Annotated in this window: 177 protein-coding genes, 1 tRNA gene and 6 pseudogenes (1 of these 184 only partly in view); 122 read left to right on the top strand and 62 right to left on the bottom strand. The window is 32.8% G+C overall.

The features are described 5' to 3' along the window. A protein-coding gene (locus JBKA6_RS06545) for a hypothetical protein (protein WP_157776982.1) crosses the window boundary here: on the bottom strand, window positions 1-562 show its 5' portion. The gene continues 494 nt to the left of window position 1, outside the view; 562 of the gene's 1,056 nt are visible here — the first part of the coding sequence; the start codon lies at window positions 560-562; its stop codon lies beyond the left edge, outside the window. Between the two features lie 502 nt (window positions 563-1,064). Continuing rightward, a complete protein-coding gene (locus JBKA6_RS06540; protein ID WP_096687023.1) occupies window positions 1,065-2,210 on the bottom strand; it encodes a hypothetical protein in 1,146 nt (381 codons plus the stop codon). Window positions 2,211-2,699: 489 nt separating this feature from the next. On the opposite strand from JBKA6_RS06540, the gene JBKA6_RS06535 reads away from it, so the two are divergent. The 6 genes from JBKA6_RS06535 to JBKA6_RS06510 all read left to right on the top strand — a co-directional run bounded on the left by JBKA6_RS06535 (window position 2,700) and on the right by JBKA6_RS06510 (window position 7,336). Further along, window positions 2,700-3,671, top strand: coding sequence for a DUF368 domain-containing protein (locus tag JBKA6_RS06535; protein WP_096687021.1), 972 nt, complete (start codon window positions 2,700-2,702; stop codon window positions 3,669-3,671). A 39-nt stretch (window positions 3,672-3,710) separates the two neighbouring features. Further along, the gene (locus JBKA6_RS06530; RefSeq protein WP_096687019.1) at window positions 3,711-4,451 is read left to right on the top strand and encodes a shikimate dehydrogenase family protein; all 741 of its coding nucleotides are present in this window, start codon (window positions 3,711-3,713) and stop codon (window positions 4,449-4,451) included. An 84-nt stretch (window positions 4,452-4,535) separates the two neighbouring features. Then, window positions 4,536-5,432, top strand: coding sequence for a tyrosine-type recombinase/integrase (locus JBKA6_RS06525; RefSeq protein ID WP_096687017.1), 897 nt, complete (start codon window positions 4,536-4,538; stop codon window positions 5,430-5,432). A gap of 3 nt (window positions 5,433-5,435) precedes the next feature. Beyond that, the gene (hpf, locus tag JBKA6_RS06520) at window positions 5,436-5,780 is read left to right on the top strand and encodes a ribosome hibernation-promoting factor, HPF/YfiA family (RefSeq protein ID WP_096687015.1); all 345 of its coding nucleotides are present in this window, start codon (window positions 5,436-5,438) and stop codon (window positions 5,778-5,780) included. A gap of 75 nt (window positions 5,781-5,855) precedes the next feature. Then, window positions 5,856-7,094, top strand: a complete 1,239-nt coding sequence (locus tag JBKA6_RS06515) for a peptidase U32 family protein (RefSeq protein WP_172843114.1) — start codon at window positions 5,856-5,858, stop codon at window positions 7,092-7,094. 5 nt (window positions 7,095-7,099) lie between these two features. After that, complete coding sequence (locus tag JBKA6_RS06510) at window positions 7,100-7,336, top strand: ferredoxin (RefSeq protein WP_096687010.1); 237 nt, start codon at window positions 7,100-7,102, stop codon at window positions 7,334-7,336. Between the two features lie 22 nt (window positions 7,337-7,358). Here the strand turns inward: JBKA6_RS06510 and JBKA6_RS06505 are convergent, their stop codons facing one another. The 9 genes from JBKA6_RS06505 to JBKA6_RS06465 all read right to left on the bottom strand — a co-directional run bounded on the left by JBKA6_RS06505 (window position 7,359) and on the right by JBKA6_RS06465 (window position 17,292). After that, window positions 7,359-8,120, bottom strand: coding sequence for an exodeoxyribonuclease III (locus JBKA6_RS06505; RefSeq protein ID WP_096687008.1), 762 nt, complete (start codon window positions 8,118-8,120; stop codon window positions 7,359-7,361). 51 nt (window positions 8,121-8,171) lie between these two features. Continuing rightward, a complete protein-coding gene (locus JBKA6_RS06500) occupies window positions 8,172-10,118 on the bottom strand; it encodes a RecQ family ATP-dependent DNA helicase (RefSeq protein WP_096687006.1) in 1,947 nt (648 codons plus the stop codon). A gap of 100 nt (window positions 10,119-10,218) precedes the next feature. Continuing rightward, a complete protein-coding gene (gatA, locus tag JBKA6_RS06495) occupies window positions 10,219-11,640 on the bottom strand; it encodes an Asp-tRNA(Asn)/Glu-tRNA(Gln) amidotransferase subunit GatA (protein ID WP_096687004.1) in 1,422 nt (473 codons plus the stop codon). 22 nt (window positions 11,641-11,662) lie between these two features. Next, complete coding sequence (tatA, locus tag JBKA6_RS06490) at window positions 11,663-11,851, bottom strand: twin-arginine translocase TatA/TatE family subunit (protein WP_096687002.1); 189 nt, start codon at window positions 11,849-11,851, stop codon at window positions 11,663-11,665. A 103-nt stretch (window positions 11,852-11,954) separates the two neighbouring features. After that, a complete protein-coding gene (locus JBKA6_RS06485; RefSeq protein WP_096687000.1) occupies window positions 11,955-14,588 on the bottom strand; it encodes a valine--tRNA ligase in 2,634 nt (877 codons plus the stop codon). Window positions 14,589-14,612: 24 nt separating this feature from the next. Next, window positions 14,613-15,539, bottom strand: a complete 927-nt coding sequence (locus JBKA6_RS06480) for a CPBP family intramembrane glutamic endopeptidase (RefSeq protein ID WP_096686998.1) — start codon at window positions 15,537-15,539, stop codon at window positions 14,613-14,615. Between the two features lie 71 nt (window positions 15,540-15,610). Beyond that, a complete protein-coding gene (locus JBKA6_RS06475; RefSeq protein WP_096686996.1) occupies window positions 15,611-16,063 on the bottom strand; it encodes a DUF2147 domain-containing protein in 453 nt (150 codons plus the stop codon). A 16-nt stretch (window positions 16,064-16,079) separates the two neighbouring features. Continuing rightward, a complete protein-coding gene (locus JBKA6_RS06470) occupies window positions 16,080-16,697 on the bottom strand; it encodes a TlpA family protein disulfide reductase (RefSeq protein WP_096686994.1) in 618 nt (205 codons plus the stop codon). A gap of 16 nt (window positions 16,698-16,713) precedes the next feature. Continuing rightward, window positions 16,714-17,292: a TlpA family protein disulfide reductase gene (locus JBKA6_RS06465; RefSeq protein WP_096686992.1), complete on the bottom strand. Its 579-nt coding sequence runs from the start codon at window positions 17,290-17,292 to the stop codon at window positions 16,714-16,716. A 948-nt stretch (window positions 17,293-18,240) separates the two neighbouring features. Between JBKA6_RS06465 and JBKA6_RS06460 the strand changes: the two genes are divergently transcribed. The 7 genes from JBKA6_RS06460 to porV (JBKA6_RS06430) all read left to right on the top strand — a co-directional run bounded on the left by JBKA6_RS06460 (window position 18,241) and on the right by porV (JBKA6_RS06430) (window position 25,611). Continuing rightward, window positions 18,241-18,732, top strand: coding sequence for a hypothetical protein (locus JBKA6_RS06460; RefSeq protein WP_096686990.1), 492 nt, complete (start codon window positions 18,241-18,243; stop codon window positions 18,730-18,732). A 430-nt stretch (window positions 18,733-19,162) separates the two neighbouring features. After that, window positions 19,163-19,804, top strand: coding sequence for a GTP cyclohydrolase I FolE (folE, locus tag JBKA6_RS06455; protein ID WP_096686988.1), 642 nt, complete (start codon window positions 19,163-19,165; stop codon window positions 19,802-19,804). Between the two features lie 7 nt (window positions 19,805-19,811). Then, window positions 19,812-21,275 carry a cysteine--tRNA ligase gene (cysS, locus tag JBKA6_RS06450; RefSeq protein WP_096686985.1) on the top strand — a complete coding sequence of 488 codons (1,464 nt, stop codon included), beginning with the start codon at window positions 19,812-19,814 and terminating at the stop codon, window positions 21,273-21,275. Between the two features lie 129 nt (window positions 21,276-21,404). Continuing rightward, window positions 21,405-22,784, top strand: coding sequence for a tetratricopeptide repeat protein (locus JBKA6_RS06445; RefSeq protein WP_096686983.1), 1,380 nt, complete (start codon window positions 21,405-21,407; stop codon window positions 22,782-22,784). Continuing rightward, window positions 22,784-24,154: an LPP20 family lipoprotein gene (locus tag JBKA6_RS06440; protein ID WP_096686981.1), complete on the top strand. Its 1,371-nt coding sequence runs from the start codon at window positions 22,784-22,786 to the stop codon at window positions 24,152-24,154. The genes JBKA6_RS06445 and JBKA6_RS06440 overlap by 1 nt, the downstream gene beginning before the upstream one ends. Before the next feature lie 205 nt (window positions 24,155-24,359). Next, window positions 24,360-24,436, top strand: a tRNA-Arg gene (locus JBKA6_RS06435). Between the two features lie 32 nt (window positions 24,437-24,468). Next, complete coding sequence (porV, locus tag JBKA6_RS06430) at window positions 24,469-25,611, top strand: type IX secretion system outer membrane channel protein PorV (RefSeq protein WP_096686979.1); 1,143 nt, start codon at window positions 24,469-24,471, stop codon at window positions 25,609-25,611. Window positions 25,612-26,023: 412 nt separating this feature from the next. On the opposite strand, the gene JBKA6_RS06425 is transcribed toward porV (JBKA6_RS06430), so the two are convergent. From JBKA6_RS06425 to JBKA6_RS06415, 3 genes are all read right to left on the bottom strand, one after another. Further along, window positions 26,024-27,133, bottom strand: coding sequence for a bifunctional 3-deoxy-7-phosphoheptulonate synthase/chorismate mutase type II (locus tag JBKA6_RS06425; protein ID WP_096686977.1), 1,110 nt, complete (start codon window positions 27,131-27,133; stop codon window positions 26,024-26,026). Window positions 27,134-27,137: 4 nt separating this feature from the next. Then, on the bottom strand, window positions 27,138-27,995 hold the full coding sequence (locus JBKA6_RS06420; protein ID WP_096686975.1) for a prephenate dehydrogenase: 858 nt from the start codon (window positions 27,993-27,995) through the stop codon (window positions 27,138-27,140). A 201-nt stretch (window positions 27,996-28,196) separates the two neighbouring features. Further along, window positions 28,197-29,021 carry a prephenate dehydratase gene (locus JBKA6_RS06415; RefSeq protein WP_096686973.1) on the bottom strand — a complete coding sequence of 275 codons (825 nt, stop codon included), beginning with the start codon at window positions 29,019-29,021 and terminating at the stop codon, window positions 28,197-28,199. A 183-nt stretch (window positions 29,022-29,204) separates the two neighbouring features. Here JBKA6_RS06415 and JBKA6_RS06410 point away from each other — a divergent pair, with 183 nt between their 5' ends. The 3 genes from JBKA6_RS06410 to JBKA6_RS06400 all read left to right on the top strand — a co-directional run bounded on the left by JBKA6_RS06410 (window position 29,205) and on the right by JBKA6_RS06400 (window position 31,352). Next, window positions 29,205-29,489 (top strand): rhodanese-like domain-containing protein, encoded by a 285-nt coding sequence (locus JBKA6_RS06410; protein ID WP_096686971.1) that lies wholly within the window; start codon window positions 29,205-29,207, stop codon window positions 29,487-29,489. 31 nt (window positions 29,490-29,520) lie between these two features. After that, the gene (locus JBKA6_RS06405; protein ID WP_096686969.1) at window positions 29,521-30,501 is read left to right on the top strand and encodes a glycosyltransferase family 2 protein; all 981 of its coding nucleotides are present in this window, start codon (window positions 29,521-29,523) and stop codon (window positions 30,499-30,501) included. A 95-nt stretch (window positions 30,502-30,596) separates the two neighbouring features. Then, on the top strand, window positions 30,597-31,352 hold the full coding sequence (locus JBKA6_RS06400; RefSeq protein ID WP_096686967.1) for a YebC/PmpR family DNA-binding transcriptional regulator: 756 nt from the start codon (window positions 30,597-30,599) through the stop codon (window positions 31,350-31,352). A 27-nt stretch (window positions 31,353-31,379) separates the two neighbouring features. Here JBKA6_RS06400 and JBKA6_RS06395 read toward each other — a convergent pair whose 3' ends face one another. Continuing rightward, the gene (locus JBKA6_RS06395; protein WP_096686964.1) at window positions 31,380-34,100 is read right to left on the bottom strand and encodes a putative LPS assembly protein LptD; all 2,721 of its coding nucleotides are present in this window, start codon (window positions 34,098-34,100) and stop codon (window positions 31,380-31,382) included. 707 nt (window positions 34,101-34,807) lie between these two features. Here JBKA6_RS06395 and JBKA6_RS06390 point away from each other — a divergent pair. Together JBKA6_RS06390 and JBKA6_RS06385 are read left to right on the top strand one after the other, a co-directional pair. Beyond that, a complete protein-coding gene (locus JBKA6_RS06390) occupies window positions 34,808-37,030 on the top strand; it encodes a S9 family peptidase (protein ID WP_096687402.1) in 2,223 nt (740 codons plus the stop codon). A gap of 10 nt (window positions 37,031-37,040) precedes the next feature. Then, window positions 37,041-37,769 (top strand): biotin--[acetyl-CoA-carboxylase] ligase, encoded by a 729-nt coding sequence (locus tag JBKA6_RS06385; protein WP_096686962.1) that lies wholly within the window; start codon window positions 37,041-37,043, stop codon window positions 37,767-37,769. A gap of 29 nt (window positions 37,770-37,798) precedes the next feature. Here JBKA6_RS06385 and JBKA6_RS06380 read toward each other — a convergent pair whose 3' ends face one another. Continuing rightward, a complete protein-coding gene (locus tag JBKA6_RS06380) occupies window positions 37,799-39,019 on the bottom strand; it encodes an isocitrate dehydrogenase (NADP(+)) (RefSeq protein ID WP_096686961.1) in 1,221 nt (406 codons plus the stop codon). 525 nt (window positions 39,020-39,544) lie between these two features. Between JBKA6_RS06380 and JBKA6_RS06375 the strand changes: the two are divergent. Beyond that, window positions 39,545-40,742 (top strand): annotated as a pseudogene (locus tag JBKA6_RS06375) (IS256 family transposase). Between the two features lie 77 nt (window positions 40,743-40,819). Here the strand turns inward: JBKA6_RS06375 and JBKA6_RS07710 are convergent. The 7 genes from JBKA6_RS07710 to JBKA6_RS06340 all read right to left on the bottom strand — a co-directional run bounded on the left by JBKA6_RS07710 (window position 40,820) and on the right by JBKA6_RS06340 (window position 63,395). Continuing rightward, the gene (locus JBKA6_RS07710; RefSeq protein ID WP_231952046.1) at window positions 40,820-42,988 is read right to left on the bottom strand and encodes a hypothetical protein; all 2,169 of its coding nucleotides are present in this window, start codon (window positions 42,986-42,988) and stop codon (window positions 40,820-40,822) included. 394 nt (window positions 42,989-43,382) lie between these two features. Continuing rightward, entirely contained in the window at window positions 43,383-47,633 is a 4,251-nt protein-coding gene (locus JBKA6_RS06365) for a tail fiber domain-containing protein (protein ID WP_096686960.1), read from the bottom strand. 121 nt (window positions 47,634-47,754) lie between these two features. Further along, window positions 47,755-49,785 carry a collagen-like domain-containing protein gene (locus tag JBKA6_RS06360; RefSeq protein WP_096686958.1) on the bottom strand — a complete coding sequence of 677 codons (2,031 nt, stop codon included), beginning with the start codon at window positions 49,783-49,785 and terminating at the stop codon, window positions 47,755-47,757. A 394-nt stretch (window positions 49,786-50,179) separates the two neighbouring features. After that, window positions 50,180-53,935 carry a hypothetical protein gene (locus JBKA6_RS07970; protein ID WP_096686956.1) on the bottom strand — a complete coding sequence of 1,252 codons (3,756 nt, stop codon included), beginning with the start codon at window positions 53,933-53,935 and terminating at the stop codon, window positions 50,180-50,182. A 166-nt stretch (window positions 53,936-54,101) separates the two neighbouring features. Continuing rightward, window positions 54,102-57,839, bottom strand: coding sequence for a tail fiber domain-containing protein (locus JBKA6_RS06350; protein ID WP_096686954.1), 3,738 nt, complete (start codon window positions 57,837-57,839; stop codon window positions 54,102-54,104). Window positions 57,840-57,964: 125 nt separating this feature from the next. Beyond that, window positions 57,965-60,490, bottom strand: a complete 2,526-nt coding sequence (locus JBKA6_RS07965; RefSeq protein ID WP_262490683.1) for a hypothetical protein — start codon at window positions 60,488-60,490, stop codon at window positions 57,965-57,967. 172 nt (window positions 60,491-60,662) lie between these two features. Beyond that, a complete protein-coding gene (locus tag JBKA6_RS06340) occupies window positions 60,663-63,395 on the bottom strand; it encodes a hypothetical protein (protein WP_157776981.1) in 2,733 nt (910 codons plus the stop codon). Window positions 63,396-63,698: 303 nt separating this feature from the next. On the opposite strand from JBKA6_RS06340, the gene JBKA6_RS06335 reads away from it, so the two are divergent. Further along, window positions 63,699-67,151 carry a pyruvate carboxylase gene (locus JBKA6_RS06335; protein ID WP_096686950.1) on the top strand — a complete coding sequence of 1,151 codons (3,453 nt, stop codon included), beginning with the start codon at window positions 63,699-63,701 and terminating at the stop codon, window positions 67,149-67,151. 53 nt (window positions 67,152-67,204) lie between these two features. Here the strand turns inward: JBKA6_RS06335 and JBKA6_RS06330 are convergent, their stop codons facing one another. Continuing rightward, window positions 67,205-68,371 carry a type IX secretion system plug protein gene (locus JBKA6_RS06330; RefSeq protein ID WP_157776980.1) on the bottom strand — a complete coding sequence of 389 codons (1,167 nt, stop codon included), beginning with the start codon at window positions 68,369-68,371 and terminating at the stop codon, window positions 67,205-67,207. A gap of 127 nt (window positions 68,372-68,498) precedes the next feature. On the opposite strand from JBKA6_RS06330, the gene JBKA6_RS06325 reads away from it, so the two are divergent. The 9 genes from JBKA6_RS06325 (at window position 68,499) to miaA (ending at window position 77,373) form a co-directional block, all read left to right on the top strand. Further along, window positions 68,499-69,854 (top strand): Na(+)-translocating NADH-quinone reductase subunit A, encoded by a 1,356-nt coding sequence (locus JBKA6_RS06325; protein WP_096686946.1) that lies wholly within the window; start codon window positions 68,499-68,501, stop codon window positions 69,852-69,854. Next, a complete protein-coding gene (locus tag JBKA6_RS06320; protein ID WP_096686944.1) occupies window positions 69,854-71,035 on the top strand; it encodes an NADH:ubiquinone reductase (Na(+)-transporting) subunit B in 1,182 nt (393 codons plus the stop codon). Before JBKA6_RS06325 ends, JBKA6_RS06320 begins: the two co-directional genes overlap by 1 nt. Window positions 71,036-71,041: 6 nt before the next feature. Then, the gene (gene nqrC / locus JBKA6_RS06315) at window positions 71,042-71,764 is read left to right on the top strand and encodes an NADH:ubiquinone reductase (Na(+)-transporting) subunit C (protein ID WP_096686943.1); all 723 of its coding nucleotides are present in this window, start codon (window positions 71,042-71,044) and stop codon (window positions 71,762-71,764) included. A 10-nt stretch (window positions 71,765-71,774) separates the two neighbouring features. Continuing rightward, window positions 71,775-72,440 carry an NADH:ubiquinone reductase (Na(+)-transporting) subunit D gene (locus JBKA6_RS06310; RefSeq protein WP_096686941.1) on the top strand — a complete coding sequence of 222 codons (666 nt, stop codon included), beginning with the start codon at window positions 71,775-71,777 and terminating at the stop codon, window positions 72,438-72,440. Between the two features lie 15 nt (window positions 72,441-72,455). Beyond that, window positions 72,456-73,070, top strand: a complete 615-nt coding sequence (gene nqrE / locus JBKA6_RS06305; RefSeq protein WP_096686939.1) for an NADH:ubiquinone reductase (Na(+)-transporting) subunit E — start codon at window positions 72,456-72,458, stop codon at window positions 73,068-73,070. An 18-nt stretch (window positions 73,071-73,088) separates the two neighbouring features. Further along, window positions 73,089-74,378, top strand: coding sequence for an NADH:ubiquinone reductase (Na(+)-transporting) subunit F (gene nqrF / locus JBKA6_RS06300; RefSeq protein WP_096686937.1), 1,290 nt, complete (start codon window positions 73,089-73,091; stop codon window positions 74,376-74,378). An 81-nt stretch (window positions 74,379-74,459) separates the two neighbouring features. Continuing rightward, complete coding sequence (gene tilS / locus JBKA6_RS06295; protein WP_096686935.1) at window positions 74,460-75,776, top strand: tRNA lysidine(34) synthetase TilS; 1,317 nt, start codon at window positions 74,460-74,462, stop codon at window positions 75,774-75,776. Window positions 75,777-75,787: 11 nt separating this feature from the next. Next, the gene (gene cmk, locus JBKA6_RS06290; protein WP_096686933.1) at window positions 75,788-76,471 is read left to right on the top strand and encodes a (d)CMP kinase; all 684 of its coding nucleotides are present in this window, start codon (window positions 75,788-75,790) and stop codon (window positions 76,469-76,471) included. Continuing rightward, window positions 76,468-77,373, top strand: coding sequence for a tRNA (adenosine(37)-N6)-dimethylallyltransferase MiaA (gene miaA / locus JBKA6_RS06285; protein ID WP_172843113.1), 906 nt, complete (start codon window positions 76,468-76,470; stop codon window positions 77,371-77,373). Before cmk ends, miaA begins: the two co-directional genes overlap by 4 nt. Window positions 77,374-77,468: 95 nt before the next feature. Here miaA and JBKA6_RS06280 read toward each other — a convergent pair whose 3' ends face one another. After that, on the bottom strand, window positions 77,469-79,082 hold the full coding sequence (locus tag JBKA6_RS06280; RefSeq protein WP_096686929.1) for an Ig-like domain-containing protein: 1,614 nt from the start codon (window positions 79,080-79,082) through the stop codon (window positions 77,469-77,471). 143 nt (window positions 79,083-79,225) lie between these two features. Between JBKA6_RS06280 and JBKA6_RS06275 the strand changes: the two genes are divergently transcribed. Continuing rightward, the gene (locus JBKA6_RS06275) at window positions 79,226-81,142 is read left to right on the top strand and encodes a helix-hairpin-helix domain-containing protein (RefSeq protein ID WP_172843112.1); all 1,917 of its coding nucleotides are present in this window, start codon (window positions 79,226-79,228) and stop codon (window positions 81,140-81,142) included. Window positions 81,143-81,193: 51 nt separating this feature from the next. Here the strand turns inward: JBKA6_RS06275 and JBKA6_RS06270 are convergent. Beyond that, window positions 81,194-81,502: pseudogene (locus JBKA6_RS06270) on the bottom strand (transposase); the annotation flags it as partial. A gap of 395 nt (window positions 81,503-81,897) precedes the next feature. Here JBKA6_RS06270 and JBKA6_RS06265 point away from each other — a divergent pair. Next, a complete protein-coding gene (locus JBKA6_RS06265; protein WP_096686923.1) occupies window positions 81,898-86,082 on the top strand; it encodes a hypothetical protein in 4,185 nt (1,394 codons plus the stop codon). 65 nt (window positions 86,083-86,147) lie between these two features. Here JBKA6_RS06265 and JBKA6_RS06260 read toward each other — a convergent pair. Next, window positions 86,148-86,405 (bottom strand): annotated as a pseudogene (locus tag JBKA6_RS06260) (transposase); the annotation flags it as partial. 391 nt (window positions 86,406-86,796) lie between these two features. On the opposite strand from JBKA6_RS06260, the gene JBKA6_RS06255 reads away from it, so the two are divergent. From JBKA6_RS06255 to JBKA6_RS06240, 4 genes are all read left to right on the top strand, one after another. Then, window positions 86,797-90,333 (top strand): collagen-like domain-containing protein, encoded by a 3,537-nt coding sequence (locus JBKA6_RS06255; protein ID WP_096686919.1) that lies wholly within the window; start codon window positions 86,797-86,799, stop codon window positions 90,331-90,333. A 62-nt stretch (window positions 90,334-90,395) separates the two neighbouring features. Further along, window positions 90,396-91,235, top strand: coding sequence for a tail fiber domain-containing protein (locus JBKA6_RS06250; protein ID WP_096686917.1), 840 nt, complete (start codon window positions 90,396-90,398; stop codon window positions 91,233-91,235). Window positions 91,236-91,394: 159 nt separating this feature from the next. Next, window positions 91,395-95,003 (top strand): hypothetical protein, encoded by a 3,609-nt coding sequence (locus tag JBKA6_RS07725; protein WP_096686915.1) that lies wholly within the window; start codon window positions 91,395-91,397, stop codon window positions 95,001-95,003. Between the two features lie 159 nt (window positions 95,004-95,162). Beyond that, window positions 95,163-98,357, top strand: a complete 3,195-nt coding sequence (locus JBKA6_RS06240) for a hypothetical protein (protein WP_197703102.1) — start codon at window positions 95,163-95,165, stop codon at window positions 98,355-98,357. Window positions 98,358-98,439: 82 nt separating this feature from the next. Here JBKA6_RS06240 and JBKA6_RS08120 read toward each other — a convergent pair. Continuing rightward, window positions 98,440-98,574, bottom strand: a pseudogene (locus JBKA6_RS08120) (IS256 family transposase); the annotation flags it as partial. A gap of 267 nt (window positions 98,575-98,841) precedes the next feature. Here JBKA6_RS08120 and rsmH point away from each other — a divergent pair. From rsmH to JBKA6_RS06165, 15 genes are all read left to right on the top strand, one after another. Next, a complete protein-coding gene (gene rsmH / locus JBKA6_RS06235) occupies window positions 98,842-99,753 on the top strand; it encodes a 16S rRNA (cytosine(1402)-N(4))-methyltransferase RsmH (RefSeq protein ID WP_096686913.1) in 912 nt (303 codons plus the stop codon). 5 nt (window positions 99,754-99,758) lie between these two features. Then, window positions 99,759-100,061 (top strand): FtsL-like putative cell division protein, encoded by a 303-nt coding sequence (locus tag JBKA6_RS06230; RefSeq protein WP_157776979.1) that lies wholly within the window; start codon window positions 99,759-99,761, stop codon window positions 100,059-100,061. Continuing rightward, entirely contained in the window at window positions 100,054-102,027 is a 1,974-nt protein-coding gene (locus JBKA6_RS06225; protein WP_096686909.1) for a penicillin-binding transpeptidase domain-containing protein, read from the top strand. Before JBKA6_RS06230 ends, JBKA6_RS06225 begins: the two co-directional genes overlap by 8 nt. Continuing rightward, complete coding sequence (locus JBKA6_RS06220; protein ID WP_096686906.1) at window positions 102,024-103,487, top strand: UDP-N-acetylmuramoyl-L-alanyl-D-glutamate--2,6-diaminopimelate ligase; 1,464 nt, start codon at window positions 102,024-102,026, stop codon at window positions 103,485-103,487. The genes JBKA6_RS06225 and JBKA6_RS06220 overlap by 4 nt, the downstream gene beginning before the upstream one ends. After that, entirely contained in the window at window positions 103,487-104,701 is a 1,215-nt protein-coding gene (gene mraY, locus JBKA6_RS06215) for a phospho-N-acetylmuramoyl-pentapeptide-transferase (RefSeq protein WP_096686903.1), read from the top strand. The genes JBKA6_RS06220 and mraY overlap by 1 nt, the downstream gene beginning before the upstream one ends. After that, the gene (murD, locus tag JBKA6_RS06210; RefSeq protein WP_096686901.1) at window positions 104,701-106,041 is read left to right on the top strand and encodes a UDP-N-acetylmuramoyl-L-alanine--D-glutamate ligase; all 1,341 of its coding nucleotides are present in this window, start codon (window positions 104,701-104,703) and stop codon (window positions 106,039-106,041) included. The genes mraY and murD overlap by 1 nt, the downstream gene beginning before the upstream one ends. Then, on the top strand, window positions 106,038-107,183 hold the full coding sequence (locus tag JBKA6_RS06205; protein ID WP_096686898.1) for an FtsW/RodA/SpoVE family cell cycle protein: 1,146 nt from the start codon (window positions 106,038-106,040) through the stop codon (window positions 107,181-107,183). The genes murD and JBKA6_RS06205 overlap by 4 nt, the downstream gene beginning before the upstream one ends. Beyond that, window positions 107,176-108,273: an undecaprenyldiphospho-muramoylpentapeptide beta-N-acetylglucosaminyltransferase gene (murG, locus tag JBKA6_RS06200; RefSeq protein ID WP_096686895.1), complete on the top strand. Its 1,098-nt coding sequence runs from the start codon at window positions 107,176-107,178 to the stop codon at window positions 108,271-108,273. Before JBKA6_RS06205 ends, murG begins: the two co-directional genes overlap by 8 nt. An 11-nt stretch (window positions 108,274-108,284) precedes the next feature. After that, entirely contained in the window at window positions 108,285-109,619 is a 1,335-nt protein-coding gene (gene murC / locus JBKA6_RS06195; protein ID WP_317044156.1) for a UDP-N-acetylmuramate--L-alanine ligase, read from the top strand. Continuing rightward, on the top strand, window positions 109,616-110,329 hold the full coding sequence (locus JBKA6_RS06190; protein WP_096686891.1) for a cell division protein FtsQ/DivIB: 714 nt from the start codon (window positions 109,616-109,618) through the stop codon (window positions 110,327-110,329). The genes murC and JBKA6_RS06190 overlap by 4 nt, the downstream gene beginning before the upstream one ends. Before the next feature lie 28 nt (window positions 110,330-110,357). Beyond that, window positions 110,358-111,614: a cell division protein FtsA gene (gene ftsA, locus JBKA6_RS06185; protein ID WP_096686889.1), complete on the top strand. Its 1,257-nt coding sequence runs from the start codon at window positions 110,358-110,360 to the stop codon at window positions 111,612-111,614. Between the two features lie 14 nt (window positions 111,615-111,628). After that, window positions 111,629-112,858: a cell division protein FtsZ gene (gene ftsZ / locus JBKA6_RS06180; RefSeq protein WP_096686887.1), complete on the top strand. Its 1,230-nt coding sequence runs from the start codon at window positions 111,629-111,631 to the stop codon at window positions 112,856-112,858. A 103-nt stretch (window positions 112,859-112,961) separates the two neighbouring features. Continuing rightward, window positions 112,962-113,570 (top strand): DUF4290 domain-containing protein, encoded by a 609-nt coding sequence (locus JBKA6_RS06175; RefSeq protein ID WP_096686885.1) that lies wholly within the window; start codon window positions 112,962-112,964, stop codon window positions 113,568-113,570. After that, the gene (murA, locus tag JBKA6_RS06170; RefSeq protein ID WP_096686883.1) at window positions 113,571-114,884 is read left to right on the top strand and encodes a UDP-N-acetylglucosamine 1-carboxyvinyltransferase; all 1,314 of its coding nucleotides are present in this window, start codon (window positions 113,571-113,573) and stop codon (window positions 114,882-114,884) included. Between the two features lie 69 nt (window positions 114,885-114,953). After that, window positions 114,954-116,111 (top strand): 1-acyl-sn-glycerol-3-phosphate acyltransferase, encoded by a 1,158-nt coding sequence (locus tag JBKA6_RS06165; RefSeq protein ID WP_096686881.1) that lies wholly within the window; start codon window positions 114,954-114,956, stop codon window positions 116,109-116,111. Window positions 116,112-116,125: 14 nt separating this feature from the next. On the opposite strand, the gene JBKA6_RS06160 is transcribed toward JBKA6_RS06165, so the two are convergent. Continuing rightward, window positions 116,126-117,289, bottom strand: coding sequence for a serine hydrolase domain-containing protein (locus JBKA6_RS06160; protein ID WP_096686879.1), 1,164 nt, complete (start codon window positions 117,287-117,289; stop codon window positions 116,126-116,128). Window positions 117,290-117,430: 141 nt separating this feature from the next. On the opposite strand from JBKA6_RS06160, the gene JBKA6_RS06155 reads away from it, so the two are divergent. The 10 genes and pseudogenes from JBKA6_RS06155 to JBKA6_RS06110 all read left to right on the top strand — a co-directional run. After that, the gene (locus JBKA6_RS06155; protein WP_096686877.1) at window positions 117,431-118,300 is read left to right on the top strand and encodes a cell division protein FtsX; all 870 of its coding nucleotides are present in this window, start codon (window positions 117,431-117,433) and stop codon (window positions 118,298-118,300) included. Between the two features lie 6 nt (window positions 118,301-118,306). Then, window positions 118,307-118,519 (top strand): DUF3098 domain-containing protein, encoded by a 213-nt coding sequence (locus JBKA6_RS06150; protein WP_096686875.1) that lies wholly within the window; start codon window positions 118,307-118,309, stop codon window positions 118,517-118,519. A gap of 3 nt (window positions 118,520-118,522) precedes the next feature. Next, on the top strand, window positions 118,523-119,314 hold the full coding sequence (locus tag JBKA6_RS06145; protein WP_096686873.1) for an undecaprenyl-diphosphate phosphatase: 792 nt from the start codon (window positions 118,523-118,525) through the stop codon (window positions 119,312-119,314). Window positions 119,315-119,407: 93 nt separating this feature from the next. Then, the gene (gene serC / locus JBKA6_RS06140; protein ID WP_096686871.1) at window positions 119,408-120,472 is read left to right on the top strand and encodes a 3-phosphoserine/phosphohydroxythreonine transaminase; all 1,065 of its coding nucleotides are present in this window, start codon (window positions 119,408-119,410) and stop codon (window positions 120,470-120,472) included. Window positions 120,473-120,484: 12 nt separating this feature from the next. After that, the gene (locus tag JBKA6_RS06135) at window positions 120,485-121,465 is read left to right on the top strand and encodes a D-2-hydroxyacid dehydrogenase (RefSeq protein ID WP_096686869.1); all 981 of its coding nucleotides are present in this window, start codon (window positions 120,485-120,487) and stop codon (window positions 121,463-121,465) included. Beyond that, window positions 121,459-122,106, top strand: coding sequence for a YggS family pyridoxal phosphate-dependent enzyme (locus JBKA6_RS06130; protein WP_096686867.1), 648 nt, complete (start codon window positions 121,459-121,461; stop codon window positions 122,104-122,106). Before JBKA6_RS06135 ends, JBKA6_RS06130 begins: the two co-directional genes overlap by 7 nt. Window positions 122,107-122,123: 17 nt before the next feature. Beyond that, window positions 122,124-123,650 (top strand): glutamine-hydrolyzing GMP synthase, encoded by a 1,527-nt coding sequence (gene guaA / locus JBKA6_RS06125; RefSeq protein WP_096686865.1) that lies wholly within the window; start codon window positions 122,124-122,126, stop codon window positions 123,648-123,650. A 6-nt stretch (window positions 123,651-123,656) separates the two neighbouring features. After that, on the top strand, window positions 123,657-124,526 hold the full coding sequence (porD, locus tag JBKA6_RS06120) for a type IX secretion system protein PorD (RefSeq protein WP_096686863.1): 870 nt from the start codon (window positions 123,657-123,659) through the stop codon (window positions 124,524-124,526). A gap of 9 nt (window positions 124,527-124,535) precedes the next feature. Further along, window positions 124,536-126,194 carry a DNA repair protein RecN gene (recN, locus tag JBKA6_RS06115; protein WP_096686861.1) on the top strand — a complete coding sequence of 553 codons (1,659 nt, stop codon included), beginning with the start codon at window positions 124,536-124,538 and terminating at the stop codon, window positions 126,192-126,194. 249 nt (window positions 126,195-126,443) lie between these two features. Continuing rightward, window positions 126,444-126,929, top strand: a pseudogene (locus JBKA6_RS06110) (transposase); the annotation flags it as partial. Between the two features lie 131 nt (window positions 126,930-127,060). Here the strand turns inward: JBKA6_RS06110 and JBKA6_RS06105 are convergent. From JBKA6_RS06105 to JBKA6_RS06085, 4 genes are all read right to left on the bottom strand, one after another. Beyond that, a complete protein-coding gene (locus JBKA6_RS06105) occupies window positions 127,061-127,753 on the bottom strand; it encodes a BspA family leucine-rich repeat surface protein (protein WP_096686859.1) in 693 nt (230 codons plus the stop codon). 228 nt (window positions 127,754-127,981) lie between these two features. Then, on the bottom strand, window positions 127,982-129,280 hold the full coding sequence (locus JBKA6_RS06095) for an IS1380 family transposase (protein ID WP_096686857.1): 1,299 nt from the start codon (window positions 129,278-129,280) through the stop codon (window positions 127,982-127,984). Between the two features lie 34 nt (window positions 129,281-129,314). After that, the gene (locus JBKA6_RS07845; protein WP_231952080.1) at window positions 129,315-129,668 is read right to left on the bottom strand and encodes a DUF285 domain-containing protein; all 354 of its coding nucleotides are present in this window, start codon (window positions 129,666-129,668) and stop codon (window positions 129,315-129,317) included. 290 nt (window positions 129,669-129,958) lie between these two features. Next, window positions 129,959-130,456, bottom strand: coding sequence for a hypothetical protein (locus tag JBKA6_RS06085; RefSeq protein ID WP_096686853.1), 498 nt, complete (start codon window positions 130,454-130,456; stop codon window positions 129,959-129,961). Window positions 130,457-131,039: 583 nt separating this feature from the next. Here JBKA6_RS06085 and JBKA6_RS06080 point away from each other — a divergent pair. The 7 genes from JBKA6_RS06080 (at window position 131,040) to JBKA6_RS07585 (ending at window position 137,705) form a co-directional block, all read left to right on the top strand. Beyond that, window positions 131,040-131,531 (top strand): hypothetical protein, encoded by a 492-nt coding sequence (locus JBKA6_RS06080; RefSeq protein WP_096686851.1) that lies wholly within the window; start codon window positions 131,040-131,042, stop codon window positions 131,529-131,531. Window positions 131,532-131,752: 221 nt separating this feature from the next. Beyond that, the gene (locus tag JBKA6_RS07605) at window positions 131,753-132,040 is read left to right on the top strand and encodes a hypothetical protein (RefSeq protein ID WP_157776978.1); all 288 of its coding nucleotides are present in this window, start codon (window positions 131,753-131,755) and stop codon (window positions 132,038-132,040) included. Next, window positions 132,009-132,755, top strand: a complete 747-nt coding sequence (locus tag JBKA6_RS06070) for a glutathione S-transferase family protein (RefSeq protein WP_096686849.1) — start codon at window positions 132,009-132,011, stop codon at window positions 132,753-132,755. The genes JBKA6_RS07605 and JBKA6_RS06070 overlap by 32 nt, the downstream gene beginning before the upstream one ends. Window positions 132,756-132,976: 221 nt before the next feature. Further along, the gene (locus JBKA6_RS07600) at window positions 132,977-134,014 is read left to right on the top strand and encodes a glutathione S-transferase family protein (protein ID WP_157776977.1); all 1,038 of its coding nucleotides are present in this window, start codon (window positions 132,977-132,979) and stop codon (window positions 134,012-134,014) included. A gap of 244 nt (window positions 134,015-134,258) precedes the next feature. After that, window positions 134,259-135,278 (top strand): hypothetical protein, encoded by a 1,020-nt coding sequence (locus JBKA6_RS07595; protein ID WP_157776976.1) that lies wholly within the window; start codon window positions 134,259-134,261, stop codon window positions 135,276-135,278. A 196-nt stretch (window positions 135,279-135,474) separates the two neighbouring features. Continuing rightward, window positions 135,475-136,479 carry a glutathione S-transferase family protein gene (locus JBKA6_RS07590; protein WP_157776975.1) on the top strand — a complete coding sequence of 335 codons (1,005 nt, stop codon included), beginning with the start codon at window positions 135,475-135,477 and terminating at the stop codon, window positions 136,477-136,479. A 221-nt stretch (window positions 136,480-136,700) separates the two neighbouring features. After that, complete coding sequence (locus tag JBKA6_RS07585) at window positions 136,701-137,705, top strand: hypothetical protein (protein ID WP_157776974.1); 1,005 nt, start codon at window positions 136,701-136,703, stop codon at window positions 137,703-137,705. A 60-nt stretch (window positions 137,706-137,765) separates the two neighbouring features. Here JBKA6_RS07585 and JBKA6_RS06045 read toward each other — a convergent pair whose 3' ends face one another. Further along, complete coding sequence (locus JBKA6_RS06045) at window positions 137,766-138,218, bottom strand: type I restriction enzyme HsdR N-terminal domain-containing protein (protein ID WP_096686847.1); 453 nt, start codon at window positions 138,216-138,218, stop codon at window positions 137,766-137,768. A 15-nt stretch (window positions 138,219-138,233) separates the two neighbouring features. On the opposite strand from JBKA6_RS06045, the gene holA reads away from it, so the two are divergent. After that, entirely contained in the window at window positions 138,234-139,235 is a 1,002-nt protein-coding gene (holA, locus tag JBKA6_RS06040; RefSeq protein ID WP_096686845.1) for a DNA polymerase III subunit delta, read from the top strand. A 7-nt stretch (window positions 139,236-139,242) separates the two neighbouring features. Here holA and JBKA6_RS06035 read toward each other — a convergent pair whose 3' ends face one another. Then, window positions 139,243-140,235, bottom strand: coding sequence for an aspartate-semialdehyde dehydrogenase (locus JBKA6_RS06035; RefSeq protein ID WP_096686843.1), 993 nt, complete (start codon window positions 140,233-140,235; stop codon window positions 139,243-139,245). A 65-nt stretch (window positions 140,236-140,300) separates the two neighbouring features. Between JBKA6_RS06035 and lpxK the strand changes: the two genes are divergently transcribed. Genes lpxK through JBKA6_RS06020 form a run of 3 tightly spaced genes read left to right on the top strand, consistent with a single transcriptional unit; the run spans window position 140,301 to window position 143,513 of the window. Continuing rightward, the gene (gene lpxK / locus JBKA6_RS06030; protein WP_096686841.1) at window positions 140,301-141,326 is read left to right on the top strand and encodes a tetraacyldisaccharide 4'-kinase; all 1,026 of its coding nucleotides are present in this window, start codon (window positions 140,301-140,303) and stop codon (window positions 141,324-141,326) included. A gap of 43 nt (window positions 141,327-141,369) precedes the next feature. After that, window positions 141,370-142,689, top strand: coding sequence for an aminotransferase class III-fold pyridoxal phosphate-dependent enzyme (locus JBKA6_RS06025; RefSeq protein ID WP_096686839.1), 1,320 nt, complete (start codon window positions 141,370-141,372; stop codon window positions 142,687-142,689). Between the two features lie 53 nt (window positions 142,690-142,742). Next, window positions 142,743-143,513, top strand: coding sequence for a 3'-5' exonuclease (locus JBKA6_RS06020; protein WP_096686837.1), 771 nt, complete (start codon window positions 142,743-142,745; stop codon window positions 143,511-143,513). Here the strand turns inward: JBKA6_RS06020 and JBKA6_RS06015 are convergent. Further along, on the bottom strand, window positions 143,500-143,694 hold the full coding sequence (locus tag JBKA6_RS06015; protein ID WP_096686835.1) for a hypothetical protein: 195 nt from the start codon (window positions 143,692-143,694) through the stop codon (window positions 143,500-143,502). The two genes, JBKA6_RS06020 and JBKA6_RS06015, sit on opposite strands and share 14 nt — an antisense overlap. A gap of 309 nt (window positions 143,695-144,003) precedes the next feature. Here JBKA6_RS06015 and JBKA6_RS06010 point away from each other — a divergent pair, with 309 nt between their 5' ends. Genes JBKA6_RS06010 through JBKA6_RS06000 form a run of 3 tightly spaced genes read left to right on the top strand, consistent with a single transcriptional unit; the run spans window position 144,004 to window position 146,027 of the window. Further along, window positions 144,004-144,519 (top strand): YceD family protein, encoded by a 516-nt coding sequence (locus tag JBKA6_RS06010; RefSeq protein WP_096686833.1) that lies wholly within the window; start codon window positions 144,004-144,006, stop codon window positions 144,517-144,519. Window positions 144,520-144,535: 16 nt separating this feature from the next. Next, complete coding sequence (gene rpmF / locus JBKA6_RS06005; RefSeq protein WP_096686831.1) at window positions 144,536-144,730, top strand: 50S ribosomal protein L32; 195 nt, start codon at window positions 144,536-144,538, stop codon at window positions 144,728-144,730. A gap of 28 nt (window positions 144,731-144,758) precedes the next feature. Further along, a complete protein-coding gene (locus tag JBKA6_RS06000; protein WP_096686829.1) occupies window positions 144,759-146,027 on the top strand; it encodes a glycerophosphodiester phosphodiesterase family protein in 1,269 nt (422 codons plus the stop codon). A 664-nt stretch (window positions 146,028-146,691) separates the two neighbouring features. On the opposite strand, the gene JBKA6_RS05995 is transcribed toward JBKA6_RS06000, so the two are convergent. Next, window positions 146,692-150,609: a DUF5018 domain-containing protein gene (locus tag JBKA6_RS05995; protein WP_096686827.1), complete on the bottom strand. Its 3,918-nt coding sequence runs from the start codon at window positions 150,607-150,609 to the stop codon at window positions 146,692-146,694. Between the two features lie 289 nt (window positions 150,610-150,898). Here JBKA6_RS05995 and JBKA6_RS05990 point away from each other — a divergent pair, with 289 nt between their 5' ends. The 6 genes from JBKA6_RS05990 to JBKA6_RS05965 all read left to right on the top strand — a co-directional run bounded on the left by JBKA6_RS05990 (window position 150,899) and on the right by JBKA6_RS05965 (window position 160,754). Then, the gene (locus JBKA6_RS05990) at window positions 150,899-152,440 is read left to right on the top strand and encodes an IS1182 family transposase (protein WP_096686825.1); all 1,542 of its coding nucleotides are present in this window, start codon (window positions 150,899-150,901) and stop codon (window positions 152,438-152,440) included. A 208-nt stretch (window positions 152,441-152,648) separates the two neighbouring features. Continuing rightward, entirely contained in the window at window positions 152,649-154,049 is a 1,401-nt protein-coding gene (locus JBKA6_RS05985; RefSeq protein WP_096686823.1) for a TolC family protein, read from the top strand. A 1-nt stretch (window position 154,050) separates the two neighbouring features. Then, on the top strand, window positions 154,051-155,088 hold the full coding sequence (locus tag JBKA6_RS05980; RefSeq protein ID WP_096686820.1) for an efflux RND transporter periplasmic adaptor subunit: 1,038 nt from the start codon (window positions 154,051-154,053) through the stop codon (window positions 155,086-155,088). 16 nt (window positions 155,089-155,104) lie between these two features. Beyond that, window positions 155,105-158,533, top strand: coding sequence for an efflux RND transporter permease subunit (locus JBKA6_RS05975; RefSeq protein ID WP_197703101.1), 3,429 nt, complete (start codon window positions 155,105-155,107; stop codon window positions 158,531-158,533). A 191-nt stretch (window positions 158,534-158,724) separates the two neighbouring features. Then, the gene (locus JBKA6_RS05970) at window positions 158,725-159,012 is read left to right on the top strand and encodes an HU family DNA-binding protein (RefSeq protein WP_096686816.1); all 288 of its coding nucleotides are present in this window, start codon (window positions 158,725-158,727) and stop codon (window positions 159,010-159,012) included. Between the two features lie 203 nt (window positions 159,013-159,215). Further along, entirely contained in the window at window positions 159,216-160,754 is a 1,539-nt protein-coding gene (locus JBKA6_RS05965) for an Rne/Rng family ribonuclease (RefSeq protein ID WP_096686814.1), read from the top strand. Window positions 160,755-160,944: 190 nt separating this feature from the next. On the opposite strand, the pseudogene JBKA6_RS07840 reads toward JBKA6_RS05965, so the two are convergent. The 4 genes and pseudogenes from JBKA6_RS07840 to hemG all read right to left on the bottom strand — a co-directional run. Beyond that, a pseudogene (locus JBKA6_RS07840) lies at window positions 160,945-161,593 on the bottom strand (transposase); the annotation flags it as partial. 427 nt (window positions 161,594-162,020) lie between these two features. Further along, complete coding sequence (locus JBKA6_RS05950) at window positions 162,021-162,725, bottom strand: energy transducer TonB (RefSeq protein WP_096686808.1); 705 nt, start codon at window positions 162,723-162,725, stop codon at window positions 162,021-162,023. A gap of 130 nt (window positions 162,726-162,855) precedes the next feature. Next, window positions 162,856-164,259: a dihydrolipoyl dehydrogenase gene (gene lpdA, locus JBKA6_RS05945; RefSeq protein WP_096686806.1), complete on the bottom strand. Its 1,404-nt coding sequence runs from the start codon at window positions 164,257-164,259 to the stop codon at window positions 162,856-162,858. Between the two features lie 90 nt (window positions 164,260-164,349). After that, complete coding sequence (hemG, locus tag JBKA6_RS05940; protein ID WP_096686804.1) at window positions 164,350-165,699, bottom strand: protoporphyrinogen oxidase; 1,350 nt, start codon at window positions 165,697-165,699, stop codon at window positions 164,350-164,352. A gap of 186 nt (window positions 165,700-165,885) precedes the next feature. Here hemG and JBKA6_RS05935 point away from each other — a divergent pair, with 186 nt between their 5' ends. From JBKA6_RS05935 to JBKA6_RS05925, 3 genes are read left to right on the top strand one after another with little or no spacing between them, the layout of a single operon-like run. Further along, on the top strand, window positions 165,886-166,572 hold the full coding sequence (locus JBKA6_RS05935; protein ID WP_096686802.1) for a carboxypeptidase-like regulatory domain-containing protein: 687 nt from the start codon (window positions 165,886-165,888) through the stop codon (window positions 166,570-166,572). 14 nt (window positions 166,573-166,586) lie between these two features. Next, entirely contained in the window at window positions 166,587-167,297 is a 711-nt protein-coding gene (locus JBKA6_RS05930; protein WP_096686800.1) for a pyridoxine 5'-phosphate synthase, read from the top strand. A gap of 7 nt (window positions 167,298-167,304) precedes the next feature. Beyond that, window positions 167,305-168,078: an alpha/beta fold hydrolase gene (locus JBKA6_RS05925; protein ID WP_096686798.1), complete on the top strand. Its 774-nt coding sequence runs from the start codon at window positions 167,305-167,307 to the stop codon at window positions 168,076-168,078. Between the two features lie 58 nt (window positions 168,079-168,136). Here JBKA6_RS05925 and JBKA6_RS05920 read toward each other — a convergent pair whose 3' ends face one another. Genes JBKA6_RS05920 through JBKA6_RS05910 form a run of 3 tightly spaced genes read right to left on the bottom strand, consistent with a single transcriptional unit; the run spans window position 168,137 to window position 169,842 of the window. Continuing rightward, complete coding sequence (locus JBKA6_RS05920; RefSeq protein ID WP_096686796.1) at window positions 168,137-168,457, bottom strand: SUF system Fe-S cluster assembly protein; 321 nt, start codon at window positions 168,455-168,457, stop codon at window positions 168,137-168,139. A 21-nt stretch (window positions 168,458-168,478) separates the two neighbouring features. Beyond that, entirely contained in the window at window positions 168,479-169,273 is a 795-nt protein-coding gene (locus JBKA6_RS05915; protein WP_096686794.1) for a thymidylate synthase, read from the bottom strand. Then, a complete protein-coding gene (locus JBKA6_RS05910; protein WP_096686792.1) occupies window positions 169,273-169,842 on the bottom strand; it encodes a bifunctional nuclease family protein in 570 nt (189 codons plus the stop codon). Before JBKA6_RS05910 ends, JBKA6_RS05915 begins: the two co-directional genes overlap by 1 nt. Before the next feature lie 291 nt (window positions 169,843-170,133). On the opposite strand from JBKA6_RS05910, the gene JBKA6_RS05905 reads away from it, so the two are divergent. From JBKA6_RS05905 to JBKA6_RS05870, 8 genes are all read left to right on the top strand, one after another. After that, complete coding sequence (locus tag JBKA6_RS05905) at window positions 170,134-172,293, top strand: S46 family peptidase (RefSeq protein ID WP_394340177.1); 2,160 nt, start codon at window positions 170,134-170,136, stop codon at window positions 172,291-172,293. 70 nt (window positions 172,294-172,363) lie between these two features. After that, window positions 172,364-173,137 carry a hypothetical protein gene (locus JBKA6_RS05900; RefSeq protein ID WP_231952045.1) on the top strand — a complete coding sequence of 258 codons (774 nt, stop codon included), beginning with the start codon at window positions 172,364-172,366 and terminating at the stop codon, window positions 173,135-173,137. Then, on the top strand, window positions 173,128-173,994 hold the full coding sequence (gene lipA, locus JBKA6_RS05895; RefSeq protein WP_096686786.1) for a lipoyl synthase: 867 nt from the start codon (window positions 173,128-173,130) through the stop codon (window positions 173,992-173,994). Before JBKA6_RS05900 ends, lipA begins: the two co-directional genes overlap by 10 nt. A 9-nt stretch (window positions 173,995-174,003) precedes the next feature. Further along, a complete protein-coding gene (locus JBKA6_RS05890; protein ID WP_096686784.1) occupies window positions 174,004-174,774 on the top strand; it encodes an MBL fold metallo-hydrolase in 771 nt (256 codons plus the stop codon). Between the two features lie 30 nt (window positions 174,775-174,804). After that, the gene (pdxH, locus tag JBKA6_RS05885) at window positions 174,805-175,404 is read left to right on the top strand and encodes a pyridoxamine 5'-phosphate oxidase (protein ID WP_096686783.1); all 600 of its coding nucleotides are present in this window, start codon (window positions 174,805-174,807) and stop codon (window positions 175,402-175,404) included. Window positions 175,405-175,587: 183 nt separating this feature from the next. Beyond that, a complete protein-coding gene (locus tag JBKA6_RS05880; RefSeq protein WP_096686781.1) occupies window positions 175,588-176,172 on the top strand; it encodes a hypothetical protein in 585 nt (194 codons plus the stop codon). Window positions 176,173-176,253: 81 nt separating this feature from the next. After that, window positions 176,254-176,835 carry a hypothetical protein gene (locus JBKA6_RS05875; protein ID WP_096686779.1) on the top strand — a complete coding sequence of 194 codons (582 nt, stop codon included), beginning with the start codon at window positions 176,254-176,256 and terminating at the stop codon, window positions 176,833-176,835. 72 nt (window positions 176,836-176,907) lie between these two features. Continuing rightward, window positions 176,908-178,962: an HD family phosphohydrolase gene (locus JBKA6_RS05870; protein WP_096686777.1), complete on the top strand. Its 2,055-nt coding sequence runs from the start codon at window positions 176,908-176,910 to the stop codon at window positions 178,960-178,962. A 2-nt stretch (window positions 178,963-178,964) separates the two neighbouring features. Here JBKA6_RS05870 and rsmG read toward each other — a convergent pair whose 3' ends face one another. Further along, on the bottom strand, window positions 178,965-179,588 hold the full coding sequence (rsmG, locus tag JBKA6_RS05865; protein WP_172843110.1) for a 16S rRNA (guanine(527)-N(7))-methyltransferase RsmG: 624 nt from the start codon (window positions 179,586-179,588) through the stop codon (window positions 178,965-178,967). A gap of 133 nt (window positions 179,589-179,721) precedes the next feature. Between rsmG and JBKA6_RS05860 the strand changes: the two genes are divergently transcribed. Genes JBKA6_RS05860 through JBKA6_RS05845 form a run of 4 tightly spaced genes read left to right on the top strand, consistent with a single transcriptional unit; the run spans window position 179,722 to window position 182,121 of the window. Next, window positions 179,722-180,606, top strand: coding sequence for a YicC/YloC family endoribonuclease (locus tag JBKA6_RS05860; protein ID WP_096686775.1), 885 nt, complete (start codon window positions 179,722-179,724; stop codon window positions 180,604-180,606). Continuing rightward, window positions 180,596-181,177 carry a guanylate kinase gene (gmk, locus tag JBKA6_RS05855; protein WP_096686772.1) on the top strand — a complete coding sequence of 194 codons (582 nt, stop codon included), beginning with the start codon at window positions 180,596-180,598 and terminating at the stop codon, window positions 181,175-181,177. The genes JBKA6_RS05860 and gmk overlap by 11 nt, the downstream gene beginning before the upstream one ends. 6 nt (window positions 181,178-181,183) lie before the next feature. Continuing rightward, window positions 181,184-181,762 carry a nicotinate (nicotinamide) nucleotide adenylyltransferase gene (gene nadD / locus JBKA6_RS05850; RefSeq protein WP_096686770.1) on the top strand — a complete coding sequence of 193 codons (579 nt, stop codon included), beginning with the start codon at window positions 181,184-181,186 and terminating at the stop codon, window positions 181,760-181,762. Between the two features lie 56 nt (window positions 181,763-181,818). Next, window positions 181,819-182,121 (top strand): DUF3276 family protein, encoded by a 303-nt coding sequence (locus JBKA6_RS05845; protein WP_096686768.1) that lies wholly within the window; start codon window positions 181,819-181,821, stop codon window positions 182,119-182,121. Window positions 182,122-182,581: 460 nt separating this feature from the next. Here the strand turns inward: JBKA6_RS05845 and JBKA6_RS05840 are convergent, their stop codons facing one another. After that, window positions 182,582-183,274: an IS1595 family transposase gene (locus JBKA6_RS05840; protein ID WP_096686766.1), complete on the bottom strand. Its 693-nt coding sequence runs from the start codon at window positions 183,272-183,274 to the stop codon at window positions 182,582-182,584. Window positions 183,275-183,338: 64 nt separating this feature from the next. On the opposite strand from JBKA6_RS05840, the gene JBKA6_RS05835 reads away from it, so the two are divergent. From JBKA6_RS05835 to JBKA6_RS05820, 4 genes are all read left to right on the top strand, one after another. Then, the gene (locus tag JBKA6_RS05835) at window positions 183,339-184,622 is read left to right on the top strand and encodes a BspA family leucine-rich repeat surface protein (RefSeq protein WP_096686764.1); all 1,284 of its coding nucleotides are present in this window, start codon (window positions 183,339-183,341) and stop codon (window positions 184,620-184,622) included. Between the two features lie 42 nt (window positions 184,623-184,664). Then, window positions 184,665-185,327, top strand: a complete 663-nt coding sequence (ung, locus tag JBKA6_RS05830) for a uracil-DNA glycosylase (RefSeq protein WP_096686762.1) — start codon at window positions 184,665-184,667, stop codon at window positions 185,325-185,327. A 97-nt stretch (window positions 185,328-185,424) separates the two neighbouring features. Further along, the gene (locus JBKA6_RS05825) at window positions 185,425-185,646 is read left to right on the top strand and encodes a PspC family transcriptional regulator (protein ID WP_096686760.1); all 222 of its coding nucleotides are present in this window, start codon (window positions 185,425-185,427) and stop codon (window positions 185,644-185,646) included. Window position 185,647: 1 nt separating this feature from the next. Beyond that, entirely contained in the window at window positions 185,648-186,658 is a 1,011-nt protein-coding gene (locus tag JBKA6_RS05820; protein WP_096686758.1) for a potassium channel family protein, read from the top strand. Here the strand turns inward: JBKA6_RS05820 and JBKA6_RS05815 are convergent. Further along, the gene (locus tag JBKA6_RS05815) at window positions 186,642-187,055 is read right to left on the bottom strand and encodes a helix-turn-helix domain-containing protein (protein ID WP_096686756.1); all 414 of its coding nucleotides are present in this window, start codon (window positions 187,053-187,055) and stop codon (window positions 186,642-186,644) included. The two genes, JBKA6_RS05820 and JBKA6_RS05815, sit on opposite strands and share 17 nt — an antisense overlap. Before the next feature lie 539 nt (window positions 187,056-187,594). On the opposite strand from JBKA6_RS05815, the gene JBKA6_RS05810 reads away from it, so the two are divergent. Both JBKA6_RS05810 and kdsA read left to right on the top strand, forming a co-directional pair. After that, entirely contained in the window at window positions 187,595-188,767 is a 1,173-nt protein-coding gene (locus tag JBKA6_RS05810; protein ID WP_096686754.1) for a M14 family zinc carboxypeptidase, read from the top strand. 39 nt (window positions 188,768-188,806) lie between these two features. Next, entirely contained in the window at window positions 188,807-189,622 is an 816-nt protein-coding gene (kdsA, locus tag JBKA6_RS05805; RefSeq protein WP_096686752.1) for a 3-deoxy-8-phosphooctulonate synthase, read from the top strand. 69 nt (window positions 189,623-189,691) lie between these two features. Here kdsA and porV (JBKA6_RS05800) read toward each other — a convergent pair whose 3' ends face one another. From porV (JBKA6_RS05800) to era, 10 genes are all read right to left on the bottom strand, one after another. Beyond that, complete coding sequence (porV, locus tag JBKA6_RS05800) at window positions 189,692-190,855, bottom strand: type IX secretion system outer membrane channel protein PorV (RefSeq protein ID WP_157776972.1); 1,164 nt, start codon at window positions 190,853-190,855, stop codon at window positions 189,692-189,694. 206 nt (window positions 190,856-191,061) lie between these two features. Then, window positions 191,062-191,565, bottom strand: a complete 504-nt coding sequence (gene ribH, locus JBKA6_RS05795; RefSeq protein ID WP_096686748.1) for a 6,7-dimethyl-8-ribityllumazine synthase — start codon at window positions 191,563-191,565, stop codon at window positions 191,062-191,064. After that, complete coding sequence (locus JBKA6_RS05790; protein ID WP_096686746.1) at window positions 191,566-192,267, bottom strand: tetratricopeptide repeat protein; 702 nt, start codon at window positions 192,265-192,267, stop codon at window positions 191,566-191,568. It lies immediately after the preceding gene. Window positions 192,268-192,335: 68 nt separating this feature from the next. Continuing rightward, on the bottom strand, window positions 192,336-193,199 hold the full coding sequence (gene atpG, locus JBKA6_RS05785; protein ID WP_096686745.1) for an ATP synthase F1 subunit gamma: 864 nt from the start codon (window positions 193,197-193,199) through the stop codon (window positions 192,336-192,338). Between the two features lie 46 nt (window positions 193,200-193,245). Further along, window positions 193,246-194,826, bottom strand: coding sequence for a F0F1 ATP synthase subunit alpha (gene atpA / locus JBKA6_RS05780; RefSeq protein ID WP_096686743.1), 1,581 nt, complete (start codon window positions 194,824-194,826; stop codon window positions 193,246-193,248). A gap of 51 nt (window positions 194,827-194,877) precedes the next feature. After that, window positions 194,878-195,411 carry an ATP synthase F1 subunit delta gene (gene atpH, locus JBKA6_RS05775; protein ID WP_096686741.1) on the bottom strand — a complete coding sequence of 178 codons (534 nt, stop codon included), beginning with the start codon at window positions 195,409-195,411 and terminating at the stop codon, window positions 194,878-194,880. Then, window positions 195,401-195,937, bottom strand: a complete 537-nt coding sequence (atpF, locus tag JBKA6_RS05770) for a F0F1 ATP synthase subunit B (protein ID WP_096686739.1) — start codon at window positions 195,935-195,937, stop codon at window positions 195,401-195,403. Before atpF ends, atpH begins: the two co-directional genes overlap by 11 nt. Before the next feature lie 93 nt (window positions 195,938-196,030). Continuing rightward, complete coding sequence (locus JBKA6_RS05765; protein ID WP_096686737.1) at window positions 196,031-196,240, bottom strand: hypothetical protein; 210 nt, start codon at window positions 196,238-196,240, stop codon at window positions 196,031-196,033. Between the two features lie 31 nt (window positions 196,241-196,271). After that, entirely contained in the window at window positions 196,272-197,366 is a 1,095-nt protein-coding gene (gene atpB, locus JBKA6_RS05760; protein ID WP_096686735.1) for a F0F1 ATP synthase subunit A, read from the bottom strand. A 92-nt stretch (window positions 197,367-197,458) separates the two neighbouring features. Beyond that, entirely contained in the window at window positions 197,459-198,346 is an 888-nt protein-coding gene (gene era, locus JBKA6_RS05755) for a GTPase Era (RefSeq protein ID WP_096687392.1), read from the bottom strand. Window positions 198,347-198,674: 328 nt separating this feature from the next. Between era and JBKA6_RS05750 the strand changes: the two genes are divergently transcribed. Then, a complete protein-coding gene (locus tag JBKA6_RS05750) occupies window positions 198,675-200,102 on the top strand; it encodes a S1C family serine protease (protein ID WP_096686733.1) in 1,428 nt (475 codons plus the stop codon). A 9-nt stretch (window positions 200,103-200,111) separates the two neighbouring features. Continuing rightward, window positions 200,112-201,827: a DNA polymerase III subunit gamma/tau gene (gene dnaX, locus JBKA6_RS05745; RefSeq protein ID WP_096686731.1), complete on the top strand. Its 1,716-nt coding sequence runs from the start codon at window positions 200,112-200,114 to the stop codon at window positions 201,825-201,827. Between the two features lie 60 nt (window positions 201,828-201,887). Here the strand turns inward: dnaX and JBKA6_RS05740 are convergent, their stop codons facing one another. Beyond that, window positions 201,888-203,462 (bottom strand): glycerol-3-phosphate dehydrogenase/oxidase, encoded by a 1,575-nt coding sequence (locus tag JBKA6_RS05740; RefSeq protein ID WP_096686729.1) that lies wholly within the window; start codon window positions 203,460-203,462, stop codon window positions 201,888-201,890. A gap of 116 nt (window positions 203,463-203,578) precedes the next feature. Beyond that, window positions 203,579-206,161, bottom strand: a complete 2,583-nt coding sequence (locus tag JBKA6_RS05735) for an outer membrane beta-barrel protein (protein WP_096686727.1) — start codon at window positions 206,159-206,161, stop codon at window positions 203,579-203,581. Window positions 206,162-206,225: 64 nt separating this feature from the next. On the opposite strand from JBKA6_RS05735, the gene JBKA6_RS05730 reads away from it, so the two are divergent. After that, complete coding sequence (locus JBKA6_RS05730) at window positions 206,226-206,582, top strand: YraN family protein (RefSeq protein WP_096686725.1); 357 nt, start codon at window positions 206,226-206,228, stop codon at window positions 206,580-206,582. 45 nt (window positions 206,583-206,627) lie between these two features. Here JBKA6_RS05730 and JBKA6_RS05725 read toward each other — a convergent pair whose 3' ends face one another. Further along, a complete protein-coding gene (locus JBKA6_RS05725) occupies window positions 206,628-208,214 on the bottom strand; it encodes a SulP family inorganic anion transporter (RefSeq protein WP_096686723.1) in 1,587 nt (528 codons plus the stop codon). Between the two features lie 232 nt (window positions 208,215-208,446). Here JBKA6_RS05725 and JBKA6_RS05720 point away from each other — a divergent pair, with 232 nt between their 5' ends. The 17 genes from JBKA6_RS05720 (at window position 208,447) to JBKA6_RS05640 (ending at window position 228,533) form a co-directional block, all read left to right on the top strand. Continuing rightward, on the top strand, window positions 208,447-209,298 hold the full coding sequence (locus JBKA6_RS05720) for a transketolase (protein WP_096686721.1): 852 nt from the start codon (window positions 208,447-208,449) through the stop codon (window positions 209,296-209,298). Between the two features lie 10 nt (window positions 209,299-209,308). Continuing rightward, a complete protein-coding gene (locus tag JBKA6_RS05715) occupies window positions 209,309-210,307 on the top strand; it encodes a transketolase family protein (protein WP_096686719.1) in 999 nt (332 codons plus the stop codon). A 97-nt stretch (window positions 210,308-210,404) separates the two neighbouring features. After that, the gene (gene prfB, locus JBKA6_RS05710) at window positions 210,405-211,508 is read left to right on the top strand and encodes a peptide chain release factor 2 (protein ID WP_096686717.1); all 1,104 of its coding nucleotides are present in this window, start codon (window positions 210,405-210,407) and stop codon (window positions 211,506-211,508) included. 21 nt (window positions 211,509-211,529) lie between these two features. Beyond that, on the top strand, window positions 211,530-212,186 hold the full coding sequence (locus tag JBKA6_RS05705) for an alpha/beta hydrolase (protein WP_096686715.1): 657 nt from the start codon (window positions 211,530-211,532) through the stop codon (window positions 212,184-212,186). 13 nt (window positions 212,187-212,199) lie between these two features. Continuing rightward, window positions 212,200-214,974, top strand: a complete 2,775-nt coding sequence (leuS, locus tag JBKA6_RS05700; RefSeq protein WP_096686713.1) for a leucine--tRNA ligase — start codon at window positions 212,200-212,202, stop codon at window positions 214,972-214,974. After that, a complete protein-coding gene (rfbD, locus tag JBKA6_RS05695; RefSeq protein ID WP_197703100.1) occupies window positions 214,971-215,831 on the top strand; it encodes a dTDP-4-dehydrorhamnose reductase in 861 nt (286 codons plus the stop codon). The genes leuS and rfbD overlap by 4 nt, the downstream gene beginning before the upstream one ends. 192 nt (window positions 215,832-216,023) lie before the next feature. Further along, window positions 216,024-217,019 (top strand): hypothetical protein, encoded by a 996-nt coding sequence (locus tag JBKA6_RS05690; RefSeq protein WP_096686711.1) that lies wholly within the window; start codon window positions 216,024-216,026, stop codon window positions 217,017-217,019. A gap of 253 nt (window positions 217,020-217,272) precedes the next feature. Beyond that, window positions 217,273-218,388: a hypothetical protein gene (locus JBKA6_RS05685; protein ID WP_096686709.1), complete on the top strand. Its 1,116-nt coding sequence runs from the start codon at window positions 217,273-217,275 to the stop codon at window positions 218,386-218,388. A 33-nt stretch (window positions 218,389-218,421) separates the two neighbouring features. Then, window positions 218,422-219,435, top strand: coding sequence for a hypothetical protein (locus JBKA6_RS05680; protein WP_096686707.1), 1,014 nt, complete (start codon window positions 218,422-218,424; stop codon window positions 219,433-219,435). 714 nt (window positions 219,436-220,149) lie between these two features. Beyond that, window positions 220,150-220,833: a hypothetical protein gene (locus JBKA6_RS05675; RefSeq protein ID WP_096686705.1), complete on the top strand. Its 684-nt coding sequence runs from the start codon at window positions 220,150-220,152 to the stop codon at window positions 220,831-220,833. A 33-nt stretch (window positions 220,834-220,866) separates the two neighbouring features. Beyond that, window positions 220,867-221,994, top strand: coding sequence for a hypothetical protein (locus JBKA6_RS05670; protein WP_096686703.1), 1,128 nt, complete (start codon window positions 220,867-220,869; stop codon window positions 221,992-221,994). 41 nt (window positions 221,995-222,035) lie between these two features. Beyond that, on the top strand, window positions 222,036-223,169 hold the full coding sequence (locus JBKA6_RS05665) for a hypothetical protein (protein WP_157776971.1): 1,134 nt from the start codon (window positions 222,036-222,038) through the stop codon (window positions 223,167-223,169). 37 nt (window positions 223,170-223,206) lie between these two features. Continuing rightward, complete coding sequence (locus JBKA6_RS05660) at window positions 223,207-224,208, top strand: hypothetical protein (protein WP_157776970.1); 1,002 nt, start codon at window positions 223,207-223,209, stop codon at window positions 224,206-224,208. Window positions 224,209-224,466: 258 nt separating this feature from the next. Further along, a complete protein-coding gene (locus tag JBKA6_RS05655) occupies window positions 224,467-225,579 on the top strand; it encodes a hypothetical protein (RefSeq protein ID WP_096686697.1) in 1,113 nt (370 codons plus the stop codon). A gap of 33 nt (window positions 225,580-225,612) precedes the next feature. After that, window positions 225,613-226,788: a hypothetical protein gene (locus JBKA6_RS05650; protein WP_157776969.1), complete on the top strand. Its 1,176-nt coding sequence runs from the start codon at window positions 225,613-225,615 to the stop codon at window positions 226,786-226,788. A gap of 37 nt (window positions 226,789-226,825) precedes the next feature. Beyond that, window positions 226,826-227,926: a hypothetical protein gene (locus tag JBKA6_RS05645; protein WP_096686693.1), complete on the top strand. Its 1,101-nt coding sequence runs from the start codon at window positions 226,826-226,828 to the stop codon at window positions 227,924-227,926. 37 nt (window positions 227,927-227,963) lie between these two features. Continuing rightward, window positions 227,964-228,533, top strand: coding sequence for a hypothetical protein (locus JBKA6_RS05640; protein WP_157776968.1), 570 nt, complete (start codon window positions 227,964-227,966; stop codon window positions 228,531-228,533). A gap of 190 nt (window positions 228,534-228,723) precedes the next feature. On the opposite strand, the gene JBKA6_RS07960 is transcribed toward JBKA6_RS05640, so the two are convergent. Beyond that, entirely contained in the window at window positions 228,724-229,191 is a 468-nt protein-coding gene (locus tag JBKA6_RS07960) for a transposase (RefSeq protein WP_096686689.1), read from the bottom strand. 122 nt (window positions 229,192-229,313) lie between these two features. Next, entirely contained in the window at window positions 229,314-230,024 is a 711-nt protein-coding gene (locus JBKA6_RS07955; RefSeq protein ID WP_096686687.1) for a transposase, read from the bottom strand. A 101-nt stretch (window positions 230,025-230,125) separates the two neighbouring features. Here JBKA6_RS07955 and JBKA6_RS05625 point away from each other — a divergent pair, with 101 nt between their 5' ends. Continuing rightward, window positions 230,126-230,590 (top strand): hypothetical protein, encoded by a 465-nt coding sequence (locus tag JBKA6_RS05625; protein WP_096686685.1) that lies wholly within the window; start codon window positions 230,126-230,128, stop codon window positions 230,588-230,590. Window positions 230,591-230,686: the final 96 nt, after the last annotated feature.

Here is a 230,686-nt window from a genome sequence, read left to right as displayed (position 1 = left end):
ACGTATCAATATCTTCGCTTTCAGCTGTAACTGTGTATTCTACACCAGATTGTTCAAGATTAGGAAAATTATTTTCCCCTTTTACTAAAACAATTTTAGATAGAGCTTGAGGCACTCCAGTATTAGGAGCTATCTTAGATTTAGGTGAAATAACAATTGTAGGAGTAAAAGTCTTAGTAGCTAGAGTCTCAAGTACTTTTTCTTTACTTATAGTAGGAATAGTAGGAAGGGTAGGTACAGGTGTAGTAGTAGGTGTAGGGGTAACAGTAACAGCAGCAGCAGCAGAATTAGCCTTAGTGGCATTAGCCATAAAATCAGATGGTAGAGCAGCGCCACTAGGTAATAAGATTAGATAAATCGATGATCCCATAGGGGAGTTTACTATCTGCGCTTCTACATCAGATCTGCCTATTTTTCCAATGTTTTGAGATACCTCTAATTTGAAACTAGTAATAGAGTTGTCTTTGTTACGTTTGTCAATTTTTTTAGGTTTCTTGTTGCAAGAATACACTGCAGCGATAAAAAACATTCCTAAAATGAATCTGTTAAAATTTAAGTTCATATTTATTTTGTTAATGATATTGTAATATATTTATTATTCCTTCCTCAGGGTTTTCTGAGGAATTCAAAGATACAAACTTAAACACTACGTATGTAGATTTTTAATCTTTCTTGAAGAATAGGTGTTATCTATGTAGGCATACCATCACTTTGAGCATCATCTTAGGGTGGTAGCTTGGTTTACCTTCTTTACTGTACTGAAGAAATCAATAAATTGAGGTTTAGTTGTTCAATCACATGATTGACAACTCGCACAGGATGATCTGTAAGAATCAATTCTTCGATACTATGTGGAAAAACCAATTTTGTCGTTGGTTGTAGTTCCTGAAATTTGTATTCATGCTATTTGATTATCAATCAGTTAGTGAAATAAACTAACAGGTAAAAAACTACACTTTTAAACAAAAAAAAGCTACCTCGGGTTTGAGATAGCTTCTTGTTTTAGATTAAAAGATTCTTTAAATAAAAGAATGCCCAATAATCAGGAATATAAAATAGCTAAACTATTTAATTAGCTTTTTTTTATATATAATTGCTTTATACGTTCTTGTGAACTTTTTTGAACTTATAGTATAAGTAATTGGAAGATCTGCCTCATAAGTGCGAGCTTCATCTCCACTACTTCCTTTCTTTGTGAAAGTAGCACTAGTCGGGAAATCAGTAATTGTTACACCTAGGAAAGATATAGGACTTATAGTAGATATTGGGAAAAATATAGGACTTATAGTAGCTATACTTATACCGTTTAAAGTCACAGATTCGCCAACATCAGTTTTCAGACTTGCATTAGTCAAAGAGCCGAATTGTATAATCTCTTCAAGATTATCAACACTTGTTGAAAAAACATCTATATTCGGAGTAGCAGGATTATTAGGGACAGCACCAGGGACAGCACCAGGGACAACACCAGGGATACCACCAGGGATACCACCAGGGATACCACCAGGGATACCACCAGGGATGCCACCAGGGATGCCACCAGGGATGCCACCAGGGATACCACCAGGGATACCACCAGGGACAGTATTTTCAATAACGTTACTATTAGCAGAAGCAGAGATTTTAGTTTCAAAAGGCTTAACAATATTAAAAGCAGGTAGAGCAATAACTCTAAACATATTAATATCTTCGCTTTCAGCTGTAACTGTATATTCTACACCAGATTGTTCAAAATCAGGAAAATTACCTTCCCCTTTTGCTAAAACAATTTTAGATAGAGCTTGAGGTTCTTCAGCATCAGGAGATATCTTAGATTTAGGTGATGAAGTAACAATTGTAGGAGTAAAAGTCTTAGTGGCTAGAATCTCAAGTACTTTTTCTTTAGTTATAGAAGGAATACTAGGAAGGGTAGGTGGATTAGAAACAGCAGCAGCAGAACTAGCTTTAATGGCATTATCCATAAAATCAGATGGTAGAACAGCGCCACTAGGTAATAAGATTAGATAAATCGATGATCCCAGGGAGTTTACTATTTGCGCTTCTATATCAGATCTGCCTATTTTTCCAATGTTTTGAGACACCTCTAATTTGAAACTAGTAACAGAGTTGTCGTTATTACGATTGTCTATTATTTTCGGTTTTTTGTTGCAAGAATACAATGCGGCGATAAAAAACACTCCTAAAAGGAATCTGTTAAAAATTAAGTTCATATTCATATTTCTTTTGTTAATGTTATTGTAATAATATTTATTTTTCCTTTTTCAGAAAACCCTAAAGAACACAAACATACAAACTTAACCCGGATTATTTATAGTCATATGAATTTTTCAGGTTAAAAATATCGTTTTTATCGAGTATTTCTAAGGAAATATCCACCTAACTCAAGTTTATAAACAATGTATTTTTTTTCTCATTTTTGGGCAATATATAAAGTAGTCTAGATTTGGTTAAACCCCTTTAAAATTAATAGCTCATATAAAATATTGAAATATAACCATGAATAATCTGGGTTAAAAACTGTACATGTGATTCTCAATCATTTTTTTTGGCTTTTCTTCTAAAAGAATTATCTAGAAATTTATAGAGTTCAGGTTATCATATAATTTATATTTTGTTGGTCCTAACAAAACAATGATAATCCTACAGTTATAATTTTTTAAAATATTAATTTTGTGCATTATCCTCACAATAGATTAGGAATGAATAGAAAGATTACAGATTATATTACTATAGTTTTAAAGGGTATGTTTATGGGCGCTGCCGATATAGTGCCTGGTGTGTCAGGAGGCACTATAGCTTTTATCTCTGGAATTTATGAGGAATTTATAAGTTCTATCAAAAACATTAACATAACCGCTGTCAAGTTTGTCCTAAAAGGAGATCTATCATCTCTGTGGAAGTACATAAATGGTAATTTCCTTTTTTGTGTATTTCTAGGGATAGGCATAAGTGTTATGAGTTTGTCTAAACTAATAGCATATCTCTCGGAGGCGTATCCTATCTTACTTTGGTCATTTTTCTTTGGTCTAATACTGTCATCTATAGTAATAATACTAAAGGAAATAGATAAGATTTCATTTAGTGTTATTCTGTGTCTTTTAGTCGGTGCTTTATTGGCGTATTACATAACTAGGGTTTCTCCTACAAGTATTCCTGACACTTATTCTTTTCTTTTTTTATCGGGTTTTATAGCTATAATAGCCATGATATTACCAGGAATTTCAGGTGCTTTTATACTGTTGCTACTAGGTTCTTATGAAAATATAATAAACACAGTAAATTTTTTGAGGGAAGGCATATACACTTTTAACATGGAATTAATATTTTCATCAGGGAGTAAATTGGTAGTTTTTTGGACTGGATGCGCAGTTGGTCTGTTGATATTTTCTAAAATTTTATCTTGGATGTTTAAATCGTATAGAGATATTACACTATCGGTTTTAACAGGTTTTATGATTGGTTTTTTAAATAAGGTTTGGCCTTGGAAGAAGAAGGTTTACAAAGGGGATTCACATCCTGATAATATTTCATTTTCGGAGGACTTGTTTTTTCCATCATTAAATTCTGAAGATATGCTCATAGCATCTATTCTAATATTTTTATTGGGGATCGTGAGCATAATTTTGATAGATAGATACGCAAAAAAACAGAATTTCAAACCTTCAAAATAATAGTTGGTTTAGTAATTCAAAATAAACCTTAAAAAAAATATGAGAAGGGAATACGGGCTAATTGGTAAAGACATATCTCATTCATTTTCAAAGGGGTATTTTACTGAAAAATTTAAAAGAGAAAATATTTCTGATGCGGTGTATCACAATATAGACATATCTGAAATAGATGGGTTTAAAAATATCTTTATAGAATTTCCAAATATTAAAGGTTTAAATGTAACTATACCTTACAAGGAAAAAATAATTACTCTATTAGAGGATCTAGACCTCAGTGCTCGAGAGGTTAGAGCCGTTAATACGATAAAGGTTTTTGATAAAAATAGAACTGTTGGTTATAACACAGATATTATTGGTTTTGAACAATCACTTATACCCTTATTAAAGAAATTTCACAATAGAGCATTGATTTTGGGCACTGGAGGAGCATCCAAAGCTGTGGTTTTTGTGTTGAAGAAGATAGGTATAGATTTTGTTATGGCATCTCGTAATCCAATAGATAAAGGACAGATCTCATATTCCGATATAGATGAAAATATCATGAGAGAGTGTAAATTGATAGTAAACACAACTCCATTGGGCACTTATCCCATTATAGATGTAGCTCCTGATATTCCGTATCACTATTTGACAAAAGATCATTTTCTATTTGATTTAATTTATAATCCAGATAAAACTCTATTCTTACAAAGAGGTATGAAAAGCCAATCTACTTGTAGTAATGGATTTAGAATGTTATGTTTGCAGGCTGAGGAATCTTGGAAAATATGGAATGAATAATTTTGTTTCAAAATAAAAAAGGGCATATATATTCTGATATTGATTATATTGGCCAATAGTAATAAGTGATTTTATACCGACCAAGTGCATAAGGAAGAATTTTTGAGGTATCTCTCTGTAGATAAAAAATACTCGTCTCATACTATAAGTGCTTATTCTAGAGATATAGATGACTTTGTCATTTTCGTAGTAGGTGAAAGTGACCATATGGATTTTTTGAAAGTAGACAGAGATGTTTTTCGTGCTTGGATTGCCTTTATGTTCGAATCTGGATTATCCAATAGATCCATAAATAGAAAGTTGATTAGCTTGAGGAGTTTTTACAGATATTTACTAAAAGAAGACTATATAAATGATAATCCTCTAAAGCAGATTACACCACTAAAAGCGAATAAAAAAATCTATCCTTCCTTTTCTATTTCTGAGATGGATTCTCTGTGGGGGAGAGAAATATTCACAGATGATTTTCAAGGTGTTAGAGATAGTCTTATCTTAGAGTTATTGTATTTCACAGGCATCCGGTTAAGTGAATTAATTGAATTGAAGATAAAAGATATAGATTTGATGCTCAGTCAGATAAAAGTTTTAGGTAAGGGAAATAAAGAACGTATCATCCCGATATGTGAAAATTTTAAACGAGTAATTTCAAAGTACATTTCTCTAAGAGAAGGGTTTTTAAACGATTCAAAAAGTGAAATGTTTTTTATAACAGATTCCAAAAAGAAAGTCTATAGTACCTTTGTGTATAAAAAAGTCAATTTATATCTAAGTCAAGTCTCTTCCAAAGAGAAGAGAAGCCCGCATATGTTGAGGCATACTTTTGCTACTCATCTATTAGATAATGGAGCAGATATAAATGAGATAAAAGAATTATTGGGGCATTCTAGTTTGGCTTCCACACAACATTATATTCATCAGAGTATTAAAAAAATAAAACATTCTTATAACTCAGCTCATCCTAGGGCTAAAAAAAATAGATAAATAATGAAGATACAAGTGCAATCAGTAAATTTTAATTCAGAAGAAAAATTAATTACCTTTTTGAATAAGAAGGTTAAGAAGTTGGAATTATTTTATGATAAAATAGTATCAACGGATGTTTACCTAAAATTAGGAAACAGTAAGGATAAGGGAAATAAGATTGTAGAGATGAAAGTATACGTTCCAAAGAATAATTTCGTAGTTAAGAAAAGTTGTAGATCATTTGAAGAAGCTATAGATTCAGCAGTAGATTCTCTATCTAGGTTGTTAAAGAGATACAATCAGTCTAAGATGAAATCTGGCAGAAATGGTACCAATCCGTTGTTAGAAGTAGAAGAATCTGTATAGTTATTTATTTCGTTCTATGCTGTTTCTATGTATTTTTGTCTTAATATTTGTCAATACCTGATTTATTAAAAAATAATGTCTGATAAGAAAATAGAGTTGATGGCTCCTGCTGGGAATTTTGATTCTTTGCAAGCAGCGTTAGATAATGGAGCAGATTCAATTTATTTTGGAGTAGATCAGTTGAATATGAGGGCTCGTTCTTCCATAAATTTTGTTTTGGATGATTTGGAAGAAATTGTCAGCAGATGCGGTTTGAAGGGAGTAAAATCATATCTCACTTTAAATACCATCATATACGACAACGATTTGTATGTTATAAAAACTCTTATTAACAAAGCAAAAGAGGTTGGTATTACGGCTGTTATAGCTTCAGATCAAGCAGTGATAAACTACGCTTTCTCTCAGAATATGGAAGTTCATATCTCTACTCAGTTAAATATTACCAATATAGAGACGGTTAAGTTTTATTCTAATTTTGCCGATACTATGGTTTTGAGTAGAGAGTTGAGTTTGAGTCAGATCGCCAAGATAACAAAGCAGATAAAAGTACAACAGATAAAGGGACCTAGTGGTAATTTAATAGAGATAGAGATTTTTGGTCATGGAGCTCTTTGTGTGGCGGTTTCTGGTAAGTGTTATATGAGTTTACACACTTATAATTCTTCGGCTAATAGAGGGGCTTGTAAGCAAAATTGTAGAAAAAAATACACAGTTATAGATAAAGAGTCTGGGGTAGAGTTAGAGATTGACAATGAGTATATAATGTCTCCAAAGGATTTGTGTACCATAGATATAATAGATCAAGTTATTGGTTCTGGCATTAATATCTTGAAGATAGAGGGTAGGGGTAGGGCTCCAGAGTATGTCTCTAAGGTAATATCTCAATACAGAGAAGCTATAGATGACTATTATTTGGGTAATTATTCTGTAGAAAAGGTAAATAATTGGATTACAGAATTAAAAAAAGTTTATAACAGAGAGTTTTGGTCTGGTTATTATCTAGGTCAGAAATTGGGTGAGTTTAGTAAACACAGTGGTTCTCACGCCACTCAGAAGAAAGTTTTTGTAGGTAGGGGATATCACTATTACTCTGATGCTAGGATAGGAGAATTTGAGATTAACGCTTGTGATGTGGCAGTTGGAGATAATCTTATAACTATTGGTCCTACTACTGGAGTCAAGGAGTTTAAAGTGAAATCTATTATGGTAAACGATGAGATAGTAGATGTAGCCAAAAAAGGCAATAGATGCACTATCCCTGTCGATTTTATCATAAGGTCTTCCGATAGACTGTATAAGATTATGGAAGTTTAAAGCCGATGGTTATAATCACTTTTAATAGAGATAGATGCATAGGTTGTAATTACTGTGCGGATTTGTGTCCAGCAAACTGGAAGATGAATAGGAAAGATGGAAAGAGTACACTTATAAAATCCGTAAATAAAAATAGAATTCACGTTTTAAAGACTTACGATGAAAGTGTATACGACGATAATAAAAACGTGGCGGAGATATGTCCAGTCAAGATAATCAACGTGATAAAGATAAATAAGTAACAGCTTTTTCAGGATAGTGTCCTTAAAAATCAAACTCTACAACCACAGGACAGTGATCTGAGTGTTTTACATCGCTCAAGATATAGGCTCTACTCATTTTTTTAGCTAGAACATCACTCACTAAATGATAATCTATCCTCCATCCCTTATTATTGTTTCTAGAATTAGCTCTATAACTCCACCAAGTGTAATTATGTGGCTCCTTTACAAAATGACGAAAGGAATCTACAAAGCCACTATTTATAAATTGATCTAACCACATCCTCTCCTCTGGCAAAAATCCAGAAGTGTTTTTGTTAGCTATAGGATTGTGAATATCTATGGCTTTATGACATATATTATAATCTCCACAAACCAAGAGATTAGGATGTGTCTTTTTTATATCATCCACATGTTTTTGAAAATGATCTAGAAAATTCATCTTAAATTCCAATCTATCCATATTTGTAGCAGATGGAACGTAAACACTCATTATAGATAACTCTTCTAAATCTATACGGATAACTCTGCCCTCACGATCTACATCATTAATACCTATTCCTTTTTCTATATGCAGAGCTTTTTTTTTACTCAAAATACCTACACCACTATAACCTTTCTTCTCTGCAGAGAACCAATAAGAATTGTAATTCAACTTTTTGAAAAAATCTAAGTCTAATTGAAGCTCATCGATCCTTATCTCCTGCATACAGATAATATCAGCATTTACAGATTCTATCCATTGATATAATCCCTTATTTATAGCTGAACGTATGCCGTTTAAATTATAAGATATTATCTTCATGAAGTAATAATTAATTTTGCCCCAAAGTAATAACTAATTAAACAATTGGAATTAAGACTGTAATTCGTACTCTCCGTACTCATTCATTTTAACGACACCTGACTCCAACATAATAGTTAAACATTCAAGCAACTCTTGCTTATCCCTATTTTTTGTAATGTCTATTATTTCACGAGAAGTATGAGCTTTTGAATTAAGTATACTTTTTATCTCATCGGAAATAGATAAATATCTTTTACTGTCAACCCCTGTTCTTTTTTTATCTAGACAAACATCACAAACACAACACTTACAAACTTGTTTTTCTCCAAAATATTTCAATAACTGAACACTTCTACAAATATTATTATCAGAGACATAGTCTATAATACTATTGAGACGATCGATATTTCTTTTGTTATTAGATTCTATATTTTCTCGTATTGTACTTATGGTATCCCCATCTTGCCTAGGAACCAAAAATTTGATAGTCTGTATGGCATGCGCTTTATCATAAAGTATTATGCCATCTTTGCTCAATCTCTCAAGATTTTTGTTCAAATCGTATATATTAATTCCTGATCTCTCAGATAACAGGCCTATATCTACATTCACAAATTTACTGTTTATGCCAGCATAACTCCTCAATATGGTTTTTACAGTATTATCCAAATAAGTATTTACCTGTAAATATTCAAATATATAATCACTATCTACATTGAACATTATCTTGGTTTGCCTCTTCTCTCTCTCGGAGAAAAAAATTATCCTCTCTCTGTGTAATAGACGTAAAACATTAAAAACTTTTATAAAGTTTAAATCCTTTTTATTACAGAAGTCTCTTATGTAGAAAGGGAGCTTGTCTTTTATGATTTCTCCCTTGGGTATTTGCAAGTAATTGCAAAGCCCTATATAAGTATCCCTTACTACCTCAAAAGAAGGAAGGGTATTGTAGAACATCTCTTCTAACTGATCTGCATCATTGGAATTCACAATCATTATGCAATAGGATTTTTCATTATCCCTGCCTGCTCTTCCAGCTTCTTGAAAATAAGCCTCCATACTATTTGGAATATCCATATGGATTACAAACCTCACATTTGGCTTGTCTATACCCATACCAAAAGCATTTGTAGAGACTATCACCCTTATTTCTTCTCTTTTCCAAGAGTTTTGTTTTTCTGTTTTGTCTTTACTATCTATTCCAGCGTGATAAAAATCTGAAGAGATAGATTGACTATTTATAAAATCAGAGATTTCTTTTGTACGTCTCCTGTTTTTAACATAAACGATTCCTGTACCACTCGTCTTTTTAAGTATACTGATCAAACGATGATTTTTATCTTCTTCACTTAAAACTACATAGGCTAGATTTTTGCGTTCAAAGGATTTTTTGATTACATTTTTTTTTCTAAATAGAAGTTGTTTTTGTATATCATCAACAACATGAGGCGTTGCAGATGCGGTTAATGCAAGGACTGGAACATCTGAGCGAATAACAGATCTTATATTAGCTATCTCCAAGTAAGAAGGCCTGAAATCGTATCCCCATTGTGAAATACAATGAGCTTCATCAACTGCTAATAGAGATACTCTCATGTATGAAACGTATTCTCTAAATTGCTTGGATGATAATTTTTCTGGAGATAAATAAATGAACTTTATATTACCATTTTGAGCGTCTTGCAAAAGACCATGTATCTCATTATTTGTATACTCACTCGTTATAGCTACAGCACTTATACCTTTTTTTGTAAGTGTGTCTATTTGATCCTTCATGAGTGATATCAATGGAGATATCACTATGCAAACACCCTCTCTAATAATAGCTGGAATCTGAAAACAAATGGACTTACCTCCACCGGTAGGCAACAGAGCTAGAGTATCTTTTCCTAGAAGGATATCGTTGATTATATCTTCTTGAACAGGACGAAAAGAATCATAAGCCCAGTATTTTTTTAACACTTCTAAAGGAGTGTTATCATTATTAATGCTATTTTGATTACTTATCGAAGACATATTTTTATTGCTTAATAAATAACCGCTTTCAATGCTATTGATATAGCTGAATTAGCCCTTCAACAGTAATGATAAAGAAAAATAAACTCTAAAAGAATTCTCAATTAGATTCTATAATTTTAGCAATGGATAATAATTCCTGGTCCTTAAAATTATCTGTCATAATTTGAATGCCTATAGGCAGACCCTTTTCATCTTCTGACAGAGGTACAGATATGGCAGGTATCCCAGCTAAATTAGCATGTACTGTAAAAATATCATCCAAATAATCCGATGTAGAACTTACATTAGATCTATCTATATCAAAAGCTGTGGAAGGGCTTACAGGAGATAAAATGCAATCGTAATGATCAAATATCTCATTAGTATAATTTTTAATTAAGGCCCTTACCTTCTGACCCTTGATATAATAATCGTCATAACAACTTGAACTCAATACAAAAGTTCCTAAAAGTATACGTTTCTTAACTTCATCTCCAAAACCCTCTGTCCTAGATTTTATATATAAATCCTCTAAGTTTGTAGCAGACTCACTTCTATATCCATAATGAATTCCATCAAAACGAGATAGATTAGAAGAGGCTTCAGCTGTAGAAAGGATATAATAACAAGGAGCTAAGTATTTCAAATAAGGAAAATCTATGTTTTCTACTGTATGTCCTTCAGACCTCAATTTATCGAGCTTTGTCATAAACTTTTCCCTAATAATAGGAGATAGACCTTCAGCCTCTATAACTTCTCTAAAATAGACCATCTTTTTATGAGGCGTATTAGATTTAGTCGTATTTGTCTTTTTTTTATCCAAAACGCAAGTAGTATCGTAATCATCTTTACCTGAAACTACTTCATTTACAAATGAGATATCATCTACAGAATTAGCTAATACCCCAATCTGATCAAAAGAAGAAGCAAATGCTATGAGACCATGACGAGAAAAAGCTCCATAAGTAGGCTTAAACCCTACAACTCCACAAAAGGAAGCAGGTTGACGCACAGATCCTCCTGTGTCTGAGCCCAAAGACACATGACACATGCCAGCTGAAACCGAAGCTGCTGAACCACCAGAAGACCCTCCCACAACTTTTGTCCTATCAATTGGATTCCTGGTAACTCCATAATAAGAGTTTTTATTTGCAGAGCCCATGGCAAACTCATCACAGTTTACCCTACCTATAACGATGGCATCCTCAAGTAATAATCTTTCGAGTACCGTAGCTGTAAAAAGTGATTTAAAGTTTTGTAAAATCCTAGAAGCCGCTGTTAAACTGTGATCCTTATAACAGATATTATCTTTAATAGATAATACCATACCTGCTAAACTGCCCGCTTTTCCTAGCTTTATCTTCTCATCTATCTCCTTTGCTCTCTCAATAGCCTCAGAAGAAAAAACCTCAATAAATATATTGAGGTCTCTATTTTTTTGATCTATTATAGATAAAAAAGAATCTACAACATTCAAACAAGTAAGCTGACCGGAAAGCACAGCCTCCCTGGTCTGTTTAAAATCTAAAAGTTTATCCAAATTTCACCAAAAATTCAGTAGTTTATTTATCGCCCTTGTCTTTCTCATCTAAGAGAGAATCTTCCTTAGTGGATTTCTTAAATTCTCTGATGCCTCCACCAATACCTCTCATCAATTCGGGTATCTTTCTACCTCCAAACAAAAGAAGAACAGCAAGCAACACAAGAGCAGCCTGCCAAGGACCAAATACACCTAAGATAACCATCTCCATTTTTTATCTATTTTTTCCAGAAACAAAAATAGAAGTTTTTTTTAAAATCATCAAACTATATGAAATATAAACTATGAACATTTGCAAGACAAAACAAAAGTTTTTAAATCTCGAGGCTTTTTAACCTATGTTCTATCATATTTATCTTCTGTACAGTATCACTGTGCTTTTTCCTTTCCATATCAACAACGTTTTTAGGAGCATTTTTAACGAAATTATCATTATTCATTTTTTTCTCTATAGAAGATAAAAAACCTTTAAAATACTCTAATTCACTCTGTAATGACTCTACCTCAGATGAGGAATCTACGTTTTGAGATAAGGGTATAAAATATTCATCAGAATCTACTATAAAAGAATTAGATCCTTCCATATTATTAGTTACAGATTCTATTTTTCTAACATTACACAACTTAATTATAGCACCATCGAAAAAATCATTTCTACCTTTTTTAGACATGACAAATAATTCTAATTCTTGCCTATTAGGAACATTGTTTTTCTTCCTAATATTTCTCACAGAACTTACAACCTTTACCATATTGTCAAATATTGGCAATAAAGAATCATCAATAGTATTATATATCTCCGGCTCACTTGAAATAATAATAGCCTCTCGAACGGTCCTATCAGATAATGATTGCCAAATATCCTCTGTGATAAAAGGCATAAAAGGATGCAATATCTTCAATATTTTTTCGAAATTTTCTACCGTTTTAGAATAAGTAACCTCATCTATAGGCTCCCCATATTTAGGTTTTACCAGCTCTAAATAGTAAGAACAAAAATCATCCCAAATAAACTTATACAAAATCATCAATGATTCTGAAATTCTATGCCTACTATAAGAAAACTCTAAGTCTTTTAAGACCTTATTCGATTTGACATCAAACCACTCTAATACCCTTTGGCCTAATAAATCTATCTCAACTTTATCTGAAACCTCCCAACTCTTAATCAACCTGAAGGCATTCCATATTTTATTAGCGAAATTTCTGCCCTGCAAACACAATTTTTCGTCGAATAATAAATCGTTGCCAACCGATGAACAAAACAACAGACCCGTTCTAACAGCATCTGCACCGTACTCCTTTATCAAAGACAAAGGGTCTGGAGAATTACCTAGAGATTTAGACATCTTTTTGCCCTCCTTATCTCTAACTATTCCAGTGAAATAGACATCTTTAAAAGGCTTTTTATCAGTCCAGTGATACCCTGCCATGATCATCCTAGCAACCCAAAAAAATATTATATCAGGACCTGTAACCAATTCTCGCGTCGGATAGTAATACTCTATATCCGCATTATTAGGATTCCTTATCCCATCAAATACAACTATTGGCCACAACCAAGATGAAAACCAAGTGTCCAACACATCTTCATCTCGTATTAAATCCCTCTCCGAAATAGAGTCATTCTTATCTTTAGCCAAGACTAAAGCTTCATCTATATTTTTAGCTACTACATAATCGTTTATCCCCTCGCCATAGTAGTAAACTGGAATTTGATGTCCCCACCACAATTGCCTAGATATATTCCAATCCCTTATATTTTTTAACCAATGATTATAGGTATTTTTATACTTGTCTGGAACTAGTGAAATCTCGCCATCCGATACAGATTTAAGCGCTACATTTGCCATAGTTTTCATCTTCAAAAACCACTGACAAGATATCTTCGGCTCTATTACACAACCCGTTCTTTCAGATACCCCAACACTATTATCGTAATCTTCTACCTTTTCTAAAAGGCCTATACTCTTTAACTCTTCTACTATTTCTTTTCTTACTGCAAACCTATCTTTACCTCTATAGTGCAAACCATTTTCATTGAGAGTGGCGTCGTCATTGAATATATTTATAAACTGTAATTTGTGCTTATCGCCTATTTTCTTATCATTTACATCATGACACGGCGTTATCTTGAGACATCCTGTACCAAAATCTACATCCACATATTCATCTTCTATTACGGGGACAGGCCTATTTGTAATAGGGACGATTACATTTTTCCCCTTCAAATTAGAATATCGACTATCATTTGGATTGATACATATGGCAGTGTCTCCTAATATAGTTTCAGGACGAGTAGTAGCTATAACTACATATTGATCCGTATTCTCTACTCTGTACTTTATATAAAATAATTTGGATTTTTTTTGAATGTGAATTACCTCTTCATCAGAAATAGTAGTTTGTGCTTGGGGATCCCAATTTATCATGCGGTATTCCCTATACAACAAGCCTTGCTCGTGTAGAGAGATAAATATGTTACACACAGATTCTGAAATATCTTCATCCATGGTGAATTTAGTTCTCTTCCAATCACAAGAAACACCTATTTTCTTGAGTTGATTTAAGATGATATCCCCGTGTTCTTGTTTCCACTCCCAAGCATATTCTAAGAATTCTTCTCTGGTTAAATCTTTTTTTTCTATCCCCCTATCCTTTAATCTCTTGACAACCTTAGACTCAGTAGCAATAGAAGCGTGATCTATACCAGGGATCCAACAAGCGTTGTAACCCTTCATCCTAGCTCTGCGTATTAAGACATCCTGTATGGTATTATTCAACATGTGTCCCATGTGTAAAACCCCAGTTATATTAGGAGGAGGCATCACTATAGTATAAGATTCTCTACTGTCTGGAATGGAGTAAAAATACCCCTTCTCTAACCAGTAATTATACCATCTATCTTCAACTTGTTCATGTTGATATCTCTCAGATATTTCTTTCATAAAATTTTTAGTGCAGTTATTATATCACCATTTTTGTATGAAGGTAAATGTATCCATCATCAGAGCAATACCGATATGAACTAGACATCCTCCTAAGATATTTTTACTTTTTAAGGCTAAGATTCCTAAAATATACCCTCCAAATATTGAACTTATAGTCTCTAATTCGGGTTTGCCAAAATGAATAAAAGCATAGGTCGCTGTCATGGGAAGAATAGCATCTCTGCCTAATGCCCTAGACAAACCTATAACTAAGACACCTCTGAACATAAACTCTGTAGATATGAAACTTATAGAATAACACATCTCATACAAAGAGAAAGCCACAGTTTTACTTATTCCAAGTGAACCATCATCTGTATTGACCCTAAAAGTTGGATAGTAATTGAGGAAATCCTCTTGAATAGATCCTAATAATATGATAGGAAACATAATGGCCAACATCCACACATAGGGTAAGATATTTACATTTTTGATATTTAGACCGTAATAAGCCTCCCATCTCTTCTTGTAGAATATAATGCTAAAAAGACCAAAACAAATAGCATAAAATATAAACTCTTCAATGTTTATGGCCAGACTCCTAATGAAATGATTTTGAACATGATTTTCTAATCTAGGAAAAAAACTAACAAAAGTAGATCCTAGAGCTATAGACATTATGACCAAAAAGAAAATGCTTTTTATCCAAAAATAAGACCGTTTTAACTTGTGCTCTTTGCCAGTTAAATACATCTTTGGTATTAGTATTCCGTAATACGCAAAAGAGTAAAGAGCAAAATAATATACTATACGTATATGCTGAGGTTGCACCATTATCACAGAATTATCGAAATCAAAACGATAATTTAAATATATGGTTACAGACATGAATATTAAAAAGTATAAATAACTCTTAATATTAAAATCTAGGGCCACAAACTTCAATATGGCCCTATACATCTCCTTCATATAATCCTACTTAAACAAAACCCTTATTTAATATTTTGGTGGAATTATATTTTTTTTATCCGTAAAAAAAATTAGATGTTTTCTTTTACCCTATACCACTTCTGAGTACGAAAAAACAGGAATATATAACCCCTGACATACAATACATCATAATTACTTGCATCCATCCACATTTTGCAATCATAAAACTTTCCATTACCTGGATCTAAAATAGATCCATCTTCGTACTCTCCATCATCGTATTCCATTTCTTTAACAATTTCCATGCCTACTACAGGCTGATTTTTCAAAGATCCAGGACATTTATCACAAACAGGATTTTCATCGCCCTTCTCTCTATTTAACAACTCTACTATCTTTCCGTATATTTTACCATCTTGCTTCATGTAAAGTTCAACTATAGACTTATCCTTTCCAGTCTCATCATCTACAGTTCTCCATTTACCTTCTATACTTTGAGAAAAAGCACAATTAGCAGATAATAACAATACCATTACTAATTTGATCTTGAAGTACAATTTCATAATCTTTATATTTTATTTATTTTTTTATTAAACCATCTAACAATGTAAATATCGATTTACTCGAAGGTCTTGGAGCATTAGCGTCAATTATATTTCCTTCAGAATCGATCAAAATAAAATGGGGAATACTTTTAACTTTATATTCAGAAACAAAATTAGATTTTCGGGCGTTATCTGCTATTAGTTGTACTCCTGACATCTCTTTATCTCCGACCATTTTTTTCCAATTTTTATTTCCTTTTTCACCTTCATCTACAGAGATACTTACAAATTCTATACCTTTCCCTCTGTATTTCTCTTCCAATTCCATTAAATATGGAATTTCATTTACACAAGGCCTACACCAAGTTGCCCATATATCTATGTATACTATTTTACCTTTGAAATCATCTAAAGATGTTTTTTCTCCATTGTAATTTTCGTAATCAAAAAATTTAGGAGATTTATTCCCCTTATCTAAACCATTATTGCCATAAACTGGCACTTCAGACGTTTTATCATTATCATACATTAAATAACCCAACCCAGTCTCGTGATCTGGAGTTCCCCATTTACCTTCTATGCTTTCAGAAAAAGCACAATCAGCAGATAATAACAATACCATTACTAATTTGATCTTGAAGTACAATTTCATAATCTTTATATTTTATTTATTTTTTTATTAAACCATCTAACAATGTAAATATCGATTTACTCGAAGGTCTTGGAGCATTAGCGTCAATTATCTTTCCTTCAGAATCAATCAAAATAAAATGCGGAATACCTCTAACTTTATACTCAGAGACAAAATTAGATCTCCAGCCGTTATCTGCTATTAATTGTATTCCTGACATCTCTTTATCTGCGACCATTTTTTTCCAATCTTTATATCCTTTTTCACCTTCATCTACAGAGATACTTACAAATTCTATACCTTTCCCTCTGTATTTCTCTTCCAATTCCATTAAATATGGAATCTCATTTATACAAGGCCTACACCAAGTTGCCCATATATCTACGTATACTATTTTACCTTTGAAATGATCTAAAGATGTTTTTTTTCCATTATAATTTTCGTAATCAAAAAATTTAGGAGATTTACTACCCTTATCTAAACCATTATTGCCATAAACTGGTACTTCAGACGTTTTATTATCATTATCATTATCACACGTTAAATAACCCAATGTCAGAGAAAACAACAACAACATAATGGGCGCAAATATCCATAGTTTAACTATCTTTTTCATTTTAATATTTTTTTTGATTACTCCTCTAAATTAACAATGAGCTTATAAGGTTTCTAAAACTTATAATATATCGCAGATGCTTTGCTCATAATTACCCTAAAATAAAATTGTATAAAAGGGGAAACCTCTAGAATTTCATACAACTTACATAGAAATTCATACCCGCACAAATGTAATACTATAATTGTAATAACATAAAAAAACACTGATTGCTAATTGATCTGAATCCTACAAAATATTTTATTTTAAAAATAGAGTTTAATAGTTTTTAAACTAAAGCAGTATAGATAAAAAGAAGAAGCCTCAACTAATATCTTGCCTGTCATGCCTTTCTGTTCTGAATTGTATATAAAAGTCATAAGTCTTTTTTCATCGAATTTCACCCCACTCCCTCACATAACCTGGATTATTCATGGTTTTATTTCAATATTTGATATGAGGTGTTAATTTTAAAGGGGTTTAACTAAATCTAGACCACTTTAGATATTCCCCAAAAATGAGGAATAAAAATAAATTGTTTATAAACAGAGTTAGATGGATAATTCCTTATAAATACTGAATAAAACAATACTTTTAATCTAAAAAAATCATATGACTATGAATAATCTGGGTTAAATAGTGCGGCATCAATTCTTTTTACATAGAGAACATCCTTCTTTAATAGTTGCTTTTACTTTTAAGCTCTTTATTGGTTTTATTAGACTTACCCAGATTAATAAGATCATCTTTTGAACAGCTCAAAAAAAAGATTAAATCAGTAATATAAATACTGAAATATGTTGTGGTTTTTTCATAATTTTTGTCCTGATATTTTTCTGTGTTTGAGGAAATAAGTTACTAGCTTTGTAACTAAAATCAACAATTTCACGAAAAAATTATCTAAAAAATCAAATTATTAAACTCATCATGTTCATCAAAAAAATATCAATATTCATATTCTTATTAATTGTGGTGTGTTGTAAGGGACATAGGTGGCCAACAGCTTCAGATCATGAAAGATATCTGAAGGATATAAAAAGGGGAGTAATAGATCCAGAGCTAGTAGGTATTTGGATTCATGTTCCAAAACCTGGAAATGAATTAGATACCATTGATTTAAAAATTTTTAAGAAAAATAAAATATTAAATGAAAAAGTATCCTACTATAAAAAGCTTAAAGAATTTGGATGTAGAGACGGGTACAAGGGGAATCAATTATGGGTATTAGAAAAGAAGGGTATTAAGGGTGTCTATATCAGCATATACGATTATTATCCGCCTGATAATAAGCCTTATACATTTATGATGTCAGTAATAAATTACACCATTAAAGGAGACAGTTTTTTTGAACCATTTGGAACAGAATTCACAAAATTAGAGAAATACGATAAAGAGATGTATGATAAATTATTAAAAACAGATCTTCCCTGTATGGATTTATCTACTATAAATAATGACTAAACACAAAAGGATCTCTTCTATTAACTAGTCTGTATTTTTTTTTACTATAATTCACAGTAGAATAATAGAATATCCATGCCCATTACTACTTTTACCTAATCTTAACCTGGATTATTCATGGTTATATTTCAATTTAGGCATAAAGTGTTAATTTTAAAGGCCTTTACCCCAAAATCAACCACTTTAGATAAAGCCCAAAAATGATGAATAAAAACACATTAGTTATGACCTGAGTTAGATTAGCATTTACTTATAAATGCTTAATAAAAACGATAAATTTAACCTGAAGATTCATACAGATTATGAATAATCCAGGTTAAATAAAAATCAATACAGCCGAATTTAGTCTTAGAAAATATTTGCCAAAATAAACATGCTAAAAGTATTTTATACCTTCGTGCGCTTATTTTAAACCTTTACGTAGATCTGAATGGGAGAAAACCACACTCATTATAATTATGAATCACCTTTGAGAGAGGATGCATTTTTACTAGACGATTCGGAAAAAATTCTCAGAATAGAGAAGAGCTTTAGAGATATTATGTTAACTCTAGGTTTAGATATGAACGATGATAGTCTTGCTGGAACTCCTAAAAGAGTTGCTAAGATGTTCGTAAAAGAATTATTTTCTGGGCTAAAACCAATGGATAACGAACACTCATCATTTGATAATAAATACAATTATGGAGAGATGTTAATAGAGAAAAATATCACTCTATATTCCACTTGTGAACATCATTTTCTTCCCATAGTAGGCAAGGCGCATGTAGGTTATATTTCAAACGGAAAAGTTATAGGCCTATCTAAGATAAACAGAATAGTAAATAATTTCTCTAAACGTCCTCAAGTACAGGAGAGATTGACAATTCAGATAGTTAGAGAGATGCAGAAAAACCTGAAAACCCAAAACGTCGCATGTATAATAGACGCCAAGCATTTATGTGTGAATTCAAGAGGGATTAAAGATACTGCAAGTAGTACTATAACTGCTGAATTTGGCGGAGAATTCAAAAATAAAGAGGTTAAAGAAAACTTTTTGAACTACATACAATTAGGAACTATTTTTCACTGAAAAAACTATGAAAGGAGAACTAAAAATATATAATTCGATTACTAAGAACAAGGAGATATTTTCACCTATAAATAATGAAAGTGTGGGAATGTATGTATGCGGTCCTACTGTTTACAATTTTGTTCATCTAGGGAATTGTAGAACTTTTGTGTTTTTTGACATAGTGTATAGATATCTGATTCATCTTGGATATAAAGTGAGATATGTCAGAAATATAACGGATGTAGGTCATTTGGAAGATGATACTGAAGATAGTGAAGACAAGCTATTAAAAAAAGCTCGTTTAGAAAATCTAGAACCTAGAGAGATAGCTCAGAAGTACACCTATTATTTCCATATGATACTCTTACGTTTAAACACTTTGCCTCCTAATATAGAACCTACCGCTACGGGACACATTGCGGAACAGATCGAGATGATAGAAGACATTATCAACGATGGATTCGCATATATATCAAATGGGTCTGTATATTTCGATGTGGTCAAGTACAACGAAAAGTATTCATATGGAAAGCTTAGCCGTAGAGATATAGAAAAGCTGATACATAATTCTAGAGAGCTAAAAGGACAATCTGAAAAAAAGAATTCACAAGATTTTGCCCTTTGGAAAAAAGCCTCTAAAAATCATATTATGCGTTGGAAATCCCCTTGGGGAGAAGGTTTTCCAGGATGGCACATAGAGTGTTCTGCTATGTCTAAAACCTATTTGGGAGATAGTTTCGATATTCACGGGGGAGGTATGGATTTAAAATTTCCTCATCACGACTGTGAAATAGCTCAGTCTAACATAGCTAATAGATCAGAACCTGGAAAATATTGGATGCATACTAATATGTTAACCCTAAATGGAGATAAAATGAGTAAATCTAAGGGTAATGTCTTATTGCCTTCAGATCTCTTTTCTGGTGAAAACTCAATATTTAAAAAGGGATTCTCACCTTCAGCAGTAAAATTATTTATGTTACAAGCCCATTATAGAAGCACATTAGATATATCCGAAGAGGCTTTAGAAGCAGCTGAAAAAGGATATATCAAACTCATGAAGGCTCTATCTGTTTTAGATAGGCTAGCTCCTAGTGAGGAGTCTACTTTCGACGTCAAAAAATGGGTTGACAGCTGTTATGAGGCTATAAATGACGATTTCAACACTTCAGTTTTAATAGCAAATCTCTTTAATCTGACCAAAATAATAAACCGATTAGAACTGAAAACAGAATCAATTTCAAAAGAGGATTTGACACTTTTATCTGAAAAGATTAGAGTATTTATCTTTGAGATTCTAGGCTTAGAGCAATCTGTTTCATACGAAAAAGACAGGTTAAAAGAAGTTTTAAATATTCTAATAGAAGTACGAAATAATGCTAGGAAGAATAGGGATTGGAAATTATCAGATCAGATAAGAGATAAATTGAATGATATAGGGATATCCTTAAAAGATGGAGAAAATCAAACAGATTTTCCAGAATTATAAAAAAACAAACTGGATATATTATTTTTAGAATAACTATATTCGGCTGTCAAATCAAACTTGAAAAATGGCGAAACCTTTTAACTTTAGTCGCCATTTTTATGATATTTTTAATACTAAACACTTTATACTATGAAAATATTTAGCTGTTTGAAAACAGTGGCTCTTCTAAAATTATTACCAGTTGTTCTATTGCTGTTTTCCTGCAATGCATCCAAAGCTCTTTTTGAAAAAGGACAAAAGTTAGAACAGGCTGGAATGCACCAAGAGGCTGTTGAACTGTACCTGAAGTCCTTAAAAGAAGATAACTATAATATAGACGCTCGTATTGCACTAAAAAAAACTGGATTAAAAGCCATTGCGCAGCATTCTAAAAGGATAAAAGACTACTACTCTGAATACGATTATAAAAATGTTGTCAACACTTCCAAAACGGCTAAAAAACTCATAGAAAAATCTAATGAATACAAAGTTAATCTAGAAATAGATGAAGAGACTTTAGGAATAATAGAATATTCTAACGAAAAGTATATAGATAAGTTATTCAAGGAAGCCCAACAGTTACTAATAGACAAACAGTTTACTCTAGCAGAGGATTTATACAAAGAGATATTGAGCGTGGATGAAAATAACGCTGAGGCTACTGAAAAACTAAATTTTTCTAAAAAAGAGCCAATATATCTATCAGCCTTAGAATTTCTAGAAAAGAACAAAAACAAAAAAGCTTATTACCTATTCGAGGAGATAGGCAATTACAGAGATGCTTCCAAATTAAAAGAATTAGCTAAAAAAAGAGCGACTTTCAAGATATTTTTAGCCTCGGTCAACACAATGAGTGGAGATGTATCTTGGAATAGAGAAGCCAAGTTTTTGATAGAAAAAAAATTATCTCTTGTAAAAGACCCTTTTGTTAATTTTTTATTGGGAGATTCGCAATTAGTTTTTTCAGAGGGATACTCTGATGAATACAGAAAAAAAGCTTTAAAACTCGATGCTAGTGCGATCCTTTTTTTAACAATAGAATCAAATGATCATATAGGCAGTCACCATAAACAAACAAAAAAGGGATGGGAAGAGTACAAGTATGAAAAGAAAAATCCCGATACGGGGAGAAAAGAAATCCATACTGGATATGATAAAATATATTACGTAGAACACTCACAGGAAAACAGAGTTAATTTGAAGATAAAAATCAGAATGGAATCGGTTGAAAAAAAACAGATAATATTTTCTGATTATATAGATGGATCTAGAGAAGATAGGGTAAACTACATAGAATACGAAGGCAATAAAGGATCACTTAGAACAGGATATTGGAAACATTTGAATAGCCATAGCGATTCAGATGTGGTAAGAGATTCGTTTTTAGATAGAATTCACGTATCATCTTTGTTAAACGCCAGAAAAGAAATAACCTCTGCAGAGGACATGAAGAGAGATATAATAAATAGTATTTTAGATAATTTATCTAAAAAAATTGTAAGTTTCGACCCCGAAGAAAACTCTTTGTAATGATTAAAAATAGATTTGTCTTATTCACAGTTATAGCATTGTTTTTCAGTTGTGGTAGCTCTAAGAGTTTTAGAGATAAATACAAGGGTAAATTACGCCTAAAATTCGATAGTAAAGAAAAACCAGATTGGATAGGTCAAAAACCTGAATCCTCGGAATATTATACAGGGATAAATATGGTTTCTAAGACACAGTTTCCATATAGTTATGTAGAAAAGGCTAAAAGTAAAGCCCTAGCTGATTTAATAAGTAATATCTCGGTAAATATATCTAGTAATTCTGTCATGACTAGCATAGAGGATAATTTTGAACTATCTGAAGAATTCACTTCTTCTATAGAGTCTTCTTCAAAAGAAGAAATAGAGGATTATGAATTGGTAGACACCTATGAAAGTCCAATAGAATACTGGGTATACTACAGGTTGAATAAAAAAAAACACCATGAAATAATCAGAGAAAAGCAAGATAAAGTATCTCGTAAGGCTATTACCTTAATGACAGATGCTATTAACTATGAAAAAAAATACGATTATAAAAATGCTCTTCAAAGCTATATCAGCGCCATAGAGTTAATAAAACCTTATTGGAATAGCACTTTAGAGACAGTTTATAATGGGGAAAATGTATTTCTCGGAAATGAGTTGATGAAAAAAACTATACAGTTGATATCAGACATACAAATACTCAGAAATACAAATATCATAAAGGTAAAAAGAGCACAGTCCATAAAAAATGAAGCCTCTTTCTCTATAAAGAATAAAAAAGGACATGATCTAAATAACTTGCCTATAGAATGGACGTACTCTAAAGATAAGTGGATCAAAAATATTTACATAAGCAAAGATGGCCTTATTTCGCCCACAATAGACAAAGTTATTTCTTCGAAAGATAAAGAATTTATAGTGGCTAGATTAGATTTAGATAAGATTATAAATGAGGTGAGTAATGATTTTTCTTTAAGAAAAATATTCTCTGCAATGTCTGTGCCTGAAGATGAGATACGCATAGAAATATTAATGCCAAAAATATATGTGGAATCTAATACTCCTATTTTAAAAGAGATCATGATAAATTTTTTAAACAAAAAAAATATTCCTCTATCTGATAAAAAACAATCTGATTTTTCTATATCGATAAATGAAAAAATAAAAAAAACTGGAGCTAATAACAATGGTATACTTCACAGGGCAACTCTAGATATAAGTTATACTGTTTTTAACAATAGAGATAAGATATTCTCTACAAAAGAATTTTTCGAGGGTAAATCCATAGAGAATATAGAGCGAGCTATACAAGACGCTACTTCAGAGGCTATAGACGAATTTAATTATAGAATAGCAAATAGAATATATGACATAATCTTTAAATAATGAGATCAGACAATATCGCAAAAAGTGTATGAAGTTTATTCGTAGGATTGTGATCATATATATTGTTTTAAACAAAAAAACATTGTGTCATATTGTTTTTTATACGTACCTTTGCGTACGCAATATGTGGTGCGGATAAATGTTAAGTTTTTCAATGATTACATTTGAAATGACTTACTAGGCGTTTCTATTTAAAATATCGTATGGACACGTAGCTCAGCTGGATAGAGCATCTGCCTTCTAAGCAGACGGTCACAGGTTCGAATCCTGTCGTGTTCACCAGCTTTTATAATTGGTTGATTCATTAAATAAATATGAAAGTAAAATTATCAATCCTGTCTCTGATATTTATTCTTTTGTATCCTTTGATAACAAAAGGGCAGGTTAAGATAAGCCCAATTTCTCCTTCCTTGAGTATTTTGCTTATCCCACCAGATGCTAGAGCAAATTCTATGGGGAATATTGGAGTTGCTACATCCTCTGATGTCAATTCTTTATTTCACAATCCTTCTAAGATAGCTTTTCATAAAGAAAACAGGACATTTGGACTCAACTATGTTCCTTGGTTTCGTAATTTAATAAGTGATTCATATTTTACGACTGCATCGTATATAGATAAGAGTTTAGGAAAAAATGGAGTTTTGGGTGCAAATTTTATGTTTTTTTCAAGAGGGAAGTTTGATCTAAAAGATGAAGAAAATAAAGACAAAGGCGTTGGAGTCTTAAATTCTTGGAGTATTAAAGGAGCGTATTCATTACAGTTGAATAAATATTTTTCATTGGGAGCTGAATTGCAGTTTGCAGGTGCTGCAACTAGTTCACCAGACGATTTATCTTTGAATTCTGTAAACGCTTTTGTAGGAGGTCTATCTGGTTATTTTGTATCCTCAGTTATTAAAGATCTTCCTTTTTTATCTTCAGGCAGTTCATATAGCCTTAGATATAGAATAGGATTAAACATATCTAACATTGGACCTAAAGTTGGTTCTAATGATGGTAATAATGATTATTTTTCGCCTACTAATATGAAATTAGGTGGATCATTTGATTTTTTTGTGGGAAAAAATACTGTTGTATTTAGTTTAGAATTGAATAAGCTTTTAGTGCCATCTGTACAGCCTGACGGATCACATAACGATATAACTCCTATTTTTGGCATGTTTAAATCCTTTGCTGATGCCCCAGGAGGGTTCTCTGAAGAAATGAGCGAAATCAATATAGGTACAGGAGTGGAATACTCATATAGAAACCTCGTTTTCGCTAGACTTGGTTTCTTTAAAGAAAGTGAAATGAAAGGAGATAGGAGTTTTATCTCTACAGGTATGGGGTTTGGTATTTATGGTGTCCGTATAGACATGTCATATATGTATTCTTTAAGTGAAGAAAATCCTGCCCTGGCAAACACTATTAGGTATTCGGTAAGTTTCGACATAGATAAGATATACGATCAATTCTAAAAGAGTACTAAACTCAAAAACGACACTATCCCATAAAGTGTGTAAATAAGGATTCTGGTCGTTATTTCTCTATCTAAAAATCCATAGCATAAGTATCTCTTTTTTCTAAACGGTTTCTTTAGGATGAATTTATAGGCATTAAAATAGGAGTGCAAAATCACCCCTATTTGCAATAATTACAGCTGTTTTAGCTGCTTTTTGATTAAAGGCTCTGCTTAGGGATTTAAATCGTTTTTAGCTCTCTTTAATAGGGCTTCTCTGCCAAAATAAAGATTAAAAATGAGAAAAATTAAAAGGTAGCTCTACACACTTTATCAGACACTGTCTCAAAACGCCTACTCTTGCTGAGCTTTGGAATACCTTAAAAGATAAAAAGCTAAATTCTAATGGAATAATTTAACGATTTTCCTCTTTATAAGAGTACCTCTTGTCTTTCGGTTTTAGACATGTTTTTGTTTTGTATGTTTATAGATTCTTGATGTATAGCCTTATATATATTCTCTATAAATTCTTTGCTCATTCCCAATCTTTCACCTTCTAGGACCTGTTTATGTAGTATTTCATGCCACCTGGAACTCTGTAAAATACCTACATTATTTTCTAATTTTATTTTTCCTATGCTATTGGAAATTCTCATTCTATGGGTTAGGATATTTAATAATTGAAAATCCAGTTCATCTATATCAGATCTAAGTGATTCTAACTTTTCTATATATTTCAAAGACTTCCCTTGAAGTTTTCTCAATTCTAATTTTCTAATTACCTCTTTTAGCTGTATTGGGGTAATCTGCTGTTTAGCATCACTCCAAGCCTCATCAGGCTTATTGTGAGTCTCTATCATCAAACCGTCAAAATTGAGATTAAAAGCTTTTTGAGATACTGAATATATCCCATCTCTATTTCCACAAATATGTGAGGGATCACAAATGATAGGTATATTTGGAAGTCTCTCTCTCAAAGCAATAGGTAATTGCCATTGAGGTTCATTTCTGTATTTAGTTTTTTTATAAGTAGAAAATCCCCTGTGGATAACTCCAATTTTTTTTAATCCATTAGCATATAATCTCTCTAAGGCCCCAATCCATAATTCTATATCGGGATTTATAGGGTTTTTAACTAAGATAATCTTATCACTGTTTTTTAGAGAGTCTGATATCTCTTGAATAATAAAAGGGCTTGCAGTACTTCTAGCGCCTATCCACAAGATATCTATATCGTATTTTAAAGCTAATTCTATGTGTTTTGGATTAGCTACTTCTGTGGAAGTTAAAAAACCTACTTCATCCTTTACCTTTTTCAACCATTTTAAACCTATCTCTCCTACTCCCTCAAAATTTCCAGGTCTAGTTCTAGGCTTCCAAACTCCTGCCCTAAATACATTTACCCTATTTTTATCTAAACTTTTAGCTATATCTAAAACTTGTTTTTCACTTTCAGCACTACAAGGACCAGATATGAGTATAGGTAATTTGTTAAAAACTTTATTTTTTATCCAATTTTGTTTTTGATTTTTTAAATCCATCCATTTATTTTTTTTTAATTCCTTCTAATACTCTTTTTATATCATTAGATCTTAGTATGTATTTATCTAAGTCGTCAAAGCTCTTTGATTCTATCTTATCCCTGAAATATTCTAAATTTTCTATATACTTGTTTAGAGCCATTAGGATATTATCAGAGTTCTGCCTAAATATTGGAACCCAGGTTTTTGAGGAGCTCTTTGCAAGTCTGACCGTCGAGGCAAAGCCACTTCCAGCCATATTGAATATGGCCTGTTGGTCTTTTTCTATTTCCAAGACTGTGTGTCCTAAGGCAAAAGAGCTTATATGAGATATATGCGATACATATGCTATGTGTTTATCATGTCGTGAAGAGTCCATTTCAATTATATTCATTCCTATTTTCTCATATATGTTTTCTACTAATTCTATGGCTTTAGGGCTGCTCTTTTCCTTGTCGCAAATTATGCATAATTTATTTTTAAAAAGTAAATCAAAGGCAGCTTCAGGTCCAGAGTGCTCCGTGCCTGCGATAGGATGAGTAGCAACGAACTGCTTTCTGTTAGCGTGATTTTTAGTGATACTACAAATACTCTCTTTGGTAGACCCCATATCGAAAATTACAGACGATTCTTTTACTCCATCTAAGATAGATGTAATATACTTATCATTATCGTTTACAGGTAACGCCAAAACTATGACATCAGATTTATCAATAGCTTCCTCTAAAGAGCATACTCTGTCTACTATTCCAAGTTTTATAGCTATATCGGCGTGTTCGAGTTTTTTTTCTACACCCAGTAAAATAGATGGCTTTAATTTTTGTCTCAGAGATAAAGCCATAGATCCTCCCATTAAACCTAAGCCTATAATCGATACTATCATGAATATTATTACTTTTTAAAAATTCTTTCTACCAAGAGTTCAAGAATTTTGGCTGAGAAATACAGAAAGAGATTCTAATGTATTTTTTTTCTCTGCTCCAAATATAAATCTAAGATCGGTATATGAAAAAATATTTATCCGCATGAATTTAACTTTTAAGAAAATATTACTCTTAATAAATTAGTCAATCTTTATATTATATCATATTAAGCATGACTTATATTTTCCTATTATTTCTATATCATTACACTTGCCTTCTAGACTTCTCATTAAGTCACTATAATGGTTTTCGTCTTTAAATAAAAAATCCACTATAAAAGAGTATTCCCAAGGTTTATCGATAATAGGTATAGATTGTATTTTAGTCAGGTTTATGTCTTTACTTGAAAATGTATTTAATATATCTGCGAGATTACCTGGTTGGTGTTTTAAAGAAAATTTTATAGACGCCTTGTCCTTATCTCTTAAGCTCTCAATATTTGTCTTTGCAATTATAAAAAACCTGGTAAAATTATTTTTTTTAGTTTGAATATCTCTATCTATTATGCTCAATTTATAAATATTACCAGCTGTTTCACTCGCGATAGCAGCTATATTAATAAGATTTTCATTTGATATTTTTTTTGCACTCAGTGCTGTGTTTTCCGTTTCTACCAATTTTATATTTGGATATCTTTTTAAATATTCTTCGCATTGTAATATGGCCATAGGGTGAGAATATATCTCTTTTATATCTCCTATGTCTTGACCTTTAATTGTCATTAGACAGTGAGAAATAGACAAGTAATATTCACCTATGACTTTAATATTATTATTCAATATTATAGAATAATTCGATAATATGCTTCCAGCTATAGAGTTTTCTATGGCCATAATAGCGAGATCTACTTTATTTTGATTTATGAGATCAGGCATTTTTCTAAAACTATCGCATTCTACTATATCTATGGGTTGGGAAAAATATTCCATAGCTGCTATGTGATGATAAGATCCTTTAACACCCTGTATGGCAACTGTTTTTTTCATATGAAATGTTTGAAATTATAAATAGCGCAAATTAAAGTTTAGTTCTTATTTTAAAAGCCTTATTTTCACCGATTGACCTTTATTTAAAAACATTATTTTTAGTAAATATTAATCTGAATTAGGGTTGTTGAAAACCTCTTAATTTCTTATTAAATTCGCAGAGATAAAACACTCTAGCTCACTATGAAAAATGACTTACAATATATCATTGACAATAACTCATACGATATAATAGACGTTAGAACAAGAGAAGAATTCCAGGAGAATCACATATCTAATAGCATCAATATCCCTATGCATGAATTACCTGATAAAATTCAAGAGATAAAAAAAAATACTAAGGACATAATTATTTGTTGTAAGTCGGGTCAGAGAAGCCAACAAACAGTTGAGTTTCTAAAGTCCGTTGGAATAAATAACGTCTACGATGGAGGCGGATGGGCTCAAATCGACAATCTAATCAAATAAATATCCTTTTTCAGTATATCTATCCAAACATATGGAAAACCTGAATGTAGCCATTGTCATATTGAATTACAATGGAATAGATCTTATAAAAAAATTCTTACCTTCAGTAATAAAACACTCTTCTAAACAAGCAGATATTTACATAATAGACAATGGATCTTCAGATTGCTCAGCGTCGTTTATAATAGATAATTACCCTGAAGTTAAACTGATAAAACATCAACACAATCTAGGTTATGCCAAAGGATACAATCTAGGTTTAAAAGGGATAACACACGATATTTTTGTATTGCTAAATTCCGATGTGGAAGTAACTCAAAATTGGTTAACTCCCATTATAGATGCTTTCAAACTAGATAGTAAAATAGTGGCCGCACAACCAAAAATATTAGATGCTAAGTCTAAAGATAAATTTGAATACGCTGGTGCTGGGGGTGGCTTTTTAGATAGATTTGCTTATCCTTTTTGCCGCGGTAGGATATTCGACAATGTAGAAACTGATAAGGGGCAATACAATGATCACTGTAATATACTCTGGGCTACAGGAGCTTGTTTCTTTGTCAGATCAAAAGATTTTTTTCAACACGGAGGCTTTGATGAAGATTTTACAGCACATTGGGAAGAAATAGATTTATGTTGGAGGTTTTACAACAGCAAAAAAAATATATCATACATTGGCACTTCTACTGTCTACCACGTAGGTAGCGCTACTAAACTTGGATTCAACGAGAAAAAAGTTTTCCTGAATTTGAGAAATAGCCTTCTCTCTATAGTTAAAAACGCTCCACTTAAATCTCTTGCTATAATCGTGATAAGCAGACTTATACTAGATCAATTACTGTTTTTTAAATTTATTTTTGAAGGTAATTTCAAAAACGCATTACATGTACCTATGGCACACTTTAGCTTTTACAAACTCTTGTTTAAAATCTATAAAAAAAGAGCTAAACATCAAGTGGATAATTACTATAAAACAAATAGCATCCTCCTAAAGTATTATTTTAATATTTAAGTCATATTAACTCTCATTGAGTTTTTATTATTTATTTTGTCTCTCATTTTTTTTAAAATATATTGCTTTAAACATTAAAAAAAACTACTACAATAATGGCTGGACATAGTAAATGGGCAAATATCAAACATAGAAAAGGAGCTCAAGATGCAAAAAGAGGCAAAATATTCACTAGAATAATAAAAGAGATTACAATAGCTGTTAAAGAATCAGGAAATGATCCAAGTAGTAATCCTAGATTGAGAAATGCCATCTCAAATGCAAAGGGAGAGAATATGCCTAAAGACAATATAGATAGAGCTATTAAAAAAGCGTCAGGCGATGACGCAAATACATATTCTGAAGTCACCTTCGAAGGGTACGCAAATGGGGGAGTAGCTGTTTTTGTGGAATGCACAACTGATAATATAAATCGCACTGTAGCTGATGTAAGAAGTATTTTCAATAAAAATGGGGGCTCCTTGGGGAAAAATGGATCCTTAGAATTTATATTTGACAGAAAAGGAGTATTCGTCATAGATACTGATAAAAATTCTATAGACTTAGAAAAAGTGGAGATGGAACTAATAGATTCAGGATTAGAAGAATCTTATATAGATGAAAATACAATCACCTTGTACACATCCTTTGTAGATTTTGGATTGATGCAAAACAAATTGGAAGAGATGAATATAGAAGTCAAACAATCTAGTCTAGATAGAATCCCTAACACCACGACAAAACTAGATTTAAACGAAGCTAAAAAAGTTCTAAACTTGATAAATAAATTCGAAGATGATAATGACGATGTTCAAAACGTATTTCACAACTTGGAAATGACTAGTGAAATAGAAGATTATTTAAACCAATAGAACTAATAATACTGCAACTTAAGATTACTAAAATCCGTAATCATTTGGCCTGGTGTATTCGTATTTTATGTCTTTTAATATAGGAGCCTTTATTCCTATAAAAAAGTTATATGAACTGTTGCCTATAGGAGCCCAATTTACTTTCATAATAAAGGAATCTAAATCTCTAGTTACATTTATATTGGTGTGAGAAAATCCAGAATTATCTAAATCATAACCAGAAGAAATATCAAATTTCCACTTTGTAAATGTTAAATCTATGCCAAAAGTTAAGGTGCTAGTTCTAGTTATATCTTTTCCTCTGATATTGTAATTCCAAGAATAACCAAAGTTTATATTCCACGGCAAATCATAATCCATATATGGAATGGGTTTTTTAAGATCTATCTCTTTTTCATTTTCTTTTTGATCATCATCTTCTATATTTTCCTCTACTTCACTATTTTCAGATATACCTCCACTTTTTTTATCATTTTTATCTTTTTTATCCTTGTCACTAGTACTCTCTTTTTTTCCAAAGATATCAGTATTACTAAGTCTGTATGAAGCTGTAAAACCCGTATTAGTCAATCTAAACAAAGAGCCGTTTGATATATTATAACTCTCTAATAGTTTTCCTTCTTCATCTATGGCATATGGACTAAAAGTACTCCTAACCTGTATATCTAACCCCTTTATTATGGTAGTCGAAGCATCTACTGATAAGTCTGACCATTTAAAGAAATCTTCTTTTGCCATATTATAACTAATATTCATATTCAGACTCCTAAACAGAATTATCTTTTTTACAGCATCTGCAGTATCTTTTTCTGATTTAAAAGCTATTTTACTCTCTAATGAATTACCAATTCCAAAGGATATATTACTCTCTTGTGAATTTCTAGGATATCCATATATCCCTTTTTCAAACCTGGAGTATTTCTCTTGTATAGTCTTGAGAGGATCAGATGGGTCTGGTCTATCAAAAGTGTCTTGATAACCCCAAAAGTCAGAAGTGAAATCAGGTTTATAACTGTATGAAATAGTTGGACTCAACACATGCCTTATAGCCTGCACAAAGGAATTTTTACCAAACTTAAACATACCGTAAAGTCTAGTAGAAAAGGACACTGAAAAATTAAATTCTCTAACCGAGTAGAATCCATATATTTTATCTTCCACAACCATTCCTTCTTCTTGAGTTTTTTCATCTATTTTATCTGGATCCCATCTCTTTTTAGAGACATTTTGATACCATATCTCTGTGAAATTTACAGAAGGACTAACATTTATATGTTTGAATAATTTAATGCTCGTGCTAGAGGATAAAGTGTTTTTTATACCATTTTGAATATTGTCAAATACTTGCTTTGTAAACAGTAGAGAATCTTTAACACCCACTTTATTATGTGCATTTGCCTGCCAGTTTATGTTAATTTTTTCCACCCAATTGCCTCTACTTCCATCATCTGACTCAAATGGATACCAAGGATCTGCATCTAGTGTTATAACTGGTAAATCTAAAACTAAGTCTCCAGTATTATTATTGTGAGAATGTCTGAGGTTTACAGATAGTCTAAGTGGTAACTCTTCAAATTTTTTATTCATAGATACAGAAGAGTTCGTAGTATTATTTAGGAAATTCTTAGAATGTCTCTCCCTAATAGAAGATTTATGATACTCACTACTAGCTATATTTACACTAGCGGAAAACAATAAATTTGGATTTGATTTTGGATCTTGTGTATGTGACCACTTGATATGGTATTCAGTATTTTTACTGTAATCTGATCTTCCCTTCTCGCTGAGAACCTTATTTATGTAGTCTACGAAAAAATTTCCTGAAAATTTATATCTCAATTTATAATTAGAACTACCCTCAACACGCCATCCTCCTCTAGTGTGAATATCACCTCTTAGGGTTAAATCTAAATTGTTACTAAAGGGGAAGTAATATCCCATTCCTTGTAATGAAAACCCTTCTAATTTGGTCTCTCCCCAAGTTGGAAATATTATACCTGAAGTGGGCTTATTGGACATAGGAAAAAAACCAAAGGGAACAAATATAGGAGTAGGCACTCCAGATATACTCATTTGAGCAGAACTAGTTACAATCTTATCATTACCTATTTTCTTTATCCTGGAGGAGGCTATATAGTAATCAGGATCGTCTTTTTTGTCAGTGGTAAACTTTCCATCTCTTATGTAAATGATATCATCAGATTCTTTTTTTATCCATTCTCCAACTATGATTCCCTCTTTATCTATTGTCTTGCCATTTTTTACAAGTACATTTTTAGTTTCTGTGTTATAAAATATTGTGTCTACATGATATACTTTGTCCCCTTGGGTGAACACTGGGCGTTGTACAATATTTTCTAATGTATCTAATATGCCGACGGCCATAACAGTATTTTTTTTCCAGTCTATGACAATTTTGCCAGCTTCGAGTTTCATGTCTTCGTATTTCAACGAAGCTTTATTATAGAGCATGGTCTCACGTGTTATAACATCATTTCTGATGGTATCTGTAGCGGTGTATTCAACTATTTCTTTTATAGATGAACTATCTGTTTTGCTCTGAATATAGAGATCATTTACAAGGGTGGAATCGATAATAGATTGTTGTTGAATAAGTAGAGAGTCACTATTTTCTTTCTCTACAGAGAGATCATTTACAAGGGTAGAATCGATAATAGATTGTTGTTGAATAAGTAGAGAGTCACTGTTTTCTTGCCCTTTGGATATTTCGCAAAAAAAAAAAGACAACGGTTAAGGCTATGAAATACTGTCTATACAAATCTAATTTCCTTTACAAGAAAAGCACTAGCAAATTTAGCCGTTTATTTAGAATACACTACTACTAATAGATTGTTTTTTTGCGCTCTATGAAGGACAATAAAAATAGATTTCAATTCTATTAAACTACCTGTAAGGTTAGTATATTCCTAAGTTTCTTACTTTAGCGGGTGTTTTTTTTAGGGGCAATATCTAAAGTGGTCTAGATTTGGTTAAATCCCTTTAAAATTAACACTTTGTGAATAATATTGAAAGGTAACTATGAATAATTTAGGTTTAAAAGAATTTTACTATCCCATCTTACTAGAACCCTTCCAAAATATGATGAACTTTTCACTTTTTGGAGAGAAAATAAAAAATACTCTACTAATTTTATAGCAACGCAAATTAAAAATATCAAAGTAATGCTGAGAATGATAGAAAGTATACCAAAAACAAATTATGATTTCCAACTGCTGCTGCTGTTATAAAATCTACTTTTTTAGCTCTTGGAGGGGGAGGGGGGAGGCTACAAGAAATGGTCCAAACCCATACCAAATCGGGGAATAATCCTGGAATCAATTTTTAACTACTTTTGGCAAAAGAGTTCGTCTATGAATAGAGATAAAGAGATATATCATCTTTTATTTACCCACTTTAAGGGTATTGCTTTAATAATTTTTCAAAAAAAACTATTTATGAAACACACTATTAATTCAGTTGTGAAGACAACTGTTGTCTTTTATGATAAGAGAACTATTAGCACATTTTTGCTATGTATTTTTTTAACTTTTTTTTCTCTTTTGTCTCACAGTCAGAAAAAAGATATCTCATTAGAAGATATTTTTAAAAACAATATTTTAAAAGCGCAGAGAATAGGGAATATTCATAATATGAAAAATGTCAGAAAATATACTCTTGCAAACGAGAAGGGCACTAGTATAGACGTTTATAATTACGGCGACACTGAAAAGGAATACAGCATTTTTGACGCTAATAATTTTTCAGAGATAAATAATTTTTCTGAATACTTTTTTAGTGAAGATGAAAAATTGATTCTTCTGTCAACTGATCAAGAGCGTATTTATCGTCATTCTAGGTTAGCTAAACACTTTATATACAACATATCTGATAAAACTATAGAAGCTCTTTCTCAGGAAAAAGAGATAGCTCCAAAATTTTCTCCTGACGGTAAAAAGATAGCTTTTGTGAGAGATAATAATATTTTTGTAAAAACTCTAAATACTAAATTAGAAACACAAATTACTTTTGACGGCAAGAAAAACAGTGTTATAAACGGCATAGCAGATTGGGTATATGAGGAAGAGTTTTCTTTTGTAAGAGCTTTTAAGTGGTCTAATGATAGCCGAAAAGTTGCTTTTATACGTTTCGATGAAGCTAATGTACTAGAGTTTTCCATGGATATTTTCGGTAAGGGGACCTATCCAACACAGACCAAAATTAAATATCCAAAAGCTGGAAGTGAAAATTCAAAGGTCAGTGTACATGTATATGATTTAGAAAAATCAAAGACTTTTAAAGTGGACTTAAGTGATTATACAGATTTTTATGTCCCTCGCATATATTGGACTAGTGAAAATGACAAATTATGTGTTTTGGTTATGAATCGTCATCAAAATAAAATAGATTTTCTCTTTGTAGATACTGACCAAAAAAGGCAGGAAGTGGTTTTTGTAGATACTGATCTGAGTTATATAGAGCTTGAGATGGATGTGTTTTTTTTGCCAGACAATTCTTTTATATGGCCTAGTGATAGAAGTGGTTGGAATCATCTTTATTTATTTGAAAACAAAAACAAGAAGATCAGACAGATTACAAGTGGAGACTGGGAGGTGACAAAATTTTACGGTTATAATTCTGGTCAGATATACTATCAATCTACTCGAGATGATGAGGGTAACGAGGGAATAAATAGACATGTATATAGCATTGATATTTCAGGGAATAATAACAAGAGATTATCTAAAAATACAGGTGTGAATAGGGCATTTTTCAGCAGTGATTTTACTCATTTTATAAATGAATATTCTAGTGTGGATATTCCCTATAGTTATGATTTATACAATAACAAAGGTGAATTTATAAAGAAGATAAAGGATAATAAGGAATTAGAAAATAACTTAAAGGATTATAAAATATCTAAAAAGAGCATTTTTACTATAAAGACAGATGGAGGTTATGATTTAAATGCTTCTATGATAAAACCATATAATTTCGATTCTAAAAAGATGTATCCAGTTCTTTTTGATGTGTATGGAGGTCCAGGTTCTCAGAAGGTATCAAATTCTTGGAAAAATGATTTATGGCATCAGTTTTTGTCTCAAAAGGGATTTATAGTTGTCTCTGTAGATAATAGGGGCACGGGTTTTAAGGGCAGAGATTTTAAAAAGATAACTTATAAAAAACTAGGCAAATACGAGATAGAAGACCAAATATATGCTGCTAAATATTTTAGAGAATTGCCCTTTGTAAAAAGAGATAATATAGGTTTTTTTGGATGGAGTTATGGTGGATATATGGCATCTTTGGCCATCACCAAGGGGGCTGATGTCTTTTCAACGGCTATAGCTGTTGCTCCTGTTACGAGTTGGTATTTTTACGATACTATTTATACCGAGAGGTATATGGGTCTTCCAAAGGAGAATATTAGAGGATATGAGGACAATACTCCTTTTAAATATTTAGATAATTTTAAGGGTAAGTATCTTTTAATTCACGGTTCTGCCGATGACAATGTTCACTATCAAAACTCTATGACGATGGTCGAGCATCTAGTTCAAAAGAATAAGCAATTCGATTTATTCGTATATCCTGATAAAAATCACGGAATATATGGAGGCAATACAACTCTTCATTTATTTACCAAGATAACAGACTTCATATTGAATAATTTGAAATGACAATCATACAATGAATATAATAAGGCTAAAGGAGGTCAACTCTACAAATGATTTTTTGTCGAAGATGGTTAGAGATGAATATCTACAGGAGTGGTCAGTAGTTAGAGCGGACTATCAAAGTCAGGGAAAAGGTCAGATGAGTAATAAGTGGTTATCCGATCCATACAAGAATTTGCTGTGTTCTATTTTGTTAAAACCTAATTTTTTAAATATAGGTTCTCAATTTATGTTGAATATGGTAGTTAGTTTGGGCATATTTAAATCTTTGAGTCAATATGTGGATAATGTGAAGATAAAATGGCCAAATGATATATATGTAAATTCAAAAAAAATAGGGGGAATATTAATTGAAAATACTTGTGTAAGTAAAAAAATAACTAGTAGTATAGTTGGTATCGGTATAAATGTGAATCAAGAAAAATTTGATAATTCTCTCAGAGCTACTTCCATTAAAAAAGAGACTAATACTAATTTGGATTTAGAGTTTTTTTTGGAGGATATACTCTCTCATATAAGAGCTTATTACAATAGACTGTGTAAATCGGATACTTTAAACATATACCAAGAATACGAGGATTCTCTATTTCAGATTGGGGAGAATAAATTATATAAGACTCCTGATGGAGATGTGTTTTCTGGCTGTATAAAGGGCATAGACACCTCTGGAAGATTAAAAATAAATACAGATGCTGGCAGCACGCTCACTTTTTCAAATAAAGAGGTTATTTTCATCTTATAAATAACCTCTATAACTCTTTGTCTTATTTGTTAAAATTTAGATTTTAAGTTTTTTTCTAATTCAGATAGAAAGTCTTCTGTGGTCAGGTAGTGTTTTTCTGTCAGAGATTTTCCGTGTATTATAAGAGCTAGATCTTTGGTCATCTTGCCACTTTCTACGGTTTCTATACATACTTGCTCTAGTGTATTACAAAAGTCCTTCAATTCTTGATTATCATCCAATTTTGCTCTGTGCAAAAGTCCTTTAGTCCAAGCGAATATAGATGCTATAGGATTGGTAGAAGTAGCTTCCCCTTTTTCATGTCTGCGGAAATGCCTAGTTACCGTGCCGTGTGCAGCTTCAGATTCTACTATTTTACCATCTGGAGTAGTCAATACTGAAGTCATCAATCCTAATGATCCAAATCCTTGAGCAACTGTATCGGACTGTACATCTCCATCGTAATTTTTACAAGCCCATATAAAACCTCCTTCACATTTTAGGCAGTAGGCTACCATATCATCTATAAGTCTGTGCTCGTATGTGATTCCAATACTATCCATTTTATCTTTGTACTCAGCATAAACTTCTTGGAAGATATCTTTAAATCTGCCGTCGTATTTCTTTAGAATAGTGTTTTTAGTAGATAGGTATAAAGGCCACTTTTTAGTTATGGCAACGTTAAAACAAGAATGTGCAAAACCATAAATAGAATCCTCTGTGTTGTACATAGACATAGCCACACCGCCATTATTAAAATCGAATATTTCCCATGTTTTATCTTCCCCTCCATCTTCTGATTTAAAACTCATGGTCAATTTGCCTTTACCTTTTATTACCACATCGGTAGCTCTGTACTGATCTCCAAATGCGTGTCTTCCAATGCAGATTGGTTTTGTCCAACTCGGAACCAGACGCGGGATGTTCTTGATTACTATAGGCTCTCTAAAAACTGTGCCGTCTAATATATTTCTAATAGTACCATTTGGAGATTTCCACATCTCTTTTAAGCCAAATTCTTTTACTCTACTCTCGTCTGGAGTAATAGTAGCACATTTTATACCTACACCGTATTTTTTTATGGCTTGGGCTGAATCTATAGTTATCTGATCATTTGTCTCATCTCTTTTTTGGATGCTCAAATCGTAATATTTTATGTTTAAGTCTAGGTAGGGAAAAATCAGTTTTTCTTTTATGAGATTCCAAATAACTCTAGTCATTTCATCTCCGTCTAATTCTACGATTGGATTGGCTACTTGTATTTTTTTCATTTAGGTTTGGTTTTTTATTTAATCGGATGATAACAGCTAGCAAAGGTAAGGCAAAACACAGAGTTTTCAAATAAGTCATAAAGATCTCTAGACTCTATTGATTTGACTTGGATTATAATATTTGGAAGTTATCCATTCGCTCTTTTTCCTATTGTAAAACCTATTTGCTGAAGTGTTCTTTTTTAAGAACGTTTTCTTTTTGGAAGTTATCCATTCGCTCTTTTTCCTATTGTAAAACCTACTTGCTGAAGTGTTCTTTTTTAAGAACGTTTTCTTTATGGAAAGGGGTAATTCATGGGTATTTAACCCAGATTATTCATAGTCATATGACTTTTTAAGGTTAGATCTATGGTTTTTTATCCAGTATTTATAAGTAATTGCCTATCTAACTCAGGTTATAAATAATATGTTTTTATTCCTCATTTTTGGGCTTTAGACACTATCCTGTAAAGTGTGTAAAGTTTATATTTAGGAAAAAAAATCCTAGATATTTTTTTAAAAAAAACTAATTAAAACTTTATACAAATGAAAAAAGAAGATTTATTAAAAGATGAATTCTTAAAGCAATTCAAAACAGGAGAAGATCTGCTATCATTTCTAAAAGATATTCAGAGACGAGGTATTGAAAAGATTCTAGAAGGGGAATTAGATTCACATTTGGATTATTCTAAATATGAGCAATCAAAGAATACAAATTTCCGCAATGGCTATTCTACAAAGAATGTTAAGACATCATTAGGAGAGAGCAAGATTAAAGTTCCAAGAGATAGAGATTCCTCTTTTAATCCTATGTTAATCCCTAAACGCAAGAATATGGCAGAAGGATTAGAAAATATAATCATCAGTTTTTATTTCAAGGGGATGAGTAATTCAGACATAGAGGATCAAATACAAGAGTTATACAATTTTGATATTTCTACATCTACCATATCCCGTATCACAGATAGAGTGACAAATGATATCATAGCCTGGCAAAATAGACCTCTAGAGCCTGTATATTTGATAGTTTGGATGGACACTATAGTATTCAAGGTTAGGGAGAATTCCAAAGTGATCAACAAGAGTATGTACATCGCTATTGGCCTTGGTAGAGATGGAAAAAAAGAAGTATTAGGCTTATGGTTAGGGAAGAATGAATGCTCTGCCTTTTGGATGAACGTATTAACAGATTTAAAGGCTAGAGGAGTTGAGGATATACTTATCACAGCTACGGATAATTTAAATGGCTTTACCCAAACTATAAAAAATGTATTTCCTGAATCCACAACCCAAATATGTGTAGTACATCAAATCAGGAATTCAAGCAGATATGTAGTATGTAAGGATAAAAAGACGTTTTTTAATGACATGAAATCAATATACAATTCCCCTACTAAACAATCAGCTGAGGCCAGCCCTAAATGACTTTGCAAAAACATGGGAATCTAAGTATTCCTATGCTGTTAAAAGCTGGCGAGATAACTGGGAGGAATTGTCTGCTTTTTATGAGTTTCCCGTAGAAATCAGTAAAATTATTTACACTACCAACTTGATTGAAAACCTCAATGGAAAAATCAGAAAGTATACCAAAAACAAATTGTCATTCCCAACTGATGATGCTGTTATGAAATCTACTTTTTTAGCTCTGAGGGAGGCTACAAAAAAATGGTCTAAACCCATACCAAATTGGGGAATAATTTTGAATCAATTTTTAACTATTTTTGACCAAAGAGTTCGACTATGAATAAAAACAAAAAAATATGTCATTTTTTAGTTACACACTTTACGCGATAGTGTCTAGGGTCTATAGTGAATATCTATCTATTCTTTTATCAAAACTTTGATATCTTCTTTATTGAGTACATTTGATTTACTTAATACCTTTATCAGAGTATCTAATTTATTTTCAGTATTAGAAAGCTTTTCCTTAGTAACAGAAAGTTCTTTCTTAGTAGAAATAAGCTCTTCATAAACTGCTTGTGTTGCTGAAATATTTAAAGTAGTAAGACCATCGTAATCTACTGATCGTAGATCGTCTACCTCTTTACCGTAGATGAAAACCTTATTTCTAGAATCTAAAACCTCTTCTGTTAAAAATGTATTAGAATCTATAACTCTTTTTACTTTTATAGATCTCTCTCCATCATTTTCTATAATAACTTTAACAAGATTTCCAACAGAAAAACTGTGAACCTTGTTTGTCGTTATAGTACTTCCTTCATTTGAAATTTTAACTGATTTAGCTAATTCATACACACTAGGGATAATACCTTTATTTATACTTATAACCTGTGGCAGTATGCCTTCTACTTGCTGAGCTATTACTTTTTTAAATGGCTTAACACCACTTTCTATACTGTCTATCATGGTATAATCTGTAATTTCTATATTTAGAAGTTTATTTAAATCTTCTTTTCTGTCTGATATACCTTTTATACTCTTAATACGCTTATCTGATATAGCTATAAATCTAGATTTTGTTAGAATAGAATGATCAGCATGTAAAGAAAGCAATTCATAATGATCACCAGTTTCAGCATTAAAAGAGTAATTATCTCTATAAGTAGTATTTTTATACTCGAAAACTCTTCTATTTACTTTTAAAGGGGTCTTTAGATTATAAAAACCTCTTGATAAAAAAACTGTACCCTTTAAATGTGTTTCCCTAACCTTATCATTTCCTAACACTACTGTGTCATGTCCCTTACCTTTAGCTTTGTGTCCAATGACTATTTCATTTGTAGACCCAGTAAGATAGGACTCGGATTCAGAACCTATATAAACAGATTGGTTAGAATGATCAGTATTTAAACCAGCTTTAGTCCCTAAAGCAATATTGTTTGAACCTCTGGTATTTTTAGCAAGTGCTTCGGTCCCTATAGCTATATTGCCATCACCTACTTCGTTATCCCTAAGAGCATCTTTTCCTAAAGCGATATTATTTGATCCTGTAATGTTTTGTCCTGAGTCCCCAAATAATATATTGTCATTGTCATCTTTCCGTGGTCCTGCTGCCGGTTTTTCTGGTTCTGCTGCTGGTACTATTTCTCCTTTATCCCCTTTGTCCCCTTTATCTCCTTTATCTCCTTTATCTCCCTTTTCTGATTTATCGCCAGCAAGACCTTTATCTCCTTTATCTCCTTTATCCCCTTTATCTCCCTTTTCTGATTTATCGCCAGCAAGACCTTTATCTCCTTTTTCCCCTCTATCTCCTTTTTCTGCTTTTTTGTCTATCATCTGCTTAAGCAGATATCCTTGATATGCTGATAAGACTTTTTTAGGGTCATGAGTTGAAAGGTTCAAATTATTAATAACTTCTAACTCTCCCTCATCTAACGTTTTAATTCTTGTTTCGTAGGTTTCTAATTTATATACTCTTTCATAAAGTTCTTTCCCCCTTTCAGCTGACAAAACTTTACCATTACCTCCGTTAAAATTATCAACAATATCTATTTTATCTAATTTTCTTTCTTCTAAATCTCTCCCTTTATTAGCAGATAGAGCAGCTGATACAATTCTAGAATTCAAATTATCTATAACATTTGTTTTTGGGCTATTTGCTGCATAAAATGCATAAGGGACACTAAGAATTTGACTCTTTTTTATAATAGCATTACTATAATTATTGTTTCCAGTCAGATCTATCTCTGATTTAATGTAATATGACTCCTCAGACCATGATAAATCAGACAATTTTAAACCTGAGAATCCTTGAGATCTAATCCCTTCTCCTACATTTAGATAAGCCAAGGCATTTTTATCTGTTTTAACATTCGAATGAACTTCAGAGTATACAACATTTTCTGATTTTTGTTCATTTAAGACATACAAAGAAATACGAATACTAACTGTAGACTCTTTTAAGAGTTGATTGTCCTTCCTAATCACAAACTGATAACTCAACTTATCAGGAAAATTCTTAGAAAAAGAATAGATACTTAAAAATGAGAGAAATATAAATCCAAAATAAAAAACAATTCTTCTAGTCATAACTATCATATTAGTTGATATAACTATTGTATTAGTTGATACAACTATATGCTCACGAAATTAAAGCTTTTTTAGAATATGCTAACATAGTAGTTCTATAAAATAAAAGGTTTAGTAAAAATTTGATGGTGATTATTTTTACCAAGTGACTTGTTAACCCAGATTATTCATAGTCGTATGAATTTTTTGGATATAATCTATCGCTTTATCCAGTATTTATAAGTAGTCATTGATGAACTCAGAGTTATAAATGGTATATTTTTATTCCTCATTTTTGGGCTATATCTAAAGTGGTTATTTTTGGTTGAAACCCTTTAAAAATAACACTTTATAGTTAAATTGAAATACAAACCATGAATAATCCAGGTTAATAGGATCTTAATTTATCTTGAACTTATTTTATCAAAACTTTTATATCTTCTTTGCTAAGAGCATTTGATTTACTTAATGCCTTTATTAGAGTATCTAATTTCTTTTGAGTACTAGAAAGCTTTTCCTTAGTAACAGAAAGTTCTTTTTTATTAGCAGAAAGTTCTTTTTTATTGGCAGAAAGTTTTTTCTTAGTAGAAACAAGCTCTTCATAAATTGCTTGAGTAGCTGAAATATTTAAAGTGGTAAGACCATCGTAATCTACTGATCGTAAATCGTCTACCTCCTTACCGTATACAAACACGCTATTTGGAGATATTTCATTTCCTAACTTTACTACAAAAGTATTGGTGCTTTTTATCTCTTTTACTTTGACAAAAATCTCTTTGCCATCATCCAAAATTAGTTTTACTGTATCACCCTTAGAAAATCCATGTGCCTTTTTTGTAGTAATTGATGTAGTATCATTTGTAGTCTCTATTGATTTAGTTGATTCGTAGACACTAGGAATTATACCACTATTCTTTTGTACAATATTTGGAACTATACTTTCTATCTGCTGAGCTATTACCTTCTTAAAATGCTGATTACCCAGTTTATTAGTATCTCTCATAGTGTAATCCGTGATTTCTATATCTAAAAGTTTTTTAAGGTCTGATTCTTTATCTGATATGCCTATTATGCTCTTGATACGTTTATCAGAAGTGAGTTGTACGCCATTTGCATGAACTGTTCCTCCTAAGTAAGTTTTAGTAATACTATTACCAATGGTTACAGTATTATTTCCATTTCCTACCGCACTATGCCCTATAACTATCTCGTTAGTACTCTTATTTGCTAACGCCTTAGTATTATTCCCTATAAAAATAGAATTATTTGATTCCGTGAATTTATGTTTTGAATTATCTTCATTGCCAGCATGACATCCTATAGATATATTATTATTTCCTTTAACCATGTTATATAAAGAACGTGTCCCTATCAAAGTATTATAGGAGCCAGTAGTATTATATCGGAGAGAATTCGTGCCAACTGAAGTATTACAGGAGCCAGTAGTATTATCTCGGAGAGAATTCGTGCCAACAGAAATATTAAAGGAGCCCTCAGTATTTACTTGGAGAGAAAAAGAGCCAACAGAAGTATTTTGTTTGCCCTTAGTATTCTTTTGGAGAGAATTCATGCCAACTGAAGTATTAAAGGAGCCCTCAGTATTCTTTTGGAGAGAATTCGTGCCAACTGAAGTATTATAGGAGCCACTATTATTGCTTTGGAGAGAACTTATGCCAATTGAAGTATTATGTGAGCCATTATTATTGTTTTGGAGAGAACTCGCACCAACAGAAGTATTATATTTGCCTTTAGTATTATTTTGGAGAGAATTATAGCCAAATGAAGTGTTAAAATCGGCAGTATTATTTCTAAGAGAGAATGAGCCAAAAGAAGTGTTATATGAGCCACTAGTATTCTCTTTTAGAGAACTATTGCCAATTGAAGTATTATGCATCCCAGTAGTATTTTTTAGGAGAGAAGATTCACCAACTGAAGTGTTATTACTTCCAGAGGTGACATCTTTTAGGGATTCATAACCAACAGCTGTGTTGCTACCTGAGCTAACTACTTCGTTACCAGATCTTATACCTAAAAAAGTATTTTTTTGACCACTACCTCCACTAGTTCCATCACTACCCTTACCAGACCATTTAGTTATAATATTATTGTGAGTATCTGTTTTTATAAGCGTATGTGCTTCTTTTATTTTTTTATCTAGTATTTTTCCCTGCTTAGCCGATAAGGGCTTATTAGTAGCATCACTGGTTAAATTATTTACAATATCAGTTTTGTCTATTTTTTTGACCTCTAGTATTTTCCCCTGCTTAGCTGATAAGACCTTTTTATCATCATCAGTGGTTAAATTAGTTGCAATATCAGTTTTATCTATTTTTTTGTTCTCTAGTTCCTTCCCCTGATTAGCTGATAAGGGCTTATTAGCATCATTACTGGTTAAATTATCTTCTATATCAGATTTATTTAATTTTTTGACCTCTAGTATTTTCCCCTGCTTAGCTGATAAGGCACTTGTTGTCTTATCAGATTCTAAATTATCAATAATTTCTGCTGGCCCTGGAGGACCTTGTTCCCCAGGGGGGCCTGGGGAACCATCCTTGCCATCTTTACCATTTTTACCTGCTGGGCCTCTTGCTCCATCTGCTCCTCGAGGACCTTGGATGCCGTCTTTCCCGTTAGTACCATTTTTACCAGAGGGACCAGTTAGACCTACTGCCCCTGTAGCGCCTGGGGTTCCAGCGGGGCCTTCTTTACCAGCAGGTCCTATCTCGCCTTGATCTCCTTTCTCTCCCTTTTCTGCTTTTTTGTCTATCATCTGCTTAAGCTGATATCCTTGATACGCTGATAAAACTTTTTTTTCATCATGATCTGAAAGTTCTAGGTCATTTACAACTTGTAGTTGCCCATTCTCTAACTCTGTAATTTTTTTTTCGTGGGTTCCTAATTTAGTATCCTGATTAGTTATCTTGGTTTCCTGAGCAGATATCTTGTTTTCTAAGGCTGTCTTCTGATTTTCTATCTTAACTTCTAAAGCTGTCTCCTGAGTTTTTATCATTTGATTAAGCTGATATCCTTGATGCGCTGCTAAAACTTTTTTAGGGTTATGAGAGTCTGTGTTTAAATCATTTACAATATCAGATATATTTAATTTTTTGGCTATTTTTTCATTAAGTTTATGTCCTTGATGCGCTGATAAAACTTTTTTAGCATCATGAGTTGAAACGTCTAGTGTGTTTACACCTTCTAGTTTCTCCTTCTCTAAATTTTTAAGTTTTTCTTCGTATTTTGCTAATTTACCTTCATGTTCATCTACCTTTTCTTTCTGTTTAGTTAACACTTTCTTATTATCATCTATCTTTTCTGTTAAATCTGCCTTATGAGCTTCTATCATATCCTTAAGGACTTTTCCTTGATACGCTGATAAAACTTTTTTAACTTCATGAGTTGAAGTCTTTAGATCATTAATGACTTGTAACTCTCCATCCTTTAAATCTTTAATTTCTTTTTCCTGGTTTTCTATCTTTTTTCTTTGAGCATCTAAATCTGTCTTCTGAGCATCTAAATCTGTATCTAACTTTTTAATTATTGTTTCGTGGGTTCCTAATTTAGTCCCCTGAGCATCTATCTTAGCTTCTAAAGCTTTTTGCTGGGTTTCTATCTTTTTTCTTTGAGCATCTAAATCTGTCTTCTGAGCATCTAAATCTGTATCTAACTTTTTAATTATTGTTTCGTGGGTTCCTAATTTAGTCCCCTGAGCATCTATCTTAGCTTCTAAAGTTTTCTTCTCTTCAGCTATCGTATTTTCTAAAGCTGTCTTCTGAGCAAATATCTTGCCTTCTAAAGCTACCTTCTGAGCATCTATCTTGGTTTCCTGAGCAGATATCTTGTCGCCCTGAGTTGTTAAGGCTGTTTTATTATCGTCTATCTTATTTTCTAAATACTTCTTTTCGGTTTCTATCTTTTTTTCTAATTCTTTCTTCTCATCATCTATCTTTTTTGTTAACTCTTTCTTCTGAGCAGCTATCTTTTCTGTTAGATCTTTCTCCTGTTGAGTTAATTCTTCTTTGTGTTTTTCTATCTTGGTTTCATGTTCATTTACTCTTTCATAAAGTTCTTTCCCCTTTTTAGCTGATAAAACTTTACCAACCTCTCCATTAAAATTATCAGCAATATCTATTTTGTCTAATTTTCTTTCTTCTAAAATTCTTCCTTGATTAGCCGATAACGCATTGGTTGCACTTCTAGAACTTAAATGATTTTGAATATCTATTTTTGGACTATCTGCTGCATAAAATGCATAAGGGACACTAAGAATTTGACTCTTTTTTATAAGAGCATTACTATAATTATTTTTGCCAGTTAGATCTATCTCTGATTTAATGTAATAAGAGTTTTTTGACCATTCTAAGTCAGACAATTTTGAACCTGAGAATGCTTGAGATCTAATCCCTTCTCCTATATCTAGAGTAGATAAACCATTTTTATCTGTTTTAACACTCCAATGAATTTCAGAGTATACAACATCTTCTATCTTTCCATTTAAAGAATATATAGAAATACGAATACTAACTGTAGATTCTTTTAATAATTTATCATCTTTCCTAATCACTAACTGATAACTCAATTTATCAGGAAAATTATTAGAAAAAGAATAGATACTTAAAAATGAGAAAAATATAAATCCAAAGTAAAAAGCAATTTTTCTATTCATAGTTTTATGATTAAAACAAATTGTTATAGATACATAACCGACTAAATTAACACTTCTTCTTTTAAATATGCTAATATAATAGCTCTATATGTCGAGCCTAGGATCTTAATTTATTTTGAACTTACTTTATCAAAACTTTTATATCTTCCTTGCTAAGAGCATTTGATTTACTTAATGCCTTTATTAGAGTATCTAATTTCTTTTGAGTACTAGAAAGCTTTTCCTTAGTAACAGAAAGTTCTTTTTTATTATCAGAAAGTTTTTTCTTAGTAGAAATAAGTTCTTCGTAAACTGCTTGAGTAGCTGAAATATTTAAAGTGGTAAGACCATCGTAATCTACTGATCGCATGTCGTCTACTTTTTTACCATAAATAAAAACCTTCTTATTAGAATCTAAAACTTCTTCTATTAAAAACGTATTAGGACCTATAACAGCTTTTACTTTTACCTCTTTGGTTCCTTCATTTTCTATTATAATCTTAACAATATCTCCAATAGAAAAATCATGAGCCTTGTTTGTTGTAATAGCACTTCCTTCAATGGAAACCTTAACTGATTTAGCTAATTCATACACATTAGGGATAATACCTTTATTTATATCTATAACTTCTGGAACTATATTTTCTATTTGCTGAGCTATTACCTTTTTAAACGGTTTAACCCCGCTTTCTATACTGTCTATCATAGTGTAATCTGTAATCTCTATATTTAGGAGCTTTTTTAAATCTTCTCTTTTATCTGAGATCCCCTTTATACTCTTAACACGTTTATCTGATGTAGCTAAAAATTTTTTCTCTGTTGCAATACTATGCTTAGCATACAGAGAAATGTCATGCGATATTGCGCTACTAGTCCCATCTAAGGCTCTAGACTTTTCCACGAAAAACGTCGCCTTGCTTGTTGTTTTGCTGTCAAAATATGTTCCATTTTTTGACTCTGTAATATATCCTTCTAGAACAACTTGACCTTTTAAATATGTTATTTTAGTTATGTCGTTTCCTAAAACTACTGTATTAGACCCCTTACCTTGAGCGTCACTTCCTATAGCTATCTCATTGCTAGGTGATTCGCTAGAAGACTTGGAGCCAATACCTAAAAGCATATTTTTTGTGCCACTTGATTTACTTTTCTCCTCTTCATCAGAGAACGTTATGATATTTTCCCCAGTATCTGTTTTTATAAATGGTGATTTACTTTTTATCATCTCAGCTAAAACCTTACCCTGCTTAGCTGATAAGGCACTTGTTGTTTCATCAGAATCTAAATTATCAATAATTTTTTCTGGCCCTGGAGGACCTTGTGGCCCTGCTACTCCTTGTTCACCTGTTGCTCCTGCTGGCCCTTCTTTTCCTGCTGGGCCTGCTGCTCCTGGAGCACCATCCTTGCCATCTACACCATTTTTACCTGCTGGGCCTCGCTTTCCTTCTGGCCCTGTTGGTCCTGGAGGACCTGTTTCCCCTATAGGGCCTCGTTCACCATCGTTACCTTTTGGCCCTGCTTCACCTCGAGGCCCTGCTGCACCTGTTTCACCTTTTGCACCTGCTGCACCTGGTAGCCCTGTTGCCCCTCTTGACCCACGAGGTCCAGCAGGGCCAGCAGGGCCAGTGTCTCCTTTATCTTTTTTTTCTATCATCTCCTTTAAAATTCTCCCTTGATTAGCTGATAGAGGAATTGCTATAGAGTTAGATTCTAAATTGTTTATAACAATTGCTTTTGGAGCATCTGCTGCATAAAACGCATAAGGGACACTTAGCATTTCACTTTTATTAACAAGAGCTTTGTCATAATTGTTTTTGCCAGACAAATCAATCTCTGATTTGATGTAATAAGAGTTTTTTGACCATTCTAAACTAGATAAACTTAAATCCGAAAATCCTTTAGCTCTAATCCCTTCTCCTATTTTCAGAGAAGCTAAGCCGTTCTTATCTGTTTTAAGATTAAAATGAGCTTCAGAGTATACAACATTTTCTATCTTTCCATTTAAAGAATATATAGAAATGCGAATACTAACTGTAGCTTCTCTTAATAATTTATCATCTTTCCTAATCACTAACTGATAACTCAACTTATCAGGAAAATTATTAGAAACAGAATCTAAACTTAGAAATGAGAGAAATATAAATCCAAAATAAAAAACAATTCTTCTATTCATAACTACTATATTAGTTGATATAACTATTATATTAGTTGATATAACTATATGCTCACGAAATTAAAGCTTTTTTAGAATATGCTAACGTAGTAGTTATATAAAATAAAAGGTTTAGTAAAAATTTGATGGTGATTATTTTTACCAAGTGACTTGTTAACCCAGATTATTCATAGTCGTATGAATTTTTCGGATAGAATATATCGCTTTATCCAGTATTTATAAGTAGTCATTGATGAACTCAGAGTTATAAATGATATATTTTTATTCCTCATTTTTGGGCTATATCTAAAGTGGTTATTTTTGGTTGAACCCCTTTAAAAATAACACTTTACATTTAAATTGAAATACAAACCATGGATAATCTGGGTTAATAGGATCTTAATTTATCTTGAACTTACTTTATCAAAACTTTTATATCTTCCTTACTAAGGGTATTTGATTTACTTAATGCCTTTATTAGAGTATCTAATTTATTTTCAGTATTAGAAAGCTTTTCTTTAGCAACAGAAAGTTCTTTTTCATTAGTAGAAAGCTTTTGCTCAGTAGTAGAAAGTTTTTTTTTAGTAGAAACAAGCTCTTCATAAATTGCTTGGGTAGCTGAAATATTTAAAGTGGTAAAACCATCGTAATCTACTGATCGCATGTTGTCTACTTCTTTACCATAAATAAAAACCTTATCATTAGAATCTAAAACCTCTTCTATTAAGAACGTATTAGGATCTATAACAGCTTTTACTTTTACCTCTTTGGTTCCTTCATTTTCTATTATAATCTTAACAATATCTCCAATAGAAAAATCATGAGCCTTGTTTGTTGTAAAAGCACTTCCTTCATTAGAAATTTTAACTGATTTAGCTAATTCATATACATTAGGGATAATACCTTTATTTATATTTATAACCTGTGGCAGTATGCTTTCTACTTGCTGAGCTATTACTTTTTTAAATGGCCTAACGCCGCTTTCTATGCTGTCTATCATAGTATAATCTGTAATCTCTATATTCAGAAGTTTCTTTAAATCTTCTTTTCTGTCTGATATACCTTTTATACTCTTAATACGCTTATCTGATACGGCTATAAACCCAGATTTTGTTAGAATAGAACCATCAGCATATAAAGAAATCCACTCATGAATTGGGTCACCTTCCCAGGTAAATTTGTAATTATAACTACGATGAAACCAATTATTTTTAGGGTCATATATGAACATTCTTCTATCTCCTCTTAAAAGGGTATTCTCAAGAGGTTTTGATAAAAAAACTGTACCCTTTAAATATGTTTTACTAGTCCTATCATTTCCTAACACTACTCTATCAGTACCCATACCTGTTGCCTTAGATCCAATAACTATTTCGTTAGTACTAGAACTAGTAGTTCCAGATTCACATAAATTACCTATATAGATACTCTTATTATAAGAGTATCTTATTGAACTTGAGGGTTTTGCTATATAAGGAGCCATATAACCGATAGCAACAGTCTCACTTCCATTATAATTATTTTTAAGTGAACCATTACCTATACCTATATTCTTTGACCCTGCATTATTTTCACCAGCCGCATGACCAATAAAAATATTGTCAACCGCACTCTCAGTAATATTACGCAAAGCTCCTTCTCCTAAACCTATATTTCCACTTCCTTTCCTGCCTGAATCAAAACCTAAAAACATGTTATTTGAACCTCCTTGAATAGATTCTAGAGAATTAGGATCATCTGTATCAGAAAGTGTTATAATACTTTCACCAGTCGTTGTTTTTATAAATAGACCTTTTATAATCCCAGCTAAAACCTTACCCTGTTTAGCTGATAAGGCACTTGTATTGTCATCAGAATTTAACTCATCTTTAATTTTCACTGGCCCTGGAGGCCCTTGTGGGCCTGTGTTTCCTCGAATACCTGTTGGTCCCATAGGGCCTTGTTTACCTTTGTCTCCTGCTGGTCCCAGTGGTCCTGGAGTACCTGTGGCGCCATCTATACCATTTCTACCATCAGGTCCTGTATCGCCTTGCTCTCCTTTTAGACCTTCTGGCCCTTGCTCTCCTTTTAGACCTTCTGGCCCTTGTTCTCCTTCTAGACCTTTTGGCCCTACTGCTCCTGTTTCACCTTGAGCTCCTGCCAGACCTACTGGCCCTCGTAGACCATCTTTTCCTTTTGGCCCTACTGCTCCTGTTTCACCTCGCTGTCCTCTAGCGCCTGCTAGACCTTGTTTACCATGAAGCCCTTGAGGTCCTTTTGGTCCTTTTGGACCTCTTTCTCCTTTTTTACCAGGGTTACCTGGTTTGCCTGGTGTTCCTTCTGGCCCTTGTAGGCCTCTTTTACCACGTGGACCATCTTTACCTGGAGCGCCATCCGTCCCTTTTGGGCCTTGATCACCATCTTTACCAGCAGGACCTTGTTCACCTTTGTCTCCTTTTACCCCTTTAGGTCCCTTTAGGCCCTTAGCACCATCAGGGCCTTTTGCGCCTGCTGGCCCCTCTAAACCTCTGTCTCCTTCTGGCCCATCTTTACCATCGTCTCCTTTTGGCCCTCGCACACCAACAGCTCCCGCTGGTCCAGAGTCTCCTACTTTCCCTGGAGCGCCATTAGCACCTGCTGTTCCTGTTTTACCAACTGGTCCTGCTGGACCTTGAAGCCCTCTTTCACCTTGAGGTCCTCTTTCACCTTGTGGTCCTTGCGCTCCTATAGGACCATCTTCACCTTGTGGTCCTTGCGCTCCCGTTGTTCCTGTTTTACCAACTGGTCCTTGCGCTCCTATAGGACCATCTTTACCAGCAGGACCTTGTTCACCTTTGTCTCCTTTTACCCCTTTAGGTCCCTTTAGGCCCTTAGTACCATCAGGGCCTTTTGCGCCTGCTGGACCCTTTAGACCCATGTCTCCTTTTGGCCCATCTTTACCATCGTCTCCTTTTGGCCCTTGCTCACCAACAGCTCCCGCTAGTCCAGTGTCTCCTACTTTCCCTGGAACGCCATTAGCACCTACTGTTCCTGTTTTACCATCTGGTCCTGCTGGACCTTGAAGCCCTCTTTCACCTTGTGGTCCTTGCGCTCCTGTTGTCCCTGTTTCACCTTGTGGTCCTTGCGCTCCCGTTGTCCCTGTTTCACCTTGTGGCCCTTGCGCTCCTGTAGGACCAACTGGTCCTGCTGGGCCTCGATCTCCTCTGTCTCCTTTGTCTCCTTTTTTTCCTGCCAGACCTACTGGCCCTACTAGCCCTATTTCTTCCTTTGCGTCTATCATCTGCTTAAGCTTATATCCTTGATGCGCTGATAAAACTTTTTTAGCATCATGACTCAAAATACTCAGATCATCAATGACTTGTAATCTTGATTTCTTCAATTCTTCAATTTCAGAAATAGTTTCACTTTGTCTCTCTTTCTGATTTTCTAGAACTTTATCCTGCTCAGCTATCTCGCTTTCTAGCTCTTCCTTTTGTTGAGCTATATTCTCTTTTTGAGTAACTAAATCTTCCTTTTGTTTAGATATTTGTTCATCCTGAAAAGTTAACCTTTCAGAAAAATCCTTTTTATATTCATTTACCCTTTCATAAAGTTCTTTCCCCTTATTAGCTGATAAAACTTTACCTTCACCTCCATTAAAATTATCAGCAATATCTATTTTGTCTAATTTTCTATTTTCTAAATCTCTTCCCTTATTGGCTGATAGAGCAGATGTTACAGAACTAGAACTCAGATTATCTACAACGGTTATTTTTGGACTATCCCCTGCATAAAATGCATAAGGGACACTGAGAATTTGACTCTTTGTTATAAGAGCTTTATCATAATTGTTTCTGCTATCCAAATCAATCTCAAATTTGATATAATAAGAGTTTTTTGCCCATTCTAAATCAGATAATTTTGACATAACAAAATTTCCAGATTTAATCCCTTCTCCAACTTTTAAAGAGGCTAAACCATTTTTATCTGTTTTAATACTCCAATGAATTTCAGAGTATACAACATCTTCTATATTTCCATTTAAAGAATATATAGAAATACGAATACTAACTGTAGACTCTTTTAAGAGTTGATTTTCCTTCCTAATCACAAACTGATAACTCAACTTATCAGGAAAATTATTAGAAACAGAATCTAAACTTAGAAATGAGAGAAATATAAATCCAAAATAAAAAATAATTCTTCTATTCATAACTGTTCGATTAGTTGATATAGCTATATACTCACGAAATTAAAGCTTTTTTAGAATACGCTAACATAGTAGTTCTATACAATAAAGGGTTCAGTAAAAATTTGATGTTGATTATTTTTACCAAGTGATTTGTTAATCGAACCTATGATCTTAATTTATCTTGAACTTATTTTGTCAAAACTTTTATATCTTCCTTACTAAGGGCATTTGATTTACTTAATGCCTTTATTAGAGCATCCAATTTATTCTCAGTATTAGAAATCTTTTCCTTAGTAACAGAAAGTTCTTTTTGATTAGTAGAAAGCTTTTGCTCAGTAGCAGAAAGTTTTTTCTTAGTAGAAACAAGCTCTTCATAAACTGCTTGGGTAGCTGAAATATTTAAAGTGGTAAGACCATCGTAATCTACTGATCGCATGTCGTCTACTTCTTTACCATAAACAAAAACCTTATTATTAGAATCTAAAACTTCTTCTATTAAGAACGTATTAGGATCTATAACAGCTTTTACTTTTACCTCTTTGGTTCCTTCATTTTCTATTATAATCTTAACAATATCTCCAATAGAAAAATCATGAGCCTTGTTTGTTGTAAAAGCACTTCCTTCATTAGAAATTTTAACTGATTTAGCTAATTCATATACATTAGGGATAATACCTTTATTTATATTTATAACCTGTGGCAGTACGCTTTCTACTTGCTGAGCTATTACCTTTTTAAATGGCCTAACGCCGCTTTCTATACTGTCTATCATAGTATAATCTGTAATCTCTATATTTAAGAGTTTCTTTAAATCTTCTTTTCTGTCTGATATACCTTTTATATTCTTAATACGCTTATCTGATACAGCTATAAATTTAGATTTTGTTAGAATAGAACCATCAGCATGTAAAGAAATTAATTCATTTATACTATTTGTAAAATGCTCAAAAGAGGTATTATAGCCATGATGATTAGTTTTAAAGTTGAAAACCCTTCTATCACTTAAGGGGAAATTAATACCTGATAAAAAAACTGTACCCTTTAAATATGTTCTTTTAATCTTATCATTTCCTAATACCACTGTATTATCGCCCTTACCTTTTGCCTCAGACCCAATAACTATTTCGTTATTACTAGCACAGGTTTTAGTATCATTAGGTTCACATAAATTACCTATATAGATACTCTCATTATAATTGCATTTTTTTGAGTTGTCTGCAATATAAGGAGCTTTATAGCCTATAGCAACAGTCCTATTCCCCTCATGATTATCTTTAAGTGAATTAATACCTATTCCTATATTCATTACCCCTGTTACATTATTTTCACCAGCCGTATGACCAATAAAAGTATTGCTATGCCCATGAGTATTCTTACTCAAAGTTCCTTTTCCTAAACCTATATTCCAACGCCCTTTCCTGCCTGAATTAATACCTAAAAATATGTTATTTGCATCTCCTCCAATAGATTCGAGAGAATTAAGATCTTCGTCATCAGAAAATGTTATAATACTTTCACCAGTATTTGTCTTTATAAATGGTGATGATTTTTTTATTTTTTCATATAAGACCTTACCCTGCTTAGCTGATAAGACACTTGTTGTCTCATCAGACTCTAAATTATCAATAATTCCTGCTGGCCCTGGAGGCCCTGCTAGCCCTGCTGGCCCTGGAGGCCCTGCTGGCCCTGCTGGCCCTGGAGGCCCTGGAGGCCCTGGAGGCCCTGCTAGCCCTGCTGGCCCTGCGGGCCCTTCTTTACCATCTCTACCAGCAGAACCTTGTTTACCAGGATCACCTTTATCACCTTGTTTACCAGGATCACCTCGTTGTCCTCTTGGTCCTGTTAGACCTTGAGGCCCTTGAGCCCCTTGAGGGCCTGTGTCTCCTTTTTTTCCTTCTGGACCCACTGGTCCTTGTAGACCATCGTCTCCTTTTGGCCCTACTGCTCCTGTTTCACCTCGCTCTCCTCTAGCGCCTTCTGGCCCTGTTAGACCTTGAGGCCCTGGAATACCTTGTGGACCTGCTGGTCCTACTTCACCTTTGTCTCCTGCTGGGCCTTTTTCACCTGTTTTACCTGGCGTCCCTACTGGTCCTGGTGGGCCTTGAAGCCCTTCTGGCCCTCTCAGACCATCTTTGCCAGGGATACCTCTTGCTCCTGTAGTACCATCTATACCAGCAGGACCTCGTTCACCTTGTTCACCTTGTTCACCTTGTTCACCTTGTTCACCTTGTTCACCTTGTTCACCTCTTGGTCCTATTGGACCATTTGGGCCTCTGTCTCCTTTTTCTCCATCTTTACCATTTTCTCCTTTTGGCCCTTGCGCACCAACAGCTCCCGCCGGTCCAGTGTCTCCTTTTTCCCCTGGAGCGCCATTAGCACCTGTTGGCCCTACTGGACCTTGTGGTCCAGCTACTCCTTGAAGCCCTGTTTCACCTTTAGGTCCTTCTTTACCTTGTGGTCCTTGTGGGCCATCTTTACCTGTTTCGCCAGGTATACCTCTTGCTCCTGGCGCACCATCTATACCAGCAGGACCTCGTTCACCTCGTTCACCTCGTTCTCCTTGTTCTCCTTGTTCTCCTCGTTCTCCTTGTTCTCCTCGTTCTCCTTGTTCTCCTCGTTCTCCTTGTTCTCCTCTTGGTCCTGTTGGACCATCTGGGCCTCTGTCTCCTTTTTCTCCATCTTTACCATTTTCTCCTTTTGGCCCTTGCGCACCAACAGCTCCCTCTGGTCCAGTGTCTCCTTTTTTACCTGGAGCGCCATTAGCACCTGCTGGTCCCGTTTTACCAGTTGGCCCTACTGGACCTTGTGGTCCTGCTACTCCTTGAAGCCCTGTTTCACCTTTAGGTCCTTCTTTACCTTGTGGTCCTTCTTTACCCTGTGGTCCTGTTTCACCTTTAGGTCCTTCTTTACCAACTGGACCTTGTGGTCCTGCTATACCTGGATCTCCTTTCACTCCTGTGTCTCCTTTTTTTCCTTCTGGACCTGCTGGCCCTCTTTCTGCCTTTTTGTTGTCTATCATCTCCTTAAGTTTATATCCTTGATACGCTGATAAAACTTTTTTTTCATTATGAGATGAAAGGTTCAAATCATTAATAACTGTTAACTCTTTATCCTTTAACTCCTTAATTTCTGTTTTTTGATTTGTTAATTTAGTATCCTGATCAGTTATTTTGATTTCCTGAGCAGATATATCTTTTTTTAGCTCTATCTTCTGTTGAGCTAACTCTTTATTTTGTTCGTCTATTTTTTCACTTTGAATCTTTAACTCCTCTTTCTGAGCTGTTAACTTTTCAGAAAAAACCTTTTCATATTCATTTACCCTTTCATGAAGCTCTTTCCCCTTATTAGCTGACAAAACTTTACCATAACCTCCATTAAAATTATCAGCAATATTTATTTTATCTAATTTTCTATCTTCTAAATCTCTTCCCTTTTCGGCTGATAAAGCAGATGCTATAGACCTAGAATTTAGATTGTCTACAACAGTTATTTTCGGACTATCTGCTGCATAAAATGCGTAAGGAACGCTAAGCATTTCAGTCTTTTTTATAAGGGCTTTGTCATAATTGTTTTTACCAGTCATATCTATCTCTAATTTGACGTAATAAGAACTATTAGACCATGGCAAATTAGATAGACTTAACTTCACAAAAGATCCAGTTCTAATACCTTCTCCTATATTTAGAGTAGCTAAACCATTTTTATCTGTTTTAACACTCCAATGAACTTCAGAGTATACAACATCTTCTGTCTTTCCATCTAAAATAGAAATACGAATACTAACTGTAGATTCTTTTAATAATTTATCATCTTTCCTAATCACTAATTGATAACTCAATTTATCAGGAAAATTCTTAGAAAAAGAATAGATACTTAAAAATGAGAAAAATATAAACCCAAAGTAAAAAGCAATTTTTCTATTCATTATTCATAGTTTTATATTAACATAAATTGTTATATATATATCTAACGAAGGTAATACTTTTTCTTTTAAAAAAGCTAATATAGTAGTTCTATACGTCGAACCTAGGATCTAAATTTATCTTGAACTTACTTTGTCAAAACTTTTATATCTTCCTTACTAAGGGCATTTGATTTACTTAATGCCTTTATCAAAGTATCTAATTTATTTTCAGTATTAGAAAGCTTTTCTTTAGTAACAGAAAGCTCTTTTTCATTAGTAGAAAGCTTTTGCTCAGTAGCAGAAAGTTTTTTCTCAGTAGCAGAAAGTTTTTTCTCAGTAGTGGAAAGTTTTTTCTCAGTAGTAGAAAGTTTTTTGTTAGTAGAAACAAGCTCTTCATAAACTGCTTGTGTTGCTGAAATATTTAAAGTGGTAAGACCATCGTAATCTACTGATCGTAAATCGTCTACCTCCTTACCGTAGATGAAAACCTTATTTTTAGAATCTAAAATCTCTTCTGTTAAAAATGTATTAGAATCTATAACTCTCTTTACTTTCACATATCTCTCTCCATCATTCTCTATAATAACCTTAATGAGATCTCCAATAGAAAAACTGTGAACCTTGTTTGTCGTGATAGTACTTCCTTCGTTAGAAATGCTCATTGATTTAGCTAATTCATATACATTAGGGATAATACCTTTATTTATATTTATGACCTCTTGAACTATACTTTCTACCTGCTGAGCTATTACTTTTTTAAATGGCCTAACTCCACTTTCTATACTATCTATCATGGTATAATCTGTAATTTCTATATTTAGAAGTTTCTTTAAATCTTCTCTTCTATCTGAGATTCCCTTTATGCTCTTGATACGTTTGTCCGATATAGCTAAAAACATATCCTTTGTTACAACAGCGTGACTAGCATAGATAGAGATATAACGAGCTATTTTTCTGTGAGAACTATCGTACGTCAAAGAATACCCTTGATCTTTACTAAAGTGAGTTCCAGGGTCTAAAGTGTGACCAGTATTACCATCAATGTTCAACATACCTATAGCATGATCGCTTAAATTTTTTGTAGCAGTAGTTATTAAAACCCTTCCTTTTAAATATGTCATTAGAGTATTGTTATTTCCTAATACTACTGTATTAGATCCTTTACCTTGAGCGCCACTTCCTATAGCGATCTCGTTTATAGGTGATCCGCTAGAAGACTTGGAGCCAATACCTAAAAGCATATTTTTTGTGCCACTTATTGAAGTACTCTTATCCCCTTCATGAGAAAGAGTTATGATATTTTCTCCAGTATCTGTCTTTATAAATGGTGATTTACTTTTTATCATCCCAGCTAAAACCTTACCTTGTTTAGCTGATAAGGCACTTGTTGTCTCCTCAGAGTCTAAATCATCAATAATTTTTTCTGGTCCTGGCTTGCCTGGAGGCCCTTGAGCACCATCGTCTCCTTTTGGTCCTGCTGGACCCACTGGGCCGGTAGGGCCTGCTGCTCCTGTAGCTCCTGTCAGGCCTTTTTCACCACGAGGTCCTACTGAACCTGGAGATCCCGCTGGTCCAGCTACTCCTTGAGGCCCAGCAGGACCTTCTTTACCTGCTGGGCCAGTTTTTCCTTTTTCTCCTGTTGGACCCGCTGGCCCTGTTAGTCCTATAGGACCTCTTTCTGCCTTTTTATCTATCATATTCTTAAGCAGATATCCTTGATATGCTGATAAAACTTTTTTTTCATTATGAGCTGAAAAATCTAGGTTGTTTACAACTTCTAGTTTCCCATCCTCTAATTTTTTAAATTTTTCTTCGTATTCTACTAATTTAGCACCCTGTTCTTTTAACTCTATCCTCTGAGCAGCTATATTAGCTCCTAAAGTAGTCTCCGCTGTATTTATCTTACCTGTTAACTCTGCTTTCTGTTTAGTTAACTCTGCCTTCTCTTCAGTTAACTCTTTCTCTTGTTTGTCTATTTTTTCACTTTGAATCTTTAGCCCCTCTTTCTGAGCGGTTAACTCCTTTTCCTGTTCAAATATCTTGGTTTCATATTTATTTACCCTTTCATAAAGCTCCTTTCCTCTATCAGCTGATAAAACTTTACCAGAACCTCCATTAAAATTATCAGCAATATTTATTTTATCTAATTTTCTCTTTTCTAAATCTCTTCCCTTATTGGCCGATATAGCAGATGTTACAGACCTAGAATTTAGATTATCTACAACAGTTATTTTTGGACTATCTGCTGCATAAAATGCATAAGGGACACTAAGAATCTGACTCTTTTCTATAAGAGCTTTGTCATAATTGTTTTTACTGGTCAGATCTATCTCTGATTTGATGTAATAAGAACTATTAGACCATGGTAAATCCGATAGACTTAACTTCACAAAAGATTCAGTCCTAATACCTTCTCCAACTTTTAAAGAGGCTAAACCATTTTTATCCGTTTTAACACTCCAATGAACTTCAGAGTATACAATATTTTCTATCTTTCCATTTAAAGAATATATAGAAATACGAATACTAACTATAGCTTCTTTTAATAATTTATCACCTTTCCTAATCACTAACTGATAACTTAACTTATCAGGAAAATTATTAGAAAGAGAATTGATACTTAGAAATGAGAAAAATATAAATCCAAAGTAAAAAGCAATTTTTCTATTCATAATTTTAGTTATATTAATACAATCTATTCTAGTATATACATGTTAACAAAGTTAAAACTTTTTCTTTTAAATATGCTAACACAGTAGTTCTATATATCGAACCTAGGATTTTAATTTATTTTGAACTTATTCTGTCAAAACTTTTATATCTTCCTCACTAAGGGTATTTGATTTACTTAATACCTTTATTTAGAGTATCTAATTTATTTTCAGTATTAGAAAGCTTTTCTTTAGTAACAGAAAGTTCTTTTTCATTAGTGGAAAGCTTTTGCTCAGTAGCAGAAAGCTTTTGATTTGTAACAGAAAGTTTTTCCTTAGTAGAGACAAGCTCTTCATAAACTGCTTGGGTAGCTGAAATATTTAAAGTGGTAAGTCCATCGTAATCTACTGATCGTAAATCGTCTACCTCCTTACCGTAGATGAAAACCTTATTTTTAGAATCTAAAACCTCTTCTGTTAAAAATGTATTAGAATCTATAACTCTCTTTACTTTTACAGACCTCTCTCCGTCATTTTCTATAATAACCTTAATGAGATCTCCAACAGAAAAATTGTGTGCCTTGTTTGTCGTGATATTACTTCCTTCATTAGAAATGCTCATTGATTTAGCTAATTCATACATATTAGGAATAACTCCTTTACTTATACTTATAACATCTGGTAATATATTTTCTACTTGCTGAGCTATTACCTTTTTGAACGGTTTTACCCCGCTTTCTATACTGTCTATTATAGTATAATCTGTAATCTCTATATTTAAGAGCTTTTTTAAATCTTCTCTTTTATCCGAGAGCCCCTTTATACTTTTGATACGCTTATCTGATATAGCTAGAAATCTATGACTTGTTGCAATACTATGACTAGCATACAAAGAAATATTTTCATTCCTATTACGATTAGTATAACTCAAACTATAATGATCTTTGTTAAAATAAACAGATTTTTTGACAAGGGAATTAGTATTGCCATTAATATTTAATAATCCCATATTTTCCATAGTTGAGCCTGTGTGACGATTACTATTACCTAACATAACCCTGCCTTTTAAATACGTTTTTAAAATCTTATCATTCCCTAAAACTACTGTATTAGACCCTTTACCTTGAGCGTTACTTCCTATAGCTATCTCATTGCTAGGTGATCCGCTAGAAGACTTGGAGCCAATACCTAAAAGCATATTTTTTGTGCCACTTATTGAAGTACTCTTATCCCCTTCATGAGAAAGAGTTATGATATTTTCTCCAGTATCTGTCTTTATAAATGGTGATTTACTTTTTATCATCCCAGCTAAAACCTTACCTTGTTTAGCTGATAAGGCACTTGTTGTCTCCTCAGAGTCTAAATCATCAATAATTTTTTCTGGTCCTGGCTCGCCTGGAGGCCCTTGAGCACCATCGTCTCCTTTTGGTCCTGCTGGGCCTATTTGTCCCTTTTCACCTTGCTCTCCCTTTGGTCCTTGAGCACCAGTGTCTCCTTTTTGCCCTTTAGGCCCTGATGGCCCTGTTTCGCCCCTATCACCTTTTGGACCTTTCTTGCCATCTTCACCTTTTGCGCCTGTTGGGCCTGGAGGCCCAACAGCTCCCGCTAGACCTTGAGGTCCTGTTAGACCAGTATCTCCCTTTAACCCTTGTTCTCCTTGGTCACCTTTTTGACCATCTTCTCCTTTTGGCCCTATTGCTCCTGTTTCACCTCGCTCTCCTCTAGCGCCTGCTGGACCTCTTTTTGCCTTTGCGTCTATCATCTGCTTAAGCAGATATCCTTGATGCGCTGATAAAACTTTTTTAGCATTTTCAGAGTTAAGGGTTAGATTAGTAATGACGTCTAGTTTCCCCTCCTCTAAATTTGTAATTCTTGTTTCGTGGGTTCCTAAAGTAGCCTTCGCTGTATTTATCTTACCTGTTAACTCTGTCTTCTGAGTTTCTATCTTGTTTGTTAACTCTGCCTTCTGTTTAGTTAACTCTGCCTTCTGTTTAGTTAACTCTGCCTTCTGTTTAGTTAACTCTTCCTTCTCTTCAGTTAACTCTGCCTTCTGTTCAGTTAACTCTGCCTTCTGTTTAGTTAACTCTTCCTTCTCTTCAGTTAACTCTGCCTTTTGTTCATTTAACTCTGCCTTCTGTTCAGTTAACTCTGCTTTCTGTTCATTTAACTCTGCCTTCTGTTCAGTTAACTCTGCCTTCTCTTCAGTTAACTCTTTCTCTTGTTTGTCTATTTTTTCACTTTGAATCTTTAGCCCCTCTTTCTGAGCGGTTAACTCCTTTTCCTGTTCAAATATCTTAGTTTCAGATTTATCTACCCTTTCATAAAGCTCTTTGCCTCTATCAGCTGATAAAACTTTACCTTTACCTCCATTAAAATTATCAGCAATATCTATTTTGTCTAATTTTCTTTCTTCTAAATCTCTCCCTTTATTGGCTGATAGAGCAGCTGATACAGCTCTAGAACTCAAATTATCTATAACATCTATTTTTGGACTATCCGCTGCATAAAATGCATAAGGGACACTAAGTATTTGACTCTTTTTTATAAGAGCATTACTATAATTATTGTTACCAGTCAGATCTATCTCTGATTTAATGTAATATGAATATTCGGACCATTCTAAATCAGATAATTTTGAACTTGAGAATCCTTGAGATCTAATACCTTCTCCTACCTTTAGAGTAGCTAGGCCATTCTTATCTGTTTTAACATTCCAATGAACTTCAGAGTATACAACATTTTCTATCTTTCCATTTAAAGAATATATAGAAATACGAATACTAACTGTAAATTCTTTTAATAATTTATCATCTTTCCTAATCACTAGCTGATAACTCAACTTATCAGGAAAATTATTAGAAAGAGAATTGATACTTAGAAATGATAAAAATATAAAACCAAAGTAAAACACGAGTCTTCTTCTCATGTGATCTAATAACATCGTCATATAATTAAATAACTACGGTAATAGTATGTGCAAACTTACAAAGTTCCGATATTTATACTAAAATAGCAGCAAAATATTTTTAGCAAACTGAAGTGCCTGAAAGCAGTTTTTAAAAAATGAGATTTATTACGCTCAAATATTAGTATATCACGGGTTACCTTAAAAAATATACTATACTTTTGCTGGGGTTTTTTGCCTGTTTGATTAGTGTTTAGTTTGTTCTCAATACCTTCGAACAGATAATACTCATCGTTTTTTTTGCACAAAAAGATTTGTTAGAATATGAGAATAAAGAAAATATTAGTTGCTAATAGAGGAGAGATAGCCATTAGAGTTTTCAGAGCTTCAGTGGAATTAGGAATAAAAACTGTGGCTGTATTTACATATGAAGACAGGTATTCCCAACATCGTTACAAAGCTGATGAGTCATATCAGATAGGTCCCAATGACTCTCCTATAAAGCCCTATTTAGACGCGGATATAATTGTAAAATTAGCTAAAGAAAAAGGTGTTGACGCCATCCATCCTGGATATGGTTTTATGTCGGAAAATGAAGATTTTGTTCAAAAATGCATCGATAACGACATAATATTTATAGGCCCTAAACCTAGTGTTATGAGGTATTTAGGAGATAAGGTGAGTGCAAAACGAGTAGCACAGAAATGTGGAGTCTCTGTAATACAAAGCAATGAAAGAGATTTAACAGATATAGATGTGGCCATACAAGAGGCCGAAAGGATATCTTATCCCATTATGTTGAAATCTGTATTTGGAGGTGGTGGTAGAGGCATGCGCGTTATACGCAATAGACAAGAGCTGATAAAGTCGTATCCAGAGGCTAAGAGAGAAGCCTTGAATTCATTTGGAAACGATTCAGTATTCATGGAGAAATATGTGGAAAATCCAAAACACATAGAAGTACAGGTAGTATCAGATAACTATGGCAATATAGTTCATCTATACGAGAGAGATTGTTCTGTTCAAAGGCGTTATCAAAAGGTGATAGAGATGGCTCCATCTTATGGGTTAGATGAGCAAGTTAAACAAGATTTATACAAATCAGCCGTAGATATATGTAAAGAGGTAAATTATAACAATGTAGGAACTGTAGAGTTTTTATTAGATTCTGATAATCGCATTTATTTTATAGAGGTAAATCCTAGGATTCAAGTAGAACACACTATAACAGAGATGGTTACGAATATAGATTTGGTCAAGACCCAGATTTTTGTAGCAGGAGATTATAAACTAGATTCTAAAGAGATAAATATACCTTCCCAAGAATGTGTTAAAGTAAATGGATATGCCATACAATCTCGTATTACAACAGAAGATCCAAAAAATAATTTCACTCCCGATTATGGAACTATTACTGCTTATAGAAGCGCTGCAGGTTTTGGTATCCGCTTAGATGTGGGAAGTGTTTATCAAGGTGTGACAATAAGTCCTTTTTTCGATTCTATGTTAGTAAAGGTATCTGCTCATTCTAGGGAATTGACCAGCGCTTGTAAAAAAATGGATCGGGCCTTACAAGAATTCAGAATAAGGGGAGTCAAGACGAATATTCCTTTTTTATTAAATATAGTTAGAAATGAAACTTTTAAAAGTGGAAAAGCTACAGTTAATTTTATAGAGAATTCTAAAGAGTTATTTGATATAAAGAAAAGACGAGATAGGGTATCTAAAATAATAAATTACATAGGCGAGGTTGTAGTAAATGGTAATCCCGATGTGAGGTTTGTTCAAAATGACAAGAGATTTGTAGTACCTGTAGTTCCTAAGTCTGATCATTACAAGGCTTATCCAAAGGGGACTAAAGATATGCTTACCCATATGGGTACAGATGGATTTTCTAAATGGTTGAAAGAGGAGAAAAAGATACATTACACTGATACAACTATGAGGGATGCTCATCAATCTCTTATAGCCACTCGTATGCGTACTTATGATATGTTAAAAGTAGCTGAAGGATATGCCAAGGCACATTCTGATATTTTCAGTTTAGAGATGTGGGGAGGGGCTACTTTCGATGTGTGTATGAGATTTCTGTATGAAGATCCTTGGGATAGGTTGAGGCAGTTGAGAAAGGCCATTCCAAATATTTTATTTCAGATGTTGTTGAGAGGTTCCAATGCTGTTGGCTATTCGGCCTATTCCGATAATCTGATCTGCAAGTTCATAGAGAGGGCCTCTGTAAATGGTATAGATATTTTCAGAGTTTTCGACTCTCTAAACTGGATAGATAATATAGTTCCTTCCATAGATTTTATAAGAAAAAACACATCTAACATAATAGAGGCCGCCATTTGTTATACAGGCGACATTTTAGATCCTAGAAATACTAAATATAACTTAGCTTACTATCTACAAATGGCTAAGGATTTGGAGAATTCTGGAGCTCATATCATAGCTATAAAAGATATGGCGGGATTGTTAAAACCATATGCTGCCTTTGAGCTTATATCTGCTTTAAAACAAAGTGTCAATCTGCCTATCCATCTTCACACTCATGATACTTCTTCTCTACAGTCTGCCACTTATTTAAAGGCTATTGAAGCTGATGTGGATGTTATAGATGTAGCTTTAGGAGGTATGTCTGGATTGACGTCTCAGCCTAATTTTAACTCTATAGTCGAGATGATGAAAAATCATCCTAGAGAAAATAAAATGGATGTAGATTCTTTAAATGCCTATTCTAATTATTGGGAGAGGGTGAGGGAGTATTACTATCCATTTGAGTCTAATATGAAATCTGGAACCGCAGAGGTTTATAAACATGAAATTCCAGGCGGTCAGTATTCAAATTTGATGTCTCAGTCTGCGTCTATAGGTTTGGGTGATAAGTTCGAAAAGATAAAAAAGACATATGCCCATGTAAATAAATTATTTGGAGATGTAATAAAGGTAACTCCTAGTTCTAAGGTGGTGGGCGATATGGCTCAATTCTTAGTCTCTAATGATTACACTGTAGAGGATGTGATATCCAAGGGAGATAGCATCTCTTATCCCGATTCGGTAAAGTCTTTTTTTATGGGTGATTTAGGTCAACCTTTAGGAGGGTTTCCAAAAGAGCTTCAAGATATAATTCTCAAAGGTGAAACGCCTTATACGGAGAGACCAAATTCTAGAATAGAGCCTGTAGATATCGATTCTGATTTTGAATGTTTCTCAGAGATATATCAAAGAGATTATCACAGGGAGCTGACCCTAGAGGATTATCTCTCTTATAAGCTTTATCCTAAGGTATATGCTGATATGCATGATAAGTATTTAATATATGGTGACATATCTAAGTTGCCCACGGAAAATTTCTTTTTTGGAATGAAGCAAGGTGATGAGGTGATGTTCGATATAGATAAAGGTAAATCTGTATTGATAAAATTATTGTCTGTAGGACAGCCAAATGAATCGGGTATTAGGATAGTTTTCTTTAGGGTAAATGGTCAAACCAGAAATATATTTTGTCGTGATAGGTCTTTAAACGTACAAGAGAATAAAAATAGGAAGGTAGAGTCAAATAATACAAAACATCTGGGCGCTCCCTTGCAAGGGCTCCTTTCAAAAGTATTTGTCAAAGAGGGAGATTCTGTAATTAAGGGCGATACATTATTCATAATAGAGTCTATGAAGACTGAGACTGCTATTGTTGCTGAGCGAGATGCAATTGTATCAGATGTTATTATAAGTGATGGTAATTTAGTAGATGTAAATGATTTAGTAGTAGTTTTTAAATAAGAGTTAGTTTTTTATAGGGGCATCCTTTTTACACACTTTGCGTGGGTAGTGTCCTATCTTTTTTGTTCATAAACTTTTATCCCTAAAAGTTCGGTGTGTGTATGGCCTACATCTTTTTTATATATTAAAAAAGTGTATTCATTTTTGGTTTCAAAAAAAGAGCCATCTATGTAGTTGTCTCTTTTCATATTTGTTTTTTCATTTACAACTGTGTATTTGTAATTGTACACGCCTTGTTTTAGGAGTAGTTTAGACTTGTAATTCATATTTTCTGTGTCATATGTCATAGCTTGTGAGAGTTCCCAGTTATTAAAACTTCCAACTATAAATATTTTTTTTTCAAATAGTTCCACAGAGTTTAGTGTAAAATTTACATAGACGTAATCGGATTCAGTATTTGCTTTTTCGTTATCTCTGCTGAAAATAGAGAAGCTCCCATTTATATCGCTCATTTGTTGATATAGATTGTTTTTCCAAGGGATGTCTTCTACTAAGTTAAATTCATATCTGTCGTTTAGTTCTATATTAGAAACCTCTAACCCTATGACTTTAGTGCTAGTGCAACTAAAAAATCTAAATTCATTTCCTCCTTCAAATACTGTATTGTCTCCGTTGTAGATCATATGTCCCATTTTTATAAAAGATGGTTCTTTTATTATTTTTATATCATTCCAATATCCATTTTTAGTGACACCTAGCTTTATGGAGCTAGGGTTAGTCTCATTTGTATTTAATTCTAATTTTAGTTTTTGATGTGTTTTGTATCTCTTAAAATCGTCACTTCTGTCCGTGGAGATATTCAAAGAAATATTTTCCTTATAAACGAAAAAACGTCTTGTGAAAATCGGATTATTTTCATCGTTTTTGTATACTGCCAAAAGGTAATTGCCCGACAGTTTTATTTTCATATGGTCATTGGGGATTTTTAAATTGTAGTTTATATAAGGTTGAAGGGTATTAAATGAAAAATTGAAATTATGTATTGTATTACTGTGAAATCCTTCTATGTATTCCATTTTGGACAAATTAGATGGTTTCCAATTTTCATCACAGTGAACTATTGTGTATTTGAATGATTCGTCTGCATTGGTCAGTAAATCAAAATTCAACAGGAGGTATCCATTATCTAGGCCTATCGCAGGAGTAGTTTTATGAATACTGCTGTTTAGAGATATAGTTTTCAAAGGGTATGTTTGGGCAATAGTTATATCTAATTTCATTAGAAATACTATCGTTATCAGTATCTTTATTTTATTTTTTTTCAAGGTAAAATATTTTAATCAAAGATGGTAAAAATATATACTTTTGCCGTTTGTATTCTTAATTGCGGTTCTTATTAAAAGAGATATGTTCGGAGAAGTTAGGATAAAGAAAGGGCTTAACATTAAAATTCAAGGAGCTTCAGAGAAAGTTTATGACTCTAATTGTTATGAGTCTAATAAAATAGCTTTAAAGCCTACTGATTTTCACAGCGTAATTCCTAAGTTATTAGTTGAGGTGGGCGATAGTGTAGAGGTAGGATCTCCTATTTTCTGTTCTAAGGCCGATAGTAGAATTGTTTTTGTTTCCACAGTTAGTGGAAAAGTTTCTTCTATAGTTAGGGGTGAAAAAAGAAAAATTTTAGAGGTAATCATAGAGTCAGATCACAAGAGAACACAATCCAAGAGAGATTTTGACCCCATATCTGATATTTCCAGCGAAAAAGCCAAAGAAATACTGCTATCGAGTGGTTTGTGGCCGTATATAATGCAGAGGCCTTTTGATGTTATAGCAGATCCTGATAGCTCTCCTAAATCCATTTTTGTATCTGCTTTAGATACTTGTCCTCTTCCAAATAACTATGAGTTTTCTCTCATAAAGGATGTCGATAATATACAAGCTGGTATAAATGTTCTCAAGAAGTTTACAGATGGTAATTTTTATTTTTCTGTAGATAGTGATATTATAAACTCTATATTTTCAAAATTATCTGGTGTTAAATTAACCAAAGTTAGTGGACCTCACCCATCAGGTGATGTAGGAGTTCAAATCCATCATATAGACCCTATAAATAAAGGTGAGCAAGTGTGGGTTGTAAACCCTCAGGATTTGGCCATTATAGGCAGGTTCTTTTTAACGGGAGAATTGAGTTTTGAAAGAGTCGTGTCTATTTGTGGCACAGAGGTTATAAATCCTAAATATACAAAGGTTATATCTGGTTCGAATTTAGAGAGTTTTTTGCCCATGTTTAAAGAGGGTAATAACAGGATAATAAGTGGCAATATATTTACTGGCAATACTATAAAAAGGGATGGTTTTTTATCTCATTATAGCAATCATATCACAGTTATTCCCGAAGGTGACAATTATGATTTTTTGGGTTGGTTATTGCCTTCTTCAAAGAAGTTTTTTCCACTTATAAGGGCTAATAACTTTTCTTGGTTATTTCCTAATAAAAAGTACAAATTAGACACTAATACCAATGGAGAAGAAAGGGCTTTAGTAGTCACTGGTGATTATGAAAAGGTTTTTCCCATGGACATATATCCATTGCAATTGTTAAAGGCTTTTATGACAGAGGATGTAGAGCTCTTAGAAGAGCTGGGGGCTTATGAGGTTTCTCCTGAAGACTTTGCGCTTATAGAATTTATATGTCCTTCAAAAATTAATTCTCAGCAAATAGTTAGAGAAGGATTAGATTTAATGAAAAAAGAGTTAGGCTAATGAGATTTTTGAGAAAGTCTTTAGACAAGATAAAAGTACATTTTGACAAAGGGGGAAAGTTAGAGAATTTCAAGCCTGCTTTTAGTGCTTTTGATACTCTTTTGTACGTACCTAATACTGTTACGCATTCTGGTGTTCATATCAGGAGTGGTGTAGACTTAAAGAGGGTTATGATTACCGTTATATTAGCTCTAATGCCATGTCTGTTTTTTGGCATATACAACGTAGGATATCAGCACTATTCTCAACTTGAAGGTTCGGATGTTTATTTCCTCGACGCTATGATATTTGGGTTACAGAGGGTGGTTCCGATGATATTAGTATCATATGGTGTTGGTTTGGGCATAGAGTTTCTCTTTGCAATAAAGAGAAAGCACGAAGTCAATGAGGGTTTTTTGGTCTCTGGGATGCTAATACCTATGATTATGCCAGTAGATCTGCCTCTATGGATGCTAGCTGTATCTGTTGTTTTTGCTGTGGTCTTGGGTAAGGAAATATTTGGAGGCACGGGCATGAATATATTAAATCCTGCTCTTACTGCTAGAGCTTTTTTATTTTTTGCCTATCCTACTTTTATGTCTGGAGACAAGGTCTGGGTAGCTGATTCCATGATTTTAGACGGCATTTCTGGTGAAACTATACTGGGTCAGTTGGCACAGAACAAACCTCTTGTGTCTTCTGTTGGAAGTGATATTCACTACACCGTATACGATATGTTTATGGGTAGTATACCTGGATCCATAGCTGAAACTTCTGTATTGGCCATACTCATAGGTGCGTTTTTTTTAATTTATACTGGTATTGGGAGTTGGCAAATAATGTTTTCAGCTGTTGTTGGAGCCTCTGCAATCGGGCTTTTGTTTAATGCTGTGGCTCCTGAGGGCAATTCTCTTATGAGTTTCCCTTGGTGGAATCATATGTTAGTGGGTGGATTTGCTTTTGGAGTTGTATTTATGGCTACTGATCCTGTAAGTGCAGCACAGACGAATAAAGGAAAATACATATATGGTTTTTTAGTAGGTGTGTTTAGCATACTCATCAGGGTGTTTAATCCTGCTTATCCCGAGGGAGTTATGTTGGCTATATTATTTATGAATGTATTTGCTCCTACCATAGATCACTATGTTATACAGGCTAATATAAAAAGAAGGAAAAAGAGATTGAAATTGAATAGGGCTTAGACTAAAATGAATACAGATACGAATAGTTATACTTTTATATTTTCAGCTGTTTTGGCTGTGGCTGTGGCTGCTATATTGTCTTTTACGGCTTTATCTCTTAAGGATAAACAAAATGAAAATATCGTTCAAGAAAAAATGCAAAATATTCTCTCTACAATCAGGATACACAAGAGTAGAGAAGAATCAGGTAAAGTATTCGACAATTATATAAGGGAAAAAGTATCTATTAATAAATTTGGTAAGATCATTGATGGTATAGATGCGTTCGATGTAGATTTATCAAAGGAATTGTATAAAGATCTAGATAAACAGGTTTTTCCATTATACATAGCTCAGAAAGATGATAAAAAGTATTATATAATTCCTATTAGGGGGGCTGGTCTATGGAATGCCATTTGGGGATATGTGTGTTTGGAAGACGATCTAAATACTGTATACGGAATTAATTTAGATCATCAAGGTGAGACCCCAGGTCTTGGAGCAGAGATAAACAAAAAGTGGTTTCAAGATCGTTTTATAGGTAAAAAAATTATTGATGAAAAAGGTGACTTTGTATCTGTAAGAGTTGTCAAAGGGGGTGTTAAAAACCTTCCAGTGTCAGAGCAATCTCATGTAGTAGATGGTATATCAGGGGGGACTATCACATCCGATGGAGTTTCCAATATGATAATGGAAAGAATAAAAAATTACATACCTTATTTTAAGAAGATAAGAGTTTCTACAAGTTAGTTAAATAGTAATGACCAAAGAAGTTAAGAAAAAAGAGCCATTGTTTTCTAAGAACAACAGGAAACTTATAACTAATCCGTTAGATGATGATAATCCAGTAACTGTTCAGGTTTTAGGTATATGTTCTGCTTTGGCTATAACGGTAAAGTTAAAGCCTTCCATAGTTATGGCCATATCGGTAATGGCAGTATTAGCTATAGGTAATGTAGTTATATCTCTTATCAGGAATTTAATACCGAATCGTATTCGTATTATAGTTCAGTTGGTTGTAGTAGCTTCTTTGGTAATATTGGTAGATCAGGTGTTAAAAGCCTTTGTATTTGATGTTAGTAAGGAGCTGAGTGTATTTGTGGGATTGATAATTACCAATTGTATTATAATGGGGCGTTTCGAAGCTTTTGCTCTAGGTAATACTCCCTGGAAATCTTTTTTAGATGGAATAGGTAATGCCATGAGTTATGGTATAATTTTGATTATTGTAGCCTTTTTCAGAGAGTTATTCGGTTCAGGTCAGTTGCTCGGATATCAGGTAATTCCCGACAGTGTTTATATGGAATTCGGAGGATGGTATAAAAATAATGGTATGATGCTCTTACCATCTATGGCTCTTATAACTACGGGTATTATTATTGGTACACATAGGTATAAAAATCAAAAATTGATAGAGAAACAATAATTTGTATTTACAGAGATGGAATTAGTAAATATTTTTATAAAGGCTATATTCATAGACAATATGATTTTCGCTTATTTTTTGGGTATGTGTTCTTACTTGGCTGTATCTAAGACTATAAACACAGCTGTGGGATTAGGGATTGCTGTCACTTTTGTTTTGACAATTACTGTTCCTACTAATTATATCATTGAAAATTATATTTTAAAGGAGGGTGCTTTATCTTGGTTAGGTGAAGGGTTTAGTAATATAGATTTGAGCTTTTTGAGTTTTATAATGTTCATAGCTGTAATTGCTTCTATGGTCCAATTAGTTGAGATGATAGTCGAGAGATTCAGTCCATCTCTTTATGGAGCTTTGGGTATTTTTCTTCCGCTTATCGCTGTGAACTGTTCTATACTAGGTGGTTCTCTATTTATGCAGCAACGTAATTTTCCTGATGTCTCACATGCCGCGGTTTATGGGTTGGGGTCGGGTATAGGCTGGTTTTTGGCTATTTTGGCTCTTGCAGCTATAAGGGAAAAGATAAAGTATTCTAATGTGCCAGCTCCTTTTAGGGGGCTTGGTATAACTTTTATTATTACTGGTTTGATGGGTATAGCCTTCATGAGTTTTATGGGTATAAAACTCTAATACTACAAATACAATAATATGGTAACTATAATAACGAGTTCAATTTTCTTTTTGTTAATTATACAGTTCTTAGTGTCAGTTTTGTTGGTTTCTAAGGCAAAGCTAAGTCCTGCAGGGGTTGCTATTTTAAATATAAATGGCAAAAAACAGGTAGAGGTAACATCTGGTAGCACCTTATTACAGACTTTGGGGAATAACAAAATATTCCTTCCATCGGCCTGTGGAGGTGGAGGCACTTGTGCTATGTGTAAATGTCAGGTATTGAGTGGGGGAGGAGATATATTGCCGACGGAAAAGCCTTATTTTTCTCGTAAGGAAATAGCAGATAATTGGAGGTTAGGTTGTCAAGTAAAGGTAAAGGGCAGCATGGATGTCAAAGTTCCAGAAGAGATTTTCGGGATAAAAAAATGGACCTGCGATGTAATGCATAATTACAATGTGTCATCTTTTATAAAGGCTTTTGTGTTGAAGCTTCCAGAGGGAGAAATCTTAGATTTTAAAGCTGGGGGATATATACAGGTCGATGTTCCAGAATGTGAAGTAGATTATAAAGATATAGATATCTCTCCTGATGAGAACGATGAAGCTGGTAAGGATAAATTTAAAAGTGAATGGGATAAGTTTAAGCTATGGGATTTAAAGATGAAGAATGACTCTTCATGTTTTCGTGCTTATTCTATGGCTAATCATCCAGCTGAGGGTAACATAGTTATGTTGACAGTTCGTATTGCTACACCGCCTTGGAATCCTAAGAAAAACGGTTGGTCGGATATCAATCCTGGAATATGTTCTTCTTATGTCTTTTCTCGTAAACCTGGTGACAAGGTTACCATATCTGGGCCATATGGAGAATTTTTCATAAAGAATACTGATGCTGAAATGGTCTATATAGGGGGTGGAGCTGGTATGGCGCCTATGAGATCTCATCTGTTCCATCTCTTTCACACTCTTAAGACAGAGAGAAAGGTGACATTTTATTATGGAGGGCGTTCCAAAAAAGAATTGTTTTATGTAGATGATTTTAGAGATATAGAGAAAAAGTTTCCTAATTTCAAATTTCATGTTGTTCTATCCGAACCTCTTCCTGAAGATAATTGGATTGCTAAAAAAACTGTTGATGACAATGGTGACGGTTATGTAGGTTTTGTTCACAATGCCGTTATAGAGCATCATTTAAAGCCTCATAAATCTCCGGAGGATATAGAATTTTATTTCTGTGGCCCACCTATGATGAATGATGCTGTAGTAAAGATGTGTGACGACTGGGGTATTCCTAAAGAAAATGTATCCTTCGACGACTTTGGTTAGTCAATTGGCTCATGTTTTATAGTAATTGATATATGAGTAGGGGCGGGATACATGAATTAAAATATTGATATTTTCCCCCTTATGTTAGAGGAATTTAAAAGTCATATATCAAAAGAGTTTCCTCATCTTTTTTCTTCTAAAGTATTATTAGCTGTAAGTGGAGGGGTAGATAGTATGACTATGATGTCTCTATTTAATTCTTTGAAATTAAATTTTTCTGTAGCCCATTGTAATTTTCAATTGAGAGGGGAGGATTCCAATAGAGATGAGTCTTTTGTAATAGAAGAGAGCAAAAAAATAGGAGTTTCTCATTTTACAAAGAAGTTCAACACTGCCGAGTACTCAGAGAGATTTAGGATATCTATACAGATGGCGGCTAGGGAATTGCGTTACGCCTGGTTTGAAGAGATACGCAAGCGTGAAAATATAGATTATATAATTACGGCACATCATTTAGATGATGAATTAGAGACTTTTTTCATCAATCTGAGCAGAGGCTCTGGCATAAAGGGATTGATAGGAATCCCACCGAGAAATGGAAGAATAATACGTCCTATGCTCCCATTTACAAAACAAGACATACTCTTATTTGCTGAGATAAATAAAGTGTGCTCCATGGAAGACTCTACTAATAATACTAATAAATACTCTAGAAATTTTTTTAGAAGAGAAGTAATTCCTCCAATAAAGAAATACTGTCCAAATTTCCTATCTTTTTTTTCAAATACTTTAGCCTATTTGAAGGATACACACAGTATTTTTCAACAAAAATTATCTGATGTAAAAAACGATATTTTAGAAATAGAGGGAGAAATTACAAAGATAAATATTGAAAAACTAAAAAAAACAGGTTTAGCATCTACGTATTTACATCATATACTATCGGAATATGGATTTAGTCAAATATCAGATATTGCAGAGAGTATAAATGGTATTTCAGGTTCTGTTTTTTATTCTTCCACTCATCGTTTGTTAAGAGATAGAGAATATTTCATATTGACGGAAATTTCAGATATCGATAATGATAATTATTTCATAAACGAGAATGAAACTATTTTGATTAAACCCATATCCGCTGTAATTGAAATTACAGATCAGATAAAAATTTTAAATAATAAAGACATAGCTCAATTAGACTTAGATAAGTTGAGTTTTCCTTTGATACTGAGGAGATGGGAATTAGGAGATAGGTTTATACCTTTGGGTATGAGGAGTTCTAAGAAGTTGAGTAAATTTTTCAAGGATGAAAAACTATCTATCTTAGACAAAGAAAACATATGGGTATTATGCAGTGACAGAGATATAGTATGGGTAGTTGGTCATAGGATAAGTAATAATTATAAAATAACTTCTCATACTCATAGAGTGTATCAAATAGAATTAAAGAATGTAGATTAAAAAATTTTTACATGAAAAAGTTGATTATAGCTGTAGATGGTTATTCGTCGACTGGTAAGAGTACTATTGCCAGGGGGTTAGCCAAACATTTTGGGTATACATTTATAGATACTGGAGCCATGTACAGAGCTGTTACTTTTTATTGTATACAAGAGCAGTTATTTTCTAATTCAAGTGTGGATGAAGATAAAATATTAGATCATTTAGATAAAATAAACATAAGTTTTGCATGGAATGAAAAAACCAAGAGATCTGATATTTTTTTGAATGGTAAAAATATAGAGGGAGAAATACGTTCAATGTCTGTGAGTGAGTTAGTATCTAAGGTTGCCCAGTTGAAAGAGGTCAGAAAAAATATGATCTCTCATCAGAGAGAAATGGGCAGAGATAAATCAGTTGTTTTAGATGGAAGAGATATAGGTTCTGTGGTATTTCCCAATGCAGATATAAAATTTTTTATAGTAGCTGACACCGATATAAGGGCTAAGAGACGTTATGATGAGTTATTATCGAATCAAAGTGATATTTCTTTTGAAGAGGTGAAAGACAATATAATAAAGAGAGATAGGGAAGACACACAAAGGGCAGAATCTCCATTGGTTAAGCCAGAGGGTGCAGTGGTTATAGATAATACAAATCTCTCTATAGAGGAACAATTAAAAAAGGTCATCTCTATAGTAGAGAGTAGATTATGAATAAAAAATACTTAATAGCTGTTTTAGGACCTACGGCCATAGGCAAAACCACTTTGAGTATCAGATTAGCGAAATATTTCAATACTGAGATTATATCGTGTGATTCACGTCAGTTTTTTAAGGAGTTAAAAATAGGAGCTGCACCTCCCTCTGATTTTGAATTAAGCCAGGTAAATCATCATTTTATAGCTAATAAGAGTATTTGTGATCATTATGATGTAGGCCTATTTGAAAACGAAGGACTCTTGGTATTAAGAGAAATTTTCCAGAGAAAAGATATAGTTATAATGGTCGGAGGCTCTGGTCTTTATGCTAATTCTTTAATATATGGATTAGATGATTTTCCTAAAATTCCAATTGAAGTTAGAGAGGATATAAATAATAAGTATAGAGAAAAAGGATTATCGTTTATATTGGAGATGTTAGAAGGGTTAGATCCCATTTATTTTGAACGTGTAGATAAGAGTAATCACATGCGTATAATTAGGGCTTTGGGGGTATCTATTTATACGGGAAAGCCTTATTCTGATTATTTGGGCAAAAAAACTAAAAAACGGTTTTTTACTAGTGTACAAATAGGATTGAATATAGATAGGGATATATTGTATTCTCAAATTGAATCCAGAGTAGATGGAATGATAGAATGTGGGTTAGTCCAAGAAGTAGAATCACTAGTGAAATACAGAGATAAAAATGCTTTAAACACCGTCGGTTATAAAGAGTTATTTAAGTATTTAGATCGAGAGTGTTCCTTGGAGGAATCAGTTAAAGAGATAAAAAAGAACACTAGAAATTTTGCTAAGAGACAGCTCACTTGGTTTAGAAAAAATAGAGATTTAAAGTGGTTTGATCCTATGGATTTTCAAGAAATTGTAAAGTACTGTAAAGATATGATACTATAGTGTCTAAAGTGTCAGCTACTGTAAAATTAACTCTGTCTGGGCCTACAAAACCCTATCCCTTAACAGGGTCTAAAGTTATTTGCAGTTTTCTAGCTTTAGAATAAATCCCATTTCTCTTCTATATCCCAATTTGATTTTACTGTTATAGAATCTTTATAGTAGATTATTTCTTCTGGGAGAAGGTTTTTAACATGGTTTCCAGTATCCCATCTATCGTTGTCATTGTCATCTACTATTATTCTGAAAGAATAGTGTTTGGGTTGTAGATACTCAAAGAGATATGTTTTTTCACCATTTTTACAAGAGGCTCGTCTTATGACTTTATTTCCATCCATTAACTCTATGATGATATTTTTTTCTGGGATTTTATTCAATGTTATTTTTATACTTCCGTAATCTATTTTTGAAATAGTCCTAAAACTAGTATTTATAGTATCATTCCTTTCTTTAAAGATACTTTCTATAGCTCCTGGAAGTAATTCTAATTTGTATTCTTGTTTCTCTTGGGTGTCAAATAATATAGCTACTTGGTCTTTCAGTTTGTTTATTTCCAAGTGCAAAGGAATACTTATGGAGTCTTTATCAACTATAGATATACAACTATCATTTATAGCATATATGGGTTTATTAGTTTTAAAAGATAACTTTTCTGTTATGTGAAGCGTTCCTTTTATGTTGGGATTAATTGTAAAGTCTTGTTCTTTCTGTCTTTTCAAGTCTACAGATACTGTGTCTATAGGTATTTTATTTCTAGATATTTCAAAGGTTATACTATCTTGTTCTTCTCGTTCGAACCAATAATCTATGGTGTCTCCTGTGAATGATCTGATAAATAGGTCTCTAATACTATCGTTTTTTACAGGACTTATTCTTTTTACATCTATGTCTCTAGGCGTTCCTTTGAATAGTAGTTGAATCTTGCCTTTAGAAGCGTGTATAGGTCTTTGTATATCAAAAGTATCCAACTCTTTGAATAAGTTTAGCTTAAAAAAGGTGCTTGTGTCCTGTGGTAGTTTTAGTGTATTTACTACAAACCCTATACTGTCGTTTTTGAGACTGTATTTTATTTGTTGAGATTTACTCTTTAATGCTATTAGTTTGTACAGTCCTTCTTTTATATTGGTTATTTCAAAATAATTACTGTCTCTTGTGTTGGTCATATACGTAGGGAGTTCTTTGTATAAAATAGAATCTGTATAATTTTCATCTATTGGGTAGAGCATTACCGTAACGTCTTTTGGTAAATCTTTTTTATTTGAATATTGTACGGTTCCCTTTACAGTTAAGGAGTCTATATTATCACCAGTTGAAAAGACATATTTTAATTCTGGCAAGAGATTAGATTCGTTATTATCCTTTATGGCTTTTATAAAATTTATGATATAAGTAGTATTCTTTTTTAAAGAATCTACGTCTAATTCCACGGATATATAATCCCTAGGAGAGGATACTGGATTTATCTTCGGCATTTTTTTTAGAGGAGGAGATATTATTACATTTTTAGATACATTTTCTATTCTAATCAATTCGTCAAATGATATTCTTATCACATTGTCTTTAACATTTTTACTGAAATTTTTAGGTGAAAATGATATGGCTTTAGGTGGGATGGTATCTTTTGCTCCTCCTGTTAACATAAATCCAGTACGTGCACATTGGAGCGTAATTATACATATAAGAGTGATAATAGATTTTTTAAGTACGTCCATGCCTTTAGTTTCGCTAATAAATTATTAACTTTTTATATTTCTATTTGAGTTACAAATTTACTATCATTGGGCACAAAAAAGTAATCTTTAAAAGTGATAATATTTATCTACAACCAAATTGATTTAACTCAGATTTATATAGTTTGTATTCATTTATTTTTAAGAGCACTATGATAAAGTGTTATTTTATTGGTTTATCATTTATTTTTTTGAGAGGATTAAGTGCAATTGCCCAGGATATACCAAATATACCAAGTGAAAAAATATTGTTAGAAAATATTTTAGAATATAGAGATGAAGGTCTTCAAAGAGAAGGAGAGTTAATATTAGATGAATTAGAGAATATCAGTTTTAATAAGATAAATATAAATTCTACCAAAGAGGAACTATTGAATTCAGGTTTATTAGATGTTTTTCAAGTTAAAAATTTAATGGATTACAGAATGAAAAATGGTTATTTGTTGCATCTATTCGAATTGAGTAGCGTCAAGGGTTTTGATGGGAAAGCACTAAAGAGTATAATCCCATTTTTTAAAGTTGATCATGTAGATAGAAAAATATCTTTTGACAATATCATAAAGAGAGGTAGAAATAAGATCATTATGAGACAAGAATTTAGGTCTCCTATAAAGGATTTAGAAAAATATGAAGGAGGCGCTCAAAAGGTATATTTCAAATACGATTTTAAATATTACGATTTGATAAATATGGGCTTAGTAGCAGAGAAAGATGTAGGAGAGAGTTTTAATAGTTCCATTTCCCCTTTTGGTTTTGATTTTCTCTCTTTTTATTTACTGTTGAATGATTTATATGGATTTAAGAGGATTTTAGTTGGGAATTATCATCTCAATTTTGGAGAGGGTTTGGCTTTGTGGTCTGGATATAGATCTATGAAGACGGCTGAGGTCAATAAGACTTTTAGTTTTAAAAGAGGTATAAAGCCTCATACAGGAACTGATGAAGTTAATTATTTTTCTGGTTTAGCTTGTGCTTATGAGTGGAGAGATATAAGTTTAGATTTGTTCTATTCTAAAAAAGATATAGATGCTACTTTGGATGATTCTGATCGTATTACCTCCTTTCCTACATCTGGCTTGCATCGTACTTATAGTGAGATATCAAAAAAGAATAAATCTACTAAAGTAGATTTTGGGGCACATATCAGCTATGATTTTACAAATGGTGATATAGGTATTACCAATATGAATACTAGATTCAAAAATTATGTTTTCAGTAAGAGTAAGGATAATTTGAGAGGAAATAATTTTTCTGTTATCTCTTTGGATTATAGGTTGTTTTTAAGTGATTATTTCTTTTTGGGAGAGCTCAGTGTAAATGAGGTGGGAGCTTGGGCTTTTATACAGAAATTACAAGTTAACACTGGTGATAACTCTAAATTGTCTTTGGTGTATAGGGATATCACCAGTGAGTATTATAGTTTTTATAAAAACACTTTTCAAGAATCTAATTCTCATTCGGAGAAGGGCTTATACATGGGTTTTGAATTCGATATTAGTAAAGTAAAAATTAAGTTATACTCGGACATATATAGTTTGCACAAAAAAAATAATTATCCTTTTACTAGAGATAATGCAGATTTTGTAATGGATATATCGCATGATTTTAATAGAGATATAAGTCATTATATCAGGTTTAAATACGATGAGAAAGAGCATGTAAAAAGCAGTTTGAGATATAATATACGTTATAGATTTTCTGAGCAATTGAATCTTCAGACTAGAGTAGAATTATCTAAATATGAGAGTGATATAGGTCAGATGATATTTCAAGATATAAAGTATAATTTTTCATTCTTTCCATTGGTTTTGTATTTGAGGGCAGCTTGTTTTAATACTAAATGGCAAAACAGAATATACGCTTATGAAAATGATATAAGGGGAGTTTTTTCAGTGCCGCCTTATCGAGGCAGAGGACTTAGATATTATATTTTGTTAAAATACAATTATGAGCAGATGGCATTTGGAATAAAATATGTTCAAAACAATACTAATCAAGAGACAGAATATCATTTAAAGTCACAGATACAATTCAGGTTTTAAGGCATTTTGATATGTCTTCATATTTTACGATAGTCAATAGTCTTTTTTCAATTATTTTATAATCTGAGTTTGGTTAATAAACTGAATTAAGACAGGCATTACCAACGATTGGGTATTTGACAGAGGGTTTTTTAGGCGAAAAGCTGTAAGAGCGATAAGTTCAGAAATATTAGTTAGAAAATTAGCAAAACTTCTATGTCTAGAATGTTCTATCTGACAAATATTTTTAAGCTGATCATTGATGGTTTCTATGATTGATCTTTTTCTGAGTAATAGCTTATCAATCATTGGTATGAGGGTATTTTTCATGTTATTTTTAACTGAGGTAATTAATTCTACGTCTTTTTCAAAGAGATTTTTTAGAGGTTAAAACATCGTGTAAAACACATACTTAAGAGAGAGCTTTTCCAACTTTTTAAACCTTTTTTTTGGTGTTTTTAAAACTTTTTTTGATAGAAAAAACAAGAAAATCTAAATGTTTTAAGAGCTCAAATTAAACAGCTAACTATGATACTATAAAACAAATGAACTTTTTAAGCTTTATTTTGCTAATCTAAGCTCAATAATTTTTTATATAAAAGACTGATTATAAGTACATTATATCACTTTAATCGTTTATTTATTAGTAAATATATCAATCTGATTTTTTACTTAAACCGCTATTATTTTTAGCTACTACTTTTTTAGTATTAAATGTGAAAATTTTGTAACCTTGCAGCTCTAGTTTAAGTTTTCCCAAATATTTTTCAGATCACATGAAAAGAAGGTTCGTGTTTTATTTTGGATTTATATTTCTCTCATTTTTAAGTATAGATTCTCTTTCTAATAATTTTCCTGATAAGTTGAGTTATCAGTTAGTGATTAGGAAAGATGATAAATTATTAAAAGAATCTACAGTTAGTATTCGTATTTCTATATATTCTTTAAATGGAAAGATAGAAGATGTTGTATACTCTGAAGTTCATTGGAATATTAAAACAGATAAGAATGGCTTAGCTACTCTAAAGATAGGAGAAGGTATTAGATCTCAAGGATTCTCAGGTTCAAAATTGTCTGATTTATCATGGTCTGAGTATTCATATTACATTAAATCAGAGATAGATCTGACTGGCAAAAATGATTATAGAAATGCTCTTATAAAAAAGAGTCAAATACTTAGTGTCCCTTATGCATTTTATGCAGCGGATAGTCCAAAAATAGATGTTATAGATAATTTGAGTTCTAGAGTTGTATCAGCTGCTCTATCTGCTAATCAAGGAAGGATTTTAGAAAAGAAAAAATTAGACAAAATAAATATTGCTGATAATTTTCATGGAGGTAAAGGTAAAGCTTTATCAGCTAATAAGGGGAAAGAACTCTATGAAAGGGTAAATAAATATGAGAAGGGTTTTTCTGAAAGGTTAACTATTCATGATGAACAAATATCTCAACAGAAGAAAGAGTTAGAAAGCAAAATAGAAAAACAGGATACTAAATTAGAAACCCACGGAACAAGAATTAAAGAGTTAGAGGAGGCGAAACTAGAAGTTATAGACAACCTAGATCTTTCAACTTATGACCCTAAAAAAGTTTTATCAGCGCGTCAAGGGCATGAACTCAAGAAATTGATAGACAGAAAGGTAGAAAGAGGTCCTCAAGGTGATACAGGCCCAGCAGGTGCTGATGGTAAAAATGGAGAAAAAGGAGACATAGGACCACAAGGAGAAAAAGGAGCCGATGGGGCAAAAGGTGATAGGGGCGAAGCAGGTAAAGATGGAGAAAGAGGTCCAGCAGGGATTCAAGGCCCACAAGGGCTTCGTGGTGAAACCGGCCCAGCAGGAGAAAGAGGAGAACAAGGGGTAAAGGGAGCCCCAGGGGCAGAAGGTCCTCAAGGTATCAGAGGCGAAAAGGGCGAAGATGGTGTTCCAGGGATTCAAGGGCCACAAGGCCCAGCAGGCGCAACAGGACCACAAGGAGCCCCAGGGGCAGAAGGGAAACAAGGCAAGCCTGGTAAAGATGGTGATCCAGGCCCTCCAGGTGCTGATGGCACCAATGGTAAAGATGGTGAAAAAGGGGAAAAGGGAGATCAAGGCAATCCAGGAGCAGCAGGTAGAGATGGTAGAGATGGTGCAAGAGGTGAAAATGGTGAACGAGGCCCAGCAGGTGTTGATGGCAAAAATGGAGACAAAGGAGACATAGGACCACAAGGAGAAAAAGGAGCCGATGGGGCAAAAGGTGATAGGGGCGAAGCAGGTAAAGATGGAGAAAGAGGAGAAAGAGGAGAAAGAGGTCCCCAAGGTGAACAAGGACCAAAAGGTGAAAAAGGTGAAACAGGAGCCCCAGGTCCAACAGGCGTTAGAGGAGAGCAAGGTGAAAGAGGTCCAGAAGGTCCTAAAGGTGAAAAAGGAAACGATGGTATAGCAGGAGCCATAGGGCCACAAGGTCCAGCAGGAAACAAAGGAGACAGAGGTGAGCAAGGCCCTCAAGGGCCTAGAGGTCCACAGGGTGCCCCAGGTGCAACAGGAATACAAGGTGATAGAGGCGAAACAGGGCCTCCAGGTGCTGATGGCACTAATGGTAAAGATGGTGAAAAAGGGGAAAAGGGAGATCAAGGCAATCCAGGAGCAGCAGGTAGAGATGGTAGAGATGGTGCAAGAGGTGAAAATGGTGAACGAGGCCCAGCAGGTGCTGATGGCAAAAATGGAGACAAAGGAGACATAGGACCACAAGGAGAAAAAGGAGCCGATGGGGCAAAAGGTGATAGGGGCGAAGCAGGTAAAGATGGAGAAAGAGGAGAAAGAGGTCCCCAAGGTGAACAAGGACCAAAAGGAGAGCAAGGTGAAACAGGAGCCCCAGGTCCAACAGGCGTTAGAGGAGAGCAAGGTGAAAGAGGTCCAGAAGGTCCTAAAGGTGAAAAAGGAAACGATGGTATAGCAGGAGCCATAGGGCCACAAGGTCCAGCAGGAAACAAAGGAGACAGAGGTGAGCAAGGCCCTCAAGGGCCTAGAGGTCCACAGGGTGCCCCAGGTGCAACAGGAATACAAGGTGATAGAGGCGAAACAGGGCCTCCAGGTGCTGATGGCACTAATGGTAAAGATGGTGAAAAAGGGGAAAAGGGAGATCAAGGCAATCCAGGAGCAGCAGGTAGAGATGGTGCAAGAGGTGAAAATGGTGAACGAGGCCCAGCAGGTGCTGATGGCAAAAATGGAGAAAAAGGAGACCCAGGGCCAAAAGGGGAACAAGGTATTCCAGGTCCAGTAGGCCCAGCTGGTCTTGCAGGTAAAGATGGAGAAAGAGGTCCAGCAGGTGCTCAAGGAGCTCAAGGAGTAGAAGGAAAACCAGGGGAAAAAGGCGCAACAGGTGATCAAGGCCCAGCGGGGATTCAAGGACCACAAGGGCTTCGTGGTGAGACAGGCCCAGCAGGAGAAAGAGGAGAACAAGGGGCAGAAGGTCCTCAAGGTATCAGAGGTGAAAAGGGCGAAGATGGTGTTCCAGGGATTCAAGGGCCACAAGGCCCAGCAGGCGCAACAGGACCACAAGGAGCCCCAGGGGCAGAAGGAAAACAAGGTAAGCCTGGTAAAGATGGTGATCCAGGTTTATCAGGTCCACAAGGTCTACCAGGCCCTAGAGGAAGGCGAGGTGAGGCAGGTATACCAGGTGAAATAGGCCCGAAAGGGCCAAAAGGAGAACAAGGACCAGATGGCAAACCAGGTCCAACAGGCGCAAAAGGTGATAGGGGTGAACCAGGAGCCATAGGTCCAGCAGGGCCTCCTGGGCCAGTGAAACTTATAGATGATTTAATCACTGATGATAGCACAAGTGCCTTATCCGCAAAACAGGGGAAAATCCTAAATGAAAAAATAAAAAAAACACCATTTATAAAGACAGATACTGGAGAAAATATCATAACGCTCTCTGATGAAGAGGAGGAAAGTACTTTAACTGGCACAGAAAATATGCTTTTAGGGATTGGCTCCAAGCTTTCTAGCATATCCAGTAGCAATGAGATAGCTATAGGAAGTAGCGCTCAAGGTAAAGGAGCTAATACAGTAGTGTTAGGAAATGATAAGACTCTAAAAACATATTTAAGAGGTACAGTTCTTCTAGAAGACGAGATTGCTAAAGAGCCAACATCTGGATCATATTTTGAAGATGGCAGTACTGATTGTATCTCCATAAAAGATCGAAACAAAGCTCGAATTTCTTTGAATTCTAAAGGAAGTATTATGACATATGGAAAATTTATAGCTACATCAGATAAACGTGTAAAGAGTATAAAAGGTATCTCAGATAAAAGAGAAGATTTAAAGAAACTCTTGGGTATAGAGATTACAGATTATACTATGATAGATAGTATAGAAAGTGGCGTTAGGTCATTTAAAAAGGTAATAGCTCAGCAGGTAGAAAATATAGTTCCAGAAGTTATAGATATAAATAAAGGAGTTATTCCTAATGTATATGAGTTAGCTAAATCAATTAGCGTCTCTAATGAAGGAAGTATTATCACGATAAACAAGGTTCACAATTTTTCTGTTGGAGATCTCATTAAGGTTATTATAGAAAATGAGGGAACCAAAGGAACCAAAGAAGTAAAAGTAAAAGCTGTTATAGATCCTAATAGGTTTTTAATAGAAGAGGTTTTAGATTCTAAAAATAAGGTTTTCATTTACGGTAAGGAGGTAGACGATTTACGCTCAGTAGATTACGATGGACTTACCACTTTAAATATTTCAGCTACTCAAGCAGTTTATGATCGTGTTGTGGACTTAGAAAAAGAAAGTGGTATTATTAAAAAGGAGAATAACGATATCAAGAGAGAAAATATTTTTCTTAAAAAAGAACTTTCTGTTACAAATGAAAAGCTTTCTAATACTCAAAAGAAATTAGATATTTTAATTAAAGTATTAAGTAAATCAAATATCCTAGATAAGAAAGATATCAAAGTTTTGATAAAAGAATAGATATTCATTTTAGAGATTATCGCTTAAAGTATGTAAATAAAAAATGACATATTTTTTGTTTTTATTCATAGTCGAGCTCTTTTGTCAAGAATAGTTAAAAATTGGTTCGTTATTATTTCCCAATTCAGTATTATTGGCTTAGACCATTTTTTTGTAGCCTTCCCAAGAGCTAAAAAAGTATATTTTACAACAGCATCAGCAGTTGGAAACAACAATTTATTTTTGGTATAGTTTCTGATTTTTATATTGAGATTTTCAATCAAGTTTGTGGTGTAAATAATTTTCCTGATTTCTAAATTTAGGTTCTTTGTCCAGCTCGTTATAATAATAACCCGAGTTAGATTAATAAAAACACTTGAATCCTTTGATTTTATTCGGATTTAAGGAAATACCCCTTTAGTTTTGGGCTCTTTTATGCTTATGAGGCTAATTTAGTCGAAATTTAATAATTCTTGTACTAAAATATACTATTTATCACAAACACAAATTTCTTTAATCCCAGTTAATTGAATGCTTTCAAGTACTTTAATTAAGTAAACTATTAATCAAACTCAGGTTTAAATCGTTTATTTTTTTAGCAAAAATATCTCTATCTGATTTTTTTTACTCAAACCGCTATTATTTATAGCTGCTATGTTGTTAGTATAAATGTGAGAATTTTGTAATTTTGTAATTTTATTACCGTAGCATCTATTGACAATATTTTTAGATAACATGAAAAGAAGGCTTGTGTTTTACTTTGGATTTATATTTCTGCTGTTTCTGAGTGTAGATTCCATTTCTAAAAACTTTCCTAATAAGTTGAGTTATCAGTTAGTTATTAGGAAAGATGATAAACTATTAAGAGAATCTACAGTTAGTATTCGTATTTCTATATATTCTTTAAATGGAAAGATAGAAGATGTTGTATACTCTGAAGTTCATTGGAGTGTTAAAACAGATAAAAATGGTTTAGCTACTCTAAATATAGGAGAAGGTATTAGATCTCAAGGGTTTTCAGATTCAAAATTGTCTGATTTATCATGGTCTGAAGATTCATATTACATTAAATCAGAGTTAGATTTGACTGGCAAAAATAATTATAGTAATGCTCTTATAAAAAAGAGTCAATTATTTAGTGTCCCTTATGCATTTTATGCAGCAGATAGCCCAAAAACAAATGTTATAGATAATTTGAGTTCTAGAGTTGTATCAGCTGCTTTATCAGCTAATAAAGGGAGAGATTTAGAAGAAAGAAAATTAGACAAAATAGATATTGCTGATAATTTTAATGGAGGTAAAGGTAAAGTTTTATCAGCTGATAGAGGCAAGGAGCTTTATGAAAGGGTAGATAAATCTGAGACTAAGATAAAAAAACAGGAAAAGGAGTTAACCGCTAAGAAGGCAGAGTTAAAAAACAAGATTGATAATAATCAAATAATAAATAATTTAACCACTGATGATGCTACAAAAGTATTATCAGCAGCACAAGGAAAAGTCCTTAAGGCAGAAATAGATACTAAATTAAGTATATCTGATATTGTTAATGATTTAAACACCGACACTCATGACCCTAAAAAAGTTTTATCAGCGCATCAAGGGTATGAACTCAAGAAATTGATAGACAAAAAGGCAGAAAGAGGCCCTCAAGGAGTAAAGGGAGACTCAGGAGCAAAAGGTGAAGCAGGACCATCAGGTCCTCAAGGACCAAAAGGAGAGCAAGGAGACACAGGTCCAGCAGGTCCATCTGGTGAAAAAGGAGACGTTGGTGCTCAAGGACCAAAAGGAGACCCAGGACCAAAAGGTGATCCAGGTCCATCAGGGCCAACGGGAGCCCCTGGGACCCCAGGTAAAGATGGCGCAGCAGGTCTGACTGGTCCAATGGGTCCAGCAGGTCCAGCAGGTCCAGCAGGTCCAGCAGGTCCAGCAGGTCCAGCAGGTCCAGCAGGTCCAGCAGGTCCAGCAGGGTCTCAAGGTGAAAAAGGTCCTCAAGGGCTAAAAGGTGAAGATGGAGTAGCGGGGGAAACCGGCCCGGCAGGGCCCCCAGGCGCTACAGGGGCAGTCGGTCCTACTGGTAGAGATGGAGCAGCAGGAAAACAAGGCCCTCAAGGGCCTAGAGGTCCACAGGGTGCCCCAGGTGCAACAGGAATACAAGGTGATAGGGGCGAAACAGGGCCTCCAGGACTATCAGGCCCAGCAGGTGCTGATGGCAAAAATGGAGAAAGAGGAGAAAGAGGTCCCCAAGGTGAACAAGGACCAAAAGGTGAAAAAGGTGAAACAGGAGCCCCAGGTCCAACAGGCGTTAGAGGAGAGCAAGGTGAAAGAGGACCAGCTGGTGAAAAAGGAGACGTTGGTGCTCAAGGACCAAAAGGAGACCCAGGACCAAAAGGTGATCCAGGTCCATCAGGGCCAACGGGAGCCCCTGGGACTCCAGGTAAAGATGGCGCAGCAGGTCTGACTGGTCCAATGGGTCCAGCAGGTCTAGCAGGAGCAATAGGCCCTCAAGGAGTAAAGGGAGACTCAGGAGCAAAAGGTGAAGCAGGACCATCAGGTCCTCAAGGACCAAAAGGAGAGCAAGGAGACACAGGACCAGCAGGTCCAAAAGGGGAAAAAGGAGACGCTGGTGATCAAGGAGATCAAGGACCAAAAGGAGACGCTGGTGAAACAGGAGCCCCAGGTCCAGCAGGGTCTCAAGGGCCAGTAGGTGTAGCAGGGCCTAAAGGTGAAAAAGGTGAAAAAGGGCCTCAAGGGCTAAAAGGTGAAGATGGAGTAGCGGGGGAAACTGGCCCGGCAGGACCCCCAGGCGCTACAGGGGCAGTCGGTCCTGCTGGTAGAGATGGAGCAGCAGGAAAACAAGGCCCTCAAGGGCCTAGAGGTCCACAGGGTGCCCCAGGTGCAACAGGAATACAAGGTGATAGGGGCGAAACAGGGCCTCCAGGACCATCAGGCCCTCCAGGACCATCAGGCCCTCCAGGTGCTGATGGCACTAATGGTAAAGATGGTGAAAAAGGAGACGTTGGTGCTCAAGGACCAAAAGGAGACCAAGGACCAATAGGTAATACGGGAGCTACAGGTCCTATAGGCCCAACGGGAGCCCCTGGGATCCCAGGTAAAGATGGCGCAGCAGGTCTGACTGGTCCAATGGGTCCAGCAGGTCCAGCAGGGTCTCAAGGGCCAGTAGGTGTAGCAGGTCCAGCAGGGCCTAAAGGTGAAAAAGGTGAAAAAGGCCCTCAAGGGCCACAAGGTGATAAAGGCCTTCCAGGTGCTGATGGTAAAGATGGTAACCCAGGAGACCCAGGGCCAAAAGGGGAACAAGGTATTCCAGGGCCAGTAGGCCCAGCTGGTCTTGCAGGTAAAGATGGAGAAAGAGGAGAAAGAGGTCCAGCAGGGATTCAAGGACCACAAGGGCTTCGTGGTGAGACAGGCCCAGCAGGAGCGATAGGCCCTCAAGGAGTAAAGGGAGACCCAGGACCAAAAGGAGAGCAAGGTCCTGCAGGTAAAGATGGTGAACCTGGATTACCTGGGTTACCAGGTAATCCAGGCCTGGCAGGACCAAAAGGTGCAGATGGCAAGGATGGTGAATCAGGTTTACCAGGTCCACAAGGTTTACCAGGTCCACAAGGTTTACCAGGTCCAGCGGGTCTAGCAGGAGCTCCAGGCGCTAAAGGTCCACAAGGTCCTCCAGGCCCAGCGGGTCCAGCAGGAGCTCCAGGGCCAGAGAAAATTATAAATGATTTAACTTCTGGGGATACAACAAGTGCCTTATCAGCTAAACAGGGTAAGGTTTTAAATGACGATATAAAAAGATCACGTCTTTTTGTAGAAGGGGGTAATGGTAATGGTAATGGTAATATTATAACGTGTTGGTCTGGTAATAAAGATAGATATGATGAAATAGTTTCTAATTCTATAGGAACTAGAAATATGTTTTTAGGTATCAATTCAGGCAATGACGGTAAATTTAGTACGACTCATAATGTAGCTATTGGGGATAATACTTTATCTAGTATTAGTAATGGTTCTAATAGCAATGTAGCTATAGGCTCTCGTGTATTTCAGGCAGCTGCAAGGGTATCTAATACTGTAGCTATTGGGCATACTGCAGCCGCTTATGCTAATCAATTAAATCGCTCTATTTTTATAGGGCATGGATCAGCTCCTAAAGAAAACAGTAGTTCTTCTAATGAGATAGTTAAGCATCTACTGGAGATGTACTTAATAAAGGTAAAGGTAATAATACAGTACTTATTGGGAATGACAACACTGAAGTAACTTACTTAAAGGGGAGAGTTTTAATAAATAATAGTGATTCAGCAACACGAAAAAGTATTGGAATGTTGAATATCTATGGAGGAACCAGCAATCATTTTAGTGGAACTTATTTTAGTAATAACATTAAGCATAAATATTATTTGGTTCAAACAAGTAAATTTATTGATACTAAAGTTTCTCTGTATGCAAGTGAATCTATTTTAACAGATGGAAGTTTTTTAGCTGTATCAGACAAACGTATCAAGAGTATAAAAGGTATCTCAGATAAAAGAGAAGATTTAAAGAAACTCTTGAATATAGAAATTACAGATTATACGATGATAGATAGTATAGAAAGTGGCGTTAGGCCATTTAAAAAAGTAATAGCTCAGCAGGTAGAAAGTATAGTTCCAGAGGTCATAAATATAAATAAAGGTACTATCCCTAATGTGTATGAATTAGCTAAATCAATCAGCATTTCTAATGAAGGAAGTACTATCACGACAAACAAGGTTCACGATTTTTCTGTTGGAGATCTCATTAAGGTTATTATAGAGAATGATGGAGAGAGATACGTAAAAGTAAAGAGAGTTATAGATTCTAATAGATTTTTAACAGAAGAGGTTTTAGATTCTAAGAATAAGGTTTTCATCTACGGTAAGGAGGTAGACGATTTACGCTCAGTAGATTACGATGGACTTACCACTTTAAATATTTCAGCTACTCAAGCTGTTTATGATCGTGTTGTGGGCTTAGAAAAAGAGAATAGTATTCTTACTAAACAACTTTCTACTACCAATGAAAAGCTTATTTCTACCAAGAAAGAATTATCTTCTACTAAACAGAAGTTAGATAACTTAATTAAATTACTAAACAAATCAAACATCCTCAATAAGGATGACACCAAAGTTTTGATAAAATAAGTTCAAGATAAATTAAGATCCTATTAGCAGGTCACTTGGTAAAAATAATCACTATCAATTTTTTACTGAACCTTTTATAGTACATAACTACTACGTTAGCATATTCTAAAAAAGCTTTAACTTCGTGAGCATACAGTTATATCGACTAATGTAATAGTTATGACTATAAGAATTGTTTTTTATTTTGGATTTATATTTCTCTCATTTTTAAGTATAGATTCTCTTTCTAATAATTTTCCTAATAAGTTGAGTTATCAGTTAGTGATTAGGAAAGATGATAAACTATTAAGAGAATCTACAGTTAGTATTCGTATTTCTATATATTCTTTAAATGGAAAGATAGAAGATGTTGTATACTCTGAAGTTCATTGGAATATTAAAACAGATAAGAATGGCTTAGCTACTCTAAAGGTAGGAGAAGGTATTAGATCTCAAGGATTCTCAGGTTCAAAATTGTCTGATTTATCATGGTCTGAGTATTCATATTACATTAAATCAGAGATAGATCTGACTGGCAAAAATAATTATAGTAATGCTCTTATAAAAAAGAGTGAAATACTTAGTGTTCCTTACGCATTTTATGCTGCAAAAAGCCCAAAAACAAATGTTATAGATAATTTGAGATCTAGAGTTGTATCATCTGCTCTATCAGCTAATAAAGGGAGAGATTTGGAAGAAAGAAAATTAGACAAAATAGATATTGCTGATAATTTTGATGGAGAGGTTGGAAAAGTTTTATCAGCTAAAAAGGGAAAAGAACTTTATGAAAGAGTAAATAAATTTGAGACCAAGATAAAAGAACAGGAAAAGGAGTTAACTGAACATGATAATAAATTAACAGATCAAGAAACAAAAATTAAAAAGTTAAAGGATGGAGAGTTAGAAGTTATTAATGATTTGACACTTTCAACTCATGGCCCTAAAAAAGTTTTATCAGCGCATCAAGGATATCTGCTTAAGCAGATGATAGACGACAAAAAAGCAGAAAAGGGAGAGAAAGGAGATCGAGGCGAGATAGGTCCTGCAGGCCCTGCAGGACCAGCAGGACCAAATGGTAAAACAGGACCAGTAGGTGTAGCAGGGCCTCAAGGAAAACAAGGTGATCGAGGGATTCCAGGTGAAACAGGCTCAGCGGGCCCCCCTGGTAAAGATGGAGAACAAGGTGAAAAAGGAGAGCAAGGTGAAAGAGGTCCAGCAGGACCAGATGGCAAACGAGGTGACATAGGTATTCAAGGAGTTCCTGGTCCAAAAGGTACTGATGGTAAAGATGGTAATCCAGGACCAAAAGGAGACAGAGGAGAGCAAGGGTTAAAAGGTGAAGATGGAGCACCAGGCCCAATCGGTCTGGCAGGCCCCGCTGGGCCCCCAGGAGCTACAGGGGCAGTAGGTCCAGCTGGTCCTGCTGGTAAAAATGGTATTGACGGGAAAAAAGGAGATCAAGGGATGCAAGGTTCAGAAGGTCCTCCTGGTAAAGATGGAAAAGAAGGCAAGCAAGGTCCTCCAGGTCCTCCAGGTCCTCCAGGTCCAGCAGGAGCAAAAGGTGAAACAGGAGCGCAAGGACCTCGAGGATACACAGGGGTAAAAGGTCCTCAAGGTACCAGAGGCGAAAAGGGCAAAGATGGTGATCCAGGCCTTGCTGGTAGAGATGGCAAGGATGGTCCAGCAGGACCAGCAGGGCCAGCAGGACCTCAAGGGAAACAAGGTGAAAAAGGAGAGCAAGGTGAAAGAGGTCCAGCAGGACCAGATGGCAAACGAGGTGACATAGGTATTCAAGGAGTTCCTGGTCCAAAAGGTACTGATGGTAAAGATGGTAATCCAGGACCAAAAGGAGACAGAGGAGAGCAAGGGTTAAAAGGTGAAGATGGAGCACCAGGCTCAATCGGTCTGGCAGGCCCCCCAGGAGCTGCAGGGGCAGTAGGTCCAGCTGGTCCTGCTGGTAAAAATGGTATTGACGGGAAAAAAGGAGATCAAGGGATGCAAGGTTCAGAAGGCCCTCCTGGTAAAGATGGAAAAGAAGGCAAGCAAGGTCCTCCAGGTCTAGCAGGAGCAAAAGGTGAAACAGGAGCGCAAGGACCTCCAGGTCCAGCAGGAGCAAAAGGTGAAACAGGAGCGGAAGGGCCTCCAGGCCCAGCAGGACCAAAAGGTGCAGATGGTAATCATGGTGTAGATGGCAAGGATGGTGAATCAGGTTTACCAGGCCCAGCGGGTCCAGCAGGAGCCCCAGGCGCTAGAGGTCCACAAGGTTTACCAGGCCCAGCAGGAGCTAAAGGTCCACAAGGTCCTCCAGGGCCAGAGAAAATTATAAATAATTTAACTTCTGGGGATACAACAAGTGCCTTATCAGCTAAACAGGGTAAGGTTTTAGATGACAAAATAAAAAAATCATTTCTTTTTGTAGAAGGAGGTATGAATCGTAGGAATGGTAATATTATAACGTGTTGGTCTGGTAATAAAAGTAATTGTGATGAAGTAGCTTCTAACTCTAGAGGATATAGAAATATGTTTTTAGGTACCAATTCAGGAACTAGGGCTATGGTGAGTGATAATGTAGTTATTGGGGCTAATATTTTATCTAAGATTGGTGATAATTCTAATAGTAATGTAGGTATAGGCTCTAATGTATTTTTGAATACTACAACAGTATCTAATACTGTAGCTATTGGGTATAATGCAGCCGCTCTTGTTAAGCATTCAAATCGCTCTATTTTTATAGGGCATGGATCAAGTTCTGGAGAAGGCAACAGATCTATTAATGAGATAGTTATTGGAGCATCTAATGCAGACATACCTAATAAAGGTAAAGGTAGTAATACAGTACTTATCGGGAATGACAATACTATAGAAACATACTTAAAGGGGAGAGTTTTAATAAATAATAATAGTTCAGCAATACGAAAAAATATTGGAATGTTGAATATCAATGGAGGAACCAGCAATCGTTTTAGTGGAACTTATTTTGATTATGATCATGATTATTATTTGAAAAAAACAGCTAGATACAAATTCATTGATACTAAAGTTTCTCTGTATGCAGGTGAATCTATTTTAACAGACAATAAATTTTTAGCTGTATCAGACAAACGTATCAAGAGTATAAAAGGTATCTCAGATAAAAGAGAAGATTTAAAGAAACTCTTGGATATAGAAATTACAGATTATACGATGATAGATAGTATAAAAAGTGGCGTTAGACCATTTAAAAAAGTAATAGCTCAGCAGGTAGAAAGTATAGTTCCAGAGATCATAAATATAAATGAAGGTACTATCCCTAATGTGTATGAATTAGCTAAATCAATCAACATTTCTAATGAAGGAAGTACTATCACGACAAACAAGGTTCACGATTTTTCTGTTGGAGATCTCATTAAGGTTATTATAGAAAATGATGGAGAGAGATACGTAAAAGTAAAGAGAGTTATAGATTCTAATAGATTTTTAACAGAAGAGGTTTTAGATTCTAAAAATAAGGTTTTCATCTACGGTAAGGAGGTAGACGATTTACGCTCAATAGATTACGATGGTCTTACTACTTTAAACATTTCAGCTACTCAAGCAGTTTATGATCGTGTTGTGGGTTTAGAAAAAGAGAATAGTATTCTTACTAAACAACTTTCTACTACCAATGAAAAACTTTCTGCTACTGAGGAAAAACTTTCTGCTATTGAGGAAAAACTTTCTAGTACTCAAAAGAAATTAGATATTTTAATTAAAGTATTAAGTAAATCAGATGTCCTTAGTAAGGAAGATATCAAAGTTTTGATAAAATAAGTTCAAGATAAATTAAGATCCTATTAACAAGTCACTTGGTAAAAATAATCACTATTAATTTTTTACTGAACCTTTTATAGTATATAACTACTACGTTAGCATATTCTAAAAAAGCTTTAACTTCGTGAGCATACAGTTATATCAACTAATATAATAGTTATGACTAGAAGAATTGTTTTTTATTTTGGATTTATATTTCTCTCATTTTTAAGTATAGATTCTCTTTCTAATAATTTTCCTGATAAGTTGAGTTATCAGTTAGTGATTAGGAAAGATGATAAATTATTAAAAGAATTTACAGTTAGTATTCGTATTTCTATATATTCTTTAAATGGAAAGATAGAAAATGTTGTATACTCTGAAGTTCATTGGAATGTTAAAACAGATAAGAATGGCCTAGCTACTCTAAAGGTAGGAGAAGGTATTAGATCTCAAGGATTCTCAGGTTCAAAATTATCTGATTTAGAATGGTCTGAATATTCATATTACATTAAATCGGAGATAGATCTGACTGGCAAAAATAATTATAGTAATGCTCTTATAAAAAAGAGTCAAATACTTAGTGTCCCTTATGCATTTTATGCAGCGGATAGTCCAAAAATAGATGTTATAGATAATTTGAGTTCTAGAGCTGTATCAGCTGCTCTATCAGCCAATAAAGGGAGAGATTTAGAAGAAAGAAAATTAGACAAAATAGATATTGCTGATAATTTTAATGGAGGTAAAGGTAAAGTTTTATCAGCTGATAGAGGCAAGGAGCTTTATGAAAGGGTAGATAAATCTGAAACCAAGATATTTGAACAGGAAAAGGAGTTAACCGCTCAGAAAGAGGGGCTAAAGATTCAAAGTGAAAAAATAGACAAACAAGAGAAAGAGTTAACTGAAGAGAAGGCAGAGTTAAATGAACAGAAGGCAGAGTTAAATGAAGAGAAGGCAGAGTTAACTAAACAGAAGGCAGAGTTAACTAAACAGAAAGCAGAGTTAACAGGTAAGATAAATACAGCGGAGACTACTTTAGGAGCTAATATAGCTGCTCAGAGGATAGAGTTAAAAGAACAGGGTGCTAAATTAGTAGAATACGAAGAAAAATTTAAAAAATTAGAGGATGGGAAACTAGAAGTTGTAAACAACCTAGATGTTTCAGCTCATAATGAAAAAAAAGTTTTATCAGCGCATCAAGGGTATCAGCTTAAGCAGATGATAGACAAAAAAGCAGAAAAGGGAGAGAAAGGAGATCGAGGCGAGATAGGACCTGCTGGTAAAGAAGGTCCAAAAGGTACTGATGGTAAAGATGGACTGGCAGGTAAAGAAGGAAAACAAGGCCCTCCAGGCCCAACAGGGCTTCGGGGTGAAACAGGCCCAGCAGGAGACAAAGGTGAAGATGGCAAGCCAGGCCCAGCAGGTGCTGATGGTAAAGAAGGACCAGTAGGTCCACAAGGGTCAATAGGACCAGTAGGGCCAAGAGGGCTTCAAGGTGAAATAGGTCCAGCAGGGGCAGCAGGTCTAACAGGACCAAGAGGAGAAAAAGGTGAAGATGGAGCGCCAGGTAGAGATGGTAGAGATGGAGTAGCAGGTCCAGCGGGCCTCGCTGGTAAAGATGGTGCTACAGGAGCCCCAGGACCACAAGGAGAACAAGGTATTCCAGGGCCAGTAAATCTTGAAGATAATTTAAATTCTGATGATAGCACAAGTGCCTTATCAGCTAAGCAGGGGAAGGAACTAGAGAAAAAAAAATTAAATATATCTGATATTGTAGATAATTTAACCACTACTGAGGCTACAAAGGCCTTATCGGCTAATCAGGGGAAGGAACTAGATGAAAAAATAAAAAAAGCATATACGCTTATAAAAACAGATACTAACGATAATATTATAACTAAATGGTCTGGTAAGGGTAGTAATGGCACTAGTGGAGGTAGTGGTGAAAAAAATATTTTTTTAGGCATAGGATCTGGTAATAACGTAGTTAGCTCAGGTAGCAACACAGCTGTTGGTTATGAATCCCTAAAAGATGTCACCTCTGGAAGTAATAACACTTCAGTTGGTGAATCTTCTCTCCTAAAAAATACTACTGGCGAGTATAATACTTCAGTTGGTGTGGGTTCTCTCCAAAGGAATAGTACTGGCTCCAATAATACTTCGGTAGGTTCATATTCTTTAAGTAACATGGTTGGAGGAAGAGATAATATATCTATAGGATATTATGCTGGCGCTAAATATTTATATAATAAGCTGCCGTCCATGGAGCTTACAGAATCAAATAGTTCTATTTTCATAGGGAATAATACTATGTCGTCAGAAGAAAATAAGAGTACTAACGAAATAGTTATAGGGACTAATATGGTAGGAAATGGGAGTAATACTGTAACTATTGGCAATAAGGAGACTAAAAAAACATTTTTAAAAGGTTACGTTATTTTAGAGGATTATTCGCTAGGGGGCTTGAGTGGAATATATTTTGATAGCACCTTTACTAGTGATGATGAGGATAGTGATAGTGATGATGAAGATTCCTATAGTAGTTATAAATTGCGTTCGAGGACTAGTACCTCTCTGAAGATGTCTCTGTCTGCAAAATATAGTATTGTAACACATGATAAATTTTTAGCTACATCAGATAAACGTATCAAGAGTATAAAGGGGGTATCAGATAGAAGAGAAGATTTAAAGAAACTTCTAAATATAGAAATTACAGATTATACCATGATAGACAGTATAGAAAGCGGGGTTATGCCATTTAAAAAGGTAATAGCTCAGCAAGTAGAAAACATACTGCCACAGGTTATAAATATAAATAAAGGTATTATCCCTAATGTATATGAATTAGCTAAATCAGTTAAAACTTCAAATGAAGGAAGTGCTATTACAACAAACAAGGCTCATGATTTTTCTATTGGAGATATTGTTAAGATTATAATAGAAAATGATGGAGATAGATCTGTAAAAGTAAAGAGAGTTATAGATTCAAATACATTTTTAACAGAAGAGGTTTTAGATTCTAAAAATAAGGTTTTCATCTATGGTAAGGAGGTAGACGATTTACGCTCAGTAGATTACGATGGTCTTACCACTTTAAATATTTCAGCTACTCAAGCAGTTTATGATCGTGTTGTGGGCTTAGAAAAAGAAAGTGGCATTATTAAAAAGGAGAATAATGATATCAAGAAAGAAAATATTTTTCTCAAAAAAGAACTTTCTGTTACAAAGGAAAAACTTTCTGCTAATGAAAAAGAAATTTCTGTTACAAAGGAAAAGCTTTCTAGTACTCAAAAGAAATTAGATATTTTAATTAGAGTATTAAGTAAATCAGATGTCCTTAGTAAGGAAAATATCAAAGTTTTGATAAAAGAATAGATATTCATTATATACACTATCGCTTAAAGTATGTAAATAAAAAACGACATATTTTTTTGTTTTTATTATAGGTTTAGACTATTTTCTTATAGCTTCCCAAAGAGCTAAAAAAAGTAGATTTTTTAACAGCATCAGCAGTTGGAAATCACAATTTGTTTTTGGTATACTTTCTGATTTTTACATTGATATTTTTGATCAAATTTGTGGTGTAAAAAACGCTTGAATCTTTTGATTTTATTTTAATCCCAGTTAATTCAAGGCTTTCTAGTACTTTAATTAAGTAAATTATTAATTCAACTCAGGTTTACAATTCTCTGATTTTTATTTTCATAACTTCGTGGCTTATTAGGTCTTTTTTGAAAAGACAGTAAAAAAGCGATGTTTTATAAATATCTTGATATAAGTAGTTTTATTTTTGCAGATAAAAAATTACAATTAGACTTACCGAGTATTAAATGCATATCCAATTAGAAATATTAAAAATATGATATACGAATATCATAATCCTGTGCTGTTAAGTGAAAGTATAATAGGCTTAGATATAAATAGGGATGGTATTTATGTCGATGTCACTTTTGGTGGTGGAGGCCATTCTGCAGAGATATTGAATAACTTGGGTGAAAAAGGAATGTTATTTGCCTTTGATCAAGATAAGGACTCTTTAAAAAATGCCATAGACGATCCTAGATTTATGTTGATAAATCAGAATTTTAAGTATTTAAAAAATTATCTGAAGTTCTATAAAATAACAAAGGTAGATGGCATAATTGCAGATTTGGGAGTTTCTTCACATCAATTAGACACCGAGCACAGAGGTTTTTCCATACGTTATAATGGCGATTTAGATATGAGAATGAACACAGATATGAATCACTCTGCCATGGATATAATAAACACTTATCAAGAGGAAGAGTTATCAGACATATTTAACAAATACGGAGAAATCAAAAATTATAAGGTCATAGCTCAGACTATCTGTGTGGCTAGAAAAAAGAGAAATATTAAGAATATAAGTGACTTAAAAGAGATTTTATCTGTTTTTTATACCGATAGGATGTGGCATAAGTTTTTTGCTAAATTATTTCAAGCAATTCGCATTGAGGTTAATGATGAATTAAATTCTTTAAAAGTTTTGTTAAAAGACAGTCAAGATGTGTTGAATGTAGGAGGTAGATTAGTAGTTATATCGTATCATTCTCTAGAGGATAGGTTAGTAAAGAGGTTTATTAAAAATGGAGTGTTTGAAAGTGAAATAGAAAAAGACATCTATGGAAATACAGCTACTTCTCCTCCATTTAAAGCAGTTAATAAGAGAGTGATAAAACCTTCATATCAAGAGGTTAGTCATAATAACAGATCTAGAAGTGCCAGACTTAGAATAGCGGTTAAGGTATGATTCTAATGAGGAAATATATAGGTGTTATAAAGCAACAAATAGATGAGATAAAAGATTGGAAGTTTATAGTTTTTATTTTTTTCTTTATCATGATTATGATATACTGTTCACACAAAGCTGATGAGAAGGTATATACAATCTCTAAGTTGAAAATGGAATTTCAGAAATTACAATCAGAATCTTTAGAGATCAGTTCTAAGTTGATGCGTGTCAGGCTTGGCACTGAGGTTGAAAAGGCTATAAAAAAATCAGGTTTAAAGCCCATGGAAGGGGCCAAAGAGATAATAGTAAAACCTAGGGATGAATGATATACGAAAGAGCATATCATTAAGGATATATTTAGTATGTATTTTTATAGTATTGTTTTTCGCATCTGTGATTGTAAAACTTTTTATCATAGAGAAAAATTGTGATTTACATGAGAATGATAGAGACAATACCACGAAAATACAGAGAAAAAGAATCGCAGCACTCAGAGGTAATATTTATTCTGGTGATGGGTATCTCTTGGCCACATCTACGTCTAAGTACGATATAAGAATGGATGTCTCTGTTGTAAGGGAGGATTTGTTTAGCCAAAAGGTAAGAGAATTATCAGATTCCTTATCTGCTTTTTTTGGGAAGAATTATAAGTATTACTTAGATAGGTTGCTCAAAGCAAAGAAGGAGAATAACAGATATCTGTTTATAGCTAAAAATATATCTCATAGCGAATTTTTAAGAATTAAAGATTTTCCCATATTCAGGCATGGGAGGTATTCAGGTGGATTTATTTATTCGTGTAAGATCACAAGAGAGAATCCTTTGGGAGATATAGCATCTAGAACTATAGGGCATGTAAATAACAAGATAGGCATAGAGGGGTGGTTTGATTTTATTTTGAGAGGCAAAGATGGTTCCAGGTTAAAACAGAAGATATTTGGAGGAAATTGGAAACCCCTAAACGACGATGATAAAATTGAACCTGATAATGGAGAGGATATACACCTTACTATAAATACTGGGATACAAGATATAGCTCATTATGAATTGTTAAAGAGTTTAAAAAAGTTTAAGGCAGATCATGGTTGTGTGGTGGTCATGGAAGTTAAAACTGGAAATGTTTTAGCTATTTCTAATTTAGGCAAGGATGAGTCATCGGGTTTATATCAAGAGAATAAAAATTATGCTGTATGGGAGAGCGTTGAACCTGGTTCAACTTTTAAATTAGCTTCAGTTATGATAGGCCTAGAAGATGGGACAATGAGTATTAGCGATAAGGTAAATACAGATGGTAAGTTGTCTATATATGGCAATGTTATAGAGGATATGCATTCATGGGGAGTATTGGGTCTACAAGAGATATTTGAGAAATCTTCTAATGTAGGTGTAGCCAAATTAGTGTATGATAAGTATAAAGATAGACCGCTAGATTTTATAAATAGGCTTTATAAGATGAATTTGGGTCAGAAATTAGATTTGAGTATAAAAGGAGAGGGAATTCCTTTGATCCCCACCCCTAAGGGTAGAGAGTGGTCTGCTATCACCTTGGCATGGATGGCCTTTGGTTATGGTATAAGGTTGACTCCTATACACGTATTAGCTTTTTACAATGCTGTCGCTAATGATGGGGTTATGTTAAAACCTAGATTTGTATTAGAGACAAGGGAGAGGGGAATAACTAAAAAGGTCTTTCCAGTGGAGGTTATAAATCCTATTTTATGTTCTAAGTCGACCTTAGATAAGGTGAAAAAGATGTTAGAGGGAGTAGTTTTAAGAGGTACGGCTAAAGAGATATACGATTCCAAATTACCTATGGCAGGCAAGACGGGAACTACACAATTAGAATACTGGAAGGGACGTGAAAAGATGGGATATATAAGTTCTTTTGTAGGATATTTTCCTGCTGATAAACCTTTGTATTCTTGTATTGTAGTTATAAACAAGCCAGATAAAAAGATAAATTATTACGGTAGTACTGTAGCTGCTCCTGTATTCAGAAATATTGCACAAAAAATATTTTCTAGTATTCCATCTGTTTTGGAGGCTGAGGAGTTGGATTTGAATAAACTTAAAGATAAGATAAGGGATAACGACAATCTAAGTTCGCTCAAAAAAAATAAAATTCCAGATATGTATGGTGTTAGCTTGGAGCGAGCTCTGCCAGAGTTAGAAAAAAAAGGATTAAAGGTAAAAGTAAAGGGTATGGGTATTTTGGTAGATCAGCATCCCAAACCAGGCACTTCATTTAAAGAAGGATCAGTTCTCATATTAAAATTCTCTCAAGATATATGAAGTTATTAAAGGAGATATTGCCAGAGAATACATCATTTGAAATTATAGGTTCTCATGAGTGTGAGGTGAAGGATATAATTTTTGACAGCAAAAGTGTATCTACTTCTAGTTTGTTTGTAGCTATTAAGGGAGCGAGAGTAGATGGGCATGATTTTATAGATATTGCTATTAAAAAGGGAGCTACATCTGTATTGTGTGAGGTTCTTCCTGAAAAAATAAATGACAGAATTTGTTATATAAAAGTTGACGATTCGGCTAAGTATATGGGATTATTGGCCAGTAATTTTTATGATAATCCTTCCAAAAAGATAAAGTTAATTGGGGTTACAGGCACTAATGGAAAGACAACTGTAGCGACTTTACTCTATAGGTTGTTTAATCTTTTAGGTAATAAATCTGGTTTGGTGTCTACCATAAGTGTGATAATAGGCGATGAAGAAATAGATTCGGATTATACCACTCCTGATTCTATAAGTATCAATCGTGCTTTGAATAAGATGGTAGAAATAGGTTGTGAGTATTGTTTTATGGAAGTTAGTTCTCATGGAATCAGTCAACAGCGCAATTCTGGTCTGGTGTTCTTCGGAGGGATATTTACCAATATAACTCACGATCATTTAGATTACCACAATACTTTTGGTGAATATATAAGCGTTAAAAAATCTTTTTTCGACAATTTGCCAAAGTCAGCTTTTTCTCTGTCTAATATAGATGATAAAAATGGCACGGTCATGTTACAGAATACTCTTAGTAAGAAGTATTATTTATCTGTGAAAAAACATGCCGATTTTAAAGCTAAAATTCTAGAGAATAGTCTACACGGCTTGATTTTAGAGATAGACAAAAGAGAGGTTCATACCAAGTTAGTCGGTCGCTTTAATGCTTACAATATATTAGCGGTTTATAGTGTGGCTATTATTTTAGGTAAGGATTCTGAAGAAATATTGATAGCCATTAGTGATATAGAGAGCATAAGAGGGAGATTTCAGCACGTTATTTCAGAGACAGGAATATTAGGAATAGTTGATTTTGCTCATACTCCCGATGCTCTTATAAATGTTTTCAAGACGGTAAATGAGATTAAAAGTGATGGGATTAATGTCATTTGCATCGTAGGTTGTGGAGGAAATAGAGATAAAAAAAAGCGTCCTAAAATGGCGAGTATAGCTCATGAATATTCCGATAAAGTTTTCTTGACAAGTGATAATCCTAGGCATGAGGATCCCTTGCAAATAATTTCAGATATGAGAGAAGGTATTGCAGATTCTGATTCAGAAAATGTGTTTATCATACCAGATAGAAAACAAGCCATAGACAGAGCTGTGAGTATGAGCCAGAGAGGTGATATAATTTTGGTACTCGGTAAAGGTCATGAAACTTATCAATATATAGGGGATGTAAAAGAATATCACAATGATTACGAAATACTATTGAATTGCTTTAGAAATTATAAAAAATAATGTTGTATTACCTGTTTAGTTATTTAGATTCAAATTTTGATTTTATTGGCGCTAGGTTGTTTAGTTATACTTCTTTTAGAGTTTCTATGAGTGTGATTTTATCACTTTTGTTCTCTATGTTTTTTGGAGGAAAAATAATAAGGTACATAAAGAGAAAACAGATAGGTGAGACAATCAGAAATTTGGGAATAGAAGGTCAAATTGAAAAAGAAGGCACTCCTACTATGGGAGGTGTAATAATAATCTTATCAACTTTGATTCCGTGTTTTCTATTTGCCGATATTGCAAATGTCTATATAATTCTATTGGTTACAACTACTCTGTGGATGGGATTTATAGGTTTTTTAGATGATTACATAAAGATATTTAAGAAGAATAAAAACGGATTAAATGCCTATTTAAAAATATCTGGGCAAGTAATTTTAGGGTTGATAGTAGGTTTAACTCTTTATTTTCACCAAGATGTAGTCGTTAGGCATAATGAAGATTTAATTTCACAAGCGCAAGAGACTACTCCAGTCAAAGGAAATATCAAGTCTACAAAGACGACCATTCCTTTTTTAAAAAATATTGATTTTGATTATAAATATTTAATAAAGTGGTTAGGTCAAGACTATGAGAAATACACTTGGATAATATTTGTTTTTTGTATAATTTTTATCACCACATCCGTATCTAATGGAGCTAATCTAACAGATGGATTAGACGGTTTAGCCACTGGAATTTCAGCCATAATAGGCGGAGTTTTAGTTGTATTATCTTGGGTTTCTAGCAATGTTATTTACGCTGATTATCTAAATATTATGTACATACCTCATTCTGAAGAGATAGTTGTATTCACTTCTTCATTTGTGGGAGCTCTGGTTGGATTTTTATGGTATAATTCATACCCAGCAAGGGTTTTTATGGGTGATACTGGTAGCTTAATGATAGGTGCTGTTATTGCTGTTATAAGCATATGTATAAGAAAAGAATTGTTAATACCTATTTTGTGTGGTGTTTTCTTGGTTGAAAACTTATCTGTCATATTGCAAGTGGGTTATTTTAAATATACCAGGATAAGGTTTAATGAGGGTAAGCGCTTTTTTAGGATGGCTCCACTGCATCATCACTACCAAAAAAAGGGAATTCATGAAAATCAAGTGGTCATGCGCTTTCTTATTGTGGGAATAATATTGGCTGTACTAACCGTTGTGACTCTGAAGATAAGATAATGAAAGGTTTAATAGTTGTATTGGGAGGGGCTGAGAGTGGTGTAGGAGCTGCTGTATTAGCCAAGAGCAAAGGCTTCGAAGTTTTTTTATCGGATTGCCGTGTGATAAAAGAAAAATATAAACTGATCTTAAATCGTGAAAATATAAGCTTTGAGCAACTCAAACACAGTGAAGAGATCATTTTAAGTGCTGCCGAGATAATCAAGAGTCCTGGAATACCAGATGATATTGATATTTTAAATAAAGCTAGAAATAAGGGGATTAAAATTATCTCAGAAATAGAATTCGCATATAGGTATACAAATGCCCAAATAATAGCCGTTACTGGAAGTAATGGAAAGACTACTACTACTTTATTGATTTATGAAATATTAAAATCAGCTGGATTAAATGTATGTATGGCAGGGAATATAGGAAGCAGTTTTGCTTTAAGAGTAGCAGAGGGTGATTTTGATTTTTATGTTTTAGAGTTGAGTAGTTTCCAATTAGATGGAATAGTAGAATTCAGGCCTGAGATAGCTGTATTGTTAAATATAGTTCCAGATCATTTGGATCGTTATGATTACGATATTGAGAATTATATAAAGTCTAAGTTTAGAATCCTAAAAAATCAAAGCGAGCACGACTATTTTCTATACTACAAAGAAGACGAAATAATTAAAGATTATATGAGATCTATTGAGATAGATGCTAAAACAATTCCCTTTTCTGCCACAGATATTGTAGATGGAGGCATTGGTATTTCCAAGGGTGATATGATTTTCAATTATGGAGAATTGTATTTTAAAATGGCATTGAATAGTATGGCTTTAAAGGGTATTCACAATATTTGTAATTCTATGGCGGCGAGTGTTTGTGCAAAAATCTTAAATGTACAAGACAGATATATAAAGCATACTTTAGAGCATTTTAGTTCAGTTGAGCACAGATTTGAAAGGGTATTGGAAATAAATGGTGTGGAGTATATAAATGATTCTAAAGCTACTAATGTTAATTCTACATTTTTTGCTTTAGAGAATATAAGTAGGCCTATTATTTGGATAGTAGGAGGTCAGGATAAGGGAAATGATTACACCGAGCTTATTCCTTTAGTGAAAAAAAAAGTAAAGGCTATGATATGTTTAGGAGTAGATAATTCTAAAATTATAGATATTTTTAAAAATAAGACAGAGTATATTTTTCAGACTAAATCTATGACTGAAGCAGTTGGGTTAGCTAATGAGATAGCGGTATTGGGAGATACTGTAATACTATCACCCACTTGTGCTAGTTTTGATTTATTTGAAAATTATGAAGATAGAGGCAATAGATTTAAAGAGGCGGTAAAAAATATACAGTGATATCTAGGATAAAAAATATAAGAGGCAATAAAACTCTTTGGAGTGCTATTTTTGCATTAGCCTTATTTTCTTTTTGGCCTAATTATACTACCAGTAGTAATCCAGCTTATCTGTATGGAGATGGGAATACTTCTTTGATTCTTATAAAACATGCTTTTCATCTATTTTTTGGTTTTATCATTATATTTTTAGTACACAGGATAGATTATAATTATTACAAGAGAATATCGGTGATCATGGTTCTTGTAATTATTATTCTACTGACAATAACTCTGTTTTTTGGCACTAGTGTAAATAGTGCGAGTAGATGGATACGAATAGGTGGGGTTAGTTTCCAGACTTCTGCTTTTGCTATATACGTAAGTATGATGTATACGGCTGCTTTTTTATCAAAAAAGAATGGTGTCTATAATAATTTTAAGGAATGTTTATACTTGTTAATACCTTTAGCAGTTATAGTATTATTGGTATTTCCGTCTAATTTGTCTACAGCGATGCTAATATTTATTAGTAATCTCACACTTATGTTAATAGGCAAATTCCCATTTAAATATATGTTTAGAATTATAGGAAGCACTTGTGTTATTGCACTTATATTTTTTTTGATGATAAATGTATTTTCCGATTACGGTCCTGTTCGTGCAAAGACTTGGTCTAATAGAATTAGTTCATTTATCAATGGGGATACAAATGAAACTTATCAATCTAATGGAGCTATGGAAGCTGTTAAGTTAGGTGGATGGTTTGGTATAGGTCCTGGCAAGAGCACTATGAAAAACTTTTTACCTCAGTCTTTTTCAGATTTTATATTTGCTATTATAACAGAAGAATCGGGTTTGGTAGGTGCTATAGTTTTGATACTCTTATACATAGGTATTTTACATAAGTCGGTACAGACAGCTGTAAAAATTAAAGATACTTTTGGGATGCTTTTAGTCATGGGCATGATATTACCTATAATTTTTCAAGCAGTTATACACATCGGTGTAGTAGTTGGAATATTTCCAGTGACGGGTCAACCGCTTCCACTTATGAGCAGTGGAGGTTCGGCTATTTGGGCAACCTGTATTGCTCTGGGAGTTATTTTGGGCGTTAGTAAACATGTTGTAACAAAGAATAAGGTAAAAGAGGTTAATGTCTAATAAGAGTATTCGTTTGCTTTTGAGTGGAGGCGGAACAGGTGGACATATTTATCCTGCCGTATCTATAGCTAATCAGCTAAAAAGTATTAGTCCCGAATCAGATATCTTGTTTGTCGGGTCATATGGAAAAATGGAGATGAAGAAGATCCCTTTAGAAGGGTATGAGATAAAAGGTTTATGGATATCAGGTTTGCAGAGAAAAGATTTTTACAAAAACTTATTGTTGCCTATAAAACTGATGGTATCTGTATTCAGATCTTTTTTTATTCTCAGGAGTTTTGGTCCAGATGTAGTTGTAGGCACAGGGGGATATGCTAGTGGTCCTATTTTATTTGCAGCTTATCTATTGGGAATCCCCACTCTTATACAAGAGCAAAATTCTTATCCAGGCATTACCAATAAGTTTCTAGGAAAAATAGTTTCTTCTATATGTGTGGCTTATAGAAATTTGGATTTATTTTTTCCTAAAGAGAAGATAATTATTACAGGAAACCCTATTAGAAGTGAAATAATAAATACCAATGTCGATAAGTCAAAGGCTTTTGATTATTTCGGTTTGGATAAAAATTTGAAGACCGTTTTAATTTTAGGTGGAAGTTTAGGGGCAAGAGCTATAAATGAAATAATAAGGGATAATTTAAATTGGTTTTCAAAGGAAAATATTCAGCTCATATGGCAAACGGGCAAGTCGTATTTCGAAAATTATAAAGAATACGAGGGTAAAAGTGTTAAGGTTTATAAATTTTTATCCAGAATGGATTTGGCTTATTCTTGTTCAGATATAGTTATAAGTAGGGCTGGGGCTATCACCTTATCGGAGTTGATAGGTGTAAAAAAAGCGAGTATTATAATTCCTTCTCCTAATGTAGCTGAAGATCATCAGACAAAAAATGCAGAGGCCTTATGTCGTGATAAAGCAGCCGTTATGATTAAAGAAAAAGATTTGCAAAAATCTTTTATAACAGAATTAGACGATCTAATTAGCGATAGTGAAAAGATAGAGCAAATAGAAAATAATCTATCTAATATTGCAATCCCTAATTCTGCCAAACGTATTGTAGATGAAATCTTAAAATTGAGTAAAAAATGATTTTTAATAATTTGAAGAATATTTATTTCATAGGAATCGGAGGTGTAGGAATGAGTTCTTTAGCCATGTACTTTCTTCATTTTGGAAAAGAGGTGATGGGCTACGATAGGGTCTCTTCAGATATCACAGATATGTTGATGAACAAAGGAGTCAGGGTTCATTTCCAAGAAGATTTAGAGAGGGTGTATTCGTATAATTTAAACAGAGATAATACTCTTATAGTAATTACTCCAGCCATAATGGATAGTCATAAAGAGCTGATTTATTTCAAAAATGAAGGTTTCAAAATTATAAAGAGGGCTGAGGTTTTAGGGGAAATATCCAGAAACACAACATGTATGGCCATAGCTGGAACTCATGGCAAGACCACTACATCTGCAATTTTGGGTCATATAATGGAGTACAACAAAATGCCTAATACTTCGTTTATAGGAGGTATAACTGAAAATTACAATTCAAATTTGATACTTAGAGGTGATAAGTACAGTGTTGTGGAGGCAGATGAGTTCGATCGTTCTTTTTTGAGATTACATCCTAAGTATATCTGTGTCACATCTATGGATGCTGACCATTTGGATATTTATGGAGACAAAAAAGGATTTGAGCTTAGTTTTAGAGAATTCGCTGATAAGGTTTCAGATAAAAAAAACGTTTTGATTAGAGAGGGCTTGCCTTTGGAAGGTAGTACTTATGGTGTGAATGATTTTTCAAATTTTAGGGCTTATAATGTCTGCATAAAAGATGGGAGTTATATTTTCGATGTAGACTTAGAAGGAGAAGTATTCGAGGGTATGATATCTAATTTGCCAGGCATTCACAATATAGAAAATTCTTTGGCTGCAATTATCATGGCGTATAAGCAAGGGATCTCGTTAAATAATATTTCTGAAGCTCTAGAGGTATTTAGAGGTATTAAAAGAAGATTTTCCTATCATATAAAAAATGAAAATTTAACCTATATAGATGATTACGCTCATCATCCTAAAGAGTTAGAAGAGACTATAAATACTGTTAGGCATTTGTATCCTAAAAAGAAAGTTTTGGGTGTTTTTCAACCTCATCTATTTAGCAGGACAAGAGATTTTGCAGATGGTTTTGGCGAGAGCTTATCTAGATTAGACCAGATCATATTATTGGATATATATCCTGCTAGAGAATTACCTATAGAGGGGATAGATTCAAGCTGGCTGTTGAATAAGGTTCGAATCAAAGACAAAAAAGTCTTAAAAAAAGAAGAGTTAATTCCAGAATTAAAAAATAGGGATTTTGATGTTCTATTGACTTTGGGTGCTGGAGCAGATATAGGAGAAATGGTACCTCTGATAAAGAGAGAGATGTCTGTATGAAAAAATATTATATAGAAATAATATTGATCATTACTATGGTTGTAATATCTATTGTTTCCTTAATAAATTTTAATTACACAGGCAGTGATAGATTTATAGTCAGTATAGACAGACATGATCAGAGTTGTTCGTCGATTAATTCTGAAATAGAGAGTGATATCAATAAAAAGTATGAGTTTTTCAAAAAAGGAGATATAGATATAATAAAGCTAGAGAAATATTTAAAAGATGAGTATCCTGCTATAGAGAATGTATCTGTATATCGCAAGGTTAAAGATGATGTGTATATAGACATAAAAAATGCGACTCCTACAATGCGAGTATTTGAAAGAGATAGTAGTTACTACGTAGATAAGTCAGGTAAAAAAATGTCTTTATATAGCAATTGTGTTAAGGCTGTTCCTGTAATTTTTGGAAGTGTAAACAAGAGTAACATAGATGAAGTTAATAAGTTAATTGCTGTGATAAAAAATGACAGTGTTTTAAAGTATTATATAAATTCTATTAGAATAAATGAAAAAGGAGTATTTACTTTGTACCCTTGTGTGGGTAAGTATGTAATAAGGCTAGGACATTTAAATGATTTAGATGAAAAATTTTTCAAACTCAACACATTGTATAGATATCTCTTGAAAGATTTGGAAGAAAATAAGTATATTAGTATAGACCTGAGATTTGATCATCAGGTAGTTTGCACTAAGAGAATATAATCCCTTAATATTATAATTACATAAGAAAATGATAGCTGGTTTAGACATAGGTAGCAGTCATATAATAGCGATGGTTGGGGACTTAGATGCGCAGGGTAAATTAAATGTACTCGGTGTAGGTAAGAGCGATAGTATTGGTATAGTCAAGGGGGAGATTAAAAATATTACTAAGGCTAAGGACTCTATACTAAAGGCAATTAGTATTGCAGAGAAGAATTCTAATAAATGTATTACAGGTGTGGTTGTAGGCATATCTGGAAACTACATAGATAGCATACATAGGACTCATCATATAATTAGGAATGATGGGGATAGTCTAATAAACGATTACGATTTAAAATTATTAAAAGATCAAGTTTATAATGTACATCCTAAAAATGTCAGTTATATAATAGGTATTATACCTCAGGAGTACAGGATAGATAATGAAGAGGGTGTTTTAGATCCTATAGGAGCTCCTTGCAGCAAGTTAGAAGCTGATTTTAAGGTAATAACTGCCGATAAGAAACCTTATGATATGCTTGTAAGATGTATTAAAGAGACGGGCTTGAATCTTATTGAAGTTGTTTTTGCTCCTATATTCTCTTCTAGTGTTGTTTTATCGGAAAAAGAAAAAAAAGATGGGGTGGTTTTTGTAGATATGGGGGGGGGTATAACTAATTTTTTATTGTTTAATGGAGATGTAAGAGATATTGCTATAGTTCCCTTTGGGGGAAAAGTTATCACCTCAGATATAAAAAAGAGGTTTAATCTAACTGAGGAAGTAGCAGAAAACTTAAAAATAACGGAGGGATCCGTTGATTTTTTTTTAGAAAAAAAAGAGAGTTTTTTATCTGTAAAAATGCAGAGAGGTCCCGATAGATCTATTTCAAAAAGGAATCTGTCTAAGACCATATACTCTAGAATAAGAGAGATATTTGAAATAGCGATGAGTTATGGTGTTTTTAACGAAAATTATAATATTGTTTTCGTAGGTGGGGGAGCTAATACCGAGGGGGTAAGAAATATAGTTAAAGAGGTTACTGGTTTGTATTGTAGTATTGGAGGGTATAGAGAGTTTTTGTCTAAAAGTAATGATATATCTTTGGTTACATGTGTGGGCTTGACACTTGAAGCTATAAAATTATGTAGTAGTACTGATTGCGAAAAGGTTAAAGAAATAGATGAGAAAAAATTGCACATCAAAAACAAAAAGAATTACAGAAATAATTATGATGGAATAGTTGAAAAAATTAATAAATGGTTTAATTATTTGGTAGGCGGTTATGAAAATTCTAAATATTAGTTTGGAAGAGTGTTATGAATAGTGATGAGTTTAGAAATAATATTTCTATTCCATTTAATTTGCCCAAGCATGGTTCTTCGGATATAAAAGTCATTGGTATTGGTGGATGTGGAGGAAATGCTGTCAACTATATGTTGAAAAACGGTATAGACGGTGCTGATTTAATCATCTGTAATACGGACAAACAAGCTCTCAATAGCAGTCCTGTAAGAAACAAAATACAATTGGGCGTTTCTCTGACCGAGGGTAGGGGATCGGGAGGAGATCCTGAAATAGGAAGGAAGTCTGTGGAGGAATCAATTAGCGAGATAAAAAAAGTATTAGAGACTAAAACTAAAATGTTATTTCTCACCTCTGGTATGGGCGGAGGTACTGGGACTGGAGCCAGTCCTATTATAGCTAAATTAGCTAGAGAGATGAATATACTAACCGTAGCTGTTATTACTCTTCCCTTTAAGAGGGAGGGCAAGTTAAGGTCGAAAATAGCGAGAATAGGTTTAGAAGAAATAAGGAAGAATGTAGATTCTCTAATCATAATAAATAATGAGAAACTAAATAAGGTGTATGGTGATTTAAGTATAGTGGAGGCCTATGAAAAATCGGATGAGGTTTTATGTAAAGGGGTCAAAAGTGTAGTTGAGATAGTCTCTAGAAATTTAAAGGTCAATGTAGATTTAAACGATGTCACGAGTGTACTAAAAGATAGTGGAACCGCTGTAATGGGAATAGGAATTGCAAGTGGAGAAAACAGGGTAGAGGAAGCTATAAATACCGCTTTAGATTTTCCTTTGTTAGAGTATAAAAGTATCTTGGGAGCCAAGAAAATATTACTAAAAATAGTCTGGGAGAATGATGCTCCAACATCTAAAGAGATAGATTATATATCTGCTCATATTCAAAATGAAGCTGGAGGTGATGCGTATATTTGTGAAGGTGTTGGAACAGTTGAAGGTATGGGAGAAAATATCCAAATAACAATTATTGCCACGGGATTTGGCATAGGTTTACAAGATAAACATTTAGGATTTGATGTTGATTCCACATCTTTTTTCCATAGAGGGGATGATGCTATCTCTCTCAGTCAAGAGGCACATATATTAAAGATCAATAAGACGAAGATTAATCATATAAAATCTTTTAACAAGAGGATGAGCAATGATGAAATAAAAAAGTTGGAAGATGAACCAGCCTATAAAAGGCTTGAAAGGGATAATTATAATTTCTTTAGGAAAGATACAAAATAACACGCAATCGAAAGCACTGTTTGTAACAGTGCTTGATAAGTAATAAAATTAAAAATAACTTAGATTTTTTTCATTAATTCGTCATTATATAACGATACAATTTATGCAGTACAATACCAGTAAAAACCAATTAATAATTCCAGAGTACGGAAGGCACATACAAGACATGATACACTATGCAGTAAGTGTAGAGGACAGATCAGAGAGAAATAAGGTATCGTTATACATAATAGATGTTATGGGCAATTTATCTCCACATTTTAGAGATGTTAAAGAGTTTCAGCACAAGTTGTGGGTACAATTATTTTTGATGTCTAATTTTGAGTTAGACGTAGATTGTCCTTTTGATTCTGTGTGTAAGAATAGTAAGTTAGAGATTTCTCCTAGAAGGTTGAAATACCCTGTTGAGCTGAAGAAATATAGGTATTACGGTATGAATTTGCGTTATTGTATAGACATCGTAGTTAGTTGTGATGTTCAAGATAAAGATAATTTAATCATTGCCATAGCCAATAATATGAAAAAGTCATATATAAATTGGAATGAAGATGTGGTCGATGACAGTGTCATCTTAGAACATTTGTATGAATTGTCTAATGGTAATATAGATGTGAGGAATAGGGATATAGAATTAGATTATTATAAAAGAGGGGGAACATCTAATAATTCACAGTATAAGACTAAGTATAAACCTAAGGTTAAATCAAAGTAGATGTATTCTTTTAAGGTAGAGGGTGGACACCAGTTATCTGGTGAAATACATCCACAAGGTTCTAAAAATGAGGCGCTTCAGGTTTTAAGTGCTGTTTTAATGACCTCTGAAGAGGTAACCATAGACAATATACCTTGTATTGAGGACGTAAATAACTTTATAGATATTTTATCGAATCTCAATGTTAAGGTCACTAAAAATGGGAGTAATAATTACTCATTTAGGGCAGATGACATAGATATGAGTTATCTAAGGTCTGAGGGATATAGACATAAGGGTGCTTCTTTGCGAGGTTCTGTAATGATTCTGGGAGCTCTCTTGGGTAGATATGGAGAATCTTGTCTGTATAGTCCTGGAGGCGATAAGATAGGCAGGAGAAAATTAGATACTCATATAGAGGGATTTAAGAAGTTAGGAGCTGTTTTTCAATACGAGAGGGAAAAGAAGTTATACACTGTACATGCCAAAAAATTAAAGGGAGATTATATACTATTAGATGAAGCTTCTGTCACTGGAACGGCAAATGTAATAATGGCAGCTGTTTTTGCCCAAGGCACTACTGTTGTATACAATGCTGCTTGTGAGCCATATATACAGCAATTGTGTAAAATGCTCAATTCCATGGGGGCTAATATAAGTGGAATAGGATCTAATATGATAACTGTTGTAGGTGTAGATAAGCTCCATGGTTGTGAACACAAAATTTCACCTGATATAATAGAGGTTGGTAGTTGGATAGGTTTAGCTGCTGTAACTAGATCAGAGATTACCATAAAAAATACAGGATGGGAAAATCTAGGTATAATCCCAGATGTATTTAAAAAGATGGGAATAAGTTTTCATAGGCGAGATGATGACATTTATATTCCACAAAACGATTCTTATAAAATTGAAAGATATATAGATAATTCTATATTTACAATTTCTGATGCCCCTTGGCCAGGGTTTACTCCCGATTTACTAAGTATTATAATAGTTGTAGCTACTCAGGCAAACGGTAACGTCCTAGTTCATCAAAAGATGTATGAGAGTCGTTTGTTTTTTGTAGATAAACTAATAGATATGGGAGCTCAAATTATTTTATGTGATCCACATAGGGCAACGGTAATGGGTTTAAATCATAAATATAGTTTAGTGGGTATAGAAATGAGCTCTCCAGATATTAGGGCTGGAGCTTCCCTTTTAATAGCTGCTTTATCGGCTAAAGGCACCAGTGTTATACACAATGTCAGTCAGATAGATAGGGGGTATGAAAATATAGATGGCAGACTAAATTCTCTAGGGGCTAAGATAGTTAGGATAAAACACGATTAAATAGTTTATAGTTTATCTCAAATTTTGAGGTGTTTTTTTAAATAGTTTTATGAATATTCATTATAACATATGACAGATATATACAGAGATATAAGACCTTTTTTTGATTCTGAAATTCCAGATGTAATAAATGAAATTTCTAGTCATCCTTCATTTAGGGCTTTGGTGAGATATATTTATCCCATTTATGAAGATGAAGATAAGCTTAATGATTTTTTAGGGACTATTAAAACTTCTGATGATTTTATAAGTAAGATAACCTATGTAGGGTTAAAAAAAGTATTAGACAAAGCTGCAGAGAAGATAACCTATTTCGGCTTGGAAAATGTAAAAAAGGACACTTCTTATCTATATATTTCTAATCATAGGGATATATTATTAGATGCAGTCATTTTGAATTTCTATCTAATAGAGAACAATTACGACACATCTAGAATAGCTATAGGAGATAACCTGATAAAGAAACCCCTTATAAAGACATTAGCTAGACTCAATAAAAATTTTTTTGTAAATAGGTCTAGTTCATCTCCTAGAGAGCATTTAGCTAATTCTATGAAGTTATCTTCATATATAAAACAGAGCATTTTTGAGGAAAATATATCTATTTGGATAGCTCAAAAAGGTGGTAGGGCGAAAACGGGACATGATATAACTAATCCTGCTGTATTAAAAATGATTTCTATGAGTAGAGAAAAAGGTCAGGGTATAGTGGATTATTTTCAGTCATTGAAATTGGTCCCTACATCTATTTCATATGAATATGATCCTACAGATAGTCTTAAAATTCCAGAATTATTAGCAAAAGAAAATGAGCAAGAGTATAAAAAACATAGAAATGAAGATATACAGAATGTTGCTAAGGGTCTTTTTGGCCAAAAAAAGAATATATCCTTATCTATAAATAAGCCTCTTTATGAAGAATTAGAATTTGTCAGAGGTATAAAGAGTGAAAATGATAAATATAAGGCTATAGCTAGTATTATAGATAAGGAAGTAATAAAGTCTTATAAGCTATGGCCTACAAACTATATAGCTGCAGATATTATAAATAATACAGACGTGTATACCAATTTCTATACGGAAGATGAAAGAAAGTTATTTGAAAAACGCATCGATATTAGCTCTGCTTTGTTCAAAAATAAAGAGAAGGAAGTAAGACAAAACTTATTAAAAATGTATTCTAACCCTGTATTTAGTTACATAAATATCAGTGATGATGATCTGTAAGTTTTTCTTGAGTGTTAAATAATTTTTAATACCTCATCTACGTAATAATAGACATTTCCTCCTGGAATTGCACCTTCTTTTGTTTTGTTCTTTTTTTTGCCCAATCTACAGATTATGATGTTTTTAGAAGGGATGCAAATTACTACCTGTCCCAGGTGTCCTATCATCGAGTAAAAAATTGGATTGTATTGATAATCTGTCCAAAGAGAGTATCCATATATAGCGGGTTTGTTTTTAAAAGCTTTGTAATTTGGGGTTATCATTTTTGATACAAAGGTGGAGTCTATTAATTGGTTTCCATTCCAATTGCCTTTTTGCATAAGAAGTCTTCCAAGTTTAGCAAAATCTCTTGCGTTAGAGTGCACGCAGCAAAAGCCTTTTTCCATTCCCTTTGGATCGTCTTTAGACCATAGGGCATTACTTCTCATTCCCATAGGTTTCCAGAACTTGAGCGATAAATATTCTGATAAGGATTGTTTTGTAGTTCTCATAATGATAATACTCAATAATTGAGTTACTCCCGAGAGGTATTCGTGTTCTTTTCCAGATTCCTTGTTGAAATTGATACTGAGTATTAGTTTTTCTAGGTTGTTTCCATAATAAGCTTTTGCCATATTACTAAAGGGACTATGGTAATCTTCTACCCAAGAGTATCCCGCTGTCATAGCTGACAGATCTCTTATAGTAGTTTTTTCTGCATGGTCATCACCTATAAATTCAGGCAGAAAATCCGTAATAGGCTGATCTAAACTTTTTATAAAGCCGTCTTGAATGGCTGCACCCAATAAGAGTGTAACCATTGTCTTTGCCATAGAAAAAGAGTTTGTTAAACTATTTTGGTTATAATTATCGAAGTATAATTCCTTGATTATTTTACTGTCTTTAATTATTAAAAAGGCTGTGGTTTCAGATTTTTTTAATTCTTCTTTTAAGGAGTTTGAGAGCTCTATTTGATTGTATTTTTCATCCTTTTCCCATGGCTGAATCTCTGAAGTTTCAATGACATTATATGGAAAGTCTACTCCATCATCAATATTAGAACTCTTCTCTCCTTTTAGGTAGGTCAATCTCACACCGTTAAAGAGGTAAGTATTATCAGTCACAAATATAACTATTACAATAGCGCTTAGTAGTGTTACAAATACTGCTACTCCTTTTAGGAAAATATTTTTTTTCATCTCAAAAAGTATCGTTTATAATTACAAGGGTAAAATTAGTTCATTTTACTAGTGCCAAATGCAAATATTTGTAGTTTGCCTTTAAAATAAAATGCAAGCAGCTAGTATAACTTTTATATATTCGCGGCGTTTTTCTGCGATATGGCACAAGACAATTACGATAAAACCCGTTTGAGATCAGCTTACACTTATGTCGTGATAAGTGTTTCACTAGTTCTTTTGACTTTGAGTATTTTGGGTTTTTTAGTTTTGAATTCTAAATTTTTATCAGATCACATCAAAGAGAATTTGAAATTGTCTATCTTTTTTAAAGAAGATGTAAATAGCTTAGAGCTAAAAAAAATCGAAAAGAGTCTTAGGTTAAGAGAGTATATAAAATCTGTAGACTATATAAGTAAAGATAGGGCTGGGCAGATATTAAAGAGAGATTTAGGAGAGGATTTTATAGATTTTATAGGTTATAATCCTCTTTCGGAGTCTATGGATATAAAACTAAAGTCTTACTATGTTGATCCTGATAATATCAAAAAACTAGAAGATGAATTAATAGATAATCCTATTGTTTTGGATGTGTCTTACGACAGCTATCTGGTTAAAAGAATAGTCAATAACATAAACAAAGTAAGTATGTATCTCATTATAATATCCTCCATATTTATACTAATATCCATTATACTTATCAATAATTCTATTCGTTTAGCTCTCTATTCCAAGAGATTTCTCATAAAGACTATGCAATTGGTAGGAGCCACAGAGTGGTTTATATCTAAACCATTTTTGCTCAAGAGCATCAGTATAGGTATTACTAGTAGTGTTATTTCATCAGCACTATTTTTTTCTGGTTTGTATTATGTAGATAAGGTATTTCCAAATATTATAACAGATAATATGATGACCTTTGTCATTCTTGTATTGGGAATATTTATAAGTGGGATTGTAATTTTGTTGCTTAGTACTTTTATAATGCTAAGGCGCTTGTTACACATCTCAGCACAACAAATGCATTATTAAAATATTATGAATTCTATTTTTGGAAAGAAAAATTACCTATTTATGTTTGCTAGTATAGCATTATTGGTAATTGGTTTTGTCTTGCTATCTGGAGGGGAGGCTTCAGATCCTTATTCTTTTAGTGAAGATATCTTTAATACTAGGAGATTGATAGTTTCGCCGTTTTTTTTGATTTCTGGTTTTTCTATGTTAGTCTATTCTATTATGCTAAAACCTTAATTAATGGGGATAATAGAGTTAATCATATTGGCAATAGTACAAGGGTTGACAGAATTTTTGCCTATATCGTCTAGTGGTCACCTAGAATTAGTTAAAGTTGTTTTGGGATACGATATATCTTCAAAAGACAGTTTACTTTTGACCGTGGTCCTACATTTAGCGACTGTTTTTAGCACTTTAGTTGTATTTAAAAAAGAAATCAAAGATATTTTTTCAGGACTTTTTACTACCAAATGGAATATTCATGCTGATTTTTCTTTGAAAATACTTTTGTCTATTATTCCTTCGACTTGTGTTGGGTTATTTCTGCTCGATGAAATAGAAAAACTGTTTAATGGGAACACTATATTTATAGGATCCATGTTAATATTAAATGGAATTATTTTACTTGTTTTAAACAAAGAACAATATTCATCTAAGCTAATTTCTTTTTTAGATTCATTTTTTATAGGTGTGGCACAGGCCATAGCCATATTACCTGGAATATCCAGATCTGGTTTGACTATTTCAACTGCTGTTGTCCTTGGAAATAACAAGAGAGAATCTGCTAAGTTTTCATTTTTGATGGTGATACCTTTAGTGTTAGCAAAGGGCATAAAGGATATTTCTAGTGGGCAAATGAGTTTTTTAGAGATAAGTAACATAGATTTAGCTATAGCATTTATTGTGTCTTTTTTAACTGGGATTATAGCGTGTAGGTCGATGATAAAATTAGTTGAGAAGAGTAATATTAAATATTTTTCTCTGTATTGTTTCTCAATAGGAACGGTTGTTGTAGTACATGATATTTTATAGATATATATTTCATATAAAATAACATTTTTTAGAAAAAAAATAATGGTTAAGTTTCACAATTTTATAAAATAACATTTTTTAGAAAAAAAAATAATGGTTAAGTTTCACAATTTTAGTGCAGGTCCTGGTATTTTAAATAGAGAAGTTTTAAAACAATTATCAGAATCAGTTTATAACGATAGAGAATTATCTATTGCTGAGATATCTCATAGAGGTAGCAAGTTTGTAGATGTAATGGAAAGGGCCAGGGGTTTGGTCAAAGAGTTATTGGATGTTCCAGAAGGTTATTCAGTATTGTTTTTGCAAGGGGGGGCTAGCATGCAATTCCTCATGGCTCCTGTTAATTTATTACATAAAAATAAGAGAGCAGGATATATAAATACAGGTGTTTGGTCTAAAAAAGCCATAGCAGAGGCAAAAAACGTAGGTGATGTAACTGTTGTGGCTGATTCGTCGGATAAGAATTTTAATTATATACCAAAAGAATATACTGTCCCAAATGATTTAGCGTATTTGCACTATACTTCTAATAATACAATTTTTGGAACTCAATTTAAGAGACATCCAGAGTCTGATGTGTTTTTAGTTAGCGATATGTCATCAGATATATTTAGTAGGGAAATAGATGTATCAAAACACGGACTTATATATGCAGGAGCTCAAAAAAATATAGGTCCTGCAGGTGTTACATTAGTAATAGTAAAGGATGAACTCTTAGGAGATACTGGCAGGGCTATACCTAATATTTTAAATTATAGAAAACATATAGATGCTGGGAGTATGTTAAATACTCCTTCTGTGTTAGCTGTATATACGGTCATGCTCACTCTGGAGTGGTTCAAGAGAGAGGGAGGGGTAAAAGTATTTGAACATACAAGCGAAGAAAAAGCAAATTTGTTATACGATGAAATAGATAGAAATCCACTTTTTGTGGGGAATGCCATGAGAGAGGATCGTTCACTTATGAATGTTACATTTATATTGAAAGATAAGTCAGTAGAGAGTAAATTTGTTCAACTCTGTAAGGAGGCTAATATAGTTGGTATAAATGGACACAGATTAGTGGGAGGGTATAGAGCATCTATATACAATGCTATGACTATTGACAGTGTAAATGTATTAGTCGAGATAATGCGAGATTTAGAAAAAAAATGTTAAAAATATAATAATATGGTAAAAGTTTTAGCTAATGATGGTATTTCTTCAGTAGGTGAGAAGAAGTTAAGAGAAAGTGGGTTTGATATTATAACTCAAAGCGTAAAACAAGATGATTTAATAGACTTTATCAATAAGGAAGAAATATCTGTTTTATTAGTTAGAAGCTCTACAAAAGTTAAGAGAGATATTATAGATAATTGTAAATCTATAAAACTTATAGGAAGAGGTGGGGTAGGTATGGATAACATAGATGTAGATTACGCAAGGGACAAGGGTATAAGAGTTATAAATACTCCTTTGGCTTCGTCTAATTCTGTAGCTGAATTAGTTTTTTCTCATATTTTTTCTATGGTTAGAAATTTACATCAGTCTAATAGAGATATGCCATTAGAGGGGGATACTCATTTTAAATCACTTAAAAAGCGATATGCCTCTGGCATAGAGTTGAGAGGGAAAACCATAGGTGTTATAGGAGTAGGGAGAATTGGAATAGGGGTTGTTAAGATAGCTGTTGGGATAGGTATGAATGTAATAACCCATGATAAAAATGTAGATGAAATATCTTTTGATATGGATTTTTTCGATGGGAGGAAATTACCTTTCAAAATAAAGACATCGACAAAGGATGAGGTTTTAAAGAATTCGGATTTTATCACTTTACATGTTCCAGCTGATGAAAAAAACAGGTCGTTGATAGGTTCTAAGGAGATTTCTATGATGAAAAAAGGAAGTGGAATAGTAAATGCGTCTAGGGGTGGAACTATAGATGAAAAGGCTTTATTAAAGGCTATAGAGGAAGATCATATCAGCTTTGCTGGATTAGATGTTTTTGAAAATGAACCCACTCCAGACATAAAGGTATTGATGAATCCAAAAATATCATTAAGTCCTCATATAGGAGCATCTACCTTAGAGGCTCAAGACAGGATAGGTGAGGAATTAGCAGATGAGATTATAAATATGTTCAAAAAGGATCTACATATAAAGTGTTAGATATAGCTAGAAACTTATATGATATAATAAATTCTGTTCCAGATTATGTTAAACTGGTGGTTGTCTCTAAGAAGAGATCAATAAGAGATATAGAGGAGGTTTATAATGCTAAGCATCGTGATTTTGGGGAGAATAGAGTCAGAGATTTATGTGATAAATATCAAGAGCTTCCAAAAGATATAAGATGGCATATGATTGGACATTTACAAGTGAATAAGGTTAAATACATAGCTCCTTTTGTGGAGCTTATTCACTCTGTGGATAGTTTGAAATTACTCAAGGAAATAAATAAAAGAGCTATACAGAATAATAGAAAAATAAATTGTCTGTTACAGTTAAACATATCTAAGGAAGTTGACAAATATGGTTTTTCAGAGAGTGATTTAAAAGATTTTTTCTTTTCAGAGGATATAGGCCAATTGAGTAATGTGAATATTTTAGGGCTCATGGGTATGGCTACTAATACAAAAGATATAGAACAGATATCTAAAGAGTTTGTTTCTTTGAATAGTTTATTTCAGACTTTTAAAAAGGATTTTGGCTTAAAAATCATATCTATGGGTATGAGCAATGATTACTCTATAGCTATTGAAAATGGAAGCAATATGATTAGGGTAGGAAGGTCTATTTTCGAATCTTAGAGTTATATATAAAAAAAATGGATAAAATACTTATTGTAGACATAGGTTCTCAATACACACAGCTCATAGCTAGGCGTGTGAGGGAGTTAAACATATATTGTGAAATTCATCCTTATAACAATTTGCCAGGTGATATTGACAGTTGGAAAGCTGTTATTTTATCTGGCAGTCCTTTTTCTGTTAATGATGAAAATTCTCCTCATATAGATTTGTCTCATATAAAGGGTCGACAACCTATTTTGGCTATATGTTTTGGAGCTCAGTATTTGGCAAAATGTTTTGGAGGTAATGTCAGCAGTTCAGATAAAAGAGAATACGGAAGAGCTAATCTGACTTATGTAGATAGTAATTCACCTCTTTTTGAAGGTATATCTAATGGGGCACAAGTGTGGATGAGCCACGGTGATACTATTTTAGAATTGCCTAGAAACTCTAAAATTATAGCCAGTACAGAATCGGTAGAGATAGCTGCTTACCAAGTCATAGATGAGTGTTGTTTTGGGATTCAGTTTCATCCTGAAGTGTACCACACTAGTGATGGTGCTAAGTTGCTCAGAAATTTTTTAATCGATATAGTAGGATCTAAAGCTAATTGGACTGCCGACTCATTTGTGCAGAGAACTGTTACAGAATTAAAGGAGAAAATAAAAGATGACAAAGTAGTTTTAGGTCTTTCGGGAGGTGTAGATTCTACTGTTACAGCAATGCTTTTACAAAGAGCTATAGGAGATAGGTTGTACTGTATTTTTGTAGATAATGGCTTGTTGAGAAAGAATGAATTTGAAGAGGTTTTGGAGCAGTATGAGAATATGGGCTTAAATATAAAGGGAGTAGATGCTAAAAACATATTTTTGTCTGCTTTATCTGGGAAGTCAGATCCAGAGGAGAAGAGAAAGATAATAGGTAGGGTCTTCATAGAGGTGTTTGACAGAGAAGCCAAAGAGATAGAAGATGTAAAATGGCTTGCTCAAGGCACTATTTATCCCGATGTGATAGAGTCTATATCTGTAAATGGCCCTTCGGCTACTATAAAATCTCATCACAATGTAGGGGGGTTACCCGATTATATGAAACTGAAAATAGTAGAACCGTTAAAAACTCTTTTTAAAGATGAGGTGCGTGGTGTAGGGGAGATGATGAATATAGATAAGGGTCTTTTGGGGAGACATCCTTTTCCGGGTCCTGGCTTAGCGATCAGGATTTTAGGAGACATCACAGAAGAAAAGGTAGATATAGTTCAAAGAGCTGATAAGATATTTATAGATCATCTAAAAAAGAGTGGTCTTTACGATAAAATATGGCAAGCTGGGGTGATATTACTTCCAGTTAAATCTGTAGGAGTTATGGGAGATGAGCGCACATATGAAAGAGTTATTTCTATCAGAGCTGTTGAATCATTAGACGGCATGACAGCAGATTGGGTCCATTTGCCTTATGATGTTTTGGCCAAAGTATCTAATGAAATAATAAATAATATAAGTGGTGTAAATAGGGTTGTATACGATATAAGTTCTAAACCCCCAGCTACTATAGAGTGGGAATAGAGTATTATGAAATATTTTTTGTGTTGTCTTTTACTTTTCATTAGATTTTTTTCTTTTTCTCAAGAATTAAATTTTAATGTAATGGTAAATAGTGATAGGGTACAAGAGACCGATAAGGATATATATGTCACTATGACAAACTCTATACAAGATTTCTTTAATAATACTATTTGGACTGGCAAGACATATAAATCACAAGAAAAAATAAATTGCAGTGTAATAATTGCTATAAATCAAAGGGGTTCTTCAGGTTATTTTAATGCTTCTTTGCAGATATTTTCTAACAGACCTGTTCATGACGGTTCTTATATCACGCCTGTATTTTCTTTTCACGATAAAGAATTTGACTTTGAATACATAGAGTTCCAGTCTATTGATTTTCAAAAGGATAGTTATATTTCCAATTTATCTTCTGTCTTAGCTTTTTATGCTTATTCTGTAATAGGTTTGGATAAAGATTGTTTTTCTCCTTTGGGGGGAACCGAAGAATTCATGATTGCAAGAGATATAGCTATAATGGCTAGAAATAACGGATATAGAGGATGGGATTCTACACAGAGAAGAAATAGATACAGTGTTATCAAGGAATTATTAGACAATAGAAATAAAGATTTTAGATTGGCTTTTTATGATTATCACATAAATGGATTAGATATCATGTCTACGGATTTGGAAAAGGGCAAGGTTAATATTCTAAAATCTTTAGATGTTTTTAAGAAGTTCAGAGAGTTATTTCTCATTCAAACGCTCATAGAACCTAAGGTAGATGAAATAATAAATATATATGATCAATATACTACTGAGCAACAGAAAAATATGGCCAAAGAAATTCTAACGGACATCACCTCCTTCAAAAGTGATAGTTGGAATAATTAAGCATTCTATATGTTAAAACACATATCGGTAAAAAATTACGCTCTTATAGAGAACTTAGAGATAGATATACCATCTGGATTTACTACAATAACAGGAGAAACAGGGGCTGGTAAGTCTATACTTTTGGGGGCTATAGGTTTAGCATTGGGCAATAGAGCAGATTTGAAATCCTTAAAAAATGCAGATCAGAAATGTGTAATAGAAGTACAGTTCTACATAAAAGATTATAAGCTGAAGGAATTTTTTGAAAGTCATGATTTAGATTACGAAGACAATACCATTTTAAGAAGAGAAATTTTACCATCGGGCAAGTCTCGTTCTTTCATAAATGACGTGCCAAGTTCCTTGAGTGTTATCAATAAGTTGGGAGAGAAATTATTAGATATACATTCTCAACATCAAACATTAAAGTTAAAAGATTCAGATTTTCAGATGAAACTTTTAGATTCAGTCGCAGGTAATACTGAGATATTAATCGATTATAAAAATAAGTTACGAGAATTTAAAAGAGAAAAAAAGGAATTTGAGAGCCTCAAATTAAAAAGAGATTCTCTACTTAATGAATTTAATTATAACTCCTTTTTATTACAGGAATTGCAAAGTGTAAAGCTGATAGAAAATGAGCAGGAAGACAAGGAGTTAGAGTTAGAAAAATTAACTCATGTGGAGGATATAAAAAATAGCCTTCAGTATTCTATAAAAGCTATAGATGATGATGAAATAGGTATTTCTAATGTTTTGAACAATGTGAGAAATAGTATTAGTAATATATCTAAAATATCTGATGAGTACAATATTATATATGAGAGGATAAATAGCATATATCTGGAGTTAGATGACGTGTATACAGAGATGTGTTCTCTAGTGGAAGATGTAGAATATGAACCGCATAGACTTGAAGAGGTAAATAGTCGTTTAAAGGTGATATATGATTTAGAAAAGAAACACTCTGTTGGAAGTGTACAAGAGTTATTGGATATAAAATCTGAATTAGAGAAAAAAGTTAATACGACTGAAAATTTAGATCAACTCATACGAGAAAAAGAACTTTTTATAGATTCTTTAGAAGGAGACATTAGAAATATAGCTTCAGCGATATCTAAAAATAGGGAGCGTGTAATACCTAAAATAGAGAGTGATATTCTCAAAGTAATAGAGAGATTAGGAATGCCTAGTTCTTTCATTTCTCTGAGATTATCTCATTTGAATGAGTTTAGAGAAAACGGTGTGAATGATATAGAGTACTTATTTTCTCACGGTGGGGAATCTGATTTACATCCTCTAAATAAAATTGCTTCAGGGGGTGAATTATCTCGTATCATGATAGCTATAAAGAGTATAATGTCTAGGTATGACAGTATGCCAACGATTATTTTTGATGAGATAGACACTGGAATATCTGGAAATATAGCCGATAAGATGGGAGATGTTATGATAGATTTAGGTCGCAATATACAAGTTATAAGCATTACTCATTTGCCACAGATAGCTGCAAAGGGTCAGTATCAATTAAAAGTTTATAAGGAAAATATAGGAGGTAAGATAGAGACTAGGATACGATTACTCTCAAGTACAGAGAGGGTAACTGAAATAGCTGAAATAATCAGTGGAAATAAAATTTCTGAGGCTGCTATACAACAGGCTAGGCAGTTATTGGGCGTAGATTGAATTTGTTCTTTAATCTGATTACGAATTAATAAAAACATTTTAAAAGCTTGAAATAACTTTAATTTAGGCTTAATTTTTATGGGCAATCCTAAACATATCGAACGGAAGCAGATAAAATGATCCCAAGACTGCTAGCAAAATATCTGATGTTTTAAAATATTTAAACACAACTTTTTTACAGTCCGATAACACATATTCAAGTGATTTTATCAATCGAACTCAGGTTCAAAGGATTTACCTATTCTACATAGAGCATATTTTCCAAAACGCAAACACAGTTATGTAGTAGTGTACGATCAAATCAGGAATTCGAGCAGATATGTAGTATGGAAGGATAAAAAGACGTTTTCTAAATGATATGAAATCAATATACAATTCCCCTACAAAACAATCAGCTGAGGCCAGCCCTAAATGACTTTGCAAAGACATGGGAATCCAAGTATTCCTATGCTGTTAAAAGCTGGCGAGATAACTGGGAGGAATTATCTGCTTTTTATGAATTTCCCGTATAAATCAGGAAAATTATTTACACGACCAACTTGATTGAAAACCTCAATGGAAAAATCAGAAAGTATACCAAAAACAAATTGTCATTCCCAACTGCTGCTGCTGTTATGAAATCTACTTTTTTAGCTCTGAGGGGGGCTACAAAAAAAATGGTCCAAACCCATACCAAATTGGGGAATAATTTTGAATCAATTTTTAACTATTTTTGACAAAAGAGTTCGACTATGAATAAAAACAAAAAAAATATGTCATTTTTTATTCGCACACTTTAATGGATAGTGTCATTAAAAAACCGCCTCGTTTAATTAATGAGACGGCTTCGTTAAATAATAACAATAATTATTATTCAGATGTAATGTCTATTTTTTTTTAGGATACTTACTCTTATCAGTATCAGAGCTACTATGAGGCATTCCTGAATCTTGAAACGTTGAATTCATATACGCAACATTAGAGATATCCCATTTGCTTAAATCTTGATTAAAAGATGTAGCATGGTAAAACATATAGCCCATATTAGTAACCTTATAAACATTCCAACTACCTATATCTTTATTGAAAGCTTTAGCTTTTGCAAACATCGATGCCATATTAGTAACATTAGAGACGTTCCAGTTATTTAAGTCTTGATTAAAAGCTGTAGCGCCCAAAAACATCGATGCCATATTAGCAACATTAGAAACATTCCAACTACCTATATCTTTATTGAAAGCTGTAGCGCCCAAAAACATCGATGCCATATTGGTAACCTTAGAAACATTCCAACTACCTATATCTTTATTGAAAGCTATAGCTTCAAAAAACATCGATGCCATATTGGTAACCTTAGAAACATTCCAACTACCTATATCTTTATTGAAAGCTATAGCTTCAAAAAACATCGATGCCATATTGGTAACCTTAGAAACATTCCAACTACCTATATCTTTATTGAAAGCTTTAGCGCCATAAAACATCGATTCCATATTAGTAACCTTAGACACATCCCATTTGCTTATATCTTTATTGAAAGCTTTAGCTTCAAAAAAACATCGATTCCATATTAGTAACATTAGAGACGTTCCAGTTATTTAACCCGCATTATTCATAGTCATACTAAAATAGATTAGACGTGATATTTTTTCCTTAACTTTTTTACTAATCGAAGAGAACTCATCTTCTTTGTCGTTTTTTTGCACCTTTTTTTAGGATGACAATGCTCTTTTTTAGTGTTTTTACATGGTTTTTTAACGACAAGGCGTAACTATCCCAAGGTCGTTCATTTCACAAATAAACAACCGTTACTGGGTAATAATTTCCCGAAATAAACCCTTGTAAACAAAAGATTTAGATAGCTGATAATAGATTCGCCTTTTGGTAATTTTAATCGTTGCTCCTACCTTGAGAAGATAGGTTCTAATCGAACTGATTAACCATTTTTTTGCTACTTCAAATCTTGTTTTCTTTATCTTCTGTTTCAGTAATAAAAACATTTCATAGGCAAGACTACTCATCATAAGTCGAAAAAAATTAGCAAGAAAACTATGATTTGACAAACGATCAGAAAAACACATATTTTTAACTTCTTTTATTCTATTTTCACTTGAATCACCTCTTTTCACATAAAAGTCAAAGTAAATTTCTCTAGCATCCTTTTGGGGAAGATTACTAGAAAAATACCTTATGTTCATCCCTAATCCTGTACTCTCAACTTTAGAATAGCACTGTTGAGGCTTGTGCCAACTCTTGGCTTTGTACGTAAAACTCATAAAATGTTGGTGCTTCTCTCCCTGATCTAAATACATTTTTTTTACAGCATTTTTTGACCAAGATACCTTTCTTTTTAAAACTTCATTGCTCGCTATGCCTGTCACATATAGTAAATCAAAATCATCTACTAATTGGTAAAAAGGAGCGCAACTAAAGCCGCTATCACTTCTAATAATTATTTCCATCTCTGGGTGACTCTCACGTATTTTGATAATTATTCGCTTTAAAATACTCACATACCATTTATTAGAATGACTATTTCCTGGGCGGAGTACAGGAAGGATAATCTGTCCTGTTTTTCCATCATGAAAAAATAGTTCATTGTACATGAATTGACTATAATAACCGTTAAACATTGACAATTGTTGACTGCCATGAGTTGGATCATCAGTTGAATCTACGTCAATAACTATTCTCTTACGATCAGATAAACTTGAAACATATTTGTATAACCACGCATCACAAAACTTAAAAACAGCTTGTTTGTCAAAGCTATTCTCAAATCTTGATATAGTAGGTTGAGAAGCCAAATCACCTTGAAGAACATCTTTGAATAAAGGATCGTTATGTAAATGATTAACATCATTGGCGTCTTCATAGCCTAACATGATCATATAAACCCTTTGTTTTAACTGTTGCTTTCTGGTATAAGTAATAAATCTAGAGTCTCGAGTATCAGGCAAAAGTTTACTGTAATAATGAATCAATCTATGATCTCTTTCTAGTTTTTCAAGCATGATTAAAGATCCATCAGAGCTAATTTCTGATGATGAAAAAGTTAACTCAACAGAAGTTTTCCCTCTATAAAATAATGTGTTTTTATTCCTCATTTTTGGGCTATATTAAAGTATGTTTCTTTGGACTTTAATGCCTTAAAATTAACACTTTATGCGCAATATTTAAAGGGTAACTATGAATAATCTGGGTTAAGTCTTGATTAAAAGTTGCGGCTTTAAAGAACATCATTGACATATTAGTAACATTAGAGACATTCCAGTTATTTAAGTCTTGATTAAAAGCTGCCGCTTTATAGAACATCATTGACATATTCGTAACCTTAGATACATCCCATTTGCTTATATTTTCACTGTTGAAAGCTTTAGCTTCAAAAAACATTCTTGACATATCCGTAACCTCTTCTAAATTAGGTGCTTTTACAGGTAAAGTTACTAACTTGGTACATCGTTCAAAACATCCACAGTAATCCTTAAATTTCAGTTCACCCCAATCTAATATATCTAATATTTTATCCTTGCTATTTGTAACTTTTCCGAAGTTAAAACCTTCTATTTGCCCTATAATAGTTATAGTCTTATCACCCCCTGTTGTATATGTATGACTTGCATTAGGGTCATTATGAGAAGTAACATGTTGCTTTTCTGTATCATCTCCCCAGTCTACATAGAAATTGTAAACTCCTCCCTGATATATAGGTAATACTATTCTGTCATTTAGACGAACATACCATTTTGAGATAAATTTCTTTGAACTGTTATCGGTAAACTTGCCTAAAAGATAGACTCCGTTATCGTATTTGTTTCAGCTTCTCCTTCTCCAGTAGTAACTAAATTATCTACAGTGTTTGTAGAGTTTTGTACTGCCTCAGGCAGCGTATTTATTTTTTCTACTACAGACACCGTTATCGTATAAGTTTTAGCTTCTCCTTTTTCGGTAATAATTGTAAAAGATACAGGGTTGGAAAAATCTTTAATTGTACTAGGGTTAGGTTCTATTTTTTTACCTACAAACTCTATTGTAGGAACTAACTTGGTTATTAATCCTTTTTTATCAGCAGGTAAAACAACAGATATCTTAGTAGAATCTGCAGGATCAATATTAATGCTTATATCTTCCTTATTCAACCCCTCATTCTTAGCAGAATCAAAGTTTAAACTGAAAGAAAGTGAAGACTCAATGTCTGAACCATTTTCTGCTTCTTTTGTACAAGAATTAAAGGAGATAATTTGAAAAATAAGTACAGAAAACAGTAAAATTTTTGACTTCATAGTATTTAAAATAATCAACTAAAAGCCTATTTTAAAGGTAAACACACACAATATTCAAGCTTTCCAGTCTCAGTTAAAAATCTGCTAAACTATTAGTTTTTTAAAGGTCAAAAGAAAATATTACATAAGGTTCAAGACAACTTAACCTAGATTATTCATAGTCGTATAAATTTTTCGGATAGAATCTATCGCTTTATCCAGTATTTATAAGTAGTCATTGATGAACTCAGAGTTATAAATGGTATATTTTTATTCCTCATTTTTGGGCTATATCTGAAGTGGTTATTTTTGGTTGAAACCCTTTAAAAATAACGCTTTATATTCAAATTGAAATACAAACCATGAATAATCCAGGTTAAATATAAGTACTGCTGCTCCACTAACGGCTACTATCACTTTAAAAGAAGAACTTGGTGAAAATGTTTATTTAGGAAATACTAAATTAGATACTAATGCTCTTTCTTTTGATCATGTTATTACAACTAGATTAGTTCATAGTGAACTAAAAGATGGTGTTAGTAAGACTTTTAAAATCTCTAAAAAAGAAGGCGATAAGGTTATTGATGAAAAATCATTTAAAGTGATGTTTATTCACGGAGCTGCATCAACTGCATCAAGAGATTGTCTTATAGCTACTACTGGAACTGGAAGTGATAAAAAAGCTACCGGATTAGGGTTTATACAAAATACTACTGCTGATCAAGCTAATAGTAAAATTAAAGATGCTGCTACGGCTGAAGCTCCAGCAACCTATCCTAAGGTTACTGATACTCAAGCCACTAATGACGGCTCTGATAATACAAAATATATTTTACTAACTATGACTAAAGGCACTCAATTAGCTGACGAGAGCATATCAAACTTTAAATTTAAAGCTGATAAAGTTGCTCTCCCAAATGGAGCTTATTTTGACATAACTGATGCCGTTGCAACGGGTGACGCTGCAAATTTCCCAGCAACAGACCCAACAACTGAGTTTACTGTTTCAGCTACTGGCAAAGGAATATCCTTTAAAGTAGTAGCTCAGGATGGAACATCAGTTAAATTCTACAGATTAGAATTCAAGGAGAGTTAATTTTATAATTTATCTTCCTTTGCAAAAGCCCCAATATTGGGGCTTTTGTGTTTTATAAGACTATCTCAAAGAATTATATTTTAGTGTGTTTTATATTTAAAATACTTCACAGAAAAAAACTCTCAATTAAAATAATACTACTAATTTAGCGCTTTAGTTTTTAGTCAATGGCTTACTCATATATTTAGGTCATTGACATTTATTTTTTAACAATATTATATATGAAAACAAACAAAATATTTAAAAACATTTTATCATTACTGACTCTTGGTCTTGTGGTTTTTTCTTGTAATAAACCAAACGCTGAAACAGAAGTAGCAAATATTGAAAGCGTTGTCTTTACAAAGGCTAAAAATAGTACCCCAGCAACAAATCCTACTGCTGCTACTGCAGCTTATAAAGCTCTCTTTATAACAAAGACACCTGCTCCTGCATATGCTGCATTAGAGGCCCAACTTAAAGCAAATATTGAAGCAGATGGGTACTATCAAAGTGACTGTGCCTTTTAATACTAAGTTAAATATAATTACTGCTGCTCCACTAACGGCTACTATCACTTTAAAAGAAAAACTTGGTGAAAATGTTTATTTAGGAAAAGATAAATTAGATGCTAATGCTCTTTCTTTTGATCATGTTATTACAACTAAATTAGTTCATAGTGAACTAAAAAATGGTGTTAGTAAGACTTTTAAAATCTCTAAAAAAGAAGGCGATAAGGTTATTGATGAAAAATCATTTAAAGTGATGTTTATTCACGGAGCTGCATCAAGAGATTGTCTTATAGCTACTACTAGTTCTGGCTCTACTAAAACAGCTACTGGGCTTGGGTTTATAAAAGGTTCTGCTAGCGCTGCTAATGAGAAAATTAAAGATGCTGCTACGGCTGAAGCTCCAGCAACCTATCCTAAGGTTACTGACACTACTGGAACTAATGACGGTTCTGCTGCTGATAAACCTATTTTACTAACTATGACCAAAAATACTGAATTAGCTGACGAAACTATATCAAGTTTTAAATTTAAAGCTGATAAAGTTACTCTTCCAAATGGAGCTTATTTTGATACAACTGATGCTGTTGAAACGAGTAAGGCTACAGATTTCCCAGCAACAGACCCAACAACTGAATTTACTGTTTCAGCTACTGGCAAAGGAATATCCTTTAAAGTGGTAGCTCAGGATGGAACATCAGTTAAATTCTACAGATTAGAATTTAAAAACTCCTAGTTTTATAAACTACTTTTTTTTGCAAAACCTCCAATATTGGAGCTTTTGTGTTTTATAAGACTATCTCAAAGAATTATATTTTGGTGTGTTTTATATTTAAAACACTTCACAGAAAAAAAACCTCAATTAAAATAATACTACTAATTTAGCGCTTTAGTTTTTAGTCAATGGCTTACTCATATATTTAGGTCATTGACATTTATTTTTTAACAATATTATATATGAAAACAAACAAAATATTTAAAAACATTTTATCATTACTGACTCTTGGTTTTGTGGTTTTTTCTTGTAATAAACAAAACTCTGAAACTCCTAAAACAGAAGAAGAAGTAGTACAAAAAGCAATTGCAAATATTGAAAGCATTGTATTTACAAAAGCTAAAAATAGCACTCCAGAAACATCCCCTAATGATGCTACCGCAGCTTATAAAGCTCTCTTTATAACAAAGACACCTGCTCCTGCATATGCTGCATTAGAGGCCCAACTTAAAGCAAATATTGAAGCAGATGGTACTATCAAAGTGACTGTGCCTTTTAATACTAAGTTAAATATAAGTACTGCTGCACCACTAACGGCTACTATCACTTTAAAAGAAAAACTTGGTGAAAATGTTTATTTAGGAAATAATAAAAAATTATATGCTGATTCTCTTTCTTTTGATCATGTTATTACAACTCAATTAGTTCATGCTGAATTGATAAAAAAAGGCGGTGTTAGCCAAACTTTTAAAATCTCTAAAAAAGAAGGCGATAAGGTTATTGATGAAAAATCATTTAAAGTGGTCTTCGTTCATGATACTCCTTCAACAAATTCAGTTTTAGCTACTAGTAGTTCTGGCTCTACTAAAACAGCTACTGGGCTTGGGTTTATAAAAGGTTCTGCTAGCGCTGCTAATGAGAAAATTAAAGATGCTGCTACGGCTGAAGCTCCAGCAACCTATCCTAAGGTTACTGACACTACTGGAACTAATGACGGTTCTGCTGCTGATAAACCTATTTTACTAACTATGACCAAAAATACTGAATTAGCTGACGAAACTATATCAAGTTTTAAATTTAAAGCTGATAAAGTTACTCTTCCAAATGGGGCTTATTTTGATACAACTGATGCTGTTGAAACGAGTAAGGCTACAGATTTCCCAGCAACAGACCCAACAACTGAATTTACTGTTTCAGCTAAGGATAAAGGAATATCCTTTAAAGTTATAGCTCAGGATGGAACATCAGTTAAATTCTACAGATTAGAATTCAAAGAATAGTTAGTTTTTTTAAAGTTAAAGATCATTTTCTATAGAAGCCGCCTCATTACTAAAACGAGGCGGCTTTTTAATTTTTATAAGACTATCTCAAAGAATTATATTTTGGTGTGTTTTATATTTAAAACACTTCACAGAAAAAAAACCTCAATTAAAATAATACTACTAATTTAGCGCTTTAGTTTTTAGTCAATGGCTTACTCATATATTTAGGTCATTGACATTTATTTTTTAACAATATTATAATATGAAAACAAACAAAATATTTAAAAACATTTTATCATTACTGACTTTTGGTTTTGTGGTTTTTTCTTGTAATAAACCAAACGCTGAAACAGAAGTAGCAAATATTGAAAGCGTTGTCTTTACAAAGGCTAAAAATAGTACCCCAGCAATAAATCCTACTGATGCTACTGCAGCTTATAAAGCTCTCTTTATAACAAAGACACCTGCTCCTGCATATGCTGCATTAGAGGCCCAACTTAAAGCAAATATTGAAGCAGATGGTACTATCAAAGTGACTGTGCCTTTTAATACTAAGTTAAATATAAGTACTGCTGCTCCACTAACGGCTACTATCACTTTAAAAGAAAAACTTGGTGAAAATGTTTATTTAGGAAAGGATAAATTAGATGCTAATGCTCATTCTTTTGATCATGTTATTACAACTAAATTAGTTCATAGTGAACTAAAAAATGGTGTTAGTAAGACTTTTAAAATCTCTAAAAAAGAAGGCGATAAGGTTATTGATGAAAAATCATTTAAAGTGGTATTTATTCATGATGAAAATCCTTCTAATGTTTCTGCTTTAGCTCTTGATACTGCTGGCAGTAAAGTTACTGGGCTTGGGTTTATAACAGCGACAGGCTCAGGTGCAATTAATGAGAAGATTAATAGTGGTACCGCTGCAACCCCAGTAAATCCTACGAAAGAGAGCACCAGCGGTGGTGCTGGAACTAAAGCTTCTCCGTATGCACTTACTATGACTGCTGCTTCATCTGGAGGGCAAGAGTTAGTATCAGGCACTAGTATTTCTAGTAACAATACTACCATTAAATTCAAAGTAGATGTTTTAAAACTTCCAGAGGGTGCTTTTATAGATGCAACTACGACGGAGTTTAATAATGATGCCGATCATCCTGTAACAAATCCTACAATCTCTACTGGGTTTACTCCAACAGATAATAATAAAGGCATACAGTTTAGAGTAGTGGCTCAGGATGGAACATCAGCTACTTACTATAAGTTGACATTTAAGAATTCTTAATAAGATTTTTTTAACACCTTTTTCAATCCCCTGGCTCAAAGTTGGGGGATTTTTTTATGCTTTGTTTCTAAGGCTGTGTGAAAAATAAAAAACTTATCAATTAAAACAATACTACTAATTTAGCGCTTTAGTTTTTAGTCAATGGCTTACTCATATATTTAGGTCATTGACATTTATTTTTTAACAATATTATAATATGAAAACAAACAAAATATTTAAAAACATTTTATCATTACTGACTCTTGGTCTTGTGGTTTTTTCTTGTAATAAACCAAACGCTGAAACAGAAGTAGCAAATATTGAAAGCGTTGTCTTTACAAAGGCTAAAAATAGTACCCCAGCAACAAATCCTACTGATGCTACTGCAGCTTATAAAGCTCTCTTTATAACAAAGACACCTGCTCCTGCATATGCTGCATTAGAGGCCCAATTTAAAGCAAATATTGAAGCAGATGGTACTATCAAAGTGACTGTGCCTTTTAATACTAAGTTAAATATAATTACTGCTGCTCCACTAACGGCTACTATCACTTTAAAAGAAAAACTTGGTGAAAATGTTTATTTAGGAAAAGATAAATTAGATGCTAATGCTCTTTCTTTTGATCATGTTATTACAACTAAATTAGTTCATAGTGAACTAAAAAATGGTGTTAGTCATACTTTTAAAATCTCTAAAAAAGAAGGCGATAAGGTTATTGATGAAAAATCATTTAAAGTGATGTTTATTCACGGAGCTGCATCAAGAGATTGTCTTATAGCTACTACTGGAACTGGAAGTGATAAAAAAGCTACTGGATTAGGGTTTATACAAAATACTACCGCTAATGCTGCTAATGAGAAAATTAAAGATGCTGCTACGGATGAAGCTCCAGCAACCTATCCTAAGGTTACTGATACTCAAGCCACTAATGACGGCTCTGATAATACAAAACCTATTTTACTAACTATGACCAAAAATGCTGAATTAGCTGACGAGGGCATATCAAGCTTTAAATTTAAAGCTGATAAAGTTACTCTTCCAAATGGAGCTTATTTTGATACAACTGATGCTGTTGAAACGAGTAAGGCTACAGATTTCCCAGCAACAGACCCAACAACTGAATTTACTGTTTCAGCTAAGGATAAAGGAATATCCTTTAAAGTTATAGCTCAGGATGGAACATCAGTTAAATTCTACAGATTAGAATTCAAGGAGAGTTAATTTTATAATTTATCTTCCTTTGCAAAAGCCCCAATTTTGGGGCTTTTGTGTTTTATAAGACTATCTCAAAGAATTATATTTTGGTGTGTTTTATATTTAAAAGACTTCACAGAAAAAAAACCTCAATTAAAATAAAGCTACTAATTTAGCGCTTTAGTTTTTAGTCAATGGCTTACTCATATATTTAGGTCATTGACATTTATTTTTTAACAATATTATATATGAAAACAAACAAAATATTTAAAAACATTTTATCATTACTGACTCTTGGTCTTGTGGTTTTTTCTTGTAATAAACCAAACGCTGAAACAGAAGTAGCAAATATTGAAAGCGTTGTCTTTACAAAGGCTAAAAATAGTACCCCAGCAACAAACCCTACTGATGCTACTTCAGCTTATAAAGCTCTCTTTATAACAAAGACACCTGCTCCTGCATATGCTGCATTAGAGGCCCAACTTAAAGCAAATATTGAAGCAGATGGTACTATCAAAGTGACTGTGCCTTTTAATACTAAGTTAAATATAAGTACTGCTGCTCCACTAACGGCTACTATCACTTTAAAAGAAAAACTTGGTGAAAATGTTTATTTAGGAAAGGATAAATTAGATGCTAATGCTCATTCTTTTGATCATGTTATTACAACTAAATTAGTTCATAGTGAACTAAAAAATGGTGTTAGTCATACTTTTAAAATCTCTAAAAAAGAAGGCGATAAGGTTATTGATGAAAAATCATTTAAAGTGATGTTTATTCACGGAGCTGCATCAAGAGATTGTCTTATAGCTACTACTGGAACTGGAAGTGATAAAAAAGCTACTGGGCTTGGGTTTATAAAAAATGCTACAGCTGATCAAGCTAATGGGAAAATTAAAAATGCTGCTACGACTGAAGCTCCAGCAACTTACCCTAAGGTTACTGACACCACTGGAACTAATGACGGCTCTGATAATACAAAACCTATTTTACTAACTATGACTAAAGGCACTCAATTAGCTGACGAGAGCATATCAAACTTTAAATTTAAAGCTGATAAAGTTGCTCTTCCAAATGGGGCTTATTTTGATACAACTGATGCTGTTGCAACGAGTAGCGCTGCAGATTTCCCAGCAACAGACCCAACAACTGAATTTACTGTTTCAGCTACTGGCAAAGGAATATCCTTTAAAGTGGTAGCTCAGGATGGAACATCAGTTAAATTCTATAAATTAGAATTCAAGGATGCTTAGTTTTATAAACTACATTTTTTTGCAAAAGCCCCAATATTGGGGCTTTTGTGTTTTATAAGACTATCTCAAAGAACTATAGTCTGGAATTTCTTCCAAAAAATTGTACTCTTTACTATCGTTATTTATAAATGCTGAATAGTGTTTTTTTCCATTAGTAATTATCAAGTACTCCACTCCTATCCCCGCAGCGTATAAAGAGGCTTGATCAAAAGTCTTTTGTGTTATTAAAGTATCTGGAGATTTGCATTCTACTATAACCATTGGTTTCATATTAGTATTGTAAACTATTATATCTGCCCTTTTTTTGAGATATCCTATTTTTAAAGCACTCTCCACAGCCATGAATACAGCGGGATAACCCTTGTCTATCAGATACCTTATAATATGTTGTCTCACCCATTCTTCAGGAGTAAGTAAAACGTATTTTTTTCTGATTATATCAAATATAAATAGCTTTTTTTCAATAGCTTCGCGCAGCTTAAACCTGTATTCAGGAAAATTTAATTTTATCATAATTGCATTTAAAATATGAAACTCGCTGATGAAATAATAGCAAATATTAGAGAAAAAAAATATCATCCTATATATCTGCTATCTGGTGAGGAAAAATATTACATAGATAAAATATCCGATCTCATACAAAGAGAAGTATTATCCGAAGGTGAAAAGTTATTCAATCAGTCCCTACTGTATGGAAAAGAAATAGATACTGAAACAATTATCTTAGAATCAAAAAGGTATCCCATAAATGCAAAATATAGAGTTGTAATAATCAAAGAAGCTCAACATATAATCGACAAAGATATAAAGTTATTAAACGGATATATAAAATCACCTAACCCCAATACCATATTAGTCCTTTGCTATGAAAAACAACTAAAAAAAACAATATCCAAATATTTTGATCAAAACACAATAGTGTTTACAAGTGGTAAAATGTACGAATATCAAATCCCTATTTGGATAAAAAAACAAGTGACTAGCAAAAATTATACTATATCTGATAAAGCCGCACACCTAATGTCTGATTACTTAGGAACAGATTTGGTTAAGATAAACAACGAATTAGAAAAACTGACCATACTAATCCCCAAAGGGTCTGAAATAACAACAGAGATAATAGAAAAATATATAGGCATCAGTAAAAGCTATAATACCTTTGAACTAAATAAAGCCATATCTAAAAAGGATGTATTTACAGCAAATAGAATCATAAACTTCTTTGGAGAAAATTCAAAAAAGAATCCCATAATTCTGACAATATCTTCCCTATATACCTTTTTCACTAATTTGCTAATCTATCTGAGCTTAGACGATAAATCTCCAACTAATGCATCAAAACACATAAAAATACCTCCGAGTTTTATAACAGAATATCAAGACGCTTCTAATTTTTACAGTGTCAAACAAATAATAAGAATAATATCCTTTCTAAGAGAAGCTGATGGCAAATCCAAAGGCATAGGCGTAAGCACTACATCAGATAAGGAAATACTAAAAGAACTTATCTTTAAAATAATGCATATTTAATTCCTCATTATATCAACTTATTTTTGACTAAATATTCGGCTATTTGAACAGTATTTGTAGCAGCTCCTTTTCTTAGATTATCTGAAACTATCCATAAATTAAGAGCTTTCTCCCTAGAATGATCTCTTCTGATACGCCCCACAAAAACATTGTCATTATCATTTGCACAAATAGGCATAGGGTATTTATTATTCAATATATCATCTTGTACAATCACACCGTTTGTGTCTTTTAAAAGAGCTGTTAATTCGTCTATATCAAAATCATTTTCAAACTCTATATTTATACTTTCAGAATGGCCTCCTGTTACAGGTATACGTACAGCGGTAGCCGTTAGATTTATAGTGTCATCACCTAAAATTTTCTTTGTCTCCCTTATCAATTTCATCTCCTCTTTGGTATAAGCATTGTCTTCGAAATCATCACAATGAGGAATTACATTTCTATATATTTGATGTGGATAAACTTTTTCTGAATTAAAATTAGACTTTTCTTCATCTTCCAATTGAGAAATACCTCTGATCCCAGTACCTGTAACTGACTGATATGTAGAGATTACAACCCTTTTGATTCGATATTTTTGGTGAAGTGGATTTAAAACCATAACCATCTGTATGGTAGAACAATTAGGATTAGATATTATCTTATCCTCTCTTGATAATTCACTTGCATTTATCTCTGGAACTATTAATTTTTTGGTAGGATCTCTTCTCCAAGCAGAAGAATTATCTATTACTGTAGTTCCTATTTCTGAGAATTTTGGAGCCCAAATTAAAGAGAGATCTCCACCAGCCGAAAAAATAGCTATATCAGGCCTTAGGTGCAAAGCCTCTTCTATATCAATTACTTTTGTAGGTTTTCCCTTAAAATAAAACTCCTTTCCAAGAGACTTTTTAGAAGCTACTAAAAACAACTCCTCTAGGGGAAAATCCCTCTCTTGTAAGAGTTTAAATATTATTCGTCCTACAAGGCCTGTAGCCCCTACTATTACAAGTTTCATCTTAGGATTTTTAAAAAAATAAACAAGCGAATTTACTACATTCGCTAGAAATTATTTCATAATTTATGAGGATATTAAAAGTGCTTTTATACCCTTTATCTAAGTTATATGACCTAATAACATTTATCAGAAATAAACTCTACGATAATGAAATATTTAAATCCTTCAATTTCGAAAATCCTATTGTCATATGTATTGGAAATTTAAATGTTGGAGGAAGTGGAAAAACTCCCCACATAGAGTATTTGATAAATATCTTAAAAGATGATTTCAAAATAGCTGTACTCAGCAGAGGATACAAGAGAAAAAGCAAAGGCTTTGTAATAGCAGATAAATATTCCACTGTTGATGATATAGGCGATGAACCACTTCAATTATATAAAAAAAACAAAAACATTACAGTCGCTGTAGATGCCAATAGGGTAAGAGGTATAAAATACCTCAAAAAGGCTTTTGAAAAATTAGATATAGTCTTACTAGACGATGCCTTTCAACACAGAGCCATAAGAGCTAATTTGAATATACTACTAACAGATTATAGCAAAAATTATAAAAAAGACTATCTAATGCCTCTAGGATTATTGAGAGAAAATGCTAAAGGAGCTGACAGGGCTGATATTATAATAGTCAGCAAATGCCCAATTGATATCTCTAAAAAGGAAAAACTAGATATAAGCAAAGAGCTGAATATTAAAAGAGATCAACGTATTTATTTTTCTAGCATAATATATTCTGAATTTATATACAACAGATTGAGCAATAAAAAAATAGAAAGTCTTAAAAATCAAGAGATCACCTTGGTAACTGGTATAGCTAATCCTAATCCATTAGAAGAATTTCTAAAAGAAAAAAAAATTAATTTTATGCACCTGAATTACAGAGATCATCACAACTTCACAAAAAGGGATCTAGAGGTGATGAGGGAAAAACAAAATACAATTCTCACTACAGAAAAGGATTATATGAGACTATTAGAATTACCTATTCAAGAAATGGATATTTGGTACATCCCCATAAAAGTCAATCTATCGGAAAATGATCAAAATAACTTTAACAGAGAAGTATTTAAGTATATAAATTATATTAACTAGTCTGTCTTATACTTTTTTTGATTTAAAAAATAAATTGTGCAAAATGATTGAAAACAATAACTACACATTATTTTCCTGGTCTAAACAAAAAGGATTAAATCCAATAAAAATAGACAGAGCAGAAGGTGTTTACATATATGACTCCAATGGAAATAAAATAATAGATTTTTCATCTCAATTAATCGGTGTAAATATAGGCCATGGAAATAAGAGAATAACTGATGCTATAGTCAATCAAATGCAAAAAGTATCTTATGTCAATCCTGGATTTATGACGGATCCCAGAGAGAAACTAGGAAAAAAATTGTTTGAAATAACCCCTGGCAATCTCACCAAGAGCTTTTTTACATTAGGCGGCACGGAATCCATAGAAAATGCTATCAAAATAGCTAGAGTCTATACTGGAAGACATAAAATAATCACGCATTATAGATCTTATCACGGTTCTACTTACGGCTCTATATCTGCCAGTGGAGATCCTAGAAAATTTGCAGTTGATAGTCAATCTATGCCAAACGTATTACACGTAGAGAACCCTTACGCGTACCGATGTCCTTGGAACACTTCCTCTATTGAAGAATGTGGAGAAATGGCCTTAAAACATTTGAATAGAGTCATAGAATTTGAAAATCCTAACAGCATAGCAGCATTATTATTTGAAGGGGAATCAGGTTCTTCAGGATGTATCAAATATCCTCCTTTTTATTGGAAAGGTTTAAGAGAGATAGCCGACAAATACGGAATACTTTTAATAGATGACGAAGTTATGAGTGGATTTGGAAGAACTGGTAAGATGTTCGCTATAGATCATCACAATACCACACCTGATATCATGTGCTTAGCTAAAGGATTAACATCTGGGTATTTACCTCTAGGAGCTGTAGTAGTAACAGATAAAATAGCCGATTATTTTGATGATATCTCCCTGCCCTTGGGTCTTACCTATTCCTCACACGCTGTGTCTTGTGCTGCCGCTCTGGAAAATATATCTATAATAGAGGAAAATAATTTGGTGGAAAACGCAAGTGTCATGGGAAGATACATAGAAGAAAAAGTCAAGGAATTGGCAGAGAAACATCCATCTATAGGAGACTTTAGAAATACTGGATTATTGGGTTGTATAGAATTGGTTAAAAACAGAAAAACAAAAGAACCTACTACACCTTGGAATGCATCTCCACTGGAGATGAAAGTAAACAATCTAATGGTAGATAAGATGAAAAAGTTGAATATGTTTACCATAATCAGATGGAATTTTATATTCATAGCTCCTCCTCTTTGTATTTCTAAGACAGAAGTAGATGAAGGAATAGATATACTTTCGCAGATAATTTCAATAGCAGATAAATACTATACAGAATAAAAAATGCCTTCTTGGGCAAGTCTCGTTTTAAAAATAAAAATCACTAAATAATTATGGACTTAAACATAACTAAACCCATTTGTTTTTTCGACTTAGAAACGACAGGAACTAATATTTCTAAAGACAGAATAATAGAAATATCTATACTAAAAATACTAGTCGACTCAACTCAAGAGAGTAAAACTTGGTTGGTAAATCCAACTGTAGTAATCCCTGAAGAGTCCATTAAGGTACACAATATAACAAATGAAGATGTGGCTGATAAACCCACGTTTAAAGATATATTGCCAGAGATAAAAAAAATGATCAAAAATTCTGACCTATGTGGCTATAATTCTAATAAGTTCGACATACCTCTCTTAGCCGAGGAATTTTTAAGAGCTGGAGAAGATTTCAGCATGAAAAATAGAAAGAGCATAGATGTTCAAAATATCTTCCACAAGATGGAACAGAGAACTCTCTCGGCTGCTTATAAGTTCTATTGCAAAAAAGAACTATCAAATGCACATTCTGCACAAGCCGATACTCAGGCTACGTACGAAATCTTAAAATCTCAATTAGATCACTACCCAGAATTGAAAAATGAAATGGACTTTTTAAGTGAATTTTCACAACACAATAGAAGTGTAGATCTAGCTGGATTCATAGGTTTAGACGATCAAGATTTTGAAATATTCAACTTTGGAAAATACAAAGGACTCAGAGTATTGGAAATATTAGAAAAAGACAAAGGCTATTTCTCCTGGATACAGAACTCTGATTTTCCACTTTACACAAAAAAAATATTGACCGAAATACGCTTAAAAAATTTCAATAAAAAATAAAAAAGGTTTGAAAAACAAAAAGAAGAGGCTGTATCAGTTTTGAGACAGCTTCTTTATTTTCAGTATTCGCTTCCAATTGTATTATTTCTTCTTTAGCTTCCTCAGCTGGTTTAGAACAAGAGAAAACAACTAACCAAATAGTTAATAATGATAAAGTGTTTTTAAATAAATTTCTTTTCATTTTAATTCAAAATAAGGTTAAAAAATAAACATCAACAGCATAAATGTATAAGTAAGCTTTTGATTCAAAATTAAAAGACTAAAGCTGTAGTTTTATTTTAGTTGAGCTTTTTTTCTGCGAAGTTTTTTTATTTCTCTGAGAAAAACAGTTCTATTCTTAGTCAAAAAAAAACGCCTTGAAATAGATAATATCTAAATAGGAAATTGAAAAAGTAAAATTTTAGACATTAGTTTTTTTAGTATCTATTTTCTTATTTTTTTAGTTATTTTTGCCCCGAGTATTAGATTTTTTATAAAATACTCTCTGAGTATGAAAAGGCTAGACCACTCTTGTGTAATCAGATTAGTAAACTTAAATCTAAATGATTCTGTTTACATATTCGATTTGAACGAATCTTTTTTAGAGTTTAAAGGCTATGTAGGGGATATATCAAAAATGAATGTCAGAGTTGAGGTGTGTGTAAAAAAACACGTCAATACTGTAAAGATGTATATAAATTTAAAGGGAGAATTAGGAGTTCCGTGTGATATTTCTCAAGAGCATTTTCTTCTTCCTGTACAAAATGATATGGAATTTTTAATCAAATTCGGAGATGCTTTCAATGATGATTATCAAGATATGATCGTAGTGCCTCACAACGTACACGCATTAGATATATCTCAATATATATACGAACTAATAGTGCTTTCTTTACCTATGAAAAGAGTTCATCCTAAAATTAAGAATTACACCGAAGATTTTTATTCTTCACAAGAAGATTTTGAAAGTAAAAAAGTTGAAATAACAGATCCCCGTTGGGATAAATTAAAAAGAATATTAAACTAAAAAAATTATATAAAAAATGGCACATCCTAAAAGAAAGACCTCTAAACAGAGAAGAGATAAAAGAAGAACTCATTACAAAGCTGAGTCACCTACTTTCGGAATATGTCCTACTACAGGAGAGGCACATTTGTCTCATAGAGCTCACTGGTTTGAAGGTAAATTGTATTACAGGGGTAAGGTAGTCATGACTAAAGACGATGCTGTAGTCTAGATTTCTTTTCTCATTCAGTTATTTAATTATGAAATATTTATCGCCTGTAATCATTGGTATGTTTATGGTTAATTCGTTTATTGCATTGGGGCAGGATTACGATTCTGTAGACTCGAATAAATTACCCTTAAAGAAGTTATCACCTTCTGCTTTGAAGGTTAGGGATTACGTAAAGGCAGATCCTGTAATAGCCCACAGAGGAACTACTTTTTGGGCGCCTGAAGAGACAGAAGCAGCTTTTAGATGGGCTAGAAATATTGGAGCCGATTATATAGAGGTAGATGTGCAGATGACCAAAGATGGTGTCTTATTAGCCTTGCACGATGATAATCTGAATAGAACTACTAATATAAAAGAGGTTTATCCCGATAGAGCTAATTACAATACTAGTAAATTCACTCTTGAGGAATTGAGAAATTTAGATGCGGGATCTTGGTTTAATAAAGAAAAACCTAAAAATGCTAGAAAATCCTTTGTAAATCAAAAAATATCTACCCTTGAGGATGTGTTTATGATAGCTGAAGGGTACAGAATAAAACGAGATGAAAAAGGACTTCCTTTAAAAGATAAAAGAATTGGAAGGGAAGGTCACTACCTGTATGAAAAAGATCCATATGACAATGGCCATAGGCCAGGGGTTTATATGGAAACTAAAGAACCTCAATTATTCAAAGGGATAGAAGAGGTTTTAAAGGCGGAAATTAAAAAAATGGGATGGTTGGTTACAGACAGCCCTAAGGAGATTCCTGTTTTTTCGAATAAGGTTGGTGTAGCTAATACTAATGGCAGAGTGATTTTACAGTCTTTTTCCCGTGAGAGTATAAAAAATTTAGAAAAGTATCTTTCAGGTATACCTAAATGTCTGTTGTTGTGGAAGGATGATATGGTGGGCAAGGGCAGTGCAGATTCTTTTGCGGATAATATAAATTTTTCTGTGGAAAACAACGTTCATATAATGGGAGTTAGCATAGCTGGTGCTCCTAATAATTATGATGATTTATGTGAGCCTTGGATGTGTGAGATGATACATAAGGCTCAAATGTTAGTACATGCTTATTCTTTTGATACTGACGATCAGTTGAAAAGATACAATGGAGATTATTATTATACAGACAATCAAAGTAGATTTGAAAATAAATCTCGTAAGCCTAAAAAAAATCTCAAACTAATTCCCAAGAGGAGTATGTTCATAGACGGTATTTTTACCAACTTATCCGACCAGTCTCTTATATACTATAATAGACTGAATACTAATGATAAAACTGCTATAAATGTTCTCAATGAGCTAGGGTATTGAGTTTATCTTATCAATTGAATTAAGGAATTATTTATTTTTAAATTATATTGAGTAATATTTTTCCCTAGCTATATGTAAATAAACTATCACTGTTTTAGTTTTTTAGTGAAAATTATGGCCATTTGTTTTTTTAAAAAACTCAACCTGGATTATTTATAGTCATATTAAAATAGATTAGACGTGATATTTTTTCCTTATTTTTTTTGTTAACCCAGATTATTCACAGTCGTATGATTTTTTTGGATAGAATCTATCGCTTTATCCAGTATTTATAAGTAGTCACTAATGAACTCAGAGTTATAAATGGTATATTTTTATTCCTCATTTTTGGGCTATATCTAAAGTGGTTATTTTTGGTTGAAACCCTCTAAAAATAACACTTTATATTCAAATTGAAATACAAACCATGAATAATCTAGGTTAATTACCCTAAGTAATTATTAATCGAACTAAGTATAAAGGGATTAAAAAAGCAGAATTAAAATTTAGATTACATACTTTAGCACACAATCTTCGAAAAAGGTTAGTATGAAAAAACAACTTTCTTTTAAAAAGAAACTAAAATGTAGGGCTAAATACCAAAAATAAAAAAAAACGCCTCATTTCATTAATGAGACGGCTTACTCTTAGATTAAAGTTGAAATAATAATTCTATTAGTTCTAACTAGTTTTGTTTAGTTACAGTTACAGTATATGTTTTAATAAAGGTTGTATCACTAGAATTTTTTACTGTATACGTAGCGCTCCCACTAGTGAAAGTTTGCTCAGTCCCACTAGCAGGCTCAATAGTACTAGTACCGCTATCTCCCAATTCAATTGTAGGAGTTAGCTGTATTGCTGTTAAGTCTTCCGTAACCGTACTAGGAAGCACTAGTTTTATAGTATTATTAGCATGATCAATTGTCCCGTCAACATCAGCAGTTATACTTGTATTAGTACCACCACTAGTATCTGTTTTAAAGTCAAACTTACTAATATAAGGCCCCTTAACTGCTTCTACGGTATATTCTGAGGTAGAACCTAGAGTAGTTGTTAGAGTAATTTTACTATTCCCAGCAGTAATATCTTCTGAAATTTTACTAGCAGGAGTTAAAGTAGCTCCTGTACTGGCGGTCTCAGTATAACTTAACTCTGTTAAATCAAAAGCATGTTCATTATTCTTTGGAAATTTTAACATTATCTTCCCACCTTTTCCATCACTAGCACTAGGATGCGTAAATTCAGCACTTACCTCATTTTGAATACCTTTACCAGAATTAGCGTTTATTTTAAAGCTTGTCAACTTTGGCGCTGCTTCTTTAGTTAAATTAACTGTATAGGTTTTATTAAATCCAGATAAATCCTTATTTGCAACTGTAATAGTTGCAGAATAAGTAGAAGCAGAACCTGTAAAACTTATATCTACAGGATTAGAAGTATCAATATTTTCACTAGTAATAGTAGCTTTTTTTAATTCTGTTACATTAACTGTATTAGCAACTGTAATTGTTATAGTTCCATTTTCTGATATCCCATTTTGAGTAATAGTCGAAGCAGTATATTCAGTTGGACTATCTGGAAAACTAGCTCCTGAATTTGCAGTTTTAGTAAACTTAAACTCCGTTATGGCAGGCTCTTTATAAACTCTCACATTATACACCTTCCTCCCTCCAGCAGCATCCACTGCACTGTATTCTTTAGGAGTACTGTGAGAATTCTCGAAATTATTAGAAGCATTAGCTACTTCAGTACCAGTTGCCCCTTTATACACGCTAAAGCCAGAAGTAGAAGTTCCTGTAACAGTTGGAGTTAATACATCTAAACTTGCATTATGAGGAACTTTAAGAATTATCTCTCCTGGTGTGTCTCCAGTATTATTAGTAATCTCACCTATTATATCAGTACTACCAAGATTTTTACTCCCGTTGGAAGCAGTAGTAAATTTAAACTCAGATATAGTAGGTTCTACTTCTTTAGTTACAGTTACAGCGTAATCGCTTGTAGTTCCATCTTGAGCAGTAACTGTATAAGTTTTTTGACTACTAAAATTTTGTTCTGTATTAGCATCTACTCCTCCTGTTTTAAGTGTAACTGTAGAGCCATTATTTCCTAATACTTCAGGAGTTAAAGCCGTGACAACTGCATTGTAAGGAACTTTTACAGTTACTGTTTTAGCATCATGATCTATAATTCCTGTTACATCTTGAACAATTTTTCCAGTGCTATTACTACCAGTTTTAAACTTAAAAGATTTCATCTTAGAATTCGACGACTTTACAATTACACTATATTGTTTGGTAGTACCATTTTCAGCTGTTACAATATATGTTTTCGCTTGACCATATGTAAATGTAGTAGGCGCTTTAGATGCTGGCTCTACTTTAGAACCAGTAAATACTATTTCAGGACTAAGACTCACAGTAGAATTATCTTCTCCATCTAATACGATTGTATATTCACTTCCATTGCTTGTCGGAGTTACTATCATATCTTGTGTAATCTTTGAATTACCATTATGATCTTCTGTTAATATTTTAAAGGATGTGATCTGCGCCGCTGTACTTAATGCTCCTATAGTCACTTTATACTTTCTAGTAGTACCATCTTGAGCAGTTACAGTATAATCTACAGCTGTACCACGCGTGAAACTCTGCTCTATTTGATTTGCTGGACTTACTTTAGCATTATTATCACTAAGTTCTATAGTAGGCTTTAGACCTGTTAGTGTAACACCATTTGGAATTTTAACACTTACATCAACATCCCTATCTCCAGTAGAAGTTATAGTTTCTGATGGATAATCCGTACTACTACCAAAATTCTTATCAGTATTTTGAGAATTCTCAAATTTAAAAGTACTTATAACCTTTTCATTAGACAAACTTTTAGCAACAGATACTGTATACTCTCTTGTTTGACCGTCTTCAGCAGTTATTATGTAAACCTGACTATTATTAGTGCTATAATCATGAGTAGCAACACCTGGACTTATAGTAGCTCTTTCATGCTTAGTTATGGTAGGAATTAAAGCTGTTATGGTTGCTGCAGTAGACACTTTTACTGATATTGTTTCAGTACCAGTATTAGTGTTATTATTACTAATTACAACATCACTAGCTCTAGCCCCAGCAGTATCAACAGAAGACCTAGTTAATTTCAACCCAGTATTATCGCTATCACTCTTTGTAAACTTAAACTCAGAAATTCTATTATTAGAAGATAAGTCTTTGACATATTTTACCGCATAAACCTTTGTTTTTCCATCTGCAGCAGTCACTGTATAATTTACTGTAGTTGTAGTAATGTTGGTGCTGGCAGAATCAGTAGTTTCAGTAGTAGTAGAATCTCCTGAAGTAATACTAGCCCCTGTATGAACTATTGTAGGAGTTAAACCATCTAAAGTAGCAGCATCAGACACGTGTAATGTTATAGTAGAAGGATCAGTATCAGTAGATTCAGTAATAACGCCTACTCTATCTGCGAAAATCCTAGTTTCATTTTTAGATTTTTCTAATTTAAAACTACTAATAGAACAATCACTAGCTAAAGCTTTAGTTATGATTACTGTATACTCTTTAGTAAAATCTGTAGCTGAAGAATTAGAAGATGTTACTGTATACTGAACATTAGAACTAAAATCTGTCTGAGTAGAAGGAGTGAACTCAGATTTAGTGTTCTCTCCCACTGCGATTGTAGAAGTTAAATTAGATAAAATGACACCACTAGGAACTGTTACAGTTATAGTGCCAGCAGTATGATCTATATTCCCTGTTACTTCAGTAGTTATACCGATATTAGTACTCCCACTGGTAGCAGCAAATTTAAAAGTGTCAATAAAAGGCCCTTTAACTGCTTCAACAGTGTAAACTCTTTGAGAACCTGTGTCAGTTTTTGTTAAAGTAAATTCTTTACTTTGAATACTTTCGGTTATTGTGCCAGCGATTGGATCTACAGTAAAACCTTCAGGAACATTGATAATAGATGTTAATCCTTCTAAACTAATAGCAGTCCCTGTATAAGGTATTTTTAATACAATCTTACCTGTAGCAGTGTCAGTGTCATCAGTTATAACAGCACCTACATCAGTTTTAATGCCTTTGCTAGTATTAGCTTGTATAGTAAAATTTGATAAAACTGGCGCTGATTCTTTAGTTATATATACAGTATATTCTTGACTTTTTTCTCCTTTTGTTAAAGTAAATATCTTTTTATAACGTTTAGAAGAAGATCCCTCAGAAGACGCTTCAGAAGCTTCCTCAGTAGACTCTCCAGAAGGTTTTTCAACAAGTTCAAAATCAGTTTCTTCTCCACTAGCAGGAGATATGCTAACCCCTTCACATGGGGTTATATTAAACTTTAAGCCTCTTAATTCAGCCGAACTAGGAACTGTTAGCGATATAGTATAATTCTCAGCATCTATATCACATTTTATATCAGAACCTAAATTTTTTTGGTCATTTTCAGAATCCAGCAAGGCAAATGAATCTATACATACACCTAAATCATCTTGGTAAACCTTATTTTTCTCACAGGAGAAAATAATTACCGATAACAACACAAAAGAGAAAATAATACTCTTTATAAAATAATTTTTCTTAAACATAATTTTAATAATATAATTGGTTAAAAAAACAAGAATCCTCTAAATACCACAGTATTCAAAGTCCTAGCCATAAGACTTATCCTACTCTCTACCTCAAAAGACAGAGAACCAAATATCTTAGCTAAGATAGTAGTAATTATTTAGTTGCGGTTCCTTTTTAATAGTCATGATATTCTTTAAACAGAAAGAAGCTGTCTCAAAACCAGGGCAGCTTCTTCTTTTTTTGTTTAAAAGTGTAGTTTTTTACCTATTAGTTTGTATCTTGCTAACTGATTGATAATCAAATAGTATGAATACAAATTTCAGGGACTACAACCAACAACAAAATTGGCTTTTTCCGCCTAGTATCGAAGAATTGATTCCTGCAGATCATCCTGTGCGAGTTGTCAATGGTGTGATTGAACAACTAAACCTCAATTTGTTGATTTCTGAGTACAGTAAAGAAGGTAAACCAAGCTACCATCCTAAGATGATGCTAAAAGTAATGGTATATGCCTACATGGATAACACCTATTCTTCAAGAAAAATTGAGAAAGCAATGCGTGAAAACATCATTTATATGTGGCTTTCAGCTCAACAGGTAGTAGATCACAATACCATTGCTCGATTCCGTAGTAAAAAACTCAAGACCATTTTTAAAGATATTTTCAAACAAGTGGTCTTGTTATTGGCAGATGAAGGCTTGTTAACACTCAAGGAAGTCTTTACAGATGGGACTAAAATTGAATCCATGGCTGGACGTTATACTTTTGTTTGGGGTAATGCAATCAAGACTCGTAAAGAAAAAATGTCCGAGCAGCTGGAAAATATGTGGCAGTATGCTCAGAGTATCGCAGATGAAGAAGATATAGATCCTACCGCTCAAGACTTTAGTAAGATCGACAAAGAGAAAGTAGAAAAGACCGCTACTAAAATCAATAAGATACTCAAAGGTAATACCAAAGCAAGCAGTAAGGCCAAAGCCAAGGCTCGCTATATGGAAAAGAATTTTCCAATCAATCTTGAAAAGTATCAACAACAAGAACAAATACTATCAGGTCGTAACAGTTATAGTAAAACGGATCTTGACGCTACCTTTATACGCATGAAAGAAGATCATATGCTCAATGGTCAATTAAAGCCAGGGTATAATGTTCAAATCAGTACAGAATCTCAGTTTATCATACACTACAGTCTACATCAGAATACCAATGACATCCATACACTAAAACCTCATTTACAGTCTTACGAAAAACTATATCAATCACTTCCAAAATACCTTAGTGCTGATGCTGGTTATGGGAGTGAAGAAAATTACCAATACCTAGAAGATGTTGAAATAAGTGGTTATGTTAAGTATAACACTTTTGATAAAGAGCAACGGACTTATAAATCTAATCGAAAGAAAAACTCTAATGTTGACTTTCATAGAGATAATCTTCATTATAATGAACAAGAAGATTACTATGTGTGTCCTATGGTCCAAAGAATGGATAAAATCTATAAACGAAAGAATACTACAAAATCAGGTTACAATCAGACTTCCAGCGTATATCAAGCACAAAATTGTCAAGGTTGTTCACTACGAGGGCTTTGTCATAAATCAAAGTACAATAGAAAGATAGAACGTAATCATCATCTTGAAAGGCACAAGAATATAATGCGTAATAGGCTCAAGAGTAATGAAGGTCAAAATAGACGTAAAAAAAGAACATCAGATGTAGAACCTGTCTTCGGACATATCAAATCAAACCGAAACTTCAAGAGATTTACACATAAAGGGATTAAAAAAGCAGAATTAGAATTTGGATTACATGCTTTGGCACACAATCTTCGAAAAAAGGTCTCATAAAAAGAACCTTCCTTTTAAAAGGAAAGTAAAATGTAATGCTAAATACCAAAAATTAAAAAAGCCTCATTTCATTAATGAGACGGCTTCTTTTGTTTATTTGATTCAAGCTTTAGTTTCGATGATTGTGTGTAAGTGAGCTATCAAAATTTGAATATTGACTTAAGTTGTTAAATTTGCTCGGTATTTTTTTGAAAAAATAACGGTTTAAATGAAATATTTTATTTGGTTGCTACTCTTGTGTCTGTCTTATTCTGTGATAGGTCAAAATAAAAAGATATCTCTACTCGAAGCGCAGGAGTACGCTCTGAAGAATAATCGAAATAATCAGAGGGTCTCTATGGATATAGAGGCAGCATATGAAAAAAGATGGGAAAATATAGCCATGGGATTACCACGTGTAGAAGGTAATGCATCTTATAGTAATTTCCTAGAACGTCCCGCTACTTTGATGCCTAAAAGCGCTTTTGATCAAACTGAGAATATAATAAATATCAATAAAAAATATTTTGATCTACAATTAATGAAGGAATACACCAAACCCGAAGGAGAATTTATAGAGATGAAATTTGGAACAGATCAAACCTTAAGAGCTGGGGTAGTTGTTTCTCAGTTGATATTCGATGGCTCTTATATAGTGGGTTTGATGTCTTCAGAGGTTTATATACAGACTTTTAAAAACATCAAAAAAAAGACAGAGATAGAAATCAAAGCCGTAATTGCTAACTCATACGCAGGAGTTTTGATATCCGAAGAGAATCTACTTATCCTAAATAAGAATAAAGAGATAGCACAAAATAATGTGGAGGAATCCGAGAAGATGTTAAAAAATGGATTTTTAGAAAAGCAGGATTTAGATCAAATGAGATTGGTGCTATCTAATATAAATAGTCAGATAAGATATGCCCAAAGACAAGTAGAGGTATCTTATAATATGTTGAAATTTAATATGGGAATGCCCATTGAAGAAGATCTATCACTGAGCGAGGATATATACAAAATAACAGACTTACCTTTTCCTTTAGAGTTATTTTCCAAAGAGAATGATTACGATCATACATCTAATAATATAGATATTGAGATATCAGAAAATACAATTAGAGCTAATAAACTTCTAATGAATCTAGAGCAGATGAAGTATTTACCAAGTATACAAGCTTCGTACAGTTACGATCTAACAGCTAATAACAATGATTTCAAATTCTTTTCATCCGATCAGAAATGGCTAGGATCTTCCTTTATAGGGATATCTATGAAGATACCTATTTTCAATAGTTTTAAGACTAGCTCTTTGGTACAACAAGCGAGAATAGCTTTTGATAAATCTAAAAACCAACATGAAGAATTAAAAGAAAAATTAAAATTAGATTTTGAAAATACCAAAAGTGAATATCTATTATCTGTAGATCAATCTAATATCTCCTTAGAGAATGTAAAATTAGCAGAAGAGATATTAAAAAATGAACAAACTAAATTTTTAAACGGACTTAGTAGCAGTATGAGTTTCTCTAAGGTTCAGAATCAGATGTACGATGCTCAAAGAGAGTATTTGCAATCTCTGTATAAATTATTTCAATCAAAGACAGAATTAAATAAGATTTTAAACTTATAGGATGTACAATAAAAATATCATAACCATTTGGATTTTTGTAATATTCTCATCTTGTGCCAATAAGAGAGAGGTAAAACCCAAAGAATCGGCTATACCTAAAAAAACGGCAGCGACAGTATTTATGGCTGAAAAATCTAATTTTGAACACTATATAAGTATTCAAGCTAATGCCGAATCTGATCAAGATATTTTGATATATCCAGAGTCTTCTGGTAAAATACAATCTCTAAATGTAAGGGAAGGACAAAAGGTCAAAAAATCAGACTTTTTGCTGAAGATAAAATCTGATGTGTTACAATCTTCTATAAAAGAATTAAAGGCTAATCTAAATATGGCTACCATTTTATTCAAAAAGCAATCTGCATTGTGGAAAAAGAAAATAGGGACTGAAATGCAGTATTTGAAAGCCAAGACAGATAAAAATTCTTTAGAAAATAGATTACAAAGCCTCTATGATCAATTAGATATGATGACCATATCATCTCCTTTCAATGGGGTAGTAGACGAGATTTTAGTTAAAAAGTCTCAGGTTATATCCCCACAAAACCCAGTCATGAGAGTTATAAATTTAGACGAGATATATTTCAAAGCTCAGATTCCTGAGATATACATCAATAAAGTAAAAATAGGTAATCGAGTATCTATAGACATCCCTGGGGTGGAAAAGCCTGTTAAGGCGAAGATAAAATGGGTTTCAAATTATATCAATCCATCGAATAGAACATTTTTAGTGAGAGTAGATGTGAATAATAATTCGGAAAATATAAAGATAAATTCTTCTGTTATTTTGAATATAAATACTGTTTCTCTAGAGGATGTAATAAGCTTACCCAGCCATATTATAAGGCAAGATTTTCAAGGTGAGAACTATGTTTTTGTAGTTCAGGAAAATGGTAAAGTGCAAAAGAGAGGGGTTGAGGTATCTTTAAATTACAAAGACAAATTAGTCATAGAAGAGGGGATAGAACAAGGGGAAATAATAGTTGATAAAGGTTCTCATCAATTAAACGAAGGTGATGAAATAGAAATAATCAAATAACAAAACAGATAGAATAATGGTCGAGGATAAAAAAAAGCAGAAACAATTTTGGCTGACTCGTTTATCTCTAAGTAACAGAACCACCGTTGTAGTACTGACTATTTTAATTTTTATAACTGGATACAACTCTTATATGGGTATGCCTAGGGAGGGCTTTCCAGAAATAGTCATGCCAGAGATTTATATAGGTACTGCTTATCCAGGCAATGGGCCAGCAGACATAGAGAAGTTAATAACCATACCTTTAGAGCGTGAGATAAATACCATATCTGGAATAGATGATATAAGTTCTACTTCTGTTGAGGGGTTTTCTAATATCAGTGTAAAATTTATGACTGGAATAAGTCCGAGTGAAGCTCTTAGAAAGGTTAAGGATAAGGTAGATATAGTAAAATCTAAAAACAGTTTTCCAAAGGATTTACCTTCTGAGCCGAATATTTTTGAGTTGAATTTATCGGAGCTACTACCCATAATGAATCTAAATCTAACTGGAGATTTTTCGGTTCAAGAGCTAGAAGTTTTTGCAGAATATCTAAAAGATGAAATAAGTAATCTGAGAGAGATATCTAGTGTAGACATAGGAGGAATTCAAGAAAAAGAAGTAGAGATAAGCATAGATAAACACAAGATGGAATCTATGAATGTTAGTTTCGGTGAGATAGAGAATTCTGTAAAAGCTGAGAATATTACCATTTCTGGAGGTGCTATGCTCACTGATAACATTAAGCGAACCGTTAGGGTAATAGGAGAATTTAGAGACACTAAAGACATAGCTAATGTAATAGTTCGCAATAAAAATGGGAATGCTGTCTTTTTAAAAGATATAGCTCGGGTAGAATTTAAAGAAAAAGAGATAGAAAAATATGCCAGATATTTTAAAAACCCAGTGGTAGTAATAGATATAAAGAAGAAATCTGGAGAAAATTTAATTTCTGCATCTAAAAAAATAGATGAAATCATAAAAAAGGCTTACGAGACATACTTGCCTTCTAAGCTGGAGATTATTAGAACTAACGATCAATCGGAAAATATAGATAAGTCTACCTCTTCTTTGGAAAACAATATTATTTCTGGCATGCTCTTAGTGATATTTGTGTTGATGTTTTTTTTAGGGTTGAGAAATGCACTATTTATAGGGATAGCTATTCCTTTGTCTATGTTGCTCTCTTTTATGATCCTGTCTTTTTTAGGTGTCACTCTAAATACCATGGTGTTATTCGCACTTGTACTGTCATTGGGAATGCTAGTAGATAACGGCATAGTAGTAGTAGAGAATATATATAGGCTAATGGACGAGCGAGCATCTAATTTGGATGCTGCCAATAGAGGTGTAGGTGAGGTGGCCATGCCCATTATAGCTTCTACTTTAACTACTCTTGCTGCCTTTATTCCCTTGGCCATATGGCCTGGTATTATGGGGGAATTTATGAAGTATTTACCTATAACTATCATAATTGTATTGTGTTCTTCTCTTATTGTAGCCTTGGTAATAAACCCAGTATTTACATCTATGTTTATGAAAGTAGAAGAAAAGGTTATAGATCAAAAAAAAGCCATTAAAAAAGCTGTGATTTTCTCGTTATTTGGAATATCCTCATTAGTGCTCGGATTATTTGTATTTGATAGTGAATTAATAGTTTTAATAGGTAATGTATCTATATTGATATCTATTGTTTTGTCAACTTTTAAGTATTTGAATACATGCACAGAGAATTTTAAAAACACTTTTTTGCCCTTTGTCGAGAGTAAATACGAAAGTATATTGAGATTTTGTCTCAAGGGTAATAATGCCAAGAAATCCCTAATAGGTTCAATACTTATATTGGCATTATCTGTTTTTATTTTTATTGTCTTTACGCCTAAAGTTTTATTTTTTCCAAAAAACGAACCTAATATATGTTATGTGTATATAGAAAATGAAGTGGGAACAGATATAGAAATCACAAATGATATCACAAAAAGAATAGAGCAGAAAATTATAGATTTCTTAAAAAAATATGAAGATAAGAAGAGTGGAGAGAATTTTATGGTCAAGTCTATCATATCTAAGGTAGGAGAGGGGGCAAATGATTTGGATAAAGATAAGTCTCAAAGTATAGTATCTCACAGGGCTAAGATAATTATAAATTTTCAAGACTATAATCTACGACGTGGTATTAGCAGTTCTTCAGTTATGACAGAGATACACGATGTAATCGGCATGGTTCCTGGAACCAGTGTCTTTGTAAAAAAGGATTCTGTTGGCCCCCCAACAGGGGCTCCAATAAGCGTAGCGGTAGAGGGTGATGACTATAAAGAAATTTTGGATTTTTCCAATAAGTTAAAAGACTTCATAAATAAATTAAATATACCTGGTGTAGAAAATTTAGTTTTAGATATAGATAAATCCAAACCTGATATGCAGATCTATATAGATAGAGAAAAAGCACAAAAATTAGGATTACATATTTTTAAGATAGGAGATAATATTAGATCTTCTCTATATGGGAAGAAAATATCCGTATTTAAGAAGGGAGATGAAGAGTACGATATAAATATGCGTTTCTCTAAAAAATACAGATATGATCAAGCTTCAATATTAGATCAAAAGATATCTTTCGAACAAGGGGGGAGGAACATACAAGTTCCTATCTCTACAGTAGCAGAGGTCAAAAAGAAGAGTGATTACACATCTATAAAGAGGAATAATCTAAAGAAAGTGATCACTATAACTTCTAGTGTATTGGAAAGTTATAATGCAAATGATATTGTAAAACAGATAAAAAATCATATAAAAGATATAGATAAACCCAAAGGTATAAGCATACGTTTTACAGGGGAACAGAAAAAACAAGAAGAACAGATGGAGTTTTTAAGTAAGTCTTTGCTCATAGCTATTTCTATTATTTTTCTAATTATAGTTGCTCAGTTTAACTCTTTTTTCATCCCTTTGATTATAGTCATTTCTGTGATTCTAAGTCTTATAGGGGTGTTGTTAGGGTTGGTGTTATTTCAGATGGATTTTGTCATAATAATGACCATGATAGGTATTATATCTTTAGCTGGTGTAGTTGTAAATAATGCCATCGTATTGGTCGATTATACCAATTTGACATTGAGTAGAAAGTGTCAAGAGATGGGAATACACCAAAATATGCCTTTTAGTGTTATATACGATAGTGTTATAGAATCTGGAAAGAAAAGACTTCGTCCTGTTTTGTTGACGGCCATAACCACAATTATTGGTCTAATACCTCTTGCCGTGGGTATGAATATAGATTTTTTCGGTCTTTTTACTAAATACGAACCCGATGTATATGTGGGAGGTGATAATACTCTATTTTGGGGACCTATGGCTTGGACGATTATATTTGGTCTTAGTTTTGCTACTTTTTTAACTTTAGTGATAGTCCCAGCTATGTATTTGATATATCAAAGAATTAGTTTGTCAAGGACTAATTTATAGATGTTATATCTTGATTTGAAGGTTTATTCAACTGTTTGAATGTCTTTACTCAAGAGATTTTGAGTATCGAATTTAAAGTTGTTTTTAGTCTGATATGTTTAAATGTTTTTTCATTTAAAATTAAAGTTAATTATAAATTAAATGTATAAATTTGCAGCTAATATTATTCGTTTATAGGTATCACTATAAAGATGAGAAAATCAGATTTGATATCAAATATTTGCAGCAACACTGGTATGGAAAAAAGAGAAGTATCTGTGGTTGTGGAAAGTTTTATGTCGGAGATAAAAGATTCTTTAGCGGGGGGGGATAACGTTTATCTAAGAGGGTTTGGAAGTTTTGTAATTAAACAAAGAGCCGAAAAGTTAGCTAGAAATATTAGTAAAAATACAACGATTATAGTTCCTCAACGTAGTGTTCCAGTATTCAAAGCGAGTAAAGAATTTAAAGATATTGTTAAAAATACAAGTAAAAAATAAAGTAAATGCCAAGCGGAAAAAAACGAAAGAGACATAAGATTTCTACACACAAGCGTAAAAAGAGAATGAAGAAAAATAGACACAAGAAGAAATAAATTACTTAGGGGTCGATATTAACTACACAATATAGTATTTATTGTGTAGTTTTTCAATTCTGTGAGTGACGTATTCTGTGTCTTTTGTATCATGAGATTAAAAATAAAGTGGGAGTAGATCTTATTCTAAAAGGAAATTCGGAGAAAGTTAACATAGCTCTGTTAGAGGACGGTAGATTGATAGAACTTCATGTAGAAGATTCAAAAAAAGAGTTTTCTGTTGGAGATATATACATAGGGAGAGTTAAGAAATTATTACCTAGCCTCAATGCTGCTTTCGTAAATATCGGAACTAAAAAAGATGCCTTTATTCATTATCAAGAAGTAGGTAGGGAGATAGATGCTTACGCTGAGTTTTATACTAATATCAAGGAAGGCAAAGAAAACCCATATCCTATATTAGAAAAAAGCTCTGCTTCGGTGCCAGAGGGTAATATTTCCGATGTCCTTGAACAAGGACAAGATATTTTGGTGCAAATAGTAAAAGAACCCATATCTACCAAGGGAGCCAGATTGACTGCTGAATTATTAATAGCTGGCAGGTATTTGATATTAGTGCCATTTTCAAATAAGGTTTCTATATCGCAAAAAATCAAGAGTTCTTCTGAAAGAAAAAGGTTGAAAAAACTATTACTAAGTATAAAACCTAAAGATTTTGGTATTATTGTTAGAACCTTTGCAAAGGACAAAAAAGTTTCAGATCTAGATACGGATTTAAACAGTCTGGTTAGAAAATGGGACAAATTAACTCAAAATATCAGAGAAAAAACTGCTCCTTCTAATGTGATGAAGGAATTAGATAAGGCGTCGGTTATATTAAGGGACATATTTAGTGATAATTTTGACAAAATAATTTCCGACGATAAAGAATTATGCAGAGAGATAGATGAACATTTAAAAATAATAGCTCCTGATAAGAAGAATATTGTAAAATATTTTAACTCTTCTGTTCCCATTTTCGAAAAATTTGGCGTAGAAAGACAAATCAAAACTTCTTTTGGAAAAACAGTTTCCCTAACAAAAGGTGTATATCTAGTAATAGAGCATACTGAAGCTATGCATATAATAGATGTCAATAGTGGAAATAGAATCAAATTTGAAGAGGACGATAGAGAGCAAGGGATCTTAGATATAAATCTCATAGCGGCTTCTGAGATTGCAAGGCAGTTAAAGCTAAGAGATATGGGAGGAATTATAATTATAGATTTCATAGATATGAAATCAAAAGAAAATAGAGATAGTCTATTCAGTTTCTTTAGTGAAGAAATGAAAAAGGACAGGGCAAAGCATAAGATACTTCCTATAACAAAATTTGGCCTTATGCAAATCACTCGTCAAAGGGTGAGATCTGAGATGAATATAAATATATCTGATTCATCTAACGCAAGAGAAATAGAAACACCAATAGTATTGATAGATCACATCTATGATAACTTAAGAAATGTTATTCTTTACAAGAAGCACAAGGGAATTATCAATATAAACGTACACCCATTTATAGCATCTTATATAAAGAGCGGATTCTTCTCGCTAAGAATGAAATGGATTTTAGATTTAAAGAGGATCATCAAAATAATACCTATGTATTCTTATGACGTTACTCAGTATACCATTTCTGATAAAAATGGGGTTGAAATAACTATATAATAAGATTCAAAGAGGACACTATCACTTTATCCAGTATTTATAAGTAGTCATTGATGAATTCAGGATTATAAATGGTATATTTTTATTCCTCATTTTTGGGCTATATATAAAGTAGTTATTTTTGGTTGAAACCCTTTAAAAATAACACTTTATATTCAAATTGAAATACAAACCATGAATAATCTGGGTTGATCAAGTTGGTCGTGTAAATAATTTTCCTGATTTCTACGGAAAATTCATAAAAAGCAGATAATTTCTCCCAGTTATCTCGCCAGCTTTTAACAGCATAGGAATACTTAGATTCCCATGTCTTTGCAAAAAGACATTTAGGGCTGGCCTCAGCTGGATTGTTTTGTAGGGGAATTGTATATTTATTTCATGTCATTAAAAAACATCTTTTTATCCTTCCATACTACGTATCTGCTCGAATTCCTGATTGGGTGATACTACACATATTTGTGTTGTGGATTCAAGAAATCCATTTTTTACAGTTTGTGTAAAGCCATTTAAATTATCCGTAGCTGTGATAAGTATATCCTCAACTCCTCTAGCCTTTAAATCTGTTAATACGCTCATCCAAAAAAGGCAGATGATCCATTCTTCCCTAACCATAAGCTCTAGGTTTAGGGATTAACATAGGATTAAAAGAAGAATCTCTATCTCTTGGAACTTTAATCTTGCTCTCTCCTAATGATGTCCTAACATTCTTTGTAGAATAGCCATTGTAGAAATTTGTATTCTTAGACTGCTCATATTTAGAATAATCCAAATGTGAATCTAATTCCTTCTAGAATCTTTTCAATACCACGTCTGTGAATATCTTTTAGAAATGATAGCAGATCTTCTCCTGTCTTGAATTGCTTTAAGAATTCATCTTTTAATAAATCTTCTTTTTTTCATTTGTATAAAGTTTTAATTGGGTTTTTTTAAATATCTAGGATTTTGTATCCTAAATAAACTTTACACACTCTTTACAGGATGGTGTCTCAAAGAAAGACTGCTTTTCTATATAGCTCTACTAACATTACTTTAACCTAAATTATTCATAGTTATATTTGAATTTGAATATAAAGTGTTAATTTTAAAGGGCTTTACCCAAAAAGCAAGCACTTTAGATAAAGTCCAAAAATTAGGAATAAAAACACATTATTTATAACCTGAGTTAGATTGGCAATTACTTATAAACACTGAATAAAAACGATAGATTTAACCTGGAAATTCATAAGAATATTAATCCAGGTTAAATAATGATGGCACAAGATTTTATCATTGTAATTTAAAGAATACAGGTAAGTTAAATGTTACTTTAACAGGCTTCCCCCTTTGTTTAGCTGGCATTATACGTGGTAATTTGCTGATAAGTCTAATAGCCTCTTGATCTAAATGTTTATCTACTCCTCTAATAACGCGTATGTCAGATACATTTCCATCTTTTTTTATTACAAAGCCAACTATAACTTTCCCTTGTATTCCCATCTCTTTAGCTATCTCTGGATACACAAAGTTCTTTCTAATAAAATTCATTATTCCCTTTTGAAAACACATATACCTATCTTTTTTTGGTACGTCTTCACATCCAGGAAATACAGGCTGATCTTCAACAACCATAAAATTGAATACCTCATCTACCTCTTCTTCATCTATTATCTCTACAGCTTCCTCTTCGCTAATTTCAGTATCTGGGATATCTAATTCTTCCTCTAGTTTTATGTCGTCTTCTACAATATTTATGATTTCTTGAGAAGGTGGCGGTGGTGGCGGCGGAGGTGGGGGAGTTTCCCTTTGTGTAATTGGTACAATCTCATCTTCCTCTTCCATAAGAGATAAGACACCAAGACTGCTAATAACCTTATCATAAGTCTTCCATTCTAGAGCTATATAAGTACATAACAAAGCAATTATGAGTCCAACTTGTATATAAATAACTCTATTTCTGTCTACGTCTGCTTTTGGATTCTTTTTTAATTCCATTTTAAAGTGTTAAAACTAAAAGGTTAGCTGCTGTATTTTTTTACAAAAAAAAATATTATTAAACCGCCAAAGCTATAAATTGTTTTACAAATACAGTAAATTATTACATAATTTATGATTTTTTTTTATCCTAAATATGAATAGCTATCTTGCCCATAGCATCTAGAGAGGCCTCCTTTAGAGCTTCTGAAAAAGTAGGATGAGCATGAGATATCATAGACATGTCCTCTGTAGAAGCGCGATATTCCATAGCAACTACTGCCTCTCCTATCATATCAGCAGCTCTTGCACTTATAATATGAACACCCATTACCTCATCAGTTTGTGAATCACTCAAAACCTTTACTAACCCATCTATATCTCCGCTAGCTCTGGCTCTTCCTAAAGCCCTAATAGGAAAAGATCCAACTTTATAATTCTTATTATTACTTTTGAGCTGTTGCTCTGTAAAACCAACACTTGCAACCTCTGGCCAAGTATAAACTACAGAAGGGATTAAATTGTAATTTATATGAGGTTTTTTTCCAGATATGTGCTCAGCGACGAAGACTCCTTCATCACTAGATTTATGAGCCAACATAGGTCCTTTTACCACGTCTCCTATGGCATAAATATTTGGAATATTAGTTTGTAAATATTCATTTGTATCTATACACCCATTGTCATTTACCTCAACTCCAATATTTTCAAGATTTAAGTCTTTTGTATTAGGTCTTCTGCCTACAGAAATCAAACAGTAATCTCCTTTAAATTCTACAGATTCTCCTTTGGCATTTTCAGTTATAACACTAACTATATCACCATTAGATACGATCTCCTTTACCTTGTGAGAAAGGCTAAACTCAAAGCCCAACTTTTTTAGATTTTTTTGTAATTCTTTTGAAACACTTTTGTCCATATTAGGCAATATAGAATCTTGGAATTCTATTACCCTAACCTCAGCTCCTAGACGGGCATATACAGACCCCAATTCCAAGCCTATAACCCCTCCACCTATGACTAATAAATTTTTTGGCACTTCCTTTAATTTCAAAGCTTCTGTGGAGGTTATTATCCTTTTTTTATCAATTTTTACAAATGATGGCTCCAAGGGTTTAGAACCTGTAGCTATGACAGTTTTTTCAGCCATTATTTGCTCGGTAGAATCATCTGATTTTAAGATATTTATATGTTTAGAATCACTAAAAGAGGCTATGCCGTGATATACATCTATTTTATTTTTTTTCATTAAAAAATTAATCCCATCACAAGTTTGAGATACAACCTGATCTTTACGAGATATCATTTTAGAGATATTCACTTTTAATTCACTTATATCTATTCCGTGATCTGAAAAATTATTTTTAGCATTATGAAAATGCTCTGAAGAGTCCAAAAGGGCTTTTGATGGTATACAACCAACATTTAAACAAGTACCTCCTAATGTTTGATATTTTTCTATTATAGCAGTTTTCATACCCAACTGCGAACAACGAATAGCTGCTACATAACCACCAGGACCTGAACCTATTACAGCGACATCATACTTATTCATAATTTACATTTCGTTTTTTTAGACACGGCACGAATATACAGCAAAAATATTCATTTAATGAAGTAGAATTTTAACGATTTACTGCAATTACTAAGCCAATTTTTCTGCAGATAATTCTACATTGTATTTAACACAATCACCTATGGAAATTCCACTGATGTAATTTCCTGAAAAATATAATCCTCTATTATTTTTTTCTATTTCACCTATATAATCTATAATATTAGAATGACCAATACCGTATTGAGGAATAGATTTTTCTATTAAATTTACTCTAGTAAAGACCTCTTTATTTCTCTCGATACACATTATTTTTTCAAATTCTAATTTTGCATCTTCTATCACTTGCTTTTTATTATTTGCCAATTTATCTGCATTTCTAGCTCTGCCTATAAAAATTGTGAATAATACCTTATCCTTTGGATATTTATCAGTGAAAATAGATGTATTCCAAATCGCTCCCAAAAAAGACATTTTTTCTTTTTCAGGAACTAAAAAACCAAAAGCATCTAAAGGGTGTTTTATATCAACTCTGTTATAACACAGAGTTAAAATATTTATGGGAGAATAATAAATATCATCAATTTTCGATAAGTCTAACCATTTTATAATTCTACTTATTCTATGAGATGGAATTGTCAACAATAAAGATTTGGTGGTTATGACTTTTCTCTTGTCATTTTTTACCACTGTCAAAATAAAATTATCCTTTTGTTTTTCTACACTCTCTAATCTTGTAGAGGTTTGAACTATCTCAGGAGGAAATTGATCGCTTATAGCTTTTGTCAAAGCAGATAATCCTCCTTTAAATGAAAAGATATTTCTATTGAGAGGACTTTGTTGTTTAGCAATCTTATTTAATCCCTTTATAATCGATCCGTAGATACGTTCTAGATCGTAGATTTTAGAAAAAGATGACTTCAGACTCATTTTTTTTGGATCTCCAGAGAAAATTCCAGCAACCATAGGATTTACAACATAATCTAAAAACTCCTTACCAAATCGTCTACTTACAAATTGAGCTACGGATTCATCATAATTGCCATTAAATGGCTTTATAAATATTTCTTTAAAAATTCTAATCTTGGATGATAGAGACAACAGAGAAGATTTCAATATTCCAGGTATTGAAAAATTTATGTCATGTAATTTTCCCGATCTTAATATATATCTCTTTTTTGCAGTACTATTAGCATATAATACTTTGTCTTCTAGATTTAATTCCCTTATAAGTTGTAAGAGTTCTTTATTCATGGATGCCGAAACAGCAGAGTTATCTATAGGGAAACCCTGAATTTCTTGGGTTTGTAACATCCCTCCAACATCTTTTATTTCGTCTATAATGATAAATTTTTTATCTCTTTTATGTAATTCGTGTGCTAGGGTCAGTCCCGAAATACCTGAACCCACAATAACTGAATCTAATATATTATTATCCATTTATTACCATTGGTTTACCTTAAAAGAGTAGACACTGAGTATTTAATTTAAGATATATTTGCACAACCCATAGGTTCTGCATTGAGGAGTCATTATTTGTAATTATCCTGCAAGATGAATAAAATCCTTTTAATATCACTTTTTATACTCACCTGCAATATTACCTATTTAAGGGGACAAAATAGTATGTATCACGGAGAAATATTAGATTCAATATCTAGATTGCCCATTCCAAGTGTACAAATTTTGAATCCAAATACTTACAAAAAAAGTATAGCCAATGAATATGGGCAATTCACTATAAATGCCTCTGTTGGAGACACTTTGATAATTTCAGGTATAAACTACTATACTAAACATGTACTTGTAAAAGAGTCTAAAGGAGATGAGATAAAAATTTTTCTATCTGAAAAAACTTTTAACTTAAGACAAATAGTTTTAATCTCACATAATCTGACAGGGATACTAGAGATAGATGTAAAAAAAATAAAGGATAAGAATATATCAACATTGAAAAAGTTTCCAGGATTTAAAACCTCTGAAGATCTAGGAAATCCCAAACCTGCCGAAGCTACTATTTTTCAACCTATAGATTTTTTATACGATTTATTTAATTCTAGGTATGATGAAATAAAAAAATTAAAAGTGATAAGAAAAAAACAGGCTTTCATAGAGAAATTAAATATTAATTTTGTCGAAGATCTAATAACTAGATTGTCTAGCGTCTCTAAAAAAGAAATAAATGAGATATTAAACTACTGTAAGTATTCAAAGTCTTCTATATTAGAGTTATCAGACATGGAAATAATACAATCTCTCAAAGAGTGTTATGAAAGTTATAAGCTATCTAAAAAAGGGGTAAAGGGAAATTAATAGCTTTTTATATGATGCCTACACTGAGTGTTAATGTAAATAAGATCGCCACGTTGAGAAATTCCCGTGGGGGAGATATTCCAAACTTACTCAAGGTAGTTGCCGACTGTGAGAGCTTTGGAGCACAAGGCATAACGGTTCATCCCAGACCAGATGAAAGACACATCACCTACAGAGATGTTTATGATTTAAAAGATCAAGTAAAAACAGAGTACAATATAGAGGGAAATCCCATATCTAAGTTTATAGACTTAGTATTAGATGTCAAACCCACACAAGTGACCTTAGTCCCTGATGAAGAAAATGCCATAACTTCAAATTCTGGTTGGGATACTGTATCGAATAAATCTTTTCTGACAGAGGTAATAAGTGAGCTAAAAAAGAATAATATTAGAACTTCTGTATTCGTATATCCAAATGAAAAAGATATAGAAGGTGCTGCCCTTACAGGTGCAGACAGGATAGAACTATACACAGAACAATACGCTAAGAATTACCAAAACAAAGATATCGTTATTAAGCCTTATATACAAGCAGCTAGAATAGCTAATAAATTAGGCTTGGGCGTAAATGCTGGACACGATTTGAATATAGACAATCTAAATTTTTTCAGTAAAAACATTCCACAACTCTTAGAAGTTTCAATTGGGCATTCTCTTATTTCTGATTCTATATACAACGGATTGGAAAATACCATTAAAATGTATTTAACACAATTATATTAAAATAACTATGAACGATATATTGCACTCGACAGTATTTGAAAACGGCAAGCAACCTCTTGTTATCTTACATGGATTATTAGGTATGTCTGATAATTGGTTGACATACGGCAAAAAAAACTCTGAATATTTTGAGGTTCACTTAGTAGATCATAGAAATCACGGCAGTAGTTTTCATTCAGATGAAATGAATTATACTGTTATGACAGAAGATTTAAAGAGGTATATAGATCATTATAATTTGTCTGATATACTTTTGATGGGGCACTCCATGGGAGGTAAAGTATCGATGAATTTTGCGTGTATGTATCCTGAGTTGATAAGCAAACTAATAGTAATAGACATTTGTCCTAAGAAATATAAAATAAATTTTACTGATCTGTTTAATGCTATACACGATATGCCTTTAGAGGATATATCATCTAGAAAATCGGCGGAGGAATTTATGGAAAAAAGAATATCAAATTATGGCATTAGACAATTTATTCTAAAGGGATTATACAGAGGAGACGACGATTTATTAGCTTGGAGATTTAATTCAAAAGTCTTGGAGAGGGAAATAGTCGAAATAGGAAAAGAATTACCTAGTTCTTTTTCTTTTGAAAAGGAAACATTATTTCTTTCGGGAGAAAAATCAGACTATATAGTAGATGCTGATTCAGAGATAATAAAACATCACTTTCCAAATAGTAAAATAGTTGAAATAAAAAATGCTGGACACTGGGTTCAATCAGATAATCCTGAAGATTTTTCACAACAAACTGATCTCTTTTTAAGAGGTTAAATATTGTTTTTTTTCGGGCTTTAAGCCATGTGACTTTCTTGATATAGGTTTTTGAAAACTATAACATTCCTAATTCTAACATGGCTTCTTCACTCATCATTTCTTTGGTCCAAGGTGGATCGAAAGTCATCTCTATTTCACAATTATTTACTACATCCAAATTTTCTACCTTGGTTTTTACTTCATTAGGCATGATCTCAGCAACAGGACAATTTGGAGAAGTCAATGTCATGAGAATCTTAACATCCTTGTCTTCACTTACGCTGACATCGTAAATAAGACCTAACTCATATATATCAACTGGAATCTCTGGATCGTATACAGTGCGTAAAACATCTATCACCCTTTCGCCTATTTCCTGTGCCTCTTTATCTGTCATTTTATAAAAATTAAATAATAATCAAACTGCTACAGAGGCTTTTATTGGAGCATGGCACATATAATTCTGAAGTTCAAAATCTTCAAACTTAAAATCTAAAATATCTTTTACTTGGTTATTTAACTTTATAGTAGATAAAGTTTTGGGCTCTCTAGACAGTTGCATTTTAACTTGATCTATATGATTGGAATATATATGTGCATCGCCCAAAGTGTGAATAAAATGTCCCAATTCCAAACCAGTTACTTGGGCAATCATGACAGTCAACAAAGAGTATGAAGCAATATTAAAGGGAACACCCAAAAAAGCATCAGCGCTCCTTTGATATAACTGACAAGACAGTTTATTATTTAAAATGTAAAATTGGAACAAAATATGACAAGGAGGTAATTTCATATGGTCTAATTCTCCTACGTTCCAAGCTGATACTACCAGTCTTCTAGAATTGGGATTTAACTTTATTTCATTTACAACTTTGGTTATTTGATCTATGCTTTGCCCAGATGCATTTTTCCAGCTGCGCCACTGATGACCATAAATAGGACCTAAATCGCCATTTTCATCAGCCCATTCATCCCAAATAGAAACATTATTATTTTTTAAATAAGAAATATTTGTTTCCCCTTTTAAAAACCATAATAATTCATGGGCAACAGAAGCGAAATGAACCTTTTTAGTGGTGACTAATGGGAATCCTTTTGAGAGATCAAAACGCATTTGATATCCAAATATGCTTAGAGTTCCAGTGCCTGTTCTATCATCTTTTTTGACACCTTCATCTAGTATAGTTCTCAAAAAGTCTAAATACTGTTTCATTATTTGCTAATTCTATTTATCTCATTTTTTATTTCTTCGGCCAATCTGTAATCTTCATCTTCAACAGCTTTTTGCATTAGCTTGATAAGAGTCTCTTTGGAATTTCTCAGTTTTGATTTTTTTTCATCTAAAAATTCTTCATCACTGTTATCTAATATTGTCAAGCCAGCTATATCCATAATATTTTTTCTTATGTATATGGGAGCCCTAAAACGTATAGCTAAAGCGATAGCATCAGAAGTTTTAGAATCTATGTTGTTTATCTCTTGTCCACCTCTAGAGCACACTATCGACGAATGAAAAATTCCGTTTTCTATTTTATCTATAATGACGTAAACTAAATCTATTCCATACGAATCAGAAAATATTTTGAATAAATCATGAATGGCAGGTCTGCTGTTATCAGTGTTTCTTTCTATAGCACAAAGAATAGATTGAGCCTCAATAGCTCCAATGATTATTGGTATTTTCCTATTCTCACTATTCTCACTTAAAATAATAGCATAGATGTTTTCGGACTTAGTATAAGAGATACCTTCTATACTCAACCTCAATAAATCTTTTTTCATCGTCAACATTTTTTAGGTATTATCATAAGCACTCAATAATACAGATAAATAATAATCCCTGATCTTATAATAATAAAAGTATATAAAAAACTCCTTTTTTCTAAATACGAACTGACTTGTTTTTGCTATTAAAAAGCTAACTACAGCCTAACACGGGCAAATATATACTGTTTATTCTTATTTTAAACTACTGAGCATTAAAATCGCAATCTCAATTAGAATACTTCAACCTAAGGTAAAAAATATATTTACATAAATTTGCCCGCTTATCTGTATTTACAAATTCTCGTTATGATGAAAAAAATAATCCTAATAACTATAACATCTTTTAATTTACTATCTTATAATCTTTTTTCTCAATCAGGAGGTATGTTGCTTCCACATACCATAGATAGTGATGAGGAAAAAGAAATGAAAAAAATGGGACTTCGTATATCTACAAAAGATATTTACAGTCTAAATAAACCTAGTATAAAAGACGCTGTGGTGCGCTTAGGAGGATGTACAGCTCAAATAATATCAGCAGAAGGCTTATTATTAACTAATCACCATTGTGGCTATCACAGTATACAAAAACACTCTTCTTTGGAAAATAACTATTTAAAAGAAGGTTTTTGGGCAAAGACTAGAAATCAAGAATTACCTAATAAAAATCTGAGTGCCACCTTTGTAAAAAATATATACGATATAACTGACTCTGTCCTTATGGGTATTACATCTGATATAAAAGAGAGCAAAAGAGCTGATATGATTTCTCAAAATATAGAAAAAATCAAAGAAAATACAATATTAGAGTCGCATGAGAATATTATGATAAAACCTTTTTATAATGGCAATATGTATCTGGCTTTTATAACTGAGGAATTTAAAGATATAAGACTTGTAGGAGCTCCACCTTCATCAATAGGGAAATACGGTTCAGATACTGATAACTGGATGTGGCCTAGACATACTGGAGATTTCACTTTGTTTAGGATATATGCAGGAAAGGATAATAAACCAGCGGAATTTTCTAAAGATAATATTCCGTATAAGCCAAAGCACTTTTTTCCTATTTCCATAGATGGAGTAGACGAAGGAGACTTTACAATGATATTTGGATTTCCTGGTAAAACTGATAAATATCTCCCATCAGTAGCTGTAAAACAGATAATAAACACCAATAACCATATTAAAATATCCATTAGAAATGAGTCTCTAAAAGTGCTAGACAGACATATGAGATCGAGTGAAACAGATAGAATAAAATACGCGTCTAAGCAATCTAGAATAGCTAACTATTGGAAAAAGTGGATAGGGGAGTCCTATGGTTTAAAACAAACAAATACTCTAGATAAGAAACAAGATTTTGAAGATGAGTTTAGAAAAAGAGTAAAGGGTAATAGAGAGTACGAAGAAATATTAGATGGATTTGAAAAATATTACAAAGAGATTTTGCCATATTCAAGGGCTAAGGATTATTTCACAGAGATGTATTACAATACTGATATATTAAAATTTTACAGTAAGATAAAAAGTTTCTTAGGCGATGGGGAGGGGACAGAAAATGCTGAAAAAATCAAAAAAGATATTCTAAACTATGTGGATGATCACTTTGATAATTACACAGAAAAAGTAGATATGGAAATATTTCAGAGTTTGATAGGTATATATATGGCTGAAATAGGTGAGGAGTTCATACCTAAATATCTAAATGATCTGTCAGAAGAGTATCAACGAGATTACGAAAAAATGTCAAAGGAATTATTCTCTAAAACAGTATTGACAAAGCCTAGAGCTCTTAAATCGTATATAGAAGAAAAGAGCATACCAGAATTGATGAAAATGATTTTGGAAGATCCCATGTGTAAATTATCTAAAAGCATAATAGAGGTATATAATCAGAATACTATGGTAAATTACGATAGAATTAATTCTGATATAAAAGATTTACAGAGGAAATATATAAAGGCTCAGATGGAAGTTTTTCCTGAGAAAAAGTACTCTCCAGATGCCAATGGAACACTTAGGTTGAGCTACGGAAAAGTCAGAGGATATAAGTCAGAAAAGGGAGTTGAATACAGTCCTTTTTCTTATTTAGAAGGAGTTGTGAAAAAATATAAACCTGGAGATTATGAATTTGATTTACCTCAAAAGTTAATTGACTTATATCAAAAGAAAGATTACGGCATTTATGGCAAAGATGGTAAGATGCCTGTTTGTTTCTTAGGTAGCAATCACACTACAGGAGGGAATTCTGGGAGTCCAGCCATAGATGCCCATGGAAATTTAATAGGCTTGAACTTTGATAGAGTATGGGAAGGAACTATGAGTGATATAAATTACGATCCATCTATATGTAGGAATATTATGGTAGATATTCGTTATATATTATTTGTGATAGATAAATTTGCGGATTCTAAACACCTCATAGATGAGATGGAAATAGTTCATCCAAAAGAGAAATATTAGAGTTTTAGAGTGAATGTGAATAGGATTAGGAGTAATTTTTCTAATTTAGCAGCTCTAAATATTTCAAATATTGATTTTGTATAAAGGGTTTGTTTATATATCAATTATTTTATTGCTTAGTTCAAGGGTATTTGCACAAAACCAACAAATAGACATAGGTTCTCCAGATTTAGGTGGTTTAATATACACAAAAATGATTTCAGGGGGTGGTGGATTTGCCTCTAATGCTTATTTGTTGAATATGAGGTATTTCTATGGAGAAATGGCTTTTTATAAAAATTCCTTTGAATTAGAATTTTCTATATTTCAGCACGAGAAAGAGATAAAAACCAATAGCATATATCAGGGCGATATTAGTAATAGGTTTGTTTATGGCAAACTAAATGATTTTTTATCCTTTAGGATTGGATGGGGTCGTATATATGAAATCATACCTAAACGAGAAGTGGGCAGTGTAAGTATAGAATATATCCTTTACGGTGGTTTTTCTCTTGGAGTATTAGTTCCAGTATATTTAGAGATAGCTCCCGTTCCCTTTATGGTAAAAAAAGAGGAAGAAAAAAACATAGAGAGATACGATCCTTTAAAACACGATTACATAAATATTATTAGAGATACTTCATTTTTCAATGGCATTAGTGAGAGTGTCATCTGTCCTGGAACCTATATTAAAGGAGGTTTAGTATTCGATTGGCATTTACTTAGAAAAAAGATCACCTCCTTAGAGGTAGGTGCTGTGATAGATTATTTTTTTAAAGAGATACCCATGATGCACTTAGCTAAAAATTATAGTTATTTCGCTGGATTTTACATAACCTTTAATTTTGGAACTAAATGGAATTAATGTCTCCTCCTGTAAAGAAGGAAAAACCAAAATGGTTAAAGGTAAAATTACCTATAGGAAAAAAATACACAAATCTCAGAAAGGTAGTTGATAATTATAAACTTCACACTATATGCGAGAGCGGTAAATGCCCTAATATGGGAGAGTGTTGGGGACAGGGAACAGCTACTTTTATGATATTAGGAAATATATGCACTAGGTCGTGTGGTTTTTGTGCTGTTTATACTGGGAGGCCTCTTCCAGTGGATTGGAATGAACCGGATAAAGTTGCACAGTCCATACAGCGGATGAATATAAAACACGCTGTGCTCACATCGGTAGATAGAGACGAATTAGAAGATGGAGGATCTATCATTTGGGCTGAAACTGTAAAGGCTGTAAGGCGTATAAATCCCAATACTACTTTGGAAACATTAATCCCAGATTTTGCTGGTAAGACAAAAAATATAGATAGACTCATAAAGGTAGCTCCAGAGATCATATCTCATAATATGGAGACAGTCAAGAGGTTGACACGTGCTGTGAGAATACAAGCCAAATACGAAAGGAGTTTAGAAGTGCTCAAGTACATTAAAGAAAACAAACAGAAAAGAACTAAAACAGGTATCATGTTAGGACTTGGAGAAAAAAAATCTGAAGTCATAGATACGCTGATAGATTTAAAAGATCATAAAGTAGACATTGTGACCATAGGTCAATATCTTCAACCTACCCCTAAACACTTGCCTGTTATAGAATTCATTAAACCTGAAGTTTTTCAAGAATATAAGAAGATAGGAATAGAAATGGGATTTAAATATGTGGAAAGTGGTCCTTTAGTGAGATCTTCATATATGGGAAAAAATCATTTAGTTTAGGGCGTTGTAATGGGCGATAAATTAATTTTCTTGGGAACTGGAGCGTCAAAAGGCATTCCAGAGATAGGGTCTAAAAATCCTGTGAGTTTGTATGCAAGAGAAAGAGATATCAGATTGAGATCATCGGCTTTATTGACTATAAAAGGTCTAAATTACTTAATAGACTGTGGCCCTGATTTTAGACAACAAATGTTGAAAGTTGGATGTTATAAGTTAAGAGCTATTATTTTCACTCATGAGCATTCCGATCACGTAGCTGGCATAGATGATATAAAAGCCATATGGCAGATGGATAAAAAAGATATGCCTATATATGGACAGCATAGAGTTATAAAAGCTATTAGAGATAGGTATTCTTATATGTATTTAGAACATAAATACGACTCTGTTCCTCGTTTGGAAGAGCATATTATAGATGTTAAAAAAGAGTTTTTTATAGGCGATGTAAAGTTTATTCCAGTTGAGGTAATACATGGAAAACTTCCTATTTTAGGCTATATAGTCAAAAAAACAGCATATATAACAGACATCTCTAAAATAGAAGAAAGTGAAAAAGAAAAGATATCTAATCTAGATAACTTGATAATAAGTGCTTTTAGAAAAGAAGAACATTTTTCTCATTTTAATTTAGATCAGGCTTTGGCTCTGATAAGAGAAGTTAATCCTAAAAAAGCCTATATAACTCATATTAGTGAATCAATGGGTTTTCACTGTGAAGTTCAAAGAGAATTGCCAGAGAATATATTCTTAGCATATGACGGTCTAGAAATTGATATTTAAAAGATTATCTCAAAATCCGAATATTAACCAATGGATATAAACTTAATTAATACCGATAGTGACCCTATAGTTGAGTTTTCCAAGTGGTTTTGTCATGCTAAAAAAGAAGATCCAACAAATTACGATGTGATGGTATTATCTACTTTACAATCAAATGGATATCCCAGATCTAGAGTTGTATTACTAAAGAGTTTTTGCCAAAAAGGATTTGTGTTTTTTACCAATTACCAAAGTGAAAAGGGGAGAGCTATAGAGAATAATCCCAGAGTTTCTCTTACTTTTTTTTGGCAAAATTTTAAGAGACAGATAAACATAAACGGCATAGCAGAAAAGATAAACGATACAGAATCTGATAAATATTATAGTTCCCGACCTTTGGGAAGTCAGATAAGCGCTTGGGCCTCTCCTCAGAGTGAGCAGATAGAATCGCGTGATTTTTTAGAAAAGAGATGGGATGAATTCAAAAGTAAATTCGAGATAGATAGGATATACAGACCAAAAAATTGGGGAGGCTATATAATAAATCCAGTACAAATGGAATTTTGGCAAGACAAAGAAGATAGATTACACAACCGCATATTATATAAAAAGGAAAAAGATATATGGGGAAAATCTATATTAGCACCCTAATTAATCAGAAGGGAAGAAGAAACTCTATTCAGCTCAAGTTTATTAATCGAACTTAGATTTCTACTCTTTATTGGAATTTGTATAATTCTAATAAACTCGCGTAAAATGTAATAATCTAAATCTATAGCATATTAAATTATAGATTTGATTTTCAGACAAAGTCTTTTTTAAAAAAAACGCATTATGAGAAAAATATTTTTACTTTTTGTTCTTTTATTTGTTTTTAAGTCATCTATAAATGCCCAATATAATCCTAGCAATAGTATAGATATAAAAGGTAAAAATATAATTAAGACAAATGTAATTGACATTTTAGTTCCTTCATTAAGTCCTTCATTAAGTCCTTTAATACGAGACTTGTATGACGACAGTTATAGTTTTAAATTATCTATACTATCACTTGGTTATGAAAGGGTTATAAATAATAAATTCTCTATTTATATTGATGTAATGACAGAAACTATGGATATTAGTTTTCACTTTTTAAATGTAGATGTCGCTTTTAGATATTATTTTTCAAATGGTGTTCCTACAGGTTATTTTTCAACTAATGCTCCTATAGGTTATTACTTGTCTGCTTCATCACATATGAGTAAAACCGATAGTCTATATGGCTTCAATCTAGGAATACTAATTGGATATCAGAATACTATACTTGGTACTGATATTTATTTTGATTTGGCATTAGGAATTAGATCAGGTATAAATACAGGTCTTGATCGACCTATTCAGTCAACGGGTGTTTGTTCTGTCGGTTATCTTTTTTAGGAATATAATTCACAAAACTAAATTTTTAGTTATTTATCGTAAACAGAATATGTTATTAATCTCACAATAAAAAAACGTATTATGAGAAAAATATTTTTAGTACTCACAGTCTTATTTATTTTTAATCCATCTATAAATGCCCAAAATAATCCTAGTGACAATGTGGAAACAAAAGCTAAAAACATAATTAAGATTAGTGCAAGTGGTGTATTATTATCTATGATAAACACTGTAGTTTTTCGTGTGAAAACTCTAAATGCAATTCCTAGATATGAAAGGGTTATGAATGATAAATTATCTCTAAATATTGAAATACTAACTCATATTGAAGATTATACAAATTTCCATTATTTCTATTGGGCAGCAAATGGCGGTTTTAGATATTATTTTTCAAATAGCGCTCCTATAGGTCTTTATTTATTTCCTTCTTTAGGGTATGGGAAGATTTATAAGGAAGATAATAAAGATGATAAACATAACAAGGAGGATAGAGATTTATTAAACTCAGACTTACTAGTTGGATATCAACATATTATAACAGGCACTAGTATCTGTATCGATATAGCATTAGGAATGACATATGGAGTTGGATTTACTAAAAATAGTACTTATCAATATAGTGGGGGGATGATAAACCTATTTTCTATTGGTTACTCTTTCTAAAATTAGATATTCTAGCAAATACTATTTAAATTTGGGTCTTTTTTTACACTTAAAATCTGCGTATAAAAACCTATGTTTTTCCCCAATTTAGAATTAAAGAATACTCGAAAAGTGTATAGAATATCGATGTTTGTTTTTGCGATATTTTTTACAGTGTATATATTTCCTAAAAAAAATAACTTCCAATACGAATATCAAAAAGGAAAACCTTGGATGAATAAAACTCTTTATTCCAAATTTGATTTTCCCATAATAAAAAGCGAAAAAGAAATAGAGGCTGAAGAGAATATCATAAAAAATAATTCTAAGTTATACTTCATAAAAAATGATGAAATAGTTCCAAATATCTTAGAAAATATAAGTAAACGCCTCTCTCTTTTAGATGTTATACCATACAGAGATATAATAGAAAAAAATAACTTATCCCATAGAGTTTTAAGGCATTTAAAAGAAATTTATAATAAGGGACTTGTAAAATCTGGTGTTAATATCAAATCTGCTGATCAGGTAGTTAGCATCGTGGAAGATAATGTTTATAGAGATATTATCTTCGAAGAGATGTATCAAAAAGATGATGCAATCGATCATATAATACAGAAACTAGAAATAGAGAATTCAGCGCTGTATTTACCAGTAAAAAAAATATTAATAGAATTAATAGTAGAAAATGTCTCCTTTAGCAAGGATAAGACTGATAAATTTTTAGAAAGAGAACTTCAAAATATAATTTACACTAAAGGACTAGTGTATGAAAACACTAAAATCATAGCCAAAGGGGATATTGTCACATCAGAAAAGATGGAATTATTAGACTCTTTAAAAAAAGGATATGAAAATAGATTAGAGGGAAATGTCGATATTGTATCTATTACAATAGGATTTATCGTTTTAGTATCTGTACTTTTCGTTTCACTTTATATTTTTCTAAAAAACTTCAACCCTAATGTTCTGAAAAGTAATAAGCACTTATCCCTGTTGATAACAATTATACTATTCATATTATTTATAACATGTACAATAATCAATATAGATTCTAGTTATTTATATGTTATTCCCTTTTGTTCTCTCCCCTTAGTACTTAGAACTTTTTTTGATAACAAATTAGCATTATTTGTACACATTATAACCATTTTGATGATCGGTATTGTGGTTTCAAACGGTTTTGAATTTATGTTTATTCAGATTGTGGCAGGTGTTATAACAGTTTTATATGTGGGCAACATAGTCAAAAGAGCTAATTTATTTATATGTGTGTCTAGGATAACCATTACATATATCGTAACATATATAGCATTTACTGTTATACAATCTGGTAGTTTAACAGATATAAATATGTCTAATATGTTAAATATAATGATGTTTTTATTTAGCGGATTATTGACTCTATTTGCACATCCTCTTATATACATGTGTGAAAAAATATTTGGGATTACCTCTTATATCTCTATTTTGGAATTATCCGATACAAATTCTCGTGTTTTAAAAAAATTAGCTAATAAAGCGCCAGGCACTTTTCAACATTCACTGCAGGTGGCTAATATAGCAGAGGCTGCAGCTATGGAAATAGGTGCTGATTATTCTCTCGTTAGGGTAGGGGCTCTATACCACGACATAGGTAAAATGTTTAATCCTTTGTATTTCATCGAGAATCAAAGAACGGGCAGTAATTTACACGATAAATTGAGCCCAAAGGAGAGCGCCTCTATTATCATAGATCATGTGACAAAGGGAATAAGTATAGCAAAGGAAAACAAGCTTCCAAATAAGGTAATAGACTTTATAAGTACTCATCACGGCACTTCTACGGTAAAATATTTTTATAAGTTAGAATTAGATTCAAATGAAAAAGTAAATAAAGAAGACTTTAAGTATAAGGGCCCTAAACCCTTTTCAAAAGAAACGTCTATTTTGATGATAGTAGATTCTATAGAAGCTGCATCTAGAAGTATTAATAATCCTACTATTGACGATATAGATGCACTAGTAGAAAAAATAGTTGAAGATCAAATAGAAGAAAAACAATTTAAAGATTCTGAAATAACCTTCAAAGACATAACAAAAATTAAAGAAGTGGTCAAGAGTAAATTGACAGATATATACCATTTAAGGGTAGAATATCCAAGTTGATTTTACAATGGGACGTGTACTATTTTCTTATCTTCAAAGAAACTCTCGCTAAAAAAATCACTTATTTTATATTCTTTAGAATTTGGAAATAAACTCAACTCTTTGGATAAGTCTCCACCTTTTAGAGACAGTATTCCATTTTTAATTTTGTGATTAGATTTTTTAGATATTTTGTTGCCAACCCATTTTGAAAGTTGTGATATATCTGTAACTGCTCTACTGAGTATAAAGTCGAATTTTCCCAATACATCTTCTGCTCTCATGTGTTTTACCAATACATTTTTTAAGCCTAAGCTTTCGGCTATAGAACCAGTAACTTTTGTCTTTTTCAATATTGAATCTACCAGGTAAAAATTTGTTTGAGGAAACAATATAGACAAGGGAATTCCTGGAAATCCTCCTCCAGTGCCCACGTCTAAAATATCAGATTTTGGAATGAACCCCTGTACTTTGGCTATAGATAGAGAGTGTAAGACATGTCTTAAATAAAGGTTGTCGATGTCTTTTCTAGATACCACATTTATTTTTGCATTCCATTTTTTGTATAGATCATCTAGTTTGGAAAATTGTTCTATTTGTGTGGAATCTAGCTCGTCAAAATAAGTTCTTATTAAATCTATATTCATCTAAAAAATTTTTACAAATATAGTTTCATAAAAATTAATCTTATTCATTAATAACTCCCGTATAAGTCTGCATTTATCCTAATACTTTTTTGTTAAATTCGCGGCTTTTACGTCAAACTCTAAGTTTATTTATATGGTATTATCTATGACAGGCTTTGGATATGTCAATCTTGAAAGCGATATAGGAAATATAGAAGTCTGTATTAAATCCATAAATTCCAAGTTTTTAGATTTAAATATTAAACTTCCTTATGATTATAAGAATAAGGAGATGGAAATCAGAAATATTCTCTCCAAGAAATTAATCAGAGGAAAAATAGACTTTTATATAAAACATCTTCCTTTAAAAGACAAGGAAGTTATCACGCCTGTTATAAATAGGGCTGTGGTTTTAGATTACATAGAGCAGCTTAAGTCTATAAGTCCAAATTGCCAAGACCATATGTATTTAGATATGGCTCTTAGTATGCCAAAAATATTTAAGATAGATGAGCAAGAAGAAGAAAATGAAACAGAAATATCTGAAATAAACTGGAAATGTTTTGAAAATGCTATTGAGTTAGCTTTAGAAGCTATTGTAAATCACAGAAAAGAGGAAGGAGAAGCTATAAAAAAAGATTTTCTACTTAGGCTGGAAGAGCTTGAGAGAGCTCTAACTGAAATAAAAGAAATGGATTCAGATAGAATTGATAGTGTGAAAAAGCGTTTGAGATCAAATTTAAATGAAAGTGAAATTAAAATAGATGAAAATCGTTTTGAACAAGAAGTAATTTTCTATTTAGAGAAATTAGACATCACAGAAGAAATAATTAGATTAGAAAATCACTGTAAATATTTCAAAGAAAATTTAGATGATAATATTCCTAATGGGAAAAAGATAGGTTTTCTCTCTCAAGAGGTAGGAAGGGAGATAAATACTATAGGATCGAAAGCCAATTACTACCCAATGCAAAAATTGGTAGTAATAATGAAAGAGAATCTAGAAAAAATAAAAGAGCAATCTCTAAATGTCTTGTAGTAAATCAGGGGGAAAATTATTGATTTTTTCGGCACCTTCTGGTTCAGGAAAAACCACCTTAGTAAAGTATTTATTAGAGATAAATAAGAGTTTATCCTTTTCAATATCTGCTTGTTCTAGAGCTAAGAGGCAAGGGGAGGTAGACGGTAAAAACTATTACTTTTTGTCTGTAGAGGAATTCAAGAAAAATATAGAAGAAAATAAATTTATAGAGTGGGAAGAGGTATATCCAAATAATTTTTATGGAACTCTAAAATCGGAGATAGAACGAATATGGTCATTGGGCAAACACGTCGTTTTAGATGTAGATGTAGTAGGAGGGCTAAATATTAAAAAGATGTATTCTAGACAGGCTTTAGCTGTTTTTGTGAAGGTTTCATCTTTGGAGGAATTAAAAAAAAGATTGAAAAAAAGAGCTACTGAAACAGATGAAAAACTCCAAATTAGAATTGAGAAGATAATCAAGGAATTAGAATACTCCAAATATTTTGATGCCATAGTTTTAAACGATGACTTGATTACTGCAAAAAAGCAAGCTGTTAAATTAGTCGATGACTTTTTAAAGTTATAAAAAAGAATGCGTGTAGGCTTATATTTCGGCACATTTGATCCAATTCACATAGGTCATCTCATAGTAGCAAATCAGGTTTTGGAACACACCGATTTAGAGAAGATTTGGATTGTGGTCAGTCCACAAAACCCATTTAAAGATTGCAATTCTATTTTATTAGATTCTCACCGTTTGAAAATGGCTTTTATAGCTGTGGAGAAATATGAAAACATAAGTGTTTCTGATGTAGAATTTAAACTTCCTAGACCATCTTATACATTCGACACTCTTGAGTATATAAAGGGTATTTATCCCGATCTTGATTTTTCTCTAATAATGGGAGGTGACAGTATAGATACTTTTCACAAGTGGAAAAATTACAAGTCTATATTAGATAATCACAGGATTTATGTGTATCCACGCACTAGTGAACAAAAAAAAAGTATAGAACACCCAAATATAATTTTGTTAAACTTTCCGATAATACAGATATCTGCAACCTATATTAGAAATTCTATAAAACAAGGCAAAAGCATAAGGCCTTTTTTGAATGAAAGGGTTTTAAAATATATAAGTATCAACAATTTATATAATAATTGTGTTTGAAAAAAATATAAATTTGCGCTGAGTGTTGTTACTTTTAACTTTTTAAAAACATAAAAATGGACGATAGAGGAGATATAAAAAATGAGATTTTTTCAAAATCACTTAGAGCGGGTAGGTATACTTATTTCTTTGATGTTAGGGAAACTAAAGCAGAGGATTATTATCTAACTATTACTGAGAGCAAAAAGTTTACAAATGACGATGGAAGTTTCCATTACAAAAAGCATAAGATTTATTTATATAAAGAAAATTTTAATGATTTTAAAGAGTATCTAAATGAAGCTATGGATTATATCATAGAAAAAAAAGGTGAAGAAGTAATTTCAGATACTTATAAGGACTATTCCGACTACGAATAATCTCTTTGCTTTTTAATTGTTTTTTTTGATTAGTTGGCATCTCGCTTATTATGCGGGGTGTCATTTTAATTTAGCACTCTACTTAACATAATATAAATTATAATCTTATTATTTATAATAAGCATGTCCATTATCTTTTTTAGTATTTCAGCAGAAGTTTTTTGACTTTAAACCTGAGTTCGATAATAATTTACTCAATTAAAGCACTTTAAAGCCTTGAATTAACCGATATTAAAGAGATTCCAATAACTACACTAGCAACCTCTTAAATCCCAATAAATTTACTTATTTTTTTAATTTAGCCGTCTACCAAAATAGTAAATAATATTAAACTTCGTACAATGAAAATTTTAAGAATAATTAATGCCTTTTTAATATGCTTAGTCACTTTGCTAAATATTGGACGGCTACTATATTAGTGCTTTTAGCAGTTCAGTAAGTGTCAATAATTATTTTAGGTTCAAGACAACTTAAGGGGATTTTTTCTTATCCATTTTAAGAGACAAAAATACAAATTTTCATTTCGATAATTAAACCTCCATTCACACTCTTTTAGATGATAATAAAACTTGTGCTTATGGACTCCTCTAAACCTGGATAATCGAACTTTACATAGTCCCCAAAAATTCTCAATTCCATTAATGTGATTTACTCCTTTAGCAAATTCATTTTCACTATGTTTTACTCTATAATGCCTTTTATAACCATAGTTTACCAAGCCGTCATAAGACTTAAACCCATCAGTATAAATTGTACTTTCTTTACTTGCTCTGCTCTCTATAATAGGCATTATTACTGATGATGAGCAGTTTTTTACAATTTGTGTATAAACTTTACCCTCTCTCTTTAACATACCAAATACTGGAACTTTTCCTCCTGATCCTCGTCCCCTTTTTCCCCTAACTCGTTTAGCTCCAAAATAACTCTCATCTAATTCTATCTCCCCTTGATTAAAGGGACTTTCTTCTTCGCATTTTTGAGCAATTAACAAACGTAATTTGTCAAAAATTTTGTTGATAGTATAACGACTTACATTAGTCAATTTACTAACTTTTTTCGCTTGAATATCTAGGCAAAATAACCGCAAAATAGACCTGAATTTTGCCTCAGAAATTCTTGAACGAATTATATACTTGTTTTTCATAGATAACATAAGGGGTTACACGCATGTAAATTTACCTTAAGTTGTCTTGAACCTTATTTTATAATCAAGGTTAATGAAAATAAAGGATTTATTAGGATGTGTTTTGTCATGTACAATTTTGTCCTTTGGTTCTTGTTATACGAATAGTACAGAATCGGAAAATCTCTCTTTAACTGACCGAAGAAATGAGTTTATATCAAAATGGAAGGGCAAAACAATCGTATTACCTATATATGATGGTGGTCAATACGATTTTAAAGTAAACTGGGGAGATGGTCAAATCGATCATATTAGTTCTTATAGGCCATTATCTCACACGTATAAGACTCATGGAGAGCATATTATATCTATTACAGGGAAAATCGAGGGATTCAACTTTGGAAAAGTTCCAACTAGTAAAGATCAAATAATAAGCATTGAAAAATGGGGCAATTTAAAATTACTCAACAGTGTAAAAGGTAAAAAACCTGTAATTAGAAATCATCGTGATCAGGTTAACAGTCTTTTCAGTCCAAATTTAGGATGTTTCCAAGCCTGTACTAATCTCAAGAGTGTGCCATCTAGTTCCCCTAAATTAGAAGGAGTTACTGATATGTCTAACATGTTTAGGGATGCTACTTCTTTTAAAGGAGATATTAGCCAGTGGAATGTAGAGAATGTTACTGATATGAATTCTATGTTTAATGGTGCTAAAGTCTTCAACGGAGATATTAGCAAGTGGAATGTAAAGAATGTCACTACTATGTCGAGTATATTTTGGAATGCCAGTTCTTTTAATGGAGATATTAGCCAGTGGAATGTAGAGAATGTTACTGTTATGTTTGGGATGTTTTCTGGAGCTAAAGTTTTTAACAGAGATATTAGCCAATGGAATGTAGAAAATGTCACTAATATGATTGGGATGTTTGGCGGGGCTAAAGTTTTTAACGGAGATATAAGTAAATGGAATGTAGAAAATGTGACTAATATGGCAGCCATGTTCTACGGAGCTAAAGTTTTTAATTCTGATATTGGCAAGTGGGATGTCTCTAGAGTTGCTAATATGGAAAATATGTTTCTAGGAGCTGAAGCTTTTAATCAGAATATTGGCTCATGGGACGTCAAAAATGTTAGTAATATGTCTGGTATGTTTCATACTGCTACCTCTTTTGATCAGGATATAAGTAAATGGGATGTAAGAAATGTTACTAACATGTGCAGCATGTTTATTAAAGCTGCATCTTTTAAGTGTGACATTAGCAGATGGAATGTAGAAAATGTCACTCATTGTGCTGGTTTTTCTGAGTATAACGAAAATACAAGTGTCAAAAATCTCTTTATCAATAATGAATGTAGAAATAAATATAGCTCAGAATAAATATTTTAGATATTTGTTTGTGATAAAAACAGGAATTTTAAGATGTTTGTAAAAATCAATCCATCGTGGAAAAAACATTTAAATGACGAATTTGAAAAGCCTTATTTCAAAAAACTAATCGAATTCGTTAAAGATGAATACAGCAAGCATAGGGTTTATCCAAATGGCAAAGAAATCTTCAGTGCTTTTGACAAATGTTGCTTCGAAGATACTAGAATAGTTATCTTAGGTCAAGATCCATATCATGGACCTAATCAGGCTAATGGATTGTGTTTTTCGGTAAAAAAGGGTATTCCCCTCCCCCCTTCACTTCAAAATATTTTTAAAGAAATAAAAGACGATCTAGGAATAGATATTCCCAATCACGGAGATTTAGAACATTGGGCTAAACAGGGAATATTACTCTTAAATTCCATATTAACTGTAAGGGATGGAATGCCTGGCTCTCATCAAAATAAAGGATGGGAAATATTTACCGATGCGGTAATAAAAATTATAAATGAAAAAAAAAGAGATGTTGTATTTATGTTGTGGGGAGCTTATGCTCAAAAAAAAGCACATTTCATAGATAGAGAAAAACATTTCGTACTGTCATCTACTCACCCCTCTCCCCTATCTGCACATAGAGGATTTCTAGGATGCAAGCATTTTAGCAATGCTAATAATTATCTAAAATCTAAAAACACAAAATGTATAAACTGGTAAATAGTCCCATTCTATTTCAGTATTTTTTTATATTATCTTTTTAAAAAACTAAATACTACTTTTGGGTAGTTTTGTTTAAAACATTAGAATGAGGTAGATGGAGAAAATTATTTTCTTTTTTGAAAAGAAGGGCTTTGATGTGTGTTCTAGAATATCAGATAAGTTTGGTATTATTCAAACTTCACATGTCAGGCTATTTTTTATTTATTTATCCTTTGCAACTGTAGGGGGCGGTTATTTTATATACTTGTTAATTGCTTTTCTATTTAAGGTTAAGGATAAATTTTTTGTGAAAAGAAAATCTGTATTCGATATATGAGATGAATCTTATAAAGACCAAACTGTATATTTCAGTAATAGTAGTATTGCTGATAGTGCTCATAGGCCTTAATGGGTATATGTATATAGGGAACTTCTCCTTTATAGATGCCTTATATATGACGGTTATAACCATCTCTACGGTAGGATTCTCAGAGGTCAACCCACTGGATAATAACACTAAGATATTTACTATTATCATGATATTTGGTAGCATATGTACTTATGCTTATGTGGTTTCTTTGCTCACCCAATACATGGTCAATGTAAATTTTTTCAAAGAATTCAAGATAAATAAAATGTGTAAAAAAGTAAAAAAATTAAAGGATCACACTATTATTTGCGGTTATGGGAGAAATGGAGCTCAAGTGGCTAGAAAATTGATCCATTTTGGAAAAGATATTGTGATAATAGAAAATTCACCAGAAAAAATAAATCATCTTATAGATAATAATATTCTATATGTAGAAGGTGATGCTACTTTAGACAGTTCATTAGAAAAGGCAAATGTCAAATACGCCAAAAATTTAGTTTCTACTCTGTCTTCAGATGTTAATAATTTATTTATAGTTCTCTCTGCTCGAAAAAAAAATAAGAATTTAAAAATAATAAGTAGAGCCTCTGAAGAGAGCTCAAAAGAAAAGTTTGATATAGCTGGGGCAGATAATGTAGTTATGCCTGAATTGGTAGGTGGAGGACATATGTCATCTCTAATAATTATGCCCGACCTCATGGAGTTTTTAAGTAATCTTCTTTCAGAAGATAAGCCTTCTTCTATGAATCATCTAAAAGAGATAAATGTAGATAATTTACATCCTGAAATGATAGGCGGCACAATTGCAGATATAAATATTAGAGAAAAAACAGGTTGTTTTCCAATAGGTTTCAAGACAAAAGAGGGTAAGTATATAATAAACCCTGATTCTAATACAGTATTAGAGTTGGGATCTAAACTTATACTTTTGGGAAAACAGAGTGAGATAGAAAATTTACAGATTAAGAATATTCTTTAAAACTACCATCTGTAAATAGTAATATAACTTTTTCTATACTTTTATTTTTTTCTTCCTCTTTTAGAGGAGATATTTTTTTGTCTGTTATTTCATTCCCAGTCTCTTTTACTTTTTTTTCTTCTTCTTCTCTAACAAAAGGAAGAGTATTCTCTTTGTTTTTATTTTCTAAATAATTCATAGAAGGTGGAGAGCCTTCTCCTCTAAGTATCCAAATGGGATCAATCTCTGGATAAGCATCACATATTTTATTCAATAAGTCTATGCTAGGCTTGTTACGATTGTTGAGTAAATGATGAATACTAGGAGTTTTTACTGCTATTTTTTTAGCAAAATCAGAAGGGCTCAGATTAGAGATTTTAATTATTTGTTTTACTCTTTCAGTATAATCACTAGTCATAATTACAATTATAAATTCTTGTTACAAATGTAAATAAAAATTATTTAAACAATTGTTTTAACAATTGTTACTAAAATCGAGTGTGAATGAGGATTCATCAGTTAAAACGCATCTTTTAAACTAAACTTACGCTTTATTTATTGGTGTTTATATACCTATAAATAAGCATTTTATGATTATTTATATAATTCTATACTTTACCTAAGTTTTTATTTTAACAATTAGTAATAAAGCTAATAATCCTTGTATTATCTATGGTTAACAGAATAGATATTTAATTCAGCTGAATAATGAGATGTAGAATTCCTTGATAGTGTTAAATTAAAACTTCATATTAATACACTTAAATAACTGATTTACAGGTATTTACATTACACAAAAAGAATCTAAGTGCCTTGGGTACAATTGTTTTTTAAATGCAGGCGATTCGTTCTTTAACATTTGTTAAAATCTTGATTTTTAGAAACTGTACTTATTACAAATGTTACAAGATCTCTTTTGATATATTTGCACTCCATATCTAAAAAAAATAAGGGCTAATGGAAAACGAACTTTACAATATCAATAAGTCTTATGATGTCTATAAAGAGACCTCTATTACAAACAGAGTTTTTAAGCACATCGATATTATGAATGTTCTAACTAAACATGAAAATTCTTCTCTTTTTGAAATAAAAACTATAGGAAAATCTGTTCAAGGTAGGGAGATAAAATCTGTCTCTTTTGGACGAGGGAGTATTAGAGTTATGATTTGGTCTCAAATGCATGGGAATGAACCTACTGGAACATCTTCTTTAATGGATATCTTGAATTTTTTCAATAGTGAAAATGGTGATTATCTACTAGAAAAACTTAGAATATTGATTATACCTATGTTAAATCCAGATGGAGCTGAATTATATCAGAGAAGAAACGCACAAGGCATAGATATAAATAGAGACGCTTTGCAATTACAAAGTCCTGAAGGTAAAATTTTAATGAGAGAAATAGAAAATTTCAATCCTGATTTTTCATTTAATCTACACGATCAACAGAGAGCTTATAGCGTTGGTAACACCAAAGAAACAGCTACTATTTCGTTTTTATCTCCTTCGGAAAATTATGAGAGAAGTATCACAGATAATAGAAAAGAGACTATGAGCATCATATGCTATATGAACTCGTTTTTACAAAACTTTATTCCTAGAAACATAGGTAGATACACAGATACATTTTATCCTACCGCTTTTGGAGATAATTTACAAAGGTGGAATTACAAAAATATACTCATAGAATCTGGAGGCTTCAAAAATGATATAGATAAACAACAAGTGAGAAAATTTAATTTTTTAGCCCTTCTATCGGGGTTTTATTTTATTGCTTTTGGAAGTGATAAAACTATTGATTACAAGAACTATTTTAACATTCCTAACAATGACAAAAACATTTGTGACACAATTGTAAGAGATGTAACAATTGTAAATAAATCAACTGAGTCTATTGTAGACATAGGCATTATGAATAATGAATTGTGGATTGAGAGAAATAACACTTTGGAAATAAAAGCTAGAATAGAACAAATAGGAGATTTATCAAATTTTGGGGCCTATAGAGAAATAGATGCTAAGAGAGCTCTATTTAAAAATATCGATGAAGAAAAACCTCTCACCTTCATGCAGGAAGCTAGTTTTAAAATAGGAGATTTAACTATAATAAATGGTAATATTGTCTGATAAACTAAGTTTTACTTTTTGTCATTATAATTTACAAAAGTGATAGAGAATTTAAATAATATAAAACATACAGATAGTAATAATTTCTTTATAATAGCTGGTCCTTGTCTGATCGAAAGTGAATATATGGCTATGAAAATAGCTGAAGGAATTTTAGAAATAACAGATATTCTCAAAATCCCTACTGTATTCAAAGGATCTTTTAAGAAGGCTAATCGCTCTAGGATAGATAGCTTTACGGGAATAGGAGATGAAAAAGCTTTGAGGATATTAAAATTAATATCAGATAAGTTTCAAATACCAACTCTAACGGATATCCACACAGAAAGGGATGCTGTTTTAGCTTCTGAATATGTAGATGTATTGCAGATCCCAGCTTTTTTAGTAAGACAAACAGATTTATTGTTATCTGCTGCTAAAACAGGGAAGTTTATAAATCTCAAGAAAGGACAATTTATGTCACCAGAGTCTATGAAGTATGCAGTCGATAAAATTGAAAAATGTGGTAATAATAATCACCTTGTTACCGATAGAGGGACTATGTTTGGATATAATGATTTAATAGTAGATTTTAGAGGTATTCCGAGTATTAAAAAAATCTCTACAGCCGTATTGGATGTAACACATTCACTACAACGACCAAATCAAAAAGATGGGATTACAGGAGGAAATCCCAATATGATAGAAACTATAGCAAGAGCTGGCATAGCTGTGGGAATTGATGGTATATTTTTAGAAACCCATCACGATCCTGCTACTGCTAAGTCTGACGGATCAAACATGCTGAAACTAGAGGATTTAAAAGATTTATTAATTAAACTGACAAGCATTAGAAAGGCCATTAATAATTTCTAGAATTATATAAGACACTTTATGCTATAGTGCCTTATAAGATTAAAGTCACTTTATTTTTGTAATTCTGATTTAATAGTTCAATTCAACAGAAAAATAAATGTTATTGTCCATATTATTTTTGATATCGTTATTGGGTATTAAATATGATACATTCATACTAAACTCTTGATAATTAAACCCTGAGCCAATGCTGAAATAATTTCTATACCCCTTTTCTATATCTTCATAAAAATATCCAGATCTAAAATAAATAGTCTTACTCCAAGAATACTCTAAAGCAAATGCGCTTGAAATCTCTTTTAATTCTTCTCTAAATCCATGGGGAGAATCGTAAAAAGATTGAATTATCCCTTTAACTATACCGACATCATTACTCATGCCTAATTCTATCTCCTTAGTTAAATTTCCATCTTTATCCCTTTTATAAATAGGAGGAGATGGAACTAATAATTTATTTAATTCTACAAATGCATTTAAAGCATTATTCTTATTGATATGAAAACCTAATCCAAATCCTATTTTCATATTAGTAGGTAAACTAATTCTATTTTTTCCATCTAATGAATACGAAATTTTTGGTCCAATATTAGTTAAGCAAACACCTATTGCAGGCCTTAATATATATTTTCTAATCTTGAAATCTGTCAGGTAATAACCACTTATATCTATGCCTATAGATTGTCCTACTTTAGAATTATCTACAATCTTTACATCTATAATATTAGAATTGATATACCTAAATGATATTCCCATAGAGAAATTTTGGCTCAATTTCATACTGTAAGCAACATCTATTGAAAAATCTAAAGGAGAAAATTTTGAATCATTTGTTTGTGTTGCATAATTTTTGATCTTAATGTCCTTAAGTGCACGGATGCTTCCACTCATAACCTTTGAATGGTCTAACCTATAATAAATAGGCATATAAAACATATATACTGGGTTGAGAGTCTTTTCAAACCAAGGTAGCATACTTATACCAATACCAAATTCCCCATCTATAAATGTATACTTCGATGGATTTACATTTTGAGAAAAAACATCAGGAGAAGAGCAAGAAGAAATACCAGCCAGAGCATTAGCTCTAGAATCTGGAGATATATTTAAAAAAGGAACTGCAATATTTATCATTCTATCACCCCTCTCTTGAGCAAGAGTATTAAAATCAATTAAAAACGTAAAAATAAATAATAGAGCTACACTTACAAATATATTTCCCCTAAAGTAAATCATAGGATTACTCTTTTTTAAAGGTATGTTAAAAAGTAATAAAACATACACGAAATGATAACAAAAAAACTAGATTAGGACAAGTATTTACGTTTTCTTGAAACAGATTTTATAAATAAGCTGAGTTAAATATCTTAATAACCCAACCTAGGCTTATAAAAAAAATGATTTCTTGGAAGAAGATATAAAAAAAATAGGATGCTAATTTTTTATTTAGATAATTTTCTTCTATTTAGCACGGCCATGTCCATGGCGCAAATAGCTGATTCTATGCCTTTATTACCTAGTTTTCCCCCTGATCTAGCAATAGATTGCTCTATATTATTATCTGTAAGAACGCAAAATATAAAAGGTATTGAATACTTGATATTCAAATCTTTTATGCCATTGGACACGGCTTGACATATATAATCAAAATGTTTTGTCTCCCCTTCGATTAAACTTCCTATACTAATAATGGCATCTATACTTGTATTACTCTCATATAAGAGTTTTGATCCATAAATCAACTCAAAACTACCAGGAACATTTAACCTAAAAATATTACCCTCATCTACCCCACTGCTCAATAGAGTTTCATTGGCTCCATTGTATAGATTCTCAGTTATCTGAGAATTCCATTGAGACACCACCAAGCCAAAGCTCATCTCACTAATATCCTCTTTGGAGATATTGTCTATTATAGAACCATATTTTCTATGTTCAGTAGACATTTAATCTTTATTAGCTAAAGCTGAATACTTAGACAGTTCTATATACTTTTCTACATCTTTTGCCTCTGCAGATTTTGGGAACTTATCTTTTATAGTTGTGAACATCTCAGTAGCAACAGAATATTTTTTTAACTCTAAAGCTACTATTGCGCCTTTCATCAAAAAGGTTGGAGCAGTTATATCATTATCACTAATACTTACAGCTTCCCTATATGAAGTCAAAGCCTTATCGTATTGTTTTAACTGAGAAAAAGCATCACCAATCCCTCCTTTAGCTATAGCCATAGAAAAAATATCTTTTGAATAGTAATCTTGTAAGAGGTTTATAGATTTTTCATATTCAGATTTTTTTAGGTATATCATACCTGCATAATATCTAGATAGATTAGCAGCACTAGTAGAGGAATACTTTTCTATAATATCATTAAAACCTGAAAACTGTCCATCACCGTCTAATGCTAAATCAAAATTGCCTTCAGAAAAATATACTTTTGCTTGATCCATATCGTTAATGGCCTCAATCTCTCTAGGAGATTTATAATAATTTGTATATCCCACGTAAAGCAAAAAGATAAGTACAGCAGATATTAACGATATACTTATTACTTTTTTATTACTCTCTACAAACTTTTCTGATCTAGATACTGTCTGACCTAAATCTTTAAATATATCTTCGTTAGTATCTATTTTTTTATTTCCCATAACAGTAAATAACTTTAATATTCAATAATTTTCAACAAGCGTAAAAACAAAATGACAATTAGATATCATCACTGTGTTTTCAAGGCTTCGGCACCACTTACTATTTCTAGTATTTCACCAGTAATATTAGCCTGTCTAACCTTATTATAAGTAACTTTTAATTGATTTTTTATATCATTAGCATTATCAGTAGCCTTATGCATGGCTGTCATCCTGGCGCCCTGCTCTGCAGAATAAGAATCTAAGATATAACTATATAATTCAATTTTTAAAAAATCTGGTATTAATTTTTCCAAAATCTCTATTTTGGAAGGTTCAAAAATATAATCTCCATTTGTTTGATCATCAGCATTGAACTCCTCTATAGGAAGAAACCTATTGACAACTACCTCTTGAGTAGATACATTTTTAAATCTGTTGTATACGACATAAACTCTATCGTAATACGAATTGAGATATTTATCAATAACATCACAAGCCACTTTAGAGACATTTTCAAATGTCAGATCATTGAATAACTCACTTTGATTATCGATTACATTTGTCCTCTTCGACAAGAGATCAAAACCCTTTTTACCTATTGTTAAAATATCTGTATTAGCAGAATTTTCTCCAATTTCCTTGATAACTCTCTTACATACATTAGAGTTAAAAGCTCCACATAGCCCTCTATTGGAAGTTATGACCAAAACGAGATTTCTATTAGAACACTCGCGTTGCCTAAAATACAAACCTACAGAACTTTCCTTTAGAGAAGCAGAAGATAAATTGTTTAAAATGCCTTTGAATTTATTGCTATAGCGTTTTACTTTAAGGCTCTTATCATGAGACTTCTTTAACTTGGTAGCAGATACCATCTTCATAACACTGGTGATCTGCATGGTCGAAGATACCGATGTTATTCTATTGCGTATTTCTTTTAAATTCGACATTTAAATCTATTTATTAACTACCTTTTTTATCAGTAAAAAGCACCAATTAATTTATATAATTAACAGATATATCCTTTGCTGTTTTTTCCAAAACAGCTGTGATATCATCTGTAAAATTACCAGCTTTAATATCCTGCAAAGTGCTCTTATGAGTATTTTCTAAATATTGCAAGTAAGAATCTTCAAAATCTTTTATTTTTTCTAAAGGAATCTTCGACAGCAGACCTTTTGTTCCTAGATAAATAATTGCTACTTGATGTTCTACCTTAACTGGAGCGCTAACTCCTTGTTTTAATATTTCTACGTTTACCTTTCCCCTCTGTATAATGTTTAGAGTTGCTTGATCTAAATCAGATCCAAATTTTGCAAAAGCTTCTAACTCTCTATACTGAGCTTGATCTAGTTTTAGAGTACCAGATACCTTTTTCATGGGTTTTATTTGAGCATTACCTCCTACACGAGACACTGATATTCCCACATTTATAGCTGGTCTTATCCCAGAGTTAAACAAATCTGACTCTAAAAATATCTGTCCATCTGTAATAGAGATTACATTAGTAGGAATGTATGCCGATACATCACCCGCCTGAGTTTCAATAATAGGTAAAGCCGTTAAGGAACCTCCACCTTTTACCTTTTCTTTTATGGAAACGGGTATATCATTCATATTGGAAGCTATCTTATCATTATTTATGATCTTGGCAGAACGCTCCAATAATCTAGAGTGAAGATAAAACACATCACCTGGATATGCCTCCCTACCAGGAGGTCTTCTAAGTAAAAGAGAAATCTCTCTATAAGCCACAGCTTGTTTTGATAAATCATCAAATATTATCAATGCTGGCCTACCAGTATCTCTAAAATACTCTCCTATGGAAGCACCAGAAAATGGCGCATAAACCTGCATAGGTGCAGAATGAGAAGCTGTAGCTGCTACTACAACCGTGTAATCTAAAGCTCCTTGTTTTTCTAAAACATCTACTATACTAGCCACTGTCGAAGCCTTCTGACCTATAGAGACGTACACACAGTAAACTGGATTTCCAGCGTCGTAAAATTCTTTTTGATTGAGTATAGTATCAATAGCAACAGTGGTCTTACCAGTTTGACGATCCCCTATTATCAACTCTCTCTGTCCCCTACCTATAGGTATCATAGAGTCTATAGCTTTTATACCAGTCTGCATAGGTTCATCTACTGGTTGTCTATATAACACACCAGGAGCTCTTCTCTCTAAAGGCATTTCAAATGTCTCTCCAGAGATTTCACCTTTGCCATCGATAGGCTTACCCATAGTATCTACAACACGACCTAACATGCCTTCACCTACATTGATAGATGCTATTCTGAATGTCCTCTTTACTATCTGCCCTTCTTTTATTTCAGTTGATAGCCCCAAGAGAACTACCCCTACATTATCCTCCTCTAAGTTGAGGACTATTCCCTCCAAGCCATTTTCAAACTCTACTAATTCCCCATATTTTACATTGAGCAAACCGTATACACGTACTATACCATCTCCAACTTGTAAGACTTTGCCCACCTCGTCCAAAGAGGTATTAGCCTCAAAATCTATGAATTCTTTCTCTAAAATTGCTGATACCTCAGCTGGCTTGATAACACTCATTTTATTTTATTATTTCACAATTCAAAGTTTACTTTTTACATCACAAAAGTATCACTGATATTTCTTTTCTAATCTTTTAAAAGCATTGAAAATGCTGCCGTCGTATTGATAGCCCTTAAACCTTAAAATAAGACCACCTATTATACTCTTATCTACAATATTTTCTATTGTGACAGAGCTATTAATGATAGTTTCAATCTTTTTATTCATATCAACTTTATCTTCCTCTTTGAGAGGAAGACAAGTAATGACCTCTACCCTTTCTATATTTTTATATTCATTAAAAAATACTTGGTACGAATCGACTATATCTAAAATAGTATCTAACCTTCGGCGTTTCTCCAATAGATAGAATAATTTCTCAGAGACATCACTAATATTCCCCTTAAAAACTTTAGTTAGAATTGTTCTCTTATTGTGAAGATTAATCACAGGATTTTTTATAAGAGCAAATAAATTATCACTATTTCTGATTGTTTGACCTATCAGAGTCATATCCTTGCTGACTTGTTCAGCCTTATTTAGGCCTTTTGCAACATTCAACAAGGCTTTGGCATATCTAAATGATGACCTTCTATTTATCATTTACAGATAATTTTAGATCAATACCTTTTAATGTCTCTTGTATCAAATCACTTTGATCTTTATCAGAAGAGAGCTCCCTTCTGACAATTTTTTGAGCTACTGTAATGGCTAAATTAGCTATTTCACTTTTTAATTCTAACATAGCCGACCTCTTTTCCTGTTCTATCTGCTCTTCAGCTTTTTTGAAAATATTTTTAGCCTCTTGTTCTGCCTGTTGCCTAGCCTCTGAAATAATCTTATCCCTTATTTCACGGGTTTCCTTCAAAACAGCTTCACTTTCAATTCTAGCTTCATTTATTACTTTTTGTCCTTCAGCGGATATATTATCCATCTCAATACGAGCCTTTTGGGCTCCTTCTAGAGATTTCTTTATATACTCCTCCCTATTGTTCAGGGCTGACAATATCGGTCCCCATGCAAACTTTTTTAGTAACAGTAATAGGATCACAAACGATATTATCATCCAAAACAACAACCCTAATCCAGGTTGGATTAGCTCTGAACCAATATTCAAAGTAATGAACATAAAAAACTTTTTAGGTTAATCAATGACAAGAAAACTATTCCTCTATCCATATATTATGTAATAAGAGATCTTATAGTTGCCTATACTTCTCTCCTACTTTATAAATGCACCAAATATTATAGCTATAAGACCAGCACCCTCTATAAGACCTGCAGCAATTAACATAGAAGCTTGAATTTTATCAGCAGCATCTGGCTGACGAGCAATAGCGTCCATAGCAGCGCTACCTATTCTTCCAATTCCAAGCCCAACACCAACTACCACTAATCCTATTCCAAGGTAAATCAATCCAGTTGCTTCCATTTTAAAAAATTAAATAATAAGTTAAAAAAAATTAATGTCCATCATCTACTGCCATTCCTATAAACAAAGCAGACAAAACTGTAAATATATATGCCTGTAGTGCTGCTACTAATAGTTCTAACATCGATATAAATAAAACTAAAAATACCGAAGCTGGTGCAACTAAAAGTGTCTTGAAAATTATAACCAATGATATTAGACTTAATATCATTATATGTCCTGCTGTGATATTAGCAAACAAACGCATCATCAAAGCGAATGGCTTTATAAAAATACCTAAAATCTCTACGGGAATCATAATTGGCAATAACCAAAAAGGAACCCCTGGGGGACTAAATACGTGTTTCCAATAAGCCTTTTTACCGTTGAAGTTTATAATAATAGAAGTTATTAGTGCCAAGGACATAGTAACCGATATGTTACCAGTAACATTAGCACCACCCGGAAAAATAGGGATTAAGCCCAAAAGATTGTTAATCCATATAAAGAAAAACACCGTCAATAAAAAAGGCAAAAACACATATGCATTTTTCTCACCCATGTTAGGTATAGCTATTTGATCTCTAACAAATACTATGATCGGCTCCACAAGTTTTGCCACTCCCCTTGGAGTAGACTCAATGCCAACTTTATATGACTTGAGAGCAGAGAAAAAAATCATAAACATTATAGCTATTGATATGAATATAGAAAGCACGTTTTTCGATATCGATATATCTATAAATTTTCCACTCAAGCCAGTGAAAACATCTAAAACAGATGCCCTTTGTAAATTGTTTGTAGAAACTATTCGGCCTTTGCTCATAGTGTAGCCCTCGTAATCTTCTCCGTGAGACACTCTGCTAGACATGAAGATTTTAAGACTCATGTCTTCTATTATGATAACTGGAAGCGGAATAGAGTAATGATGACCACCGTATGTGAATAAATGCCATTCATTTGAGTCAGATATATGTTCCATAATGACCTCTACAGCATTAAATTCTCTTTCTTGATTTATACTTTCAGAGGATTGGGATTCATCGACCAGATCCGATGGATTTATAACAACTACGTTACCACCCAAACACACTACACCTAAAGAAAAGAACACAACAGTGATAAACCACTTGGTAAGGATCCGCATATTTTTTTTACAGAGTATTTTTAATAATCATTTCTGCTTTGAAAAAGCACCGCGCAAAAGTAAGTTTAAAAATTTACTTGTCAAAAATATTTTTATTTGTGGTTGTAGTTGTATTTTTTCAGTTTACGATCATCGTTTCTCCAGTTTTTATCTACCTTGACAAAGAGTTCTAAATATATCTTTTTCTGAAAAAAGACTTCTAACTTAAGTCTGGATAATCTGCCTACGTTTTTTAATGCCAAACCTTTATGACCTATTATTATACCCTTTTGGGTATCTCTCTCTACTATGATATTTGATCGTATCTTAATTATTTTTTCCTCTTCTAAAAAACTCTCAGTGACTATTTCTACCGAATATGGGATTTCCTTTTTGTAATAAAGTAATATCTTCTCTCTTATTATTTCATTGACAAAAAATCGCTCTTCTTTATCTGTAAGAGTGTCCTTGGAAAAATAAGGAGGATGTTGTGGTAATAGAGATATTATCTCATCCATAAGAGATGAAATATTAAATTTTTCTAGAGCAGAAATTGGAAATATACGAACATGGGGAAACTTCTCTTGCCAAAAAGAAATCTCTTGTTCTAATAAATCTTGATCAGCCAAATCAATTTTATTTATAACTAATAGCAAAGGAGTCTTGGAACTATTAAATTTTTTATGAATAGATTCATCTAAATGTTTCTTTTCTCCCATTTGAACCATGTACAATAATACATCTGCATCTGATATGGCCGTATTAACAAAATACATCATAGACTTTTGTAATTTGTAAGCTGGGTTTATAATACCCGGAGTATCGGAAAATACCACTTGATAATCATCCCCATTTACAATACCCAAAATGCGATGACGGGTAGTTTGAGCCTTATGAGTTACAATAGATAGGGTTTCACCTATCAATAGATTCATAAGTGTAGACTTACCCACGTTTGGGAGTCCAATTATATTTACAAATCCAGATCTGTGTTTTTGCATTTGCATTAATGTGTGAATATCAAAACATGGAGTATAACACTCCTATCTCCTCCCCTATTTTGTTTTTGTAACTGAATAATTTAGAAAAAGTGCAATTCAAAATGCTTAGAAAACAAAACTTTAAATAAAAAAAATCTTATTCTAAATCTAAGGCCACAAATTTAGAATATTTTAAAGAAGAGTCCATCGTTGATAGAGCTTCAATCTAATGAGCTAATTTACCAAAAAATATTTGGATTTTTTCTGCCTGTTATGAAACTATTGACTATTTACATAAATTCGCGGCTCCTAAACTTTAGTTAAACTCTTTTTAAAAAATTTTTAAACTATGAAAACTAAGATTACCAAAATATTTACTCCATTTATAATTACAATTTCAGCAATAGTCGTTTATCATATTTTTTTCAATACTAAAGAAATTTTTATTGAAGATAATAGTCATTCGATTCCTTCATTTACTAATACCTCTATGAGATATAATGCTGGGGATTTTGTATCGGCATCTAAGATAACTATAGATGCAGTAGTACACATACACAATATTGCAGAGAGAGAGAATAACAATTTTTATGATTTTTTATTTTCTGGTAATACTAGAAAAAACTATAAAATTGGAGCGGGATCGGGAGTTATCATAACGGATAATGGATTCTTAGTCACTAACGCCCATGTAGTAGAAGGAGCCAGTGTACTGAAAGTAACTCTAAATAATAAAAAGACTTATACGGCTAGCGTAGTAGGCGTAGATGTCAAGACAGACATAGCCTTGTTAAAGATAGACGAAGAAAATTTATCACATATCAATTTTACAGATTCTGATAAAGTACAAGTTGGGGAATGGGTTTTGGCCGTTGGCAATCCCTTTAATTTAACTTCTACAGTTACAGCTGGTATAGTTAGTGCTAAGGCCAGAGATATAGGTCAGAGACAATACGGCGGAATAAGTTCTTTTATACAGACAGATGCCGTTATAAATACAGGAAATAGTGGAGGAGCTTTAGTAAACACTAAAGGAGAATTGGTTGGAATAAACACTTCCATTATGAGCCATACTGGCGTTTTTGAAGGATATTCTTTTGCTATTCCTTCTAATATTGTAAGAAAAGTAGTAGATGATCTTATGATTTACGGTTATTCTAAACGAGCTTATTTGGGTGTTAAAACCGCAGATTTAACTAAGAGCAATATAACCAGATTAAATCTAGATGTAGATACAACTGAAGGAACATATGTGTATGAATTAGTCGAGAATGGAGCCTCCCATATCGCTGGAATAAAACAAGGCGATATAATAACATATATAGATTCTAACAAAATAAGAAATAATTCAGAATTGGTAGGATATCTAGCAAGTAAAAAAGTGGGAGATAAAATTGAAGTAACTGTTTTAAGAGGAAATAAAGAAAGGAAAATATCAGTCAAACTGTTGAGTGATCAAGGTAGAGATACTATAGCCCATGATAAGAGAGAGATTTCTGAAAAGAAAATAATGGGAACTAAGGTTAGAGATCTCAATTCTCATGAACGAAGTGAAACTGGATTAAAATATGGAGTTAAAGTTCTAGAAATAGGCTCTGGAATATTTTCTAGAATAGGTGTAGATGTAGGAGATATCATCTTAGAGGCTCAAGGGACGAAAATAAATTCTGTAGAAGAATTAGATAAAATAATAAATGTAAAATCTAACGAAGGTATTACTCTTAAGGTAATGACCAAGTGGGGAGTTATAAAATACGTATCGTTTTTAAAAATGTAATATTCTGCTATGTCTAATGATTTTGTAGTATCAGCCTTAAAATATAGGCCCAAGGAATTCTCTGATGTAGTAGGTCAAAAGTCTGTAACGGATACTTTGATTAATGCTATTGAGAAAAAACGTCTAGCTCATGCCCTCTTGTTTACTGGACCTAGAGGGGTGGGAAAGACCACCTGTGCTAGGATATTAGCAAAGTATATAAATTCTAGTGAAGGTGATAATGAAAGTCGAGATTTAGATTTTAATGTATTTGAATTAGATGCAGCATCTAACAATTCTGTAGATGATATAAGAGCCCTTATAGAGCAGATTCATTTTTATCCTCAAAAGGGAAAGTATAAGGTATACATAATAGATGAGGTGCATATGTTATCTCAAGCGGCTTTCAATGCTTTTTTAAAAACCCTTGAAGAGCCACCTTCTCATGTCATATTTATTTTGGCCACTACAGAAAAAAATAAGGTTATACCGACTATTTTATCTAGATGTCAAATATTTGATTTTAACAGGATATCTACAAGAGATATAAAAGAGCATCTATCAGGTATAGCATCTAAAGAAAACATAAGCGCTGATGATGATGCCTTACATCTAATAGCACAAAAATCAGATGGATCTCTCAGAGATTCTCTATCCATATTTGATAGAATAGTCAATTATTGTGATGGTAAAATCACTCTTAAATCTATTTGTGATAATCTAAATATATTAGATTACAACTATTACTTTAGGATAGTAGACATATTTTTAGACGGAAGTATATCTAATTCACTATTGCATTACAATACTATTTTAAATAATGGATTTGACGGACATAATTTCATAATTGGTTTATCAGAACACTTTCGTAATCTTTTAGTAGGTAAAGACCCTTCTACTGTGGATCTTCTAGATGTTGGAAAGAGTCTTAAAAAGCAATATGTAGAGTATGCAAAATCAGTTAAGACAGCAGATGTAATAACATCTTTACAACTTTTAAGCGAATGCGAATATAAATACAAGACCACCGAAAACAAACGTCTATTAGTAGAGATAACACTAATAAAATTAACCTCTCTTTTCTCTAAAAAAAGCATTGATAAATCTCCTAGGACAAAAGAAAGTATTAAAGCATCTCCTATTGAAAGTGTAGAAAAAGATAACAGCCCAAATAGACCTAATGAAATCATAGCACAAGAGACTAAATCAACAGATTTAGAAAAAAAAAAAATAGAAATCTCTAGGTCTGATAAAATAAAATCAGATCGTGCAGACCGTGCTAGTGCTCCTAGTGGAGGTTGGTCTTCTATGTCCATTAAGTATTTTAAGGAGCGAGATGATCTGACAGAAGAAAAACCACCCTCAGTAGATAAGCCTTTCCAAAATGATGATTTAAAATTAGCTTGGAGAGAATATTCTAATATTCTTCATAGAGAAAACAAATCTCTATCATTACAAATTCTTATGAAAGAGATGCCAACACTTAAAAATTCTAATGAAATACATTTTTGTGTTCCAAGTAACTCTGCTCGTATAGAATTTGAAGAAAAAAAAGAGGAAATACTTAAATTTCTGAGCAAGAAACTCAGCAATCACAGCATAAGCTTAAAGTTAGAAATCAAACCTAAAAAAGAAAAAGATAATCCAAATAAGGTGTATAAATTACAAGAAAAATTAGATTATATGATAAATAAAAATCCTGAATTTAAAAAGATGAAAGACAAATTAGACTTAGAATTAGGATAAAAATAAAGTCTGTAATTTAAACTCTGTACAACCTATAAAACCTAATAAATAGGATATACTTTAATTTACAGGCTCTAAAAATCCCTTTGCCATATTTTTAAAAGATTCTATTTGTTCTATTTCCCATTGGGAATCCTTATTCATCTCTAGAGCCATTATTTTAGCTACCTCTGGAGCTATTTGCACAGCTGTATTAGCATCCAAAAATAGCATTCTGGTTCTTCTAGACAATACATCTTCTACAGTGCGAGCCATTTCATTTCTGACTGCCCACACTACTTGAGCTTTTGTATGATTAAAGTTTTGATGTAATTTTTCTCCCAATTCTGGGTTTTCCTTTATTAAAGAAAGAATTTCAGTTTTATCACTTCCGTAAATATCTAAGTGATCATCTGGATTTACATCTTCTATATATCCGTGTACAGGCATATTTTTAGTCAGAGATGATCTGTTTTCTAATTTTCCAATCTCTATAACTTTATCTATCACGTCTTGTGCCATTTTTCTATAGGTAGTCCACTTCCCTCCAGTTATGGTTATGAGATCTGATTCAGATACGAAAATCTTATGGCAACGAGATATATCTTTGGTATTGGATTTGTCATTTTCTGGAATTATCAAAGGTCTCTGTCCAGCAAAACAACTCAGTATATCTTTTCTTTGAGGAGGTTTGGACAAATATCTGCCAGATGTACTTAAAATAAACTCTATCTCTTTGTCTAAAGGCACAGCCTCCAAAGAGGGCTCTTTTACTGGAATATCTGTAGTCCCCACTATTAACTTATCATGCCAAGGAATGGCAAATAGCACTCTGTTATCATCAGTCTTAGGTATTACTAGAGATTTATTTCCATCCATAAAGGATTTATCTAAAACTATATGAGAGCCTTGACTTGGTTTAATAATATTATGATTGCTTTTTTGGTCCATCTGTAAAATATCATCTACAAATATTCCAGTAGCATTTATAATATTTTTACCCCTTAATACGATTTTATTTCCATTTTCTTGATCCTCTGCAACTACTCCAGATATTTTGTTATCTGTTTTACTTAGTTCGACTACTCTGCAGTAATTCAAAACTACTCCCCCTTGGTCTACACAAGTCTGAGCTAGGTTTATTGCAAGTCTAGAATCGTCAAATTGTCCGTCTTTGTAAAGAACCCCTCCCTTTAATCCTTCTGTCTTGATATTAGGTAAATACTCTATTACATCTTTCTTGGAAATATAAACAGATTTTCCCAAGCTCATATCTCTTGATAAAATATCGTATGCTTTGAGACCTATAGTATATTTTAATATATCTAGATAGTTATAACATGGAATTATAAAATCTGAATCACTTGCCAAATGAGGAGCGTTTTTTATCAATAATCCCCTCTCATAACAGGCCTCTTTTACTAAACTTATATTTCCTTGTGCTAAATATCTAATCCCTCCGTGTAATAGTTTAGTGCTCTTGCTAGAAGTCCCCTTTGAAAAATCATTTTGTTCTATCAAAACGGTACTATATCCTCTGCTAGCGGCATCTACAGCCGCCCCTAATCCTGTAGCTCCCCCTCCTATTACTATAACGTCCAATACTTTTTGTGTATCTGATAATTTTTCTATAGCCAGATCTCTATTGTATTTCATTGAGATAAATTTACTTTTAATACTGTAAGTATGCCATACATCAACATGATAAGGCGGGCAAATTTAATTTTTTACTTTAAATTGCAAATACTCTTATTTTGAAAATTTAGTACTCTTTAGAATTTTAAGGCAAGACCTATAGTAAAGTATTGTTCTATATCATTAGATTTAATATCTTCTATGTAATCATTTTCTACTACTCTTTTGACATTTTCATTTTGATTAAAAATATCATAAGCTTTAAATGTAATAGTCCAATTACTTATTTTGTAATCTAAACTAGCGTTATATAGAATTGAACTTCTTTGGAATCCTTCATTTACATAAGGATTGTGATTATATGATAAATTATTATCTATAGATATGCTTTCATATATGTAAGCCAATATATCTAGTGATACATTTTGTGTTAAAAAGAAATTATCCTGAAATTTTTCTATACTATAAGTCGCATTATTCATTCCTATATTATATCTAGAAAATATCTCTAAAAAATCACTCTTATAAGATAATATAATTCCTGGAGAAGGCCTTATAGTAAATGTATAGAATTCAACATCATTACTAAAGCTATAACTCTTATCTAAGGACAAATTCATCATTAAGCCTATATCAAATGGATTTATTTTGTAAGAATATCTAAGAGAAAAACCCAAGCTGTAATCTCCATCTACATTGACAAAAGTTTTTTTTCGTTTTAAATTTTCATAAGTCGTAGTTTTAGCTATGATACTATTTCGTCTAATAGTAGCATTTACAGAAGTATAAAAGAGGTTTTGTTTATTCTTATTAAGCTCCCTATATCTGTAGGAAATATTAATGTTGTGGTTATTGGTACTTTTTAGATTAGGATTTCCTATTTTTATATTCATTGGATCATCCATATTTGGTACGGGATTAATTTTATCTATACTGGGAATTACATTCGCAATAAAGTAAAAAAGAAAAAAATCACCTATATCTATAGAAGAGCTTAAAGCTAAGTCGTTAAAAACTTTTTCAATATCTAAAGAAGTATTTAGTTTGTCTTCATTTTTTACTAAAACTCTATCTAATCCCATAGAAATATTAATCTTTATTTTATCGGTCGCATTATTGTATTTTAATCCTATCTCAGGATTCTGCACTAGGTTTTTAGTTCTAAAGTCATAGCTCAGTTTGGGATCTAATTTTGACATATATTCATTTGTATGATCATTGAAATTATACGTATTCTTAATACTATTATTAGTGATTCTAGAGATCTTATGACTGAGAATTAAATGGAATACATCTTGTTTAAAGGGATAATTATATTCTATTTTAGCTGTTAAATTATTTTTTTCACCATTATCATTTATTTTTTGTCGCATTATTTCTATGTCATTACTCGTTGTATTTCCCGACTTAGAATTAAGTTTATCATCTGATTTACTCAGAGAGTATTGTTGATTTAACAACAAGTTTATATATCCATTACTTTTGCCAAATCTCTTAGTTATTCCTACTTTATTGTTTATTCCCATATTATAACCTTGAGAGTTCTTGTTCACCTCAGAACCATTTAACAATTCACTTAGATTATTAACGCTAAACTCCTCTGTACTTTTAAGTGCAACATATTTTTTGGATAAATTAAGGCCAACAGACAAATTTACTTGTGTGGTAGAATCTACTTCAAAAGTTAATTGAGTATGTATGTTATTAAAATTATTGTCATTTTTATCAACAGTATTTTTTTTTGAAAAATAATTGCCATTAGGTAAAAAATTATTACGCTTTGATTCTCTTATTATATCTTGGTTTTCTTTTAAAAGAAAATATGACACAGAAAAATCTTTGACATATTTCCAATCATTAGCAGAATATGATAATCCTAATTCTCCATCATCCCTAAATACAAAATTGCTTTTACCACCAAAAAGACTAACATTTTGTTTTTTATCGAAATAATTAATCATGGCATTTGCAGAATAGATATTATTTATTCCATATTCCCCATAAAGATCAGTTAAAAAATCACCGTCCTTATCTTCTTTTAATTCTATATTCATAGTTTTTTTATCTGGATTACCTTGCTCTCCAACAAATTTTTCTTTTTCTGTTTTAGCATTGCTAAACTGTATAGATTCTACATCTTCTTTATTTAATCTTTCAATGGCTACTTTCCCATCTTTACCAAAGAATGATTTTCCATTTACTAATACTTCTGTAATTTCTTTTCCATCTATAGAAATAGTTCCGTTCTTACTTATTTCTATTCCAGGAATTTTTTTCAATAAATCTTTTACATTAGCTCCAATCTTAGTTTTAAAAGAATCAGAATTAAACTCTATAGTGTCTTTTTTTATAATTACGGGTAGCTTTTTTTCTATTAGCTCTATTGTCGGGAATTCTTTTTCCTCTACCTCTAAAAGTATTTCTCCTATATCGTATGCTGATTTATCTGGTTTAATAGTTCTTTTATACATCTTGTATCCCATAGAAGATACAATAAAAAGTATTTCACTATAACCATTTGAATTGAGAGAAAAAAAACCATTTTCATCAGAAATACCGTAATCTATCTGAGTTGAATCTTTAGCTGATTCCATATATACGGTAGAATATTCTATAGGTTTTTTAGTTATACTATCTAAAATTTTACCTCTTATTTCAAATTTTTGAGCATAGCCTATAAAAGAACTTATAGACAATAGTGATATGAGTATTTTTCGCATGTTTAGGTGTTTTTCCTTTAATTTAGTAGTTAAAACAAAACTTTAATCTCAAAACTGACATAATATGTCTGAATCTTATAAATTAGGAAAAGAGGGTGAACAAATAGCAGTGTCTTTCTTAAAAAAGAAAAACTACAAAATACTAGATCTAAACTTTAGATTTCAAAAAGCAGAAATAGACATCGTAGCAGAGGTAAAAAATACTCTTGTGATAGTTGAAGTAAAAACTAGAACATCAGATTACACCCCAATAGAATCATCTATAAATGATAAAAAACTAAAACTAATAACTCTAGCAGCTAACGAATACCTAATACGCAATAAAATAAATCTAGAAACTAGATTCGATATTATTTACATAATTAAAAAAATAAATACAACAGATATCAAACATATCAAAAATGCCTTTGTAGCCTTTTAAGGCTATTTAATCCCCCAACTCTAAAATAGTTAGGAGACTTATATACTAGATTTCAGGAAGCTTCTTTTTACAATCTTCAAATGTTTTAAACACTCTGTTTTGAGGTATAGTATCTGGAATGATATTTAACTTGTTTAGCATCTCCATGGGTTGCTCATCCAAACCTGACATCAAGACCTTAACACCGGAACCTTCTATCTTCTTTATCAATTCTTCCATGGCGTAAACACCTGATTGATCTATATAAGAAGCCTTTCTCAGACGTATGATCAGAATCTCTGCTTCTTTGGGAACATTAATACTTTTGAAGTACGAAGCTACACCAAAAAACAAAGATCCATATATTTCATTTATAAATACTTTGCCCTTTAATCTCTCTGGAAGATTGATGTCTTTAAGTTTAAAACAAGCTTTAGTTTTATTTTCTATCATATCACTGGTATTTTTCATATAAAAAACTGAAGCTAATACTATACCTATAAATACAGCATTCAACAGATTTCCGAATATAGTAACTGATAAAACAACTATCAAAATAAAAGCAGAAGTCTTAGGAACTTTTAATATATGGCGTAGACCTTTGTAATCTAGAATACCTAATCCTACAGTTATCAAAATACCAGACAAAACACTTAAAGGAATATAGGCTGCATACTTACCTAAACCTAATAAAATAGCTAACAGAAGCATTCCGTGTATAACTCCTGACAACCTAGTCTTACCTCCAGAATTTATATTTACCACCGTACGCATAGTAGCACCAGCACCTGGGATCCCTCCCACTACTCCAGATAACATATTGCCTATCCCTTGACCTATCAACTCCTTATTACTCCTGTGATTAGTCTTTGTTAAATTATCGGCTACTACCGAAGTCAATAGGGAGTCTATAGCTCCTAATACTGATAACATAACAGCAAATTGAACTATCAAAATAATATCTGAAAACTCTACTGATGCCATTTCACCTAACATCACTTTTGGTAAACCAGAAGGTATTTCACCTATGATAGGTACACTCATGTCTAAAAGCACAGACACCACTGTACAAAATATAAGAGCTACCAAAGCGCTAGGTACTGCTTTAGTTATCCTTGGGAATAAATATATAATAGCTATTGTGCTCAAACCTAAAATAACAGAATGCCAATTTATATCTGAAATAGGATTGCTAATATTTTGAAACACTCTTATTGCAGTCCCTTCAGAAGCGTGTCCCATAAATGGATATATCTGAAATATTATTATTATAACACCTATACCTGTCATAAAACCTGAAAGGACAGGGTAAGGCATATATTTTACGTATTTACCCAGTTTTAATACACCCAATATAATTTGGAATATTCCAGAGAGAATAAAAGTAGCAATTATCACTCCCATGCTCAATCCACCATCACCTGACATGAGAACAATTATGGAACTTGAGACAACAGTCATAGGTCCAGTAGGACCACTAATTTGCGTATCTGTCCCTCCAAATAAGGAAGCGAAAATACCTAATATTATAGCACCGTAAATGCCGTATTCTGCACCCATGCCCGATTGAACACCAAAAGCTAAGGCTAAGGGTAAGGCTACAACACCAGCGGTTATACCTCCCATCAAATCGTACTTTAACATCTTAAACATAATCCATGTACTTTTATTGTGATATTTAAATTGATATCAGATCGTTTTATTAAAACAAACTGCGAAAAATTACTGGGCGCGAATCTAAATAAAAAAATAACAACTACTCTTAGACAAAGAAATATTTCCCATAAAGAATCTGGTTACAATTACTGACCGTCAATATTAAAATATAACATTAAGTTTATACATTTGTCGACCATTTAAGTCGAAAAAAAACACAAAATATAATATGTCGTCATCTATATCTGAATTAAAAGAATACTGCGTTCAAACCCGTAGAGATATTCTCAGAATGGTTCACTCTGCAAAATCAGGACACCCAGGAGGATCTTTAGGGTGCACAGAATTTATGGTGGCTCTGTATTTTGAAATTATGCATCACAACTACCATTTCTCTATAGATGGAACCAATGAAGATATATTCTTCTTGTCGAATGGACATATTTCACCTGTGCTGTACAGCGTCCTAGCGCGTTCGAAATATTTCCCAGTGAGCGAATTAAAGACTTTTAGAAGAATAAACTCCAGATTACAGGGACATCCTACAAATCACACTGGCTTGCCTGGTGTAAGAGTAGCCTCTGGATCTCTAGGACAAGGCATGTCTGTAGCTATTGGAGCAGCTCTATCGAAAAAAATAAATGGAGACGAAAGATTGGTATTCAGCCTACACGGTGATGGAGAAATTCAAGAGGGGCAAATATGGGAAGCAATCATGTACGCGTCGGCAAATAAGGTGGATAACCTAATAGCTACAATAGATGTAAATGGAAGGCAGATAGACGGAGACACAGACAAAGTATTGCCCATGGGAGACATATCCGAAAAATTTAAGGTATTTGGATGGGAAGTCATAGAACTAAAAGAGGGAAATGATATAGAAAGAGTCGTAGAAGTATTAAATTTATCTAAGCTGAAAGCTAGAAAAAATAAACCTGTTTGTATTATCATGAATACTGAAATGGGAAATGGAGTAGATTTTATGATGGGAACTCACCAATGGCACGGCATAGCTCCTAATGATGAACAATTAGAAAAAGCTCTAGAGCAAAATCCAGAAACATCATTAAAAGACTATTAAAATTTGGATTATGAACACAAAATATGTAGATACAGGTAAAAAAGATACTCGTTCGGGGTTTGGGGATGCGTTGACAGAATTAGGAGAGACAAACAAAAAAGTAGTTGGACTTTGTGCTGATTTAACTGGATCTCTAAAAATGGGAGAGTTTGCAAAAAAATATCCAAATAGATTTTTTCAAATGGGTATAGCAGAAGCTAATATGATGGGCGTAGCTGCTGGATTATCCATAGGAGGACAGATTCCTTTTGCTGCTACTTTCGCTGCTTTTGCCACTGGAAGAGTTTATGATCAGATTCGTCAATCTATAGCATACTCACAAAAAAATGTAAAAATAGCAGCCTCTCATTCTGGACTCACATTGGGTGAAGATGGAGCCACACATCAGATATTGGAAGATATAGGCCTGATGAAAATGATACCTCATATGACTGTAATAAACCCTTGTGATTACAATCAAACTAAGGCGGCAACTCTAGCTGTTGCAGATTACTACGGACCTGTTTATCTGAGATTTGGCAGACCTGCAGTACCTAATTTCACTCCTAAAGATGAATACTTCCAAATAGGAAAAGGGATACTTTTAAATGAAGGAACTGATGTAACCATTATAGCAACTGGTCATCTAGTATGGGAAGCTATACAAGCTGGTGAATCTTTGAAAAAAATAGGGATAGATGCAGAAATAATAAATATACACACCATAAAACCTCTAGATGAGCAACTCATCTTAAAGTCTGTAAACAAGACAAAATGTGTAGTAACAGCCGAAGAACATCAAATAAATGGAGGTCTTGGAGATAGCATAGCACAATTACTATCAGCTAATACCCCATTCCCCATAGAAATGGTAGGCGTATACGATGTATTTGGAGAGTCAGGAACTCCATCTGAACTAATGGAGAAGTATGGATTGACCTGCGAGAATATCACGGAAATGTCAAAAAAAGTTTTAAATAGAAAAATATCTCTTAACTCAGATAGTCTTTCTCAAAAATATCTGCCATAACTTTAGGTTTGAAATTGGGTATTTCGTTTTAAATAAATATTCGATAATAATTCTAGCCATAGTTCTTTATTTTCATATCCGAACTTAGACACAGGTAATGATAAATCAAGAAAAAATAAATGAAATAATAAAGAGAATCGATCATCTATATACATATCTGGATATAGAGGGTAAAAAAACTGAAATAGAAAATGAGGAGGAAAAAACTAGAGATCCAAAATTTTGGGACGATCCTAAAAAGGCAAAAAAAATCCTACAAGAAATAGACTCCAAAAAAAAGTGGATAACAGGTTTTAACGATGTAAAAAGTAGTTTAGAAGAACTATCTGTATCTTTTGAATTATTCAAGGAAAATGAAATGTCACAGGAAGAACTCTCAAAATACTTCTGTGATACAGAAAAAAAAGTATCAACCTTGGAATTCAAAAATATGCTTTCTAATGAGGAAGATCAATTACCTGCTATCTTACAAATAACAGCTGGATCAGGTGGTACAGATAGCAATGATTGGGCTAGTATGCTAATGAGAATGTATATCATGTGGGCAGAAAAAAACGGCTGTAAAGTAAAAGAGTTAAACTATCAAGATGGAGACGTAGCAGGTGTTAAAACCGTAACTCTAGAGATAGATGGAGACTATACTTTTGGATATCTAAAAGGCGAAAATGGGGTGCACAGGCTCGTGCGTATTTCTCCTTTTGACAGTAATGCTAAACGCCATACATCTTTTGCCTCGGTCTATGTCTATCCCATGGTAGATGATACTATAGAGATAACTATAAATCCTAGCGATATTTCTTGGGATACTTTCAGAGCTTCTGGTGCTGGTGGACAATCAGTAAATAAACTAGAAACAGCTGTAAGACTAAAACATCTCCCTTCGGGGATAGTTATAGAAAATTCTGAAACTAGATCGCAATTATCAAATAAGGAAAAGGCTCTGAAGCTTTTAAAATCTCAACTATACGAAATAAAACTAGAAGCACAGAGAAGTAAAAGATCAGAAATAGAAATACAAAAGAAAAAAATAGAATGGGGATCTCAAATAAGAAATTACATAATGCATCCCTACAAATTGGTCAAAGATATAAGAACATCACACGAAACAGTTGATGTGGATTCTGTTATGAACGGAAATATCGATGACTTTATAAAGGTTTACCTCATGATGATGGGACAACAAAAAAAAGATCTTGAATAATATCACTCACAAAACTAATAGATGAAAAAATTATCACTAGAGTATAATGTTTTACCGCCTAGAAAAACGATAGAGGGTAAAAAATCACCTTCAATTATAATGCTTCACGGCTATGGAAGTAATAAAGAAGATCTATTTTCATTTGCAGAGGAATTACCAAAAGAATTCTGTGTGATTTCAGCACAAGCCCCTATTGAAATGGATATGGGAGGCTATTGCTGGTGTGAAATAAATTTTGAAAATGAAATAAAAGTTATAAATCCACAACAGATAGAAATGTCTGTAAACTTGCTCTTAGAATTTATAAATGAAATAAGTGAAAAATATAATCTAGCTCCAAATGAAATATCATTTATGGGATTTAGTCAAGGGGCTATCCTAGCTTATATATTAGCTTTAAACTATCCAAAAAAAGTTAAAAACGTATTAGCTTTAAGCGGATATATCCTAGAAGATTTTTCTCCTGAATTTATAAAAAAAGAAGACTATTCTCATATAGATTTTTTTATTTCACACGGAAAATACGATGATGTGATTTCAATTAATCTACCTCGAGAATCCCTTGAAATTCTCAAAAAATTTGAACTAAATTTCTCATACAAAGAATATGAAATGGGACATGGTATAGATAAAGATTGTTTCGATGATATGATACAATGGATAAATAAAAAGATATAAATCATTTTTCGAGATGAAATACAATTTTATTGAAATAGAAAAAAAATGGCAAAAATATTGGTCAGACAACCAAACTTTTAAAGCAGAGAATGACAGTAAGGATCCTAAGTGTTACGTATTAGATATGTTTCCCTACCCCTCTGGGGCAGGCCTACATGTAGGCCACGCGTTGGGATATATAGCATCTGACATCTATTCTAGATATAAAAGACACAAAGGGTTTAATGTGCTCCACCCCATGGGATACGATTCATTTGGATTGCCAGCTGAACAATACGCCATTGAAACGGGTCAACACCCACGCATTACCACAGAGAAAAATATATCTAAATACAGAGAACAATTAGATAAAATAGGATTGTCCTTTGATTGGAGTAGACAACTGAGAACATCTAACCCTGATTATTACAAGTGGACTCAGTGGATATTCAGTCAAATATTTAATTCTTGGTACAATAAAGACACAGAAAAGGCTGAAAAAATAGAAGACTTAATCTTAGAGTTTGAAAATAATGGCAACGAAAATATAAATGCCGTATGCGATGATACAGAAATCTTTAATGCCCAAGAGTGGAGAGAAAAAAATCAAAGACAACAGAGAGAGATACTCCTAAATTATAGATTGGCATTTTTATCTGAAACTGTAGTCAATTGGTGTCCTGCACTTGGAACAGTACTGGCCAATGACGAGATAAAAGACGGATTATCCGAAAGAGGCGGCCATAGAGTCGAACAAAAGTCCATGAAACAGTGGAGCCTTAGAATAACGGCATATGCAGATAGATTATTAAGTGGATTAGAAAATATAGATTGGCCTGAATCTATAAAAGAAACACAGAGAAATTGGATAGGTAAATCCATAGGATGCGAGATATACTTTGAGATTTACAATCAAAAGAGCCTACAAAAAGATACGATAACTGTATTTACTACTAGGCCTGATACTGTATTTGGAATATCTTTTATAGCCTTAGCTCCCGAGCATCCACTCGTGAAAAAAATAACTGTTGATAAATATAAAAAAGAAGTAGATGATTATATCTCACAGACAAAAAAGAGAAATGAAAGAGACAGGATATCAAATACTAAAATAATTTCAGGGAAATTTACAGGTTCTTATGCCGTACATCCTTTCACTCAAGAGAAAATCCCAATATGGATAGGAGATTATGTACTTATGAACTACGGCACAGGTGCTGTAATGTCGGTTCCTGCAAATGACAGTAGGGATTACAATTTTGCAAAAAATTTCGACCTTCCAATAAAACAGATAACACTAGAGGGAGATATAAGCAAAGGTGCTTTTGAAAGCAAAGAGGGAACTCTGATAAACTCAGATTTCTTAAATGGACTATCCATAAAGGAAGCTACAGAAAAGCTTTTAGAGATTATAGAAGAAAAGGGTATTGGAAAGAGAAAGATAAATTACAAAATGAGAGATGCTGTCTTTTCGAGACAGAGATATTGGGGAGAGCCTTTTCCAATCTATTTTAAAGATGATACTCCTTATCTTTTAGAAGAAGATGAACTCCCTTTAAAACTCCCAGAAATAGATAATTACCTGCCTACCCAAGAAGGGCACTCTCCTTTGGGAAGACTTAAAAACTGGGAGACTAAAGATGGATATCCTTTAGAAAAAAATACTATGCCAGGTTGGGCTGGATCGTCGTGGTACTTTTTGAGATATATGAATTTAGAGAATGAAGAGAAATTCTTAACAAGGGAAACAGAACAATACTGGAAAGATGTAGATTTATATATAGGAGGAGCTGAACACACAACTGGACACTTGTTATACTCTCGTTTTTGGTTCAAGTTTTTAAAAGATATGGGGATAGTATCCCAAGAGGAGCCTTTTAAAAAATTGATTAATCAAGGCATGATACAAGGCACTAGCGCATTTGTATACAGGATTAAAGGAGAAAATAAATTCGTGTCTAAAGGACTTAAAAATAACTACAAGACTACTGCTCTATACGTTGATGTAAATCTAGTCGAGAATAATATTCTAAATATAGAAGGATTTAAAAAGTGGAGAGTTGAATTTGCAAACAGTGAATTTATCTTAGAAGAGGGAAAATATATATGTGGAAGCGAGGTAGAGAAGATGAGCAAATCAAAGCATAATGTAGTAAATCCAGACGATATAATAAGTAAATATGGAGCAGATACATTCCGTATGTACGAAATGTTTTTAGGGCCACTAAGCCACTCCAAACCTTGGAGTACTCAAGGGATAATAGGAGTTTATAACTTTATTAAAAAATTGTGGAAACTGTATTCCAATGATGAAAAATTTTATGTGAGTGACGAAAGAGCATCCAAAGAAGAATTAAACATTTTACACACAGTTATAAGGAAAGTAGATAAGGACACTAGCAAATTCTCCTTTAATACCAGTGTGAGTGCTTTTATGGTGGCTGTAAATGAATTTAGAAAGTTAAAATGCGATAAAAGAGAAATCTTGGAACCATTTATAATACTCTTATCTCCATATGCCCCACATATATCAGAAGAAATATGGAATAAATTAGGACATAACACTTCTATATCAAAAGAGCCTATGCCTTGTTTCAACAAAGAATTTCTATTAGGATCTGCTGATATAGATTATCCTGTAGCTTTTAATGGGAAAACTAGGTTTAAAATATCTGTTGCAACAGATATGGATTATGAAGATATAGTAGATCTTATAAAAAATCACCAACAGTACGAGAAAAACACTGAAAACAAAAAAGTTAAAAAGATTGTATTTGTCCCAAATAAAATTATAAATGTAGTAATGTGATACACTCTCCCAAAGAAATAAGTGTATTAATAATAGGCGCAAACGGACAGCTAGGCAGTGAGTTTATAAAATTATTCGATAAGACAAAAGTAAACTACACAGCTACTAAAAAATCGGACTTGGATATAACAGACCAAAAGGCTGTAATAGACTTTATAGGATCGAATTATTTTTCTCATATAATAAATTGTGCTGCGTATAACGATGTAGATAAATCAGAAATAAACAGAGAATTATGCAGCAGTATAAATACCAAAGGGCCTCTTCATTTAGCTAAAATATCAAAAAAAATAGGAGCTGTATTTATCACTTATTCAACAAATTTTGTATTCGATGGAAATGCTAATAGCCCTTATAGTGAATCTTCTCTAACCTCTCCCCTATCCTTTTACGGTGAGAGCAAATTACAAGCAGAAAAACTAGTCTTAAAAGAATTGTATGAGTGTTTTATAATTAGAACATCATGGGTTTTTGGCATAAATGGAGATAATTTCAATAAAAGCCTCATAGAATGGGCCAAATACAAAAATGAGATAAATGTGCCATGCGATCAGATATCATCTCCTACATACGCCAAAGATTTGGCTTATTATTCTTGGGAATTATTAAAAACTGATGAATATGGATTATACAATTTATCTGGAGGTGGAGTATGCAGCAAATACCAAAAGGCAGAATTTATATTAAATCAAATAGGATGGAAAGGAAAGCTGAATAAAGTGAGTTCTTCCTATTTTAAAACTCTAGCTAAAAGGCCTAGATATTCTAAAATATCCAACGAAAAGATAGAGAAAACCTTAGGTCTAAAAATTCCTAATTGGAAAGAGTCTACACTAGATTTTTTGCAGAATATTTAGCTAACTAAATATTTTATAAAAGTCCGTTAATAAAAAGCTTCTCAATCAGAATAATTACTGCTATTTTAGATCTCTGATTTGGTTTTTTATCTAAATAGAGATTTGATTGAATCGTTTTTTTGTGGTCAATGGTTTTAATTGAGGTATTAAAGTCATTCGTATTTTTTTAATAATTATAAAAATTTGAAAAAAATGAAAAAAAAAATTTTAAAAAACACTTTATCATTACTAACGCTTGGGTCGATAATCTTTTCTTGTTCTAAATCATCTGAAACAGAGCAGAAAGCTAAAGCAGCGATACAGAAAGTAATTACAAGTATCAATGGTATTGTGTTTACAAAAGCTAAAAATAGTACAGGAAACCCTGCTACTCCTACTGAAGCTTATAAAGCTCTTTTTATTAAAAAGACTCCTGCTCTTCCCTATACTAATAACTTATATAATAAGTTTGAAAATTATACGATTAAAGAATACGGTGTTTTTAAAGTGCTTGTACCATTTGACAAAACATTGAACATAGAAACTGCTGAGACACTAACGGCTACCATTACTCTTAATGGGAAAATAGAACCAAATATCTATTTAGGGGACAGTACAACTCCAATTGATCCTAACGCTACTTCTTTTGATCATGTTATTACAACTAAACTAGTTCACAAGGACCTTATAAAATCTGAAGGAATTAGTCATAGTTTTAAACTCAGCAGAAAAGAAAAAGGTTCTGATCCTGTTGAAAAAGTATGTAAACTGATCTTCGTTCATGATACTCCTTCAACTGATTGTAGTATAATTAAGTTTGCTCTTAGCAAAGGCGCTACTGACGCTACTGGTAATGCTAAAATGACTGTTGCTGGAGGCTTGGCAGTTTTAGGTACTAAAAAACCTACTGGTGACGGAAATACCAAAGCTACCCCTGTAGAATATGAGATAGAAAAAGCTGCTTTCAGTAACATCGCAGCAAATGATGTTCTTAAAGCTGACGCTATGATCCTTCCAGATGGAGCTACCATATCTACGAAGGATGCTGGAGGAGACGATCAAACTAATAAAGACCCGATAATCGATGGTATTACTGTTGCAGCAAATCCAACTGATGATGTTAGTATATATTTTAAAGTAGTAGCCCAAGATGGGGAAACACAGAAGTTCTACAAATTTACATATAAAAATTCCCTTAATACGGAATAAGATAAAACAGTACTATTTTAATGGTTTACTATTTTAATCTCCTGGCTAAAAGTTGGGGGATTTTTTTGTGGGTTATTTTATAAGATGATAAATAAAAAAGCTTCTCAATTAAAATAAAGCTACTAACTTAGTTCTTTGATTTGGTTTTTATCTAAATAGAGATTTGATCGAATCATTTTCTTGTGGTCAATGGATTTAATTGAGGTATTAATGTCATTCGTCTTTTTTTAATAACTATAAAAATTTCAAAAAAATGAAAAAAAAAATTTTAAAAAACATTTTATCATTACTGACTCTTGGTCTTGTAGTTTTTTCTTGTAACAAACCAAGTGAAGGACCTAAAACAGAGGAAGAAGCGATAAAGAACACAATTGCGAACATTAAACGCATTGTATTTACAAAAGCTAAAAATAGTACAGGAACCCCTGCTAGTGCTGCTACTTCTGCTTATGCAGCTCTTTTTGTAAAAAAGACTCCTGCTGTTACATATGCTGACTTAGATACAGAATTTCCTGCAGCTATTCAAGGTGATACTGTTATTAAAGTAACAGTACCATTTGATAAAACATTAAACATAAGTACTGCTGCAACGCTAACAGCTACAATTACTCTTAATGAAAAACCTGGTGAAAATGTTTATTTAGGAGACAAAAAATTAACAGACTCTACCGCTCCTTTTGATTATCCTATTAGCACTCAATTAGTTCATGCCAATTTAATAGAAAGTACAGGAGGTGTTAGCCAAGTTTTAGAAATCAAAAGAAAAGACAAAGATGGCAAGGTTCTTATTAAGAAATCTTTTAAAGTGGTATTTATTCATGATGCTCCTTCGAATAACGCTATTATAGGACCAGATGATTTTAAATTTACTGTTGCTGCTAGTGGTGCTAATCTTGCTACTTCTTTTAGAACTACTACTAACCCAGCTAGAACAGCTAACTCAATAGTTAAAGCTCATCGTGTTACTATTACTGCCAATACTAATGACGGTACAGCTGCTGGTAAAGAAATTGAATTTCAGCTTAGAACTAAAAAGGCTAGCGGTACTGGTGATGATTCTACAATGGGAGAGCTTGAGTCAGCAGCCAATGCTACTACTTATTTCAAAGCAGATGCATTAAAACTTCCTGATGGGGCTTATATTGAGGTTGGAAATACTGAGTGTACTGGTACTCCTTCAGTCTGTAATAATGTCAATCCAATTACTGGAGTTAAAACGGGGGGCACTACTACAGCTGACACTACAGACCTTAAAGGAGCAGGAAGTAATGCAAGTATTAGCTATAACTTCACAGTAGTAGCTCAAGATGGAACGACTAAAAAACATTATAAATTAACAATTAATGCTGCTGCTCCTACTGGCGCTTAGTGTTATTCAAAATCACAATTGATTATTTAAATTATGAAAACAAACAAAGTATTTAAAAACATTTTATCATTACTAACGCTTGGATTAGTAGTTTTTTCTTGTAATAAACCAGGTGAAGGATCTAAGACAGAGGAAGAAGCGATAAAGAACACAATTGCGAACATTAAACGCATTGTATTTACAAAAGCTAAAAATAGCACCCCTGCAACAAACCCTAATACCGCTACTCCTGCTTATGCAGCTCTCTTTGTAAAAAAGACTCCTGCTGTTACATACGCTGACTTAGATACAGAATTTCCTGCAGTTATTCAAGGTGATACTGTTATTAAAGTAACAGTGCCATTTGATAAAACATTAAACATAAGTACTGCTGCAACACTAACAGCTACAATTACTCTTAATGAAAAACCTGGTGAAAATGTTTATTTAGGAGAGACTAAATTAACAGACTCTACTGTGCCTTTTGACTATGAAATTAGCACTCAATTAGTTCATGCTGAATTGAAAAAAACTGCTGGTGTTAGCCAAATTTTAGAAATCAAAAGAAAAGACAAAGATGGAAATGTTCTTATTAAAAAATCATTTAAAGTGGTATTTATTCATAATATTCCTTCGAATCTTTGTACTATAACCAAGTTTGCTCTTAAAAAACCTACTTCTGGCACTACTACCCCTACTGGTAATGCTAAGATTAAAGATGGTGCGACAGGTCTTGCTAATGGAATATTAGTTTTAACTCCCAAAGAAAGTACTGGTAACGGAAATGCAAACAGTACCCCTATAGAATATGAGTTCAAAAAAGATGATCACACAGAAAATAGTGGCCTCGCAGCAAATGATATTCTTAAAGTTGACGGTATGGTTCTTCCCAATGGAGCTACTATATCTACGGATGGTGCAGTTACAAGTTCTGATACTGCAAAAAATCCAATAGAAGAGGGTATTACCATTCCAAGTACTGTTGCTGATACAAGTATATTTTTTAAAATAGTAGCCCAAGATGGGATAACAGAGAAGTTCTATAAATTTACATACAAACACACCTAGTAAGAAATAAGATAAAATGAAATCATTTTAATGGTTTGCCCTTTAAATCCCCTGGCTTAAAGTTGGGGGATTTTTTTGTGGGTTATTTTATAAGCTGATAAATAAAAAACTTCTCAATTAAAATAAAGCTACTAACTTAGTTCTTTGGTTTGGTTTTTATCTAAATAAAGATTTGATTGAATCATTTTCTTGTGATCAATGGTTTTAATTGAGGTATTAATGTCATTCGTCTTTTTTTAATAACTATAAAAATTTCAAAAAAATGAAAAAAAAATTTTAAAAAACATTTTATCATTACTGACTCTTGGTCTTGTAGTTTTTTCTTGTAATAAGCCAAATGCTGAAACTCCTAAAACAGAGGAAGAAGCAATACAGAAAGCAATATCGAATATCAAAAGTATTATATTTACAAAAGCTAAAAATAGCACCCCTGCAACAAACCCTAATGCCGCTAATCCTGCTTATACAGCTCTCTTTGTAAAAAAGACTCCTGCTGTTACATATGCTGACTTAGCTACAGAATTTCGTGCAGTTATTGAAAATGATACTGTTATTAAAGTAACAGTACCCTTTGATAAAACATTAAATATAAATACTGCTGCAACGCTAACAGCTACAATTACTCTAAATGAAAAACCTGGTGAAAATGTTTATTTAGGAGACAAAAAATTAACAGACTCTACCGCTCCTTTTGATTATCCTATTAGCACTCAATTGGTTCATACCAATTTAATAGAAAGTACAGGAGGTGTTAGCCAAGTTTTAGAAATCAAAAGAAAAGACAAAGATGGCAATGTTCTAGTCAAGAAATCTTTTAAAGTGGTATTTATTCATGATACTCCTTCGAATAACGCTATTATAGAACCAGATGACTTTAAATTTACTGTTGCTGCTAGTGGAATTAACGCTATTGCTAATTTTAGAACACTTACAACAGCAAGAACAGCTAACTCAATAGTCAAAGCTCACTATGTTGCTTCTACCGATAGTGATGTAAAAAACGGCACAGAGACCAAACCATTTGAATTTCAGCTTAGAATAGGGAAATCTAGTGACAGCAACGGCACTGCTGATGATTCTGCAAATGGGGAGCTTCCAAAAACTAATGGAGCTACTGCTACTACTTACTTCAAAGCAGATGCATTAAAACTTCCAGATGGGGCTTTTATTGAGATTGGCACTACTGATTGTGCTGGTAGCGGTAGTAGTCCTACTACTTGTGATAATGTTAACCCAATCACTGGAATTAAGAAAACTAATGGTGCTACTGGAGCTACAACAGACCTTAAAGGAGCCGCTAGTAACGCAAAAGTCGAATATAAATTCACAGTAGTAGCACAAGATGGAACGACTAAAAAATACTACAAGTTAACTATTAACGCTAACGCTCCTACTTAGGAGTATTTAAAAAATCAATTAATCATTAAAATTATGAAAACAACTATCTTTTTTAAAAATACTTTATCATTACTAACGCTTGGGTCGATAATCTTTTCTTGTAACAAACCAAGTGAAGGACCTAAAACAGAGGAAGAAGCTATACAGAACACAATTGCGAACATTAAACGCATTGTATTTACAAAAGCTAAAAATAGTACAGGAACCCCTGCTAGTGCTGCTACTTCTGCTTATGCAGCTCTTTTTGTAAAAAAGACTCCTGCTGTTACATATGCTGACTTAGATACAGAATTTCCTGCAGTTATTCAAGGTGATACTGTTATTAAAGTAACAGTGCCATTTGATAAAACATTAAACATAAGTACTGCTGCAACGCTAACAGCTACAATTACTCTCAATGAAAAACCTGGTGAAAATGTTTATTTAGGAGACAAAAAATTAACAGACTCTACCGCTCCTTTTGATTATCCTATTAGCACTACATTGGTTCATACCAATTTAATAGAAAGTACAGGAGGTGTTAGCCAAGTTTTAGAAATCAAAAGAAAAGACAAAGATGGCAAGGTTCTTATTAAAAAATCTTTTAAAGTGGTATTTATTCATGATGCTCCTTTGGATAACGCTATTATAAGACCAGATGATTTTAAATTTACTGTTGCTGAGAGTGGGATTAACGCCATTGCTTCTTTTAATTCTCATACTGCTGCTCCTGCAGCTAGTAGTATAATAAAAGCTCATTATGTTGCTTCTACTACTAGTAGCACTAAAGATGGCACAGAGTCTAATCCATTTGAATTTCAGCTTAGAAAGGCAAAAGCTAATACTGCATATTCTGCAAATGGTGGAGAGCTTAAGACTGATGGAGTTGATAATAGTGCTTATTTCAAAGCAGATGCTTTAAAACTTCCAGATGGGGCCTATATTGAACTAGGCACTACTGATTGTTCTGGTAATACCACTACTACTCCTTGCAGTAATGTCAATCCAATTACTGGAGTTAGAACAGGCGGAACCGCTAGCACTACTACAACAGACCTTAAAGGTCACTCTACATCTGGAACAGCAGTCGAATATAAATTCACGGTAGTAGCTCAGGATGGAAAGACTAAAAAATACTATAAGTTAACTATTAATGCTGATGCTCCTACTGATAGTAATTAGTATTATTCAAAATCACGATTAATTAATTAATTATTTAAATTATGAAAACAAACAAAATATTTAAAAACCTTTTATCACTACTAACTCTTGGGATGGTGATCTTTTCTTGTAACAAACCAGGTGAAGGACATAAAACAGAGGAAGAAGTAGTACAAAGAGCAATTGCAAACATTAAAAGCATTGTATTTACAAAAGCTAAAAATAGCACCACTGAAACAAACCCTAATACCGCTAATCCTGCTTATGCAGCTCTTTTTGTAAAAAAGACTCCTGCTGTTACATATGCTAACTTAGCTACAGAATTTCCTGCAGTTATTGAAGGAGATAGTGTTATAAAGGTAACAGTGCCATTTGATAAAACATTAAATATAAATACTGCTACAACGCTAACAGCTACAATTACTCTCAATGAAAAACCTGGTGAAAATGTTTATTTAGGAGACAAAAAATTAACAGACTCTACCGCTCCTTTTGATTATCCTATTAGCACTACATTGGTTCATGCCAATTTAATAGAAAGTACAGGAGGTGTTAGCCAAGTTTTAGAAATCAAAAGAAAAGACAAAGATGGCAATGTTCTAATCAAGAAATCTTTTAAAGTGGTATTTATTCATGATACTCCTTCGAATAACGCTATTATAGGACCAGATGATTTTAAATTTACTGTTGCTACTGCTGGTGCTAATTTTAACCTTGCAGCTTCGTTTAGAACTCTTGGTACTTCTACTACTACTAGGGCAGCTAACTCAATAGTTAAAGCTCATTATGTTACTCCTAATAATAATGATAAAGATGGTACACTGGCTAAACCATTTGAATTTCAGCTTAGAATAGGGAAAACTAGTGACAGCAACGGCGCTGCTGATGATTCTGCAAATGGGGAGCTTCCAAAAACTAATGGAGCCACTGCTACTACTTATTTCAAAGCAGATGCTTTAAAACTTCCAGATGGGGCTTATATTGAGGTTGGTAATACTGCTTGTCCTACTACTGCTACTGATAGTAAGATAACTTGTGATAGTGTAAATCCAATTACTGGCGGCACTGATGGTCAACAGCTTAAAGGAAATGGCACTAATTCTAACAAATTAGAATACAAATTCACAGTAATAGCACAAGATGGAACGACTAAAAAATACTACAAGTTAACTATTAACGCTAGCGCTCCTAGCTAGTTAGGAGTATTCAAAGATTGAATTAATTATTTAAATTATGAAAACAAATATTTTTAAAAACCTTTTATCACTACTAACTCTTGGGGTGGTGATCTTTTCTTGTAACAAACCAAGTGAAGGACCTAAAACAGAGGATGAAGTTATACAGAAAGCAATTGCGAATATTAAAAGCATTGTGTTTAAAAAGGAGAAAAATAGCGCAACAGGAAACACTTCTGCTACTCCTGCTTATGCAGCTCTTTTTGTAAAAAAGACCCCAGCTCTTCCATACACTGATGATATATATAAAAAAATTGATGCAGTTATTGAAGGAGATAGTGTTATTAAAGTACTTGTGCCATTTGATAAAACATTAAATATAAATACTGCTACAACGCTAACAGCTACAATTACTCTCAATGAAAAACCTGGTGAAAATGTTTATTTAGGAGACAAAAAATTAACAGACTCTACCGCTCCTTTTGATTATCCTATTAGCACTACATTGGTTCATGCCAATTTAATAGAAAGTACAGGAGGTGTTAGCCAAGTTTTAGAAATCAAAAGAAAGGATAAAGATGGAAATGTTCTTATTAAAAAATCATTTAAAGTGGTATTTATTCACGATACTCCTTCAAAAAATTGTAGCATAACTAAATTTGCTCTTAAAAAAACTGCTACTGGTACTAATAATGATGGCAACGCTAAAATATCTGCTGCTGGTATAGCTGATGGAGGCTTGTTAGTTTTAACTCACGAACAAAATACTGGTGACGGAAGTGACAACACTAAACATATAGAATATAAGATCGTAAAAAATACTCACGCATCTAGCCTTTCAGAAAATGATGTTCTTAAAGTTGACGCTATGATTCTTCCCGACGGAGCTACTATATTGACAACTGATGCAAGTGCGACTGCGGCTAATAATGTAGATCCAATAAAAACTGGTATTACCGTTCCAGCTACTTCTACTAATACTAAAAGTATATGTTTTAAGGTAGTAGCCCAAGATGGGGAAACACAGAAGTTCTACAAATTTACGTATCAAGGTTCTTAGTAAGAAATAAAATAAAACGAAATCATTTTAATGGTTTGCCTTTCAATCCCCTGGCTTAAAGTTGGGGGATTTTTTTATGGCTTATTTTATAAGATGATAAAAAAACTTATCATTTAAAATAAAGCTACTAACTTAGTTCTTTGATTTGGTTTTTTATCTAAATAGAGATTTGATTGAATCATTTTCTTGTGATCAATGGTTTTAATTGAGGTATTAAGGTCATTCGTCTTTTTTAATAATTATAAAAATTTCAAAAAAATGAAAAAAAAATTTTTAAAAAACATTTTATCATTACTAACGCTTGGGTCGATAATCTTTTCTTGTAACAAACCAAGTGAAGGACCTAAAACAGAGAAAGAAGCAATACAGAAAGCAATATCGAATATCAAAAGTATTGTATTTACAAAAGCTAAAAATAGCACCCCTGCAACAAACCCTAATACCGCTAATCCTGCTTATGCAGCTCTTTTTGTAAAAAAGACTCCTGCTATTACATATGTTGACTTAACTACAGAATTTCGTGCAGTTATTGAAGGAGATAGTGTTATTAAAGTACTTGTGCCATTTGATAAAACATTAAATATAAATACTGCTACAACGCTAACAGCTACAATTACTCTCAATGAAAAACCTGGTGAAAATGTTTATTTAGGAGACAAAAAATTAACAGACTCTATCGCTCCTTTTGATTATCCTATTAGCACTACATTGGTTCATGCCAATTTAATAGAAAGTACAGGAGGTGTTAGCCAAGTTTTAGAAATCAAAAGAAAAGACAAAGATGGAAATGTTCTTATTAAGAAATCTTTTAAAGTGGTATTCGTTCATGATATTCCTTCGAATCTTTGTACTATAGGACCAGATAATTTTAAATTTACTGTTGCTGCTGCCAATGGCAGTATTAATACAGTTACTAACCTTACTCCAGAGGGAACAAATGCTGCTACTCCTGCAACTGGTAGTACAATAAAAGCTCATTATGTTACTCCTACTGATGCCACTACTAATTCAAGTTCTGCTCCATTTGAATTTCAGCTTAGAAAGAGTACAAATAGTAGTAGTACTCCTGGAGAGCTCCCTACTGCTGGAGTTGCTGAGACTGCTTACTTCAAAGCAGATGCTTTAAAACTTCCAGATGGTGCTTATATTGAGGTTGATGCTACCGATACTGCTTGCAGCGGTAATGATTGTAACAATATCAATCCAATTACTGGAGTTAGAACAGGCGGAACCGTTAGCACTACTGCAACAGATCTTAAAGGTGCTTCTGGCTCTAGTGCAATTAGTTATAAATTCACAGTAGTAGCACAAGATGGAACGACTAAAAAATACTACAAGTTAACTATTAATGCTGCTGCTCCTACTAGTTAGTAGTATTCAAAATCACGATTAATTATTTAAATTATGAAAACAAACAAAATATTTAAAAATACTTTATCATTACTGACTCTTGGTCTTATGGTTTTTTCTTGTTCTAAACCATCTGAAGACCCCAAGACAGATCAAAACTCAAAAGCATTAGACTTAGAAGTTACTTCTGTAAAGATTGAGAAAGCTCAAAATCTAAATGAGTCAAAGAAAACTGAGGTTTCTGAATTCTACGAAAAACTCTTTATTACTAAAACTCCTGCTAGAGACAAAAAATTAGCTGCCACCGAAGCTTCTAACGGTTATCCAGATAAGTTTGAAGCTAAAGATGGGGATATAAAAGGAGACACTATTTTTATAAAATTTCCTTATAACCCAAATTTTGTAGCATTATCAGCGAATATAATTATTAAGACTAAGGTTACTTTTAAATCTTCTGTTGATGTTTTCTTAGAAGATAAAAACGGCAAAAAGCTTCCTATTAAAGGAACAAAGGTAGAGCTTCCTGTTAAAGTAGCTGCAAAAGATCTTACTAAAAAAACCTTAGAAGATGCATCTACTAAACAAGTTTTTAGATTCACTAAACCTGGAGCTACTGCTAATGACCCTATTTCTGTAAAAGAATATACCGTAGTTCTTAAGTTCTCAGAAACTAAATCTCAAGATTGTACTATAGAACAAGATGCTTTTGGGTTTGTAGTTAATACTGCTACTTCTGATGCGGCTAATCTTAAAGCTTCTTTTAGAACTACTAGCACAGCTAGAGTAGCTGGTGATAAAGTATTTGCTCATTATGTTGCTCCTAATGGCAATGATAAAGACGGCACAGAGGCTAAACCATTTGAATTTCAGCTTAGAAAGGCGAAATCTGGTGCTACTAATACCAATCCTGATTCTACAGAGGGGGAGCTTGTAGAAAATGGGGCTACTGCTAACCAATATTTCAAGGCAGATGCTTTGAAACTTCCAAATGGGGCTTTCATTGAGGTTGATAAAAATGCTTGTCCCACTAGCGCTACTAGTAATGTTATTACTTGTGGTAGTATAAATCCAATTACTGGAAATGGAGCTTCAAGTACTGATGGTCAGCAGCTTAAAATATATTCTTCTACTGCAACTGACGCTCATAGTTATATGTTCACTGTAGTAGCACAAGATGGAACGACTAAAAAATACTATAAACTAACAATTAATGCTGCTGCTCCTAACTAGTTAGTAGTATTCAAAATCACAATTAATTATTTAAATTATGAAAACAAACAAAATATTTAAAAACATTTTATCATTACTAACGCTTGGATTAGTAGTTTTCTCTTGTAACAAACCAAGTGAAGGACCTAAAACAGAGGAAGAAGCGATAAAGAACACAATTGCGAACATTAAACGCATTGTATTTACAAAAGCTAAAAATAGTACAGGAACCCCTGCTAGTGCTGCTACTTCTGCTTATGCAGCTCTTTTTGTAAAAAAGACTCCTGCTGTTACATATGCTGACTTAGATACAGAATTCCCTGCAGTTATTCAAGGTGATACTGTTATTAAAGTAACAGTACCATTTGATAAAACATTAAACATAAGTACTGCTGCAACGCTAACAGCTACAATTACTCTTAATGAAAAACCTGGTGAAAATGTTTATTTAGGAGACAAAAAATTAACAGACTCTACCGCTCCTTTTGATTATCCTATTAGCACTCAATTAGTTCATGCCAATTTAATAGAAAGTACAGGAGGTGTTAGCCAAGTTTTAGAAATCAAAAGAAAAGACAAAGATGGCAAGGTTCTTATTAAGAAATCTTTTAAAGTGGTATTTATTCATGATGCTCCTTCGAATAACGCTATTATAGGACCAGATAATTTTAAATTTACTGTTGCTTCTTCTCACAATGTTGTAGGTTCCTTTAGAACTATTACTAGTCCAAAAGCTAGAGCAATTGGTGATGTAGTAAAAGCTCATTATGTTACTCCTACTAGTAGCACTACTAATTCAAGTTCTGCTCCATTTGAATTTCAGCTTAGAACTAAAAAGACTAGCGGTACTGGTGATGATTCTACAATGGGAGAGCTTGAGCAAGCAGTCACTGCTACTGCTTATTTCAAAGCAGATGCTTTAGTTCTTCCAGATGGGGCTTATATTGAGGTTGGTAATACTGCTTGTCCTACTACTGCTACTGATAATAAGATAACTTGTGATAGTGTAAATCCAATTACTGGCGGCACTGATGGTCAACAACTTAAAGGACATGGCACTAGTACTAACAAATTAGAATACAAATTCACTGTAGTGGCTCAGGATGGAAAGACTAAAAAATACTATAAATTGACAATTAATGCTGATGCTCCTAACTAGTTAGTAGTATTCAAAATCACAACTAATTATTTAAATTATGAAAACAAACAAAATATTTAAAAGCATTTTATCATTACTAATGCTTGGGTCGATAATCTTTTCTTGTAATAAACCAGGTGAAGGACCTAAAACAGGAGGAGAAGATATACAAAAAGCAATTGCTAATATTATAAGCATTGTATTTACAAAAGCTAAAAATAGTACAGGAACCCCTGCTAGTACTGCTACTTCTGCTTATGCAGCTCTTTTTGTAAAAAAGACTCCTGCTGTTACATACGCTGACTTAGATACAGAATTTCCTGCAGTTATTCAAGGTGATACTGTTATTAAAGTAACAGTGCCATTTGATAAAACATTAAACATAAGTACTGCTGCAACACTAACAGCTACAATTACTCTTAATAAAAAACCTGGTGAAAATGTTTATTTAGGAGACAAAAAATTAACAGATTCTACCGCTCCTTTTGATTATCCTGTTAGCACTACATTAGTTCATGCTAATTTAATAGAAAGTACAGGAGGTGTTAGCCAAGTTTTAGAAATCAAAAGAAAAGACAAAGATGGCAATGTTCTAATCAAGAAATCTTTTAACCCGCATTATTCATAGTCATACTAAAATAGATTAGACGTGATATTTTTTCCTTAACTTTTTTACTAATCGAAGAGAACTCATCTTCTTTGTCGTTTTTTTGCACCTTTTTTTAGGATGACAATGCTCTTTTTTGGTGTTTTTACATGGTTTTTTAACGACAAGGCGTAACTATCCCAAGGTTGTTCATTTCACAAATAAACAACCGTTACTGGGTAATAATTTCCCGAAATAAACCCTTGTAAACAAAAGATTTAGATAGCTGATCATAGATTCGCCTTTTGGTAATTTTAATCGTTGCTCCTACCTTGAGAAGATAGGTTCTAATCGAACTGATTAACCATTTTTTTGCTACTTCAAATCTTGTTTTCTTTATCTTCTGTTTCAGTAATAAAAACATTTCATAGGCAAGACTACTCATCATAAGTCGAAAAAAATTAGCAAGAAAACTATGATTTGACAAACGATCAGAAAAACACATATTTTTAACTTCTTTTATTCTATTTTCACTTGAATCACCTCTTTTCACATAAAAGTCAAAGTAAATTTCTCTAGCATCCTTTTGGGGAAGATTACTAGAAAAATGCCTTATGTTCATCCCTAATCCTGTACTCTCAACTTTAGAATAGCACTGTTGAGGCTTGTGCCAACTCTTGGCTTTGTACGTAAAACTCATAAAAATGTTGGTGCTTCTCTCCCTGATCTAAATACATTTTTTTTACAGCATTTTTTTGACCAAGATACCTTTCTTTTTAAAACTTCATTGCTCGCTATGCCTGTCCATATAGTAAATCAAAATCATCTACTAATTGGTAAAAAAGGAGCGCAACTAAAGCCGCTATCACTTCTAATAATTATTTCCATCTCTGGGTGACTCTCACGTATTTTGATAATTATTCGCTTTAAAATACTCACATACCATTTATTAGAATGACTATTTCCTGGGCGGAGTACAGGAAGGATAATCTGTCCTGTTTTTCCATCATGAAAAAATAGTTCATTGTACATGAATTGACTATAATAACCGTTAAACATTGACAATTGTTGACTGCCATGAGTTGGATCATCAGTTGAATCTACGTCAATAACTATTCTCTTACGATCAGATAAACTTGAAACATATTTGTATAACCACGCATCACAAAACTTAAAAACAGCTTGTTTGTCAAAGCTATTCTCAAATCTTGATATAGTAGGTTGAGAAGCCAAATCACCTTGAAGAACATCTTTGAATAAAGGATCGTTATGTAAATGATTAACATCATTGGCGTCTTCATAGCCTAACATGATCATATAAACCCTTTGTTTTAACTGTTGCTTTCTGGTATAAGTAATAAATCTAGAGTCTCGAGTATCAGGCAAAAGTTTACTGTAATAATGAATCAATCTATGATCTCTTTCTAGTTTTTCAAGCATGATTAAAGATCCATCAGAGCTAATTTCTGATGATGAAAAAGTTAACTCAACAGAAGTTTTCCCTCTATAAAATAATGTGTTTTTATTCCTCATTTTTGGGCTATATTAAAGTATGTTTCTTTGGACTTTAATGCCTTAAAATTAACACTTTATGCGCAATATTTAAAGGGTAACTATGAATAATCTGGGTTAAAGTGGTATTTATTCATGATACTCCTTCTAATCTTTGTGATATAACAAAGTTTGCTCTTAAAAAAGCTAGTGATACTAGTAATAACAATGGGAATGGAAAAATTAAGAATGATCAGTTAACTAGTGGTGTATTAGTTTTAACTTCCAAACAATCCACTGGTAACGGAGATACAAACGCTACCCCTATAGAATATGAATTCAAAAAAGCTGATCACGCAACAGATTCTTCTTCTGGCCTCGCAGCAAATGATATTCTTAAAGTTGACGGCATGATTCTTCCAAATGGAGCTACTATATCTACTGAGAATGATGCAGCTGAATCATCTAATTCTTCACACATAAAAAATCCAATAGAAGAGGGTATTACTATTGACTCTTCTCCCGCTACTAAAAGTATATATTTTAAAATAGTAGCCCAAGATGGGGAAACACAGAAGTTCTATAAATTTACGTATACACATTCTTAGTAAGAAACGAGATAAAACGAAATCACTTTAATGATTTGTCTTTTAATCCCCTGACTTAAAGTTGGGGGATTTTTTTGTGGCTTATTTTATAAGCTG

Origin of the sequence: Ichthyobacterium seriolicida (genome assembly GCF_002369955.1) — a bacterium.
Classification (GTDB): Bacteria; Bacteroidota; Bacteroidia; order Flavobacteriales; family Ichthyobacteriaceae; genus Ichthyobacterium; species Ichthyobacterium seriolicida.
Note: the sequence above shows the minus strand (reverse complement) of the source record. Positions and strands in the feature narration are given on the sequence as shown.

What these genes read in the sequence shown, in the direction of transcription:
- JBKA6_RS06540 (WP_096687023.1), bottom strand. Translation starts at nt 2,210, where the DNA reads ATGAACTTAATTTTTAACAGATTCCTTTTAGGAGTGTTTTTTATCGCC.
- JBKA6_RS06535 (WP_096687021.1), top strand. Translation starts at nt 2,700, where the DNA reads ATGAATAGAAAGATTACAGATTATATTACTATAGTTTTAAAGGGTATG.
- JBKA6_RS06530 (WP_096687019.1), top strand. Translation starts at nt 3,711, where the DNA reads ATGAGAAGGGAATACGGGCTAATTGGTAAAGACATATCTCATTCATTT.
- hpf (WP_096687015.1), top strand. Translation starts at nt 5,436, where the DNA reads ATGAAGATACAAGTGCAATCAGTAAATTTTAATTCAGAAGAAAAATTA.
- JBKA6_RS06515 (WP_172843114.1), top strand. Translation starts at nt 5,856, where the DNA reads ATGTCTGATAAGAAAATAGAGTTGATGGCTCCTGCTGGGAATTTTGAT.
- JBKA6_RS06510 (WP_096687010.1), top strand. Translation starts at nt 7,100, where the DNA reads ATGGTTATAATCACTTTTAATAGAGATAGATGCATAGGTTGTAATTAC.
- JBKA6_RS06505 (WP_096687008.1), bottom strand. Translation starts at nt 8,120, where the DNA reads ATGAAGATAATATCTTATAATTTAAACGGCATACGTTCAGCTATAAAT.
- JBKA6_RS06500 (WP_096687006.1), bottom strand. Translation starts at nt 10,118, where the DNA reads ATGTCTTCGATAAGTAATCAAAATAGCATTAATAATGATAACACTCCT.
- tatA (WP_096687002.1), bottom strand. Translation starts at nt 11,851, where the DNA reads ATGGAGATGGTTATCTTAGGTGTATTTGGTCCTTGGCAGGCTGCTCTT.
- JBKA6_RS06485 (WP_096687000.1), bottom strand. Translation starts at nt 14,588, where the DNA reads ATGAAAGAAATATCTGAGAGATATCAACATGAACAAGTTGAAGATAGA.
- JBKA6_RS06480 (WP_096686998.1), bottom strand. Translation starts at nt 15,539, where the DNA reads ATGAAGGAGATGTATAGGGCCATATTGAAGTTTGTGGCCCTAGATTTT.
- JBKA6_RS06475 (WP_096686996.1), bottom strand. Translation starts at nt 16,063, where the DNA reads ATGAAATTGTACTTCAAGATCAAATTAGTAATGGTATTGTTATTATCT.
- JBKA6_RS06470 (WP_096686994.1), bottom strand. Translation starts at nt 16,697, where the DNA reads ATGAAATTGTACTTCAAGATCAAATTAGTAATGGTATTGTTATTATCT.
- JBKA6_RS06465 (WP_096686992.1), bottom strand. Translation starts at nt 17,292, where the DNA reads ATGAAAAAGATAGTTAAACTATGGATATTTGCGCCCATTATGTTGTTG.
- folE (WP_096686988.1), top strand. Translation starts at nt 19,163, where the DNA reads ATGGGAGAAAACCACACTCATTATAATTATGAATCACCTTTGAGAGAG.
- cysS (WP_096686985.1), top strand. Translation starts at nt 19,812, where the DNA reads ATGAAAGGAGAACTAAAAATATATAATTCGATTACTAAGAACAAGGAG.
- JBKA6_RS06445 (WP_096686983.1), top strand. Translation starts at nt 21,405, where the DNA reads ATGAAAATATTTAGCTGTTTGAAAACAGTGGCTCTTCTAAAATTATTA.
- JBKA6_RS06440 (WP_096686981.1), top strand. Translation starts at nt 22,784, where the DNA reads ATGATTAAAAATAGATTTGTCTTATTCACAGTTATAGCATTGTTTTTC.
- porV (WP_096686979.1), top strand. Translation starts at nt 24,469, where the DNA reads ATGAAAGTAAAATTATCAATCCTGTCTCTGATATTTATTCTTTTGTAT.
- JBKA6_RS06425 (WP_096686977.1), bottom strand. Translation starts at nt 27,133, where the DNA reads ATGGATTTAAAAAATCAAAAACAAAATTGGATAAAAAATAAAGTTTTT.
- JBKA6_RS06420 (WP_096686975.1), bottom strand. Translation starts at nt 27,995, where the DNA reads ATGATAGTATCGATTATAGGCTTAGGTTTAATGGGAGGATCTATGGCT.
- JBKA6_RS06415 (WP_096686973.1), bottom strand. Translation starts at nt 29,021, where the DNA reads ATGAAAAAAACAGTTGCCATACAGGGTGTTAAAGGATCTTATCATCAC.
- JBKA6_RS06410 (WP_096686971.1), top strand. Translation starts at nt 29,205, where the DNA reads ATGAAAAATGACTTACAATATATCATTGACAATAACTCATACGATATA.
- JBKA6_RS06405 (WP_096686969.1), top strand. Translation starts at nt 29,521, where the DNA reads ATGGAAAACCTGAATGTAGCCATTGTCATATTGAATTACAATGGAATA.
- JBKA6_RS06400 (WP_096686967.1), top strand. Translation starts at nt 30,597, where the DNA reads ATGGCTGGACATAGTAAATGGGCAAATATCAAACATAGAAAAGGAGCT.
- JBKA6_RS06390 (WP_096687402.1), top strand. Translation starts at nt 34,808, where the DNA reads ATGAAACACACTATTAATTCAGTTGTGAAGACAACTGTTGTCTTTTAT.
- JBKA6_RS06385 (WP_096686962.1), top strand. Translation starts at nt 37,041, where the DNA reads ATGAATATAATAAGGCTAAAGGAGGTCAACTCTACAAATGATTTTTTG.
- JBKA6_RS06380 (WP_096686961.1), bottom strand. Translation starts at nt 39,019, where the DNA reads ATGAAAAAAATACAAGTAGCCAATCCAATCGTAGAATTAGACGGAGAT.
- JBKA6_RS07710 (WP_231952046.1), bottom strand. Translation starts at nt 42,988, where the DNA reads ATGACTAGAAGAATTGTTTTTTATTTTGGATTTATATTTCTCTCATTT.
- JBKA6_RS06365 (WP_096686960.1), bottom strand. Translation starts at nt 47,633, where the DNA reads ATGAATAGAAAAATTGCTTTTTACTTTGGATTTATATTTTTCTCATTT.
- JBKA6_RS06360 (WP_096686958.1), bottom strand. Translation starts at nt 49,785, where the DNA reads ATGAATAGAAGAATTGTTTTTTATTTTGGATTTATATTTCTCTCATTT.
- JBKA6_RS07970 (WP_096686956.1), bottom strand. Translation starts at nt 53,935, where the DNA reads ATGAATAGAAGAATTATTTTTTATTTTGGATTTATATTTCTCTCATTT.
- JBKA6_RS06350 (WP_096686954.1), bottom strand. Translation starts at nt 57,839, where the DNA reads ATGAATAGAAAAATTGCTTTTTACTTTGGGTTTATATTTTTCTCATTT.
- JBKA6_RS07965 (WP_262490683.1), bottom strand. Translation starts at nt 60,490, where the DNA reads ATGAATAGAAAAATTGCTTTTTACTTTGGATTTATATTTTTCTCATTT.
- JBKA6_RS06340 (WP_157776981.1), bottom strand. Translation starts at nt 63,395, where the DNA reads ATGAGAAGAAGACTCGTGTTTTACTTTGGTTTTATATTTTTATCATTT.
- JBKA6_RS06335 (WP_096686950.1), top strand. Translation starts at nt 63,699, where the DNA reads ATGAGAATAAAGAAAATATTAGTTGCTAATAGAGGAGAGATAGCCATT.
- JBKA6_RS06330 (WP_157776980.1), bottom strand. Translation starts at nt 68,371, where the DNA reads ATGAAATTAGATATAACTATTGCCCAAACATACCCTTTGAAAACTATA.
- JBKA6_RS06325 (WP_096686946.1), top strand. Translation starts at nt 68,499, where the DNA reads ATGTTCGGAGAAGTTAGGATAAAGAAAGGGCTTAACATTAAAATTCAA.
- JBKA6_RS06320 (WP_096686944.1), top strand. Translation starts at nt 69,854, where the DNA reads ATGAGATTTTTGAGAAAGTCTTTAGACAAGATAAAAGTACATTTTGAC.
- nqrC (WP_096686943.1), top strand. Translation starts at nt 71,042, where the DNA reads ATGAATACAGATACGAATAGTTATACTTTTATATTTTCAGCTGTTTTG.
- JBKA6_RS06310 (WP_096686941.1), top strand. Translation starts at nt 71,775, where the DNA reads ATGACCAAAGAAGTTAAGAAAAAAGAGCCATTGTTTTCTAAGAACAAC.
- nqrE (WP_096686939.1), top strand. Translation starts at nt 72,456, where the DNA reads ATGGAATTAGTAAATATTTTTATAAAGGCTATATTCATAGACAATATG.
- nqrF (WP_096686937.1), top strand. Translation starts at nt 73,089, where the DNA reads ATGGTAACTATAATAACGAGTTCAATTTTCTTTTTGTTAATTATACAG.
- tilS (WP_096686935.1), top strand. Translation starts at nt 74,460, where the DNA reads ATGTTAGAGGAATTTAAAAGTCATATATCAAAAGAGTTTCCTCATCTT.
- cmk (WP_096686933.1), top strand. Translation starts at nt 75,788, where the DNA reads ATGAAAAAGTTGATTATAGCTGTAGATGGTTATTCGTCGACTGGTAAG.
- miaA (WP_172843113.1), top strand. Translation starts at nt 76,468, where the DNA reads ATGAATAAAAAATACTTAATAGCTGTTTTAGGACCTACGGCCATAGGC.
- JBKA6_RS06280 (WP_096686929.1), bottom strand. Translation starts at nt 79,082, where the DNA reads ATGGACGTACTTAAAAAATCTATTATCACTCTTATATGTATAATTACG.
- JBKA6_RS06265 (WP_096686923.1), top strand. Translation starts at nt 81,898, where the DNA reads ATGAAAAGAAGGTTCGTGTTTTATTTTGGATTTATATTTCTCTCATTT.
- JBKA6_RS06255 (WP_096686919.1), top strand. Translation starts at nt 86,797, where the DNA reads ATGAAAAGAAGGCTTGTGTTTTACTTTGGATTTATATTTCTGCTGTTT.
- JBKA6_RS06250 (WP_096686917.1), top strand. Translation starts at nt 90,396, where the DNA reads ATGTTGAATATCTATGGAGGAACCAGCAATCATTTTAGTGGAACTTAT.
- JBKA6_RS07725 (WP_096686915.1), top strand. Translation starts at nt 91,395, where the DNA reads ATGACTATAAGAATTGTTTTTTATTTTGGATTTATATTTCTCTCATTT.
- JBKA6_RS06240 (WP_197703102.1), top strand. Translation starts at nt 95,163, where the DNA reads ATGACTAGAAGAATTGTTTTTTATTTTGGATTTATATTTCTCTCATTT.
- rsmH (WP_096686913.1), top strand. Translation starts at nt 98,842, where the DNA reads ATGATATACGAATATCATAATCCTGTGCTGTTAAGTGAAAGTATAATA.
- JBKA6_RS06230 (WP_157776979.1), top strand. Translation starts at nt 99,759, where the DNA reads ATGAGGAAATATATAGGTGTTATAAAGCAACAAATAGATGAGATAAAA.
- JBKA6_RS06225 (WP_096686909.1), top strand. Translation starts at nt 100,054, where the DNA reads ATGAATGATATACGAAAGAGCATATCATTAAGGATATATTTAGTATGT.
- JBKA6_RS06220 (WP_096686906.1), top strand. Translation starts at nt 102,024, where the DNA reads ATGAAGTTATTAAAGGAGATATTGCCAGAGAATACATCATTTGAAATT.
- mraY (WP_096686903.1), top strand. Translation starts at nt 103,487, where the DNA reads ATGTTGTATTACCTGTTTAGTTATTTAGATTCAAATTTTGATTTTATT.
- murD (WP_096686901.1), top strand. Translation starts at nt 104,701, where the DNA reads ATGAAAGGTTTAATAGTTGTATTGGGAGGGGCTGAGAGTGGTGTAGGA.
- murG (WP_096686895.1), top strand. Translation starts at nt 107,176, where the DNA reads ATGTCTAATAAGAGTATTCGTTTGCTTTTGAGTGGAGGCGGAACAGGT.
- JBKA6_RS06190 (WP_096686891.1), top strand. Translation starts at nt 109,616, where the DNA reads ATGAAAAAATATTATATAGAAATAATATTGATCATTACTATGGTTGTA.
- ftsA (WP_096686889.1), top strand. Translation starts at nt 110,358, where the DNA reads ATGATAGCTGGTTTAGACATAGGTAGCAGTCATATAATAGCGATGGTT.
- ftsZ (WP_096686887.1), top strand. Translation starts at nt 111,629, where the DNA reads ATGAATAGTGATGAGTTTAGAAATAATATTTCTATTCCATTTAATTTG.
- JBKA6_RS06175 (WP_096686885.1), top strand. Translation starts at nt 112,962, where the DNA reads ATGCAGTACAATACCAGTAAAAACCAATTAATAATTCCAGAGTACGGA.
- murA (WP_096686883.1), top strand. Translation starts at nt 113,571, where the DNA reads ATGTATTCTTTTAAGGTAGAGGGTGGACACCAGTTATCTGGTGAAATA.
- JBKA6_RS06165 (WP_096686881.1), top strand. Translation starts at nt 114,954, where the DNA reads ATGACAGATATATACAGAGATATAAGACCTTTTTTTGATTCTGAAATT.
- JBKA6_RS06160 (WP_096686879.1), bottom strand. Translation starts at nt 117,289, where the DNA reads ATGAAAAAAAATATTTTCCTAAAAGGAGTAGCAGTATTTGTAACACTA.
- JBKA6_RS06155 (WP_096686877.1), top strand. Translation starts at nt 117,431, where the DNA reads ATGGCACAAGACAATTACGATAAAACCCGTTTGAGATCAGCTTACACT.
- JBKA6_RS06150 (WP_096686875.1), top strand. Translation starts at nt 118,307, where the DNA reads ATGAATTCTATTTTTGGAAAGAAAAATTACCTATTTATGTTTGCTAGT.
- JBKA6_RS06145 (WP_096686873.1), top strand. Translation starts at nt 118,523, where the DNA reads ATGGGGATAATAGAGTTAATCATATTGGCAATAGTACAAGGGTTGACA.
- serC (WP_096686871.1), top strand. Translation starts at nt 119,408, where the DNA reads ATGGTTAAGTTTCACAATTTTAGTGCAGGTCCTGGTATTTTAAATAGA.
- JBKA6_RS06135 (WP_096686869.1), top strand. Translation starts at nt 120,485, where the DNA reads ATGGTAAAAGTTTTAGCTAATGATGGTATTTCTTCAGTAGGTGAGAAG.
- guaA (WP_096686865.1), top strand. Translation starts at nt 122,124, where the DNA reads ATGGATAAAATACTTATTGTAGACATAGGTTCTCAATACACACAGCTC.
- porD (WP_096686863.1), top strand. Translation starts at nt 123,657, where the DNA reads ATGAAATATTTTTTGTGTTGTCTTTTACTTTTCATTAGATTTTTTTCT.
- recN (WP_096686861.1), top strand. Translation starts at nt 124,536, where the DNA reads ATGTTAAAACACATATCGGTAAAAAATTACGCTCTTATAGAGAACTTA.
- JBKA6_RS06105 (WP_096686859.1), bottom strand. Translation starts at nt 127,753, where the DNA reads ATGTTACTAATATGGAATCGATGTTTTTTTGAAGCTAAAGCTTTCAAT.
- JBKA6_RS06095 (WP_096686857.1), bottom strand. Translation starts at nt 129,280, where the DNA reads ATGAGGAATAAAAACACATTATTTTATAGAGGGAAAACTTCTGTTGAG.
- JBKA6_RS06085 (WP_096686853.1), bottom strand. Translation starts at nt 130,456, where the DNA reads ATGAAGTCAAAAATTTTACTGTTTTCTGTACTTATTTTTCAAATTATC.
- JBKA6_RS06080 (WP_096686851.1), top strand. Translation starts at nt 131,040, where the DNA reads ATGTTTATTCACGGAGCTGCATCAACTGCATCAAGAGATTGTCTTATA.
- JBKA6_RS07605 (WP_157776978.1), top strand. Translation starts at nt 131,753, where the DNA reads ATGAAAACAAACAAAATATTTAAAAACATTTTATCATTACTGACTCTT.
- JBKA6_RS06070 (WP_096686849.1), top strand. Translation starts at nt 132,009, where the DNA reads ATGGGTACTATCAAAGTGACTGTGCCTTTTAATACTAAGTTAAATATA.
- JBKA6_RS07600 (WP_157776977.1), top strand. Translation starts at nt 132,977, where the DNA reads ATGAAAACAAACAAAATATTTAAAAACATTTTATCATTACTGACTCTT.
- JBKA6_RS07595 (WP_157776976.1), top strand. Translation starts at nt 134,259, where the DNA reads ATGAAAACAAACAAAATATTTAAAAACATTTTATCATTACTGACTTTT.
- JBKA6_RS07590 (WP_157776975.1), top strand. Translation starts at nt 135,475, where the DNA reads ATGAAAACAAACAAAATATTTAAAAACATTTTATCATTACTGACTCTT.
- JBKA6_RS07585 (WP_157776974.1), top strand. Translation starts at nt 136,701, where the DNA reads ATGAAAACAAACAAAATATTTAAAAACATTTTATCATTACTGACTCTT.
- JBKA6_RS06045 (WP_096686847.1), bottom strand. Translation starts at nt 138,218, where the DNA reads ATGATAAAATTAAATTTTCCTGAATACAGGTTTAAGCTGCGCGAAGCT.
- holA (WP_096686845.1), top strand. Translation starts at nt 138,234, where the DNA reads ATGAAACTCGCTGATGAAATAATAGCAAATATTAGAGAAAAAAAATAT.
- JBKA6_RS06035 (WP_096686843.1), bottom strand. Translation starts at nt 140,235, where the DNA reads ATGAAACTTGTAATAGTAGGGGCTACAGGCCTTGTAGGACGAATAATA.
- lpxK (WP_096686841.1), top strand. Translation starts at nt 140,301, where the DNA reads ATGAGGATATTAAAAGTGCTTTTATACCCTTTATCTAAGTTATATGAC.
- JBKA6_RS06025 (WP_096686839.1), top strand. Translation starts at nt 141,370, where the DNA reads ATGATTGAAAACAATAACTACACATTATTTTCCTGGTCTAAACAAAAA.
- JBKA6_RS06020 (WP_096686837.1), top strand. Translation starts at nt 142,743, where the DNA reads ATGGACTTAAACATAACTAAACCCATTTGTTTTTTCGACTTAGAAACG.
- JBKA6_RS06015 (WP_096686835.1), bottom strand. Translation starts at nt 143,694, where the DNA reads ATGAAAAGAAATTTATTTAAAAACACTTTATCATTATTAACTATTTGG.
- JBKA6_RS06010 (WP_096686833.1), top strand. Translation starts at nt 144,004, where the DNA reads ATGAAAAGGCTAGACCACTCTTGTGTAATCAGATTAGTAAACTTAAAT.
- rpmF (WP_096686831.1), top strand. Translation starts at nt 144,536, where the DNA reads ATGGCACATCCTAAAAGAAAGACCTCTAAACAGAGAAGAGATAAAAGA.
- JBKA6_RS06000 (WP_096686829.1), top strand. Translation starts at nt 144,759, where the DNA reads ATGAAATATTTATCGCCTGTAATCATTGGTATGTTTATGGTTAATTCG.
- JBKA6_RS05995 (WP_096686827.1), bottom strand. Translation starts at nt 150,609, where the DNA reads ATGTTTAAGAAAAATTATTTTATAAAGAGTATTATTTTCTCTTTTGTG.
- JBKA6_RS05990 (WP_096686825.1), top strand. Translation starts at nt 150,899, where the DNA reads ATGAATACAAATTTCAGGGACTACAACCAACAACAAAATTGGCTTTTT.
- JBKA6_RS05985 (WP_096686823.1), top strand. Translation starts at nt 152,649, where the DNA reads ATGAAATATTTTATTTGGTTGCTACTCTTGTGTCTGTCTTATTCTGTG.
- JBKA6_RS05980 (WP_096686820.1), top strand. Translation starts at nt 154,051, where the DNA reads ATGTACAATAAAAATATCATAACCATTTGGATTTTTGTAATATTCTCA.
- JBKA6_RS05975 (WP_197703101.1), top strand. Translation starts at nt 155,105, where the DNA reads ATGGTCGAGGATAAAAAAAAGCAGAAACAATTTTGGCTGACTCGTTTA.
- JBKA6_RS05970 (WP_096686816.1), top strand. Translation starts at nt 158,725, where the DNA reads ATGAGAAAATCAGATTTGATATCAAATATTTGCAGCAACACTGGTATG.
- JBKA6_RS05950 (WP_096686808.1), bottom strand. Translation starts at nt 162,725, where the DNA reads ATGGAATTAAAAAAGAATCCAAAAGCAGACGTAGACAGAAATAGAGTT.
- lpdA (WP_096686806.1), bottom strand. Translation starts at nt 164,259, where the DNA reads ATGAATAAGTATGATGTCGCTGTAATAGGTTCAGGTCCTGGTGGTTAT.
- hemG (WP_096686804.1), bottom strand. Translation starts at nt 165,699, where the DNA reads ATGGATAATAATATATTAGATTCAGTTATTGTGGGTTCAGGTATTTCG.
- JBKA6_RS05935 (WP_096686802.1), top strand. Translation starts at nt 165,886, where the DNA reads ATGTATCACGGAGAAATATTAGATTCAATATCTAGATTGCCCATTCCA.
- JBKA6_RS05930 (WP_096686800.1), top strand. Translation starts at nt 166,587, where the DNA reads ATGCCTACACTGAGTGTTAATGTAAATAAGATCGCCACGTTGAGAAAT.
- JBKA6_RS05925 (WP_096686798.1), top strand. Translation starts at nt 167,305, where the DNA reads ATGAACGATATATTGCACTCGACAGTATTTGAAAACGGCAAGCAACCT.
- JBKA6_RS05920 (WP_096686796.1), bottom strand. Translation starts at nt 168,457, where the DNA reads ATGACAGATAAAGAGGCACAGGAAATAGGCGAAAGGGTGATAGATGTT.
- JBKA6_RS05915 (WP_096686794.1), bottom strand. Translation starts at nt 169,273, where the DNA reads ATGAAACAGTATTTAGACTTTTTGAGAACTATACTAGATGAAGGTGTC.
- JBKA6_RS05910 (WP_096686792.1), bottom strand. Translation starts at nt 169,842, where the DNA reads ATGAAAAAAGATTTATTGAGGTTGAGTATAGAAGGTATCTCTTATACT.
- JBKA6_RS05905 (WP_394340177.1), top strand. Translation starts at nt 170,134, where the DNA reads ATGATGAAAAAAATAATCCTAATAACTATAACATCTTTTAATTTACTA.
- lipA (WP_096686786.1), top strand. Translation starts at nt 173,128, where the DNA reads ATGGAATTAATGTCTCCTCCTGTAAAGAAGGAAAAACCAAAATGGTTA.
- JBKA6_RS05890 (WP_096686784.1), top strand. Translation starts at nt 174,004, where the DNA reads ATGGGCGATAAATTAATTTTCTTGGGAACTGGAGCGTCAAAAGGCATT.
- pdxH (WP_096686783.1), top strand. Translation starts at nt 174,805, where the DNA reads ATGGATATAAACTTAATTAATACCGATAGTGACCCTATAGTTGAGTTT.
- JBKA6_RS05880 (WP_096686781.1), top strand. Translation starts at nt 175,588, where the DNA reads ATGAGAAAAATATTTTTACTTTTTGTTCTTTTATTTGTTTTTAAGTCA.
- JBKA6_RS05875 (WP_096686779.1), top strand. Translation starts at nt 176,254, where the DNA reads ATGAGAAAAATATTTTTAGTACTCACAGTCTTATTTATTTTTAATCCA.
- JBKA6_RS05870 (WP_096686777.1), top strand. Translation starts at nt 176,908, where the DNA reads ATGTTTTTCCCCAATTTAGAATTAAAGAATACTCGAAAAGTGTATAGA.
- rsmG (WP_172843110.1), bottom strand. Translation starts at nt 179,588, where the DNA reads ATGAATATAGATTTAATAAGAACTTATTTTGACGAGCTAGATTCCACA.
- JBKA6_RS05860 (WP_096686775.1), top strand. Translation starts at nt 179,722, where the DNA reads ATGGTATTATCTATGACAGGCTTTGGATATGTCAATCTTGAAAGCGAT.
- gmk (WP_096686772.1), top strand. Translation starts at nt 180,596, where the DNA reads ATGTCTTGTAGTAAATCAGGGGGAAAATTATTGATTTTTTCGGCACCT.
- nadD (WP_096686770.1), top strand. Translation starts at nt 181,184, where the DNA reads ATGCGTGTAGGCTTATATTTCGGCACATTTGATCCAATTCACATAGGT.
- JBKA6_RS05845 (WP_096686768.1), top strand. Translation starts at nt 181,819, where the DNA reads ATGGACGATAGAGGAGATATAAAAAATGAGATTTTTTCAAAATCACTT.
- JBKA6_RS05840 (WP_096686766.1), bottom strand. Translation starts at nt 183,274, where the DNA reads ATGTTATCTATGAAAAACAAGTATATAATTCGTTCAAGAATTTCTGAG.
- JBKA6_RS05835 (WP_096686764.1), top strand. Translation starts at nt 183,339, where the DNA reads ATGAAAATAAAGGATTTATTAGGATGTGTTTTGTCATGTACAATTTTG.
- ung (WP_096686762.1), top strand. Translation starts at nt 184,665, where the DNA reads ATGTTTGTAAAAATCAATCCATCGTGGAAAAAACATTTAAATGACGAA.
- JBKA6_RS05825 (WP_096686760.1), top strand. Translation starts at nt 185,425, where the DNA reads ATGGAGAAAATTATTTTCTTTTTTGAAAAGAAGGGCTTTGATGTGTGT.
- JBKA6_RS05820 (WP_096686758.1), top strand. Translation starts at nt 185,648, where the DNA reads ATGAATCTTATAAAGACCAAACTGTATATTTCAGTAATAGTAGTATTG.
- JBKA6_RS05815 (WP_096686756.1), bottom strand. Translation starts at nt 187,055, where the DNA reads ATGACTAGTGATTATACTGAAAGAGTAAAACAAATAATTAAAATCTCT.
- JBKA6_RS05810 (WP_096686754.1), top strand. Translation starts at nt 187,595, where the DNA reads ATGGAAAACGAACTTTACAATATCAATAAGTCTTATGATGTCTATAAA.
- porV (WP_157776972.1), bottom strand. Translation starts at nt 190,855, where the DNA reads ATGATTTACTTTAGGGGAAATATATTTGTAAGTGTAGCTCTATTATTT.
- ribH (WP_096686748.1), bottom strand. Translation starts at nt 191,565, where the DNA reads ATGTCTACTGAACATAGAAAATATGGTTCTATAATAGACAATATCTCC.
- JBKA6_RS05790 (WP_096686746.1), bottom strand. Translation starts at nt 192,267, where the DNA reads ATGGGAAATAAAAAAATAGATACTAACGAAGATATATTTAAAGATTTA.
- atpG (WP_096686745.1), bottom strand. Translation starts at nt 193,199, where the DNA reads ATGTCGAATTTAAAAGAAATACGCAATAGAATAACATCGGTATCTTCG.
- atpA (WP_096686743.1), bottom strand. Translation starts at nt 194,826, where the DNA reads ATGAGTGTTATCAAGCCAGCTGAGGTATCAGCAATTTTAGAGAAAGAA.
- atpH (WP_096686741.1), bottom strand. Translation starts at nt 195,411, where the DNA reads ATGATAAATAGAAGGTCATCATTTAGATATGCCAAAGCCTTGTTGAAT.
- atpF (WP_096686739.1), bottom strand. Translation starts at nt 195,937, where the DNA reads ATGTTCATTACTTTGAATATTGGTTCAGAGCTAATCCAACCTGGATTA.
- JBKA6_RS05765 (WP_096686737.1), bottom strand. Translation starts at nt 196,240, where the DNA reads ATGGAAGCAACTGGATTGATTTACCTTGGAATAGGATTAGTGGTAGTT.
- atpB (WP_096686735.1), bottom strand. Translation starts at nt 197,366, where the DNA reads ATGCGGATCCTTACCAAGTGGTTTATCACTGTTGTGTTCTTTTCTTTA.
- era (WP_096687392.1), bottom strand. Translation starts at nt 198,346, where the DNA reads ATGCAAAAACACAGATCTGGATTTGTAAATATAATTGGACTCCCAAAC.
- JBKA6_RS05750 (WP_096686733.1), top strand. Translation starts at nt 198,675, where the DNA reads ATGAAAACTAAGATTACCAAAATATTTACTCCATTTATAATTACAATT.
- dnaX (WP_096686731.1), top strand. Translation starts at nt 200,112, where the DNA reads ATGTCTAATGATTTTGTAGTATCAGCCTTAAAATATAGGCCCAAGGAA.
- JBKA6_RS05740 (WP_096686729.1), bottom strand. Translation starts at nt 203,462, where the DNA reads ATGAAATACAATAGAGATCTGGCTATAGAAAAATTATCAGATACACAA.
- JBKA6_RS05735 (WP_096686727.1), bottom strand. Translation starts at nt 206,161, where the DNA reads ATGCGAAAAATACTCATATCACTATTGTCTATAAGTTCTTTTATAGGC.
- JBKA6_RS05730 (WP_096686725.1), top strand. Translation starts at nt 206,226, where the DNA reads ATGTCTGAATCTTATAAATTAGGAAAAGAGGGTGAACAAATAGCAGTG.
- JBKA6_RS05725 (WP_096686723.1), bottom strand. Translation starts at nt 208,214, where the DNA reads ATGTTTAAGATGTTAAAGTACGATTTGATGGGAGGTATAACCGCTGGT.
- JBKA6_RS05720 (WP_096686721.1), top strand. Translation starts at nt 208,447, where the DNA reads ATGTCGTCATCTATATCTGAATTAAAAGAATACTGCGTTCAAACCCGT.
- JBKA6_RS05715 (WP_096686719.1), top strand. Translation starts at nt 209,309, where the DNA reads ATGAACACAAAATATGTAGATACAGGTAAAAAAGATACTCGTTCGGGG.
- prfB (WP_096686717.1), top strand. Translation starts at nt 210,405, where the DNA reads ATGATAAATCAAGAAAAAATAAATGAAATAATAAAGAGAATCGATCAT.
- JBKA6_RS05705 (WP_096686715.1), top strand. Translation starts at nt 211,530, where the DNA reads ATGAAAAAATTATCACTAGAGTATAATGTTTTACCGCCTAGAAAAACG.
- leuS (WP_096686713.1), top strand. Translation starts at nt 212,200, where the DNA reads ATGAAATACAATTTTATTGAAATAGAAAAAAAATGGCAAAAATATTGG.
- JBKA6_RS05690 (WP_096686711.1), top strand. Translation starts at nt 216,024, where the DNA reads ATGAAAAAAAAAATTTTAAAAAACACTTTATCATTACTAACGCTTGGG.
- JBKA6_RS05685 (WP_096686709.1), top strand. Translation starts at nt 217,273, where the DNA reads ATGAAAAAAAAAATTTTAAAAAACATTTTATCATTACTGACTCTTGGT.
- JBKA6_RS05680 (WP_096686707.1), top strand. Translation starts at nt 218,422, where the DNA reads ATGAAAACAAACAAAGTATTTAAAAACATTTTATCATTACTAACGCTT.
- JBKA6_RS05670 (WP_096686703.1), top strand. Translation starts at nt 220,867, where the DNA reads ATGAAAACAACTATCTTTTTTAAAAATACTTTATCATTACTAACGCTT.
- JBKA6_RS05665 (WP_157776971.1), top strand. Translation starts at nt 222,036, where the DNA reads ATGAAAACAAACAAAATATTTAAAAACCTTTTATCACTACTAACTCTT.
- JBKA6_RS05660 (WP_157776970.1), top strand. Translation starts at nt 223,207, where the DNA reads ATGAAAACAAATATTTTTAAAAACCTTTTATCACTACTAACTCTTGGG.
- JBKA6_RS05655 (WP_096686697.1), top strand. Translation starts at nt 224,467, where the DNA reads ATGAAAAAAAAATTTTTAAAAAACATTTTATCATTACTAACGCTTGGG.
- JBKA6_RS05650 (WP_157776969.1), top strand. Translation starts at nt 225,613, where the DNA reads ATGAAAACAAACAAAATATTTAAAAATACTTTATCATTACTGACTCTT.
- JBKA6_RS05645 (WP_096686693.1), top strand. Translation starts at nt 226,826, where the DNA reads ATGAAAACAAACAAAATATTTAAAAACATTTTATCATTACTAACGCTT.
- JBKA6_RS05640 (WP_157776968.1), top strand. Translation starts at nt 227,964, where the DNA reads ATGAAAACAAACAAAATATTTAAAAGCATTTTATCATTACTAATGCTT.
- JBKA6_RS07960 (WP_096686689.1), bottom strand. Translation starts at nt 229,191, where the DNA reads ATGAGTTTTACGTACAAAGCCAAGAGTTGGCACAAGCCTCAACAGTGC.
- JBKA6_RS07955 (WP_096686687.1), bottom strand. Translation starts at nt 230,024, where the DNA reads ATGAGGAATAAAAACACATTATTTTATAGAGGGAAAACTTCTGTTGAG.